Origin of the sequence: Acidovorax kalamii, from assembly GCF_002245625.1 — a bacterium.
GTDB lineage: Bacteria > Pseudomonadota > Gammaproteobacteria > Burkholderiales > Burkholderiaceae_C > Acidovorax > Acidovorax kalamii.
In genome coordinates this window covers 114186-343307 of the sequence record NZ_NOIG01000010.1, presented here as the reverse complement: position 1 = coordinate 343307, position 229122 = coordinate 114186, and the positions used below count along the sequence as shown (strand labels likewise).

General features: G+C 66.1%; 199 protein-coding genes, 1 tRNA gene and 2 riboswitches (1 of these 202 cut by a window edge). Of the genes, 107 read left to right on the top strand and 93 right to left on the bottom strand.

Annotated features, from left to right (window positions below):
- Window positions 1–137: 137 nt before the first annotated feature.
- Complete coding sequence (locus CBY09_RS16795; protein WP_094290718.1) at window positions 138–1034, bottom strand: LysR family transcriptional regulator; 897 nt, start codon at window positions 1032–1034, stop codon at window positions 138–140.
- Between the two features lie 167 nt (window positions 1035–1201).
- Here CBY09_RS16795 and CBY09_RS16790 point away from each other — a divergent pair, with 167 nt between their 5' ends.
- From CBY09_RS16790 to CBY09_RS16780, 3 genes are all read left to right on the top strand, one after another.
- On the top strand, window positions 1202–2242 hold the full coding sequence (locus CBY09_RS16790) for an aldo/keto reductase (protein ID WP_094290717.1): 1041 nt from the start codon (window positions 1202–1204) through the stop codon (window positions 2240–2242).
- Window positions 2243–2341: 99 nt separating this feature from the next.
- The gene (locus CBY09_RS16785) at window positions 2342–2968 is read left to right on the top strand and encodes a hypothetical protein (RefSeq protein ID WP_094290716.1); all 627 of its coding nucleotides are present in this window, start codon (window positions 2342–2344) and stop codon (window positions 2966–2968) included.
- A gap of 215 nt (window positions 2969–3183) precedes the next feature.
- Window positions 3184–3471 (top strand): 7(1) septoil knot domain-containing protein, encoded by a 288-nt coding sequence (locus tag CBY09_RS16780; protein WP_094290715.1) that lies wholly within the window; start codon window positions 3184–3186, stop codon window positions 3469–3471.
- Window positions 3472–3511: 40 nt separating this feature from the next.
- On the opposite strand, the gene CBY09_RS16775 is transcribed toward CBY09_RS16780, so the two are convergent.
- On the bottom strand, window positions 3512–4357 hold the full coding sequence (locus CBY09_RS16775; protein ID WP_094290714.1) for a fumarylacetoacetate hydrolase family protein: 846 nt from the start codon (window positions 4355–4357) through the stop codon (window positions 3512–3514).
- A 343-nt stretch (window positions 4358–4700) separates the two neighbouring features.
- Between CBY09_RS16775 and CBY09_RS16770 the strand changes: the two genes are divergently transcribed.
- The 3 genes from CBY09_RS16770 (at window position 4701) to CBY09_RS16760 (ending at window position 6945) form a co-directional block, all read left to right on the top strand.
- The gene (locus CBY09_RS16770; RefSeq protein ID WP_094290713.1) at window positions 4701–5309 is read left to right on the top strand and encodes a chromate transporter; all 609 of its coding nucleotides are present in this window, start codon (window positions 4701–4703) and stop codon (window positions 5307–5309) included.
- The gene (locus CBY09_RS16765; RefSeq protein WP_094290712.1) at window positions 5306–5902 is read left to right on the top strand and encodes a chromate transporter; all 597 of its coding nucleotides are present in this window, start codon (window positions 5306–5308) and stop codon (window positions 5900–5902) included. The genes CBY09_RS16770 and CBY09_RS16765 overlap by 4 nt, the downstream gene beginning before the upstream one ends.
- A gap of 62 nt (window positions 5903–5964) precedes the next feature.
- Window positions 5965–6945 (top strand): hypothetical protein, encoded by a 981-nt coding sequence (locus CBY09_RS16760; protein WP_094290711.1) that lies wholly within the window; start codon window positions 5965–5967, stop codon window positions 6943–6945.
- A gap of 43 nt (window positions 6946–6988) precedes the next feature.
- On the opposite strand, the gene CBY09_RS16755 is transcribed toward CBY09_RS16760, so the two are convergent.
- From CBY09_RS16755 to CBY09_RS16740, 4 genes are all read right to left on the bottom strand, one after another.
- Window positions 6989–8155: an ABC transporter substrate-binding protein gene (locus CBY09_RS16755; protein WP_094290749.1), complete on the bottom strand. Its 1167-nt coding sequence runs from the start codon at window positions 8153–8155 to the stop codon at window positions 6989–6991.
- Between the two features lie 162 nt (window positions 8156–8317).
- Complete coding sequence (locus CBY09_RS16750; RefSeq protein ID WP_094290710.1) at window positions 8318–9043, bottom strand: SIR2 family NAD-dependent protein deacylase; 726 nt, start codon at window positions 9041–9043, stop codon at window positions 8318–8320.
- Between the two features lie 11 nt (window positions 9044–9054).
- Window positions 9055–9801, bottom strand: coding sequence for a 23S rRNA (guanosine(2251)-2'-O)-methyltransferase RlmB (rlmB, locus tag CBY09_RS16745; protein ID WP_094290709.1), 747 nt, complete (start codon window positions 9799–9801; stop codon window positions 9055–9057).
- Between the two features lie 111 nt (window positions 9802–9912).
- Window positions 9913–10626 (bottom strand): ABC transporter ATP-binding protein, encoded by a 714-nt coding sequence (locus CBY09_RS16740; RefSeq protein ID WP_094290708.1) that lies wholly within the window; start codon window positions 10624–10626, stop codon window positions 9913–9915.
- A 15-nt stretch (window positions 10627–10641) separates the two neighbouring features.
- Between CBY09_RS16740 and CBY09_RS16735 the strand changes: the two genes are divergently transcribed.
- Window positions 10642–11316: an arylesterase gene (locus CBY09_RS16735; RefSeq protein WP_094290707.1), complete on the top strand. Its 675-nt coding sequence runs from the start codon at window positions 10642–10644 to the stop codon at window positions 11314–11316.
- 30 nt (window positions 11317–11346) lie between these two features.
- Here the strand turns inward: CBY09_RS16735 and CBY09_RS24150 are convergent, their stop codons facing one another.
- The 4 genes from CBY09_RS24150 to CBY09_RS16715 form a co-directional block, all read right to left on the bottom strand.
- Complete coding sequence (locus CBY09_RS24150) at window positions 11347–11535, bottom strand: hypothetical protein (protein WP_094290706.1); 189 nt, start codon at window positions 11533–11535, stop codon at window positions 11347–11349.
- A gap of 77 nt (window positions 11536–11612) precedes the next feature.
- The gene (locus CBY09_RS16725; protein WP_240515755.1) at window positions 11613–12485 is read right to left on the bottom strand and encodes a DUF2189 domain-containing protein; all 873 of its coding nucleotides are present in this window, start codon (window positions 12483–12485) and stop codon (window positions 11613–11615) included.
- Window positions 12486–12579: 94 nt separating this feature from the next.
- The gene (locus tag CBY09_RS16720; protein ID WP_094290747.1) at window positions 12580–13818 is read right to left on the bottom strand and encodes a PLP-dependent transferase; all 1239 of its coding nucleotides are present in this window, start codon (window positions 13816–13818) and stop codon (window positions 12580–12582) included.
- 68 nt (window positions 13819–13886) lie between these two features.
- On the bottom strand, window positions 13887–14381 hold the full coding sequence (locus CBY09_RS16715) for a BON domain-containing protein (protein ID WP_094290705.1): 495 nt from the start codon (window positions 14379–14381) through the stop codon (window positions 13887–13889).
- A 165-nt stretch (window positions 14382–14546) separates the two neighbouring features.
- Here CBY09_RS16715 and CBY09_RS16710 point away from each other — a divergent pair, with 165 nt between their 5' ends.
- The 4 genes from CBY09_RS16710 to CBY09_RS16695 all read left to right on the top strand — a co-directional run bounded on the left by CBY09_RS16710 (window position 14547) and on the right by CBY09_RS16695 (window position 18813).
- Window positions 14547–16235: a SulP family inorganic anion transporter gene (locus CBY09_RS16710; RefSeq protein ID WP_094290704.1), complete on the top strand. Its 1689-nt coding sequence runs from the start codon at window positions 14547–14549 to the stop codon at window positions 16233–16235.
- Between the two features lie 103 nt (window positions 16236–16338).
- Entirely contained in the window at window positions 16339–17112 is a 774-nt protein-coding gene (locus tag CBY09_RS16705; RefSeq protein WP_094290703.1) for a GGDEF domain-containing protein, read from the top strand.
- A gap of 10 nt (window positions 17113–17122) precedes the next feature.
- Complete coding sequence (locus CBY09_RS16700) at window positions 17123–17977, top strand: MinD/ParA family protein (RefSeq protein WP_094290746.1); 855 nt, start codon at window positions 17123–17125, stop codon at window positions 17975–17977.
- Window positions 17978–18063: 86 nt separating this feature from the next.
- Entirely contained in the window at window positions 18064–18813 is a 750-nt protein-coding gene (locus CBY09_RS16695; protein WP_094290702.1) for a sulfurtransferase, read from the top strand.
- Window positions 18814–18890: 77 nt separating this feature from the next.
- Here CBY09_RS16695 and CBY09_RS16690 read toward each other — a convergent pair whose 3' ends face one another.
- On the bottom strand, window positions 18891–19679 hold the full coding sequence (locus tag CBY09_RS16690) for a substrate-binding periplasmic protein (protein WP_094290701.1): 789 nt from the start codon (window positions 19677–19679) through the stop codon (window positions 18891–18893).
- Window positions 19680–19847: 168 nt separating this feature from the next.
- Between CBY09_RS16690 and CBY09_RS16685 the strand changes: the two genes are divergently transcribed.
- The gene (locus tag CBY09_RS16685) at window positions 19848–22262 is read left to right on the top strand and encodes a putative bifunctional diguanylate cyclase/phosphodiesterase (RefSeq protein WP_165773931.1); all 2415 of its coding nucleotides are present in this window, start codon (window positions 19848–19850) and stop codon (window positions 22260–22262) included.
- A gap of 32 nt (window positions 22263–22294) precedes the next feature.
- Here CBY09_RS16685 and CBY09_RS16680 read toward each other — a convergent pair whose 3' ends face one another.
- The 5 genes from CBY09_RS16680 to CBY09_RS16660 form a co-directional block, all read right to left on the bottom strand.
- Window positions 22295–23212 carry a pirin family protein gene (locus tag CBY09_RS16680; protein WP_094290699.1) on the bottom strand — a complete coding sequence of 306 codons (918 nt, stop codon included), beginning with the start codon at window positions 23210–23212 and terminating at the stop codon, window positions 22295–22297.
- Window positions 23209–23616, bottom strand: a complete 408-nt coding sequence (locus CBY09_RS16675; RefSeq protein WP_094290698.1) for an OsmC family protein — start codon at window positions 23614–23616, stop codon at window positions 23209–23211. Before CBY09_RS16675 ends, CBY09_RS16680 begins: the two co-directional genes overlap by 4 nt.
- 59 nt (window positions 23617–23675) lie before the next feature.
- The gene (locus CBY09_RS16670) at window positions 23676–24230 is read right to left on the bottom strand and encodes a flavodoxin family protein (protein ID WP_094290697.1); all 555 of its coding nucleotides are present in this window, start codon (window positions 24228–24230) and stop codon (window positions 23676–23678) included.
- A gap of 121 nt (window positions 24231–24351) precedes the next feature.
- Entirely contained in the window at window positions 24352–24765 is a 414-nt protein-coding gene (locus tag CBY09_RS16665; RefSeq protein ID WP_094290696.1) for a DoxX family protein, read from the bottom strand.
- A 40-nt stretch (window positions 24766–24805) separates the two neighbouring features.
- On the bottom strand, window positions 24806–25507 hold the full coding sequence (locus CBY09_RS16660; RefSeq protein ID WP_094290695.1) for a pirin family protein: 702 nt from the start codon (window positions 25505–25507) through the stop codon (window positions 24806–24808).
- Window positions 25508–25612: 105 nt separating this feature from the next.
- On the opposite strand from CBY09_RS16660, the gene CBY09_RS16655 reads away from it, so the two are divergent.
- The 5 genes from CBY09_RS16655 to CBY09_RS16635 all read left to right on the top strand — a co-directional run bounded on the left by CBY09_RS16655 (window position 25613) and on the right by CBY09_RS16635 (window position 30635).
- The gene (locus tag CBY09_RS16655; protein ID WP_094290694.1) at window positions 25613–26551 is read left to right on the top strand and encodes a LysR family transcriptional regulator; all 939 of its coding nucleotides are present in this window, start codon (window positions 25613–25615) and stop codon (window positions 26549–26551) included.
- Window positions 26552–26648: 97 nt separating this feature from the next.
- The gene (locus tag CBY09_RS16650) at window positions 26649–27791 is read left to right on the top strand and encodes an NAD(P)/FAD-dependent oxidoreductase (RefSeq protein WP_108723927.1); all 1143 of its coding nucleotides are present in this window, start codon (window positions 26649–26651) and stop codon (window positions 27789–27791) included.
- Entirely contained in the window at window positions 27788–28777 is a 990-nt protein-coding gene (gluQRS, locus tag CBY09_RS16645) for a tRNA glutamyl-Q(34) synthetase GluQRS (protein WP_094290693.1), read from the top strand. Before CBY09_RS16650 ends, gluQRS begins: the two co-directional genes overlap by 4 nt.
- Window positions 28774–29535 (top strand): tRNA (guanosine(46)-N7)-methyltransferase TrmB, encoded by a 762-nt coding sequence (trmB, locus tag CBY09_RS16640; protein WP_094290692.1) that lies wholly within the window; start codon window positions 28774–28776, stop codon window positions 29533–29535. Before gluQRS ends, trmB begins: the two co-directional genes overlap by 4 nt.
- A 44-nt stretch (window positions 29536–29579) precedes the next feature.
- Window positions 29580–30635, top strand: coding sequence for a GGDEF domain-containing protein (locus tag CBY09_RS16635; protein WP_094290691.1), 1056 nt, complete (start codon window positions 29580–29582; stop codon window positions 30633–30635).
- A gap of 52 nt (window positions 30636–30687) precedes the next feature.
- On the opposite strand, the gene CBY09_RS16630 is transcribed toward CBY09_RS16635, so the two are convergent.
- Both CBY09_RS16630 and alaS read right to left on the bottom strand, forming a co-directional pair.
- Window positions 30688–33672, bottom strand: coding sequence for an HD domain-containing phosphohydrolase (locus CBY09_RS16630; RefSeq protein WP_240515754.1), 2985 nt, complete (start codon window positions 33670–33672; stop codon window positions 30688–30690).
- Window positions 33673–33755: 83 nt separating this feature from the next.
- On the bottom strand, window positions 33756–36413 hold the full coding sequence (gene alaS / locus CBY09_RS16625; RefSeq protein WP_094290690.1) for an alanine--tRNA ligase: 2658 nt from the start codon (window positions 36411–36413) through the stop codon (window positions 33756–33758).
- A 300-nt stretch (window positions 36414–36713) separates the two neighbouring features.
- On the opposite strand from alaS, the gene CBY09_RS16620 reads away from it, so the two are divergent.
- From CBY09_RS16620 to CBY09_RS16570, 11 genes are all read left to right on the top strand, one after another.
- The gene (locus CBY09_RS16620) at window positions 36714–37631 is read left to right on the top strand and encodes a dihydrodipicolinate synthase family protein (RefSeq protein WP_094290689.1); all 918 of its coding nucleotides are present in this window, start codon (window positions 36714–36716) and stop codon (window positions 37629–37631) included.
- Between the two features lie 79 nt (window positions 37632–37710).
- Window positions 37711–38862: a branched-chain amino acid ABC transporter substrate-binding protein gene (locus CBY09_RS16615; protein WP_094290688.1), complete on the top strand. Its 1152-nt coding sequence runs from the start codon at window positions 37711–37713 to the stop codon at window positions 38860–38862.
- Window positions 38863–38896: 34 nt separating this feature from the next.
- Window positions 38897–39832, top strand: coding sequence for a 4-hydroxyproline epimerase (locus CBY09_RS16610; protein WP_094290687.1), 936 nt, complete (start codon window positions 38897–38899; stop codon window positions 39830–39832).
- Window positions 39833–39860: 28 nt separating this feature from the next.
- The gene (locus CBY09_RS16605) at window positions 39861–40976 is read left to right on the top strand and encodes an NAD(P)/FAD-dependent oxidoreductase (protein WP_094290686.1); all 1116 of its coding nucleotides are present in this window, start codon (window positions 39861–39863) and stop codon (window positions 40974–40976) included.
- Window positions 40973–41263, top strand: coding sequence for a 2Fe-2S iron-sulfur cluster-binding protein (locus tag CBY09_RS16600; protein WP_094290685.1), 291 nt, complete (start codon window positions 40973–40975; stop codon window positions 41261–41263). Before CBY09_RS16605 ends, CBY09_RS16600 begins: the two co-directional genes overlap by 4 nt.
- Window positions 41260–42591: an NAD(P)/FAD-dependent oxidoreductase gene (locus CBY09_RS16595; protein WP_094290743.1), complete on the top strand. Its 1332-nt coding sequence runs from the start codon at window positions 41260–41262 to the stop codon at window positions 42589–42591. Before CBY09_RS16600 ends, CBY09_RS16595 begins: the two co-directional genes overlap by 4 nt.
- Window positions 42592–42687: 96 nt before the next feature.
- Entirely contained in the window at window positions 42688–43323 is a 636-nt protein-coding gene (locus CBY09_RS16590) for a TRAP transporter small permease (protein WP_094290684.1), read from the top strand.
- Between the two features lie 14 nt (window positions 43324–43337).
- Window positions 43338–44603 (top strand): TRAP transporter large permease, encoded by a 1266-nt coding sequence (locus CBY09_RS16585; RefSeq protein WP_094290683.1) that lies wholly within the window; start codon window positions 43338–43340, stop codon window positions 44601–44603.
- A gap of 62 nt (window positions 44604–44665) precedes the next feature.
- Complete coding sequence (locus CBY09_RS16580; protein WP_094290682.1) at window positions 44666–45688, top strand: TRAP transporter substrate-binding protein; 1023 nt, start codon at window positions 44666–44668, stop codon at window positions 45686–45688.
- Between the two features lie 70 nt (window positions 45689–45758).
- On the top strand, window positions 45759–46433 hold the full coding sequence (locus CBY09_RS16575; protein ID WP_094290681.1) for a GntR family transcriptional regulator: 675 nt from the start codon (window positions 45759–45761) through the stop codon (window positions 46431–46433).
- Window positions 46434–46632: 199 nt separating this feature from the next.
- Window positions 46633–48129, top strand: a complete 1497-nt coding sequence (locus CBY09_RS16570) for an NAD-dependent succinate-semialdehyde dehydrogenase (protein ID WP_094290680.1) — start codon at window positions 46633–46635, stop codon at window positions 48127–48129.
- Between the two features lie 121 nt (window positions 48130–48250).
- On the opposite strand, the gene CBY09_RS16565 is transcribed toward CBY09_RS16570, so the two are convergent.
- The 3 genes from CBY09_RS16565 to CBY09_RS16555 all read right to left on the bottom strand — a co-directional run bounded on the left by CBY09_RS16565 (window position 48251) and on the right by CBY09_RS16555 (window position 50857).
- On the bottom strand, window positions 48251–48496 hold the full coding sequence (locus CBY09_RS16565) for a hypothetical protein (RefSeq protein WP_133066296.1): 246 nt from the start codon (window positions 48494–48496) through the stop codon (window positions 48251–48253).
- Window positions 48497–48568: 72 nt separating this feature from the next.
- On the bottom strand, window positions 48569–49765 hold the full coding sequence (locus CBY09_RS16560) for a YeeE/YedE family protein (protein WP_165773930.1): 1197 nt from the start codon (window positions 49763–49765) through the stop codon (window positions 48569–48571).
- A gap of 126 nt (window positions 49766–49891) precedes the next feature.
- Window positions 49892–50857, bottom strand: coding sequence for a sulfurtransferase (locus CBY09_RS16555; protein ID WP_094290678.1), 966 nt, complete (start codon window positions 50855–50857; stop codon window positions 49892–49894).
- 172 nt (window positions 50858–51029) lie between these two features.
- Here CBY09_RS16555 and CBY09_RS16550 point away from each other — a divergent pair.
- A tRNA-Gly gene (locus CBY09_RS16550) sits at window positions 51030–51103 on the top strand.
- Window positions 51104–51159: 56 nt separating this feature from the next.
- On the opposite strand, the gene CBY09_RS16545 is transcribed toward CBY09_RS16550, so the two are convergent.
- The 6 genes from CBY09_RS16545 to CBY09_RS16520 all read right to left on the bottom strand — a co-directional run bounded on the left by CBY09_RS16545 (window position 51160) and on the right by CBY09_RS16520 (window position 61628).
- Window positions 51160–53145 (bottom strand): Cache 3/Cache 2 fusion domain-containing protein, encoded by a 1986-nt coding sequence (locus CBY09_RS16545; protein ID WP_094290677.1) that lies wholly within the window; start codon window positions 53143–53145, stop codon window positions 51160–51162.
- A gap of 189 nt (window positions 53146–53334) precedes the next feature.
- Complete coding sequence (locus CBY09_RS16540) at window positions 53335–54252, bottom strand: pseudouridine synthase (RefSeq protein WP_094290676.1); 918 nt, start codon at window positions 54250–54252, stop codon at window positions 53335–53337.
- A 73-nt stretch (window positions 54253–54325) separates the two neighbouring features.
- Complete coding sequence (locus CBY09_RS16535) at window positions 54326–57556, bottom strand: error-prone DNA polymerase (protein ID WP_094290675.1); 3231 nt, start codon at window positions 57554–57556, stop codon at window positions 54326–54328.
- Window positions 57557–57715: 159 nt separating this feature from the next.
- On the bottom strand, window positions 57716–59233 hold the full coding sequence (locus tag CBY09_RS16530; protein ID WP_094290674.1) for a DNA polymerase Y subunit UmuC family protein: 1518 nt from the start codon (window positions 59231–59233) through the stop codon (window positions 57716–57718).
- On the bottom strand, window positions 59196–60065 hold the full coding sequence (gene imuA / locus CBY09_RS16525) for a translesion DNA synthesis-associated protein ImuA (protein WP_108723926.1): 870 nt from the start codon (window positions 60063–60065) through the stop codon (window positions 59196–59198). The genes CBY09_RS16530 and imuA overlap by 38 nt, the downstream gene beginning before the upstream one ends.
- 252 nt (window positions 60066–60317) lie before the next feature.
- The gene (locus tag CBY09_RS16520; protein WP_094290673.1) at window positions 60318–61628 is read right to left on the bottom strand and encodes an HD-GYP domain-containing protein; all 1311 of its coding nucleotides are present in this window, start codon (window positions 61626–61628) and stop codon (window positions 60318–60320) included.
- A 501-nt stretch (window positions 61629–62129) separates the two neighbouring features.
- Between CBY09_RS16520 and CBY09_RS16515 the strand changes: the two genes are divergently transcribed.
- Together CBY09_RS16515 and CBY09_RS16510 are read left to right on the top strand one after the other, a co-directional pair.
- Entirely contained in the window at window positions 62130–62417 is a 288-nt protein-coding gene (locus CBY09_RS16515) for a DUF4148 domain-containing protein (protein WP_094290672.1), read from the top strand.
- Between the two features lie 92 nt (window positions 62418–62509).
- Window positions 62510–62803, top strand: coding sequence for a DUF4148 domain-containing protein (locus CBY09_RS16510; protein WP_094285955.1), 294 nt, complete (start codon window positions 62510–62512; stop codon window positions 62801–62803).
- A gap of 133 nt (window positions 62804–62936) precedes the next feature.
- Here CBY09_RS16510 and CBY09_RS16505 read toward each other — a convergent pair whose 3' ends face one another.
- Genes CBY09_RS16505 through CBY09_RS16495 form a run of 3 tightly spaced genes read right to left on the bottom strand, consistent with a single transcriptional unit; the run spans window position 62937 to window position 67007 of the window.
- Complete coding sequence (locus CBY09_RS16505; protein WP_094290671.1) at window positions 62937–63692, bottom strand: GntR family transcriptional regulator; 756 nt, start codon at window positions 63690–63692, stop codon at window positions 62937–62939.
- 1 nt (window position 63693) lies between these two features.
- Complete coding sequence (locus CBY09_RS16500; RefSeq protein WP_094290670.1) at window positions 63694–65466, bottom strand: glycerol-3-phosphate dehydrogenase/oxidase; 1773 nt, start codon at window positions 65464–65466, stop codon at window positions 63694–63696.
- On the bottom strand, window positions 65463–67007 hold the full coding sequence (locus tag CBY09_RS16495; RefSeq protein ID WP_094290669.1) for an FGGY family carbohydrate kinase: 1545 nt from the start codon (window positions 67005–67007) through the stop codon (window positions 65463–65465). The genes CBY09_RS16500 and CBY09_RS16495 overlap by 4 nt, the downstream gene beginning before the upstream one ends.
- 181 nt (window positions 67008–67188) lie before the next feature.
- Here CBY09_RS16495 and CBY09_RS16490 point away from each other — a divergent pair, with 181 nt between their 5' ends.
- From CBY09_RS16490 to CBY09_RS16465, 6 genes are all read left to right on the top strand, one after another.
- The gene (locus CBY09_RS16490; RefSeq protein ID WP_094290668.1) at window positions 67189–68235 is read left to right on the top strand and encodes a substrate-binding domain-containing protein; all 1047 of its coding nucleotides are present in this window, start codon (window positions 67189–67191) and stop codon (window positions 68233–68235) included.
- A gap of 11 nt (window positions 68236–68246) precedes the next feature.
- Window positions 68247–69767: a sugar ABC transporter ATP-binding protein gene (locus CBY09_RS16485; protein ID WP_094290740.1), complete on the top strand. Its 1521-nt coding sequence runs from the start codon at window positions 68247–68249 to the stop codon at window positions 69765–69767.
- Window positions 69764–70804 carry an ABC transporter permease gene (locus CBY09_RS16480; RefSeq protein WP_094290667.1) on the top strand — a complete coding sequence of 347 codons (1041 nt, stop codon included), beginning with the start codon at window positions 69764–69766 and terminating at the stop codon, window positions 70802–70804. Before CBY09_RS16485 ends, CBY09_RS16480 begins: the two co-directional genes overlap by 4 nt.
- Window positions 70801–71808, top strand: a complete 1008-nt coding sequence (locus CBY09_RS16475) for an aldo/keto reductase (protein WP_094290666.1) — start codon at window positions 70801–70803, stop codon at window positions 71806–71808. Before CBY09_RS16480 ends, CBY09_RS16475 begins: the two co-directional genes overlap by 4 nt.
- Window positions 71809–71861: 53 nt before the next feature.
- Window positions 71862–72716 carry a class I fructose-bisphosphate aldolase gene (locus CBY09_RS16470; RefSeq protein WP_094290665.1) on the top strand — a complete coding sequence of 285 codons (855 nt, stop codon included), beginning with the start codon at window positions 71862–71864 and terminating at the stop codon, window positions 72714–72716.
- 192 nt (window positions 72717–72908) lie between these two features.
- The gene (locus tag CBY09_RS16465) at window positions 72909–77588 is read left to right on the top strand and encodes a LamG-like jellyroll fold domain-containing protein (RefSeq protein ID WP_094290664.1); all 4680 of its coding nucleotides are present in this window, start codon (window positions 72909–72911) and stop codon (window positions 77586–77588) included.
- Window positions 77589–77699: 111 nt separating this feature from the next.
- On the opposite strand, the gene CBY09_RS16460 is transcribed toward CBY09_RS16465, so the two are convergent.
- Both CBY09_RS16460 and CBY09_RS16455 read right to left on the bottom strand, forming a co-directional pair.
- On the bottom strand, window positions 77700–78338 hold the full coding sequence (locus CBY09_RS16460) for a 3-oxoacid CoA-transferase subunit B (RefSeq protein ID WP_094290663.1): 639 nt from the start codon (window positions 78336–78338) through the stop codon (window positions 77700–77702).
- A gap of 2 nt (window positions 78339–78340) precedes the next feature.
- A complete protein-coding gene (locus CBY09_RS16455) occupies window positions 78341–79048 on the bottom strand; it encodes a CoA transferase subunit A (RefSeq protein ID WP_094290662.1) in 708 nt (235 codons plus the stop codon).
- 76 nt (window positions 79049–79124) lie between these two features.
- Between CBY09_RS16455 and CBY09_RS16450 the strand changes: the two genes are divergently transcribed.
- Window positions 79125–79670 carry a PAS and helix-turn-helix domain-containing protein gene (locus tag CBY09_RS16450; RefSeq protein ID WP_094290661.1) on the top strand — a complete coding sequence of 182 codons (546 nt, stop codon included), beginning with the start codon at window positions 79125–79127 and terminating at the stop codon, window positions 79668–79670.
- Between the two features lie 76 nt (window positions 79671–79746).
- On the opposite strand, the gene CBY09_RS16445 is transcribed toward CBY09_RS16450, so the two are convergent.
- The 12 genes from CBY09_RS16445 to CBY09_RS16390 form a co-directional block, all read right to left on the bottom strand.
- Window positions 79747–80145 (bottom strand): carboxymuconolactone decarboxylase family protein, encoded by a 399-nt coding sequence (locus CBY09_RS16445; RefSeq protein ID WP_094290660.1) that lies wholly within the window; start codon window positions 80143–80145, stop codon window positions 79747–79749.
- Between the two features lie 115 nt (window positions 80146–80260).
- On the bottom strand, window positions 80261–82456 hold the full coding sequence (katG, locus tag CBY09_RS16440) for a catalase/peroxidase HPI (RefSeq protein WP_094290659.1): 2196 nt from the start codon (window positions 82454–82456) through the stop codon (window positions 80261–80263).
- A gap of 173 nt (window positions 82457–82629) precedes the next feature.
- Entirely contained in the window at window positions 82630–83547 is a 918-nt protein-coding gene (locus CBY09_RS16435; protein WP_094290739.1) for an SMP-30/gluconolactonase/LRE family protein, read from the bottom strand.
- A 34-nt stretch (window positions 83548–83581) separates the two neighbouring features.
- Complete coding sequence (locus CBY09_RS16430; protein ID WP_094290658.1) at window positions 83582–84466, bottom strand: amidohydrolase family protein; 885 nt, start codon at window positions 84464–84466, stop codon at window positions 83582–83584.
- Window positions 84463–85434 (bottom strand): Bug family tripartite tricarboxylate transporter substrate binding protein, encoded by a 972-nt coding sequence (locus tag CBY09_RS16425; protein ID WP_094290657.1) that lies wholly within the window; start codon window positions 85432–85434, stop codon window positions 84463–84465. Before CBY09_RS16425 ends, CBY09_RS16430 begins: the two co-directional genes overlap by 4 nt.
- Window positions 85435–85455: 21 nt before the next feature.
- Complete coding sequence (locus CBY09_RS16420) at window positions 85456–86454, bottom strand: Bug family tripartite tricarboxylate transporter substrate binding protein (RefSeq protein ID WP_094290656.1); 999 nt, start codon at window positions 86452–86454, stop codon at window positions 85456–85458.
- Window positions 86455–86467: 13 nt separating this feature from the next.
- Complete coding sequence (locus CBY09_RS16415) at window positions 86468–87427, bottom strand: tripartite tricarboxylate transporter substrate binding protein (RefSeq protein ID WP_094290655.1); 960 nt, start codon at window positions 87425–87427, stop codon at window positions 86468–86470.
- Window positions 87428–87574: 147 nt separating this feature from the next.
- The gene (locus tag CBY09_RS16410) at window positions 87575–88507 is read right to left on the bottom strand and encodes an NAD(P)-dependent oxidoreductase (RefSeq protein WP_094290654.1); all 933 of its coding nucleotides are present in this window, start codon (window positions 88505–88507) and stop codon (window positions 87575–87577) included.
- Entirely contained in the window at window positions 88504–89190 is a 687-nt protein-coding gene (locus CBY09_RS16405) for an RraA family protein (protein ID WP_094290653.1), read from the bottom strand. Before CBY09_RS16405 ends, CBY09_RS16410 begins: the two co-directional genes overlap by 4 nt.
- A gap of 57 nt (window positions 89191–89247) precedes the next feature.
- Complete coding sequence (locus CBY09_RS16400; protein WP_094290738.1) at window positions 89248–90246, bottom strand: Bug family tripartite tricarboxylate transporter substrate binding protein; 999 nt, start codon at window positions 90244–90246, stop codon at window positions 89248–89250.
- A gap of 33 nt (window positions 90247–90279) precedes the next feature.
- Complete coding sequence (locus CBY09_RS16395; RefSeq protein WP_094290652.1) at window positions 90280–91188, bottom strand: amidohydrolase family protein; 909 nt, start codon at window positions 91186–91188, stop codon at window positions 90280–90282.
- Window positions 91189–91236: 48 nt separating this feature from the next.
- On the bottom strand, window positions 91237–92229 hold the full coding sequence (locus tag CBY09_RS16390) for a Bug family tripartite tricarboxylate transporter substrate binding protein (protein WP_094290651.1): 993 nt from the start codon (window positions 92227–92229) through the stop codon (window positions 91237–91239).
- 146 nt (window positions 92230–92375) lie between these two features.
- Between CBY09_RS16390 and CBY09_RS16385 the strand changes: the two genes are divergently transcribed.
- From CBY09_RS16385 to CBY09_RS24145, 3 genes are all read left to right on the top strand, one after another.
- Window positions 92376–93197 (top strand): IclR family transcriptional regulator, encoded by an 822-nt coding sequence (locus CBY09_RS16385; RefSeq protein ID WP_420807456.1) that lies wholly within the window; start codon window positions 92376–92378, stop codon window positions 93195–93197.
- Between the two features lie 45 nt (window positions 93198–93242).
- On the top strand, window positions 93243–93818 hold the full coding sequence (locus CBY09_RS16380) for a peroxidase-related enzyme (RefSeq protein ID WP_094290650.1): 576 nt from the start codon (window positions 93243–93245) through the stop codon (window positions 93816–93818).
- Between the two features lie 69 nt (window positions 93819–93887).
- Window positions 93888–94892 carry a beta propeller repeat protein gene (locus CBY09_RS24145; protein ID WP_094290649.1) on the top strand — a complete coding sequence of 335 codons (1005 nt, stop codon included), beginning with the start codon at window positions 93888–93890 and terminating at the stop codon, window positions 94890–94892.
- 6 nt (window positions 94893–94898) lie between these two features.
- Here the strand turns inward: CBY09_RS24145 and CBY09_RS16370 are convergent, their stop codons facing one another.
- Complete coding sequence (locus tag CBY09_RS16370; RefSeq protein WP_094290648.1) at window positions 94899–95327, bottom strand: acyl-CoA thioesterase; 429 nt, start codon at window positions 95325–95327, stop codon at window positions 94899–94901.
- On the bottom strand, window positions 95324–96106 hold the full coding sequence (locus tag CBY09_RS16365; protein WP_094290647.1) for an SDR family oxidoreductase: 783 nt from the start codon (window positions 96104–96106) through the stop codon (window positions 95324–95326). The genes CBY09_RS16370 and CBY09_RS16365 overlap by 4 nt, the downstream gene beginning before the upstream one ends.
- Window positions 96107–96245: 139 nt before the next feature.
- On the opposite strand from CBY09_RS16365, the gene CBY09_RS16360 reads away from it, so the two are divergent.
- Window positions 96246–97946, top strand: coding sequence for an electron transfer flavoprotein-ubiquinone oxidoreductase (locus tag CBY09_RS16360; protein WP_094290646.1), 1701 nt, complete (start codon window positions 96246–96248; stop codon window positions 97944–97946).
- A gap of 60 nt (window positions 97947–98006) precedes the next feature.
- Here CBY09_RS16360 and CBY09_RS16355 read toward each other — a convergent pair whose 3' ends face one another.
- From CBY09_RS16355 to CBY09_RS16315, 9 genes are all read right to left on the bottom strand, one after another.
- Complete coding sequence (locus CBY09_RS16355; RefSeq protein ID WP_094290645.1) at window positions 98007–99677, bottom strand: methyl-accepting chemotaxis protein; 1671 nt, start codon at window positions 99675–99677, stop codon at window positions 98007–98009.
- 106 nt (window positions 99678–99783) lie between these two features.
- Complete coding sequence (locus CBY09_RS16350; protein ID WP_205734152.1) at window positions 99784–103446, bottom strand: hydantoinase B/oxoprolinase family protein; 3663 nt, start codon at window positions 103444–103446, stop codon at window positions 99784–99786.
- Between the two features lie 64 nt (window positions 103447–103510).
- Complete coding sequence (locus CBY09_RS16345) at window positions 103511–104476, bottom strand: TRAP transporter substrate-binding protein (RefSeq protein WP_094290644.1); 966 nt, start codon at window positions 104474–104476, stop codon at window positions 103511–103513.
- A 38-nt stretch (window positions 104477–104514) separates the two neighbouring features.
- The gene (locus CBY09_RS16340; protein ID WP_094290643.1) at window positions 104515–105813 is read right to left on the bottom strand and encodes a TRAP transporter large permease; all 1299 of its coding nucleotides are present in this window, start codon (window positions 105811–105813) and stop codon (window positions 104515–104517) included.
- 21 nt (window positions 105814–105834) lie between these two features.
- The gene (locus CBY09_RS16335) at window positions 105835–106344 is read right to left on the bottom strand and encodes a TRAP transporter small permease (protein ID WP_094290642.1); all 510 of its coding nucleotides are present in this window, start codon (window positions 106342–106344) and stop codon (window positions 105835–105837) included.
- A gap of 112 nt (window positions 106345–106456) precedes the next feature.
- On the bottom strand, window positions 106457–107422 hold the full coding sequence (locus tag CBY09_RS16330; protein ID WP_094290641.1) for a TRAP transporter substrate-binding protein: 966 nt from the start codon (window positions 107420–107422) through the stop codon (window positions 106457–106459).
- A 25-nt stretch (window positions 107423–107447) separates the two neighbouring features.
- Entirely contained in the window at window positions 107448–108224 is a 777-nt protein-coding gene (locus tag CBY09_RS16325; protein WP_252659683.1) for a putative hydro-lyase, read from the bottom strand.
- Between the two features lie 402 nt (window positions 108225–108626).
- Window positions 108627–109538, bottom strand: a complete 912-nt coding sequence (locus tag CBY09_RS16320; RefSeq protein WP_094290639.1) for a LysR family transcriptional regulator — start codon at window positions 109536–109538, stop codon at window positions 108627–108629.
- A 95-nt stretch (window positions 109539–109633) separates the two neighbouring features.
- Window positions 109634–110098 (bottom strand): Lrp/AsnC family transcriptional regulator, encoded by a 465-nt coding sequence (locus CBY09_RS16315; RefSeq protein ID WP_094290638.1) that lies wholly within the window; start codon window positions 110096–110098, stop codon window positions 109634–109636.
- A gap of 431 nt (window positions 110099–110529) precedes the next feature.
- Here CBY09_RS16315 and CBY09_RS16310 point away from each other — a divergent pair, with 431 nt between their 5' ends.
- The 7 genes from CBY09_RS16310 (at window position 110530) to CBY09_RS16280 (ending at window position 119052) form a co-directional block, all read left to right on the top strand.
- Window positions 110530–111501, top strand: coding sequence for a TRAP transporter substrate-binding protein (locus tag CBY09_RS16310; RefSeq protein ID WP_094290637.1), 972 nt, complete (start codon window positions 110530–110532; stop codon window positions 111499–111501).
- Window positions 111502–111651: 150 nt separating this feature from the next.
- Entirely contained in the window at window positions 111652–112146 is a 495-nt protein-coding gene (locus CBY09_RS16305; RefSeq protein WP_094290636.1) for a TRAP transporter small permease, read from the top strand.
- The gene (locus CBY09_RS16300) at window positions 112143–113420 is read left to right on the top strand and encodes a TRAP transporter large permease (RefSeq protein WP_094290635.1); all 1278 of its coding nucleotides are present in this window, start codon (window positions 112143–112145) and stop codon (window positions 113418–113420) included. Before CBY09_RS16305 ends, CBY09_RS16300 begins: the two co-directional genes overlap by 4 nt.
- Before the next feature lie 9 nt (window positions 113421–113429).
- Window positions 113430–113535: riboswitch (glycine riboswitch) on the top strand.
- A gap of 13 nt (window positions 113536–113548) precedes the next feature.
- A riboswitch (glycine riboswitch) is annotated at window positions 113549–113677 on the top strand.
- 50 nt (window positions 113678–113727) lie between these two features.
- A complete protein-coding gene (gene gcvT / locus CBY09_RS16295; RefSeq protein WP_094290634.1) occupies window positions 113728–114876 on the top strand; it encodes a glycine cleavage system aminomethyltransferase GcvT in 1149 nt (382 codons plus the stop codon).
- Between the two features lie 86 nt (window positions 114877–114962).
- Window positions 114963–115337, top strand: a complete 375-nt coding sequence (gene gcvH / locus CBY09_RS16290) for a glycine cleavage system protein GcvH (RefSeq protein ID WP_094290633.1) — start codon at window positions 114963–114965, stop codon at window positions 115335–115337.
- A 144-nt stretch (window positions 115338–115481) separates the two neighbouring features.
- Window positions 115482–118424 (top strand): aminomethyl-transferring glycine dehydrogenase, encoded by a 2943-nt coding sequence (gcvP, locus tag CBY09_RS16285; RefSeq protein WP_094290632.1) that lies wholly within the window; start codon window positions 115482–115484, stop codon window positions 118422–118424.
- A 16-nt stretch (window positions 118425–118440) separates the two neighbouring features.
- Window positions 118441–119052, top strand: a complete 612-nt coding sequence (locus CBY09_RS16280) for a Crp/Fnr family transcriptional regulator (protein ID WP_165773929.1) — start codon at window positions 118441–118443, stop codon at window positions 119050–119052.
- 9 nt (window positions 119053–119061) lie between these two features.
- On the opposite strand, the gene CBY09_RS16275 is transcribed toward CBY09_RS16280, so the two are convergent.
- Both CBY09_RS16275 and soxC read right to left on the bottom strand, forming a co-directional pair.
- The gene (locus tag CBY09_RS16275; protein WP_094290630.1) at window positions 119062–119652 is read right to left on the bottom strand and encodes a c-type cytochrome; all 591 of its coding nucleotides are present in this window, start codon (window positions 119650–119652) and stop codon (window positions 119062–119064) included.
- Window positions 119653–119710: 58 nt separating this feature from the next.
- On the bottom strand, window positions 119711–120964 hold the full coding sequence (gene soxC, locus CBY09_RS16270) for a sulfite dehydrogenase (RefSeq protein ID WP_094290629.1): 1254 nt from the start codon (window positions 120962–120964) through the stop codon (window positions 119711–119713).
- Between the two features lie 184 nt (window positions 120965–121148).
- Between soxC and CBY09_RS16265 the strand changes: the two genes are divergently transcribed.
- Genes CBY09_RS16265 through CBY09_RS16250 form a run of 4 tightly spaced genes read left to right on the top strand, consistent with a single transcriptional unit; the run spans window position 121149 to window position 125284 of the window.
- Entirely contained in the window at window positions 121149–121562 is a 414-nt protein-coding gene (locus tag CBY09_RS16265; protein WP_094290628.1) for an FKBP-type peptidyl-prolyl cis-trans isomerase, read from the top strand.
- 4 nt (window positions 121563–121566) lie between these two features.
- Window positions 121567–122616 carry a MerR family transcriptional regulator gene (locus CBY09_RS16260; protein WP_094290627.1) on the top strand — a complete coding sequence of 350 codons (1050 nt, stop codon included), beginning with the start codon at window positions 121567–121569 and terminating at the stop codon, window positions 122614–122616.
- Window positions 122617–122661: 45 nt separating this feature from the next.
- On the top strand, window positions 122662–123942 hold the full coding sequence (locus CBY09_RS16255; protein ID WP_094290626.1) for an acyltransferase family protein: 1281 nt from the start codon (window positions 122662–122664) through the stop codon (window positions 123940–123942).
- Window positions 123932–125284 carry an MFS transporter gene (locus CBY09_RS16250; protein ID WP_094290625.1) on the top strand — a complete coding sequence of 451 codons (1353 nt, stop codon included), beginning with the start codon at window positions 123932–123934 and terminating at the stop codon, window positions 125282–125284. The genes CBY09_RS16255 and CBY09_RS16250 overlap by 11 nt, the downstream gene beginning before the upstream one ends.
- A 60-nt stretch (window positions 125285–125344) precedes the next feature.
- Here the strand turns inward: CBY09_RS16250 and CBY09_RS16245 are convergent, their stop codons facing one another.
- Window positions 125345–126004 (bottom strand): NAD(P)H-dependent oxidoreductase, encoded by a 660-nt coding sequence (locus CBY09_RS16245; RefSeq protein WP_094290624.1) that lies wholly within the window; start codon window positions 126002–126004, stop codon window positions 125345–125347.
- 293 nt (window positions 126005–126297) lie between these two features.
- On the opposite strand from CBY09_RS16245, the gene CBY09_RS16240 reads away from it, so the two are divergent.
- A complete protein-coding gene (locus CBY09_RS16240) occupies window positions 126298–128493 on the top strand; it encodes a PAS domain-containing hybrid sensor histidine kinase/response regulator (RefSeq protein WP_094290623.1) in 2196 nt (731 codons plus the stop codon).
- Window positions 128494–128590: 97 nt separating this feature from the next.
- Window positions 128591–129220 (top strand): RluA family pseudouridine synthase, encoded by a 630-nt coding sequence (locus CBY09_RS16235; RefSeq protein WP_240515759.1) that lies wholly within the window; start codon window positions 128591–128593, stop codon window positions 129218–129220.
- Between the two features lie 65 nt (window positions 129221–129285).
- Here CBY09_RS16235 and CBY09_RS16230 read toward each other — a convergent pair whose 3' ends face one another.
- Window positions 129286–129693, bottom strand: coding sequence for a DUF4902 domain-containing protein (locus CBY09_RS16230; RefSeq protein WP_165773928.1), 408 nt, complete (start codon window positions 129691–129693; stop codon window positions 129286–129288).
- Between the two features lie 85 nt (window positions 129694–129778).
- Window positions 129779–130492: an autoinducer binding domain-containing protein gene (locus CBY09_RS16225; RefSeq protein ID WP_165773927.1), complete on the bottom strand. Its 714-nt coding sequence runs from the start codon at window positions 130490–130492 to the stop codon at window positions 129779–129781.
- 219 nt (window positions 130493–130711) lie between these two features.
- Here CBY09_RS16225 and CBY09_RS16220 point away from each other — a divergent pair, with 219 nt between their 5' ends.
- The 5 genes from CBY09_RS16220 (at window position 130712) to CBY09_RS24255 (ending at window position 135815) form a co-directional block, all read left to right on the top strand.
- Complete coding sequence (locus tag CBY09_RS16220; protein ID WP_094290619.1) at window positions 130712–131266, top strand: acyl-homoserine-lactone synthase; 555 nt, start codon at window positions 130712–130714, stop codon at window positions 131264–131266.
- Window positions 131267–131311: 45 nt separating this feature from the next.
- A complete protein-coding gene (gene cysC / locus CBY09_RS16215) occupies window positions 131312–131977 on the top strand; it encodes an adenylyl-sulfate kinase (RefSeq protein WP_094290618.1) in 666 nt (221 codons plus the stop codon).
- A 37-nt stretch (window positions 131978–132014) separates the two neighbouring features.
- The gene (locus CBY09_RS16210; RefSeq protein ID WP_240515751.1) at window positions 132015–133031 is read left to right on the top strand and encodes a hypothetical protein; all 1017 of its coding nucleotides are present in this window, start codon (window positions 132015–132017) and stop codon (window positions 133029–133031) included.
- On the top strand, window positions 133028–134101 hold the full coding sequence (locus tag CBY09_RS16205) for a sulfotransferase family protein (RefSeq protein ID WP_094290616.1): 1074 nt from the start codon (window positions 133028–133030) through the stop codon (window positions 134099–134101). The genes CBY09_RS16210 and CBY09_RS16205 overlap by 4 nt, the downstream gene beginning before the upstream one ends.
- Window positions 134102–134180: 79 nt before the next feature.
- Window positions 134181–135815: a methyl-accepting chemotaxis protein gene (locus CBY09_RS24255; protein ID WP_094290615.1), complete on the top strand. Its 1635-nt coding sequence runs from the start codon at window positions 134181–134183 to the stop codon at window positions 135813–135815.
- Between the two features lie 75 nt (window positions 135816–135890).
- Here CBY09_RS24255 and CBY09_RS16195 read toward each other — a convergent pair whose 3' ends face one another.
- The gene (locus CBY09_RS16195; protein WP_094290614.1) at window positions 135891–136508 is read right to left on the bottom strand and encodes a nitroreductase family protein; all 618 of its coding nucleotides are present in this window, start codon (window positions 136506–136508) and stop codon (window positions 135891–135893) included.
- Between the two features lie 76 nt (window positions 136509–136584).
- The gene (locus tag CBY09_RS16190; RefSeq protein WP_094290613.1) at window positions 136585–137475 is read right to left on the bottom strand and encodes an EamA family transporter; all 891 of its coding nucleotides are present in this window, start codon (window positions 137473–137475) and stop codon (window positions 136585–136587) included.
- 69 nt (window positions 137476–137544) lie between these two features.
- Between CBY09_RS16190 and CBY09_RS16185 the strand changes: the two genes are divergently transcribed.
- The 4 genes from CBY09_RS16185 (at window position 137545) to CBY09_RS16170 (ending at window position 141317) form a co-directional block, all read left to right on the top strand.
- Window positions 137545–138060, top strand: a complete 516-nt coding sequence (locus CBY09_RS16185; RefSeq protein WP_094290612.1) for a MarR family winged helix-turn-helix transcriptional regulator — start codon at window positions 137545–137547, stop codon at window positions 138058–138060.
- Between the two features lie 48 nt (window positions 138061–138108).
- Window positions 138109–138882 (top strand): SDR family NAD(P)-dependent oxidoreductase, encoded by a 774-nt coding sequence (locus CBY09_RS16180; RefSeq protein WP_094290611.1) that lies wholly within the window; start codon window positions 138109–138111, stop codon window positions 138880–138882.
- 91 nt (window positions 138883–138973) lie between these two features.
- Complete coding sequence (bktB, locus tag CBY09_RS16175; protein ID WP_094290610.1) at window positions 138974–140158, top strand: beta-ketothiolase BktB; 1185 nt, start codon at window positions 138974–138976, stop codon at window positions 140156–140158.
- Between the two features lie 175 nt (window positions 140159–140333).
- The gene (locus tag CBY09_RS16170; protein WP_094290609.1) at window positions 140334–141317 is read left to right on the top strand and encodes a Bug family tripartite tricarboxylate transporter substrate binding protein; all 984 of its coding nucleotides are present in this window, start codon (window positions 140334–140336) and stop codon (window positions 141315–141317) included.
- Between the two features lie 197 nt (window positions 141318–141514).
- On the opposite strand, the gene CBY09_RS16165 is transcribed toward CBY09_RS16170, so the two are convergent.
- The 4 genes from CBY09_RS16165 to CBY09_RS24250 form a co-directional block, all read right to left on the bottom strand.
- A complete protein-coding gene (locus CBY09_RS16165) occupies window positions 141515–141952 on the bottom strand; it encodes a universal stress protein (protein WP_094290608.1) in 438 nt (145 codons plus the stop codon).
- Window positions 141953–142073: 121 nt separating this feature from the next.
- On the bottom strand, window positions 142074–142850 hold the full coding sequence (locus CBY09_RS16160; protein ID WP_094290607.1) for a 2OG-Fe dioxygenase family protein: 777 nt from the start codon (window positions 142848–142850) through the stop codon (window positions 142074–142076).
- A gap of 125 nt (window positions 142851–142975) precedes the next feature.
- Complete coding sequence (locus tag CBY09_RS16155; RefSeq protein WP_094290606.1) at window positions 142976–143503, bottom strand: hypothetical protein; 528 nt, start codon at window positions 143501–143503, stop codon at window positions 142976–142978.
- 257 nt (window positions 143504–143760) lie between these two features.
- Window positions 143761–146694 carry an EAL domain-containing protein gene (locus CBY09_RS24250; protein WP_276208300.1) on the bottom strand — a complete coding sequence of 978 codons (2934 nt, stop codon included), beginning with the start codon at window positions 146692–146694 and terminating at the stop codon, window positions 143761–143763.
- A 170-nt stretch (window positions 146695–146864) separates the two neighbouring features.
- Between CBY09_RS24250 and CBY09_RS16145 the strand changes: the two genes are divergently transcribed.
- Window positions 146865–147239, top strand: coding sequence for a PilZ domain-containing protein (locus CBY09_RS16145; RefSeq protein ID WP_063462789.1), 375 nt, complete (start codon window positions 146865–146867; stop codon window positions 147237–147239).
- A gap of 110 nt (window positions 147240–147349) precedes the next feature.
- On the opposite strand, the gene CBY09_RS16140 is transcribed toward CBY09_RS16145, so the two are convergent.
- A complete protein-coding gene (locus CBY09_RS16140) occupies window positions 147350–149035 on the bottom strand; it encodes a long-chain fatty acid--CoA ligase (protein WP_094290605.1) in 1686 nt (561 codons plus the stop codon).
- A 258-nt stretch (window positions 149036–149293) separates the two neighbouring features.
- Between CBY09_RS16140 and CBY09_RS23725 the strand changes: the two genes are divergently transcribed.
- On the top strand, window positions 149294–149635 hold the full coding sequence (locus CBY09_RS23725) for a hypothetical protein (protein ID WP_133066295.1): 342 nt from the start codon (window positions 149294–149296) through the stop codon (window positions 149633–149635).
- Window positions 149636–150185: 550 nt separating this feature from the next.
- On the opposite strand, the gene CBY09_RS16125 is transcribed toward CBY09_RS23725, so the two are convergent.
- Window positions 150186–150416: a hypothetical protein gene (locus CBY09_RS16125; RefSeq protein ID WP_133066294.1), complete on the bottom strand. Its 231-nt coding sequence runs from the start codon at window positions 150414–150416 to the stop codon at window positions 150186–150188.
- A 116-nt stretch (window positions 150417–150532) separates the two neighbouring features.
- A complete protein-coding gene (gene hrpA / locus CBY09_RS16120; RefSeq protein ID WP_094290734.1) occupies window positions 150533–154615 on the bottom strand; it encodes an ATP-dependent RNA helicase HrpA in 4083 nt (1360 codons plus the stop codon).
- Between the two features lie 107 nt (window positions 154616–154722).
- Here hrpA and CBY09_RS16115 point away from each other — a divergent pair, with 107 nt between their 5' ends.
- The 4 genes from CBY09_RS16115 to argA all read left to right on the top strand — a co-directional run bounded on the left by CBY09_RS16115 (window position 154723) and on the right by argA (window position 160647).
- Window positions 154723–156591, top strand: coding sequence for a serine hydrolase domain-containing protein (locus tag CBY09_RS16115; protein ID WP_094290601.1), 1869 nt, complete (start codon window positions 154723–154725; stop codon window positions 156589–156591).
- A gap of 328 nt (window positions 156592–156919) precedes the next feature.
- Window positions 156920–157171: a hypothetical protein gene (locus CBY09_RS16110; RefSeq protein ID WP_094290600.1), complete on the top strand. Its 252-nt coding sequence runs from the start codon at window positions 156920–156922 to the stop codon at window positions 157169–157171.
- A gap of 17 nt (window positions 157172–157188) precedes the next feature.
- Window positions 157189–159216: an AAA family ATPase gene (locus CBY09_RS16105; protein ID WP_094290599.1), complete on the top strand. Its 2028-nt coding sequence runs from the start codon at window positions 157189–157191 to the stop codon at window positions 159214–159216.
- 84 nt (window positions 159217–159300) lie between these two features.
- Window positions 159301–160647, top strand: a complete 1347-nt coding sequence (gene argA, locus CBY09_RS16100) for an amino-acid N-acetyltransferase (RefSeq protein ID WP_094290598.1) — start codon at window positions 159301–159303, stop codon at window positions 160645–160647.
- On the opposite strand, the gene blaACA is transcribed toward argA, so the two are convergent.
- Window positions 160644–161558: an ACA family class A beta-lactamase gene (gene blaACA, locus CBY09_RS16095; protein ID WP_094290597.1), complete on the bottom strand. Its 915-nt coding sequence runs from the start codon at window positions 161556–161558 to the stop codon at window positions 160644–160646. The genes argA and blaACA overlap by 4 nt on opposite strands.
- A gap of 113 nt (window positions 161559–161671) precedes the next feature.
- Here blaACA and CBY09_RS16090 point away from each other — a divergent pair, with 113 nt between their 5' ends.
- Window positions 161672–162550 (top strand): LysR family transcriptional regulator, encoded by an 879-nt coding sequence (locus CBY09_RS16090; RefSeq protein ID WP_094290596.1) that lies wholly within the window; start codon window positions 161672–161674, stop codon window positions 162548–162550.
- 88 nt (window positions 162551–162638) lie between these two features.
- Here CBY09_RS16090 and CBY09_RS16085 read toward each other — a convergent pair whose 3' ends face one another.
- The gene (locus tag CBY09_RS16085) at window positions 162639–165677 is read right to left on the bottom strand and encodes an EAL domain-containing protein (protein WP_094290595.1); all 3039 of its coding nucleotides are present in this window, start codon (window positions 165675–165677) and stop codon (window positions 162639–162641) included.
- A 143-nt stretch (window positions 165678–165820) separates the two neighbouring features.
- Window positions 165821–167467 (bottom strand): HD family phosphohydrolase, encoded by a 1647-nt coding sequence (locus CBY09_RS16080; RefSeq protein ID WP_094290594.1) that lies wholly within the window; start codon window positions 167465–167467, stop codon window positions 165821–165823.
- A gap of 90 nt (window positions 167468–167557) precedes the next feature.
- On the opposite strand from CBY09_RS16080, the gene trhO reads away from it, so the two are divergent.
- The 3 genes from trhO to CBY09_RS16065 all read left to right on the top strand — a co-directional run bounded on the left by trhO (window position 167558) and on the right by CBY09_RS16065 (window position 169629).
- On the top strand, window positions 167558–168559 hold the full coding sequence (gene trhO / locus CBY09_RS16075) for an oxygen-dependent tRNA uridine(34) hydroxylase TrhO (protein WP_094290593.1): 1002 nt from the start codon (window positions 167558–167560) through the stop codon (window positions 168557–168559).
- Complete coding sequence (locus tag CBY09_RS16070; protein ID WP_094290592.1) at window positions 168556–169227, top strand: glutathione S-transferase; 672 nt, start codon at window positions 168556–168558, stop codon at window positions 169225–169227. Before trhO ends, CBY09_RS16070 begins: the two co-directional genes overlap by 4 nt.
- 183 nt (window positions 169228–169410) lie before the next feature.
- Window positions 169411–169629, top strand: coding sequence for a hypothetical protein (locus CBY09_RS16065; RefSeq protein ID WP_094290591.1), 219 nt, complete (start codon window positions 169411–169413; stop codon window positions 169627–169629).
- A gap of 133 nt (window positions 169630–169762) precedes the next feature.
- Here CBY09_RS16065 and CBY09_RS16060 read toward each other — a convergent pair whose 3' ends face one another.
- From CBY09_RS16060 to CBY09_RS16035, 6 genes are all read right to left on the bottom strand, one after another.
- The gene (locus CBY09_RS16060; protein WP_205734151.1) at window positions 169763–170299 is read right to left on the bottom strand and encodes a disulfide bond formation protein B; all 537 of its coding nucleotides are present in this window, start codon (window positions 170297–170299) and stop codon (window positions 169763–169765) included.
- Window positions 170300–170355: 56 nt separating this feature from the next.
- Window positions 170356–171480 (bottom strand): sulfate/molybdate ABC transporter ATP-binding protein, encoded by a 1125-nt coding sequence (locus tag CBY09_RS16055; protein ID WP_094290590.1) that lies wholly within the window; start codon window positions 171478–171480, stop codon window positions 170356–170358.
- 13 nt (window positions 171481–171493) lie between these two features.
- Window positions 171494–172396, bottom strand: coding sequence for a sulfate ABC transporter permease subunit CysW (cysW, locus tag CBY09_RS16050; RefSeq protein WP_094290589.1), 903 nt, complete (start codon window positions 172394–172396; stop codon window positions 171494–171496).
- On the bottom strand, window positions 172393–173262 hold the full coding sequence (gene cysT, locus CBY09_RS16045) for a sulfate ABC transporter permease subunit CysT (RefSeq protein WP_094290588.1): 870 nt from the start codon (window positions 173260–173262) through the stop codon (window positions 172393–172395). Before cysT ends, cysW begins: the two co-directional genes overlap by 4 nt.
- 37 nt (window positions 173263–173299) lie before the next feature.
- Window positions 173300–174304, bottom strand: a complete 1005-nt coding sequence (locus CBY09_RS16040; protein ID WP_094290587.1) for a sulfate ABC transporter substrate-binding protein — start codon at window positions 174302–174304, stop codon at window positions 173300–173302.
- 209 nt (window positions 174305–174513) lie between these two features.
- Entirely contained in the window at window positions 174514–175098 is a 585-nt protein-coding gene (locus CBY09_RS16035) for an RBBP9/YdeN family alpha/beta hydrolase (protein WP_094290586.1), read from the bottom strand.
- Window positions 175099–175289: 191 nt separating this feature from the next.
- On the opposite strand from CBY09_RS16035, the gene CBY09_RS16030 reads away from it, so the two are divergent.
- From CBY09_RS16030 to CBY09_RS16020, 3 genes are read left to right on the top strand one after another with little or no spacing between them, the layout of a single operon-like run.
- Complete coding sequence (locus CBY09_RS16030) at window positions 175290–176207, top strand: hypothetical protein (protein ID WP_094290585.1); 918 nt, start codon at window positions 175290–175292, stop codon at window positions 176205–176207.
- 22 nt (window positions 176208–176229) lie between these two features.
- A complete protein-coding gene (locus tag CBY09_RS16025; RefSeq protein WP_420807455.1) occupies window positions 176230–176844 on the top strand; it encodes an RNA polymerase sigma factor in 615 nt (204 codons plus the stop codon).
- The gene (locus CBY09_RS16020; RefSeq protein WP_094290584.1) at window positions 176841–177935 is read left to right on the top strand and encodes an ankyrin repeat domain-containing protein; all 1095 of its coding nucleotides are present in this window, start codon (window positions 176841–176843) and stop codon (window positions 177933–177935) included. Before CBY09_RS16025 ends, CBY09_RS16020 begins: the two co-directional genes overlap by 4 nt.
- A gap of 60 nt (window positions 177936–177995) precedes the next feature.
- On the opposite strand, the gene CBY09_RS16015 is transcribed toward CBY09_RS16020, so the two are convergent.
- Both CBY09_RS16015 and CBY09_RS16010 read right to left on the bottom strand, forming a co-directional pair.
- A complete protein-coding gene (locus CBY09_RS16015; protein ID WP_094290731.1) occupies window positions 177996–178865 on the bottom strand; it encodes an HDOD domain-containing protein in 870 nt (289 codons plus the stop codon).
- 218 nt (window positions 178866–179083) lie between these two features.
- Window positions 179084–180031, bottom strand: coding sequence for a LysR family transcriptional regulator (locus tag CBY09_RS16010; RefSeq protein WP_094290730.1), 948 nt, complete (start codon window positions 180029–180031; stop codon window positions 179084–179086).
- A gap of 131 nt (window positions 180032–180162) precedes the next feature.
- Between CBY09_RS16010 and CBY09_RS16005 the strand changes: the two genes are divergently transcribed.
- Entirely contained in the window at window positions 180163–180807 is a 645-nt protein-coding gene (locus CBY09_RS16005; protein WP_094290583.1) for an FMN-dependent NADH-azoreductase, read from the top strand.
- Window positions 180808–180925: 118 nt separating this feature from the next.
- Here the strand turns inward: CBY09_RS16005 and CBY09_RS16000 are convergent, their stop codons facing one another.
- The 3 genes from CBY09_RS16000 to CBY09_RS15990 form a co-directional block, all read right to left on the bottom strand.
- A complete protein-coding gene (locus CBY09_RS16000) occupies window positions 180926–183256 on the bottom strand; it encodes a putative bifunctional diguanylate cyclase/phosphodiesterase (RefSeq protein WP_094290582.1) in 2331 nt (776 codons plus the stop codon).
- 289 nt (window positions 183257–183545) lie between these two features.
- The gene (locus CBY09_RS15995; protein WP_063463338.1) at window positions 183546–184382 is read right to left on the bottom strand and encodes a MetQ/NlpA family ABC transporter substrate-binding protein; all 837 of its coding nucleotides are present in this window, start codon (window positions 184380–184382) and stop codon (window positions 183546–183548) included.
- A 232-nt stretch (window positions 184383–184614) separates the two neighbouring features.
- Window positions 184615–185703 (bottom strand): DUF6817 domain-containing protein, encoded by a 1089-nt coding sequence (locus tag CBY09_RS15990; RefSeq protein WP_094290581.1) that lies wholly within the window; start codon window positions 185701–185703, stop codon window positions 184615–184617.
- A gap of 318 nt (window positions 185704–186021) precedes the next feature.
- On the opposite strand from CBY09_RS15990, the gene CBY09_RS15985 reads away from it, so the two are divergent.
- The 10 genes from CBY09_RS15985 (at window position 186022) to CBY09_RS15940 (ending at window position 195529) form a co-directional block, all read left to right on the top strand.
- Window positions 186022–186699, top strand: coding sequence for a helix-turn-helix domain-containing protein (locus CBY09_RS15985; protein ID WP_094290580.1), 678 nt, complete (start codon window positions 186022–186024; stop codon window positions 186697–186699).
- The gene (locus CBY09_RS15980) at window positions 186696–187256 is read left to right on the top strand and encodes a GNAT family N-acetyltransferase (RefSeq protein ID WP_094290579.1); all 561 of its coding nucleotides are present in this window, start codon (window positions 186696–186698) and stop codon (window positions 187254–187256) included. The genes CBY09_RS15985 and CBY09_RS15980 overlap by 4 nt, the downstream gene beginning before the upstream one ends.
- A 268-nt stretch (window positions 187257–187524) precedes the next feature.
- Window positions 187525–188199: a hypothetical protein gene (locus CBY09_RS15975; RefSeq protein WP_094290578.1), complete on the top strand. Its 675-nt coding sequence runs from the start codon at window positions 187525–187527 to the stop codon at window positions 188197–188199.
- Between the two features lie 248 nt (window positions 188200–188447).
- Complete coding sequence (locus CBY09_RS15970) at window positions 188448–188927, top strand: VOC family protein (protein ID WP_094290577.1); 480 nt, start codon at window positions 188448–188450, stop codon at window positions 188925–188927.
- Window positions 188928–188932: 5 nt separating this feature from the next.
- On the top strand, window positions 188933–189592 hold the full coding sequence (locus CBY09_RS15965) for a response regulator (RefSeq protein WP_094290576.1): 660 nt from the start codon (window positions 188933–188935) through the stop codon (window positions 189590–189592).
- A complete protein-coding gene (locus tag CBY09_RS15960) occupies window positions 189589–190944 on the top strand; it encodes a sensor histidine kinase (RefSeq protein WP_094290575.1) in 1356 nt (451 codons plus the stop codon). The genes CBY09_RS15965 and CBY09_RS15960 overlap by 4 nt, the downstream gene beginning before the upstream one ends.
- 121 nt (window positions 190945–191065) lie before the next feature.
- A complete protein-coding gene (locus CBY09_RS15955) occupies window positions 191066–192259 on the top strand; it encodes a serine hydrolase domain-containing protein (RefSeq protein WP_094290574.1) in 1194 nt (397 codons plus the stop codon).
- Window positions 192260–192278: 19 nt separating this feature from the next.
- Window positions 192279–192983 carry a YkgJ family cysteine cluster protein gene (locus tag CBY09_RS15950; protein WP_094290573.1) on the top strand — a complete coding sequence of 235 codons (705 nt, stop codon included), beginning with the start codon at window positions 192279–192281 and terminating at the stop codon, window positions 192981–192983.
- A gap of 171 nt (window positions 192984–193154) precedes the next feature.
- Window positions 193155–194234, top strand: a complete 1080-nt coding sequence (locus tag CBY09_RS15945; protein WP_094290572.1) for a methyltransferase — start codon at window positions 193155–193157, stop codon at window positions 194232–194234.
- Complete coding sequence (locus CBY09_RS15940) at window positions 194231–195529, top strand: glycosyltransferase (RefSeq protein ID WP_094290571.1); 1299 nt, start codon at window positions 194231–194233, stop codon at window positions 195527–195529. The genes CBY09_RS15945 and CBY09_RS15940 overlap by 4 nt, the downstream gene beginning before the upstream one ends.
- Window positions 195530–195541: 12 nt before the next feature.
- Here the strand turns inward: CBY09_RS15940 and CBY09_RS15935 are convergent, their stop codons facing one another.
- Window positions 195542–196114, bottom strand: coding sequence for an Lcl C-terminal domain-containing protein (locus tag CBY09_RS15935; protein WP_094290570.1), 573 nt, complete (start codon window positions 196112–196114; stop codon window positions 195542–195544).
- A gap of 281 nt (window positions 196115–196395) precedes the next feature.
- Here CBY09_RS15935 and CBY09_RS15930 point away from each other — a divergent pair, with 281 nt between their 5' ends.
- Window positions 196396–197169 carry a GNAT family N-acetyltransferase gene (locus CBY09_RS15930; protein WP_094290569.1) on the top strand — a complete coding sequence of 258 codons (774 nt, stop codon included), beginning with the start codon at window positions 196396–196398 and terminating at the stop codon, window positions 197167–197169.
- A gap of 245 nt (window positions 197170–197414) precedes the next feature.
- Here the strand turns inward: CBY09_RS15930 and CBY09_RS15925 are convergent, their stop codons facing one another.
- Together CBY09_RS15925 and CBY09_RS15920 are read right to left on the bottom strand one after the other, a co-directional pair.
- Window positions 197415–198080 carry a methionine ABC transporter permease gene (locus CBY09_RS15925; RefSeq protein ID WP_055397552.1) on the bottom strand — a complete coding sequence of 222 codons (666 nt, stop codon included), beginning with the start codon at window positions 198078–198080 and terminating at the stop codon, window positions 197415–197417.
- An 11-nt stretch (window positions 198081–198091) separates the two neighbouring features.
- Entirely contained in the window at window positions 198092–199147 is a 1056-nt protein-coding gene (locus CBY09_RS15920) for a methionine ABC transporter ATP-binding protein (RefSeq protein ID WP_094290568.1), read from the bottom strand.
- A 295-nt stretch (window positions 199148–199442) separates the two neighbouring features.
- Between CBY09_RS15920 and CBY09_RS15915 the strand changes: the two genes are divergently transcribed.
- From CBY09_RS15915 to arsB, 4 genes are all read left to right on the top strand, one after another.
- Window positions 199443–199769 carry an ArsR/SmtB family transcription factor gene (locus tag CBY09_RS15915; RefSeq protein WP_055397556.1) on the top strand — a complete coding sequence of 109 codons (327 nt, stop codon included), beginning with the start codon at window positions 199443–199445 and terminating at the stop codon, window positions 199767–199769.
- A 51-nt stretch (window positions 199770–199820) separates the two neighbouring features.
- A complete protein-coding gene (locus CBY09_RS15910) occupies window positions 199821–200336 on the top strand; it encodes an ArsI/CadI family heavy metal resistance metalloenzyme (protein ID WP_094290567.1) in 516 nt (171 codons plus the stop codon).
- Between the two features lie 13 nt (window positions 200337–200349).
- Window positions 200350–200862: an arsenate reductase ArsC gene (locus CBY09_RS15905; RefSeq protein WP_094290566.1), complete on the top strand. Its 513-nt coding sequence runs from the start codon at window positions 200350–200352 to the stop codon at window positions 200860–200862.
- A gap of 241 nt (window positions 200863–201103) precedes the next feature.
- Window positions 201104–202126, top strand: a complete 1023-nt coding sequence (gene arsB / locus CBY09_RS15900) for an ACR3 family arsenite efflux transporter (protein ID WP_063463003.1) — start codon at window positions 201104–201106, stop codon at window positions 202124–202126.
- A gap of 21 nt (window positions 202127–202147) precedes the next feature.
- Here the strand turns inward: arsB and CBY09_RS15895 are convergent, their stop codons facing one another.
- Window positions 202148–203344 (bottom strand): MFS transporter, encoded by a 1197-nt coding sequence (locus CBY09_RS15895; protein ID WP_240515750.1) that lies wholly within the window; start codon window positions 203342–203344, stop codon window positions 202148–202150.
- 243 nt (window positions 203345–203587) lie between these two features.
- On the opposite strand from CBY09_RS15895, the gene CBY09_RS15890 reads away from it, so the two are divergent.
- Complete coding sequence (locus CBY09_RS15890) at window positions 203588–204184, top strand: putative pterin-binding protein (protein ID WP_094290564.1); 597 nt, start codon at window positions 203588–203590, stop codon at window positions 204182–204184.
- A 110-nt stretch (window positions 204185–204294) separates the two neighbouring features.
- On the opposite strand, the gene CBY09_RS15885 is transcribed toward CBY09_RS15890, so the two are convergent.
- Window positions 204295–205506: an MFS transporter gene (locus CBY09_RS15885; protein ID WP_094290563.1), complete on the bottom strand. Its 1212-nt coding sequence runs from the start codon at window positions 205504–205506 to the stop codon at window positions 204295–204297.
- A 97-nt stretch (window positions 205507–205603) separates the two neighbouring features.
- Here CBY09_RS15885 and CBY09_RS15880 point away from each other — a divergent pair, with 97 nt between their 5' ends.
- Window positions 205604–206548 carry a LysR family transcriptional regulator gene (locus tag CBY09_RS15880; RefSeq protein WP_094290562.1) on the top strand — a complete coding sequence of 315 codons (945 nt, stop codon included), beginning with the start codon at window positions 205604–205606 and terminating at the stop codon, window positions 206546–206548.
- A 200-nt stretch (window positions 206549–206748) separates the two neighbouring features.
- Window positions 206749–207831, top strand: a complete 1083-nt coding sequence (locus CBY09_RS15875) for an IS110 family RNA-guided transposase (RefSeq protein ID WP_094290561.1) — start codon at window positions 206749–206751, stop codon at window positions 207829–207831.
- 314 nt (window positions 207832–208145) lie between these two features.
- Here CBY09_RS15875 and CBY09_RS15870 read toward each other — a convergent pair whose 3' ends face one another.
- From CBY09_RS15870 to CBY09_RS15855, 4 genes are all read right to left on the bottom strand, one after another.
- Window positions 208146–208961: a TIR domain-containing protein gene (locus CBY09_RS15870; protein ID WP_094290560.1), complete on the bottom strand. Its 816-nt coding sequence runs from the start codon at window positions 208959–208961 to the stop codon at window positions 208146–208148.
- A 483-nt stretch (window positions 208962–209444) separates the two neighbouring features.
- Window positions 209445–210803 carry a type II toxin-antitoxin system HipA family toxin YjjJ gene (gene yjjJ, locus CBY09_RS15865; protein ID WP_094290559.1) on the bottom strand — a complete coding sequence of 453 codons (1359 nt, stop codon included), beginning with the start codon at window positions 210801–210803 and terminating at the stop codon, window positions 209445–209447.
- Between the two features lie 307 nt (window positions 210804–211110).
- The gene (locus tag CBY09_RS15860; protein WP_094290558.1) at window positions 211111–212052 is read right to left on the bottom strand and encodes an aldose 1-epimerase; all 942 of its coding nucleotides are present in this window, start codon (window positions 212050–212052) and stop codon (window positions 211111–211113) included.
- Between the two features lie 190 nt (window positions 212053–212242).
- Window positions 212243–213193 carry an SMP-30/gluconolactonase/LRE family protein gene (locus CBY09_RS15855; protein ID WP_094290729.1) on the bottom strand — a complete coding sequence of 317 codons (951 nt, stop codon included), beginning with the start codon at window positions 213191–213193 and terminating at the stop codon, window positions 212243–212245.
- A gap of 120 nt (window positions 213194–213313) precedes the next feature.
- Here CBY09_RS15855 and CBY09_RS15850 point away from each other — a divergent pair, with 120 nt between their 5' ends.
- Window positions 213314–214135 carry an SDR family NAD(P)-dependent oxidoreductase gene (locus tag CBY09_RS15850; protein WP_094290557.1) on the top strand — a complete coding sequence of 274 codons (822 nt, stop codon included), beginning with the start codon at window positions 213314–213316 and terminating at the stop codon, window positions 214133–214135.
- 886 nt (window positions 214136–215021) lie between these two features.
- Here the strand turns inward: CBY09_RS15850 and CBY09_RS15845 are convergent.
- Window positions 215022–215984, bottom strand: coding sequence for a LysR substrate-binding domain-containing protein (locus CBY09_RS15845; protein WP_094290556.1), 963 nt, complete (start codon window positions 215982–215984; stop codon window positions 215022–215024).
- A gap of 143 nt (window positions 215985–216127) precedes the next feature.
- On the opposite strand from CBY09_RS15845, the gene CBY09_RS15840 reads away from it, so the two are divergent.
- The 10 genes from CBY09_RS15840 to CBY09_RS15795 all read left to right on the top strand — a co-directional run.
- Window positions 216128–217579: an aldehyde dehydrogenase family protein gene (locus tag CBY09_RS15840; RefSeq protein ID WP_094290555.1), complete on the top strand. Its 1452-nt coding sequence runs from the start codon at window positions 216128–216130 to the stop codon at window positions 217577–217579.
- A gap of 84 nt (window positions 217580–217663) precedes the next feature.
- Window positions 217664–218629, top strand: coding sequence for an ABC transporter substrate-binding protein (locus CBY09_RS15835; protein ID WP_094290728.1), 966 nt, complete (start codon window positions 217664–217666; stop codon window positions 218627–218629).
- Between the two features lie 152 nt (window positions 218630–218781).
- Window positions 218782–219852, top strand: a complete 1071-nt coding sequence (gene chvE / locus CBY09_RS15830) for a multiple monosaccharide ABC transporter substrate-binding protein (RefSeq protein ID WP_094290554.1) — start codon at window positions 218782–218784, stop codon at window positions 219850–219852.
- Window positions 219853–219962: 110 nt separating this feature from the next.
- A complete protein-coding gene (mmsA, locus tag CBY09_RS15825) occupies window positions 219963–221480 on the top strand; it encodes a multiple monosaccharide ABC transporter ATP-binding protein (protein WP_094290553.1) in 1518 nt (505 codons plus the stop codon).
- A 1-nt stretch (window position 221481) separates the two neighbouring features.
- Window positions 221482–222711 (top strand): multiple monosaccharide ABC transporter permease, encoded by a 1230-nt coding sequence (gene mmsB / locus CBY09_RS15820; protein WP_094290552.1) that lies wholly within the window; start codon window positions 221482–221484, stop codon window positions 222709–222711.
- On the top strand, window positions 222708–224261 hold the full coding sequence (locus tag CBY09_RS15815; protein ID WP_240515749.1) for a sugar ABC transporter ATP-binding protein: 1554 nt from the start codon (window positions 222708–222710) through the stop codon (window positions 224259–224261). Before mmsB ends, CBY09_RS15815 begins: the two co-directional genes overlap by 4 nt.
- A complete protein-coding gene (locus tag CBY09_RS15810) occupies window positions 224254–225306 on the top strand; it encodes an ABC transporter permease (protein WP_094290551.1) in 1053 nt (350 codons plus the stop codon). The genes CBY09_RS15815 and CBY09_RS15810 overlap by 8 nt, the downstream gene beginning before the upstream one ends.
- Window positions 225307–225347: 41 nt before the next feature.
- On the top strand, window positions 225348–226349 hold the full coding sequence (gene yjfF / locus CBY09_RS15805; RefSeq protein WP_240515756.1) for a galactofuranose ABC transporter, permease protein YjfF: 1002 nt from the start codon (window positions 225348–225350) through the stop codon (window positions 226347–226349).
- A 34-nt stretch (window positions 226350–226383) separates the two neighbouring features.
- Window positions 226384–228117, top strand: a complete 1734-nt coding sequence (locus tag CBY09_RS15800; RefSeq protein WP_094290549.1) for an IlvD/Edd family dehydratase — start codon at window positions 226384–226386, stop codon at window positions 228115–228117.
- 113 nt (window positions 228118–228230) lie between these two features.
- Window positions 228231–229122: the 5' portion of a dihydrodipicolinate synthase family protein gene (locus CBY09_RS15795; RefSeq protein ID WP_094290548.1), read on the top strand. It continues 47 nt past the right edge of the window; 892 of the gene's 939 nt are visible here — the first part of the coding sequence; the start codon lies at window positions 228231–228233; its stop codon lies beyond the right edge, outside the window.

The following is a 229122-nucleotide window of genomic DNA, read 5'->3' as shown; positions in this document are numbered from 1 at the left end:
CGCATCCATCATGCCCAAGCAGCTATCATTTTTGATCATCCCGCAACATTGGCCTGAAAACTGACTCCTCGGCAAAAACCGCCCTACCCCTACCCCTACCCCTACCCCTACCCCTACCCCTACCCCTACCCCTACCCCTACCCCCGCAGCCATCCAATCAAGGCGCGCAGCGCCGGGCTGACCTGCTTGCGCCCGGGGTAATACAGCGCAAAGCCAGGCTCGGCCGGGCACCAGTCGGCCAGGGCCTGGACCAGGTGGCCCGCGCGCAGGTGGGGCTGGGCCATGGCTTCGTACACATAGGCCCAGCCTGCGCCCCCCAACGCAGCGCGCAGGGCCAGGCGCTGGTCGTCCACGGTGAGCGGGCCTTCCACGGCCAGGTCAAAGGCCTGGGCCCCTTCGCCCGGGGGCACAAATTGCCAGCGGTACAGCGCCCCGCTGGGGAAGCGCTGGCGCACGCAGGGCCGCTGCAGCAGGTCGTGCGGGGTTTCGGGTACGCCCAGGGCGGTGGCCAATGCGGGGGCAGCCACCACGGCAAACCGCTGCTGCGGCCCGATGGGCACGGCCACCATGTCCTGCGGCAGGGCTTCGGGGAAGCGGATGCCCGCATCGAAGCCCTCGCGCACGATGTCCACCAGCCCGTCCTGGGTGCGCACCTCCAGCGCCACGCCGGGGTGGGCCTTCAAGAAGCCGCCCAGCAAAGGGCCGAGCAGCAGGTCGGCGGCGCTGCGCGGCACATTGAGCCGCAAGTGCCCACGCACCTCCTGGCCCCACTGGGCCGCTTCGGCCAGCGCGCCGTCCAACCCCTGCATCACCGGCGTGAGCTGGGCCCGCAGCTGGGTGCCCGCCTGGGTCATGGCCACGCTGCGCGTGCTGCGCTGCAGCAGGGGCACGCCCAGCCGCTCTTCCAGCGTGCGCACGGCCTGGCTTACCGACGACGGCGACAGGCTCAGCGCCCGGGCCGCGCGCCGAAAGCTGCGCCACTCGGCCACGGCCATGAAGGCGCGCAGGTGCTGGAGGTCAAGGGGTGCAGGCATGGGGCGGATTGTTCCACACCCACCGGTCCGCAAAGGGCGGCATGGCGCGGCCATTGTGCGGCCTGGCCGGACAGTGCATTCAGACCAGAAGCGCTTGCGGGAGGGTGCTCACAGGCAGAACATTCACTTCTTTGCCTCAGGCACCTGCCACTACCCAAAGGAACCATATGGCCGAACCGAACAATCCCTCCAGCAACATCCTCCCGTTGCCGCGCCCGCTAGGGCAGCGCCAGGTCCACCCCCTGGGGCTGGGCTGCATGGGCATGAGCGAGTTCTACGGGCAGACCGACGATGCGCAATCGCTGGCCACGCTGCACATAGCGCACGGTCTGGGCGTGAACCACTTTGACACTGCCGACGCCTATGGTTTTGGCCACAACGAATCCCTGCTGGGCCGCTTTCTGCACGAACTCTCCCCCAGCCAGCGCAATCAGGTCACGGTGGCCACCAAGTTCGGCATCGTGCGCGAGCCTGGCCGCTACGAGCGGCGCATCGACAACTCGCCCGCCTACATCCGCCAGGCCTGCGATGCCTCGCTGCAGCGCCTGGGGGTGGAGCGCATCGACCTGTACTACTGCCACCGCCGCGACCCGGCCGTGCCGCTCGAAGTCCTGATGGGCACCCTGGGGGAGCTGGTGCGCGCGGGCAAGATTGCGGCCGTGGGCCTGTCCGAAGTGAGTGCAGAGAGCCTGCGCACCGCCCACGCACTGCACCCGGTGGCGGCCGTGCAAAGCGAGTATTCGCTGTGGGAGCGTGGCGCCGAACAGGCTGTGCTGCCCACCGCCCAGGCTCTCGGCATTGCATTTGTGGCCTACAGCCCGCTGGGCCGCGCCTTCCTGACCGACCAGCCTCCCGTGGTGGATGCCCTGGCCCCCGACGACTTCCGTCGGGCGCTGCCGCGCTTCAATGGCGCCGAGGGCCAGGCCAACCGCAGCCTGCAGCAAGGCCTGGCGCAGCTGGCGCAATCCGCAGGCCTGCCGGTGACCACGCTGGCGCTGGCCTGGATGCTCCACCGGCACCCCCATGTGCTGCCCATCCCTGGCACCCGGCGCAGCCAGCACCTGCAACAGAACCTAGCAGCAGCCCAGGCCACACTGCCCGCCGAGGTGATGGATGCGCTGGACGCCCTGTTCGCCCCGGGCCGGGTGGCCGGTGCCCGCTACACGGAGGCGGGCTGGGTGGGCATCGAGGCTTCTGCCACGGCCTGAGGGCGCATTCAGGGTGCGCCTTCGGCAACGGATTGGCGCACCCACCGCTTCTGCGCACAATCCGGTGCCACCACGCCCCTCTGCCCGGCCTGCCGCACCATGAGCCTCTCCACCGTCGTCAAGATCGCCATCGCGCTGCTGATCGCGTTTTTCGCCATAGAGAAGCTGCGGGTTCACCGGGCCGACCAGCGGCTGCGCAACCCGGTGGGCACCACACAACAGCAGCCGTTTGCCGACACCCCCGTGCAGACGGCCACGCGCGATGCGCCGTTTGTGCGGCAAGGGTACGAGATCAAGCCGTTGGCGAACTTTGCGGTGCGCGCGCGGGTGCTGTCGCGCGAGGACTACTCGCTGGGCAAGGAGGCGGACTTGTCGCGCACCGACCTGGCGCTGGGCTGGCAGCGCATGGCCGACCCGGCGGTGTACGGGCTGCTCAGAATTTCCCAGGGCGGCCGCTGGTACCGCTATTTCTGGCGCGACCAGCCGCCCATCCCGTTGCAGGAGATCATCGAGTCGTCTGCCAACATGCACATGATTGCGGCCGACGCCACGGTGGAGCGAGCCTTGGCGAAGGTCCGCAAGGGGCAGTGGGTACGCATCACCGGCAAGCTGGTAGAGGTGAGCCATGCAAGCGGCTGGCGCTGGACCAGTTCGCTCACCCGGACCGATTCGGGCGCCAGCGCCTGCGAGCTGGTGTGGGTGGACTCGCTGCAGGTGGAGGACTGATGGCGCGGGTGAACTTGGGGCAATGCGCCAGCAACGCTGCGAAATCAGTAGCTATCAACCCATGACCATAGCGCGCAAACCGGGTTTTTGTTCAAATCCCCAGCGCATCGTACGGTCAGTGCCCCGCCTTGTCGGCCCAGCCTGGATACTGCGACTGCAGGGTTTGCAAAACCGGCAGACCACAGGATTCCCCAGAACCCCAGCAAAGGACGCCCATGGCCAAGATCCTGGAAGTGAAGTACGAGCACCAGGCCGATGCCCGCGTGTGCGAGGTGGCCCACAAGAGCCAGGCCGACCTGTGCTGGCACGAAGTGCACTACCCCGCACAGGCCAGCGGCGACGCGATCTGGTTCATGGTGGCCTATGCGAACCAGGCCAGCTTCAAGATCTTCCGCGTCAAGCACGCCAGCCTGGCGGATCTCAAGCTCTTCAAGGTGGCCACGCCTGAGGAAGCGGGCTGGAACACCAAGGACCACTTGCTGATCGGCAAGCTGGGCAAGTAACCGGGCAAGCTGCCGACCTGGGCGACAAGCTCAGGTCAGCTCAACCCCCTACACACTTTTGCACCTGCTCGCCCAGGCCGGTCGCGCCCAGGCGCATCACATCGCCAGGCTTCAGGAACCAGGGAGCGGGCTTCTGGCCCAGACCCACGCCGGCAGGGGTGCCGGTCAGAATCAGGTCGCCGGGTTCCAGCGTCATGAACTCGCTGATGTACGACACCACCGTGGGCACATCAAAAATGAAGTTGCGGGTGCTGCCGTTCTGCACGCGGCGGCCGTTCACCTCCAGCCACAGATCGATGGCGTGCGGGTCGCCCACCTCGTCGGACGTCACCAGCCAGGGGCCGATGGGGGCGAAGGTGTCGTGGCTCTTGCCTTTGTCCCACTGGCCGCCGCGCTCCATCTGCCAGGCGCGTTCGGACACATCGTTGGCCAGCACATAGCCCGCCACATGCTCCAGCGCCTGCGCCTTGGCCACGTTGCGCGCGCGGGTGCCGATGACGATGCCCAGCTCCACCTCCCAGTCGGTCTTGACCGCGCCGGCAGGGATGCGCACATCGTCGTGGGGGCCGCTCAGCGCCGTCACGGCCTTCATGAACAGCACGGGCTCGGCGGGGGGTTGCAGACCGGCCTCGCGCGCGTGGTCGGCGTAGTTCAGCCCCACACACACGATCTTGCCCACGCCCCCCACCGGGCTGCCCAGGCGCGGTGTGCCGTAGACAGGCGGCAGGCGGCTCACGTCGATGGCGGCCAGGGCAGACAGGGTGCGCGGGCTGAGCTGGGCGGGGCCGATGTCGGGCAGCAGCATGGACAGGTCGCGCAGCGTGCCGGTGGCGTCCAGCAGGCCGGGGCGTTCGGCGCCGGGCTGGCCGTAGCGGAGGAGTTTCATGGCGGGGAGTCCTTCTGGATGGTCTTGTGGGTGATCGATGGAGGGGCTGCGCAGGCCTCAGGTACCAAGTGCCCGGCAAAGAATGGACAGGTGCCGTGCTCTGCCCGCTGCGCCCAGCGCGCAGCATAGCCGCGTGCCATCCCCCGTGCAGACGCAAATCACCGCCCCTGCCTTGCCACAACGCGACGCCAGCGCCCCACCCGCAGCCCTCGCCCGCCGCGCAGCACGCGTAACATGGCGCACGGGGCGCACCACCCAAGGCCGCCCCACCAAAAACTCCTGATTTGATAGCTATTACCGCAATACAGACGCGCGGTAATGGCCATTTTTTGCACTATTCATCATGGCCCCTGCTGCCAATCTGACCTCCGCGCTCCCCGCCTCCCCCGAGCCCCCTCCCCGGCCCCAGCCGCGCAATCCGGCCGATCTGTTCTGGTCCTTCACCTGGCTGGCCCTGCAGGGTTTTGGCGGCGTGCTGGCCGTGGTGCAGCGCGAGCTGGTCGAGAAAAAACGCTGGATGACGAACGAGGAGTTCGTCGAGGACTGGGCCGTGGCGCAGATCATGCCGGGCCCCAATGTGGTCAACCTCAGCATCATGATCGGTGACCGCTACTTTGGCCTGCGCGGCGCGTTCGCGGCGCTGGCAGGCATGCTGACCTTTCCGCTGATCCTGGTGCTGGCGCTGGCCGTGGTCTATGCGCAGTTCGCCAGCCACCCGGCCGTGGCCGGTGCGCTGCGCGGCATGGGCGCGGTGGCGGCCGGGCTGATCGCCGGGGTGGCCATCAAGCTGTTCAGCTCCATCAAAAGCCACCCGCTGGGCCGCCCGCTGTGCGTGGCTTTCCTGGCGCTGACCATCGTGGCCATGGTGGTGCTGCGCTGGCCGCTCTGGTGGATCCTGCCGGTGATTGGCGGCGCGGCCTGCGTGCTGACCTGGAGGAAGCTCGCACCATGAACAGCCTCGCCCTCACCCTCGGCCCGATGGACTGGCTGAACCTGTTCCTGTACTACATGTCGCTGTCGCTGCTGGCCGTGGGCGGCGCCATTGCCACCGCGCCCGACATGCACCGCTTTCTCGTCGAACGCCAGGCCTGGCTTACCAACCCGCAGTTCAACGCCTCCATCGCCATCGCCCAGGCCGCCCCCGGCCCCAACGTGCTCTTCATCGCCCTGCTGGGCTGGAACGTGGGCATCAACGCGGGTGGCCCCGGCGTGGCGGGCTGGCTGCTGGGCGCACTGGGCATGGCGGTGTGCATGCTGGGCGTGATGCTGCCCAGCAGCCTGCTCACCTGGCTGGCCACGCGCTGGGGCCACCGCAACCGCGAACGCCGGGGCGTGCGCGCCTTCAAGCAAGGCATGGCGCCCGTGGTGATCGGCCTGCTGCTGGCCACCTCGTGGGTGCTGGCGCGCGCCCACGGCGGCCCCGCCGAGGCCTGGCCCCTGTGGCTGCTGAGCGGCGCCACCGTGCTGCTGGTGTGGCGCACCAAGCTGCATCTGCTGTGGATGCTGGGCGCGGGGGCGGTATTGGGGGCGATCGGCTGGGTGTGATGCGGCGGCGCCGTGCCACCCCGCCGCAGCCGGTGTAGATTGCGGCCCGGAGGGAACCACACATGATCGTTGCCAACCATTGGGCAGAAGCGCGCCGCCAGCACGGCCTGGGCCGCAAGAAGGTCACCGTCCAGCGCTGGGGCTGGTCAGACACCAGCGAGGCCGAAGCACAGGCCATGGCCGACGCCCGGGCGGATGCCGCGCTGGCACAGGTACTGCAAGACCATGCAACACCCCGCCGCGAGCGCAAGGTGGCCTACAACGGTGCAGAAGGTGTCCCCATCCGCGAGGAAGTGCTGGAGCGCCATGGCGACACCGTGATCACACGCAACACCTATGGCGCGCACTGTCTGAATACGCCCGACGTGCTCTTTGCGGATGTGGATTTCGCCACCGGTGCCAGCTGGAAGCTGCACACCGTGGCGGCGGCCCTGCTGGTGGTGGCCGTGCTGCTGCCGGCGCGCTGGGTGCTGGGCGGCTGGGGTTTTGCGGTGGGCATCCTGGCCCTGCTGCTGTTCACATCGCCCCTGGCCAAGCTGCTGCAGCGCCTGGCCCACGCCCTGCAGGGCGGCCCGCAGGCACAGGCCATGGCCGGGCTGCAGGCCTTTGTCCAGCAACACCCCCATTGGGCCGTGCGGGTTTACCGCACGCCTGCGGGGCTGCGCCTGCTGACCACCCAGGGGCCGGTGGACCCGCTGAGCGCCGAAGCGCAGGCATTTTTCTCTGCCGTTGGTGCAGACCCTCTGTATGTGCGGATGTGCACCAACCAGCGCTGTTTCAGGGCTCGTCTGACGGGCAAACCCTGGCGCATGGGCATCGACCAGCACATGCGCCCACGGCCCGGCGTCTGGCCCGTGGAACCAGAGCGGCTACCCCAGCGCCAAGCATGGGTGCAGCACTACGAGCAACGCGCCGCGCAATACGCCGCCTGCCACTGGCTTGCAACGGTGGGCAGCGGCGCCCAGCACATGGCGGTGCTGCCTGTGGTGGAACTGCACGACCGGCTCAGCGGGGCGCTGGAGCCCGCCCGCCCCCTGGCCTGACGCCGCCTGAGCGGCCCCAGCACGGCGTCACCACCAAGCCTGCTCAGCTGATCCGCCGCCCGTTCTCCGCATACACGGCCAGATAGATCGCGTCCGAACCGATGTAGGGCGCCTTGTTGCCAAAGCCCACGTTGAAGTCGCCAAACGACAACGCGCGGATGCTGGCCAGGCCTGCGCGCAGGCGCTCGCGGGTGGGTTCCTTGCCTGCGTTTTTCAGGCCCTCGATCATGATCTGGGCGTTGAGCCAGCCTTCGAGCGCACTGCCGCTGTTGAGGTAGGCAGCGTCCCCGCCGGTGGCTTTCATGGTGCTCTGGAACTTGCGCACCACCACCGACTTCTGCGAGTTGGCGTCGGGGAACACCTGCACCAGTGCCAGGCCGCGCGTGGATGCGGCCAGCTTGGGCAGCTCGGACGAGATCACCGTCACCGACAGGCCCGCCAGCGGCACGCCCTGGGCCTTGGCGCGGAAGGCCTGCACAAAGGCCGTGTTGGCCGTGCCCGTGGTGGCCAGCAGCACGGCACCGGGGCGCTCGGCAGCCACCTTGTCGGCCAGCTCGGCGCCGTTCTTGCCGTCCACGGCCAGCGCAAATTCGCCGCCGCGCTCGACCTTGATCTCATCGAGCGCCGCAGACATGTCCTTGAGCACTTCCTTGCCGAAGGGGTTGTCCAGGTACACCACGGCAATGCGCTTGAGGCCCATGTCCACGATCTGCTTGACCAGGCGCTGGGTTTCCTCGCGGTAGGTGGGGCGCAAGAAGAACACATGCTTGTTGCCGGGTGCGCGCAGCGAGGTGGCACCCGTCACGGGGCCCACAGTGGGGATGCCCTTGGACTCGACGAGCGGCAGGATGGACGCGGTGTTGGCCGTGCCCAGCGGCGAGATCAGCGCAAACATGGACTGCGCCTCGACCATCTCGGTCACGTTCTTGAGCGTGCGCGCGGCCACGTAGCCGTCGTCCTTGGCATCCACACGGATTTCGCGGCCATGCACGCCGCCCGCGGCGTTCACTTCGGCAAACGCAGCCTTCATGCCCGCGAGCTGTTCGATGCCGGCCTGGCCCAGCGGGCCGGTGAGCGCAATCGAGCAGCCCAGGGTGATGGAGCGGGCGGTCAGCGCCTCTTCAGCGGCCAGGGCGTGGTGGGCCCAGGCGGGCAGACCGGTGGCAGCGACAGCCTGGGTGGCGCGCAGCAGAAATTGACGACGGCTCATGGTGGTGCGGGGGCTGAATGGATAAAAGTGGCGCAGGCTACCGGCCACCGCGCGCACCCACTGTCCGCTGTGCGACAAAAGCCGGCCTGGGGGCCCGAAACCGGGGGTTTTCACCGAGCCGATGCAGCACGCATGGCTGCCCGGGGGGCCTGGACTGTGGCGTCAGCAGCCCAGCAGTGGGGGCAACAAAGTGCCGGCGGTGCCGCGCAGCAGCGCGTGTGCCGTGTCGTCCAGCGCGCTGGGCGCGGGGTTCAGCACCACCACCTGCGCCCCCGCAGCCCGCGCCTGGTGTGCCAGTCCCGCTGCGGGGTAGACCGCACCGGCCGTGCCCACCACCAGCATCAGGTCGCACTGCCGGGCCGCGTCCTCGGCGGCTTGGAGCGTGGCCCAGGGCAAGGCCTCGCCAAACCACACCACGCCGGGCCGCACCAGGTTGCCGCAGCGGTCGCAATGGGGCGGCTGCCCGGCCACGGCATGGTCGAGGTGGCAGCACGGGCGGGGGGTGTCGAGCCAACGGTTGCTAAAGATGTCGCCGTGCAGGCACAACACACCGGTGTTGCCCGCGCGCTGATGCAGGCCGTCCACGTTCTGGGTGATGAGGGTGAGCCTGCCCGGGTGCTGCTGCGCAAAGCGGGCCAGTGCATGGTGCCCGGCGTTGGGCTCCACGTCGGCCAGCAGGTCGCGCCGGTACTGGTACCAGTCCCACACGCGCTGGGGGTGGGCGCGGAAGCCCGCTTCGGTCGCCATGTCTTCGGGGCGGAACTGCGCCCAGTAGCCGGTCTGCGCGTCGCGGAAGGTGGGCACGCCCGATTCGGCACTCACGCCTGCGCCGGTGAGCACGGCGATGTGTTGTGCTTCGTGTACCCAGCCTTGAACTGTCTCCAGCATGGCTGCGCGGGTCAGGTCCTCTGGCGCAGGGCTTCGTAGAGGCACACGCCGCTGGCCACCGACACGTTCAGGCTTTCCACCGCGCCCTTCATGGGGATGCTGACCAGTTCGTCGCAGGTCTTGCGGGTGAGCTGGCGCATGCCGTCGCCCTCGGCGCCCAGCACCAGGGCCACGGGGCCTTTCAGATCGACCTGGTAGATGGTCTTGGGTGCATCGTCGCTGGTGCCGATGCACCAGATGTTGCGCTCCTTGAGTTCGTTCAGGGTGCGCGAGAGGTTGGTGACCATGAAGTACGGCATGGTCTCAGCCGCGCCGCTGGCCACCTTGGCCACGGTGGCGTTGATGCCCACGGCGTGGTCCTTGGGGGCGATGACGGCATGCGCGCCCGCGCCATCGGCCACCCGCAGGCAGGCGCCCAGGTTGTGGGGGTCGGTCACGCCATCCAGCACCAGCAGCAGGGGCTGCTCGATGCCTGCGGCTTCCAGGTCCTCCAGCAGCTCATCCAGCGAGGTGGCAACCTTCACGGGCTCGACCCGCGCGGCCACGCCCTGGTGGCCGTGGCTGCCTGCCAGCTTGGCAATGCGCACGCTGTCGGCTTCGATGAGGCGGGCTCCGGCCTCGCGGGCGCGGTCGAGAAACTGGCGCATGCGCGCATCGCGGCGCGTGGCTTCGTAGTAAATCTCGATGATGGACTGTGGCGCGGTCTTCAGACGCACGCCCACGGCGTGGAAGCCGAAGAGAACTTTGGGGCTGGACATGCGGGGATTATCCGCTGGCCACGGGGCAACCCCGCTTCACACTATGGATTTAATAGCTATCAAGGCAATACCATCGCGCGGCAGAGGCCCAAAAAGCCCAATTTTTTTCCCTTAAACAACACGCCCTGCGTCGATGGTGATGCGATGTTCACATTGCGCGGCGATGGCCCGGTCGTGGGTGACAAGGACCAGGGTGGTGCCCTGCTCGCGGTTCAGCTCGAACATGAGCCGCATGATGGTCTCGCCCGTCGCAAAGTCCAGGCTGCCCGTGGGCTCGTCGGCCAGCAGCACGGCGGGCTGCACCACAAAGGCCCGCGCCAGTGCCACGCGCTGCTGTTCTCCGCCCGACAGCACCTTGGGGTAGTGCGACAGGCGCTGGCCCAGGCCCACGCGGGCCAGCATCTCGGTGGCGGCCTTGCGCGCGTTTTTTCGGACCTCGGGGCGATTGGACAGCTCCAGCGGCAGCATCACGTTCTCCAGCGCCGTGAGGTTGCCCATGAGCTGGAAGCTCTGAAACACAAAACCCACCTTCTGCGCGCGCAGCGCGGCGCGCTCGTCTTCGTCGATGGCAAACAGGTCATGGCCGTCCAGCCGCACCGTGCCGCGCGTGGGGGTATCGAGCCCTGCGATGATGGACAGCAGCGTGCTTTTGCCCGAGCCCGAGGCGCCCACGATGGCGGCGGTTTCCCTCGCGGCCAGGCGGAAATCGATATCCCGCAGAATGTCGAGGGTCCCGGTGGAATCGGTCACCGACTTGAAGACATGCTCCACGGCGATGATGGGGGTTGCGGACGGTGTCTGCGGCAGTGGGGAGGATTCGGACATGAAAGGATTTTTGCTTTGATTCGATACCTACGTCGGCGCCACTTTATCGTGAGCGCAGCCACCGGCGCGCTGGTGGGGCTTTGCGCCCCGGTCGTCCTCGCCCAGGCCAAGGCCCCGACACAGCCCGCACGCGCGCCCTTGCTGCTGGTGCTGGGCGACTCGCTCAGCGCCGAATACGGCCTGGCGCGCGGCACCGGCTGGGTGGCACTGCTGGAGAAACAACTGGCGCAGGACAAGATGAATGTCACCGTGGTCAACGCCAGCGTGAGCGGCGAGACCACCTCGGGCGGCCGCTCGCGCCTGGCGGCGCTGCTGGCCCAGCACAAGCCCACGCATGTGGTCATTGAGCTGGGCGGCAACGATGCCCTGCGCGGCCTGCCGCTCAAGAACACCGAAGAAAACCTGACCTGGATGACCCAGGCCGCGCAAAAAGCAGGCGCCAAGGTCTTGCTGGTGGGAATGCAGGTGCCGCCCAACTATGGCACCGACTACGCGAACAAGTTTGCAGGTTTATTTGCCACCGTGGCGCAAGCCCAGAAGGCAGCCGTGGTGCCCTTTCTGCTGAAAGGGGTGGCGGATGGGCCAGACCCAACCCGCCTGTTCCAGCCTGACCGCATCCACCCGCGCGCCGAGGCACATCCGCAGATGCTGGCCAATGTGTGGCCGGAACTGAAAAAGCTGCTGCGCTGAAGATAAACAGCCCCAGGCAGCTCCAGGCTGTCAGGCGCTGGCGGGGCCCCCAGGCTGGCCGGGGGTGGCAGCATCACCCGCAGGCTGGTCGTCAGCGGGCTGGTCCCCGTGCGGCTCATCCGGTCTGCGGTGCGCCTTGGCCCTCAGCTTCTCTTCTTTTTTCTGTTTTTTGGCGAGTTCGCGCTGGCGCTTTTCGTATCCGTAGTTAGGTGTTGCCAAGGTAATTGCTTCCTGAAGTAGAGACCCACTGTAACAGCATGCTCCTTGAAGCCGACTCCAAGAACCTGCTCGAAGCATCACGCCGCAGCAGGCGGTGGCGGCGTGACCCGTGCAACCGATGCGCGGTAGGCATGCCAGCTCGCAAAGCCCAGCACCGGGCCCGCCAGCAGCAGCCCCACGCCCCAGAACCACAGCGATGCCGCCACGATGGTGGTGATGAGCGCGCCCCACAGCAGCATGACCAGCGGGTTCTCCAACACCACCCGCATGCTGGTGATGCCTGCGGTCAGGGCATCGGTGTCGCGGTCCAGGATCATGGGAATGGATACCACCGAGGTGGAGAACACCAGCGCGGCGAACACCCCGCCCACCACGGCGTACACGGCCACAAAACTCCAGTTCTGCGGGTTGAACACCGCCTGCAGCACACCGGTGGTGGACGGCATGCCGGTGTTGAAGAACACCGCAAACACCACCAGCGAGGCCCGGCCCCAGAGCAACTCCAGCACCACGAGCACCAGCACCAGCATGCCCATGCTGCCCATATGGCTGTCCCAGCAGGTGAGCGACTCGCTGAGTTGCGGCTTCAGCCCGGCCTCGCGCCGGCGGCTGGTGTCATACAGCCCCATGGCCAGAAACGGCCCCAGCAGCAAGCAGCCGCTGGCCATGGACATGGTGTATTCGGGCCGCGTGCGGAACACCCAGCCCAGCACCACCGCCATACCCCAGAAACACAGGCCATAGAACGCCGAAATGCCCGGCGCGGCGCGCACGTCGTCCAGCCCCCGCATCAGCCACCGGAAGGGATCGGCCAAGCGCAACGGCCGCAGCTCGACGGGCTGGGCCGTCTGGGCCTTCACGCGGTCGGCAATGGCCTCGGCATGCCGGGCTTCCGAGGCGTCTGGCGTGCTGAGCGTGTCCGGTGTGGGCTTGGAAGATGTCGCGGTCATGCCGCCACACTAAGCCCGCCCGTTCGGCCGCGCCACTGAGGAAAGCCCGTAGCCCGAACGGCGTAGGCCGCTGGGGCTGGGGCACCACTGCCGTTCAGGCGGCCGGAAAAGCCCGCTCCAGGGACTGCTGCAGATCACGCCGCAAGTCTTCTACCGCTTCAAGCCCGATGGAAAAGCGCACCAGCGTGCCTGGTTTCAGCTGCGGCGAGGGGCGGCTGCGCATGCTGGCGAGGGTGTAGGGCACCACCAGGCTCATGGGGCCGCCCCAGCTGTAGCCCAGCTTGAACAGGTGCAGGCCGTCGCAGAACGCGTCCACCTGCTGCTGCGTGTAGCGCGCATCGATTATCACGCTGAACAAACCCGCCGCAGCGCCCTGCCCGCCCTGGGCCGCGCCACACAGCGCCTTCCAGTGTGCATGGCCGGGGGCGCCTTCCAGCGCTGGGTGCAGCACCTGCGCAATGGCTGGCTGCTGCTGCAGCCAGAGCGCCAGCGCACGGGCGGCTTCGTCATGGGCACGGTAGCGCAGGCCGATGCTGGGCAACGCCCGCAAGATCGCCTCCGCATCGTTGGCGCCGACGCCCAGGCCCAGCCGCATGTGGGTGAGCTTGATCTTCATGTGCAGCCCCAGGTCGCGCGTGATGACGCTGCCCATCAGTACGTCGCCACCGCCACTGGGGTACTTGGTGAGGGCATGGGCCGAGATATCCACGCCCAGGCTGCCGTCGCCGGTCAGGTCAAACGGCGCGAATGCCAGGCCTGCCCCCCAGGTGTTGTCCAGCGCTGTGGTCACGCCCCGCGCGCGGCAGATCCGCACCTGCTCGCACAGATCGGGGAACTCCATGCTCACCGAGCCCGGGGCCTCCAGCCACACCAGCCGGGTGGCGGGCGTGATGCGGGCGGCCAGGTCGGCCGGGTCCAGCGGGTCATAAAACGCATGGGTGATGCCAAAACGGGCGAGCTCGCCGTTGGCGAAATCCTTGCCTGGTCCGTAGGCATTGTCCGGGATCAGTACCTCGTCGCCGGGCTTGAGCAGGGCCAGCCCCACATTGGCGATGGCGGCAAGGCCGCTGGGCACCAGCACGCACTGCAAGCCGCCCTCCAGTGTGCACAGGCGCTCTTCCAGAATGAAGGTGGTGGGTGTGCCATGCAGGCCGTAGGTGTAGCCACTCTTGTCCTTCCACTCGCGCGAGCGCATGGCCGCGACGCTGGGGAAGATGACGGTGGACGCTTTGTAGACCCCGGGCTGGGGGGCTTCAAAACCGGCGGGGGGCAGGTAGCCGTGGTGGACGATGCGGGTGGCGAGATCGGTGTCGTGGTCTTTCATGCCGACCATGGTAGCGCGCCGCCCAGGGCCAGCCAGGGCGGCGCGGTGCATGCGGGCTGCAGCGGATTGCTGCGTGTTTAGCTGGCGCTTACCACCAGCTGGTTGTTCACCGAGGTCACGCCGCTGACCGCCTTGGCAATGGTCTCGGCGCGGTCACGGGCCACAGTGGATGGGGCGGGGCCGTTCAGCGTGACCTTGCCGTTCACGGTGTCCACATTGATCTTGACGGCACTGAGGTCGGGGTCCTTGGCCAGGCCCGCACTCACCTGGGCGGTGATGGTGGCGTCGTCGATCGCCCCCTTGGCGGTATCGGCGGCCTGCTTGGCTGTCGCTTCGGCGCTGGTAGCGCTCTTTTCCATCTTGGTTTCCGCACTCTGCATGGCCGCCTCGGCCTTGGCGCGGGCATCTGCAGCGGCCTGCTCGGTCTTCTCGACAGCGGAGTCGAGCCGCTGGCCCACCGTGGGCTCTTCGGTCTTGCCGCAGGCCGCCAGCCCCAGGGCCAGGGCGCTCACGGCCAGCAGGCTGGCTACGCGGTGGGCGGGGTGGAAGCTGGTTTTTGTCGAGGTGTTCATGTCGTGACTCCTTCAGGTTGGAACATGGGTCCCACTGTAGGCAGCCCCCCAGGGCCTGCGGGTCGGACAGGGCCGAACTGCCTGTAGGACGGTGCCGGGCGGCTCTGCCGGGCCGTTGCCCATGCCAAAGGCATCACCCCCGCCTTGACACGCGACAATCGGGCCATGATTTCGCCGTCGCTGACCCGCTGGTTTCCGTTTCTCACCTGGCCCCGCCCCGACCGCCACCTGCTCAAGGGCGAGTTCTGGGCCGGCATGACCGTGGGCCTGATGCTGGTGCCCCAGGGCGTGGCCTATGCCGCGCTGGCGGGCATGCCGCTGGTCACGGGGATCTACGCCTCGCTGATCCCTGCGCTGATCGCCGTGTTGTTCAGCGCCTCCACCCGGCTGGGCGTGGGGCCTACAGCACTCACCAGCCTGCTGATTGGCGCATCGCTCACGGGTCTGGCCGAGCCCGGCAGTGCCCAGTGGGTGGCCATGGCGGCGTGGATGGCCATGCTCTCGGGACTGCTGCAGCTGGTGATGGGGCTGGCGCGTTTTGGCTGGCTGCTCAACCTGGTCACCTCGCCGGTGCTCAATGGTTTCACGCAGGCGGCGGCGCTGCTGATCCTGGGCTCGCAGCTGGGTGCGCTCACCGGCCTCAGGGCCGCAGAGTGGAGCACCCTGCTGACCACGCCCTCGCCCGGCCTGTTCGACCTGACGGCCGCTGCCTTCGGACTGGGCAGCCTGGCGCTGCTGATGCTGGCACGCCGCTGGCGGCCCAACTTTCCGGCCGCCATCGTGGTGGTGGGGGCTGCGGGGGCACTGAGCTGGGCCCTGGGGTATGCCGATGCCGGTGGCGCGGTGGTGGGCACCCTGCCGTCGGGCCTGCCCGCCCCGTACTGGCCAGGCGCCCTGCCCTGGTCCAGCTTTTCGGCCCTGGTGATGCCCGTGCTGGTGGTCACGCTGGTGAGTTTTCTGGAGACTGCCTCCAGCGCCAAGGTCGAGAGTCAACGCTCGGGCGAACAATGGAACGAAAACCAGGACCTGATCGGCCAGGGCCTGGCCAAGATCAGCAGCGGCCTGTGCGGCAGTTTTGCCACCAGCGCATCGTTCTCACGCTCGGCCATCAACCTGTATGCCGGCGCCAAAAGCGGCTGGGCCACGTTGTTTGCGCTCAGCCTGGTGCTGGTCGTGCTGCTGTGGCTCACGCCCGCGCTGTACCACGTGCCGCAGTCGGTGCTGGCAGCAGTGGTAGTCACGGCCGTGACCAGCCTCATCAAGCCCGGCACGATGCTGCGGCTGTGGCGGGTGTCGCGGGTCGAGGCCGTGATCGGCGGCATCACCTTCGCCCTGACGCTGGCCACGGCGCCGCGCATGTACTGGGGCGTGCTGGTGGGGCTGCTGATGAACCTGAGCCACTTTCTGTACCAGCGGCTGCACCCGCGCATCATTGAAGTGGGCCTGCACCCCGATGGCAGCCTGCGCGACCGCCACCTGTGGCACCTGCCTCCCCTCGCCCCCCGCCTGCTGGCGCTGCGAATGGATGCCGAACTCGACTTTGCCTCGGCCAGCGCACTGGAGCGGCGGGTGGCCGAGCACCTGGCCCAGCACCCTGACGTGGTGCACCTGTGCCTGCTGGCCCAGCCCATCAACCGCATCGACGTGACCGGGGTGGAAACCTTCGCGCAGTTGCTGGCGCTGATGCAATCCCGGGGCGGAACCCTGCACCTGAGCGGCCTCAAGCTACCCGCCGAGCAGGTGTTGCGGCAGGCGGGCCTGCTGGAGCCCCGTGCCGGGCTGGCCATGTACCGCACCGACGCCGACATGCTGGTGGCCATGCAGCATCTGCCCGAACCCACACCCCGGGTGTAGAACGGCGCCAGACAAGCCCCTGCGCGGGTTTAACCTACACCCCGGACAGGCACTGGGATAACCCCTGCGCTGGTACACTGCGCAAACTCTCTTTGCTCGATTTGTGTCTGATTCTGCGGCCTCTCATCTGGTAGATCTGCGCGAACTTCGCCTGGATACTGCTCACGCGCTGGTGGCTCAGGCCGGCGGCAGTGAAGCAGCGTTGCACCGCGAAGCCCCTTCGCGCTACTTGCAAGGCCTGATCGATGGCCTGTGCGAACTGTCCCTCAAAGACCCCCTCACCGGCTTGGCCAACCGTCGGCATTTCCGCGCGGTGCTGGAGCGCGAGATCGACCGCGTGACGCGCTCGGGCGAAGCCGCCCTGCTGCTCATGCTCGACATCGACCACTTCAAGAAAGTGAACGACACGCATGGCCACCTGGCGGGCGATGTGGTGCTGCAGTCGGTGGCCCGCACGCTCAGCGCCTGTGTGCGCCCCATGGACACCCTGGCGCGCTACGGCGGCGAGGAGTTTGCCGTGGTGCTGCCCGCCTGCCAGGCCGCGTTTGGCCGCGTGGTCGCCGAACGCATCCGCCGGGCCGTGGCCAACACCCCCATCCGCATCTCGCCCGGGGTGGAGCTGAACGTGACGGTGAGTATCGGGGGCGCCTTTGCCATGCAGTGGATCCGCTCGACCACCCTGCTCTGGACCGACCGGGCCGACCACCAGCTCTACCAGGCCAAATCGGCCGGACGCAACCGCGTCAGCATTGAGGAGCAACCCGACAGCACCGTCAGTGCCGAGGAAAAAAGCCTGTTGTTTGGCCCGCTCTACACCCCCTCGGGTTGGGGCGACCTGCCTCCGCTGGACCCCAACCCCACAGGCAGCGCCTACTGAAAGTTAGATGATGAGCGACGCGCTGACCCCTCAACCCACCACGCCTGCAACCCCTGCAGGCGCCACCACCCCCTCGGCCCCCGCCCCGGATGGTGCCCGCATCATTGCGGTCACCAGCGGCAAGGGCGGCGTGGGCAAGACCTTTGTTTCCGCCAACCTGGCAGCCGCCCTTACCCGCCGGGGCCAGCGTGTGCTGGTGCTGGATGCCGACCTGGGCCTGGCCAACCTCGACGTGGTGCTGAACCTCCACCCCAAGATCACATTGCACGATGTGTTCACAGGCAAGGCCGCGCTGGACGACGCCGTGATCGCCGCCCCGGGCGGTTTTGACGTGCTGCTGGCGGGCTCTGGCATGGTGGAGTATTCGCGCCTCACACCCGAGGTGCGCAACCAGTTTTTGAGCGTGATCCAGGCGCTCACGCCGCGCTACGACGTGGTGCTGCTGGACACCGGCGCGGGCATCTCCGATGTGGTGCTGTTCTCGGTGTCGCTGGCCTCTGAGGTGCTGATCGTGGCCACGCCCGAACCCACCTCGCTCACCGACGCCTACGCTGCCATCAAGGTGCTGGCCATGCAGCAAAAGCGCCAGCATGTGCGCATGGTCATCAACCAGGCGGCGCGCCCGGGCGATGGCCGCGCCATCACCAGCCAGCTGCAGCAGGTGCTGGATCGCTTTGTGAGCACCGAGTCCGGCCGCCCCATGCGTCTGCTCCACATGGGCGACATCCCGGCCGACCCATCGGTGCGCGATGCCGTGATGCGACGCCAGCTGCTGCTGCTGCAAACCCCTGGTTGCCCGGCAGCGCTGGCCATTGCCCAGCTGGCCAACAAGATAGAGACCACGCTGCTGTCACCTGCAGCCTGACCGGCACATGCCAGGGCGCGCCTTGGCCACACTGTGCCAACCTGACCCACAGGCCCGCCAGCGGGCCTTTGTGCATTTTTACTGCCGTGAACACCACCCACACCGTCCTCAACATCTCCTGCTACAAGTTTGTGCCGCTGCCCGACGCCGCCGCGCTGCGCGAGGTGCTGCACGAGCGCGCAGTGGCCGCGCAGCTCAAGGGCACCATCCTGCTGGCCGAGGAAGGCATCAACTTCTTTCTGGCAGGCCCGGCCGATGCGGTGCGAGGATTTGTTGCGCAGCTGCGCACCGATGCCCGTTTTGCGGATCTGGAGCCCAAGGAGAGCTGGTCGGCCGCAGTGCCGTTTCGCAAGATGCTGGTCAAGGTCAAACGCGAGATCATCCGCATGGACCACCCCACCATCCGCCCCGCCGAGGGCCGCGCGCCAGCCGTGGACCCAGCCACCTTGCGCCGCTGGCTGGACCAGGGGCATGACGACGAAGGCCGCGAGGTGGTCACGCTCGACACCCGCAACGCCTTCGAGGTGGACGCTGGCACCTTCGACAACGCCATTGACTGGCGCATCGACAAGTTCACCGAATTTCCGCCCGCTTTGCGCGCCCACAAGGCCGAGTTGCAGGACAAGACCGTGGTGAGCTTCTGCACCGGTGGCATCCGCTGCGAAAAGGCGGCCATCTTGATGCGCGAGGAAGGCCTGCACCATGTCTACCAGCTGGAAGGCGGCATCCTGAAGTACTTTGAGCTGACCGACGGCGCGCACTACCACGGCGGGTGTTTTGTGTTTGACGAGCGCGCCGTGCTGGCCACGGACCTGCGTGCGGCAGACAGCGAATAGCTATCAAATCAATAGCTAAAAAGGCATGCCCATCGCGCGGTAGCGGCCATTTTTTCTTAAACTTTTGACCTGTTTCTTCAGCCACCCTGAAGCGCCTGCGCCAGATCGGCGGCGCAGGGTTGCTGCTGCAGGATCTTGCTGTACTCCCCCGACTGGCGCAGCGCTTTCAGCCCCCGGTTGAAAGCCTCCATGCGCTTGGCGCTGGCGGGCAGCTTCTCGCTCATCATCAGGTGGGTCGTGAAGTCGGGCACAAACAACTTGGGATGCGCCCGCACGCGGCGTGCCTGCTCGCCCGTGAACTTGGCACCCAGCAGGTCACAGGCCACGTTGCGGTCCAGCGGCACCACGTCCACGCGGCCCGCCAGCAGCTTGTTGAGGTTGCTCACGTCGTCGGGCGCCACGTCTGCGCGCAGGGTGCCGTCCTTGACCATGCGCCAGAACGCGGGGGTGTAGCTGTAGTCGGCCACCACGCCAACGCGCAGGCCCGCCAGGTCCTGCAGATTGCTCCAGGTGAAGTTCCGGTCACTGCGGTAGAGGATCTGCCACTGCTCGGTCAGCACGTTGTCGCTGACCAGAAACCCCTTGTCGCGCTCGGCATTGCGGCCCCAGGCGGCAGTGGCATCCCACTTGCCGTCACGCGTCTCGATCAGGGCGCGCGTCCAGGGCAAAAACACATATTCCACCTGCACCCCGGCCTTGGCAAAAGCCTGCCGCACGATGTGCAGGGACATCCCTTGGTCCTTCCGCGCCGAGCTGGCATAGGGCGGCAACTCGCCGGTGGCGATGCGCAGCGTTTCGGCCTGCGCACTGGCGCCCCCCGCACACGCCAGCAGCAAGCCCCACAAAAGGCAAAGATGGCGTCGCATGGCGTGCTCCTTTTTTGACCATAGAGGAAAACAACGTAACCAGCTGTGTGCGTTGTGTCAATGTCGAGGCGCCGACATAATGGCCCAACCCCGCTGGCAAGATCATTGCTTGCCCCTCTGACAACCCGGCCGTGCAGTCATGGCGCAGGTACCCCAGCCCACGGCCCCATGCGTTTTTTCAAGCCTTCTTCGCTGACCGCCAAAACCCTGGCCTGGGTGGTTGTGGCCAGCCTGGTGGCGTTTGCCGCCATCACCGGGGTCACTGTCTGGCAAGAAAGGGCCCTGCTGCTGCAACGGGCCCATGAGCAGGCCCAGCGCAGCGTGCAGCAAAACCTGCCCGCGCTCAGCGAAAGCCTCTGGAACTTCAACAACGCCAGCCTGCGCGCCCTGCTCAGCGGCATGGTGGGCGAAGGCGCCATCGTGCGCGCCGACATCCTGGACGGCGAGCGCACGCTGATGACGGTCTCGCGAGCTGGCGAGGTACCACCCATCGACACCACCTGGACCGCCCCCATTGCGGACCCGACCCACCCCGGCGCTGGCCAGCCCCCGCTGGGCGAGATCCGCGTGTACGAGTCCTACGCTGCGCTGCGCGCCCAGCAGGCCGAAACCGCCTGGCGCATCGCCATCGCCCAATTGCTCCAGATCGCGAGCATTGCCGCGATGCTGGTGGTCATCGTGCGCTGGCTCATCATGCGCCACCTGTCGGCCCTGGCGCGGGCTGTCACCGGACTGAACCCGCTGGACCACCAGGACCGCATCCGCCTGCAGCGCCGAACCAGCGGCGCACACCCCGACGAGCTGGACGCGCTGGTGGATGCCCTCAACCGCTTCCACACCGAACGTGCCACCGAAGCCGGGCTGCGCCTGCAGGCCGAACGCGCGCTGCGAGCGCGCGTGCAGGAGATCGAGGCCACGCTGGGCGCGCTCAGCGACGGTGTGCTGGCCCTCAACAGTGCGGGCGAAGTGGCCTATGCCAACGGGGCGGCGGCGCGCCTGCTGGGCATGGTCGAACCCGCCCTGCAAGGGCAGCCCTGGCACAACCTGTTTCGGCTGCTGGACGAAGCCACGGGCGAGCCGCGCGGCGAATGGCTGGAACAGGCCCGCCAGTCCGGCAAGCCGCAGCGCGTGCGTGGCGAGCTGCGCATTGCCCCGGCACACGCACGGGCCTTTGTGGCCGAACTCAACGCCGTGCCCCTGCACAACCCTGGAGACGTGGTGGTGCTGCTGGTGCTGCGCGACATCTCCGAAGAAATCGACAAAGAGCGGCAGATCGTCTTCCAGGCCTTCCACGACCCGCTCACCGGCCTGGGCAACCGCTCCAAGCTGGCGCGCGACCTGCCGCAGGACCTGGCCCGCGCGCGGGCGGCGCAGGGCCGCCTGGCCCTGCTGTTCATCGACCTGGACAACTTCAAGGACATCAACGACACCCTGGGCCACCAGGTGGGCGACCTGCTGCTGCGCCAGCTGGCGCTGCGCCTGCAGGCCAGCGTGATGCCCCCGGCCTGGGTCACGCGCCATGGTGGCGACGAGTTTCTGGTGGTGCTGCCACAGCTGGACAGCGACGAGCAGGCCATTGCGCTGGCGCAGGAGCTGATGAACCAGATCCGCCGCCCGTTCACCCTGGAGGGCTACCAGCTGCATGTCACGCCCTCCGTGGGCATCAGCTTCTTCCCGGACCACGGCGGCACCCCGGCCGAACTCGTGAGCCGCGCGGACATGGGCATGTATGCCGCCAAGAAGCTCGGACGCAACACCTACTGTGTCTTTGACGACCGGCAGCTGCAGGAGTCGTCGCGGCGGCTTAGCATGGAGAACGGACTGCGCACCGCGCTGGCCCAGGGCGAGTTCTGGCTGGCCTACCAGCCCAAGGTGGATTTGGCGACCGGCCGGGTGGCGGGTGTGGAAGCCTTGCTGCGCTGGGAAAGCCAGCAGCTCGGCCGCATCCCGCCGGCCAGCTTCATCCCCATTGCAGAAGAAAGCGGCCTCATCATCGACATCGGCGACTGGGTGCTGCGCGAAGCTATCGCCGCCGCACGGCGCTGGCGCGACATGCTGGGCACGGAAGTGCCCGTAGCGGTGAACGTGGCGGCAGCCCAGTTCCGCAGCCCGCGCCTGCTGCAGGCCCTGCGCGCCATCGCAGCCGAAGACCGCGACATCCCCCGCCTGATCCAGCTTGAAGTGACCGAAAGCGCGCTGATCAGCGGGCTGGAGGACGTGACCGGCAAGTTCATTGCCATCAAGGAGCTGGGCTACGGCATTGCCATCGACGATTTCGGCACCGGGTACTCATCCCTGTCGTACCTGAAGAACCTGCCGGTGGACACGCTCAAGATCGACCAGGCCTTCATCCGCGACCTGCACCGCAGCGCGCAGGACGTGACCATCGTCACGGCCGTGGTGCGCATGGGCCAGAGCCTGGGGTTTGCCATCGTGGCCGAAGGGGTGGAGGAAGCGCGCCATGTGCAGATCCTCCAGGGCCTGGGCTGCGACCAGGGGCAGGGCTACCACTTCAGCCGGCCCGTGCCCGAGGCGGAGCTGATCCCCCTGCTCAAGCAGGGTTGTGGCACGGTCAAGGCCTGAAGCCTGAAAGGCGCTGCTGGCCGCAGGCGGTTTCAGTCCGCCTTGAAACGCTGGGGCGGCAGCGGAATGAACTCCGTCTCGCCCGGCACCGGGTCAAACCGTTGGGCCTCCCAATCTTGCGCCGCCTGCACGATCCGCTCCTTGCGGCTGGACACAAAGTTCCACCACATGTGGCGCGGGCCATCCAGCGCATCGCCGCCAATCACCATGAGCCGGGCCGCCGTATCGGCCGGGGCCGCGAGATGCATGCCCTGCCCGGTCTCGACCACGCCCAGCAGCTGCGCATCCAGCGGCTGGCCGTTGAGCTGGACTGGCTGGTCCACGGTGTAGACCGCCATTTCCTGCGCCAGCGCCGGGATCTCCAGCGCGGCACCTGCGGACAGTTGCACATCCAGGTACAGCGTGGGCGACAAGGTGGCCACCGGCGAGGTCTGGCCGAAGGCCGTACCGATGAGCACACGCACCGTGGCGCCTGCGGCACCACCCGCATCGGCCACATGCACCTCGGGAATGTCCGCAGCAGGTGTGTGCACAAAAGACGGGGCCGCCTCTTCATGCGCCACCGGCAGCGCCGTCCACAGCTGGATACCGTGGTTCACATAGGCCTGGTTTGCCAGGCTTTCTGGGCGCCGCTCGGAGTGCACGATGCCCCGACCCGCTGTCATCCAGTTGATGGCGCCGGGCTCGATCTGCTGCACGCAGCCCAGGCTGTCGCGGTGCATGATGGCGCCAGAGAACAGGTAGGTCACCGTTGCCAGGCCAATGTGCGGATGGGGCCGCACATCGTGGCTGTCGCCCGGCAAAACCGTCACCGGACCGAAGTGGTCGAAGAACAGGAAGGGCCCCACGGCCTTGCGCTGTACGGCGGGCAGCAGGCGGCGCACGGTAAAGCCACCGCCCAGGTCCTTGGCATGGCCCTTGAGGGGCAGGAAGGTGGGCGATTCGCTCATGCTGCACGCTCCACCGAGGTGCTGATCTCGGTGGTCACCGTGGTCATCAGCTTGTGCACGGGGCATTTCTGCGCCACGGTTTCCAGCTCGGCGATCTGGGCATCGGTAAGGTCACCGCTGACCTGCAACCGGGTCGCGAGGCGGTAAACGCCCGTGCGCTCGGCCGAGGCATCGCGCTCGACCACCGTCTGCACATCTTCCACCGGCAGGCCCTTGCGGCGTGCGTACCACAACACCGTGAGTGCCTTGCAGGCCCCCAGTGCAGCGTCATACAGATCGTGCGGGCTGGGGCCGCTGTCGGTGCCGCCCTCCTCCACACTGCCATCGGCCACGAGGTCGTGCGCGCGGATGCGCACGGTCTGGGCCATGGGCGCGCCGGGGACGCGCCGCAATTCAACTGCCATGGGGTGTTCTCCTGGTTGTGCTGGGGCGCGCCACTGTAGCGCCAAAAGTGGGCTGGACCTTAACGGTCGAGGCGGCGGGCCACGTCGGCCACGCGCTGGCCGAACTGCTTGCCCGTCTCCAGGTCGCCAGGGAACATCTCGGCGGCCGAGGCGTCCGACGGCGACTGCGCCATCGCGCCGCTGAACGAGCCGATCCAGTTCACATCGTTGCGCGTGGCGGCCTTGGAGTTGGCAGGCATCATGCCGTTGCCTACCCAGATGCCGCCGTGCTGCATGGCCAGGTGGAACATGTAGTCCAGCGTGATCTGCTTGTCGCCATTGGTGCTGGCGCTGTTGGTGAAGCCTGCGAACAGCTTGTCCTTCCAGGCCTGGCTGAACCAGGGCTTGGACGAGGCATCGGCAAACTTCTTGAACTGCCAGCTGGGGCCGGCCATGTAGGTGGGCGAGCCAAAGATGATGGCGCTGGCGGCCGCCAGCGTCTCCCAGCCGCCTTCGGGCAGGTTGCCCTCGGCATCAATGGCAACCAGCTGGGCGCCTGCGCCCTCGGCCACGGCTTGCGCCAGGCGTTGTGTATGACCGTAACCCGAGTGATAGACAACTGCGATCTGTGCCATGAGAAAACTCCTGTTGAAACGATGGGGGAACGACGAAAGACAAAAAAACTAACCAGGGCGGATTGGATGCGAGAACCTGCAGCCCTGCGGGCAGCAGGCCCATTCGTTCACACGCGCCGGATCAGCGGCCTGCGCGGCGAGCGTCCAGGCTCCAGGCGCCCGCGCCAAACGCAGCCAGGGCCAGCAGGCCGCCGGTCACGCCCACGTTCTTGAAGAACATGAGCTGCTGCATCATCTGCTTGTCGGCGGGCAGGTTCCAGTAGGCGTGGAAGAAGAAGCTGGCCACCAGCGTGAAGAAGGCCAACGCCAGCGCGGCAAACCGGGTGCCCACGCCGAAGATCAGCGCCAGGCTGCCCAGCACCTCCACCGCTGCCGCAATGGCGGCCGCCACCGTGGGCATGGGCAGGCCCACGGACGTGATGTAGCCCACGGTACCGGCAAAGCCGGTGAGCTTGCTGATGCCCGCAGGCAGGAACAGGGCGGCCAGCAGCAGGCGCGATGCCAGGGCCAGGGGGTTTTGCAGGGATGTGAACATGGTGAAGAACTCCTGAGTGAAAGTGGTTACGAAGTAAGAATTAGGCGGCCAGGTCAAACACCAGCACCTCGGCGTCGTGGCCATCGGTCAACGACAAGGTGGTTTCCTTTTCCATCAGCAGCGCATCGCCGCCCGACAGGGCCTGGCCGTTGGCGGTCAGTGCGCCGCGCACCAGGTGCACATAGGTTTTGCGGGCGGGGTTGAGCGCCAGCGTGGCGGATTCCGTGCCATTCAGCAAGCCTGCGTACAGGGCCGCATCGGCATGGATCTTGACCGAGCCCTGGGCGCCGTCGGGCGATGCCACCAGGCGCAATGCACCGCGCTTTTCAGCCTCGGCAAAGGTCTTTTGCTCGTAGCTCGGCGGAATGCCGCGCACATTGGGCTCGATCCATATCTGCAGGAAATGCGTGGTCTGGCCGACAGCGTGGTTGAACTCGCTGTGCTGCACGCCCGTGCCCGCACTCATGCGCTGCACGTCGCCGGGTGGGATGCCCTTGATGTTTCCCATGCTGTCCTTGTGGGCCAGTTCGCCCGACAGCACGTAGCTGATGATTTCCATGTCGCGGTGGCCATGGGTGCCAAACCCGGTACCCGGCGCAATGCGGTCTTCGTTGATGACGCGCAGGTTGCCAAAGCCCATGTGGGCGGGGTCGTAGTACCCGGCAAACGAGAAGCTATGGAAGGAATTGAGCCAGCCATGGTCGGCGTGGCCCCGGTCTTGCGATTTACGAACAGTCAGCATGGTGATGGCTCCTTTGAAGACTCGACTGTAGGACTGCAAGCCTGCCTGCGGGGGCAGGTGAATTGATGGCAATGTTCAAATAATCTGAATTAACATGGCACCACCATGCAAAACACCCGCGATGTCCTCACCCCCGATGCGCTGACCATGCTGCAGGTGATTGCCGAGGCGGGCAGCTTTGCCGCCGCCGCACGGCAGCTGGGCCTGGTGCCCAGCGCCCTCACCTACCGCGTGCGGCAGATTGAAGATGCGCTGGACGTGCTGCTGTTCGACCGCAGCGCGCGCCAGGCCCGCCCCACCGAAGCGGGGGTGGAGCTGCTGCGCGAAGGCGCGCGCCTGCTGCAGGACATCGACGCCGTGGCCCATCGCGTGCGCCGCGTGGCCACGGGCTGGGAGCCGCAGCTCACGCTGTCCATCGACGGCATCGTCTCGCCCCACACCATGCTGGAGCTGGTGGAAGCGTTCTATGCCATGCAGCCACCCACGCGGCTGAAGCTGCGCGACGGCATCATGACCGGCACGCTGGAGGCCCTCACCTCAGGCCGTGCCGACCTGGCGATTGGTGTCTCGGTGGCGGGCAACAACGTGGCGGGCCTCCAGCAAGCCTTGCTGGGCGACGTGCTGTTCATCTACGTGGTGGCGCCGCACCACCCGCTGGCCACTGCGCCCGAACCCATCTCCGACGCCACCCTACTGGAGCACCGGGCCGTGGCCGTGGCCGACTCGGCCACGCGCGGCGGTGCCACCATGGGCCTGCTGGGCGGGCAGGATGTGCTCACGGTGGACACCATGCAGGCCAAGGTGCAGGTGCAGCTGCGTGGCCTGGGCGGCGGCTTTCTGCCCGAACCCATGGTGCGCCCCTATGTGGAGGCCGGCCGTCTGGTGGCGCGCCGCGTGGCCCGGCCCGAGCGCAACGTGCGGGTGCACTACGCCTGGGGCGGCCCGGGCTTCACCGCGCCCGGCAGGGCACTGCAGTGGTGGCTGAACCAGCTGCAAAGCCCCGCCACACGCCGTGCTCTGCTGGAAAACCACCATCATTTCTGATCCCGATCAAGCGCCTATGACCCAGCCGCGCGTGTAGAGTGGTCACCGTTGGTTCTGTACTGCATTTCATCTGCCGACCGTCACCGAAAGGCCTCCCATGAGCACACCCGATCCTCGCCCCGCCAAACGGCTCCGACGCACCAGCGCCCCGACCTCCGCCCCCGTTGCTGCCCCCGCAGCCCCCACCACCCCATCTGGCAAACCCCAGCGCCACTTCGCCATCATCGGCGCCGGCATGGCGGGCATTGCCTGTGCCCGCACCCTGGTGCAGGCCGGGCACCGCGTGACGGTGTTCGAGAAATCCTCCCAGGCCGGTGGCCGCACTGCCACCATCGACACCCCGTTTGGCAACTTTGATGCCGGGGCCCAGTATTTCACCGTGCGTGATCCGCGCTTTGCCCGCGCCATCGACACCGTGCCCGGCATCTGCAAGCGCTGGAGCGCCAACTCTGTGCAGGTGCTGGACGCCGCAGGCCGCGTGGCCGCTGCAGGCCTGCCCCACCGCGAGGCGCACTGGGTGGCCAGCCCCGGCATGCAGGCCCTGGTGGGCACCTGGGCCGAGCCACTGCGCCTGGCTGGGCAGCTCCTCACCAACACCCGCGTCACGCGCATCGAACCCGACCCCCTCAACCCCCCCGGCTGGCAACTGCGCACTGAAGGGCCCGGTGGCAGCCAGCATGTGTATGCCGGTTTTGACGCCGTGCTGCTGGCCCAGCCCGCCGTGCCCGCGCAGGCGCTGCTGGCGAGCTCGGCTGTGGACACGCCCCTGACCGACGCCCTCTCCAAGGTGGCCATTGCCCCCTGCTGGACACTGATGCTGGCTTACCCCCAGGCCGTGCGTCCGGGCCTGACCACGCTGGGCCCGCAGTGGAACGCGGCGCGCAGCACCCACCACCGCATCGCCTGGCTGGCGCGCGAGTCGTCCAAGCCCGGCCGCAACGTGGTCGAGCGCTGGACGGTGCAGGCCAGCCCCGCCTGGTCGGCCGAGCACCTCGAAGACGACGAAGCCCGCGTGCAGGCCAAGCTGCTCAAGGCCTTTGCCGAAGTCACCGGCATCCGCGCCACCCCGGCCCATGCCGACACGCGCCGCTGGCGCTATGCACAAACCACCCACCCCCTGGGCAAAACCCACCTGTGGGACACCGCCATGGGCCTGGGCGCCTGCGGCGACTGGTGCCTGGGGCACCGCGTGGAAGACGCCTTTGTGTCGGGCCTGGAGCTGGCACTCGCGGTGGCATGACGGAGCGCGCGGCCCCTGAACCCAGTGGCGCCGCCCGGTACATCGGGCGCTTTGCCCCCTCCCCCACGGGCCCGCTGCACGCGGGCTCCCTGGTAGCAGCCCTGGCCAGCTGGCTGGACGCGCGGGCCCACGGTGGCCAGTGGCTGGTGCGCATCGAAGACGTGGACACCCCGCGCTGCGTACCGGGCGCCGACCAGCTCATCCTGCAGCAGCTGGCCACCTGCGGCCTGGTGCCCGATGCGGAGCCACAATGGCAGTCGGCCCGTTCTGCCCACTACCAGCGCGCACTGGACCAGTTGGTGGCGCAGGGCCATGCCTACCCGTGCGCCTGCTCGCGCAAGGACATCGAAGACGCCCAGGCCGCACTGGGCCATGCGCGCGAACGCCATGCCGCGCTGCCCTACCCCGGCACCTGCCGCCACGGGCTGCAGGGGCGCACCGGGCGCTCGTGGCGCTTCAATGCCACCGATTTCAAGCAAAAACAGCCCCTTCCGCCCGATGGATATGCCCTACCAGCTATCAACTCAATAGCAAACAACGCCCTCCACTGGCATGACCGCCGGCTGGGCCCGCAGCAGCAGGACGTGGCCCGCAGCGTGGGCGACTTTGTGCTACACCGGGCCGACGGGCTCTGGGCCTACCAGCTGGCCGTGGTGGTGGACGACGCAGCCCAGGGCATCACCGACGTGGTGCGCGGCGAGGACCTGGCAGACAACACCCCGCGCCAGATCCTGCTGCAGCAGGCCCTGGGCGTGCCCACGCCCCGCTACCTGCACACCCCACTAGTGCATGGCGCCAATGGCGAGAAGCTCTCCAAGCAGAACGGCGCCCGCGCGCTGGACCTCGCCGACCCGTTGCAGGCCCTCGCGCAAGCGGCCCTGGTGCTGGGCCTGCCCGCACTGGAACATCCGCACAACAATCACCTGGGCGACGCACTAACACGGTGGGTTGCGGCGTGGCGACGTCACTACAATGGCTCACCGTGATTGAACCGACCCTTGCTTCCGCCCCCGCGAGCGCAGCACCTGCTGCCGCTCCCTCCGCCCCCGCTGCAGCGCCTGCGGGCGTGACCCACCCCAAGACCATCAAGAGCTTTGTGCGCCGTGCAGGCCGCACCACCACCGGCCAGGCCAAGGCCTTTGAAGACTTTGGTCCCCGTTTTGTTCTGCCCTATGCCCCCGCCCCGCTGGACGCCACGGCCACCTTTGGCCGCAACGCCCCGCTGGTGCTTGAAATCGGCTTCGGCATGGGCGAGGCCACGGCCCACATTGCCAAGGTACGCCCGGCCGACAACTTCCTGTGCTGCGAAGTGCACGAGCCCGGCGTGGGTGCGCTGCTCAAGCGCATTGGCGAGCAGGACCTGACCAACATCCGCATCCTGCAGCACGACGCCGTGGAGGTCATCGACCACATGCTGCCGCACGGCGTTCTCGACGGCGTGCACATCTTCTTCCCCGACCCCTGGCACAAGAAGAAGCACAACAAGCGCCGCCTGATCCAACCCCCGCTGGTGGCCAAGCTGGCCACCCGCCTCAAACCCGGTGGCTACCTGCATTGCGCCACCGACTGGCAACCTTACGCAGAGCAGATGCTGCAGGTGCTGAGCGCCGAGCCCCTGCTCCAGAACACCGCCGCTGGCTTTGCGCCGCAGCCCGACTACCGCCCTCTCACCAAGTTCGAGAACCGTGGCCTGCGGCTCGGACATGGGGTGTGGGACGTGGTGTTCGTGCGACGCAACCAGTAGCAGCACCAGCCACCATGCCCCGACCGGCCCGCCAAACACCGCCTATGAAACCCATCCTGCAAAACCTGGTGGAGATGACTGGCCACCGCGACCACCTGCGGCTGGAGGTGTCGGTGCTGTCCACGCTGCAAAAGCTCAGCAGCATCACCGAGGTGCGGGCCCTGGAGCTTTTTACCGATGCAGGCGTGCCCTACGTGCGCCCGCGCACCTGGGTGGACAACGGCCAGCTGGTTTCCACCGACTCGGAGGCCGCCGCAGACCCCCGCCGCGAGCCGCTGGACAACTACCCCGCATTGCGCGGCTGCGTGGACACCCATGGCGAAAGCGCCCTGGCCTCGCCGCGCAAGGGCCGGTATGTGCTGTGGCTGCCGGTGTGGATGCATGACAAGGTCAGCACCTGCCTGGAGATCACGCAGTCGCGGCCCTTCTCGGCCCACAAGCTGGATGTGCTCATGGGTGTGTTCCAGGTTTACCAGAACTACCAGAGCCTGCTTGACTACAGCGAGCGCGATGCGCTGACCGGGCTGTTCAACCGCAAGACGTTTGACGAGCAGTTCTCGCGCCACACCATGAGCGGGCTGGCCAGCCGCACTAGCGCCGCCAACGAATCGCTGGTGGCCGATGAAAGCCCGGTAGCCAATGAACACGAGCCTGTGCAGCAATGGCTGGCTGTGGTGGACATCGACCATTTCAAGCAGGTCAACGACCGTTTCGGCCACCTGTATGGCGACGAGGTGCTGATCCTGATCGCCAACATCCTGCGCAGTTCGTTCCGCAGCCACGACCGCATCTTCCGCTTTGGCGGCGAGGAGTTTGTGGTGCTGCTGCGCTCCACCACGCTGAGCACGGCCCACAAGGTGTTCAACCGCTTTCGGCTGGCGGTGCAGGAGTACAACTTTCCGCAGGTGGGCCGGGTCACTGTGAGCCTGGGTTTTGTCTGCACCACCAAGGGCTCGCCAGTCGAAATCCTCGGCCAGGCCGACCAGGCGCTTTACTACGCCAAGGAGCACGGCCGCAACCAGGTCTGCTTTTACGACGACCTGGTGGCCAACGGCCACCTTGCGGCCAAGGTTGCCAACGACGACGTCGAACTGTTCTGAAGCGGCCGGCCCCTCGCCTGCCCACCGCTGACGAAGCCCCCGCCGGGATGGATCAGGCCAGCGACGCCAGGATGGCGTCCACATCCACCACATCGCGCTGCGCAGGCGCGAGGAACTGCTCGGCATACTCGCGCCACACACCGCTGGTGAGGAAAAACCGGAACACCTCGGCATCGATGTGCCGGTCGCGCACCATGTGGGTCATGATCTTGAGCGACTCGGACAGGGTCTTGGGCGGCTTGTAGGGGCGGTCAGCCGCCGTCAGCGCCTCGAAGATGTCGGCCAGGGTCATCACCCGGTCGGCCAGGGTCAGCTCGGCGGCCTTCAGGCGGCGTGGGTAGCCCGTGCCATCCAGCTTTTCGTGGTGCGAGCCCGCAATCATCGGCACCCGCGCCAGGTGCGGTGGAAACGGCAGGCCGCTGAGCATGATGATGGTCTGCACGATGTGGTCGTTGATCTTGAAGCGATCCTCTGACGTGAGCGTGCCGCGCTGGATCGACAGGTTGTGCAGCTCGCCCAGATGGGCCTCCTGCGGCGGCAGCACCATGTCAAAGCCCCAGCGGTTGGCGGGGTTGCCCGCCTCCACCGGCGGCTTGCGTGCACCCCAGGGCACGATGTGCTCCGGACGGTCGGCCAGCAGGGGTTCGTTGGCAGGCAGCGGGCGCGCTGGCACGTTGGCCAACCGCAGCATCTCGGCGGACGACAAGCCCAGGCGGTCGTCAAAATGCCGCTGCCACACCTGGCGGCCAATGGCCTTGAGACGGGCGATGTCGGCCTCGGCCATGAATTCGCCGCCCACGTTGCAGCGGGCCACAAAGGCAAAGTCCTGCTGCAATTGCTCGCGCCGCTGCAGCAGCTCGCGCTGCAGGCGCACCGGGTCCACCCCCGCCACCTGCTGCTTCCAGTAGTCCAGCTCGGCATCGCGCCACAGCACCTCGAAGCGCATGCGCACCTCGTGGATGCGGTTGTAGAGCGTCTCCAGCTTGGTGGCCTTGTCGATGATGTGCTCGGGGCTGGTGACCTTGCCGCAATCGTGCAGCCAGGCGCCCAGGCGGAACTCGTAGCGCTCGGCATCGGTCATGCTCACCTGGGCAAAAGGCCCCTCGTCGGCCTCACACATGCGCTGCATCAGCGACTCGGCCAGCTGCGGCACCCGCTCGCAGTGCCCGCCAGTGTAGGGGCTCTTGGCGTCGATGGCGTCGGCCAGCAGGCGGATCACGGCGTCCAGCAGCTTCTTCTGACCTTCAATCAGGTTGCGCGTTTCAATCGCCACCGACAGCGTGCCCGAGAGCTTCTCGACAAAGGCGCGGAAGTGCGCATCGTCCTGCAACGCATCGGCCACATACCGCAGCACCAGCAGCCCCAGGGGCTGCCCATCCCGCGTGCGCAGCTGCACGCGCAGCACACGCACGGGTTCGGCGTCGTCATCGTCTTCGTGCTGGTCACCTTCCTGTGCCTGGGTATGGTTGATGAAGTGCACCATCGCCAGGTGCTCAGGAAAGCGTGACTGCTGCTCAGGGTCTTCGCAGTAGCGGGCTGTGCGCAGCAGGCCCGCACGCTGGGGTTCCACCATGTAGACCGCGCCGCCCGTACAGCTGGTGGCACGCACCAGCTCGTACAGCACGCTCGACAACATCAGGTCGGTGCGCGATTCGGCGCTGATGTGGTGGGTGATGTGCAGAAACTCCTGGATGGTGTCCGACATGCGGTCCATCACCTGCCCCAGGTCGCGCACTTCGCGCACGGGCGACAGCGGGCGGGCCGCCCGCCGGAAGTCGAACCGCGCCAGCGCCCGCGCCTGTGACGCCAGGCCAAACAGGCTGCGCCCCACGCGCCGCCCGGCCAGCCAGCCCACGGGCAGCATGAGCCCGATGAGCGACACCGACAGCCACACCTGGCGCCGCAGGTTCTCGTTCACATCGGCCAGCAGCGCCTGGGTGGGAATGGCCATCAGGATCTGCAGCCCCCGCCAGCGCATGGATTCGAGCGGCAGGGCACGGGTCAGCCACTCCTCGCCATCGGCCACCAGGCGCTGCGACTTTCCGCTTTGCAGCCCGGGCCCTTGCATGGCCTGCAGGCTGCTCACCCCCAGGTCGCCCAGCGTGCGCAAGCGGAGGCTGGACGTTGCACCATCGCGCATGATCACGCGGGACATGTCCGGGTAGGCCAGCACGCGCAAGTCCTTGTCCACCACTGCAATTTCGGTGCGGGGCATCAGGCGCAGCCCGGCAATCTCGCGCCCCAGATCGGTCAGCGCTACATCCAGACCAATCACCGCCCGCCCGTCTTCGCTGGGCTGGCTCAGCGTGACGCCCACTTCCTGCGTGGTGAAGAACACATACGGGGCGGTGAGGATCTGGGTGTTCTTTTCAGCCGCCTCGGCATACCAGGGCCGGGTGCGCGGGTCATAGCGGTACTCGGGCCGCACGGAGGAGTCGATCTGGCGCAGCGCAGCGTCGTAGTAGCTCCAGCGCCCCACCATGCCGCTCACACCCCGCTCGCGCGCCATGGACTGCACCAGGAAGGCCGTCTCGCGGGGCGCATCCAGCCGCAGGCGCATGGCTTCGTCGCGCACGGGGCGCACCAGCAAAAACTGGCCATCGGGATAGCCGATGAATACGGCCGAGAGCAGCGGGTTCTGCTCCAGCAGGCGCGCCAGCACCGGCAGGCGGCGCATGCGTGCGGGCAGCGAGGTGGCCGAGGCAATGGGGTCGAACGCCAGCAGGCGGATGGCCGCATCGGCCGGGTCCACGATGCGCTGCACCCGCTCGGCCACCAGTTGGCTGATGTGCTGCGCACTGTCGTCGGACGCTGCAATGATGGCCTGGCGCGCGCTGGTGCTCACCTGGTAGACCAGCAGCGCCGTAAGCAGCAGCATGGCCGAGACCACCACGGAGGCGATCAACACCTCGAACGGCACCGTGATGCGCCGCCACCAAGGCAGGTCGGCCGCCGCGCCCTGAGTGAGCAGGGTCGGCGAATCGTCAGGCACGGTGGGCTTGGGCGCTGGCGGGCTTTCGCGCATGGTGTCGTCCATGCGGCTGAATGTAGGGGGAAAGCCCGTCGCGCGTCATCCCCTTTTTCGCAACACCACCCAGGCAGCCAGCGTGGCGCCGGGGATCAACCCAGCTGCTGCGTGACCCAGCCGGTCACAGAGGCCAGCGCCGCAGGCAGCTTGGAGGCATCGGTGCCGCCCGCCATCGCCATGTCGGGCTTGCCGCCGCCTTTGCCACCCACTTGCTGGGCCACAAAGTTGACCAATTCTCCGGCCTTGAGCTTGCCCAGGCTGTCGGCCGTGACGCCGGCAGCGATCTGCACCTTGTCGCCATCCACGGCAGCCAGCACGATGGCAGCGGTCTTGAGCTTGTCCTTGAGCTGGTCCATGGTGTCGCGCAGGGTCTTGGCGTCTGCGCCGGGCAGCGCGGCGGCCAGAACCTTGAGGCCCTTCACCTCCACGGCCTGGTTCACCAGCTCGTCGCCCTGGCTGGATGCCAGCTTGCCCTTCAAGGCCGCCACTTCCTTTTCCAGAGCGCGGGCGTTGTCCAGCGCCTGGCTGATGCGACCGTTGAGTTCGGCCACGGGCGCCTTGAGGGTGCTGGCGGCCTGGTTCACGGTGTCTTCCAGGTTCTGCAGATAGGCCAGCGCGTTGGCGCCCGTAACGGCCTCGATGCGGCGGATGCCCGCAGCCACGCCGCCCTCACCCACCACCTTGAACAGACCGATGTCGCCCGTGCGCTGCACGTGGGTGCCGCCACACAGTTCGCGGCTGGTACCGATGTCGAGCACGCGCACGGTTTCGCCGTACTTCTCGCCAAACAGCATCATGGCGCCGGTCTTCTGGGCGGACTCGATGTCCATCACACGGGCCTGCGTGGGCTGATTGGCCAGAATTTCTTCGTTGACCCGGCGCTCGATCTCGCGGATCTCTGCGGCCGTGACTGCACCGTTGTGCGTGAAGTCGAAACGCGTGCGGTCAGCATTGACCAGGCTGCCCTTTTGCTGCACGTGGCTGCCCAGCACTTCGCGCAGCGCCTTGTGCATGATGTGCGTGACCGAGTGGTTGCGCATGGTGGCGGCGCGCACGGCCGTGTTCACCTGGGCCTGCACCGTGTCGCCCACGTTCAGCGTGCCCTCTTCCAGCGTGCCGTGGTGGCCGTACACATCGGCCTTGATCTTGAGCGTGTCGCCCACCGCAAAGCGGGCCGAACCACTGGTGATGGTGCCTTCGTCACCCACCTGACCGCCGCTTTCGGCGTAGAACGGGGTGGTGTCGAGCACCAGCACTCCGTTTTGACCGGCTTTCAGTGCCGCTACGCTCGTCCCATCTACATAGATTGCTACGATTTTTGCAGTCTCAGACAGGTTCTCGTAGCCGGTGAACTGGTTGGCCACGCCGGTGTACTCCAGCGCCTTGTCCATCTTGAACTTGCCAGCGGCGCGGGCCTGGGCCTTTTGCTTCTCCATGGCGGTCTTGAAACCAGCCTCGTCCACTTCCACGTCGCGCTCACGGCACACGTCGTTGGTCAGGTCGAGCGGGAAGCCGTAGGTGTCGTGCAGCTTGAAGGCCACATCGCCGGGCAGCACCTTGGCGCCGCCTTCCAGCGCGGCATCCAGAATTTCCATACCGTTGGCCAGCGTTTCAAAGAAGCGCTCTTCCTCGGTCTTGAGCACATCGGTGATGCGCTGCTCCTGCTCGCGGATGGAGGGATAGGCGTCACCCATCACACGCACCAGGTCGGCCACCAGCTTGTGGAAGAACGGGGTCTTCTTGCCCAGCTTGTAGCCGTGGCGGATGGCGCGGCGCACGATGCGGCGCTGCACATAGCCCCGGCCTTCGTTGCTGGGGATCACGCCGTCGCTCACCAGGAAGGCGGTGGCGCGGATGTGGTCGGCAATCACGCGCAAGCTCTTATTTGCCGCACTAGCTGGTTGCATAAGGGCTGCGGTACCAGCGTCGCCCATTTCTCTAGCTGCAGCCTTGATGAGCTGGTCGAACAGGTCGATCTCGTAGTTGCTGTGCACGTGCTGCAGGATGGCGGCAAGGCGCTCCAGGCCCATGCCAGTGTCCACGCAGGGTGCGGGCAGCGGGGTCACGGCGCCCGTTTCGTCCATGTTGAACTGCATGAACACGTTGTTCCAGATCTCGATGAAACGGTCGCCGTCTTCATCGGGGCTGCCCGGAGGGCCACCAGGGATCTCAGGGCCGTGGTCGTAGAAGATTTCGCTGCAAGGGCCGCAAGGGCCAGTGTCGGCCATCATCCAGAAGTTGTCGGACTTGTAGCGGCCGCCCTTGTTGTCGCCGATACGGATCACGCGCTCGGGGGGCAGGCCGATCTCTTTGGTCCAGATGTCATAGGCCTCGTCATCTTCTTGATACACCGTGGCCAGCAGGCGCTCGGGCGGCAGCTTGTAGACGGTGGTGAGCAGTTCCCACGCCCACTTCAGCGATTCGCGCTTGAAGTAGTCGCCAAACGACCAGTTGCCCAGCATCTCGAAGAAGGTGTGGTGGCGCGCGGTGTAGCCCACGTTCTCCAGGTCGTTGTGCTTGCCACCGGCGCGCAGGCAGGCCTGCACGGACACGGCCCGGTTGTAAGGGCGCTTGTCGGTGCCCAGGAACACGTCCTTGAACTGCACCATGCCCGAATTGGTGAACATCAGCGTGGGGTCGTTGCCCGGCACCAGGGGGCTCGATGCCACAACGGTGTGGCCCTTGGAGACGAAGAAGTCCAGGAAGGACTTGCGGATGTCGGCGACAGAAAAAGTGGGTGTGCTGCTCATGGTGTGGTGGAGTGGTTTCACACAGTGGGGCGCCGTGCAGGCCGATGCCTGCTGACGGCCCAGCGGGACCAACCTTTCATTATAGGTTTGGCGCCTCGTAGCCCGTGGCTGGGGAACGACACCGCCTGGCTTACGGCCTGTGCCCGCCCCCACCCCATCCGCCCCACTCGCGGATGCCTGCCGTCAGACATGGCCCGCACGCACTTTGCAAAAAGATGAAAACGCCCATTGCATTTCAAATATTTCTTTAATATATTTACAACATACTGAAGTTCATCACCCACCCCGGAGCACGTTCCCATGAATCCCCAACCCCGCTGGCAAGGCATCTTCCCCGCCATCACCACCAAGTTCCACGCTGACGAGTCGATCGATGCCGAAGGCACGGCCCGCCACATCGACTTCCAGATCCGCAACGGCATCCACGGCCTGGTCACCTGCGGCTCGCTGGGCGAAGCCAGCACGCTGACGCTGGAAGAAAAGCTGAAGGTCGCCCAGATCGCGCTGGAAGCCGCCGACGGCCGCGTGCCCGTGCTGGCCAATGTGTCCGAAACCAGCACCCGCGAAGCCCTGCGCTACATCGACGGTGCCAACAAGCTCGGCGTGGCGGGCTACATGGTCATGCCCTCGGTGATTTACGTAGCTGATGCGCGCGAAGCCATGGCCAATGTGCGCGCCATGGCCGCAGCCGCCCAGCGCCCGCTGATGGTCTACAACAACCCTGTCGCCTACCGCGTGGACCTGAAGCCCGAGCACATGCTGGAGCTGGCCGATTGCGAATGGATCGCCGCCATCAAGGAAAGCACAGGCGACATCCGCCGCATCACCGACCTGCGCAACACCGTGGGCAACCGCTACCAGCTCTTCCTGGGCGTGGACGACCTGGCCTACGAAGGTCTGGCGCTGGGCTGCGACGGCCTGCTTGCGGGCGTGGGCTGCGCCTTCCCGCGCGAAACGGTTGCGTTGTATGACCTGATGAAGGCCGGAAAATTTGCCGAAGCGCTGCCGCTGTACCAGTGGATGACGCCCATGCTGCACCTGGATGTGTCGAACAAGCTGGTTCAGAACCTGAAACTCATCGACGTGCTCGTGGGCGTAGGCACCGAGCACATGCGCCGCCCCCGTCTGCCGCTGGTGGGCGAAGAGCGCGCATTTGTCGAGCGTGTGGTCCGCCAGGCGCTCGAAACCCGCCCGACCCAGTACCAGTCCGTGGCCTGACACGCCCCGCCATTTCCGTCACCGGGCCGGCCGGACGAGACACCGGCCCTTTCCATCACGCACACACAAGAGGTTTTCCATGACACGTGCATCTTTCGGATTTCGGACGCTCACGCCCGCTGCCATTGCGGCCCTGCTTCTGGCGGGCCACGCCCACCAGGCCAGCGCGCAAGAGCAGGTCATCAAGATCGGCCACAGCGGCCCGCTCTCGGGCCCCAACGCCTTTGCGGGCAAGGACAACGAGAACGGCGTGCGCCTGGCCGTTGAGGAACTCAACGCGAAAAAGATCGTGGTCGAGGGCAAGACGCTGAAATTCGAACTCGTGTCAGAAGACGACCAGTGCGATGCGCGCACTGGCGTGAGCGTGGCCCAGAAACTGGTGGACAGCGGCGTGAAGTTCGTCATGGGTCCGTACTGCTCGGGCGTGGCCATCCCCGCGTCCCGGGTCTACAACGACGGCGGCGCCATGGTGTCCACCGTGGGCACCAACCCCAAGGTAACGGAAGGCGGCTACAAGAACCTGTTCCGCATCATCGCCAGCGACACGCAGATTGGCTCCAACATGGCCGTGTATGCAGCGCAGGTGCTCAAGGTCAAACAGGTGGCCGTGATCGACGACCGCACCGCCTTCGGCCAGGGCGTGGCCGACCAGTTCACCAAGGAGGCCAAGAAGCAGGGCCTCACGGTGGTGGGCCAGGAGTTCACCACCGACAAGTCCACGGACTTCCTCTCCATCCTCACCAGCCTCAAGGCCAAGCAGCCGCAGGCCATTTTCTTTGGCGGCTACGCGCCCCAGGCCGCGCCCATGGCACGGCAGATGAAGCAACTCGGCCTTACCGCCAAGCTGCTGGGCGGCGACACCCTGTGCAGCCCCGAGGTAGGGAAGCTCGGCGGCGAGGCCGTGAACGACACTGTGTTCTGCGCCCAGGGCGGCACCATGCTCGACAAGGTGGCCAACGGCCCGGCCTTCAAAGCCAAGTACAAGGCGCGCTTCAAGCTGGATGCCGACGCGTATGCCGCCTCCTACTACGATCAGGTGATGTTCATGGCCGACGCGATGCAAAAGGCCAACTCCACCCAGCCCGCCAAGGTGGGTGCACAGATGCTCCAATCCAGCCACCAGGGCGTGGCGGGCACCTACGCCTACGATGACAAGGGCAACCTCAAGCAGGCGCCCATCACGGTGCTGACCTTCCGCAACGCTGCGCCCGTGCCCCTGGCAAGTTACTGACCCCGTTCTCAGCCCTTACCCCTGAAACAACTCCATGAAACGCATCCAGATCCTTGATTCCCACACCGGTGGCGAGCCGACCCGGCTTGTCATTGGCGGTTTTCCGGACCTGGGCACTGGCACCATGGCCGAGCGGCGCGAGCGCCTGGCGCGCGAGCACGATGCCTGGCGCGCCGCTACCGTGCTGGAGCCGCGCGGTAGCGACGTGGTGGTGGGCGCGCTGCTCTGCGCACCGCAAGACCCTGCCAACGCGGCAGCCGTGATCTTCTTCAACAACAGCGGTTACCTGGGCATGTGTGGCCACGGCACGATTGGCCTGGTCGCATCGCTGGCCTACATGGGCCGCATCCAGCCTGGCGAACACCGCATCGAAACGCCCGTGGGCACGGTCACCACGACACTGCACACCGATGGATCAGTCAGCGTGCGCAATGTGCCCGCCTATCGCCTGCACCACCAGCTGGCGGTGGATGTGCCCGGCTACGGGCGCGTAGTGGGTGATGTGGCCTGGGGCGGTAACTGGTTCTTTTTGATCTCGGACCACGGCCAGCGCGTGGCCAGCGACAACCTGGAGGCCCTGATGCACTACAGCTGCGCCGTGCAGCAGGCCCTGAAGGACCAGGGCATTCGCGGCGACAACGGTGGCGAGATCGACCACATCGAACTCTTTGCGGACGACGACAATGCCGACAGCCGCAACTACGTGCTGTGCCCCGGCAAGGCCTACGACCGCTCCCCCTGCGGCACCGGTACCAGCGCCAAGATCGCCTGCCTGGCCGCCGATGGCAAGCTGGCACCCGGTGCCATCTGGCGCCAGGCCAGCATCATCGGCAGTCAGTTCGAGGCCAGCTACACGCTGCAGGACGATGGCAAGCTGGTCCCCACGCTGCGTGGCCGCGCCTACATGAGCGCAGAAGCAACCTTGCTGATCGACGACGCAGACCCCTTCGGCTGGGGCATCCGGCTGTAAAGCGCCTCTTTCCATCCGCACAGGCCCCATGCAAATCACCGATATCCTTGTGATTGGCGCTGGCATCGTCGGCGCGGCCTGTGCCCATGCGCTCGTGCAGGCCGGGCTGTCGGTGCGAATCATCGATGCGCGGCTGGGCGGTGCCACGGCGGCAGGCATGGGCCATCTGGTGGTGATGGATGACAACCCGGCTGAGCTGGCACTGAGCAAATCGTCGCTCGACCATTGGCACGCCTGGGCGCCGCAGATGGATGCAGGCTGCGCCTTCACCGCCTGCGGCACGCTCTGGCTGGCTGCCAACGAGGCAGAGCTGCAGGCCGCACACGCCAAGCGCGCCACCTTGCAAGCACAAGGCGTGGCCTGCGAGATGCTGGATGCTGCCGCCCTCGCCCGTGCCGAGCCCGCGCTGCGCCCTAGTCTGGCGGGAGCGCTCAAGGTGCAGGGCGACAGCGTGGTCTACGCCCCGCGCGCCGCGCAATGGCTGCTGGACCAGGCCGCAGCGCATGGGAAAATTGTTCTTGAACAGGCCGAAGCCACGCAGATCGACGGCCGCACCGTCACCCTGCGCGATGGCAGCCAACGCAGCGCGGGGTCCATCGTGCTGGCCAGCGGCATCCAGGCCCCGCAGCTGTGCCCCGGCCTGCCGCTGCGCCCCAAAAAGGGCCACCTCGTCATCACCGATCGTTACCCGGGCACCGTGCACCACCAATTGGTGGAGCTGGGCTACATCACCAGCGCGCACCACAGCGATGGCACCTCGGTGGCCTTCAACGTGCAGCCCCGGCCTACCGGCCAGTTGCTGATTGGTTCGTCGCGCGAGTTCGACACCACCGACGCGGCCGTCAACCACGCCTTGCTGGCGCGCATGCTCCAACGCGCACTGATGTACCTGCCCGGCCTGGCGGACCTGAACGCGATCCGCACCTGGACAGGGTTTCGCGCCGCCACGCCCGACAGTCTGCCCATCATCGGCCCGCACCCCGAGCGCCCCCACCTGTGGCTGGCGGTAGGACATGAAGGGTTGGGCGTGACCACGGCACCCGCCACCGCACAACTGCTGGCGGCACAGATCACCGGAAGCACGCCGCCCATCGACCCCAGGCCCTACGCGGCGCAGCGTTTTGATTTGCGGGGTGCTGCATGACGCGTCCGGCAACCACCACCGTGCAGATCGCCGTGAACGGAGTCCCCCGGCAAGTGCCAGCGGGCACCAGCGTGGCCGCCGCGCTGGCGCAACAACCGCCGGGCACCACCCGCACCTCCGTCACCGGCCATGCGCGCGCACCGCTGTGTGGCATGGGCGTGTGCCACGAATGCCGCGTACGCATCCACGGCCGCATCCGCCTGGCCTGCCAGACGGTGTGCGCCGACGGCATGGCCATCGACACTGATGCAGATATGGCCCCCGGGAGCGCTACGCCATGCCCATGAATCGCCCCCCCCCCATGCACGAACGCTGCGACATCCTCATCATCGGCGCAGGCCCGGCGGGCATGGCCGCAGCCCTGGCCGCCGCACCCAGCGGTGCAGTCATCACCATCGTGGACGACAACCCCCAGCCCGGCGGCCAGATCTGGCGCGATGGCCCACAGGTGGCCCTGCCGCCGCTGGCGCAGCAGCACCGCGCGGCCCTGGCCAAGCACGCCAACATCCGCGTGCTGACCGGCACCCGGGTGGTGGGCCTGGGCGCACGCCAGCCCACCGACAAGGCCCCCGCCCTGCTGCTGGAAGACGCCGACCGGGGATGGACCCAGCACAGCCACCGCATCATCCTGTGCACCGGCGCACGCGAGCTGCTGCTGCCTTTCCCCGGCTGGACCTTGCCCGGCGTGACGGGCGCGGGTGCACTTCAGGCCCTCATCAAGGCGGGGCTGGATGTGCGCGGCCAGCGCATCGTGATTGCTGGCACCGGCCCGCTGCTGCTGGCGGTGGCCGCTACGGCCACGCGGGCAGGTGCTACCGTGGTGCGCATTGCCGAGCAGGCCTCCTTGTCTGCGCTGGCAGGCTTTGCGGCGCAGCTGCCGCGCTGGCCTGCCAAGGCGTTGCAGGCCCTTACGCTGCTGAATACCAGGTTGCGCGCCAACACCCATGTGCTGGAAGCACAAGGCACCACCCAGGTGCAGTCCGTGCGGCTGCGCAAGGGCACGCACGCAGAAGAAACCATCGCCTGCGACCGCATCGCCTGCGGCTTTGGTCTGGTGCCCAACACCCAGCTGGGCCAGCTACTTGGTTGTGCGCTGGGCGGACCACTGAGTGATGGCCTGGGCCTGGTGGTGGACGCGCAGATGTGCACCTCGGTGGCAGGTGTGTTGGCTGCTGGGGAAAGCACGGGCTTTGGCGGCAGTGAGCGGGCCCTGGTGCAAGGCGCGATCGCGGGCCATGTCGCGGCAGGCCACGTGCAACAGGCATATGCAATGCGCACGCAACTCGCGCGCTGGGAAGATTTTGCCCAGGCGCTGCAGACCTCGTTTGTGCTGAACGAACAGCTCAAGGCCCTACCCCGCTCCGACACCCTGGTATGCCGCTGTGAAGACGTCGCCTATGCCGACCTGGCCCCGCGCCAGGGCTGGATCGACGCCAAGCTGCACACCCGCTGCGGCATGGGCGCCTGCCAGGGACGCATCTGCGGGGCGGCCACACAGCACCTGTTTGGGTGGACACCTGCCGCGCCCCGGCATCTGCTGGCGCCTGCGCGCATCGCCACGCTGGCGGCCAGCGACAAGCCCACGCTCGAAGCCGCTGGCGCGCCGCCTGCCTGACGGGCGCACCACGCACGGGATCACCAGGCACAGCACGCAGGCACCTATCTTGCTTATAAATATATCAACCGGATATTAAAAACTGCACATCGCCCCATGCCCTCATCCCACAGCCCCACCCCACCGCCTGCTGCCACGCCGCGTACCCCTGTTCGCTGGGTGCTGGCGCTGTCCTCGCACATCCTGCGCGTCGAGCGATATGTACTCACCGGCCTCATGACGCTGCTGGTGCTGCTCATCCTGTTCAACGTCGGCACACGCTACTCAGGCATGCCCATCTACTGGGTGGACGAAGCAGCGGTCTACACCGTGGTATGGCTGACTTTTGTGGGGGCCTCGGTGATGACGCGGCTGCGCATGGACTTTTCCGTGGGCCTGCTCACCGACCACCTGGGCCCGCGCAGCGTCCGAGCCGCCAAGGTGGTGGCCATGTTGGGTGTGTTGGTCTTTGGCGTAGCCATGCTGGTGATGTGCTGGGTGTGGATGGACCCCGTGGGCATTGCACGCCATGGCTTTGATGCCAAGGAGTTTGCGGCCGAAAGCTTCAACTTTTTGTACACCGAGCGCACGCAGACGCTGAACTGGCCCACCTGGGTGCTGCAGCTCATCCTGCCGCTGTTTTCGGCCACCTTCACCGTGCATGCGCTGGCCAACCTGCTCGAAGACCTGGGCGCCGCTGAACGCGTGCAGCACCCGGGCTTTGACGTGGTCAATGCCGACGCCGTGAACTGACCTCCGAGGCCCCCATGCTCACCACCCTTTTCTTCCTCGCCGTGCTGATGGTGGGCGTGCCCATCGGGGTATGCCTGTGCCTGGCAGGCATCGTGTACATCCTCAGCATCAACAGCCCGGTGTTGTTCCAGTCCTTCCCCGTGCAGATGTTCGGCGGGGTGGACAGCTACGGCCTCATCGCCATCCCGCTGTTCATCCTGATCGGCGAGATCATGAACAGCGGCGGCATCACGCGCCGCCTGGTGGACCTGGCCATGGCCTTCATCGGCTCGGTCAAGGGGGGGCTCGCCTACGTCAACATCCTCGCCAACATGCTGGTGTCGTCCATCATCGGCTCGGCCACCGCGCAGGTGGCCATCATGTCGCAGGTGATGGTGCCCGAGATGGAGAAGCAGGGCTACGACAAGACCTTTGCCGCCGGGCTCACGGTGTACGGCGGCATGCTCGGCCCCATCATCCCGCCCTCGGTGATGTTTGTGGTGTTCAGCGTGCTGGCCCAGGTGGCCGTGGGCGACATGCTGATTGCGGGCATCCTTCCCGGCGTCCTGCTCACGCTGCTGTTCTTTGTCGTGATCGCGCTCATGGGGTTTGTCTACGACTACCCCCGCAGCGAAAAGCGCACGCTGGCCCAGCGCGCGCGCACCGCCGCGCAGGCCAGCCCCACGCTGCTGATCCCGATTGTCATCGTGGGCTCCATCCTGAGCGGCATTGCCAACCCCACCGAATCGGCCGCCGTGGGCGCCGTGGCCTCGGCCCTGGTGGGGCGGTTTGTCACCAAGGAGTTCCGCTTCAACGCGCTGCCGCGCATCCTGCTGCGCTCGGCCATCTACTCGGCCGTGGTGCTGTTCCTGGTGGCAGCGGCGGCCGTTTTCTCGTGGCTGCTGATCTACGGCAAGGTGCCGCAGATGGTGGCCGCCTGGGTGCAGACCGTGGCGCACGACCCGGTCACCTTCCTGCTGTTGGCAAATGTGATCCTGCTGGTGATCGGCACCGTCATCGACGGCATCCCCGGGCTCATCATGACCGTGCCCATCCTGCTGCCCATTGCCACCGAGGTTTATCACATCGACCCGCGCCACTTCGGCGTGGTGGTGGTCATCAACCTGGTGCTGGGCCTGATGTCGCCGCCCGTGGGCCTGAGCTTCTTTGTGGCATCGGCCGTTACCGGCGCCAAGCCCGGAAAGATGTTCATCGTCACCCTCCCGTTTTTCATCATCAGCTGTGTGGCGCTGGTGATGTTGTCGCTGTTCCCCAGCCTGTCGCTCGGCCTGCTCAAGTAGCAGGGCATGCCGTACGACAGATCCGTCCCCCTCCCAACGTTCTTTCACTCACGGAGTTCACCATGACGACCCAGCCCGCCCGCCCAGTCTCCCGTCGCCACTTCATCCAGCGCCATGCCGTGGCCGCAGCCGCCGTCACGGGGCTGGGCTTTCCGGCCCTGGCGCGGGCTGCCGACGCCAAGGAGTTCCGCCTGGGCCTGATCACGCCCGCAGGCCATTCGTGGAACCGCGCTGCGCTGCAGTTTGGCGAGGCGCTGAAGAAGGAAACCGATGGCCGCCTGAGCGTCACGGTCTTCCACTCGGGCCAGCTGGGCAACGAGGCGGCGATGATGCAGCAGCTGCAGTCCGGCGCGCTCGACATGGGCTGGATCCAGGCCGCCGAGCTGGGCTCGCGGGTGGCCAGCATCGCGGCCATCAATGCGCCCTACCTGGTGCGCTCCACGCCCGCCGTGGCCAAGCTGGTCAAACACCCCGCAGCCACCAAGTTGCTGGAGGTGCTGCCGCGCGAGACCGGCACCATTGGCCTGGGTTGGGGCATCACCGGCATGCGCGCCGTGTTCTCCACCAAGGACATCAACCTGCCCACCGACATCAAGGGCATGAAGCTGCGCATCAACCCCACGCCCGTGTACCGCGACTTCTACCAGATGCTGGGTGCCGCCCCCACGCCCATCCCCACCCCCCAGGTGTTCGATGCGATGAGCAACGGCCAGGTCGATGGGCTGGAGGCCGACATCGAGTTCTCGTGGAACCAGCGCTTTGACAAGGTGGCCAAAACGCTGCTGCAGATGAATGCGCTGTTCATGCCCTTCGCCCCCCTGGTCTCCGGCCGCATCTGGCAAGGCCTGGACGCCAAGGACAAGGACCTCATCCGCAAGCTGGTGGCGCAGTCGCTGGATGCACAGATCAACGACATCGTGACCACCGAGGCCGGGCTGATCGAGAAATTCAAAGGCACGTCCATCGCGTTCAAGACGGCGTCGACCTTCAACCCCGACAGCACCATCCAGGAGTTCGACAAGCTGTGGCTGCCCAAGGCGCCGCAGATTGCCGAGCTGCGCAAGGCGGGCGCCAGCCTGGCCTGATGGCAGCGGGGCCGCTACTGCAAGCTACTAAGATGCGGTCCGCAACCCCGCCCCTCACACCCATCTCCCCATGACCACCCGCAGTGCATCCCCCCAGCGAGACCCCGCGCCCAAGCGGCGCGCGGCCGACGTGGCCTATGACGCCATCGAGGCCATGATCTCCACCCTGCAGCTGCAGCCCGGCTCGCCCGTGGTGGAGGCCGAGATTGTGGAAAGCACCGGCCTGGGCCGCACCCCCGTGCGCGAGGCGCTGCTGCGCATGGTCTCCATCGGGCTGATTGCGCAGCAGCCCCGGCGCGGGCTGCTGGTGTCGCACATCGACCTGGCCGACCACCTGGACGTGATCCAGACCCGCCGCGTGCTGGAGCGCCTGATCGCGTCCTGCGCCGCGCGCCGCGCCACGGCGCCCCAGCGCCAGGCCATCGTGCAGTGCGCCCAGAAGATGGTGGAAGCCGCCGCTCGTGGCCATCTGGACGACTACATGCAGGCCGACCACGCGCTGGACGTCGTGGTGCACCAGGCCAGCCAGAACCATTCGGCAGTCAAATGTGTGCAGCCGCTCATCGTGCAGTGCAGGCGCTTCTGGTATGCCTACCAGCACGAGGGCGAGGTATCCGAAGGCGCACGCGCCCACATGCAGCTGGCCCAGGGCATTGCCAGCGGTGACGAAGCGCACGCCATGGCCGGGGCCGAGCAACTGATGGAGTACCTGGAAAGATTTGCACGGCGCATCATCGACCGCTAAGCCGCACGGCCCAGCCACCTTTTACTATTTCTTTAATAGCTGCTAGCGCTTATCCATCAAGCGCTACAGCCATTTTTATTCATATTCTTCAACCTGAAGCCTTCCGTGGCATTCCGGTGGCGTATTCCAAGGCGACAGCCTTGCACGCCGAATGGCGCTACCCTGCGCCCCTGTTCCTGCCCAGCCGATAAGAGACACCATGGACACCAAGACCTCCCCCCTCGCCCTGCTGAATGATCCCACCCTGCTCAAGACCGACGGCCTCATCAACGGCCAGTGGGTGGCAGGCAGCAGCCGCTTTGATGTGAACGACCCGGCCACGGGCCTGAAGCTGGCCGACGTGGCCAACCTGGGCCCAGCGGACGCAGAGGCTGCCATTGCCGCCGCCAATGCCGCCTGGGGCCCCTGGAAGACCAAGACCGCCAAGGAGCGCAGCATCATCCTGCGCAAGTGGTACGACCTGCTGATGGCCAACCAGGACGATCTGGGCCGCATCATGACCGCCGAGCAGGGCAAGCCCCTGCCCGAAGCCAAGGGTGAAGTGGCCTACGGCGCGAGTTTTGTGGAGTGGTTTGCCGAAGAGGCCAAGCGCATCAACGGCGAAACCCTGCCCCAGTTTGACAACAACCGGCGTCTGCTGGTGCTCAAGCAACCCATCGGCGTGTGCGCGGCCATCACGCCGTGGAACTTCCCGCTGGCCATGATCACGCGCAAGGTCGCGCCCGCGCTGGCTGCGGGCTGCCCCGTGGTCATCAAGCCTGCCGAGCTGACGCCGCTCACCGCCCTGGCTGCAGCCGAGCTGGCGATCCGCGCAGGCATCCCGGCCGGTGTGTTCAACATCCTGCCCGCCGACAGCGACAACTCCATCGCCATCGGCAAGGTGCTGTGCGCGAGCGACGTGGTGCGCCACATCAGCTTCACGGGCAGCACCGAAGTGGGCCGCATCCTGATGGCGCAGTCGGCCCCCACGGTCAAGAAGATGTCGCTGGAGCTGGGCGGCAACGCGCCCTTCCTGGTGTTTGACGATGCCGACATCGACAGCGCTGTGGAAGGCGCCTTTGCCAGCAAGTACCGCAACGCGGGCCAGACCTGCGTCTGCACCAACCGCTTTTACGTGCAGGAAGGCGTGTACGACGAGTTCGTGGCCAAGTTTGCGGCCAAGGTCAAGACAGCCAAGGTGGGCAACGGCTTCGAGGCCGGGGTGAACCAGGGCCCGCTGATTGAGGAAGCCGCTCTGGCCAAGGTGCAGCGCCATGTGGATGACGCGCTGGCCAAGGGCGGCCAGGTGGTCGCGGGCGGCCAACGCCTCACCGCCCTGGGCTCGGGCCAGTTTTTTGAACCCACGGTGGTCGCCAACGCCACGGCCGACATGCTGTGCGCCCGCGAGGAAACCTTCGGCCCCTTCGCCCCGGTCTTCAAGTTCAAGACAGAGCAAGAAGCCATTGACGCCGCCAACAACACCGAATTCGGCCTGGCCAGCTACTTCTACAGCCGCGATGTGGGCCGCATCTTCCGCGTGACCGAGGCGCTGGAATACGGCATGGTGGGTGCCAACGTCGGCATCCTGGCCACGGAGCATGTGCCGTTTGGTGGCGTCAAGCAGTCCGGCCTGGGCCGCGAAGGATCGCACTACGGCATGGACGACTATGTGGAGATCAAGTACCTGTGCCTGGGGGACATCCAGAGCGGCAAGTAGCCCTGCCCTGTTCACCGTGCCCCTGGTCAAATGCTACTATTTTTATAGCTAATTAGGCAGACAGGGTGGGCGGAGAAGGCCAAAAAATTCAAAATTGGGGTCACCTGAAACCGCTGCGCACCTACACGCAGCGGTAGGCCACTTCAGACCGGCTGACCTGCACAGCCAGCTCCGCCTGCAGACCATACCGCGCACAGTGTTTGTCCGCTGCCTGCTGGGCGCCATCAGGGCCCAGCGTGGAGTTCTCCCAGTTGATGGACACCACCTTGTCATTGCCCACAACGATAAACGGCGCGGGCGGTGAATAGGCGCAACCGCACAGGCCTGCGGCCATCACCACCAGCCAGCGCCGGGCCATCGGGGTCATCGTGTACGTGCGGGTGCTTGTGCAGGTATCCATGCGGGCCGCAGTGTATCGGACGGCCCTTCACGGCTCTCCTCAGCGCCCGGCGGGCCACAGCCGCTTGAGCCGCAGCCCCGCCCACACGGCCACAAACACGGCCACCCCAAACACCCAGCCCGACAGGGCCCCCGCCATGCCACCCGACAGCAGCGTGCCGATGGTGCAGCCCAGCCCCGTCATCGCGCCCCAGCCCAGCAGCACGCCACCCGCCAGGCCCCGCATGGCATCGCGCCAGGTGGGCCAGCGCGGCGCAAATTGGCGGCTGGCCATGGCCGCAACAAACGCCCCCGCCACCAGGCCGGCCAGCAGCAAGGCATTGGGTGTGAACCAGGTGGACTGCGGCGCGGTGGCGCAGCCTGCAAAACCATCCAGCCCCTCCAGCCGCTCGGGAATCCAGCCCTGCCCCTGCGCCCACTGGCGCGCCGCACTGCCCAGCGTGGCTGTCACGCCCAGCGGCCGCATGCGCACAATCGCAAAAGCGCCGATCAGCCCCACCGCCAGGCCCCCTACCCAGTAAGGCCAGCGCCCGGCCCACAAGCTGCGCCACACAGCGCCCAGGCTGGGCACCGCGCCCCTTGCCGCCGATTCAGCCGCCGCCTCGCGTGCAAAGCCGCGCCACAACCAGGCCGCCACCAGCGCGAGCCCGCCCAGTTGCACCAGCAGCGCCCCGCCATACCCCAGGTGCGCGGGCAGCCAGACCACGGGGGCATCGGCCACGCTCAGGCTGTACAAGGGGTTCCAGGTGATGAAGCCCAGGATGAAACCCAGCGCTGAGCCAATGAGCGCAAACGGCGACACTGGCGAGCCCTCGGCCAGCCGGTACCAGTGCGCGCTGATACACGAACCCGACACCACCATGCCCGCGCCAAACGACAGCCCCGCCGCCACCAGCACCCAGCTCACCGGGCCGATGTGCATGTCGGGCGGCAGCTTGCCAGGCTGGGGCACGGGCAACCAGCTTCCCAGCACCACGGTATAGCCCACCACACCCACCGCCAGCGCCAGCACGATGGCCAGCAGCCCGCGCGGGTTGCCGTCTTCAAACCAGTCGCGCGCGTGGCAGTAAAAACAAAACCGCGTGCGCTGCAGCACCAGCCCCAGCACCCCGCCCGTGGCCAGCGCAAACGCCAGCGTGCGCCCGCCGGGCAGCGCCTGCACTGCGTGGGCTGCCACCCCCAGCGCCACCAACAGCGCCAGGGCGCCCGCGTGAGAAAAATTGATCTTGAACGCCATGAACCTCCCAGGCATAAAAAAAGCCCGCATGAAGCGGGCTGTAAAAGGAGACCCCCTACCAAAATCAGAAACTCTCTTTGTTTTGCATTGCACCTTCTTCCCAAAAGGTTCTGTCGGCAAACCCCATCACTTGGCGGCCCAGATCGTGCCCGCCGGGTTGGTGATGGGCACGCCCACCGCGTTGCCATATTCGGTCCACGAGCCGTCGTAGTTCTTCACGCTGTAGCCCAGGATCTTGGACAGCGCAAACCAGGTGTGGCTGGAGCGCTCGCCAATGCGGCAGTAGGTGATGATGGGCTTGCTGCCGTCCACGCCTGCGCTGGCATAGAGCTTTTTCAGATCCTCGGCCGACTTGAAGGTGCCGTCCTCCTTCACCGCCTGGCCCCAGGGCACATTGGCCGCACCGGGGATATGGCCTGCACGGATGCTCAGCTCGGGTACCCCGACAGGCGCAAAAATCTTGCCGGAGTATTCATCGGCCGATCGGATGTCCACCAACTTCGCATTGCTCTTGCCTTCGGCCGCCGCCAGGGCGTCGGACAGGCGGGCGCGCAGGTCGGTGTTCACCTTGGCCACCTTGTAGCTGGTAGCTGCAAATTCGGGCACGCGGTTGTTCAGCGGCTGGTTCTCGGCCTCCCACTTCTTGCGGCCGCCGTCGAGCAGCTTCACGTTCTTGACGCCATAGATGTCAAACACCCACGCGCCCCAGGCGGCAAACCAGTTGTTGGTGTCGCCGTACAGCACCACCGTGGTGTCCTGCTTGACCCCGGCTTTTGAGAGCAAGGCCTCAAACGCCTCCTTGCCCACGATGTCGCGCCGCACCCGGTCGTTCAGATCCTGGTGCCACGAAAAGTTGACGGCGCCCGGTACATGGCCTCGCTCGTACAGGCCCGGGTTCACGCTCACCTCGACGATGCGCACTTGCGGGTTGTCCAGGTTTTGAGCCAGCCATTCGGTGGTGACCAGGGGGCCTGCGGGGATGGGGGTGGCGGCCAGCAAAGAACCGCTGAACAGCACCACGCCCCCCGCCATGCAGGCGCGCAGCCATTGGCGCCATGGGACTTGCGTTGAAGAACGGTGTGGTGTGGTCATCGGATTCCTTTCGGTGTCTGTGGAGTGCCTGCACCGCAGGGCAGGTGAAAGGAATTTAGAGCCCAAAGACCCTGCGCCCAACCAACAAGATCGGCTATGCATATGCGGTTTGCGCACTTGCACGAACCGCTTTCAAGCTGGAAGCCGGATGCTGCCTATAATCCGAGGCTTCGCGGGTGTAGTTCAATGGTAGAACGGCAGCTTCCCAAGCTTCATACGAGGGTTCGATTCCCTTCACCCGCTCCAAATACAAAACCCGCCAGGCTCCACAGCTTGGCGGGTTTTTTCATGGGTGGACGCATTCAGCCCCGAATGGATGTCGCATCCTGCCCCAGGTTGAACCGCGCAATCGCCTCCACCATCTGCTGCGCCTGCGTGCGCAGGCTGCTGGCGGCAGCGGCCATTTCTTCCACCAGGGCGGCGTTCTGCTGCGTGGTCTGATCCAGCTGTGTGACGGCTTCACCGACCTGGCCTACACCGGCGGTCTGTTCGTTGCTTGCGGCGCTGATTTCGGAAACCATGTCGGCCACGCGCTGGATCGAGCGGACCACCTCCTGCATGGTGGTGCCTGCCTGGTCGGCCAGCACCGAGCCCTGCTGCACCATCGCGCTGCTGGCGCCAATCAGCTCCTTGATGGCCTTGGCCTCGGCGGCGGTGCGCTGGGCCAGGTTGCGTACTTCTGCCGCCACCACCGCAAAGCCACGGCCTTGTTCACCCGCACGGGCGGCCTCCACGGCAGCGTTCAGCGCGAGGATGTTGGTCTGGAATGCGATGCCGTCGATCACGCCGATGATGTCGGCAATCTTCTGGCTGCTGCTGTTGATGTCCTGCATGGTGCTGACCACCTTGGACACCACCTCCCCGCCCTGCTGCGCCACGCGGCTGGCGCCCACCGCGAGTTGGTTGGCCTGGCTGGCGCTGTCGGCGTTGTGGCGGATGGTGGCGCCCAGCTGTTCCATGCTCGCGGCCGTCTGCTCCAGCGCACTGGCCTGGCTCTCGGTGCGGCCCGAGAGGTCCTGGTTGCCCTGGGCGATTTCCGTGCTGGCGGCCGAGACGCTGTCGGCACTGGTGCGCACGGTGCCCAGGCTTTCCACCAAGCGGGCTCGAAAGCCCTCCATCGCCTGGGCCAGCGTGCCAATTTCGTCGCGGGACCGCACCGACACCGCATGCGTGAGATCGCCCTGCGCCAGGTAGGCCAGCGCGGCGCTCAGCTGCTGCACAGGCGCGCCCACCAGGCGGCGGGTGGCCAGCACCAGCACCACCGTCAGCAGGGCGAGGGCCACCACCACCCCCAGCCACAGCCAGGCCAGCACATTACGGGCCTCGCTCATCATTTCCGTCAGGGGCGCCTCGGCCACGATGGCCCAGTTCCAGGGCTTGTAGTGTTCCACCGCCTGGTAGCGCGTGGCACGGTCACCCTCGCTGCTGCGGCGGGGAGACCATTCCGACTCCAGATCCCCCGCCTGCCCCACCGCCGCCAGTGCCGCCATCCAGGCCTTGGCCTGCTCGTCCTTCTCGTCCACCTTGAGGGCCTTGCCCGCGCCCGGCAGGCCAAAAATGCTGCCCCGCGCGGGACCCGCCGAGAGGTTGACCGCATAGACCGCCCCCGTGGCAAACAGCTTTTGCCCCGCCATCACGGTGTCGAGCTTGCCCAGAATGGCGCCCATATCGGAGCCGATGAACAGAATGCCGATGGTGCGGTTGCCCTCGCGAATGGGCTCGTACACGGTCATGTATTCCCGGCCAAACAGGCTGGCGCGGCCAATGTAGGTCTTGCCCTCGTTCATCAGGGCATAGGCCGGGTGCTTGCGGTCCAGCAGGGTCTTGTAGGCGCGCTCACCATCCTGCTTTTTGAGCGATGTGGTCACGCGGATGAAGTCATCCCCCGTGCGCGCAAAAATGGTCGCCACCGCGCCCATGCTGTCCTTGGAAAAGCGGTCCACCACTTCGAAATCGCCATTGACGGGCGCCCCCTGGAACGACAACACGGCCTCGGGCTTGCCGTCGGCCCCGGGCGCCTCGGCCACCGAGAACTGGCCGGGGAAATTCGCCTTGAACAGGGAAAAGTCTCGCTTGGCCTGCTCTTGCGCGGTTTCGTCAAAGGTCTGCACCAACGTGCGCACCTGGGCGGCGTACTGCGTAGCATCGTCCCGCGAGAGGCGGCCAAAGTCTTTCCAGAGCAGGCCGCTGACGATGCCCATGGTGGCCAGCAAGACCACCAGCAGGCTGAACAAGGCGGTTGCCGACAGTTTGAAGGCCACTGAATGGCGGGTGTTTGACGAAATCATCTGGTGCTTTTCTGTAATTTATGCAAAGGCGTGCATATACGACAGACAAAGTACCCGATCTGCGGACGAACGCCAAACAGCGCAGCCACCAATGGCCCGTTCACACCAAGGGAAAACCCTTGCATTCAACAGCAAGGACCTGCAGGCACAGCTACGCCCCGCCAGCCCCTGGGTGCATTAATCGAACCCCTATCCGCCCACGGGCAGGTGCAGCGACTGCCGGCTCTCAAACACCCGCTGCGCCCCGGTAACCGGGTCCACAAACGCCAGCGACCGCGCCAGCAATTGCAGGGGCTTCGAGTAGTCGCCCTCGGGCGGGTCGTTCACCACCGGGTAGAACGGGTCATTGCGCAGCGGCAGCCCCAGCGCCGCCATGTGCACGCGCAACTGGTGCCGCTTGCCGGTGATGGGCGACAAACGGTAGCGCGCCCAGCTGCCTGCCGCCTCCAGCACCTGCATGTGGGTATGGCTGTTGGGCTCACCGGGCACCTCCTGCATGCGAAAGAACTGCGGGCTTTCCTCCAGACGGCTGACATGCTCCCGCGGGAAGACCACATCCGCACGCCAGGGCGCGATCGCGTCGTAGTGCTTGGTGATCTGCCGGTCGCGGAACAAGGCCTGGTAGGCACCGCGCGTGCGCTTCTGCACCGACAACATCACCAGCCCGGCAGTGTCGCGGTCGATGCGGTGCAGCGGCGACAGCTCGGGCAGGCCCAGCTGGCGCTTGAGCCGCACCAGCAGCGTGTTGTGCAAATACCGGCCCGAGGGCGTCACGGGCATGAAGTGCGGCTTGTCGGCCACCACCAGATGCTCGTCCTGGTACAGCACCACCTCGCTGAAAGGCAACACGGGCTCAGCAGGCAGGCTGCGGTAGTAGTACAGGCGCAGCCCGCCCTCAAACGGCCGCTCGGGCACCACCGGCTGGCCGCGCTCATCCACCACCTCGCCTGCAAGCATGCGCTGGCGCCATTCATCGCGGGCCACCACCGGCAGCCGCTGGGCCAGAAAGTCCAGCATGCTGCCCTGCCAATGTGTGGGCAGCACCACGCAGCTGGGGCTGACGCCGTCGCGCACGGGCAGGACATGGGGGTGGTGGGGGTTGTGCATGGGGCGGGGATTTTAGGGTGCGCTGGCTACATCGATACGTAGAGGGCTCCTCATTCGCCACCGGGGCACTGCCTCAATGAAAATCCCGGCTGCCCTGCAGCACCTGCGCCATGCGGCCGAGCAGCGGGGTCAGGTCCTTGAAGCGCTGGGCCACGAGGTGGCGCACCACAGCGGGTGCCTGGCCTGAGGCGGTGGCATGCGCGTGGCCCCCCTCGGGCAGGCTGCACTGCCACAGGCCTTCCACGGCCAACAGCTGGGATCTGAGCAGCGCGTTGCGCCAGCGGTCCACCATGTCAGGCCAGACGATGACGTTGACGGGGCCGGTTTCGTCTTCGAGGGTGACGAACATCGTGCCCTTGGCGGTGCCGGGGCGCTGGCGCACGGTGACGATGCCGCAGGCGCGCACCTGGCGGCCGTGGGGGGTGGCCACCAGCTGAAGCGCGGTCTGCAGGCGCCAGCGGGCCAGGCGCGGGCGCAGCAGGGCCAGGGGGTGGCGGCGCAGGGTGAGGCCGGTGGCGGCGTAGTCGAACAGGATTTCTTCGCCCTCGGGGGCGGCTGGCAGCGCCAGCGGTGCTTCGAGCACGGGCACGTCGCGCAGCAGGGCCGGGGCGCTGTGCTGGGCGGCGGCGTCCCACATCTGCTGGCGCCGGTGGCCTGAGAGGCTGGCCAGTGCGTCGGCGGCGGCCAGGGCCTGCACATCCTGCTGGCTCAGCTGGGCACGCAGGGCCAGGTCTTCGGTGGTGCTGAAGGGCGATGTGGCGCGGGCCAGCACCAGGCGGTCTGCCGCACTCTTGCCCAGGCTGCCGACCAGGCACAGGCCCAGTCGCACAGCGGGCTGCGGCTGCTGCGGCCGGGGCAGGCCCTTGGCAGGCAGCAGGTGTTCGGCGGGGCTTTCCAGCGTGCAGTCGTGGTCGCTGTGGCTCACGTCGATGGGCAGCACGCGCACGCCGTGGCGGCGCGCGTCCTGCACCAGTTGGGACGCGGTGTAGAAGCCCATGGGCAGTGAGTTGAGCAGCGCGGTCAGAAAACACGCGGGCTCGTGGCACTTGAGCCAGCTGCTGGCGTAGGCCAGCAAGGCAAAGCTGTGGGCGTGGCTTTCGGGAAAGCCGTATTCGCCAAAGCCCAGCATCTGCTGGAAGATGGCTTGGGCAAATTCAGGGCGGTAGCCCTTTGCCAGCATGCCGTCCAGCAGGGGTTTTTCGAAGCGGTGCACGCCGCCTTTGCGCTTCCAGGCGGCCATGGACCGGCGCAGGTCGTCGGCCATGCCGGGGGTGAATCCGGCTGCGATCATGGCGATCTGCATGACCTGCTCCTGGAAGATGGGCACGCCCAGCGTGCGCTGGAGGGCATCTTCCAGTTCGGGCTTTTCCAGCTCCAGCGGCAGGCCCTGCCGCCTGCGCTCGCGCGCCTTGAGGTAGGGGTGCACCATGCCGCCCTGGATGGGCCCGGGCCGCACGATGGCGACCTCGACCACCAGGTCATAAAACTCGCGCGGGCGCAGGCGCGGCAGCATGCTCATCTGGGCGCGGCTTTCGATCTGGAACACGCCCACGGTGTCGGCGGCGCAGATCATGTCGTAGGTGGCGGGGTCTTCGCGCGGGATGTCCTTGAGGCCCCAGTGCTCGCCGCGCAGCACGGCACGCAGTTGCAGGCAGCGGCGCAGCGCGCTGAGCATGCCCAGAGCCAGCACATCGACCTTGAGCAGGCCCATGTCGTCAAGGTCGTCCTTGTCCCACTGGATGACGGAGCGTTTGTCCATGCTGGCGGGCTCGACCGGCACCAGCCGCGTGAGCTTGCCCTGGGTGAGCACGAAGCCGCCCACATGCTGGCTCAAGTGGCGTGGAAAACCCTGGAGGTCGGCCGCCAGCTCCAGCCACAGCGTGGCGGTGTGCCGGTGCAGCGCGGCGCCAACGGCCTGCGCCAGCTCCTGCAGGCGGTCGGCGGCGAAGGTCTCGTCAAACCAGTGGTGGTCCTTGGCAAACGCATCGACCAGCGCGGGCGCCACGCCCAGGGCCTTGCCCACATCGCGCAGGGCGCTGCGCGTGCGGTAGCTGGTGACGACGGCGGCAATGGCGGCGCGGTCGCGGCCGTATTTGTCGTAGATGTACTGGATGACCTCTTCGCGCCGGTCGTGCTCGAAGTCCACGTCGATGTCGGGCGGCTCCTTGCGCTCCTTGCTGATGAAGCGTTCGAACAGCAGATGGGTGTTTTCGGGCGGCACGGCCGTGATGCCCAGCATGTAGCAGACCACCGAGTTGGCGGCGGAGCCGCGCCCCTGGCACAGGATGTTCTTGCTGCGGGCGTAGCGCACGATGTCGTGCACGGTGAGGAAGTACATCTCGTACTGGCAGTGCGCGATCAGATCCAGCTCTTTGCGGATCTGGTCCAGCACCCGCTGGGGGGCGCCCTGCGGGTACTCGCCCTCCACGCCGGTCTGCACCAGCCAGGCCAGCGCCTGGGCGGGGGTCATGCCTTGGGGCACGGTCTCCAGCGGGTACTGGTATTGGATCTCGTCCAGCTGGAAAGTGCAGCGCCCGGCCACCGTGAGCGTGGCCGCCAGCAAGTCGGGCGGATAGATGCCTGCCAGCCGCACGCGCTGGCGCAGGTGGCGCTCGGCGTTGGGCTGCAGCGCAAACCCGCACTCGGCCACGCTGCAGCCCAGGCGCACGGCGGTGATCACATCCTGCAGCGGCTTGCGCGAGCGGGCGTGCATGTGCACGTCGCCCGCCGCCACCAGCGGCAGGCCCAGCTGTGCGCCCACACGCTGCAGCGTGGCCAACCACAGGCCGTCGTCGGGGGCGAGGTGCAACTCGACTGCCAGCCAGATGTGTCCGTCAAAATCAGAGCCAAAACAGGCCTTTGCGCGCGACAGATATTCCCCAACAGCTATTATATTGATAGCATCAAAGCGTTTGCGGCAAGGCGCCAGCAGCAGCTCGCACCCTTGCAGCAGGTGCCAGGGGCTGGCCGGGCCCACGTGGTACTGGCCCTTAGGCGCCGCACTGCGCGCGGCCGAGATGAACTCGCACAGGTTGCCCCAGCCCACGGCGTCCCGCGCCAGGGCCACCAGCCGCAGGTCGCCCCACAGGAACTCGCTGCCCACGATGAGGTGCAGGCCCGTGGGCTGGGCGGCCTTCCAGGCGCGCACCACGCCGGCCACCGAACATTCATCGGTCAGCGCCAGGGCCTGGTAGTCCAGCTTGGCGGCGCGCTCGACCAGCTCGTGCGGGTGCGATGCCCCGCGCTGAAAGCTGAAGTTGGACAGGCAGTGCAGCTCGGCATAGCCCGGCAAGAATGCAGTCATCTCCGTTCTTTCTCCATGGCGCTGCACGCCATCCACCGGGCCTGAAACCGTGCCCCAGATGGAGGCCGCCACACAAGGGCCACCCCGCCGCGCTGGCGGCATCCTCCTGCCCGCAGCACACAGCGCTGCGAGAGCGGGGGGAGCCGTACAGGGGGTGCTTCAAAAAACACCATGGAGAAACCAGCGAGGAGGCCGCGCCAGCCCTTGCGCACCATCGGGCAGCGGCGCCAGCCGCTCGCGGAACACCCACACCAGGCCCGCCACCGCGTTGTGCGCCACAAAGTAGTCGCGCAAGGCCAGGCCGGTGCCGGGGTGTGCGGGGTCGGCCCCGCCCTCGCCCGCAGACCACCAGCCCGCCTCGAAGCGGTGGGGCCCGGCCAGCAGGCGCAGCAGGCCATGGTGGCAGGGGCGGTTGCCCTGCACGGCCAGCCGCTGGGGCGGGTTCAGCAGCCAGGGGGGCAGCAGCAAGGCGTCGGGGCTGGCATCCAGCGTGGCCTCGGCCCCGCCGCCTGCGCTGGCGATGGCAGAGCGCCGGGCGGGCGGGCGGCCCAGCACCTCGGCTGCGGGGCGCCACTGCTGCATGTGCTCGGGGCGGTGGTCGGCCATCAGCACGGGGGCCTGCACCTGCTCGGGCCCCAGGCGGGCCGACAGGCGCTCCAGCAGCTGGTGCAAGGCTTCGCCTGGGGGCGCGGGGTTGTCGGCACCGCCAGGGCAACCGCCACCATGATCGCCGGGCGGCAGCAGGCTGGCACTGCGGTGCGGCAGCGGGGCCGACTCCAGCAGGCGCAGCGTGATCTGGTTGGCCGGTGCGGCCAGGGTGGTGCGCGCCAGGTTTTCAGCCAGCAGACGCCGCAGGTGCGCCATGTCCTGCGTGGCCTGGGCGGTACGCACCTGCAAGGCCTGCGTGGGGGCAATCACCACCCCGTCGATGCGCCGCAGGTCGTGGCGCCAGGCCAGCTCCAGCGCCAGCGCCCCCTGCTGGCGCGCCTGCAGCCAGCCCTGCAGGGCCGTGAGGCAGCGGTGGGCGCTCCACAGCAGGGCATCGGCCGAGGTGGCCAGCGCAGGCAATTCGGCGGCCAGCGCAAACTGCTCGGGCAGCTCCAGCCAGGCATGGGCTTCGGGGGCTTCGCCCAGGGCCTGGTCCAGCACCCGCAGCACCCCGGCCCCCAGGCGCCGGGCCAGCCCGGCACGCGGCAGCGCCCGCAAGGCGCCCCAGGTGCGGCAGCCCATGCGCTCCAGGCTGTCCACATGCGGGTGCAAGGCAGTCAGGGTGTGCAAAGGCAGGGTGTGCACCGCTGGCTCTTGTTGCCCCCGTGGTGCATGCCCGGCCAGCGCCATGCGCAGCCAGGCTTGCGCCACCAGCGCGGTGGGGCCGCTGCCCCAGGGGGGCAGCATGCCCGGGGGTTGTGGCGGTGTGCCCAGCCCCCCCGCAGCTTCGGCCCAGGCCTGCAACACCAGGGTCAGCAAGGCATCACGCCCGCCCCAGAGTCGTTCGGTGGTCGAAACCTCCAGCAGCACAGTGTCGCCATCCATCAGCGCCACGCGCGGGGTAAAGCGCAGGGCCCACCAGCCTGCGGCGGGCGCAGCCATCGTGCCAGCCGCAGCCGCCGCCCCGGTACTAGCCGGGCTGGTGGCGGGCTCATCCCGCCATGGCAGCGGCAATGCGATCCAGTGCATGCCCCCTCCCCTGCAGCGCAACCATCGCAGGCTCCGGGCGCATGGGCGCCGCCTGCCCCCCCGGGGCCGCTGCGTTGTAGCGCGCCACCATGGCGCGGGCCACCACCTGTGCGGCATGGCGGCGCTCGGCCTGCGCCGCCAGGGCCTGCGCCAGCCGGGGGTGGCAGCCCGGCAGGTCCAGCGCCTGCACCAGGGGCGGCCCCCGGCGCTTGAGGATCTGCACCTGCATACCGGGCGCGGCAGGCGCGGATGTATCGGCAGACAGCCACCACCCCTGCACCTGAAGCCGCAGCAGGGCTGGCGATGCCTGTGGCGCGGCGCTGATCGGGCGAAACACCCACAGCAGTTGCTGTTGCTGCGCTGCCGCCAGCTGCAGCCTGCGCAGAGCTGCAGCGGGTGCCTGCGGCAGCCAAGCCATGACGGCCAGCACATCGCCGCACCGCAGCGCCTGCTCGGCCGCCCAGAATGCCGCACGGGCGCTGTCGGCCCGCACCACACACAGCCGCTCGGGCGGCAGCCCCTGCGCTTTCAGTGCCGGGCCAAAGGGCTCGCAAGGGGGCGCCACCGCCACCACGGCCCCTGCGCGGCGGGCCGTGGCCTGCGCCAGCGCGGGCAATACCAGTTGCCATTCATGCAGGCCCGCCAGAGGCTGCAGCACCTCGCACAACGCCCCCACCGGCCAGCCCCCGCCGGGCAGTTGGGCGTCCAGCAACGCATGCCCCGTGGGCTGGGTCGCCTGCGGGCCCGCACCCAGGGCATCGGCATGCCAGACACCGGGCACGGCAGAGGGCAGATCGGGCGCAATCCGCAAGGACAGGCTGGGCGCGGGCATGGCGGGGGCAAAGCTTCAAAGAACAGGAATACTGTAAATATAACCAGTATTTTGAAGCGTGACGAGCCAGGCGAGGAAGGCCACAGCATCGAAGGGGCTCGGGCCTGCGGGTGCTGACGGGCAAGGCCAAGGAGACCTGAGGGCTGCCTGCCACGGTCAAGCCAACCGGTTGACTCCGTGGCGACGGAGAAACGATTCAGCCTGCGCGGCAGGGGATCACCCGGGAGCCCTCTGCACGCGCCTTGGGGCGTATCAGAGCCGCCGAAGCGCCCAATCGCACCAGTCGGCCACGGCCGCATCCATGGGCGTGGTGCGGTCCGACAGCTGAGGCCAGCGGCGGTGGCTGGCGTTCAGAATGCTTTGCAGTTGCCAGAGCGCCTCCCGCCCCACCAGGGCCACTTCGGCCATGCCGATGGCATCGCCCTGCAACTGCGCCAGCAATTCGCCCTGGTGCCGGGGGTGGGAACCCGCTTCGATCAAGGCTTTCTGCAAGGCCAGCAAGCGGGAGTCGGTGAATGCAAAGGCGCTGTCTGCAGGGACCTTGGCAGCCCCTGGGGGCAAGGCGGCCTTGAGCTGGTCCCAATAAGTGAAGGCTTCTGCCAGCAGGTCAATCTGGCGCGGAGCATCATTGCCCAGCGGCATCAGGGCCGATTCGCGTGCCACCTCTTCCTGCAGCAGCGGCAGGATGTGGGCCACGAGCGCGGAAGGGAATTTGCGGTGGTTGAGCCGCAGTACCAGCGACAGCCGCTGCGCGGGCATGTCTTCGTATTTTTCGTAGAACGCTGTCACCACCTCGGCCAGCAACAGGATGCGCCCCATGGGCGTGATGTCGGCACCGGCGAGGCCACGCGGGTAGCCGCTGCCATCCATGCGCTCGTGGTGCTCCAGCACCGCCACCTCGGCGGCACGGGCGTACACCTTGGTGTCGCGGATCATCAGCATGGCTGTGATGGGGTGCGCCACCAGGTGCTTGCGCTGCACACCCACCACCTTGTGGTCGGGGTCGCTCCAGGCCGGGTCCATGTGCAGCACGCCCAGGTCGTGCAACAAGGCCGCAGCCGCCAGGGTGCCGCAGTCGCGCTCTGCCAGACCGCTCTTGATGCCCAGGAACATGGCCACGGTCATCATCTGCAGGCTGTGCTCGAACAACTCGGGGCGCTGGTCGCGCATGACCGTGAGCTTGCAGGCCATGGGCGCTGGCAGGGGCAAGGAGCGCAGCGGCGCCAGCAGGCGGGCCGCCGAGGGGCCCAGCGCCTCGGCCAGCATGTTGGGCAAGGCCTCCTCTGCAATGAGCGCCTGCCCGGCTGCCAGCAGGGCGGGCACGTCCACAGGGTTTTCTATGGACAGGTGGCGGTCGATGGGCTCGCGCAGCTTGTGCTGCACCAGGCGGTCATACAGGCGACTGTCGATGCGGGCGCCCTTCTCCACCAGTTTGATGCCGTTGTCGGTGTAGATGGCAGCGTCCGCGACCACCGTGCGGCGGTCGGCCATGTCGGTCAGCGCGCGCAGGTAATGAGGGCTGTCGGCGGTGTCAATGTCCGCCGAATCGAGGGGGTCTGTCATGCGAGGAACAACAAATCGTTACCTCGGACTATATGACGTTCTCTTGCCGGGCACTCAAACAAAACGCTCTTCGGCACGGCACTGTCTTGATGCATATCAAGCGCTGCCCACGGCCTGCCAAGGGCGGTATTACACGGCCTGGGCTCGCACGATCACCTGCTGCGACAGCGCTTTTCGGGCAGGAAAACCGCCGATCCCACCGTTCCAAATTGGCACCAGGGTTTCCATGGGATATGGGTGGCTAAAGCCCGCCTTTTGCCCACTCCGGACATTCAGGCTTGGGTAAACCCTGAAAAGTTCCGCCCTGATTGTTTACAATACTGGAACAGTTAGTTCGCGACTCGATAGTTTTTCTCTGAACACCATCGGCGTACAGTTCATCCCATCGATGAGCCGAACCCGCAAGGCGACTCACCGAACCCGGTTTGAAGCAGCTTTCAGTTTTTGCTCTTTGCTCCGGTTTTTTTGAGACGCTTCTTTAACTTCAAGGACTTATCCATCATGAACAACACCGCACGTTTCCTCTCCATCGCCGCTGTCGCTGCTTTCGCCTCTTTTGGCGCCCACGCTGACGAAGCCGATGCTTCGCAGTTCGCCACCCAATTCGAAACCAACCGCACCCGCGCTGAAGTGCAAGCGGAAGCCGCTACCGTCGCCCAGACCCGCTCGATCGAGCCCGCTGGTTCGCGTGTGGTGACCTACAAGAGCACCGCTGACCGCGCTGCCGTGCGTGCCCAGGCTGCTGACGCTGTGCGCACCGGCCAGATCGCTTACGGCGAGCGTGGCTGATTGGTCAGCGCCTGATTCGCTGAATCCACCGCCCTTCCTGTTTCGTATTGCCCAGTACATCCCTGTTTTTTGAATTTCACCGGAGTTTCACCATGAACAAGACCGCTCGCATCATCTCCATCGCCGCTGTGGCTGCCTTCTCTGCCTTTGGCGCACACGCTGACGAAGCCGACAGCTCGCAATTTGCCCTGAAGTTCGACACGAACCGCACCCGCGCTGAAGTGGCTGCCGAAGCCGCTACCGTGGCACAGACCCGCAGCCAGGAGCCTGCTGGTTCGCGCGTGGTGACCTACAAGTCCACCGCTGACCGCGCTGCTGTGCGTGCCCAGGCTGCTGAAGCCCTGCGCACGGGCCAGATCCCTTCGGGCGAATTCAGCGCCATGTAAGCCACCGGCTGCCTGCCAGGATGTCGCAGGACATGGCTGGCAGCACCACAAAGACAACGGGCTCCTTCGGGAGCCCGTTGTCTTTGTATGTGACAGATGTACGGAAGGAGCACAGCCCACAGCCCAGGGGGCGCTAAGTTGTCGTCTGCACGTGCAGCCGACTTGATTTACAGCGGTGCAAGGCGTTGTAGTACTCCAGGCGCCGGCCATTGGCGCCATAGGCGATGGACTCGATGCGCAGCAGCGGCTCAGGGGTTTCCAGCTGCAGCAGGCCGCAAGTCTCGGCATCGGGCAGCACGGCGTCGATCCAGCGCTCGGCGCGCACCAGGCGCACGCCGTACTGGCGGCGCAGCACGTCGTAGAGCGAGCGGTCGTCCAGGCGCATGCGGTGCAGGCCGGGCGCCAGGTCGGCGGGCACCACGGTCTCCACCAGCAGGCGCAGTTCGCCGTCCACGCTGCGCAGCCGCTTCAGGGCCACGACCTGGGTGTCGTCGGTGAGACCCAGCGCGCTGATCTCCTGCGGCGTGGGGTCGCGCAATTGCTGCGACAGGATCTGCGTGCGCACCGAGCGGCCCTTGCGTTCCATTTCGTCGGAAAAGCCGAGCACGGTGGAGACGAAATCCTCGTCGCGCTCACGCGCCGCGACAAAGGCGCCACGGCCCTTGATCTTGTAGATCAGGTTGTTGCGCACCAGGTCGGCCAGGGCCTCGCGCACCACGATGCGCGAGATGCCGAACTGCTCGCCCAGTTCGGCCTCGGAGGGCAGCTTGGCGCCGATGGCCAGATCACCCTGCAGGATCTGCAGGCGCAGGGCATCGCGGAACTGCGCCCACAGGGGCGATTCGGAATTGCGGTCGAGCAGCGGCTGGAGTTCGTTCGGAGAATTCACGTCATGTCGGGCTCAGGGCCGGATGGGTGGTCAAAGGTGCATGGAAAGCCGGCACGGCATCGGAATCGGGGGCTGCGGGGGCCAGGCGCACGCCATGGCGCTCGCGCAGTGCAGTGGTGCAATTGTGCAACTCCTGCCGCTCGCGCCCTGCATCCCAGCCCAAAGCCTCTGCGGCAATGCCGGCCATCTCGGCCAGCGCGGCATCGGTGACCAGGCCGCGAATGGCCAGCAGCGTGCGGCGGATCACGAGGTCGTCGAGGTGGATCACACCGGTTTCGGTGCACAGCCAGGCCACCTCGGCTGCCGAGTAGTCAGGTGCATGCTGCAGTGGCACGTCGCCTGCCACCTTGAAATGCGGGGCCATGCGCAAGGCCTCGGAGCCGTAGCGGCGCAGCAGCGCCTGGGCGCGCTCGCGTGCCAGGCCCGCATCCCGGGCAATGCGCTCGATGAAATGCTCGGTCGCCTGCCCGCCTTGCGGCATGCCCGAGCCCCCGCCAATCGGCAATTGCCGCGTGGAGGCCGTGCGCTCGCGACCCAACAGGTGCAGCACCTCGTTGGTGGCCTCTTCGGCCAGCGCACGGAAGGTGGTCCACTTGCCGCCCACCAGGCCCACGACCGGAATGTCGCGCGCAGGAGACGGCGGGTCGATCACCACCGAATGGTCGCGCGAGATCTGCCCGGGCTTGTCCGCATCCGAGCGCGCCAGAGGCCGCACACCCACATAGGTGTAGACCACATCCTTGCGCCCGAAGGACAGGTTGGGGAAGACCTCGCCCAGCACCTCCAGCAGGTAGTCCACCTCGGCCGGCTCGGTGGCGATCTGGTCGGGGTCGTCCACCGGGATGTCGGTGGAACCCACGAGCACGCGGTCCAGGAAGGGGTAAACGATGCACACGCGGCCATCCAGCGCCTCGAAATACGCCATCCGCCCCTGCAGGGCATCGCGCAGCGCCGGGTGGTCGAGCACCAGGTGCGAGCCCTTGGTGCCCATCACGCGCGGCACGGCGCCGCCAAGCAGTGCCGTGCTGCGGTCCAGCCAGGCGCCGCTGGCATTGACCACCGCATCGGCCGTCACCTGTACCACCTCGCCCGTGGTCTCGTCACGCAGCGTGAGGGTCTTGCCCGCGCAGCCCATCACCCGGCAGTGGTTGGCCGCTGCAGAGCGGGGCTGGTCGCGGCAAGCATCGCGCACCAGCTCCAGCACCAGCCATTCGGGGTGGCTGATCCAGGCGTCGAAGAACGTTGCGGTCCAGCGCACGGCGGCGCGGAACAGCTGGCGGTCGGCCGGCTGCACGCGGCTGATGCGGTGGTTGGGCATCACGCGCTGGCGCCGGCCCAGCAGGTCGTACAGGCGCAGGCCCGTGGCCACGGCCAGCAGGCCACGCGTGCGCTGGGGCGGGGTGCGCCCCAGGAACTTGAGCGCACTGCTCATCAGCCCGCCGAAGAAGCTCGACAGCGGCACCACGGTCTTGAGCGGCTGCACCAGGTGCGGCGCGTTGCGCAGCAGCAGGTTGCGCTCGCGCGTGGCCTCGGCCACCAGCGAGAAACTGCCGCTCTCCAGGTAGCGCAGGCCGCCGTGGATCATGCGCGAGGGCGCGCTGCTGGCACCCGCGCTGAAATCGCCCTTGTCGACGATGAGACAGTCCACCCCCTGCAGCGACAGGTCGCGGAATACACCCACGCCATTGATGCCCGCGCCCACGATCACCGTGGAGAAATGGCGGCCAGCCACGGCGGCCGGGCGCACGAAGGGCAGTGCCGACGTGGTGCTCATGGCAATGCCTCCACCTGCTGCACAGGAACAGGCGCCGGGATCGGCGTGGCGGGTGCGGGCGCGCGCTCTGGCACATGGCCGGCCAGGTGGCCGAAGACAGGGGACATGGTGGTGATCAGTTCGTTGAAATCGGCGTTGAAATCCGCATGGGCCCGGGCCTGGCCGGCATCGGGTTCGACCGTGTCGCAGGGTGCGCACAAGGGGGCCGCGTCGATGCCCTGCGACATCGCGGCGTAGATCGCGGCACCCCGCGCGCCGGTCTCGTCGTCGGCGCAGCGCTCCACCGGGTGCCCCAGCAGGCCGGCCAGCAGGCGCACCAGGCGCGTATCGCTGGCGCCGCCGCCCAGCACGGTGGAGGCCGAGACCGGCAAGCCGCCCGCCGCCAGGCGCGCCGTGTGGCGTGCGTGCAGCGCCGCCACCGCATCGACCACGGCCCGCGCCATGTCACCGCGCGTATGGTGGCTCTTGAGGCCCACGAAGCCCGCGGTGACGCCGCCGCCGCCATTCACGAAGGGCAAGAAGCGCAGGCCCCCGGCCCCCAGCGGCACCGACATCGCCAGATCGACCACTGCGCGCGCATCGGGCAGGCCCAGCACGCCGGCCAGCCAGGCGATGTTGGCCATCGACGAAGGGCTGTTTTCCATGTACAGGCGCCGGTCGTGCAGGCCGAAATTGACGGTGGATGCCACGTCCGGCCCCGGCGACAACACCGGGCCGATGACGGCGTTCACGCACCAGGTTCCCAGCACGGAGACCGCACGGCCCCGCTCCTCGGCCCGCACCGCCGTCATCGCGGCCAGGAGGTCGATGGCGCCCATGGCCACCGGAATACCGGCCGGCAGGCCGTAGGCGGACGCTGCTGCCGGCTGCACCGTGCCGATGACCTCGCCACTGCGCACCAGCGGCCCAAAGGCCTGGGGCGCCAGGCCAGCAATGCCCGACGCGGCAAAGGCCAGCGGCGACCAGGTGCCCGTGGCCACCGACAGCAGGCCTGCGGTGCTGGCATCGCTGGCATCGGTGGCGATCTCGCCGCTGAGCAGAAAGCCCACATAGTCCTTGGCAAACATCAACCGCTGCAGGGCGCCGCGGCGCACCGCATCGCTGCCCAGCAACTCGGCGGCAATCACGGTCGGCTGGCCCGGCCAGGGCTGGCAACCCACCTCGGCCAGGAGCTCAGGCCCGCGGCTGGCGGCAAGCGACTGGGCCCGCGCCGCGGCGCGCTGGTCGGTCGAGGCCACGGCACGGCCGCCGGCCAGTTCATGGCGTGCATCCAGCGCGTACAGGCCGGCGCCATGCCCGGTGCAGCCGATGGCGCGGACATCGTCCACCCGGCTGCCCAGCTGGTGCGCCACATCGCGCAGCACGCTGGACAGGGCCGAGCGGATCATGGGCGCCCCCACTTCGCAGCCACCGCCGGGCAGGCGGTCGTGCTGCAGGGGCAAACGGGACAGGGCCACGGTGCGGCCGCTCGCGGCCTCCAGGGCCAGGGCTTTGAGGCTGCTCGACCCGAGGTCGATGCCGATCAGTAGTTGGGTCTTCATGTCATAACAGCTTCCGTCGAACCAGCCGGATTATCCAGTAGTGTTTCCCCTAACTATCTGGAGATTCGATCCACGCTTACATTCTACTTGTCATAACAACTGTCGTGACACCAAGCACCCCATCGCAGCCCTGGAGAAAGCAGCATCCCATGCTGCACCGTTCAACAAGAGGAGACAAAAAATGAGGCGTAATTTCCTGAAGTCCGCAGCCGCCGCCGGTATCGGCCTGGCCGGCACCAGCGCATTCGCACAGCAGCCTGCAGCGACCCCCGCAGCAGCGGGCGGTCTGCGCGGCAATCCCAACGACGTCTACGTGATGAACGTGATGGTCTCGGGCGTGGAATACTGGTTTCCGGTCTACGAAATGATGAAGCAGCTGGGCCGCACCCTGGGCGTGCGCACCCGCTACACCGGCACGCCGGAGTACGACGTGAACAAGCAGCTGGCGTCGTTCGAGCAGGAGCTGGCCCGCAAGCCCGCCGGCATCCTGCTGCACCCCATGAACCCCGACCCGTTCATCGAACCCATCAACCGCGCTGCGGCGATGGGGATCCCGGTGGTCACCTTCGCGGCCGACTCGCCCAACTCCAAGCGCACCTCCTTCATCACCTCGGACAACGAGCGCGAAGGTGCCCAGGCGGCCGACGCGATCGCGGCATCCCTGAACGGCAAGGGCGAGTTCGCCGTGCTGGAGAACCCCGGCCAGGACAACCACGACCGCCGCATCGCCGCCTTCATCAACCGCATGAAGACCAAGCACCCCGGCATGAAGCTGGTAGGCCGCGCCGCCAGCAACCAGGACCCCAACAAGGCCTACCAGGCCGTGCAGAGCCTGGCGCAGGCCAACCCCAACCTGGGCGCCCTGTTCATGCCCGAGGCCAATTCGGCCCTGGGTGCCGCCCAGGCCAAGGTCGAGAGCAAGAAGAACATCAAGGTGATGTGCTGCGACGTGAACGCCAAGATCCTGGACATGATCAAGTCCGGCGACGTGTTCGGCGCCATCAACCCCAACCAGGGCATGCAGGGCTACATGGGCATGATGATGCTGTTCCTGGCCAAGAACCCCGGCCTCATCGACCCGATGAACGATGCCAAGCGCAACGGCACCAATCCCATGTCTGTGCCCTTCCTGGACAACGGCCTGGCCGTGGTCAGCAAGGCCAACGCCGACGACTTCTACTGGGACAAGTACCTCGCGCGCCGCGGCACCAAGGGCATCAGCGAGTGAGCACCACCACCATGGATGCCCCCCTGCTCGTGCTGCGCGGCATCTGCAAGCGCTTCGGCGCTTCGCATGCGCTCTCGGGCGTGGACTTCTCGCTGCAGGCGGGCGAGATCCACGCCCTGTGCGGCGAGAACGGCGCGGGCAAGTCCACGCTGATGAACATCATCGATGGCATCCACCAGCCGGACGCGGGCGAGATCGCGCTCGACGGCCGCGTGGTCACCATCGATGGGCCGGCCCAGGCCATGCGCCTGGGCATCGGCCTAGTGCACCAGGAAATCGCCCTGTGCGCCGACGCCACCGTGGCCGAGAACATCTACATGCCCGAGATCAATGCAGGTCGGCAGGCATGGATGGACTACGCCAGCCTCAACGAGCGCGCAACCCGGGTGCTGCAGCGGCTGGGCCAGGACATCGACCCTGCGGCCTGCGTGGGCGACCTGCCCATCTCCAGCCAGCAGTTGATCGAGATCGCCAAGGCGCTCACGCTCGACTGCAAGGTGCTGATCCTCGATGAGCCGACCGCCGCGCTCACCGACAACGAGTCTGCCGCCCTCTTTCGCGTGCTGCACGACCTCAAGGACCAGGGCATCGGCATCATCTACATCAGCCACCGCATGGCCGAGATCTTTGCCCACTGCACGCGCGTGACCGTGCTGCGCGACGGGCGCAACGTGCATTCGGGCCCGCTGTCGGAGCTCGACGCCGACGGCCTGGTGCGCCGCATGGTCGGGCGCGACCTGGGCAACTACTACCCGCCCAAGCAGCAGGACGCCGGTGCCACAGCCCCCGTGCTGGAGGTGCAGGACCTGGCCGATGGCGAGCGCGTGCACGGCGTCTCGTTCACCGTACAGCGCGGCGAGGTGCTGGGCATCGCCGGGCTCATGGGCGCCGGGCGCAGCGAGATGGCACAGACCCTGTGCGGCCTGCGCCCCGCCACCGGCGGCAGCGTGCGCCTGAGCGGCAAGCCACTGGCCATCCGCAAGTACAGCGACGCGCTGCGCGCCGGTATCGCCTATTTGAGCGAGGACCGCAAGGCCGCGGGCGTCTACCTGGACCTGCCGATCGCGCAGAACATCGCGTCGATGGCGCTGGCACGCGTGAGCTCACGCTTCGGTCTGCTGCAACGCGCCAGCGAACACCGGCTGGCGCAGGAGCTGGGCACGCGCCTGAAGCTCAAGTCCGATGGCGTGCAGATCGAGGTGGCCAGCCTCTCCGGCGGCAACCAGCAGAAAGTGGCCATCGCCAAGCTGCTGGCCACCAACCCGGCCGTGCTGCTGATGGACGAGCCCACGCGCGGCGTGGACGTGGGGGCCAAGTCGGAGATCCACCACATCCTGCGCGACCTGGCCTGCCAAGGCGTGGGCGTGGTGGTCATCTCCTCGGAGCTGCCCGAGATCATCGGCCTGTGCGACCGGGCCCTGGTCATCCGCGACGGCCGCGTCGCGGGCGAAGTGCAAGACAAGGACATGACGGAAGAGGCCCTGCTGCGGCTGGCCTCGGGACTGGAACGACAACACGAGGAAATGGCATGAATCACCCCGCACAACTGGATGCCGGCAGCGTGGCCGGCCTGCAGCCCCTGCGCGAGACCCGGCAACCAGGAGGGCCCGGAAAGCCGGGCGGAAGCAAGCTCACCAGCATGCGCGAAATGGGCCTCCTGGTCATCATCGCGGTGCTGTGCGTGGGCATGAGCTTCGCCTCGCCCTACTTCCTGACCTGGGACAACATCCGCGCCATGCTGCTCTCGTTCTCCATCGAGGGCATCGTGGTCGTGGGCATGACCATTTTGCTCATCGTGGGTGGCATCGACCTGTCGGTGGGCTCCGTCGTCTGCTTTGCCATGGTGGTCACGGGCAAGCTGTTCCTCATGGGCCTGGACCCGTGGTCGGCCGGGCTCATTGCGATCGCGGCCAGTGCCCTCATCGGCGCCATGATCGGCGGCTGCGTGGTGCGCATCGGGCTGAACCACTTCATCGCCTCGCTGGCCTTCATGGTCATCGTGCGCGGCCTGTGCCTGGCGCTCACGCAAGGCACGCCGCAGTCGCTGTTTTCGCTGCCGGCCTCGTTCAAGTTCATCGGCCAGGGCAACCTGTTCGGCATTCCGGCGGTGATCCTGATCTTCCTCTTCATCGTGGTGGTCAGCGACTTCGTGCTGCGCCGCGCCAGCCTGCTGCGCCGCGTGTTCTACACCGGCAGCAACGAGAAGGCGGCGCTGTACTCGGGCATCCGCACGGGCCACGTGAAGTTCTGGGTCACGGTGCTGTGCGCAGCCTCGGCGGGCCTGGCCGGCGTGATCTACACCGCGCGCTTCGGTGCCGCCACGCCGACCTTCGGGGTGGGCATGGAGCTCAACGTGATCGCGGCCGCCGTGATCGGCGGCGCCAGCCTCAAGGGCGGCTCGGGCACGGTGCTGGGCGCCGTGCTGGGCCTGGCCCTGCTCTCGGTGGTGACCAGCTCGCTGATCCTGCTGGATGTCTCGCCCTACTGGCAGGACGTGATCAAGGGCCTGATCCTGCTGGCCGCCGTGACCATCGACCACCTCATGAACACCCGAAAGACCAAGCGATGAATGCTGTGATGATGAACGCCGCGATGAAGACCACCACCCTGGGGCCCTCGGGCATCCAGTGCTCGGCCATTGGCCTGGGCACCTGGGCCATGGGCGGCTGGATGTGGGGCGGGCAGGACAGCGCTGCCGCCACGCAAGCCATACACGCCTCGCTCGACGCCGGGGTGACGCTGATCGACACCGCGCCGGCCTACGGCCTAGGTGCCTCCGAGCGCCTCGTGGGCGCCGCGCTCAAGGGCCGCCGCCACAAAGCCGTGATCGCCACCAAGTGCGGCCTGGTCTGGCACACGCAGCAGGGCACGCACTTCTTCGACGAAGACGGCCACCCGGTCTACCGCCACCTGGGCCGCGCGTCGATCTTCCACGAGGTCGAGGAGAGCTTGAAGCGCCTGCAGACCGACTACATCGACCTGTACATCACCCACTGGCAGGACAGCACCACGCCTGTGGAAGAGACCATGGACGCGCTGCTCAGCCTCAAGAAGCAAGGCAAGATCCGCGCGATCGGCGTGAGCAATGTGGACGCCCCGACGCTGGCCGAGTACCTGCGCCATGGACCCGTGGATGCCGCGCAGGAGCGCTACAGCCTGATCGACCGCGAGATCGAGCAGACCCTGTTGCCCCTGTGCGGCCGCAACAACGTGGCCATCCTGGGCTATTCCTCGCTGGCGCTGGGCCTGCTGGCCGGCCCCATCGACCCGGCGCGCCAGTTCACGGGCGACGACCAGCGCGCCACCAACCCACGCTTCAGTGCGGCCAACCGCACACGGCTCCAGGCCTTCTTCGATGAGCTGGAGCCCCTGCGCCGGCAGTTCGGCTGCTCCTTCGGGCAGTTGATGATCGCCTGGACGCTGGCCAGCGGCAGCGTCTCGGTGGCGCTGTGCGGTGCGCGCACGCGGGCGCAGGCCACCGAGAACGCAACCGCCGGTGCCCTGGATCTGCCCGAGGAGGCCGTGCAGCGCATCGACGATGCCGCCAGCGCCCACCTGAAGGCGCTGGCCTGACCCCTCTGCATATTCCCCAACACCCCAACACCCCAACCCAAGGATTTTTTCGTATGTCGAAAGACAAGACCGCGCGCCTGAACCGTTTGCTGACCCACGGGCGCTGCCTGGACATCGCGCTGGACCATGGCGTGTGCAATGAGCCCAGCTTCCTCAATGGCCTGGAGGACATGCCCGGCGTGATGGACAAGCTCGTCGCCGCTGCACCCGATGCCATCCAGCTCAACTACGGCCAGGCCGACCTGCTGCAGGACCGCCCGGGCCGCAACAAGCCCGCGCTGGTGATGCGCCTGGACATGGGCAACCCCTACAACGCCACGGCCCACCGCGTGATGTGGGCCGTGCTGCAGAACGAGCACGACCCGGTGCTGCCCGCCGTGCAGCGCGACGCGGCCTGCGTGGTGGTCAACCTGTTCATGCTGCCCAATGAGCCCGACCTGTTCCGCCAGTGCGTGCAGAACATCGCGCGCGTGCGCGCCGACTGCGACCGCTACGGCATGCCGCTGATGATCGAGCCGCTGGTGATGCGCCCGCACAGCGACCAGGGCGGCTACATGGTCGATGGCGACGCCGAGAAGATCGTCACCCTGGTGCGCCTGGCGCGCGAGATGGGCGCCGACATCGTCAAGGCCGACCCCACCACCGACCCCACCGATTTCCACCGCGTGGTGCAGGCCGCGCGCTGCCCGGTGCTGGTGCGCGGCGGTGGCCGCGAGGACCTGCGGCAGGTGTTCGCGCGCTCGCGCGTGCTGCTGGACCAGGGCGCCGTGGGCATGGTCTACGGCCGCAACGTCTACCAGCATGCCAAGCCCTCGGCTGTGGTCGATGCGCTGATGGCCATGATCCACCGCGGTGCGAGCGCTGCGGCTGCCTGGGATATCTACAGCACGGGGACGCACGCGTCCTGAGGCCACAAGCGCATTGCGCGCAGAAGAGTGCACACCGAAGAGAGCAGAACAAGAAGAGAGGGCCCCAGGAGAAAGCCCGGCGGCCGGTGGCGAGGGAGCCACCGGCCTGGCGCACCTGTGCGCGCCTGCGGCGGGCGATCACGAGGATCGAGGAAGAAGGTTCACACAGAACCACACAAACAGGAGACGACGATGAAAATCCGGTATTACCTGATGGCACTGCTGCTGCCGTTCGCCACCTTGCTCACGCATGCGGCGATCACGGGGGTCAGCCCCATGACCACCCTCACCACCATGGCGGCAGCGGTCACGCGGGCCGGCGAGGCGCCTCTCCCACTGCAAGGGCCAGGCCTGGGCAATCTCACCTACACCTCGGCCGAGCTGTTCAAGCCGGTCTCCATGATCACCCGGGCCTCGGGCGACGTGCCGGCCACCTACCCCGGCCGCAAGGACTACGGGCTGAACGTGGGCATCATGCTCAACGGCTATTTCCTGACCTCCTTCGCGCCCGACAGCGGCCTGGGCCCGGGGGGCTTTCTGCTCTACGACGTGTCCAACCCGCGCGCCATCGTGCTCGTCAAGAAGATCTACGAGCCCGAAGGGCGCACCAAGGAGTTCCGCGAGGCACACGCCTTCGGCACGGCCAAGATCGGTGGCCGCCAGTACGTGGTGGTGCCCAGCATAAAGGGCATCGAGTTCTGGGACTTCACCGACATCAACAACATCCAGCAGGTCAAGAAGCTCTCCCTGCCCACGGTGAACGGCGGCGACTACACCAACGTGGCCTGGCAGCTGTGGTGGCAGGCCCCTTATGTGTACGTGGCATCGGCCAACGACGGCGTGTACATCGTGGACGCCAGTGACCCGGCCAATGCCGTCATCGCCAACCGCGGCGCGGGCAAGCCCAACCCGGTGCCCACGGGCGAGCTCGGCGGCTTTCGCGTCGGCCCCATCTTCACCATGGGCAACCACATGGTGCTGACCTCGATGGACAACACCGATGGTTTTGCCAGCCTGGACATCTCCGACCCGCTCAACCCCAAGGTGCTGGACACCGTGGGCTCCAACCCCAACTACTACGCCACCTGCTTCGATGGCCGCAACCTGCATGCCTCGGCCCGCGGTGGCGGCGCCAGGATGTACAGCTACGATCTGCTGGACCGCACGCGGTTCGTGGCGGAGGACAACCGCCTGGTCATCGACGAGCAGCTTTACTGCGGCACGCAGGACCACTACGTCTTCCAGGGCGCGCAGTTCAAGGTGCACAAGGTGGACGTGAGCAACCCGCTCAACCATGTCGAGGTGGGCCAGGGCAGCCTGTTTGCCACCAACGACCCCGAATACTCGCACGCCGATCACGGCCAGGTCGCGCCCATGGGCAACCTGCTGTTCATCGGCAACGACCACGGTTCGGGCAGCGGCTTCATCGTTCACCAGACAGCACCCGACACCACGCCGCCCGCCGTCAAGCAGACCTCGCCCGCCCACGGTGCGAAACAGCAGGCACTGACCTCGCGCATCGGTGTGGGCCTGACGGACAGCATCCGGCCCGAGAGCGTGAATTCCGCCACCTTCATCGTGCGCCCGGTCAACGGCAACACCTTGCAGGGCACCTACAGTGTGCAGTTGGGCATCATCAACTTCCATCCTGCCCAGCCACTCTCAGCGGGCACCAGCTACGAGATCCTGCTGCCCGCTGGAGGCGTGAAGGACTACGCAGGCAATGGCATCGCCACCCAATACCGTGCGGTGTTCCACACCGGCAACGCCACCGATATCAGCCTGATGAACCACTGGCCACTGACCCGCAGTCTGGTCGATGAAATCGGCGCCAACAACGGCACGACCTCGGCCGCCGACCGCTTCGAAAGCATCGGACTGAACTTCGCGCAGCGCAACGCCGGTGTCGTTCTCAAGAACGACAGCGTGGCCACAGCCCTGGGGGGCACGGCGTCTGTAGCCTTCTACATGAAAACCACACAGAACGGATCGCCCAACCCCTGGACGGCTCCTGGCATCTTCGGGCGCGACCAGGCAGGGGGTGCAGACGATGTGTTCTGGGGCTGGATCGACAACAACGGCCGTCTGAATCTGTCGGTAGGAAACGTGGCGACCAACAACCCCGGCACACGCTCCGGGGCGCCGGTCAACGATGGCAACTGGCACCACGTGGTGATGACGCGCGACGCGGCCTCAGGCGTGCAGACGATGTACATCGACGGCGTGAAGACCACGTCCACCGGCCTCACCGGCACCAAGGGCTTGAACAACAAGTTTGCGCTGCTGGGCCAGCTCCAAGGCACCAGCGACTTCTTCCGGGGCACCCTGGCCGACCTGCGTGTGTATGGCCGTGTGCTCAGCGATGCCGATGTCACGCAACTGCAGTCACAGGCTCTCATCGGCGATGCCGGGGTGAGCAACGGGACACAGTTCGTGAACGGGCAACTCACCTTCGACCCAAGCCGGCTGGGCGGGGGCAGCGGCGCCACCTACCGCTGGAACTTCGGCAACGGCACACAGACGGATTTCCTGAGCCAACCCCGAGTCACCTACAGCTACAACCGCCCGGGCCATTACACCGTCACGCTGACGGTGCGCGACGCGGGTGGCCAGGAGACCTATTACACGTTCACCGTGACGGTGGTGTTCCCGACAACTGCCGTGGCACCCACACACTCCAGCAACATCGTGGGAGATGCCAACACCGTCTACAGCGTTAACCCGGACAGCGGCACGGTGGCCGCCATCGATGCCCAGGCACTCACCAAGCGCTGGGAGCAGCGGGTGGGCGACGAGCCCAAGACCCTGGCCCGCGCGCCCGACGGGCGCATCTGGGTGACAGTGCAGGGCGAAGACAAGCTGGTGGCGTTGAATCCGTCCGATGGCACCGTCGCCGCCACCGTGGCACTGCCCTACGGCAGCGGCCCGTACGGCGTGGCCTTCACCCCCAACGGAACCACCGGCCTGCTGACGCTGGAGAGCAAGTCCACGCTGATGGCATTCGACCCCACCACTGGCAACACCACCGGCACGCTGGTTCTCGACGGCGACGTGCGCGGGATTGCGGTGGCGGCAGACTCGCAGACGGCCTACGTCACCCGCTTCAAATCGAAGATGACGGGCGGCCAGCTGCACAAGGTGGGACTCAATGGACTGCAACTGCTGTCCACGATTGCCCTGCCGGTGGACACCACCACCGTGGACACCGAGAACAGCGCGCGTGGAGTGGCCAACTACCTGAGCCAGGTGGTGATCTCGCCCGATGGATCGCGTGCGGTGCTGCCCGGCAAGAAGGACAACGTCGTGCGTGGCCGGTTCCGCGACGGTAAGGATCTGCTGCACGATCAGACGGTGCGCTCCATCCTCTCGCAGGTGGATCTGGCGCAGGCCACGCACCTGCTGCCCGAGCAGATCGACTTCGACGACCGGGCCCCGGCACGCGCCGCCCTCTTCTCCCCTGCTGGCGACTATTTGTTCGTGGCGCAGATGGAGGGCAACAACATCGCCATCGTCGATGCCTACACCCGCGCCGTGCGTGGCGAGATCAATGCCAGCAGCGCGCCGCATGGCCTGTACCTGGACGCCACGCGCAAGCGCCTGTTCGTGAACAACTTCCTCGCGCGCTCGGTCACCGTGCACGACGTGGCCGACGTGCTGACCTCGCGCAGCGCTGCAGCGGTGTTCCTGCAGAACATCACCACCGTGGCGCAGGAGCCCCTGGCGGCAGCCGCGCTGCGCGGCAAACTGGTGTTCTACAACGCGGCGGACCGGCGCATGAGCAAGGACAACTACATGTCCTGTGCCAGCTGCCATGCCGACGGCGGCGACGACGGCATGGTCTGGGACTTCACCCAGCGGGGCGAGGGCCTGCGCCGCACCATCAGCCTGCAAGGCAGGCGCGGCACCGGCCACGGCAAGCTGCACTGGAGCGCCAACTTTGACGAGGTGCAGGACTTCGAGAACGACATGCGCAGCGCGTTCGGTGGCACTGGCTTCCTGAGCGATGCCGACTTTGCCGCCACGGCCGATCCGCTAGGCGCCCCCAAGGCCGGACGCAACGCGCAGCTCGACGACCTCGCAGCCTACCTGGCCTCGCTCAACAAGTACCTGCGCAGCCCGGCGCGTGCGGCCGATGGCAGCCTGACAGTGGAGGCCGCACGCGGTCAGACCCTGTTCGCCAGCGCCAACTGCGCCAGCTGCCATGCGGGCGGCACCTTCCAGGACGGCCTCCGGCACGATGTGGGCAGCATCCAGCCCTCGTCGGGCAAAGGCGGCAACCAGCCGCTGGCTGGCATCGGTTTCGACACACCCACCCTGCTGGGTAGCTGGGCGGCCAAGTCCTACCTGCACAACGGACAGAAGGCCAGCGTGCTGGATCTGATCACCGATGGCCACGGTAACGCCGCAGGTTTGCCTGCCGCGGACCGGCAGGCGCTGGCGGCTTATGTGCGCTCGCTAGACACCGCTGCCGACTACACCACGCGCCTGCGCTCCAACCACAGCAATCTGTGCGTCAACATCCGAGGGGCATCGGTCAATGTCGGCGCAGTGGCCATCCAATGGCCCTGCGGCACGGCCGGCAATGAAACCTTCACCGTGCGCAGCGTGGCAGGCGGCTATGTACAACTGGTCGCACGCCACAGTAACCTCTGCCTGGCACAGGACAGCATGGCGGCAAGTGGCGCCAGTGTGGTGCAGCTGGCCTGCACGGTGGGCAACACAGCGCAGTGGACATTGTCCGGATCGACGCTGCGCAACCGCGCATCGGGCGCCTGTCTCGATGTGCCCAACAACTCGACTGCGCAGGACATCCCCCTGCTTAATTGGACCTGCAACGCGGGCAACAACCAGAACTGGCTCCAGTTGCCCTGACCGTTATCCCCAGACTCTGGGGACTCTACGAGCAAAAAAAGCCGGGGCCCCAGGCCCCGGCCTCATGTGATGGGCTGTCGCCAGACCATTCACGGAAAAGTGCAGCCTTTGTTACTGCAGGATGGTCACACCGGTCTTGGCTTGCAACGCCTCAAACGTTACTCCTGGTGCCAACTCCACCAGCTTGAGACCTTGTGGCGTCACGTCCAGCACGGCCAGGTCGGTGATGATGCGGTCCACCACACCCACGCCCGTGAGCGGCAACGTGCAGGCGGGCAGGATCTTCAGGTCTTCGGCGCCGTCCTTCTTCTTGGCGACATGCTCCATGAGCACGATCACGCGCTTGACGCCGGCCACCAGGTCCATCGCACCGCCCATGCCCTTGACCATCTTGCCGGGAATCATCCAGTTGGCCAGGTCGCCCTTTTCGCTGACCTGCATGGCGCCCAGGATGGACAGGTTGATCTTGCCGCCACGGATCATGGCAAACGACTGGTCGCTGCCGAAGATGGACGAGCCCTTGATGGTGGTCACCGTCTGCTTGCCCGCGTTGATCAGGTCTGGGTCCACCTTGTCTTCGGTCGGGAAGGGGCCGATGCCCAGCATGCCGTTCTCGGACTGCAGCCACACTTCCTTGTCACCGGTGAAATTGGCCACCAGCGTGGGAATGCCGATGCCCAGGTTCACATAGAAACCGTCTTCGAGTTCTTGTGCCGCACGAGCGGCCATCTGGTCTTGGGTCCACGGCATGGTCAGGCTCCTGCTTTCTCGGTGATCGTGCGCTTTTCGATGCGCTTTTCGGGGTTGGCATTGAGCACGATGCGGTGCACATAGATGCCGGGCAGGTGGATGTCGTCGGGGGCCAGCTCGCCCACTTCCACGATCTTTTCCACTTCGACGATGCAGACCTTGCCTGCAGTGGCGGCGGCGGGGTTGAAGTTGCGCGCCGTCAGGTTGAAGCGCAGGTTGCCCGACTTGTCGGCCACGTCCGCCTTGACCAGCGAGACCTCAGGCACCAGGGAACGCTCCATCACGTAGGTTTCGCCGTCAAATTCGCGCAGCTCCTTGCCCTCGGCCACGATGGTGCCCACGCCGGTCTTGGTGAAGAAGGCCGGGATTCCGGCGCCGCCAGCGCGCAGCTTTTCGGCCAGCGTGCCCTGGGGGGTGAATTCCAGCTCCAGCTCGCCCGCCAGGTACTGGCGCTCAAACTCCTTGTTCTCGCCCACATAGGACGAGATCATCTTCTTGATCTGGCGGGTTTCCAGCAGCTTGCCCAGGCCGAAGCCGTCCACGCCCGCGTTGTTGGAGATCACGGTGAGGTTCTTCGCACCCGAATCGCGCAACGCGTCGATCAGGGCCTCGGGAATGCCACACAGCCCGAAACCGCCCACGGCCATGAGCTGGCCGTCTGCAACCACGCCCTTCAGGGCTTCGGCTGCGGAGGGGAATATCTTGTTCACCACGATCTCCTTATGAATTGGGATGCGCTACGATACTACGTATCTAAATAAGTAGTTTCTCGTAAAGACTTGCACTATGGACGTTGACTACCGACTGGCTTTCGACATGGCCCCCGTGGGGCTGGTGCTGTCACGCAACCGCACCATGGTCGACTGCAACCGCCATGTCTGCGAGATGTTCGGCGCCTCGCGCGAGGTGCTCATCGGCCAGTCGTTCCAGGTACTGTACCCAAGCGCCGACGAGTACGAACGCTTGGGAGCGCACATGGAGCCCATCCTGAACGCCAAAGGCCACTATGCGGACAACCGCATCATGAAGCGCGCCAACGGCGAGGTGTTCTGGTGCCATGTGTCGGGCCGCGCGCTCAACCGCGAAAATCCGCACGCTTCTGGCATCTGGAGCTTTGAAGACCTGAGTTCGCAGCGCACCGTGAAGGCCGAACTCACAGGCCGCGAGCGCGAGGTGGCCGCACGCCTGCTGGAAGGCCTGACCTCCAAGGAGATCGGCCGGGCGCTGGAGATCAGCCACCGCACCGTGGAGATCTACCGCGCGCGCCTCATGCGCAAGTACAACGCATCCACCGCCGCCGACCTGGTGCACAAGCTGCTGGCGGGTGGATAGGCTCCCACGGTAGCACTGGCTGGGTACAGCCAGTTCTATGGGCGACAGGCAGCAGTCCAAACCAAAGACCGCATCGTCAGCCCCTCTTGGGCCCGTCGATCACCTCGGCCGCCGTGCGGAAGGCCTCCACCGCCGCAGGCAGGCCGCAATAGATGCTGGCGTGCAGCAGCACCTCCTGGATCTCGGCCGATGTGGCGCCATTGTTGAGCGCGCCGCGCACATGGCCCTTGAGCTCGTGCTGCTTGCCCAGTGCCGTGAGAAAAGCCACGGTGATCAGGCTGCGCGTCTTCATGTCCAGCCCCGGCCGCTGCCACACATCGCCCCAAGCATTGCGGGTGATGAACTCCTGGATCGGCTGGGTGAACTCCGTGGCATTGCCAAAGGCATTGGCGACGAAGTCCTCGCCCATGACCTGCTTGCGTGTGGCCAGACCTTTGTCGAAGTCCTTGATGGAGGGGGTGGGTGGTTGCGTCATGCGGCTCTCTGGTTCGGTTCTTTGGGGGCCACCATCGTAGCGGCCCCGTCCACGCACAAAGAAAAACGCCCCCTGCAACGTCCATCAGGATCTGCAGGAGGCATCGGCACAACGCTCAGGCCTTGGCGGCCGCCAAGTCAAACCGGTCCAGGTTCATCACCTTGGTCCAGGCGCGGACGAAGTCCTGCACAAACACCGCCTGCGCATCGCTGCTGGCATAGACCTCGGCCAGCGCGCGCAGCACGGAGTTGGAGCCAAACACCAGATCGGCCACCATGCCGGTCCATTTTTTGGCGCCTGTGCTGCGGTCCACACCTTCCAGCACACCCGCCGAGGTGGCGGACTTCTGCCACTGGGTGCGCATGTCGAGCAGGTTCACGAAGAAATCGTTGCTCAAGGTGCCGGGGCGCTGCGTAAAGACACCATGGGCCGTCTGCCCTACATTGGCACCCAGCACGCGCAGGCCACCCACCAGCACCGTCATTTCCGGCGCGGTCAGGGTCAGCTGGTTGGCGCGGTCTACCAGCAACTCGGCCACAGCGCCTTCCAGGCCGGGGCGCACGTAGTTGCGGAAACCATCGGCCACAGGCTCCATGACCTCGAACGACGGCACATCGGTCTGCTCCTGCGAGGCATCGGTGCGGCCGGGGGTGAAAGGCACGGTCACATCCTGCCCGGCATGCTTCGCTGCGGCCTCGACGGCGGCGCCACCGGCCAGCACGATAAGGTCGGCCAGCGATATCTTCTTGCCGCCGGTCTGCGCGGCATTGAAGTCGCGCTGGATGGCTTCGAGCCGGCCTAGCACCTTGGCCAGTTGTACAGGCTGGTTCACGGCCCAGTCCTTCTGCGGTGCAAGGCGGATGCGCGCGCCATTGGCGCCGCCGCGCTTGTCGCCGCCCCGGAAGGTGGAGGCCGAGGCCCACGCCGTGGACACCAGCTCCGAAATGGACAGGCCCGATGCCAGCACCTGGGCCTTGAGCGCAGCAATATCCTGTGCATCGACCAGTGCGTGGTCCACTGCCGGGATCGGGTCTTGCCACACCAGCACTTCGGCGGGCACTTCAGCGCCCAGGTACCGCGCACGGGGGCCCATGTCGCGGTGCGTGAGCTTGAACCAGGCACGCGCAAACGCGTCGGCAAACTGCTCAGGGTGGGCCAAAAAGCGGCGCGAAATCTTTTCGTAGGCCGGGTCAAAGCGCAGCGACAGGTCGGTGGTGAGCATGGTGGGCACCAGCTTTTTCGACGGGTCGTGTGCGTGCGGGATCGTCGCCGCAGCCCCCTTGGCGGTCCACTGGTGGGCGCCCGCCGGGCTCTTGGTCAACTCCCATTCGTAGCCGAACAGGTTTTCAAAGAAGTTGTTGCTCCACTGTGTAGGCGTGGTGGTCCAGGTCACTTCCAGGCCACTGGTGATGGTGTCGCCCCCCTTGCCTGACCCATGGCTGCTCTTCCAGCCAAGGCCCTGCTCCTCGATGCCTGCACCCTCGGGCTCCTTGCCCACCAGGGCCGCGTCGCCCGCACCATGGGTCTTGCCAAAGGTATGGCCGCCAGCAATCAGCGCCACCGTTTCTTCATCGTCCATGGCCATGCGCGCGAAGGTGTCGCGGATGTCGCGTGCGGCGGCGATGGGGTCGGGGTTGCCGTTGGGGCCCTCGGGGTTCACGTAGATCAGCCCCATCTGCACGGCGGCCAAGGGGTTGGCCAGGTCGCGCTCGCCGCTGTAACGCTTGTCGCCGCCCAGCCAGGTGGATTCTGCGCCCCAGTACACGTTTTCATCGGGTTCCCACACGTCGGGGCGGCCACCAGCAAAACCAAAGGTCTTGAAGCCCATGGATTCCAGCGCCACGTTGCCCGCGAGGATCATCAGGTCGGCCCACGAAATCTTGCGGCCGTATTTCTGCTTGACCGGCCAGAGCAGGCGGCGGGCCTTGTCCAGATTGGCGTTGTCGGGCCAGCTGTTGAGCGGCGCAAAACGCTGCTGCCCAGCCCCTGCGCCACCACGCCCGTCCGCCAGGCGGTAGGTGCCCGCGCTGTGCCAGGCCATGCGCACAAATAGCGGGCCGTAGTGACCAAAGTCTGCGGGCCACCAGTCCTGCGAGTCGGTCATCAGGGCGCGCAGGTCGGCCTTGAGCGCTGCAAGATCGAGGCTCTTGAATTCCTCGGCGTAATTGAAGCCGTCTCCCATCGGGTCGGTCAGCGGCGAGTTCTGGTTCAGGGGGCGGAGATTGAGCTGGTTGGGCCACCAGTCGGCATTGCGGGGGCCCGTGGGCACGGCCTTGGTGTGGTCAAAGGGGCACTTGGCTTCGGTGGTCATGGGGCATCTCCTGTAAGAACGTGAATGAACGCATCAACAGGGCAGATGGTAGGAAGCAATCGATGACAGGTAAATTGAATCGATTGAATCCCATTAATAGCCAATTTCAATAGAACATTGAAACACCATTGATTTCCCTGAACCCCAGGTTGGCTGAAGCTGTGTTGCCAGCTTCAACGCAAGCGCGCCAGCGGCAGTCCGGGTGCACCCATGTCAGCCCGCAAGATGCGCCCATGGGTGGAGTCCGTGACATACACCGTGGTGCGCCCTGCCCCGCCAAAGGCGAGATTGGTGGTGGAACTACCCGGCGCGCCGCGCAGCACCTGCACTGGCTCCGCCCGGTGGTTGAGCACCCACACATAGCCCAGGCCGGGGTTGGCCACCAGCAAGCGGCCTTCGGTATCCACAGCCAAGCCGTCCGGGCCACTGGGGCCATATGAGGTAAAGAACTGGCTGACCTTGGCCACGCTGCCATCGGGCAGCAGCGGCACGCGCCACACGCAGTTGCCACGCGTCACAGCCAGATAGAGCACGCGGCCATCGGGCGACAGAGCCACGCCGTTGGGGCTGGGCACGTTGTGCAGCAGCAAGTCGAGCTGTCCGTTGGCCCGCAGGCGGTACAGACGGCCACTCGGGTCGTGCAAGCCGCTTTGGCCCTGGTCGGTGAAATACAGGTTACCTTCCGCGTCAAAGATCAGGTCGTTCACCCCCTTGAAGCGCTCGCTGTTGCGGCGCTGAAGGTACGGGGTGACGGCGCCCGTGGTCTCGTCGAGCTGCATCAGGCCGTTCTTGTAATCGGTGATGAGCAGCGCGCCAGGCTTCAAGAACTTCAGGCCGTTGGGCTCACCGTCGTACTCGGCCACGAGCGTCCATTCGCCTTGGGGGTTGATGCGGAAAACGCGACCCCAGGGGATGTCGCTGACGTACAGGTTGCCAGCCTCATCGAACACCGGGCCTTCGAGGAACGAATCGGTGATGGTGCCGCCCCGGTTGGCATCGGCCCAGTCGCTGCGCTCGCGGCGGCGAAAGTGCTCGGGCATGGTGGTGAAGACGTCGAGGTCCCGGACCTCCGGGGCTTGCAGCAAAAACATGGCGGAGGCTTTCGGATCGTTCAGTGAGGGTCGCTCAAGCAGCGGCATCAAAACCATACAGCCGCGCCGGGTTGTCGACCAGGATACGGTCCATGGACGCGTCGCTGCCAGCCCAGGCCTGCAGCAGGTCCACCAGATCGGCGTCGTTCACGGTGCCGGGTGTCTCGGTGGTGTGCGGCCAGTCGCTGCCCCACACCAGGCGGTCGGGCGCGGCCTGCACCAGGGCCTGGCCCAACGGCAGGGTATCTGCATAACTGGGGCCATGCACGGTTGATCGCATGTAGGCGCCCGAGAGCTTGACCCAGGTGTTGCCACCATCCAGCAGCCTGCGCACCACGCCATAGGCCTGCGCAGCGGGGCCTTCAGCCGGGTCGATGCGGCCCAGGTGGTCGATGACCAACGGCACGGGCAGGGTTTGCAACTGGGGCGCCAACTCGATGAGTTGCTCAGGGTGCACAAAAATCTGGATATGCCAGCCCGCGCAGGCCGGGTGCTCGGCCACCTTGCGCGCCAGCGTGGCCAGCATTTCAGGCGTGGTGGTGCCCCACGATTGCGGCGAGACAAAGTTGACCCGCAGCCCGCGCACGCGGCGTACGGCCAGATGGGCCAGTTCATCCGCGCTCACACCCTCACCCACCACGGCCACGCCGCGCGCAGCGTCGCCCAGCTGGTCCAGCGCATCCAGCGTGCAGGCGTTGTCAGTGCCGTAGGTGGAGGGCGTGACCACCACCGTGCGCGTGGTGCCCAGCCGCTCCTGAAGCTGACGATACGCCGCCACAGGCGCCACCGGCGGCGTGCGCGGCCAGTGGCTCGATGGCGCAAAGCGCGGGTCAAAGATGTGCATGTGGCTGTCGCAAGCGCCGGGCGGCAGCTGGCGCTGCGGGCGGTTCAGGCCCACCGAGTGGGGCACGGGGGTCATTGCTTTTCAATACCCACTTTGACCGCCACAGACTCCCATAGCTGGGCATCTGCCTTCAGCTTGTCCGCAAAGGCAGTTCCACTGAGCACGCTGGGCACGGCGCCGAGGTCTGTAGCAAAGGTCTGAAGATCGGCACTGGCCATGGCTTTGGTGATTTCCTGGCGCAGCTTGTCCAGTACCGCCTCTGGCGTGCCCTTGGGAGCCCACAGGCCGGTGAAATTGACCACTTTGTAGCCCGGCGCACCCGCTTGGGCAAACGTGGGCACATCGGGCACAGCCTTGAGCCGCTGCTCGCCGCTCACTGCCAGCAGGCGCACCTTGCCGCCACGCACCTGCCCCATCACGCCTGGGGTCGATGCAATCTGGAAGTCGATGGTCCCGCCCAGCAACGCCAAGGTGGCTTCCCCAGCGCCTTTGAAGGGCACGTGGGTGGCCTTGAGGCCGCTGGCACCTTGCAATGCTTCTGTGGCGAAGTGGGGCATGGTGCCCGCTCCGCCGGTGCCGTAGTTGAGCTTGCCCGGGTTGGCTTGGGAATACGCCACCAGATCGCCCAGTGTTTTGAACGGGGAGTTGGCGGCCACCACCACGGTGGTGGGGGCGAAGTTGAAACCGGCCACAGGCACCAGGTCGTTGGCGTAGTCCCAAGGCAGCTTCTTGAACACCTGGGGCAGGATGGAGTAGGTGGTGTCATTGGCCAAAAGCGTGTAGCCATCGCCCGGCGAACGCGCCACCTGGTTGGCACCGATGGTGCCCGTGCCACCCGCCTTGTTTTCGACAAAGAAGCTCTGGCCGGTTTGCTCTGTGAGCTTTTGGGCAATGCGTCGGGTCACCTGATCGACCGCACCGCCGGGTGGGTATGGCACCACGATCTTGACGGCTTTGTCCGGGTAGGCGGTTTGTGCCATGGCATGGGCCATAGCGAAGGTCAGCGCAAGGGCTGCGCCCAGTGAGGTGTGAATGCGTTGCATGAGAGTCTCCTTGTATGTAGCTCAATCTGCTTTGAGGTCGAGCGCTTTGGCCATCTGGCCATAGGTGGTCACTTCGCGGGCCACGCGGCTGGCAAAGGCATTGCCGCAGACCGATTCGGCGTCCAGCCCCAGGCCACGCAGCTTGTCGATGGCCGATGCGCTCTTGGCAAAGTCGGCCGCCGTGCGCTCCAGCGCCTGGGCAATGGGCTCGGGCAGGCCTGCGGGGGCCAGCACGCCGTACCACACGTCGGCAGCGTATTTGCCACCGCCTGCCTCGGCAAACGTCGGCACGTCGGGCACCAGGGTTGAGCGCTTAGGTGCGCCCACGGCCAGCACACGCAGCTTGCCGCTCTGGATCTGCGGCAGCACCGAGCCCAAGGTGGCAAACGAGCTGTCGAGCTGGCCGCCCATCAGGTCCGTCACCACGGGTGCAGCGCCCTTGTAGGGCACATGGTTGAGCTGCAGGCCCTGGGCACGGGCAAACATCTCGGTGGCAAAGTGGCCTGAGCTGCCCACTCCGGCCGTGCCTGCGGTCACGCGGCCGGGCTCGGCGCGGGCCTTGGCCTGATAGTCGGCCAGGGTCTTCACCGGCAGGCTGGGGGCCACCACCAGCACCGTGGGGCTGCTGGCCACCGTGCACAGCGGGCGGAAAGACTTCACCGCGTCAAACTTGATACGGCCCTGGTACAGCCCCGGAATCATGGCGTGGTTGGTGGCGCCAAACAGCAGCGTGTAGCCATCGGCCGGTGCACTGGCCACGGCCTGCGCGGCAATGATGGTGCCCGCGCCCGGCTTGTTGTCGATGATGAACGGCTGGCCCAGCGCCTTGCTGGCGTGGTCGGCAAACGCGCGCGCCACCACATCGGTGGGGCCGCCTGCGGCAAAGCCCACCACCAGCTTCACGGGCTTGGTCGGGTAGGTCGCTGCGCCCGTTTGCGCCTGGGCGGTGCCAGATGCTACCAAAACAATAGCTACTAGCGCTTGACTGATAGGCGCCAAAGGCATTTTTTGCTCCAACATGGCGAAGACTCCCTCAATCCATGCGGATGCCAGCAGTGCGAATCACCTCGGCCCACTTGGTGGTTTCGGCTTTCAAGAAGGCGCTGAACTCCTGCGCGCTGGAACCCACGCCCTGCACACCCAGTTCGGCAAAGCGCTTCTTCATCTCGGGGCTGGCCACGATGGCACGGGTTTCGGCCTCCAGCCGCTCCAGCACAGGGCGCGGTGTGCCTGCGGGGGCGAACAAGCCGTTCCACTCGCTGACCTGAAAACCGGGCACGCCCGACTCGGCCACGGTGGGCACGGACTCCCATCCCTCGGCGCGGCGGGGCGACGAGATGGCCAGCGCCCGCAGCTTGCCGCTTTTGACGAATGGGCCGCTGGCCGTGGTGGCACTGAACATCACATCCACCTGCCCACCGATCAGATCAGTGAGCGCGGGCGCCCCGCCTCGGTACGGGATATGGGTGATGGCCACTTTTTGTCCCTGCTTGAACAGCTCGCCCGCCAGATGCTGCGCGCCGCCGTTGCCAGCCGATGCGTAGGTCAAGTGGCCTGGCCGCGCCTTGGCGGCCTTGGCCACATCGGCCACCGACTGGAAGGGCGAGTTGGCGGGCACCACCATGAGCAGTGGCACCTGCAGCACCAGCGAGATGGGCGCAAAGTCTTTGGTCGCATCAAACGGCAGCTTGGGGAACAGGCTGGGGTTGACGGTGAAGGCCGTGGCATCGAGCAGCAGCGTGTAGCCATCGGCCGGGGCCTTGGCCACAGCCGTGGCACCAATCGTGCCGCTGCCGCCAGGGCGGTTGTCCACCACCACCTGCTGGCCCAGGCGCTGGCCTAGTTGCGTGGCCAGCAGGCGTGCGGTGTTGTCGGCATTGCCGCCAGCAGGGTACGGCACCACCAGCTTGAGGGGCTTGTCCGGCCAGGCTCCTTGGGCCTGCGCAGGCGCTGCGCCTAGCGTGCCTGCAGCGCCGGTTACTACCAAAACCATAGCTGCCAGCGCTTTATTTACGAGCGCTATCGGCCTATTTTTCTTGAAGTTTTGTTGCATGTTTCTTGTCTCCAGGGGGCCGGTGCCGCACAACGCTTCAGCGTGCGCGGCACCGGCCCCTTTGTTGTTGTGGATGGGAATATGCGATCAGGCAGCCACGGCGCTGCGTGCCAGCACGGCCAGCAGATTCTTCGCGGCGCCCACGCCCATGTTCACGTAGGCGTCGCTCGTCACACCGCCGATGTGGGGGCTGAGGACGAAGTTCTTCTCGCCCTGGAATGGGTGGCCTGCCGTCATGGGCTCCACCGCAAAGCTGTCGAGCCCCGCAGCCATGACCTGGCCCGAGCGCACGGCCGCCAGCAACGCAGCCTCGTCGATCAGACCGCCGCGTGCGGTGTTCACCACAATCACGCCGCGCTTGCATTGCGCCAGCGTGGTGGCGTTGAGCATGCCCCGGTTGTCGTCGGTCAGCGGGCAGTGCAGCGAAATGGCATCTGACTCGCGCCAGATGGTCTCCAGGTCCACCACCTGTACGTACGCGGGCAGGTTTTTGGCAAACGGATCGAAGCCGATCACGCGCATGCCCAGGGCGTCGGCCATCTTGGCAAAGCGCAGGCCGATGGCGCCCAGGCCCACCAGGCCCACGGTGCGGCCACCCAGTTCCAGGCTCTTGTGCGTGGCCTTGTCCCAGTGGCCGGCGTGCATGCGCGCATCGAGTTGCACCACCGATTTGGCGCAGGCCATCAGCAGCGCCAGCGCCTGCTCGGCCACGGCGGCGGCGTTGGCGCCCACGGCGGCCACCACTTCAATGCCACGGGCTTTGGCGGCGACCTTGTCGATGGTGTCGGTGCCGCTGCCATGCTTGGAGATGACCTTGAGCGCAGGGGCTGCGTCCATCACCGCAGCGCCGACCTTGCCGTAGCGCACGATCATGGCCACAGGGTTGTGCGTGCGGCACAAGGCCACCAGGTCCTCTTCCGTCGGCGCCTTGCCTGCATAGACGATTGCGTAGCCCGTGAGCAGGTCGAGGGCTTGTTGCGCCAGATCGGCGCCAGTGACGATGATGGTGGGCTGGCTCACAGGGTTTCTCCTTCTTTCAGCACGCCAGCGGCGCGCAGGGCGGCGGGCAGCCACTTCGCGGCGGTGTCGCCCCGGGCAATGGCTTCGATGCGGGCGGCTTCGTCGGCCACCTTCTTGTCTGCCAGGGCCATCATGGCGGGGGCTTTTTGGCGCTCGATGACGACCACGCCATCGGCGTCGCCCACCACCAGGTCACCGGGGTTCACGGTGGCGCCACCGGCGCTGATGGGGTGGTTGATGCGGCCGGGCACAAATTTGGTGGGGCCTGCGGGGTTGAAGCCCGCGCTGAACACCGGGAAGTCCAGTTCCAGAATCTCCAGCTTGTCGCGGATGGACGCATCCACGATCACACCTGCCAGGCCGCGCTTCTTGCACGCGCTGAGCATCAGCGTGCCCATCAGCGCGGCGGTCTGGTCGCCCTTGCCGTCGATCACCAGCACGTCGCCCGGCTGGGCCAGGGCGATGGCAGCGTGGATCATGAGGTTGTCGCCGGGGCGCACCTCCACGGTGAAGGCGGGGCCAGCCACCTTCATGCTCTGGTGCACAGGCGCCACGCGGCCATGCATGGTGCCGCGGCGGCCTGCCACGTCGGACAGGATGGCGGCCTGGAAGGTGGAGGCTTTGGCCACGACGTCGGCGCCCACACGCTCGATGGTGCGGATGATTTCAGGGAGTTGGTTCATGGTTGTTCCATCAGGTAGAAAAGTAAAAGGGGTGGAGGGGGCTGGCAGGCGCACCCATCAGTCGGCCTGGATGTTTCCGTCTTTGATCACCTTGGCCCACTTGGCGGAGTCGGCCTTTTGCAGGTCGCCCAGCTGCTGGGGCGTGCCCCCCACCAGCGTCACGCCCAGCTTGTCGGCCAGGGCCACCACGGCAGGGTCTTTCAGGGCCTTGTTGATTTCCTGGTTCAGGCGCTGCACCACGGCCGTGGGCGTCCTGGCGGGCGCGAAAACGGCCTGCCACTGCTCCACCACAAAGTCCTTCATGCCGACCTCGCCCATCGTGGGCACGGATGGCAGCGACTTGAGGCGCTGGGCCGACGTGACGGCCAGCGCACGCAGCTTGCCCGCCTGTACATGGGGCAGCGCGGCGGCGGCGGGTGCAAACATGAACTGCACCTGCTCGGCCAGCGTGTCCTGCAGCGCCGGGGTGTCGCCCTTGTAGGGCACATGGATGAAGCGCGCGCCGGTTTGCTGCTGCAGCAGCTCGCCCTGCATCTGCAGGATGGTGCCGTTGCCGCCCGAGGCAAACGCCAGCTTGCCCGGCTGCGCCTTGGCTGCGGCCAGCAGGTCGGCCACGGTCTTGAACGGCTGGTTGGCCCCCACCACCAGGATGTGCGGGATGGTGCCCACGGTGACCACGGGCTCGAACGCCGCAATGTGGTCGTAAGGCAGTTTGGGCATGAGGTGCGGCGCAATCGCCTGCGGGCCGATGGAGGTGCCCAGCAGCGTCAGGCCGTCTGGCTGCGCCTTGGCCACAAAGGCTGCGCCAATGGTGCCGGTGGCGCCCGCCTTGTTGTCCACGACCACGTTGGTGGCCAATGCCGGGCCCAGGCGCTGCGCGATGTTGCGGCCCAGCACGTCGGTGCTGCCGCCTGCAGGGTACGGCACAACCCAGGTTATGAGTTTGCCGCCGGGCCAGTCGGCCTGGGCCCATGCAGGGGCGGCCAGCATGGCGCCCCCCAGGGCCAGCAGGCTGCGACGGGAGATGTGATGGAGGGGGCGTGAAGTGGGGGTCATGGCAATGCCTTCCAAACAATCAAACAAGGGGTTTCACAGCGGTCGGCCGAAGCCGTAGAGCGCCTGCGGGTTATTCACAAGCACCTGGCGCAGCAGCGCGGGGCCGCCGCAGGCTGCGGTCCAGTCCGCGAGGCGGTCCACCTGGCGGGCGTCATCGGGCAGGGGCTGTACGCCAGCCGTTGCCGTGGCGTGTGGCCAGTCGCTGCCCCACAGCACACGCCCGGGCGCACAGTGCAGGTAGCTGGCGGCCAGCGCATCCAGCAGCGGGTCTTCCACCGAATGCATGCTGCTCACGATGTAGCCACCAGACAGCTTCACCCACGCCTGCCCGCTTTGCAGCAGCCCCAGCAGCACCGCATGTGCGGCATGGTGCGCGGCCTGCACGGGGGGGATGCGCCCAAAGTGGTCAAACACCAGCGGCACGGGCAACTGCCGCAGCACGGCGCCCAGCCCGGCCAGCAGATCCGGCGGCATCAGCAGCTGCAAATGCCAGCCCCAGGGCGCAATGCGCTGGGCCAGCGGCACGATGGAATCCACCGAGCCGGACACCCCCAGCGACAGGTTCAGCCGCACGCCGCGCACGCCGGCGGCGTGCAGCTGCTGCAACTCGGCATCGCTTTCGTGCCCGTCGATCACCGCCACGCCACGTGCCTCCACGCCCATGGCTGCGAATGCGGCCAGCCCTGCAAGCAGGCAGCGGTTGTCGGTGCCATAGGTCGAGGGCGTGACCAGCACCACCCGCGTGGTGCCGATGCGCCGCTGCATCGCGCGGTAGTCCTGCGCTGACGCATCGGGCGGCAGCAGCCTGGCGCCTGGTGCGGCAGGAAAGCGCTGGTCGTACACATGCACATGGCAGTCGCAAGCCCGGGCGGGCAGTGCCGTGCGCGGCACGGTGGTGCCCGCCGAGAACGGTACGGGCGTGACAAGGCAATCGCGGGACATGGCGATGGCTGTGTGAGCGTGGGTGGGGCTGCGGCGCGGGCGACGCTGTCAGTCCAGGCTGGCGCCCGAATCCTTCACGATCTTGGCCCAGCGCGGCACTTCGGCTTTGAGCAGCTGGCTGAACTGCTCGGCCGTGCCGCCCAACACCTCACCGCCTTCAGAACGCAGCTTGTCAGCCACATCGGGCTGCTGCAGGGCCGCGTTGATGGCCTTGTTGAGCTGCGCCACGATGGGGGCTGGTGTACCGGCGGGTGCCAGGATGCCGAACCAGGTCACAGCCTCGAAGCCCTTGTAGCCGGACTCGGCCAGCGTGGGCACATCGGGCAGCTGGGGCGAGCGCTTGGCCGAGGTGATGGCAATGACCTTGAGCTTGCCGTTGCGCACCTGGCCCAGCAGCGTGGGCACGGACGACATGTACAGGTCGATCTGCCCGCCCACCAGGTCCGTCATGGCCTGGGCGGCGCCTTTGTAGGGGATGTGGCGCAGCTTGATGCCCGCCGCGTCTTCCGCCAGCTCGCCCGCCAGGTGGGCCACAGTGCCATTGCCTGAATAGCCCAGCGTGAGCGCATCGGGCTTGCCCTTGGCGGCGGCCACCACATCGGCATACGACTTGAAGGGCGAATTGGCGGGCGCAGCCATCACGATGGGCGAGGACGACACGAGGGCCACAGGCACCAGGTCCTTGATCGGGTCGTAGGGCAGCTTGGGATAGAGCGTGGGGTTGATGGCCAGGTTGCTCGTCTGGCCCATGACCAGCGTGTAGCCATCGGCAGGCGACTTGGCCGCGGCGTCCACCCCCAGGTTGCCGCCTGCGCCGGGGCGGTTGTCCACGATCACGTTCCACTTGTTCTGGTCGGTGAGCTTTTGCGCCACGGTGCGCGCAATCATGTCGGTGCCGCCGCCGGGCGGGAACGGCACGATGAGGCGGATGGGCTTGCCCGGAAAGGCCTGCGCCAGAGCGGCCCCGGTGGGCACTGCAGCGGCGGCCAGGCCCAGAATGGCAGCGCACAGGGAGCGCGAAAGTGAAGTGAAGGCGGTCATGGATTTGTCTCCGTTGTGGTGGTTCGTCACGCCGGTCTGCAGGGCCTTTGTTGTGATCCGTGTTCTGGTCCAGCGCCGTGGGTGCGACTGTACGCAGACGTTTCAACCCATACAATGCAGTTGCATACAATGAAACGAATTGCGCCATGAGCAACCGTCCCACCAAGCCCTCCCGGCCCCCCGCCCCCACCCTCGCACTTACGCCCGCGCCCCACCCCATGGCTCCGGCCGATGCAGAACCTGGCGGTGGTGTCATCGCCGTCACACGCGCCCTGCAGGTGCTGGAGGCGTTTGCACTGGGTGAATCGAGCCTGTCTCTGGCCGAGCTGAGCCGCCGCTGCAGCCTGCACAAGACCACCGTGCTGCGCCTGGCACGCACGCTGGCGCAGTCGGGCTTCATGGTGCAGCGCGAAGACGGCGACTGGCGCCTGGGGCCCGCTGCTGGCTGGCTGGGCGCGCGCTACCAGGCCGGTTTTGATGTGCAGAACGTGCTGGAGCCCGCGCTGCGTGAGCTGACCCTTGCCACGGGCGAAAGCGCTGCCTTTTACGTGCGTGAAGGCAATGTGCGGACCTGCCTGGTGCGCGTGGAAGGCCCGCAGGCCCTGCGCCACCACGCCCGCATAGGCGAAGGCCTGCCACTCGACAAAGGCTCGCCAGGCCGCGTGATCCTGGCGTTTTCGGGCGAGCCGGGCAAGGCCTACGAAGAGATCCGCAGGAAGGGCTACCACTGGTCGATTGGCGAGCGCGAACAGGGTGTGGCCACCGTGTCGGCGCCAGTCTTCGGCATGCACTGGCGGCTGATGGGCTCGGTGTGCATCTCGGGCCCGGCATCGCGACTGCCAGCGGAAAAACTCGAAGCGCTGGCACAGACGGTGATGGCGGCTGCCACACAGCTGTCGTATGCACTGGCGGGCAACTCGGCCGCACCCGCGCAAAGCCCCGTACGAGCCACCCAGTGGCATCCCTGATACTTGCCCCGCAACCCGAACCACAAACAACCATAGGAGACCGCCGTGAGCCGCTACCCCTTCCCCGACCTGAACACCCTGCCCGAAGACATCCGCGCACGCATCGTGGAAGTGCAGGAGAAGGCGGGTTTCATCCCCAACGTGTTCCTGGCATTTGCGCGCCGCCCGGCCGAGTGGCGCGCGTTCTTCGCGTACCACGATGCACTCATGCTGAAAGAAGAAGGCAGCCTGACCAAGGGCGAGCGCGAGATGATCGTCACCACCACCAGCGCGGCCAACCAGTGCCTGTATTGCGTGGTGGCGCACGGCGCGATCCTGCGCATTTATGAAAAGAAACCCCTCATCGCCGACCAGGTGGCCGTGAACTACCGCAAGGCCGACATCAGCCCTCGCGAACGCGCCATGCTCGACTTTGCGATGAAGGTCTGCCAGCGCTCGCACGAGATCGAGGACGCCGACTTCGCTGCGCTGCACGCCCACGGCTTTGACGACGAGGACATCTGGGACATCGCGGCCATCACCGCGTTCTTTGGGCTGAGCAACCGCATGGCCAGCTTTGCAGGCATGTTGCCCAACCCCGAGTTCTATCTGATGGGACGGGTGCCGAAACAAAAGGCCTGACACCCGGCCTGACGACCGCTCCGGCGCTTCACCCGCAAGCAATGGAGCCCTTGCAAGGAGAGCCCATTAATGCTGAACGAGCTGGAGTACCAGACTTTTTTCCAGGGATACAGCCTGACAGACGCCGCTGTCAGGTCGCGTGACACGTTCAGTTTTCTGCTCAGGGAAAACCAGCCAGACGAGGGGTGTTCACAAGACTCAGACACCGGCAAACAAATTCGTCTGATCAACTTCTTTGTCAATGCCGAGCCCACACGCCGCATCGGTTGTGGTCAATACCTGGGATTTCTACGCTCCAAGCTGGCCGTTGCCCATCACCCTGTCGAACAGGCTGTGTTGATTGACAGCACGGGCGAAGTGGCCGTTCTGGGTGGTGGCAAAAATGACATGGAGCAGCAAATTGAGTATGGCCCCGATGGGCCTCGTCGTGGCTCCATCACGTGCGCCTCGACACTGTTTGGCCATGTCTATGTGGCGGGGCCATGGCGCACCATCGCCCGCCGAATCGGCGTAGATCAATGGGAATCACTGTGCGCCGATTCCATCCTTCCCAAACCCGGCACGGGGAAAAGCCTCGAATTTGGCACGGACTGGGGCTTCCAGTCTGTGGACGGGTTTGCTTCCAACGATCTGTATGCCGCTGGCGGCTACGGAGACCTATGGCGATACAACGGGCATCGCTGGCTGCAGTGCGCGTTGCCGTCCAGAATGCTGCTGCACAACGTGTGTTGCGCAGGTGACGGCCATGTTTATGTTGGCGCCCAGGGCGGCTCGGTGCTCCGAGGCCGGGAAGACCGTTGGGAAATCATCCACGAGGGCCGTATGACGCTGCCGTTCAAGGACATGGTCTGGTACGGCGGCAGGGTCTGGTGCACCTCGGACTATGGCCTTTGGCAGATCGCCGGGGGCGAACTGGTAGAGGCGGACGTGCCGCACGCGGTGCATTCCTGCGCAGGCAATCTGTCAGTGGGTGACGGCGTGATGCTCCTGGCGGGCATCTACGGCGCCACGGTCTTCGATGGCCAGCGGTGGACGCCGGTCATAGACAGGCTCGCTTTCACCAGGCAGGGCTGACAGGGCCTACGCGTCAGCCGCAACCAGCGCCCGCATCCAGTCCGGTAGCGGTGCCGCCTTCTGCTGCGGGAAGTCCACCCAGATGGTGGTGGCCCCGCCTGCCGCGCAGATCACGCCCGGCTGGTCGGCGCGTTCCATCGTGCCCCAGGTCTCGAACGTGGTGCGGCCCGGGTCGCTCACGTAGAGCTTGAGCAGCACATCGGCCGGGTATTCGAGCTGCTTGTAGAAGTTGCAGAACGCATTGACGATGACCGGCCCCTGCCCGCGCGGGTCGGGGTTGCAGCCCACCGACACCATCCAGTCGATGCGCGCGGTTTCCAGGTACCTAAAGTACACCGTGTTGTTGACGTGGCCCATTGCGTCCATGTCGCCCCAGCGCACGGGGAAGCGCGTCTCAAAGACCAGCTTTTTGACCTCGGGGATTTCGATCTTCATACAGCGAAGCCATCGTCCGCCGCAATCACCGCGCCGTTGATGAAATGGCTCTGGTCGCTGGCCAGCATGACCAGCAGCGCGTCCAGGTCCTGCGGGCTGCCCACGCGCTTGCGCGGGAGCATGGCGATGAGTTTCTGGCCTTGCTCGGTGTCCCAGTGGTGGTGGTTGATTTCGGTGTCGATGTAGCCCGGGCAGATGGCATTGGTGTTGATGCCGAACTTGCCCCACTCCATGGCCATGGCCCGGGTCATCTGCACCACGGCGGCCTTGCTCATGCAGTAGGCGCCGATCTGCGGCAGCACCTTGAGGCCTGCCATCGAGGCGATGTTGATGATGCGCCCACCGGTGAAGCTGCCCGGCGCCGCACCGCGCGAGCGGGCCAGCATGCGCTTGCCGACCTCTTGCGCCACAAAGAACGCGCCCTTCACATTGGTGTCAAAGATGAAGTCGTAGTCCTCGGGCGTCACGTCCTGCAGGCGTTGCGTGGTGCTCACGCCCGAGTTGTTGATCAGGATGTCGATGGAGCCCATCTCGGTCTCGGCATGGGCCACGGCGGATTTGATGGAGGCATGGTCGGTCACGTCCAGCTCGATCACATGGGCGTCACCGCCCTCGCCTTCGATGCGGGCGCGCAGTTCCTTGAGCTTTTCTACCCGGCGGCTGGCCAGCACCACCCCGGCTCCGGCACGCGCCAGGGTGCGCGCAAACTGCGCGCCCAGGCCACTCGATGCGCCGGTGATGAAAGCGACGCGGCCCGACAAGTCGATGCTGTATGCCATTTAGAGTCTCCCCACTGATCAAAAAAGAACGGTCGTTCGATTGTCCATATTCCGTGAATACAATCAGTCGCCAGACAGACAGGGTCCGGCCCATGCTCTGCCGACAATAGTCCATTATCAAACGCCCGACGAGAAGCCCATGACAAACGAAGAAATCCTCGCCCAATATGGCCCCCGCGAATCCATGGAATACGACGTGGTGGTCGTTGGCGGCGGCCCTGGCGGCTTGGCCACAGCCATCCGCCTGAAGCAATTGGCGGCCGAAAAAGGCCAGGATGTCTCGGTCGTGGTGCTCGAAAAAGGCTCCGAGCCCGGCGCGCACATTCTGTCGGGCGCCATCATGGACCCCAAGGCTCTGACCGAGCTGATCCCCGACTGGAAGAAGCGCGGCGCTCCGCTGAACCAGCCCGTCACCGACGACGCCTACATCTTCCTGTCTGAAAAATCGGGCTTTCGCGTGCCCAACATGTTCCTGCCGCCGTTTGCGCAGAACCATGGCAACTACATCATCAGCCTGGGTAACCTGACCAAGTGGCTGGGCGAACAGGCCGAAGCCCTGGGCGTGGAGATCTTCCCCGGTTTCACCGCTGCCGAAGTGCTCTACAACGACAACGGCTCTGTCAAGGGCGTGGCCACCGGCAATATGGGCATCGGCAAGGACGGCGAGCCCACCGAGAACTTCCAGCTGGGCATGGAGCTGCTGGGCAAGTACACCGTGTTTGCCGAAGGCGCACGCGGCCACCTGGGCAAGCAGCTGATCGCCAAGTTCCACCTCGACAAGCACCGCGACCCCCAAAGCTTTGGCATCGGCGTGAAGGAACTGTGGGAAATCGACCCCAAGAAGCACCAGCCCGGTTTTGTGATGCACACCGCGGGCTGGCCCATGGAGAACGACACCTACGGCGGCGCCTTCCTGTACCACCTGGAGGGCAACAAGGTGGCCCTGGGCTTCGTCACCGGCCTGGGTTATGCCAACCCTTACCTGAGCCCGTTCGAGGAATTCCAGCGTTGGAAGACGCACCCCAACGTCCGCTACTACTTCGAGAACGAGAAGGGCGAGATCACGGCCAAGCGCCTGTCGTATGGCGCGCGCGCCATCAACGCCAGCGGCATCAACGCCCTGCCCAAGACGGTGTTCCCGGGCGGCGCCCTGGTGGGCTGCAATGCGGGCTACCTGAACGTGGGCCGCATCAAGGGCAGCCACGCCGCCATCAAGACCGGCATGCTGGCCGCCGAAGCCGCCTATGACGCCGTGGTGGCAGGCCGCCAGCACGACGAGCTGACGGCCTACCCCGAAGCCTTTGAAAAGAGCTGGCTCTACACCGAGCTGAACAAGGACCGCAACTTCAAGAACTGGTTCAAGTACGGCCTGACCACGGCCACACTGATGAACGGTTTCGAGCAGTTCGTGCTGCGCGGCCACATCCCCTGGACGCTGCACCGCGACAAGCCAGACCACGCCTACCTGAAGCCCGCTGCCGAGTGCAAGCCCATCGTCTACCCCAAGCCCGATGGCAAGCTCACGTTTGACCGCCTCTCCAGCGTATTCATCAGCAACACCAACCACGAAGAGAACCAGCCCGCCCACCTCACGCTCAAGGACGCGAGCGTGCCGGTCAACATCAACCTGAGCAAGTACGCAGGCCCCGAGGCCCGCTACTGCCCTGCCGGGGTGTACGAGTTTGTGGCCGACGAAGCCAAGGGCGGCAACGCCCAACGCCTGCAGATCAACGCGCAGAACTGCGTGCACTGCAAGACCTGCGACATCAAGGACCCCACGCAGAACATCGTATGGGTCACCCCCGAAGGCGGCGGCGGCCCGAACTACTCGGGCATGTAATCAAAATTGATAGCAAACAATGCTTGAGGGGCCCGCGCAGGGCCCCTTTTTTATCGATTTTTACACTGCCCGGGCGAGCTGAAACTGCCCCATGGCCCCGGCCAGCCGGTTGGCCTGGTCCTTGAGGCTTTGCGCTGCCGCCGCGCCCTCTTCCACCAGCGCGGCGTTCTGCTGGGTCATGTGGTCGAGCTGGTCCACCGCCTGGCTCACCTGGCCGATCTGCGTGCTCTGCTCGCTGCTGGCCTCGTTGATCTCGGACATCAGCGTGGTCACGCGCTCCACGCTGTGCACGATGTCCCCCATGGTGGAGCCCGCAGTCACCACCAGTTTGGCGCCATCGCTTACCTTGGCCACGCTGTCAGAGATGAGCGCCTTGATCTCGCGCGCCGCATTGGCGCTGCGCCCGGCCAGGCCACGCACCTCGCTGGCCACCACGGCAAAGCCACGCCCCTGCTCGCCCGCCCGCGCGGCCTCCACGGCAGCGTTGAGCGCCAGGATGTTGGTCTGGAACGCAATGCCGTCGATGATGCCCACGATGTCGGCAATCTTCTTGCTGCTGGCGTTGATCTCTTCCATGGTCTTGACCACCTGGTGGACCACTTCGCCGCCCTTGCTGGCCACCTCGGTAGCGTTGAGCGCCAGGGCATTGGCCTGGCGCGTGCTGTCGGCATTGGCCGCCACCATTTGCGCCAGCTGGGAAATGCTGGCCGCCGTCTGCTGCAGGTTGCTGGCGGCGTGTTCGGTGCGCATGCTCAGGTCGGTGTTTCCCGCCGCCACTTCGGAGCTGGCCACATGGATGGACTCGCCCGAGTCGCGCACCTCGGTCACCACGTAGTGCAAGGACTCCACCATGCGGTTGAGCGCCACGAGCAACTGGCCGATCTCGTCGGTACGCTGTGTGTCCATGCGCACCGTGAGATCGCCCCGCGCCACCACGGCAGCGGCGTCGGACGCCTGGCGCAGCGGCAGCACGATGGAGCGGCGCAGCAGCCAGCCAAACAGCGCCGACAGCCCCACCACCACCAACACGGCAATCGCGCTGATCCACTGCGCGCGCGAGGCGTCGCGCATCATGCTGTCGCCCGCCCGCAAAGACGCCTGCTCGGACGCAGCGAGCAGCTGGTCGATGGTCTGGAGGTACTGGGCCAGGGCGGCGGCATGCTCCTGCAGCTCCTTCTGGCTGATGATTTTGGCTTCGAGCGCGTTCTGGACCAGCGCATCGCGCAGCACCGCATAGCGCTGCCGCTCCGCCTGAGCCTGGGCCCACAGGGGCTTGGTGCTTTCGGCGGTCGATGCCTGGGCCAATGCCGCCTCGATGCGCTTGCGCTGGGCATCTTCGGCAGCCAGCTGCGTGCGCATTTCGGCCACCAGCGGGAACACATCCGACGACAGCGTGGCGCGCAGCGCAATCTGGCCAATGGCCACCGATTGCGTTTTCCAGTCGCGCACCGAGCGTTCGATGGGCAGCTGCTCCGCCGTCAGCAGTGCAGCCTGGCGGCCGGTGCCCTTACCCGTCAACCAGGTAGTGGCCCCCAGCAGCGCCACGGCCAGGCCCAGGATGCCAAAGCTGGCGGCGAGCTTCTGGCCCACGCTCAGGTTGCGGCTGCGCCGCCGGGCCGCTACGGGCGCCGGGGCCGCGTCGGCCCGTGGCGCCGGATGGGCCGCATCCACACGCGTTCCAGACAGGGAGGTGCCTTGAGACACACCAGATGTAGCGGGCAAGTAATTCATGCGTGTTCTCCTGGTTCATCCATGCCCCGCGCCCAGCGGAACCGGGGCGAGGCCGAGGGCAGCGCTGGCAGCAGCTGCAGCCAGCGCCCCGCTTTCATTGATGCAGTCAGTGCGCGACGCACTCTCCAAATCCGCCACCGCCGGGCGTGGAAATCTCGAACACATCGCCTGGCTCCATCAATGCAGCGCCGATGTGGCCCAGCTCCTCGACCTGGCCATTGGCGCGCAGCACCCGGTTGGCGCCCGCGCGCCCAGGCTGGCCGCCCGCCATGCCGAAAGCGGGGTTCAGGCGCCCGTTGGAGAGAATGCTGGCCGTCATCGCCTCGAGGAACCGTACCCGGCGCACGCCGCCATCCCCGCCCGCCCAGCGGCCGGCGCCGCCCGAGCCGCGCTGGATCTCGTAGCTATCGAGCACCACCGGGAAGCGGAACTCCAGCACCTCGGGGTCGGTCAGGCGTGAGTTGGTCATGTGGGTCTGGACCACGCTGGTGCCGTCAAAGCCGCGCACCGCCCGGCCCGAAGCATCCAGCACCGCGCCAGCACCACTGCCACCGGCAATGGTTTCGTAGTACTGGTACTGCGCATTGCCAAAGGTGAAGTTGTTCATGGTGGGCTGGCTGCCCGCCATCACGCCCAGGGCGCCGAACAGCGCGTTGGTGATGCAGGAGGAGGTCTCCACGTTGCCCGCCACCACCGAGGCGGGCGGGTTGGGATTGAGCATGGAGCCCTGCGGGATGATGACCTGCAGGGGCTTGAGGCACCCTGCATTGAGCGGAATGTCGTCGTCCACCAGTGTGCGGAACACATACAGCACGGCCGCCATGCACACGGCACGCGGGGCGTTGAAGTTGTTCATCTGCTGCGGGCTGGTGCCTGCAAAGTCGATGACCGCGCTGCGCTCGGCCACATTGACCTTGACCGACACGCTGATCTGCGCGCCGTTGTCCAGCGGCAGGGTGAACTGCCCGTCTTTGAGCTGCGTGATCACGCGGCGCACCGATTCTTCGGCGTTGTCCTGCACGTGGCACATGTAGGCCTGCACCACATCCAGGCCAAACTGGTCCACCATCTTCGACAGCTCTTGCACGCCCTTTTCGTTCGCTGCGATCTGCGCACGCAGGTCGGCCAGGTTCTGCTCGGGGTTGCGGCTGGGGTATGGCGTGGTGCCGCCCCCCGTTGCCAGCAGGTTGCGCACGGAGTCTTCCAGGAAGATGCCCCGGTCCACCAGCTTCACGTTGTTGATCTGCACGCCCTCCTCGTCAATGCGTGTGGAGAACGGTGGCATGGAGCCCGGCGTGGTGCCACCGATGTCGGCATGGTGGCCCCGGCTGCCCACATAAAACGTGGGTTCGTTGCCCTCGGCCACATACACCGGGGTGATCACCGTCACGTCCGGCAGATGGGTGCCGCCGTGGTACGGGTCGTTGAGCATGTACACATCGCCCGGATGCATCTTGCCCGCGTTCTCGCGGATCACGGTCTTGATGCTCTCGCCCATGCTGCCCAGGTGCACGGGCATGTGGGGTGCGTTGGCAATCAGGTTGCCTGCGGCATCGAACAGCGCGCAGCTGAAGTCCAGGCGCTCCTTGATGTTGACCGAGTACGCCGTGTTCTGCAGCTGCAGGCCCATCTGCTCGGCGATGTTCATGAACAGGTTGTTGAACACTTCGAGGAGCACCGGGTCCACCGTGGTGCCTGCGGCGTACTGCACCTTGCGGGCGGTCACGCGGTCCAGCACCAGGTGGTCCAGGTCGGTCAGGCGCGCAGACCAGCCAGGCTCCACCACGGTGGTGGTGTTCTTCTCGGCAATGATGGCGGGGCCCGGGATCACGTCGCCGGGGTGCAGGTCTTCGCGCACCACCAGCGCGGCAGTGTGCCATTCACCGCCCGAATACATGCGCACGCTTTCACGCTGTGGGTGCTTGCGGTGCGGGTGCACGGGCAGGTGCGGCTCGGCGGGGGCATCGCCTGCAATCATGGCCTCGACCGACACGGCCTCCACCACCAGGCCCTTGCCCGCCATCAGAAAGGCAAAGCGCTGGCGGTAGGCCTTTTCAAAGGCGGCCTGGATGCTGGCCAAGTCGCCAAACGGCACCACCAAGGCCGAGTCGGTGCCTTCGTAGCGCACATGCACGTTGTGGCGCACTTGCACCGGGTTGGCGCTGACCTGCTGGCGCTCCAGTTCGGCCTGGGCGGCGGTGCCCAAAGTCTCCAGCCGCTCGGCAATCAGGGGGAGCGAGGCAGCCGCCAGTGGCATCTCCACGGCTTGTTCGCGGATCACGGTCTGGTCGGCCAGGCCCATGCCGTAGGCACTGAGCACACCCGCCAGTGGGTGCACAAACACGCGCGACATGCCCAGAGCGTCGGCCACCAGGCAGGCGTGCTGGCCGCCTGCGCCGCCAAAACACTGCAAGGTGTAGCGTGTCACGTCGTAGCCGCGCGCCACGCTGATCTTCTTGATGGCGTTGGCCATCTGCTGCACGGCAATCTGGATGAAGCCTTCGGCCACTTCTTCGGGCTGGCGCTGGGTCTGGGTGGCGATCTCCTGGAAGCGGGCGCGCACCGCATCGGCGTCCAACGTTTCATTGGCCGCCGGGCCAAACACGCTGGGGAAGTAGCGCGGCTGCACCTTGCCCACCATCACGTTCGCATCGGTCACGGCCAGCGGGCCGCCCCGGCGGTAGCTCACCGGGCCCGGGTTGGCGCCAGCACTCTCGGGGCCCACGCGGAAGCGTGAGCCGTCATACGCCAGCACCGATCCGCCTCCCGCCGCCACCGTGTGGATGCTCATCATGGGCGCGCGCATGCGCACACCGGCCACATGGGTCTCGAACTCACGCTCGAACGCACCTGCGTAGTGACTCACGTCGGTGCTGGTGCCGCCCATGTCAAAGCCGATGACCTTTTCATGCCCAGCCAGGCCCGCCGTGCGCGCCATGCCGACGATGCCGCCTGCCGGGCCGGACAAGATCGCGTCCTTGCCCTGGAAGGTGCCCGCATCGGTGAGTCCGCCCGAGGACTGCATGAAGAACAGCTTGACGCCTGGCATCTCGCTGGCCACCTGCTCCACGTAGCGGCGCAGGATGGGCGACAGATACGCATCCACTACCGTGGTGTCGCCCCGGCTCACGAACTTCATCATGGGGCTGGTTTCGTGCGAGGTGCTGATCTGCGTGAAGCCGACCTCCTTGGCAATGCGCTTTGCCGCCTGCTCGTGCTGCGTGTAGCGATAGCCATGCATAAACACAATCGCCACGCTGCGCAGGCCACGCCCGTAGGCCGCCAACAGGTCGCCGCGCAGGGTGGCTTCGTCCAGGTTCTGCAGCAGGTTGCCATGGGCGCCCGTGCGCTCGCGGGCTTCGATGACCTCGGTGTAGAGCAGCTCGGGCAGCTGGATGTGGCGGTCGAACAAGCGCGGGCGGTTCTGGTAGGCGATGCGCAGCGCGTCCTTGAAGCCTTTGGTGGTGACCAGCAGCGTGGGTTCGCCCTTGCGCTCCAGGAGCGCATTGGTGGCCACGGTGGTGCCCATCTTCACGCACTCCACCCGCGCCGGGGTCACGGGCTCGCCGGGCTGCAGACCCAGCAGGTGGCGAATGCCCGCCACGGCGGCATCCTTGTACTGCTCGGGGTTTTCAGACAGCAGCTTGTGTGTGGTGAGCGAGCCGTCGGGCCGCTTGGCCACGATGTCGGTAAAGGTGCCGCCCCGGTCAATCCAGAACTGCCAGCGGTTGCCGGCCGGTGCGGTGGTCATGGTGGAGGGTGCTTGCATGGTGATTGGACTCACTGGTTAACGGATGAACTGACGGACTAACGGACTAGCGTCGGAAGTCGGACTAGCGTTGGAAGTAGTAGGGAATGAAAATCTTGTTGGCGTCGTTGCCCACCGACTGCACCCATTCGCGGGAGAAGCGTTCACCCAGGCGCTTGAGTTCGGTGTCCAGCTCGGCGGATGCGCGTTCGACCTTGATGCCCTTGCGCTGCAGCTCGCCTACCGACTCCTCGGCCACGGCGGCGCTCAGGGCCCAGCCACGTGTTTCGGCCTCTGCTGCCATCTGAGTCACGGCCTGGCGCGCGGCCGGGGGCAGTGCATCAAACGCCTGCTGGTTCACAAACACGATGTTCTTGGGTAGCCAGGCATTGATGCCGTAGTACTGCTTGATCTGGCCCCAGACCTGGTTCTCCACCCCGGTCAGTGCCGAGGTGATCATGGAGTCGAGCTTGCCCGCCGACAGCGCCTTGTTGACCTCGACCATGGGCACGTCCACCGGGGTGGCCCCCAGCAGCTCGGCAATGCGCACGGTGGCCGGGTTGTAGGTGCGCATGCGCGTGCCCTTGAAGTCGGCCGACGAGCGCACCGGCCCGATGGAGAACAGCCCCTGGGGCGGCCAGGGAACCGCATACAGGGCCTTGAGGCCCTTGGCTGCAAAGTGCCCGTCGATCAGCGGGCGCTGCAGATCCCACAGGCGGCGCGCATCGGCGTAGCTGCGCACCAGAAATGGCACGGTGTCGGCCCCTGCAATGGGCATGCCCTGCACCAGGCTGGTCATGATGGTTTCGCCCGCCTGGACCTTGCCGTCCTGTACGGCCTGGGGAATCTCGCCCAGCTTGAACAGCGCGTTGTTGGCATGGACCTCGATGCGCAGCGCCCCGCCCGAGGCGCGCTCCACGTCTTGCGCAAACTGCACCACATTGCGGGTGTGGAAGGACTCTGCGCGGTAGCCCGTGGCCAGCTTCCACTGGGTCTGGGCGTGCAGCACCGGGGCCACAGCAAGCGCGGCCAGCAACACAACGGCTTTCATGGGGGACTCCTGTGCAGGCTGGGCAGCAGTGCGGTGGATCAGCCCTGCATCTGGCGCGGCAGCCAGAGCACCACGTCGGGCACGAAGTAAGTCATGACGACCGCGACGATCATCAGGGCAAACAAGGGCAGCGCAGTGCGGGCGATCCAGGTGACTTCACGGCGCGTCATGCCCTGCAGCACGAACAGGTTGAAACCCACTGGCGGCGTGATCTGCGCCATCTCGACCACCAGCACGATGAAGATGCCGAACCACACCAGGTCAAAGCCCGCAGCCTCCACGGTGGGCAGCAGCACGGCAATGGTCAGCACCACCATGGAGATGCCATCCAGAAAGCAGCCCAGCAGGATGAAGAACACGATGAGCAGCAGCATCAACGCAAACGGCGAGAGGTGCAGTGCGCCGATGAACTCGGCCAGGTGCCGTGGCAGGCCGATAAAACCCATGGCCAGCGTGAGGAAGGCTGCGCCCGCCAGGATGAGGCCGATCATGCAGTACACACGGCAGGCAGCCACCAGGCCTTCCTTGAAGCGGGCCCAGTTGAGCGAGCCCTCGATCTTGGCCAGGATCAGCGACCCGGCCACACCCAGCGCTGCGGCCTCGGTGGCCGTGGCGATGCCGCTGTAGATGGCGCCCAGCACTACCACAATGAGCGACACCACAGGAATCAGATGGCGCGAGGCGTAGAGCTTCTGGGCAAAGCTCAGCTGGGCATCGGGCGCAGGCACCTTGTCCTTGTTGAACAGCGCCCACACGACGATGTAGCCCATGAACAGTGCGGCCAGCAGCAGGCCCGGAATCACGCCCGCCAGGAAGAGCTTGGAGATCGACACATTGGCCGCCACGCCATAGACGATCATGATGATCGAGGGCGGGATCAGCAGACCCAGCGTGCCAGCTCCGGCCAATGTGCCCACCGAAATTTCTTCGGGGTAGCCGCGCTGCTTGAGTTCAGGCAGCGTGATCTTGCCGATGGTGGCGCAGGTGGCGGCCGACGAACCCGAGATCGCGGCAAAGATGGTGCAACCCACCACGTTCACATGCAGCAGGCGGCCCGGCAGGCGCTCCAGCCACGGGGCCAGGCCCTTGAACATGCTGCTCGACAGCTTGCTGCGGAACAGGATCTCGCCCATCCACAGAAACAGGGGCAAAGCCGTCAGCGTCCAGCTGGAGGTAGACCCCCAGATGGTCAGCATCATGCTGTCGCCCACCGGGCGGTTGGTAAAAAGCTCCATGCCGACCAGGGCCACTGCCAGCAGTGACAGGCCGATCCACAGGCCCGAGCCGAGCACTGCAAACAGCACCACGATCAGGCCCAAAGCGATGATGACGTCCATGATGGTGTCTCCGGGTTCGGGTTATTCGGAACGCGCCGACTCGGACACGGCCATGAAGGCCACGCCCTGGAAGCGCAAGACAAGGGCATGGGCAAACGACAGCGCAAAGCCAATGCAGCCCATGGCCATGCTGATCTGCGGGATCCACAGCGGCGAGGCGTCGGCTGCGGGCGAGATGTCGTGCGTGATATACGAAATCCAGACCGAGCGCACGGCGTACCAGGCGATGTAGAGCGTGAGCACAAGCGCCGCACTCAAGCAGAACCATTCGAAGGCCGAGCGCAGACGCGCTGGCAGGCGGTCCAGCACCAGCGTCACGCGGATGTGGTCGCCGTTTTGCAGCGTGCTGGGCAGGGCGAAGAACAGCGCAGCGGCGATGGCGTAGCCGGCGTATGCATCAAGCCCGTCGATGTTCAGGTGGATGACTTCGCGGGCAAACACGCCCAGCGTGACGGCGGCGAACGCGGCCAGCATGGAGATGCCGGACAGCAGCATCAGCAGCCTGTAGAAATTTCGGACGAGTTTGTCCATGGCGTACTCCGGTAACGCTTGAAAAATGAAAAAAGGAGTGGCTGGAAACAGGGGCAGCACGCATGGGGTGCTGGTGCTGCCCGGCCCCGTGGCGGGGCCTGGCGCGCGGCGCTTACTTCTTGCGGTAGGCGTCGATGATGGCCTGACCCTCGGGACCGGCCGACTTCACCCAGTCGGCGGTCATCGACTCGCCAATGCTGGCCAGTTCCTTTTTGATGCTGTCGCTGGGCTCGGCCACTGTCATGCCCTTGGCGGCCAGCTCCTTGATGAACTCCTTGTCCACCCGCTCGCTGGTGGCCCAGCCGCGCGCTTCGGCATCGGCCGCAGCCTTCAGCACAGCGTCCTGCAAGGGCTTGTCGAGCGCATCAAAGGCCTTCTGGTTGACCACCGTGGCGTTGCGTGGCAGCCAGGCGCTCACAGGGTAGAAATGCTTCACCTGCTCGTACAACTTCGACTCCACACCGCTGGCGCTCGACGTCAGAAAGTTCTGCACCGTGTTGGTGGCCAGAGCCTGGCCCAGTTCGGACAGCTGGATGGTGACGGGCTGGGCCTTGAGCAACTGCGCAATGCGCGTGGTGGCCGGGTTGTAGGCGCGCATCTTGGTGCCCGCGAAGTCTGCTGGCGTGCTCAGGGGCTTGAGCGAATACAGCGACTGGCCGGGCCATGGCACGGTGAACAGCACCTTCACCCCCTGCGATGCCAGCAGCTTCTCTTGCGCAGGCTTGGCGGCCAGGTACAGGCGCTTGGAGTCTGCGTAGCTCGTGGCCAGGAAGGGAATCGAATCCACGCCAAAAAGCGGGTTCTCGTTGGATGCGCCCGAGAGGATGAACTCGGCCGACGGCACCTGCCCGGTCTGCACGGCACGCTTGATCTCGTTGGCCTTGTACAGCGAGCCACCCGGGTGCAAGGTGATCTTGAGCTTGCCACCCGTGAGCTTGTCCACATCAGTGGCGAATTGCTGCACGTTTTGCGTCTGGAAGCTGTTGGCGCCGTAGCCGGTGGGCAGGTCCCACTTGACCTGGGCTTGGGCCGCGCACACGCTGAGGGCGGCCGTCATACACAGTGCAAATTTTTTCATGGGGAGACTCCTGGGGGTAAGCCGCTTAGAAGCTGGCGAGTTGGTGGTTAAGAAGATCGGTGACCAGCATGCAGCCCGGGGCATGGGTGATGCAGAACGCCGGTTGGGCATTCAAGATGGCGGACTGCGGCGTCACGCCACAGGCCCAGAACACAGGGATCTCATCGGGCAGCAGCGCCACGGCGTCGCCGTAGTCGGGCTGGCCAATGTCGGCAATGCCGATGAGCGCCGGATCACCGATGTGCACGGGGGCGCCATGCACGTTGGGGAAACGCGAGGTGACCTGCACCGCGCGGATCACATCGGCCGCAGGCATGGGCCGCATGGACACAACCATGGCGCCACCAAAGGGCCCTGCGGGTTCGGTCGCAATGTTGGTGCGGTACATGGCCACGTTCTTGCCTTCGTTGATGTGGCGCAAGCTGATACCGGCTTCCTGCAATGCCGACTCGAACGAGAACGAGCAGCCGAGCACAAAGGTCACCAGGTCGGCACGCCACAGGTCGGTGATGTCGGTCACCTCTTGCGCCAGCTCGCCATGGCGCCAGACGCGGTACTGCGGCACATCGCTGCGAATGTCGATGCCCTGGCCCAGCGATGGCAACGTGATCTGGCCAGGCTCACTCACGGCCAGCACCGGGCAGGGCTTGGGGTTGCGCTGGCAAAAGCGCAGAAAATCACCCGCCTGCACCTCAGGCAGGATCACCAGGTTGCCCTGCACCCGCCCATGCGCCAGACCACTGGTGTGCGATGCCCAGGCCCCTTGCCGGATGACGCTGCGCACGTGGCCGGGGTTGTTGATGCCCTCGGCGCCAAACACTGCCAGCGCTTTGTCTTGAACTGAATCCACCGTGTTTCCTTGCATTGAGAAATGTCAATTGCATGACGTTGGGCGGATTGTGTTGGGCTGCACTGCCTGCTGGCAAATTCAAAAATTTTCTCTTAGCTCATCGATTTTTTCGATGCACTTCATTGGGGCAGAGTGAACCAGACTGGTGCCCAAGGGTTAACCCTTGGCCGAAAATTAGGGGTTAACCCGGAAAAAAATGCACCCTGATAGCCGCAGTGGGGGCGTGTGCTAGCGGTGCTGCCTCCCCGCTTCGCAACCGTGCGGCGCCGGATAGACATTGCAGACACAGCACCTCATGCACTGCGCCGGTGCATGCGCACATATGCGTACGCAAAGAAGCGCGTACGGAATCGCTCAGGCTCGGGCTTTGCGCACCTTGGATGGCGGCTGTTGCGCGTCGATAAAGCTGAGCGCCGAGCGCACGACGGCCTCCATAGCCGGTGACGAGGGGTCTTCGCGGTAGCTCACATGGATGGGCAGGGGCTTGAGCGCGGTATCGCAGGCCAGCGCGCGCAGGTCCGGAAACGCCAGCAGCCGCTGCACCGCCAGGCGCGGCAGCGTTGCCACGCCAAAGCCGCCCTGCACCAGCTGGACCATGGCCGAGATGGACGAGATGGTGTGCACGCAGCGCGGCTCCACCTGCGCTTGGCGCAACGTGTCGAGCAAAGACACGTGCGGCTGCGAGCCACGCTGAAAGGTCAGGATGTCGGCCCCTGCAAAGTCTTCGAGCGCGTAGCGGCGCTTGCGGTGCGTCTTGCTGTTGCCCACAAACACCATCTCCATGGGCGTCACCGCCTGGCTGCGGATGCCGTCCGCCGCCGCCGGCAGGGCTGCGAACACGGCATCCAGGGTGCCGCGGCGGATCTGGTCGAGCAACACGGGGGTGGTCTCCACCGTCAGCTCCAGCTCCAGCAGCGGGTTGTCCTTGCGCAGCTGTTCCACCCACGGAATGAGCCATGAATGCAGCACCGATTCGATGGCGCCGAGGCGGATCGACACCTCCAACGGGCCACCCGATCCCATCTCGGACTTGAGCTGACGCTGCAGCTCCAGCATGCGCTTGGCGTAGACCAGAAAACGGGCCCCGGCCACCGTGAGCTTGAAGTGCTTGTCGCGCCGGTCGAGCAGCAGCACGCCCAGCTCCTCTTCGAGTGCAGAAATGCGGCTGGACATGGCCGACTGCGTGAGGAACAGCTTCTCGGCCGCGCGTGTCACGCTTTTGAGGGAGGCCACCCAGTAAAAGGCTTCGACAAATCGCAGGTTCATGGTGGAGGCTCTCAAGCGCATTTCAGCAAACGCCGAATGCTACTATTTTGATAGCTTAAAGCGCTTTACCATAGCGCGGAAGCGGCCATTTTTATTCAAACCGACCCCACAAAAAGCGGCAGGTCGGCCTTCTTGAGGGTGCGCAGCACAAAGCTGGACCGGCTGTGGCGTATGCCCTTGATCTTGTAGAGCTTCTCGCGCAGCAGGCGTTCGTAGTCGCGCGTGTCTTTGACCACGATGCGCAGCAGGTAGTCGTAGTCGCCCGACACCAGATGCGCCTCGATCACTTCGGGAATGCTGGCCAGCGTCTCGCCAAATTTTTCGAGCGTGTTGTCCGAATGGCTGTCGAGCGTGACCTGCACCAGCACCGTGTCGGCCAGGTCGAGCGACTGCGGGTTGATGCGCACGGTGTAGCCCTGGATGACACCTGCCTCCTCCATCTTCTTGATGCGCCCCCAGCAGGGCGACGGGCTCAGGCCCACGGCCTGGCCAATCTCTTGCAAGCTGGCGCGCGCGTTGCCCTGCAGCACGGCGAGAATTTTTCTGTCGAGGCGATCCATCGGCCGGATTATTCACAGAAACAATCCATTGCAGCAAATTTTTCTGCAAACAAGACCATTTCAAGCGAATTCAGCAAATTCATCTCTGCCACGCGGCGCATACTTCTTTCATCAAGGCGCTCTTACCAGAGCGCACAAACTGACAAGGCCCCGGCTGGTTACCGCCAGCACGGGGCCCTTGGCATTTCAGGCCCATCACGAACGCCCTGCGGCGGCCATACAGACCGCATGCACAGGTCTGCCAGCCCAGCGCCCGGGGTGTCGCCAATGCAACTGCAAACGCCTTGCAGCCCAGTTAATAAGCACGCTTACCAGCACAAACCCGGATGCCTACGGCCATGCTGCACCGCCATAATTTCAGCGAGGTCGGGGGCGGCTCCGCGAGGGCCCCGGCGCAACCCACCCCTGCCCCACCATCAACAGGAGACACCATGCAATTGACCAGACTCGTCGTCGGCCTGAGCCTCGCGCTCGGCTTTGTGGCCACCGCTGCCGCGCAGACCACCATGCGCATCAGCATCTCGACGGCCCAGAATTCCCACCAGGGGATTGCCATCGACACGTTTGCCAAGGAAGTCGAAAAGCGCACCAGCGGCCGCTACAAGGTGCAGACCTTCTACAACGGCGCACTGGGCGGCGAGCGCGAGTCGATCGAAGCCGTGCAGCTGGGCACGCAAGAGCTGGCTTTCAGCTCCACAGGCCCCATCCCCAACTTTGTGCCAGAGACCAAGATCCTGGACGTGCCCTTCCTGTTCCGCGACAAGGCGCATGCTCGCGCGGTGCTGGACGGCCCCATCGGGCAGGAGATGCTGACCAAGTTCGACAGCAAGGGCTTCAAGGCCCTGGCCTGGGCTGAGAACGGCTTCCGCCACATGACCAACAGCAAGCGCTCGGTCAACACGCCCGAAGACCTCAAAGGCCTGAAGATGCGCACGATGGAGAACCCCGTGCACATCGCCGCCTACAAGGGCTTTGGCATCATCACCACGCCCATGGCCTTCCCCGAAGTGTTCACGGCCCTGCAACAAGGCACTGTGGACGGCCAGGAGAACCCGCTGCCCGTGATCATTTCGGCCAAGTTCGACCAGGTGCAAAAGCACCTGACGCTGACCGGCCACGTGTACTCGCCTGCCATCTTCGTGATGAACAAGGGCGCTTTCGAGAAGCTGTCGGCTGCGGACAAACAGGCCTTCATCGACGCCGCCAAGGAAGGCACCAAGGCCAACCGTGCACGCGTGGATGAAGACGATGCCAAGGGTGTGGCCGACCTGCGCGCCAAGGGCATGACGGTGGTGGACAACCCCGACAAATCCAAGTTTGTGGCCGCACTGGCCCCCGTGAATGCCGAATTCGAAAAACAGTTCGGCAAGGCCACGCTCGACAAGATCCGCGATTTCAAGTGATGCCCGCGCTACTATCGTTGTAGTAGCAACCAACGCCCGTAGCGCAAGCGCTATCGGGCGTTTTTATTCTCGCCCCGGGTTTCTTGCCTGATTGCTTACCGTGTTGTTCCCCCTGTTGATTCAACCACTGCCCATGGCTGGCACCGCCCCATGAAAAATGCTTTTCTCACCTTTGAACGATGGACCACGTTCATCGCCATGCTGGGGGCCTGCGCCATGCTGGCCCTGTCTGCCTCGCTGGGCATGTTCCAGATCCTCATGCGCTTTGTGCTGGAGCAGCCCGCCGAATGGACGGAAGTGCTGATCCGCTTCAGCCTGATCTGGATGGTGTTCCTCGCCATCCCCGCCGCCTTCCGCCAGGGGGCGATGGTGAGCGTGGATGTGCTGTACCGCTGGAGCCCTCCCGCCCTGCGGCGGGTGCTGGACTGGGTGGTTGCGCTGGCAGCCTTGGCGCTGATCGGCATCGTCATCTGGTACGGCTGGGACTACGCCCAACGCGGCGGCGTGCAGAGCATGGCAGGGCTGGAATCCGTCTCGATGTTCTGGGCCTACCTGGCCATGCCCGTGGGCGGCGTCTTTTGCGCCGTGGGCATCATCGGCAACCTGATTGACCCCTTGCGCATGGAACTGGAGACCGCCCAATGAGCGCCGTGATGATTTCCACGATGGTGCTGTGCTTTGCACTCACCATCTCGGTGGCAGTGTCCATCGGCCTGGCGTCCATCCTGGGCATACAGGCCTCCAACGCCAACATGCTCATCTCCGTCAAGGAGATGTTCGCCTCGATCAACAAGTTTCCGCTCGCGGCCATTCCCTTCTTCATCCTCGCGGGCAATCTGATGGAGACCGGCGGCATCTCGCGCCGCCTGGTGGAGTTCGCCAAAAGCATCGTGGGCGGCGTGCAGGGCGGCTTGCCCATGACCTGCGTGCTCACCTGCATGATCTTCGCGGCCGTGTCGGGCTCGTCGGTGGCCACCACGTTTGCGATTGGTGCCATCCTGATCCCCGCGCTCATCAAGCATGGCTACCCCACCAGCTATGCGGCCGCACTGCAGGCCACCAGTGCCGAGCTGGGTGTGATCATTCCGCCCTCGATCCCGATGATCCTGTACGGCGTGAGCGCCGAAGTGTCGATTGGCGAGCTGTTCATCGCGGGCTTTGGCCCGGGCCTGCTGATCAGCGCCGCGCTGATGCTCTTCGTATGGGCATACTGCAAGTACAAGGGCTGGGGCAAGAACGACGGCGATGGCCGTATGCCGTTTGGCAAGGCGACGCTGCAGGCAGGCTGGGCGCTGCTCATGCCTGTGATCATCCTGGGCGGCATCTACGGCGGCGTTTTCACCCCGACCGAGGCATCGGCCGTGGCCGTGTTCTATGCGCTCATCGTCGGCATGGTGATCTACCGCGAGATCCGCATCAAGGACCTGTTCGCCATCCTGCGCAAGTCGGCCATCTCGTCGGCGGTGATCATGTTCATCATCGCCAACGCCGGGCTGTTTGCGTTCCTCATCACACGCGCTGGCGTGCCTGATGCCATCGGCCGCTGGCTCGAAGCCGTGCTGCAGTCCCCTGCCCTGTTCCTGCTAGGCGTGAATGCGGCGCTGTTCGTGATCGGCATGTTCATCGAGACCAGCGCCGCCATCATCGTGCTCGCGCCCATCCTCGCGCCCGTGGCCATGCACTTTGGCATCGACCCGGTGCATTTCGGGCTGATCATGGTGGTGAACCTGGCGCTGGGCATGATCACACCGCCCTTTGGTGTGAACCTGTTTGCGGCCTGCACGGTGGCCAAGATCTCGCTGGACCGGATCATCAAACACCTGCTGCCTTTTGTGTGCGTGATCCTGGTCTGCCTGATGGTCATCACCTATGTGCCATCGATTTCTCTGGCCTTGCGCGACCTGGTCTATGCCAAGTAGGCGTTAGAATCCCGCCCGTCAGGAGAGAGTGCTCCGTCTTCAGCGCAAGACGTGCAGCACCGCCGAAGGCGCAGGCAGCAGCCGAACGCTCAGGCAAAAGGACTGACAACCGCCCGCAGTGATGCGGGCGTTCCCTTGCTGGAGAGAGGTGGCCCCGCAGACAAACTGTGAGCAGGCCGCCCACCGAAGGAGCAAACCGCACGGCCAGCCAGGGTGCTGCGGTGAATCTCTCAGGTAAAGCGGACAGCAGGGCAAATCCCGTAGTCACCTTGGTGGCTGCGGCCCCCATTTGCCCCGGAGTTCCGCCATGTCAGCCCCTGCCACGTCTACCCTGCTCACCACGCCCCTGAACGCCCTGCACATCGAGCTGGGCGCCCGCATGGTGCCTTTTGCGGGCTATTCCATGCCCGTGCAGTACCCCGCAGGCCTGATGGCCGAGCATGTGCACACCCGCACCGCAGCGGGCCTGTTTGATGTGTCGCACATGGGCCAGCTCAAGCTCATCGGCGCCGATGCCGCTGCGGCGTTTGAAACCCTGATGCCCGTGGACGTGATCGACCTGCCCGTGGGCAAGCAGCGCTACGGCCTGCTCCTGACCGACGAGGGCACGATCATCGACGACCTGATGTTCTTCAACCAGGGCGTCGTGAATGGCGAGCCCACACTGTTTGTCATCGTCAACGGCGCTTGCAAGGTGGGCGACATTGCCCATATCCAGGCCCGCATCGGCCAGCGCTGCAAGGTCGTGCCCATGCCCGACCACGCCCTGCTCGCCCTGCAGGGCCCGCAGGCCGTCACCGCCCTCGCCCGCCTTGCGCCCGGCGTGGAAAAGCTGGTGTTCATGACCGGCGGCGCATTCAGCATTGCAGGCTGCGACTGCTTTGTGACCCGCAGCGGCTACACCGGCGAAGACGGCTTTGAAATCTCCGTGCCCGCCGCGCAGGCCGAGACGCTCGCCCGCGCCCTGCTGGCCCAGCCCGAGGTCAAGCCCATCGGCCTGGGCGCCCGCAACTCGCTGCGCCTGGAAGCGGGCCTGTGCCTGTATGGCAACGACATCGACACCACCACCACGCCCCCCGAAGCCGCGCTGAACTGGGCCATCCAGAAGGTGCGCCGCACCGGTGGCGCCCGCGCGGGCGGCTTCCCGGGCGCCGACAAGGTGCTGGCACAGATCGACAACCCCGCCACCCTGCCACGCAAGCGCGTAGGTCTGGTCGCGCTGGAACGTGTGCCCGTGCGCGAGCACACCGAGCTGCAAAGCACGGACGGCCAGAAGATCGGCGAAGTCACCAGTGGCCTGCTGGGCCCCACGGTGAACGAGCCCGTGGCCATGGGCTATGTGGCGCCCGCATTTGCCGCCATCGGCACGCGTGTGAACGCTATCGTGCGTGGCAAGGCCGTGCCCATGGAAGTGCGCGCCATGCCTTTCACGCCCGCCAACTACTTTCGCGGCTGATTTCGCAGGTGGCCGCGCACCAACGCGGCCCGCGCCCGCTACATTGCTGATTCCTTTATTTATCCCGTTGCTTGAGGAGCTTCCCCATGACCGTCAAATTTTCCAAAGAACACGAATGGATCAACACCGCCGACACGGCCGCTGCTGTGGTGGGCATCACCGTGCACGCACAAGATGCGCTGGGCGATGTGGTGTTTGTGGACCTGCCTGAGGTGGGCGCCACCTTCAGCCAGGGTGACGTGGCAGGCGTGGTCGAGTCCGTGAAGGCTGCTGCCGACGTGTACATGCCTGTCACCGGCGAGATCGTGGAAGTGAACGAAGCCCTGCGCGCCGATCCGTCGCTGGCCAACAGCGACCCGCTGGGCGCGGGCTGGTTCTTCAAGGTCAAGCTGGCCGATGCGGCCCAGCTCGATGCCCTGATGGACGAGACGGCCTACACGGCCTTTGCGGCCAACGCCTGACGGGCACTTGGCCCATTCGTCTCCGGTTTCAAAAACCATAGCTGCCAGCGCTTGATTCCATTGGCTTTCAAAGAAAAATCCTCTGAAACGTCCGACTGACAAGCGCCAGCCGCTTCTTTTTTCATAGCACCCTGAACGCCCGCCATGACTGCCGCCCTGCCCACCTCCTTGCCGTTGTCCGCGCTGGAAAACGCCGCCGAATTCCTGCCCCGCCACATCGGCATCGACGCAGCGGATGAAGCCCACATGTTGTCCGTGATCGGCGAGGCCTCGCGCCGCGCGCTCATTGACTCCATCGTGCCGCGCTCCATCGCACGCAGCCGCGCCATGGACCTGCCAGCAGCCACCACCGAGGCCGCAGCGCTGGCCGAACTGAAGGCCATCGCGGGCAAGAACAAGGTGCTCAAGAGCTTCATTGGCCAGGGCTACTACGGCACACACACGCCGGGCGTCATCCTGCGCAACATCCTGGAGAACCCCGCCTGGTACACCGCCTACACGCCCTACCAGGCCGAAATCTCGCAGGGTCGCATGGAGGCGCTGGTCAACTTCCAGACCATGGTGTGCGACCTGACGGGCATGGACATTGCCAATGCGTCCATGCTGGACGAAGCCACGGCCGCAGCAGAGGCAATGACACTGGCCAAACGCTCGGTCAAGGCCAAGGGCAACCGTTTCATCGTGGCAGGGGATGCCCACTCACAGACGATCGAGGTGATCCGCACGCGTGCCAAGCCACTGGGCATTGAGGTGGTGCTGGCCGACAGCGCGGAACAGTGGGATAGCTTGCTGGCGGGAGATGACTACTTCGCCGTACTTGACCAGTACCCCTCCACCAGCGGCCGCCTCGGTGTGGACAACGGTGATACCACCAGGGTGCATGCCAATGGGGCTGCCTACATCGTGGCTGCCGACCTGCTGGCCCTGTGCCTTCTCACACCTCCCGGCGAATGGGATGGAGGCCCTGCCAACACTGGGGGCGCAGACATTGTGGTGGGCACCACCCAGCGCTTCGGGATGCCCATGGGAGCGGGTGGGCCACATGCGGCCTATATGGCCTGCCGCGATGCATTCAAACGCTCGCTGCCTGGCCGTCTCGTCGGCGTCAGCGTGGACATACACGGCAAACCCGCCTACCGGCTGGCGCTGCAAACGCGCGAACAGCACATCCGCCGCGAGAAAGCCACCAGCAACATCTGCACAGCCCAGGTGCTGCCAGCCGTGGTCGCCAGCATGTATGCCGTGTACCACGGCCCGGAAGGTCTCCAGCGCATTGCACTGCGCGTTGCCACCTTCACGGCCGTGTTGGCAGCGGGACTGCGCCAACTGGGCCATACACCCGCCCATGAACATGCCTTCGACACACTGAGCTTCCACGTGGGCGCTGATCAGGCCCAAGTGCTCGCCCGGCGAGCCGTCGAGCATGGCGCCAACATCCGCGTGACCTGGAGCGAGTACGTCAGCTTTTCCCTCGACGAGACCACCACGCGCGCCGACATCGAGCTGCTGTGGAAGGTCTTTGCGAAGGACGGCCAGGCTTTGCCCACCTTCGACGCTTTCGAGAACGGCATCGAGCCGCTGATTCCCGCCGCGCTGCGCCGCACCAGCCACTACCTCACGCACCCGGTGTTCAACACCCACCACTCCGAGACCGGCATGCTGCGCTACATCCGCCAGCTGTCGGACAAGGACCTGGCGCTCGACCGCAGCATGATCCCGCTGGGCAGTTGCACCATGAAGCTCAACGCCACCAGCGAGATGATCCCGATCACCTGGCCCGAGTTTGCCAACATGCACCCGTTTGCCCCGGCTGACCAGCAGCAGGGCTACAAGGCGCTGGACGAACAGCTGCGCGCCTGGCTGTGCGAGGCCACGGGCTATGCCGGCATCAGCCTGCAGCCCAACGCGGGCAGCCAGGGCGAATACGCCGGCCTGCTGGCCATCAAGGCCTACCACGAGTCGCGCGGCGAGGGCCACCGCAATATCTGCCTGATCCCCAGCAGCGCCCATGGAACCAACCCGGCCAGCGCGCAGATGGTGGGCATGCAGGTGGTGGTGACGGCCTGCGATGCCAGTGGCAACGTGGATCTGGTGGATCTGAAGGCCAAGTGCGAGCAGCACAGCGGCAACATCGCCTGCGTGATGATCACCTACCCCAGCACGCACGGCGTGTTCGAAACTCAGGTGAAGGAACTGTGCGCCCTGGTGCACAGCCACGGCGGCCGCGTGTACGTGGACGGCGCCAACATGAACGCCCTGGTGGGCGTGGCCGCGCCCGGCGAGTTTGGCGGCGACGTGAGCCACCTTAACCTGCACAAGACCTTCTGCATTCCCCATGGCGGCGGCGGCCCCGGCGTCGGCCCCGTGTGCGTGGTGGAAGACCTCATTCCCTTCCTGCCGGGCCTGCCCGGCCAGGGCGATCAGCCCAAGAGCCCGGCCAAAGGCAAAGTCGGCCCCGTGAGCGCAGCCCCCCTGGGCAACGCCGCCGTGCTGCCTATCAGCTGGATGTACATCCGCATGATGGGCGCAGATGGCCTGCAGGCCGCCACCGAGACGGCCATCCTGAGTGCCAACTACATCAGCGCGCGCCTCAAGGACCACTACCCCACGCTGTACGCCAGCGCCAACGGCCATGTGGCGCACGAGTGCATCCTGGACCTGCGCGGCCTGAAGGACACCAGCGGTGTGATGGCCGAGGATGTCGCCAAGCGCCTCATCGACTACGGCTTCCACGCGCCCACGCTGAGCTTCCCTGTGCCCAACACGCTGATGGTGGAGCCCACCGAGAGCGAAACACTGTTCGAGATTGACCGCTTCATCGACGCGATGATCGCCATCCGCGAAGAGATCCGCCAAATCGAGAGCGGAGCCCTGCCCCAGGACAACAACCCGCTCAAGAACGCACCGCACACGGCCGAGAACCTGCTGAGCGGCGAATGGAGCCGCCCCTACACCCGCGAAACCGCCGCCTACCCCGTGGCTGCCCTGCGCCAGGCCAAGTACTGGTCGCCCGTGGGCCGTGTGGACAATGTGTGGGGCGACCGCAACCTGAGCTGCAGCTGCATTCCGGTGTCGGATTACGCCTGACGGGGCGGAGCGCGCCGTGACCGCCTCACCCAGCGCCTGCAACGTTTGCGAACCGCCCGCGTTGGAGGCGCTCGTCCAGACGGAGCCCGCTCTGGCGGCACTGTGGCAAGCGCTGCCCCGCCGCCAGTTCGGCGCTGGCGCGCTGCTGCAGCGTGCCGGTGAAACCAGCACACGCTGCTGGCATGTGCGCAGCGGCGTGGTGCGGCTGTTCTACCTGAACGAACAAGGTACAGAGCGCAACCGCTCGTTCCACGGCGCGGGCAAATGGGTGGCGGGCAGCCTGCCGCCGCTTGCACTGCCCAGCCCTTACGCCATTGAGGCACTGGGGCCCGTAGACGCGGTGGAGCTGGACTATTCCACCTTGCAAGACTGGATGGGAGTCTTTCCGCAGATTGGCCCCCCGCTGCAAGAAGCCTTGGGCTACGTCTTCCAGTCCCACGCCCGGCGCGAGGCTGAACTGCTCAGCCATCCGCCAGAGGCACGCTACCAGGCGTTCCTGGCCTCGCACGCGGAACTGGCCAACCAGTTGCCCCAGCACCATGTGGCCAGCTACCTGGGCATCTCGCCGGTGTCGCTCTCCCGCATCCGAGCCCGGCTGGGCATGGTGGATGCGGGGCGCGGCGGCTGAAACCGACACTCACCGCCCCAGCGGCCATGCACTGACCGTGCGGTCCCGCCCCGGCATCACCACCTGGGGCAGGCTTTCCTTGTCCATCACCGCGTTGGCGGCCACCAGACCGTTCCAGTGCAGCAGATGCGCGGTCACGGCATATACCTCGTCATCGGTCAGGCTCTTGGGCGCATGCATGGGCATGCCCCGACGCACGTAGTCGAACACCGTGGTGGCATACGGCCACATTGCTCCCACCGACAGCACCTGCAAGGGGTACTGGCGCACACGCAAAGGCCGCAACAGGTCATTCCAGGCGATGAAGCCATCCGATCCCACAAGGCGGGAAGCCGGACCTTCCACGCCCTGCGCGCCGTGGCAGGCCGCACAGTGCTGCACGTAAAGTTGCGCGCCCCGCGCCACGCTACCTTGGCCGGGTGGCAAATTGCGGCCATCGGGAAAGATGGTGATGGCGTAGCGATCGACCTCTTCGGAAGACATTGGCTGCGCCAGGCCAATGATGGCCGGCGGCGCTGCAGGTGCCATGCCGGGCGCGGGCTGCGTCTGCGCCTGGCTGTCGAACCCGGCGTACAGCAGCAGTCCGGCCGCTGCGAACATCCATCCGCCTCGCCGCAAGACTGCGATCCACGCGAACGGGTAGGAGGGGTACCAGCGCTCACGCATAGAGGTTCTCCACGCGCCCATCGGCCTGCACGCGCCAGGCCTGCACCGCGTTGTAGTGGTTGAAGGAATGCAAGGCGTAGCGCCGCTTCCATTCGCCGCGCAGTGGCTGCGTGCGGCCGTGCTCATCGGTGGCCCGGCTCAGCAGGTCGGCGCGACGTCCATTCCACTTCCAGGGCAGCGTGAAACGCGTGAACGCGCGGTCCAGCACCGGTCCATGCAAATGCGCAGCCGCCCAGGTGCGGCCACCATCCACCGACACATCCACCCGGGCAATGCGGCCGTAGCCGGACCAGGCCAGCCCTGCGATTTCATAGAAGCCCTGGGTTTCGGGCATCGTCTGCTGGCCCGAGGGGTGGGTGATGACGGATTTCACGTCCATGTGGAAAGCAAAGCGTTCAATGCGACCATCAGCCAGCACCTGGGTGTACAGGCCCGATTCGTCCTTGGTGTAGGCAGGCGCGTCGCTCACCTCCAGCCGGTGCAGCCATTTGATGTTGACGTTGCCTTCCCACCCGGGCATGAACAAACGCATGGGGTAGCCCTGCGAGGGCCGCAGCCGCTCGCCGTTCTGGTACAGCGCCACCATGCCATGCTCCAGCAAGGCTTTCAGCGGAAGGCTTCGGCTGTGCGATCCACCATCGGCCCCCTCAGCCACCACCCAGCGGGCGCGGTCCTTCAGCCCTGCTTCGTTGAGCAGGTAGGACAGCGGGACACCCGTCCACTCCGAGCACGACACCTCGCCTGCGAGTTCACCCAGGGTCTGGTCCAACGCCGTGGGCGACAGCGCATTGGCTGCCGAGTTGCCCGCGCACTCCAGAAAATGCACGCGGCTGACCATCGGGTAGCGCAACAGCCGGGCCAGGTCAACGCGCAAGGGCTTGTCTACCAGACCGTGCAGCCGCAGTTCGTGCCGAGCAGGGTCGATGTCGGGCACCCCGTTGTGATGGACGGCAAAATGCAGCCCACTCGGGGTGATGATGCCGCGCTGGTGCTGCAGCGGCGTGCGCCACCCCGCAAAACCCGAGACGTGCGACACCGAGCGCTGTACGGCCGCCTCGTAGGCCGACGGCTGCCCATAAGGCACATCGGCGCCGCCAGGCCGCGCCATGCTCTGCGGCAACCGCGCAGCCAGGGGTTCTTGCGCGGATGGCGCTGGCTGCGCTTGCACCACGCCACCGCCAACTGCCAAAGCGCCCAAAAAAGCCCTGCGAGCCCACAGTCCGCCCGGGCCACCATGTGATTGCATCCGTCTACCTCCGGAATGGAAGCGGCACCCATCGGCCGCGACGCCAGTGTGGTGGCGTGCGGCGCCGTGCGCATTAACGCTTGTTAACGCGGCCGCCTGCGTCCGAACACCCTTACACTGGCGCGCCGCTGGCCCCATGTGCCCGGTGCCAGCCCACCCCCTTCGTTGAATTCAAAGGAATCCCATGCGCATCTCCCCTGCCCTCCTCGTCGTTGGCCTGCTAGCCGCTCCGTTTACTGCTGTACACGCGCAGGCCTCGGGTCCCATCACCACCGCCAGCGGCCTGGTCTATGAATCCCTCAAGGAAGGCACGGGCGACTCGCCCAAGGCCACTGACACCGTCAAAGTGCACTACAAAGGCATGTTCCTGGATGGCAAGGAGTTCGACAGCTCCTACAAGCGCGGCGAGCCCACCTCGTTTCCGCTCAATGGCGTGATCCCCTGCTGGACCGAAGGCGTGCAGCGCATGAAGCCGGGCGGCAAGGCCAAGCTGACCTGCCCACCCGCCATTGCCTACGGATCACGGGGTGCGGGTGGCCTGATTCCGCCCAACACCACGCTGAACTTCGAAGTCGAGCTGATTTCGATCGGCCGTTGAGCCCATGCTGCTGAAGGTCGGTGACCTCGCGCGGCGCACCGGCCTCACGGTGCGCACACTGCACCATTACGACGAGATCGGCCTGCTCACGCCCTCGGGCCGCTCGGAGGTTGGTTACCGGCTCTACAGCCAGGCCGACGTGCAGCGGCTGCATGGCATCCAGACCATGCGCCAGATGGGCCTGGCGCTCAGCGACATTGGCAACTTGCTGGCGGGTGACGGTGTGGCGCCCGAACGCATCATCGGCCAGCAGATCCGCGCGCTGGACCAGCAGATTGCGCAGGCCAGCGAACTGCGCGCCCGCCTGACCATGCTGCGCGACGGCCTCATGGCGGGCGCCGAGCCCAACATGGGCAACTGGCTGGAGGCGCTCGCGCTGATGACGACCTACGGCAAGTACTTCAGCGCCACAGAACTCAAGCAGATCTTCACGAACTGGAGCCTCATCGAGGCAGACTGGCTGGTGGTCAGGGACCTGGTGCGCGACGCCATGGACCGGCAACTGCCCCCCGATGCCCCTGAAGTCCAGGCATTGGCTTACCGCTGGATGGCACTCATGCTGCACTGGATGGGCGGCGACCTGGACCTGCTGGAGCGCTGGGGGCACATGTTCCGCACCGAGCCCACCACACAAGGCCGCCACCACGCGCCGCCGGGCGAGATGATCGAGTACGTCGAGGTCGCCATCAAGCTGCGCATGGCGCTGCTGGAGAAGTACATCACCCGCGACGATCTGCGCGCGCTCGGCCATGTGCCCCATACCCACTGGGCCGCGCTGGAGGCCGATGTGCAGCAGCTTCTGGCCCGTGGGCTGCCCCCACACCACCCGGATGCCATCGCCGCTGCACTGCGCTGGAACGCGCTGTTCGACCAACTGACCGGCCAGCGCCCTGGGCTGCGCCAGAAACTGCTCACGGCCTCGGCCAACGAGCCGCTGCTGCAGGCCGGATCGCCCCTGAGCGCCCCGGTGCGCGCCTTCCTGCACGCCGCGCTGGCCTGCGCGGCCCCTGGAGCAGTCCCCCATCGGCCTGAACTTCCTCCAAAAGAACTCTGAAAATGCTTGACCCTCACGCGACGTGAGGCTGCACAGTCGGTCCCCATGAATGGATCGACACTCTCCCCCGGGACCGCCGCACCAGGCCTGCGGCTCCATGCGCTGGACAATTTGCGCGCCGCTATGATGTGGCTGGGCATCGTGCTGCATGTCGCGGTGATCTACATGAGCCGCCCCTCCCCCCTGCCCTGGCACGACGACCAGGCCACCCCGGTGGCCGATCTGCTGGTCGCCGTGATCCATGCGTTCCGCATGCCCGTGTTTTTCATCCTGGCCGGTTTTTTTGTGTCGCTGCTGGTGCACCGCCGGGGGTTGGCCGGCATGGTGCGCCACCGGCTGCGCCGCCTGGGTTTGCCGTTCGCGGTGTTCTGGCCTCCTTTGTTTGTGCTCAGCGCCCTGCTGGGCCTGGCGTTCCTGCACCGGATGGCCCAAGGCACGTGGGGGCTGGACCGCAACCTGATGCCCCAGAACACCACCATGACAACGGGCCCGAACACCATGCACCTGTGGTTTCTGTGGATGCTGCTGTGGCTGGCCATGCTGACACCCGTGCTGTGGTCCGCCGTGCGCGCACTGCCTGCCGGCCTGCAGCACGCCCTGGGGCGCATCGTTGCCTGGCTGGGCGGCACGCCGCTGGGCATCGTTGTGCTCACGCTGCCGCTGGCCTGGATTGGTGCCGACTATGACCATGGCATTGTCACGCCCAACGGGTCCTTCCTGCCGCCGCTGGCTGAATGGCTGCACAACGGACTGTTCTATGGGTTTGGGCTGTGCCTGTATGCGCAGCAGAAGACATTGATGGCGCGCTACGAAAGGCACTGGCCTATGCTGGCAAGCCTGGGGCTGGCGTGCTTTCTGATCACGGCCGTGCTGTTGGAGGTGCTGGCGCAGCCCGAGGCATCGGCCTTCGTGCTGGTCCTGGTCTCCGGAGCCTTCACTGACCTGCTGGCCACCCCCGTGTCGGCCACGCGGCACCTGCAGTTCTGGATGGCACTGGCCTACAACGGAGCCTCCTGGCTGTGGAGCCTGGCCCTGGTCGGGTTCTTTCTGCGGCATGTGGCGCAGGCCCGCGCCTGGCTGGCCTATCTGGCCGACAGCTCGTACTGGGTGTACCTGGTGCACCTGCCCATGACCATTGGGTGGGGCGCACTGCTGCACGGCCTGCCGATTCCTGTGCTGGCCAAGATGCTGATCAATGTGCTGGCCACCACCGCCCTGTGCCTGGCCACCTACCACCTGGGTGTGCGCTTCACCGCCGTGAGCCAGTTGCTCAACGGCCGCCGCCACACCCGCCCACCTTCTGGAAAGACTGCCCATGCGACCTGATACCCCGCCCCCTTCCGCGCCTGCGGCCTCTTCAGGCCCGGCCGCCAACCCGCGCGCTGCGCTGTTCAAGGACCGCAACTTCCGCTGGCTCACCAGCGGCGCCTTCCTGTCCATGCTGGGCGACCAGTTCACACTGATCGCGCTGCCCTGGCTGGTGCTGCAGATGACGGGCGACACCCTGGTGCTGGGCACCGTGCTGGCCCTGGTCAGCGTGCCGCGTGCGCTGTTCATCCTGATCGGAGGCGCGCTGGTGGACCGGCATTCGCCCAAACAGGTGCTGATGGTCACCAAGTACGTCAACCTCGTGCTGCTGGCCGTGCTGGCGGGGCTGGTGCTGGCCGACAGCCTGGCACTGTGGATGGTGTACGTGCTGTCCCTGGGCATTGGCCTTGCCACGGCCTTCAGCATCCCGGCCGGCACGGCCATGATGCCAAACGTGGTGGCGCGCCACCAGTTGCAGGCGGCGAACGGCGTGAACCTGGGCTTGCGCCAGCTCACGATGTTCCTCGGGCCGCTGCTGGCGGGCCTGTTGATCGCGCTGTTTGGCGATGCCTCGACCGCCTCTGCCGGTAGCGAGGGCGGCGCGCGCGCCAATGCCACGGGCATCGGCATCGCGTTTGCGCTGGATGCGCTGAGTTTTGCGGTGTCGGCCTGGACACTGTCCAAGGTGCAAACCCACGCAGGCAGCGCAGCCCCTGCGGCAGCGCCGCAGGCCGTGCTGGCGTCGGTGGCCCAGGGCCTGGCGCATTTCTGGCGCGATGGCGAGCTGCGCACCTGCTTTCTCTACTGGAGCGCGATCGCCTTGTTCATCATGGGGCCCATCCACATCGCGATCCCCGTGCTGGCCAGCAGCACGCCCACGCTGGGCGCCGCCGCCTTCGGCATCATCGTGGGCGCCCATGGCGCGGGCACGCTGCTGGGCATGGTGGTTTCGGGCATGCTGCCCCGGCTGCGCATCGGCAGCCTGGGCATGACCATCCTGGCGTTCGACGCGGTCATCGGTGCACTGTTCGTGCCCATGGGCCTGATCACCGCCGTGTGGCAGGGCGCGCTGCTGATGCTGGTGATTGGCCTGCTGGGCGGTTTCATGCAGGTGAGCGTGTTCACCTGGATACAGCAGCGTGTGCCCCCGGCGCTGCTGGGCCGGGCAATGAGCCTGTTCATGTTCATCTTCATGGGCCTGGCGCCCATCTCTGCGGCGGTGATGGGCTGGGTGATGAAAAGCATCACGCTGCCACAGCTGTTTGCGGCCAGCGGCGGCACGCTGGTGGTGCTGGCTGCGCTGGCCTGGGTGCTGACACCCATGCGCAGCGTCACAGATACGACACCCGCCACGCGCTGAAACCCTGCGCGCGCAAAAAAGGCCGGGCAAATGCCCGGCCTTTGACTGAAAGCGAACGACTCAGACTTCGGTCACGAACTGCTCGCGGGGGCGGCGCACCTTCTTCAGGTTCACCAGCCAGTCGCCTTCGTCGGCACGGTAGCCCAGGGGCAGAATCGCCACACTGCGCAGGCCACGGGCGCGCAGATCCAGGATTTCGTCCAGCGCATTGGGATCAAAACCCTCCATGGGGGTGGAATCCACTTCTTCAAACGCTGCAGCGATCAACGCTGCGCTCATGCCGATGTAGGCTTGGCGTGCGGCGTGCTGGAAGTTCACCTCGGCATCGCGCTGGGGGTAGCTGGACAGCAGCATCTGGCGGTAGTTTTCCCAGCCTTCGTTCTTGAAGCCGCGCTGCTCGTTGGTCAGGTCGAACATCATGTTGATGCGGTCGGCCGTGTAGTTGTCCCACGCAGCAAACACCAGCAGGTGCGAGCCGTCGGTGATCTGGGCCTGGTTCCAGGCGATGGGCTGGATCTTGGCGCGCACGGCGGGGTCGGTCACCACAATGATCTCGAAAGGCTGCAGGCCGCTGGAAGTGGGGGCCAGGCGGGCGGCCTCCAGGATGCGCTCGACCTTCTCCTGCGGCACGGCCTTGGAGGGGTTCATCTTCTTGGCGGCATAGCGCCATTGCAGTTTGTTCAGCAGGGGTTGGGCAGCGGTGGTGTCAACGGGGCTCATGGCAAGGATTCCTGAAATCGGCAAACGGGTTTGAACTAAGAAAAAGCGGATGGTTGAACTGTAAAGACCCGGTTTTCTTTGAGTAAGCCCCGCTGCGGAAAAGGATTGTTCGCAATCGGTCAACAATCGCGCCCCAAATCAATCGGATTCGTACCTGCACCCGGGGCCTGCAGCCTGCGGGCGTACACTCGCAGCCATGCGTTCTGGCCCACAGCATGGCGCGGTGTGCACCCGCTCTCCCCGCCCCACTTCCTGCCCAATTCCCCGTCCCATTCCCTGGCCGCGCCCGCCCCATGACTGAACCCGATCTGTCCTTCCTGGACCCTTCAGGTCGGCGGCCCACCCCGGCCGACAATCACCCGCGGCCCTCCGTCGCCCCGGCCGAAGGCCTGGTGGCCGAGCTGCGCGCCTACCAGGCTGAGCTGGAAAGCCAGAACAAGGTGCTGCGCTACAGCCAGGCCGTGGCCGAGAGCGCCTACGAACGCTTCGAGACCCTGTTTGCCAGTGTGCCCCTGGCCCTCATGGTGGTGGACGAGCACGACATGGTGGTGCAGGCCAATTCGATGGCCCACCGCTCCTTCCAGCCCACCGAACGCGACCGGCCGCTGACCGCGCTGATGCCTTTTGTGTGCCCACAGGACGCCGCCCGCGTGCGCGAGGCCTTTGCCCAGGCGCAGGACCTGGGGCACAGCGAGGCCAAGGAGGTGGTGTTCCTCATCAACGACACCAGCCGCATCACGGGCGACCTGCACATCGCGCACATCGAGGCACCCCAGGCCAGCGGCGCACCGTTGTCCCAATTTTTGTGCGCGGTGATCGACCAGGGCCCGCTGCTGGCCGAGCGCCAGGCGCTTCAGCACAGCGCGCTCACACTGCAGCAGCGCAACGAACAACTGCACGCCAGCGAGAAGCGGCTCGAAGCCGTCATCAATTCGGCGCTGGACGCCATCATCTGCGTGGACCAGCACCAGCGCATCACCGTGTTCAACCCCACAGCGGCCGCGCTGTTCCAGTGCAGTGCCAGCGACGCACTGGGCAGCACGCTCGACCGCTTCTTGCCCGATGCGGCGCAAGCCCTCGCGTTTGCGCAGCTCACCACGCAGGCACTTCTGGGCGAGATGACGGCCCTCACCGCCAGCGGCAAGGAACTGGCCGTGGAAGTGAGCGTGTCGTTCGAGCGCCATGCAGAAAGCGTAGGCGGGGGCGAGACCACCACCGTGTTCGCGCGCGACCTCACCGGTCGCAAGAAGGCCGAAGCGCACCGCAACGAGCTGGAGGCCCAGCTGCGCGAGTCGCACAAGATGCAGGCCGTGGGCACCATGGCCGGGGGCATTGCGCACGACTTCAACAACATCCTGGGCGCGATCCTGGGCAACGTGGAACTGGCCAAGGCCGATTGCGCCGCAGGCTCGCCCGTGCTGGAGAGCCTGCTGGAGATCGACAAGGCTGGCCGCCGCGCGCGCGACCTGGTGCGCCAGATCCTCACCTTCAGCCGCAACGAGCCCCCGCAGCGCTCGGCCGTGTCGCTGGCCGAGGTGGTGCACGACACCGAACGCCTGCTGCGCGTGACCCTGCCCCCCGCCATCGAGCTGCACATGCAGTTGCAGGCAGGGTTGCCCCCCGTGCTGGCCGACGCCACCCAGGTCGAGCAGGCCTTGCTCAACCTGTGCACCAACGCCGTCCACGCCATCCAGGGCCAGGGCGGCGAGCGCGGCAGCATCCATGTGGAGGCCGCCACGGTGCAGCCCGACCAGCGCCTGACCGAACGCCTGGGCCTGGCGCCCATCGACTACGTGGCCCTGACGGTGCGCGACAGCGGCCCCGGCATGGAGGCGGCCACACTGGAGCGCATCTTCGAGCCCTTTTTCACCACCAAGCCCGTGGGCCAGGGCACGGGCCTGGGCCTGGCCGTAGTGCATGGTGTGATGCGCACACACGAAGGTGGTGTGGACGTGCAAAGCACGCCCGGCCAGGGCAGCCGGTTCACGCTGTACTTTCCGGTCGCAACGGGCCAGACAACCGCCCCCCCGGCGCCTGCCCCGGCAGCACCGGCTGCGCCCGCCGCACCATTGGCCACCGCAGCCGCGACCTCCACGCCGCGCCAGAAGCCCCATGTGATGTACGTGGACGACGACCAGGCCCTGGTCTTTCTGGTGCAACGCCTGCTGCGCCGCCGGGGCTACGAGGTGAGCGGCTTCACCGATCCCCACGAGGCCACTGCCGCGCTGCGCACGGCGCCCCAGCGCTACGACCTGCTGGTGACCGACTACAACATGCCCGGCTTCTGCGGCGTGGATCTGGTGCGCGAGGCGCGCCTCATCCGCCCCGGCCTGCCCGTGGCCCTGGCCTCTGGCTATGTCACGGCCGAGATCGAGCAGGCCGCGCTGGCCGAAGGCGCACAGGCGCTGATCCACAAGCCCAATGACGTTGAAGAGCTTTGCGCCACCGTTGAGCGCCTGGTGAGGGGCGACAACCATGCCGCAAGCTGAGACCTTTGCGCAGGCTGCATTCTTGGCGCCCACGGTATCGGCAGAGGTCAACCACGTCGAGCGCGTTGCAAACCCTCAAGACCTATGCGCTCCTCCGGTGGCGCTGCATGAGGACGCCGACGTGCTGGTGCTGTACAAGCCCTCTGGCCTGCTGTGCGTGCCGGGGCGCGGCATCGACAAACAGGACTGCCTGAGCGCACGCGCCCAGTCGCACTGGCCGGGCGCACTCATCGTGCATCGACTGGACCAGGCCACTTCGGGTCTGGTGCTGATGGCTCGGCATGCCGATGCACAACGGCGCTTGAGCCTGGCATTTGAGCAGCGGCAGGTTCACAAACGCTACGTCGCGATAGTTCAAGGCTTGGTGGACGCCCCGGCCGGCACCTGGGCAGACATCCACCTGCCCATCGCCGCTGATTGGGAGCGGCGCCCCTTGCGCGTGATCGATGCAGTGCACGGCAAGCCCAGCCATACCCGCTGGCGCACGCTGTCACATGATTTGACTGCCAGAACCACCCGTGTCGAGCTCGAGCCCCTGACGGGTCGCACGCACCAGCTGCGCGTGCACATGGCCGCCATGGGCCACCCGATCCTGGGAGACACGTTGTATGCGGATGCCGCCACACAGGCCCAGTCCTCACGCCTGTTGCTGCATGCCGCAGAACTGGCATTGGCGCACCCCGCTACCGGGCAGCCCATGCGGTGGGAGCTGGTAGCTGACTTTTGAAGCTTTTTTGCCGCCCACCGCCTGATGGGGCTCATATTTAGCTATTTCTTTAATAGCAAGCCAACTCAGTGAACGGGCAGCAGCGCCGCGACCGACTGGCTCAACTGCTCCTGCCAGGGCAACGCATCCACCACCGTTGACAGCAGCTCAAGGTTCTTGTGCCACCCGGTGTCATTGCCCGTGGAGTACACCAGCATCACGTTGCTGCGGGGCTGGCCCAGCCGTGCAAGAGCAAAAGGCCGCTGTGCTGTCCAGAGACGGATATGCCAGTCCCAGCCGATGGACACCACAGGGCAGGACGCGCTCACCCATTCCGTGTAGCCACTGATGGTAGTCTCGCATCCGCACACCGCAGCACGCGGCTCCACCAAGTCCAGGTCCACCGCCGACATCAGGTGGCGGATAGGCAGCGACAGCAGTTCGTCAATCGACAGTCGCAACAGGCCATCTGGCGATACCTGCACGGGGTTCACGCTCGTTCTCCGCCGATCGCCCCGATGGGCACCCACCCCTGGCTGACACTGCCGCAAGGGCCTGCAGCGCCTGAAGGCAGCAGCATCAGCCCAGCAACCCCAGCATGGCGGCACGCACGGTGGCGGCCGTCTTGTTGGTAGTTTGCAGTTTGGTCACGGCATTCTTGACGTGGAAGTTCACGGTGTTTTCCGACACATCCAGCAGCGAGGAGATGTCGGCAGAGGTCTTGCCGTCGGCGGTCCATTTGAGCACCTCGATTTCTCTGGCCGTCAGATGCGGCTGCATCTCTTCGGCCTGGCGTGTCGTAAAGATGCGCGACAGGATCAGGTGCGCAATGTGCGCCAGCCAGCGCATCTTCATCTCGCTGCGGGCAATCTCGTCGGATGTCAGGGCCTCGGACGAACGCGCCAGTGTCAGCATGCCGCGCACCCCACCCCCGTCAATGCACGATTGCGCCCATCCAAAGCGCAGGCCGAACGAACGCGCGTCTTCCCAGAAATCCTGGGCCGATGCAAACACGTCGTCCGACCAGACCAGTGGAGTCTGCTTGCGGCACCCATGCTGCACGGTGGGATCCACCTGCACATAGCCCTGCCGCACATACCGCTCCTGCCAAGCCTGCGGGTAGTTGTTCAAAAAAATGGTCTTCGGGTTGGACAAGGGCATGGGTACCCGCAGGCCATAAGCGCAGTACTCAAACCCCAGGGCTTGCGCAGCAAGCTCGATTTTGCAAAAAACCTCCTGCTCAGACTGCGCGCGATCCATCACCCCCAAAAGATCTTCTTGCCAGCTTGTCATAGGACTCCAACCCGAGCGCCACCCCACAGAGACTGACCATCTGCGTGCGCACTGCGCACCATCAAACTACGGTTACGTTTTTCCACATTCTGGCGGCATTGAAGCCCTTTGGCGAGCTGATTCTGACAAGAAAGGCGCCCAGCAACACCTACCAGAGTTGGTAGTTACAAATATTTCCGTGTGATTTTCTAATGGGTAAAACTCATGAAGGAATCTCCGATGCGTATCACCTCTGGCTGCTCTGCTGAATTGCATCCGCCACTGATGACGCGCATGGCCCGGTACCGGCATCGTGTTTTTGTGGAAAAACTGGGCTGGCAGCTGCACTGCCGCGATGCCCTGGAGCTGGACCAGTTCGACCGGGGTGACACCGTCTATGTCATCGCCCAGAACGAAGACGGCGAAGTGATTGGCACCGCCCGGCTGCTGCCCACAACCCGCCCCTACCTGCTGGCCGAAGTGTTTCCGCAATTGCTCAATGGCGCCCCGCCCCCCGAAGCACCAGAGGTGTGGGAGCTGTCCCGCTTTGCAGCGATGGATTTTTCAGGGCCCACGGGCTCCGCGCTCGACCAGTTCTCCTCGCCCATCACCACCGGCCTGCTGCAAGCGGCCAGCCGCTGCGCAATGGCACACGGGGCCCAACGCATGGTCACGGTATCTCCACTGGGTGTGGAGCGTCTGCTGCGCCGTACAGGTTTTGAATCCCATCGCCTGGGCCCGCCCACCCTGGTCCAGGGCCATCCGCTTTTTGCTTGCTCCATCCGGTGCAAGTGACTGCACCTGCGCGCAGCCTGCCCAACGCATTTTCTTGAGCCGACCATGCCGCTCCCATCCTCGCTCCAGACGCCCCAGCCTCCCGCAGCTGCGGTCCCAAGCCTGGCGCCCCCGGGCCTGAGGGTGGTCATCCCACATCTCGGGCGGGTCACTGCCGACTTGCGCGAACACCTGCTACAGCAACGTCCCGTCACCCTCTGGCTCACCGGCCTGAGTGGTGCTGGCAAGTCCACGCTGGCCTATGCACTGGAGGAGGAACTGCATGGCCTCGGCTTTGCCAGCTTCGTGCTCGACGGAGACAACCTGCGGCACCGGCTCAACCGCGACCTGGGCTTCAGCGCCGCCGAGCGCTCGGAGAACATCCGGCGCGTGGCAGAAGTCGCCGCACTGATGAACGACGCCGGACTATTGGTCTTCACCGCCCTCATATCCCCCCAGCGCAGCGACCGCGCCATGGCCCGTGCGCTCATTGGGGAACACCGCTTTCTGGAGGTGCATGTAAGCACCCCGCTGAGCGTGTGCGAGGGCCGCGACCCCAAGGGCCTGTACACCATGGCGCGCGCGGGGCGCATCCCGCAGTTCACCGGGGTTTCCGCCCCCTACGAGGCCCCCGAATCGCCCGATTTCAGCATCGACACCGCCCACCTGAGCCTGCGCGAGGCCTGTACGCAGCTGCTCGCGCTTCTGCGCCAGCGCGGGTACATCCGCTAGGGCAGTCTTTTTTTGCACGATTCTTCCGATGTCTCCCATGCACGCCCAAAAACCTGCCTCAGCGCCCCCCACCCCGGGCACTGGATTGAACGCCTATGACCTTTTCAACGGGGATGCAGACGGGCTGTGCGCGCTGCACCAGCTGCGCCTGGTGGAGCCCCGCGACAGCGTCCTCATCAGCGGGGTGAAACGGGACATCGCCCTGTTCGACCAGCTGCCCTCCGGTCGGCCACTGCAGGTGACGGCGCTCGATATCTCGTGGGACCGCAACGCGCAGGGCGTGTGCCGGGTGCTCAACGGCGGCGGCCAGGTGACCTATTTCGACCACCACAGCGCAAAAAAGCTCTTTCGCCATCCGCAGCTCACAGCCCACATTGACTCCGGCCTGGACGTCTGCACCAGCATCCTGGTGGACCGCCACCTGGGCGGTGTTTTGCGCCAGTGGGCCATCGTGGCAGCCTACGGCGACAACCTGGACGCCGTGGCCGACCGCATGGCGCGCGAGCACGGCTGCACGGCGGCCACACGCGGAGCGCTGGCGCAGCTGGGCTACCTGCTCAACTACAACGCCTATGGCGAAAGCCGCGAAGACCTGCACTTCTGCCCCGTGCAGCTGTACCGGTCTATGCACCGCTTCGAGAGTCCGCTCGACTTCATGGCCAAGGCCTACGAATTCCGCCGCCTGCTGGAAGGCCATGCCAGTGACCTCAAGGCCGTGCAAGGTCTCACGCCCTACACCGCCAACGACAAGGCCACCGTCTACGTGCTGCCTGACCGCGCATGGGCCCGGCGCCTGTGCGGCACCCTCGCCAACCAGCTTGTGGCGCGCAACAACGGGCGCTCGGTCGCCGTGCTCACCCCCCGTTCGGACGGCGACTTTCTGGTCAGCCTGCGCATTGGCAGCGCCAGCGCCAGCCGCGCCGACGTGTTCTGCAGCCGCTACCCGGCAGGTGGCGGCCGCCACGGCGCGGGCGGCATCGACCGGCTGCCCGACCAGGACATGGATCGCTTCATCAACGAGTTCTTCGCGCATCTGGAGTCAGACACACCATGAACCAACCAACCCGCAACACACGCCCGCTTCCGCTGTTGATGATTCCACTGCGGCGCTGCGGCAGCCACGCGCTGCGCCTGCGCCTGAACGCCAGCCCGCAATTCCACTCCCCCTATCCACTGCACATCGTGGACTTCATGCCGCTGGTGCCGCTGTATGGCGACCTGCGCGACGACGGCGCGTACCTGCAGATGGTCAAGGACGTGGTGGGACTGCAGCAGGCCAGCATGGTGAGGTGGCCGGGCATGCACTTCCATGCCGAGGAGATCTTCAACACCCTGACGCACGAGCCCCGCAGCGTGCACCGCATTGTCTGGGAGCTGCTGCTGCGCAGCGCAGAGCAGCACGGGGCCAGCGTGGCCATGGACAAGTCGCTCGACAGCGTCCACTACGCCCACGACCTGATGGCCCTGTTTCCGGAGATGCGCTTTCTGAACGTGGTGCGCGATCCCCGGGCGCAGGTGGCCTCGATGAACCGGGCGATCATTCACGACTTCGACACCACGCTCAACGCCCTGGCCTGGGTCAAGGCCCACACCACAGGCCGCGCGCTGGCGCTGCGCCACCCGGACCGCGTGCTCACCATCCGATACGAAGACTTCCTGGCCGACCAGGAACACACGCTGCGGCGCATCTGCCAGTTCATCGGCATCGAGTTCCTGCCGCAGATGCTGGACATCGCGGCATCGCAGGAAGCGCAAGACCTGTCCCGCATGTCTGCCCTGTGGGAGTCCAACTGCTTTGCGCCCCTTCCGGCCAACAAGGACAAGTTCAAGACCCAGTTGCAACCCCACGAAATCGAGACCATCGAAAGCCTGGCGTGGGAAACGATGCGCCACTACGGGTACGAATGCATGACCGATGTCCAAGCCCCCCACCCCACGCCAGCCGTACTGGAGCAATGCCGCCAGCAGTCGGAGAAACGGCGCAGCGAGGCCTGGGAGCAGCTGCTGCGCAGTGCGCCGCGCGACTATGCGGCCCGCCGCGTGCGGGCCGACTATCTGGATCGCGTGCGCCAGCGCCTGCAAAACACCCGCACCATGGAAAACAGGGCAGCAGCCCTGTCCTGACCGGCGCGGCAACACCATCGGCTCCCCCGGCCCCGCACCTCTTCACCCACCTTCGCCACTGCACCCTCAAGGAGCCGCCATGCGCATCAAAGACCTGAAACTGGGCATTCGACTTGGAGTGGCGTTCGGGCTGCTGCTGTTGATCACCATGGTCATCGCCGCACTCGGCGTCATGAGCGTGACCGCCCTGCAGCACAGCAACGAACACATCGCCACCTCGGAGCTCAAGCGCCAGGGCATCGTGCACCAGTGGCAGACCGACATCCAGATGAACTGGCTGCGCACCGAGGCCTTCCTCAAGGCCAGCGACGCTCAGTACGCTGGCAAGCTCAAGAAAGACATGTCTGCCGTGGTCGAGGTGCAAAGCAAGCGCATGCAGGAAGTGCGCAGCTACCTGTTGCCCGGAAAGGAAACGCAGCTGTACGAACAGGCCATCGCCGCGCGCGATGCCTACCGCGTCAAGCGCACCGAACTCGTCAAGGCCAAGGAGGCCGGACAGGATGTGGCCACACAGACCGATACCGTACTGGCGCCCATCTTTCAAAACTATGCAGGCACGCTGCAGGAGCTGACCCGAACGCTGGACGAAGGCGTGGCGGACACCCTCAAGGACACCACAGCCAAGGCCACAGCCAGCATCGCCTGGATCGGTGGCAGCTCCGTGGCCGCCATCCTCGCAGGGCTGCTTCTCGCCTGGTTGACCACCAACTCCATTACCGCCCCTGTGCAACAGGCAGTCCAGGCGACATCAGCCATCGCGGCGGGTGACCTGGCGACCCCCATCCCCGAGGGCGCCAAGGATGAGCCGGGTCAGTTGCTCACCGAGCTGGCGCACATGCGCTCCAAGCTGGCCGATATCGTGGCCAACGTGCGGCAAAGCGCAGAAAGCGTCTCCACCGCCAGTGCGGAGATTTCGCAGGGCAATCACGACCTTTCTGCCCGCACCGAACGCCAGGCCAGTGCACTGCAGCAGACGGCTGCGTCCATGGAAGAGCTCGGCTCCACGGTGAAGCAAAACTCTGACAGCGCCCAGCAAGCCAACAGGCTCGCTCGCGATGCCAACGATGTTGCCCTGCAAGGTGGCAACGTCGTGACCCAGGTGGTCGAGACCATGAAGGGCATCAACGACAGCTCCAAGCGAATTGCAGACATCATCAGCGTCATCGATGGCATCGCTTTTCAGACCAACATTCTGGCGCTCAACGCAGCCGTCGAAGCCGCACGCGCGGGAGAACAGGGACGGGGCTTTGCGGTCGTGGCCAGTGAAGTGAGGGGGCTCGCCAGCCGATCGGCCGAGGCAGCCAAGGAAATCAAGGCGCTTATCTCTGCCAGCGTCAGCCGCGTAGAGCAAGGCACGGCCTTGGTGGACAAGGCGGGACACACCATGGCGGAAGTCGTCCAGTCCATTCGGCGTGTGACGGAAATAGTGAGCGAAATCAGTGCCGCCAGCTCGGAGCAGAGCGAGGGTGTCGGTCAGGTGGGCGAGGCCGTGATGCAGATGGACCAGACGACCCAACAAAACGCAGCCCTGGTGGAGGAAATGGCTGCCGCAGCCAACAGCATGAAAACCCAGGCCCTGGACCTTGTCCAGTTGGTCTCGGTGTTCCAGCTCAGCGCCGTTGGCAGCAGCACCCCGATGCCTGCAGTCACCCACGCGCCAGCGGTGCTGACGCCGGTGGGGAGGGTCGGCGCGCACAGAGCCATCGCGGCGTAAGACGACAAGCCGCGCCAGCTTCGCGCTGACGGGGACCGACGGGGATCCCGTACTGGGGGCGATGGTTCGAGTGGACTATGCCAGCGCCAGCACCTCGGCCACCGGCCTGCGGGGCTTGGGCGCCGCCGCCTCTGCGGCACGCCCCACGGCCACCAGCATCACGGGCAACTCATCGGCCTGCAGCCCAAAGGCGCCCGCCACCCCCGCTGCATCAAAACCACCCATGGGCGCGCTGGCCAGGCCCATGCCCTCTGCCGCCAGCATCAATGTCATCGCGGCCAGCGAGGCCGAGCGCACCGCCTCATCACGCTGCAGTTGGGCATCGGGGGCATGTGCCGCAGACGCCTGGGCCACCCAGGCATCCCCCACCGCCTGGCCAAAAACACCGGCACGCACCACAGGCGCCAGCCGCTCGGCCAGCCGGGTGTGGGCCTGCAGCGTGCCGCAGACGATGTAAGTCACAGCGGCATGCAGCACCTTCTGCTGGCGCCAGGCCAGCGCGTGCAGCTGTGCCTTGGCCGCAGGCGTGCGCACTGCAATAAAGCGCCAGTTCTGCAGGTGGTAAGCCGTGGGCGCCAGCGTGGCCAGGCGCACCAGCTCGGCAATCTGGGCTTCATCCAGCACATGGCTTGCGTCGAAAAGATGGGTGGAGACGCGGGTTTCAATGGCCGAAGCCACGGTGTGAGAAGACATGGAAACACAGACCTTTCAGATCAACAAAGAAAAGGAAAAAGGAAGGACGAAACCGGAGAACAGGGCGCCTGGGGCTTCAGCGACCCGCGCCGCGCTGCGCCATGGCCCACTGCACCGCCAGCACGCAGCCCAGCACCGTGGCCATGCCCAGCAGCGACACGCCGCGCATGGCTTGCCCCAGCAGCGCCCAGCCCAGCACCACGGCCGTGAGCGGGCTCAGCAGCCCCAGCGACGCCACGGCCACCGTGGGCAGACGCTCGATGCCCCGGAACCACAGCACATAGGCCACCAGCGCCCCCGCCAGGCAGAGGTACACATACCCACCGGCCTGCGTGGCCGTGAGTGCGGGCAAAGGCGGGTCGGCCCACCAGGCCACCGGCGCCAGCATGAGTCCGCCCAGCAGCAGCTGCCAGCCGGTAAAGGCCAGCACCGGCAGGCCGGACTGCCAGCGGCGCGAGAGAAACGTGCCCATGGCCATGCACACCGTGCCCGCCAGCGCCGCCGCCACGCCCCACGCGTCCCAGACGGTGCCGGGGGCCAGCAGCAGCAGGGCCATGCCCGCCACAGCCAGCACGCCCGCCCCCAGCGCCACGCCCGGCGGGCGGCGCTGGTCCACCGCCCAGGCCAGGCCCATCACCACCAGCGGGCCGATGGCTCCGACCACGGCCGCCAAGCCGCCCGGCAAGCGGTAGGCTGCCACAAACAGCAGCGCCTGGAAGACACCGATGTTGAGCGCAGCCAGCAGCGCCATGCGCCCCCAGCCCCCGGGTACCGGCCAGCGCCGCGCCCACAGCACCAGCAGCAGCCCCGCAGGCAGCGCCCGCAGCAGTGCCGCGGTGAACGGCCGACCGGGTGGCAACAGCTCGGTGGTGACGATGTAGGTGGAGCCCCAGATGGCAGGCGCCAACGCGGTGATAAGCACATCCAGCCAGCGGGAGGATGGTGAAGAGGACGAGCTTGATGCCATGATTTTTATCTTTAATTCAAGATAAATCACTGTAGCATAAAATCTCGATATCAAGATAAAAAAACGCCTATGCCTGATACCCGCCCCGCAGACGCCGTGGATGCCATCCTGGCCCAATGGCACACCGAACGCCCCGACCTGGATGTGTCCCCCATGGGCCCGATTGGCCGGCTCAAACGCTGCGCCGCGCTGGTGGACCGGCGGCTTGAAGCCGCCTTTGCGCCCTTCGGCCTGTCGTTCTGGGAGTTCGACATGCTGGCCACGTTGCGCCGCTCTGGCGCCCCCTACTGCCTGGCCCCCACCACGCTGTTCTCGACGCTTATGGTGACCTCCGGCACCATGACGCACCGCATGAACAGGCTGGAAGCCAGTGGCTGGATCACCCGCCTGCCCAACCCTGCCGATGCCCGCAGCCTGCTGGTGCAGCTCACCCCGGTGGGCCTGGCACTGATCGACCGTGCGGTGGAGGCCCATGTGGCCAACGAACACGCGCTGCTGGCCCCCCTGCGCGCGGCCGACCTCGCCGCCCTGGACCGCAAGCTGGCCCAGTTGCTCGCGGTGCTGGAGTCGCCCGAGGGTCAGTGAGGGCCTGAATGCAGCCCTGCACTGCGTACTGCGCAGTAACATGGCGGGATGCCTCACAACCACCTCACCATCCTCACCGGCGCCTCGCGCGGCATGGGCCTGGCCATGGCCCAGCAGCTGCTCAAAAGCGGCAACACCCTGATCTGCATCGCCCGCAGTACCAACCCCGATCTGGCCGCCGAGGCCAAGGCCGCAGGCGCCACGCTGGAGCAGTGGCAGCAAGACCTGTCGCAAGGCGAGCAGGCCGCGCACCAGTTGCAGGCCTGGCTGCAGGCCCAGGGCCCGCAGGCGTTTGCCAGCGCCACCCTCATCAACAACGCGGGCGTGATCCCGCGCATTGCGCCGCTGTCTGCCAGCGCCAACCCGCAGGATCTGGCCGACCTGGCCCACGCGCTGCGCGTGGGGCTGGAGGCGCCCATGCAGCTCACCGCCGCTTTCCTGGGCGCGACGGACAGCTGGACGGTGCCGCGCAAGGTGCTCAACATCTCCTCGGGCCTGGGCCGCCGGGCCATGGCGTCACAGGCCGCCTACTGTGCGGCCAAGGCGGGCATGGACCATTTCACGCGCTGCGTGGCGCTGGACGAGGCCCTCAAGCCCCATGGCGCCAAGGTATGCTCGCTGGCGCCCGGTGTGATCGACACCGACATGCAGGTCCAGCTGCGCGGCGCCGACCCGGCCGCCTTCCCGGATCGCCAGAATTTCGCCAACCTCAAGACGGGTGGCCAGCTCACATCGCCTGCCGACGCCGCCACCCGCGTGCTCGCCTGGCTGGAGCGCGCAGACTTCGGCACCAACCCGGTGGCCGACGTGCGCGAGGCGTGAGCCTATTACTCCTGTTTTTATAGCTACCAAGGCATGATGGACGCGCGGAAGCGGCCATTTTTATTCATATCTTTTCTACAAGGACCTCCCCATGACCCGTGAAGTCGTCGTCGTCAGCGCTGTGCGCACCGCCATTGGCACCTTTGGTGGCAGCCTCAAGGACATCGCCCCCACCGACCTGGGTGCGCTGGTCGTCAAGGAATCGCTGGCACGCGCCAGCGTGGAAGGCAAGGACGTGGGCCATGTGGTGTTCGGCCACGTGGTGAACACCGAGCCCAAGGACATGTACCTGTCGCGCGTCGCGGCCATCAATGGTGGCTGCGCCGAAGGCACGCCCGCGTTCAACGTGAACCGCCTGTGCGGCTCGGGCCTGCAGGCCATCGTGTCGGCCGCGCAGGCCATCCAGCTGGGCGATGCCGACGTGACCATCGGCGCAGGCGCCGAGGTGATGAGCCGCGCACCGTTCGCCAGCCTGAACATGCGCTGGGGCGCCCGCATGGGCGACACCAAGATGGTGGACATGATGATCGGCGCGCTGCACGACCCCTTCCACACCATCCACATGGGTGTGACGGCCGAGAACATCGCCGCCAAGTGGGGCATCAGCCGCGAAGACCAGGACAAGCTGGCCGTGGAAAGCCACAACCGCGCCGAACGCGCCACCGCCGCGGGCTACTTCAAGGACCAGATCGTGCCCGTCACGCTCAAGTCCAAGAAGGGCGATGTGCAATACGCCACCGACGAACACTTCCGCCCCGGCGCCACGCTGGAAGACATGGCGAAGCTCAAGCCCGTGTTCGTGAAGGAAAACGGCACGGTGACGGCCGGCAACGCCTCGGGCATCAATGACGCCGCCGCTGCCGTGGTGCTGATGGACGCCGCGGCCGCCAAGGCCCGTGGTGCCAAGCCCCTGGCGCGCCTGGTGGCCTACGCCCACGCGGGCGTGGACCCCAAGTACATGGGCATTGGCCCCGTGCCTGCCACGCAGCTGGCGCTGAAGAAGGCGGGCCTCACCGTGGCCGACCTGGACGTGATCGAGGCCAACGAAGCCTTTGCCGCGCAGGCCTGTGCCGTGACCCGCGACCTGGGCCTGGACCCGGCCAAGGTCAACCCCAACGGTTCGGGCATCTCGCTGGGCCACCCCATCGGCGCCACGGGCGCGCTGATCACCGTGAAAGCAATCCACGAGCTGCAGCGCGTGCAGGGCCGCTATGCGCTGGTAACCATGTGCATTGGCGGCGGCCAGGGCATTGCGGCAATCTTCGAGCGCCTTTGATTTTTGAGCGTGGCGGTGGCTGCCATCGCCAGTGGCGATGCTGCCACCCGCTATTGGCAAGGCGGGCGCCGCCGGTGATCAGCGATCATTGGCGCCCGCTGGCCCAGACCCGCCATGCAGCATGGCCCCACCCACTGCCTGCGCATCCCATACAACGACGGAGACTTTGTTCACCATGATTCGCACCCTGCTTTCCTTCACCGCCCTCGCCTTCGCGCTGGGCACCACGGCCCACGCCCAGGCGCCCGCACCGGCAGCCGCCTACCCCACCAAACCCATCCGACTGATCGTGCCCTTCCCGCCCGGCGGCGGCACCGACATCCTCTCGCGCCTGGTGGCAACCAAGCTCACCGAAGGCGCCAAATGGACCGTGGTGGCCGACAACAAGGCGGGGGCAGGCGGCACCATCGGCATCGGCGAAGCTGTGAAGGCCGCACCCACCGGCTACGACATCGTGATGGGCCAGAAGGACAACCTGGTGATCGGCCCCTGGCTGTACAAGAACCTGCCCTGGGACCCGACCAAAGACCTGACGCCCGTCGCCCATGTGGCCTGGACGCCCGTGGTCATCGCCACCAGCGTCAACTCCAAGTACAAGACCCTGGCCGATGTGGTGGCCGCCGCCAAGGCTGCGCCTGGCACCATCACCTATGGCTCGCCTGGCAATGGCACCTCCATCCACCTGGCAGGCCACCTGTTCGAGCAGGCGGCAGGCGCCAAGCTCAGCCACATCCCCTACAAGGGCTCCAACCCCGCGCTGATGGATGCGCTGGCGGGCAATGTGGACCTGCTGGTGTCGTCCCTGCCCTCGGCCATGGGCCAGATCAAGGCGGGCAAGCTGCGCCCGCTGGCCGTCACATCGGCCAAGCGCAGCTCGTCACTGCCCGACGTGCCCACAGTGGCCGAATCCGGCTTCAAGGACTTTGACGTGAGCACCTGGTATGGCGTGTTTGCCCCCGCTGGCACGCCTGCCCCCGTGGTGGCCACGCTGAATGCCGAGGTCAACAAGCTGCTGGCCACGGCCGACATGAAGGCCGCCATCCAGGCCCAGGGCGCCGAGCCCGAAGCCATGACATCGGCACAGCTGGGTGCCCTCCTGAAGAAGGAATACACGCAGTGGAAGGGCATTGTGGAAGCCTCCGGCGCGAAGATCGAGTAGCCCCCTGATGAGTCGCCTGCGGCGCCTTCCCCCTGAAGGGGGACGCACCCGGTGGCCTGGCGGAGCCAGCTCCACGGGTGCACTGGCGCTGGGGCGTGCCTATTCCGCGAGCAGCTGGCTGCGGGTGGTTTACTGCTTTATCGAAGACTGAAATGAAAACGGCTCCTTTCGGAGCCGTTCTTCATGGGGGATGACGCTCAGTCGCGCACGACCAGCACGGGGATGTGCACCACGCCCAGCACGCGCTGGGTGACGCTGCCCAGCACCAGCTTTTCGAGGCCTCGGCGGCCGTGTGAGCCCATCACGATCAGGTCGGCGCCCGAGGTTTCGAGTGCACGCAGGATGCCGTCATGCACGGCATGGCCCTCGCCCACCAGGGCGTTGGCCTGCACGCCCGCTTCGGCCATGGCTTTTTTGGTCGCATCCAAGGCGGCATTGGCTTCGGCCGTGGCGGCATTGATGTACTGTGCCTGGCCATAGGCAAAGTCGGCGCCCACGCCGGTGAAGGGATAGGGGTCGATCACATACACCGCCGTCACCGCGCTGCCAAAGGTCTTGGCCAGGGCTGCGGCCTTGGAAACGGCCAGCATCGAGGTCTTGGAGCCATCAACGGGAACCAGAATGTGCTTGAACATGGTGCTACTCCTTAAGTGAAGGGTGGGACCAAGCTTGTGACCTGGTCATGGGCCTCAGTGTGGACTGCCACCATACCCCGCATCTTGATTCGCATCAAATCCGGCGCACTCATACGCGTTTTCAGGCGACTGGGCCCGGCCCCACCACATCGGCCCCCTGGAAGTTGCCGCGCCGGCAGGTCACCACCAGCGTGTCGCGGTGACCGCCCGCCGCCAGGGGCTGGATGGGGGTGGATTCATGGATCATGCGCGCGTCGTCCAGCAGCAAGAGCGACCAGGGCTCGGTGAGCGTGAAGCGCTGGCCGCTGGGGCCGGTGGCCTCGAACACGCGGGTCTCACCGCCCTTCACGCCTTCGCGGCCCACCAGGAACACCGCCACCAGGTCCACGCCGTCGCGGTGCGCGCCCTCGGGCGTGGGGCGGCCAATGCCGTCGGTGGTGTCGATGCGGAACTGGTGCGCTTCCACGAACCAGGGTGCGGGGGCGTCCGGCCCGGCAAACACGGCGTCCGACACGCCCGCCAGCGCCGCCAGCAACTGCTGCCACACGGGGCGTGCCACGGTGGTGGCCTCCATGGGTGCAAACCAGCGCTCCATGCCGCCATGCAGGGCGTTGTATTCCACCGGCTGCCAGTGCGCGCGGTGCGGCGCTTGCTTCACTTGCCCGCCCTGCACCACAAAACAGGCATGGCGGCGGCGGCGGTAGCGGCCACCGTCTTTCAAGAACTCATCGGGCGGCAGCGCGGCCCAGTCGCTGTTGAGGGCCATCAGCGCGGGCAGATCGCAACCGATCCACTCGGCCACGGCCGCCGGGGACAACACGGCGTAGCCGCCCTGGCGCAGTTGGCTGGCGACTTCGGAAGGGGTGGTGAACGGAGGAGAAAAGGTGACTTGGGCCATAAGGGCCCGAGCTTAACCGCAGGCGCAAGCCCGCGATCTGCGGTGGCGCAAGAAGAGGACCGGGGCGGGCGAAGCGCACGCCGCGCGCAGTCGCACCGGCCAATCCACCCAGCTACTCACGCCGCTCAGTCCCTGTGGCCATGGCCCTTGCCACGGCCTTCGCCCCGCTCACCCCGGTCATCGCCCCGCCCATGGCCGCGCCCGTGGTCGCGGTCATGTTTGCCGCCGCCGTGGCGGTGGTCGTCGTCCCAGCGGCGGTCATCGCGACTTGCATGGTGGTGGTGCTTGGGCCCCTTGCGCGGCGGGGGCTCCTGCACAAAGTACACCGGCTGGTTGCAGGCGTTGTAGCGGGCGCAGTGTTTGCCCCAGTTTTTCGCGTGGCCCGGCGGCACATACATGTAGATGGGCGACCGCGGGACCACCACGGCCGGGCGGTGGATGATGACGGGCTCGGCATAGATCAGGGGCGGTGGCGGCGCGTTGCCGATGTTGATGCGGCCATACACGCCCGGCGCCAGCTCGCCGCCCACGGTGGCGTTGATGTAGGTCTGGGCCTGCGCCCCGCCTGCGGCCGCCAGCAGCAGCGCGGCAGCGGCGCCGCACACCAGGTGGCGAAGGGTGGTGGATCTCGTGGAGGTAGTTGTATTGGTCATGGGGAACTCCGAAAGGCAAGCCCTGCCGGGGGTGTACGCACTGCGCGCAAACCACCCGGTATGCGGGGCCGGGGCGGCCGCGCTGATCGCGCAGCCTGCCGTACCTTACCTCTTGGAGGGCCGCCGGAATGTCAGCCAATGGCGACAAATCCAGCCGAGTAGCAGTTTTATAAGAAAAAACGGCCTCTCCGCACATCCATCAAAGGTTTCAAGCTATCAAAATAGGAGTATTTTACCCTCACCCCCACCACAACCCGTCAAGGCACCACGACCGCATGCGCAGCAGCCGCCGCCTGCAGCTCCGCCGCCGGGCCCGGGCGCCCGAACAGGTAGCCCTGCCAGGTGAGGCAGCCCAGGCCAATCAGCATGTCGCGCTGTTCGCAGGTTTCCACGCCTTCGGCAATCACGCCAAGGTCCATGCTGTGCGCCAGTGTGACGATGGTGCGGGCGATGCTGGCGTCGTCGGCGTCGGTGAGCAGGTCGCGCACAAAACCCTGGTCGATCTTGAGCTGGTCCAGCGGCAGGCGCTTGAGATAGCTCAGGCTGGAATAGCCCGTGCCAAAGTCATCGAGCGAGAAGCCCACGCCATGGCGGCGCAGCTGCTCCATGCGGCCGATGGTGTCCTCCACATCGTCGAGCAGCAGGGTTTCGGTCAGCTCTAGCTTCAGGCGGTGGGGGTTGGCGCCGGTTTCCTCCAGCACCCCCAGCACCTCATCCACAAAATGGCTGTGGCGGAACTGCCGCGCACTCACGTTGACGGCCAGCGTCCAGTGCGCGGTGCGGGCGTCTTGGCCCCACGCCACCAGCTGCTGGCAGGCGGTGCGCAAGATCCAGGTGCCCAGCGGCACGATCAGGCCCGAGGCCTCGGCCACGGGGATGAACTCGGCGGGCGACACCAGGCCGCGCTGCGGGTGCTGCCAGCGCACCAGGGCCTCGGCACCCACCACGCCCTGGTGCGCGTTGATCTGCGCCTGGTAGTGCAGCAAAAAATGGCCATCGCGCAGCCCCTCGCGCAGCCCGGCCTCCAGCAGCGTGCGTGCCGTGACGTTGGCCTGCGTGCGCGGGTCAAAAAACCGCAGTGTGTTGCGACCCGCGCCCTTGGCCTGGTACATCGCCATGTCGCCATGCTTGAGGAGCTCGTCCACCGATCCCCGTGCATCGGCATACAGCGCAATGCCGATGCTGCACGCGCTGTGGTGCGACAGCCCGCCCAGCAGGTAGCTCTGGCTAAGTGCCGCCAGCACCGTGCGGCCCACGGTTTCGGCCTGGGCGGCGGCTTCGGCGGCATGGGGGCTCAGGCCCTCCAGCAGCACGATGAACTCGTCGCCCCCCAGGCGGGCCACGGTGTCGCCCATGCGCACGCAGCCCGACAGGCGGGCGGCCACCTGGCGCAGCAGCTGGTCGCCCAGCTCGTGGCCCTGGGTGTCGTTGAGGTCCTTGAAGTTGTCGAGATCGACAAACAGCAGCGCCCCGCCCGTGCCCGACCGCGCGCTGGCCGCCAGGCTGTGCTGCAGGCGGTCGGTCATCAGGCGGCGGTTGGGCAGCCCGGTGAGCGGATCGTAGAAGGCCAGCAGGCGGATCTCTTCCTCGGCCGCCTTGCGGCTGGAGATGTCGGTCTGGGTGCCCACATAGTGCGTGACCTCGCCCTCAGGCGAACGCACCGTGGTGATGGTGATCCAGGCGGGGTACTCCGTGCCGTCCTTGCGCCGGTTCCACACCTCGCCTTGCCAATTGCCGGTGGTGCGCAGCGCGTTTTTCATGGCGGCATAAAAGGCGGCATCCTGCCGGCCCGAGTGCAGCAGCCGGGGCGTCTGCCCCACCAGCTCTTCCACCGCATAACCCGTGAGACGCGCATAAGCCTGGTTGGCCTTGAGGATGCGCTGGTCCGGCCCGGTGACGATCATGCCCTCGAACGACTCGAACACCGTGGCGGCGATTTGCAGCGACTCTTCGGCCTTTCTGCGCTCGGTGATGTCTGTGGAGATGCCACACAGCGCATGGATGCTGCCGTCGGCATGGCGCAGCGGTATCTTGATGGAAAGATAGACCCGCGTCTCGCCCGTGGCCAGCTGGGTGTTCACCTCCTCGGCTTCCAGCGTCTCACCATCCTCCAGCACGCGCCGGTCGTTGGCGCGCAGCTGCGCAGCCGTGGCGGTATCGAACACGGCCGTGTCGTCATGGCCCACCACCTCGCTGGCCGACTTGCCAAACAGCTTGAGCGTGTGGTGGTTGGCGTACTGGTAGTGGTAGTCGCGGCCCTTGATGTAGATGAAGGCACCCACGCTGTCGAGGATGGTGGCCAGCTTCTGCTCGCTGTCTTGCAGGTGGCGGGTGCGCTCTTGCACCTGGCGGCGCAGCACCAGCGCTGCCAGCGCCGCCAGCAGCCCAAAAGCCAGCAACCCTGCGAGGCTCCACCACACCAGGGGCGGCATGCCCCCCTCCTGCGCCTGCACGCCCCAGCGGCGCAGCACCTCGGCATAGGCAGGGTCGGCACCACTGCGCCAGTCCTGCACCGACCGGTCGATGGCCGCCAGCACCTCGGCGTTGCGCCCGGGGGTGGTGGCAAAAAACAGCGTGGCTGGCTGAAACACGATGCCCGAGTCCGTCACGCCATAGCGGACCGAATGGAAGTTGCCAAACAGGTGATTGGCAATCACCGCATCGGCCTCACCGCGCTGCACCAGCGCAAAGGCTTCGATCAGGCTCGGCGCATCCACCAGCGACACCTGGATGCCAAAACTGTCCATCATGTTGAGGAAGGTGGCGCGCTGCACCGATCCCTTGAGCACCGCCACCCGCTTGCCTTGCAGGTCAAACAGCGAGTGGATCGCGCTGCCGTGCGCCCGGTAGATCTGCGACCAGCTGTGCAGCACCGGCAGGGTGTGGAAGTCATACAGCCCCTCGCGCTCGGGCGTGCGGGCCACGTCGGGCATCAGGTCAAGCTGGCCTGCGCGCAGAGCGTTCAGGCAGTCCTGCCAGTTGCAGGGCACAAACTTCAGCGTCCACTGCTCGCGGTCGGCCACCAGCTGCAGCAGGTCCACGAAAATGCCCGCAGCCTTGCCGTCGTCGTTGACAAACACCTTGGGCTCGTTGGAATACACCCCCACCCGCAGCTCACGCGGCGCCGCAGACGCAGTGATCGCACCGACGCCCGCCCACAGCAGTGAGATCACCACAACCCATCGCAGCACGCCCACAGCACGGCGACTGAACCGGTAAACGCCTGGACCCACGGCCTGACTCCATCCATCAATGGCGGAAGCCGCATGGTAACGAAAGCCTGCCAAAAGCTCCAAAGGCAATCTGACCGGGTGGGGGTTGGAGTAGCATGTGTCCACCACGCCTCGCTCAGGAGACAGCAATGCCCCATGAACGCCGCCACTTTGTCCGCGTCAGCTTTGACGCGCCGGCCCTGCTCACCACCTCCCACGATGCGTTCAGCGTGCATGTGCTGGACCTGTCGCTCAAGGGCGCACTGATCACCGTGCCCGCACAGGCCGAGCTGGAGCCTGGCATGCTCTGCCAGATCACAATCCCCCTGGCTGAAACCGGCAACCACATCGCCATGTCCACCGAGGTGGCCCATGTGCACGGGCTGCACACCGGCCTGCTGTGCCGGGGCATCGACCTCGACAGCGTGACCCATCTGCGCCGCCTGATCGAACTGCAACTGGGCGACCCGGCCCTGCTGGAGCGCGACCTGGGCGAGCTGACCATTGCGTCGGCTGCGTCCTGACACCGCACGGCCCGATCCGCGCCCCCAAAAGAAAGGGCTGCATCACCGGCAGCCCCCTTCGTCTCGTTCAATCACCCGCAGGGCTGCTGGCCCTGCCACCTTGCCAACGGCTACGCCGCCTCCTGCTCCTGCAGCGTGCGCCACATCACCTTGCCGCTGCCGCTCTTGGGCAACGAACTCACAAACTGCACGATGCGCGGCACCTTGTACACCGCCATGTTCTCGCGGCACCAGTCGATGATCTGCTGCTCGGTGGTGTCCTGGTGGCTGGCGCGCAGCACCACCACTGCCTTCACCGTCTCGCCCCGGTAGCTGTCCTTGGCGGCAATGATGCAGGCCTCCTGGATCGCGGGGTGGCGGAACATCAACGCCTCCACCTCGGCAGGCCACACCTTGAAGCCGCTCGCATTGATCATGCGCTTGAGCCGGTCGGTGAGGAAGAAATAGCCATCCTCATCCATGCGCCCCAGGTCGCCCGAGCGGAAGAAGCGTTTGCCCTCGAACTCGATAAAGGCCGACGCCGTGGCATCGGGCCGCTTCCAGTAACCCTCGAACACCTCGGGGCCGTGGATGATGATCTCGCCCTGCTCGCCCACAGGCACCTCCTGCATGGTGTCGGGGTCGATCACCCGTGCATCGGTGCTCATGAACGGGATGCCCAGGCACTGCTGCTTGGGGTTGTCGGGCGGGTTGGCGTGCGACGGGGCCGCCGTCTCGGTAAGGCCATAACCTTCGGCATAGCGCAGGCCATAGTGCTCCAGCAGGCGCTGCGCCACCGCCTGGGGCATGGCCGCACCACCACCGCCGATGTAGGCCAGGCTGGACAAGTCATAGCTGGCAAAGTTCGGGCTGCCCAGCAGGTCGATGACCATGGTGGGGATGTTCGTCCAGGTGGTTACCCGGTAGCGCGAGATCAGGCGCCCGGCCAGGTCGCGGTCCCACCGGGGCATGATGACCAGCGTGGCGCCGCAGTAGATGGACGTGTGCATCACGCTCACCATGCCGGTGATGTGGAACATGGGCACCACGGCCAGCGTCACGTTGTCGGCCGAACCATTGCCCCATAGACTGCTGGCCACCGCGTTGTGCATGACGCTTTTGTGCAGGTGCATGCAGCCCTTGGGCAGGCCCGTGGTGCCGCTGGTATAGGGCAGCAGCGCCAGGTCGTGCGGGCCCACCGCCAGCGCCGGAGGGGTATCGGTGCAGGCCACGGCATCCGCCCACGCATGGGCCTCGCCGCCATCCAGCACGGGCAGCGGGTGCCGCGTGCCCAGCCACTCGGCCCAGGCCTCGGGCGGCGCATCGGCGCCTGTCACATTGACATCGAACGCATCGCTGAACTGCGTCACCACCAGGTGCGCAAGGCGCTCCGACGGATGCAGCGCATTGCTTGCCTTGGCCATCTCCGGGGCCAGGTCGCCCGTGGTGATCGCCACCTTGGTGTCGGGGTCGGTGATGTAGTGCTTCAGCTCCTCGGCCCGGTTCATGGGGTTGACCGGCACCACCACTGCATTGGCCCTCAGGATGCCAAAGTGCGCCATCACCAGCTGCGGGCAGTTCTGCATGCACAGCACCACGCGGTCGCCGCGCTGCACACCCAACGCCGCCAGCCGCGCCGCCACCCGCTCAGCCCCGGCGGCGAGCTGCGCGTAGGTCACAGTGCTGCCAAAAAAGACCAGTGCGGGCTTGTCCGGGTAACGCCGGGCGTTGGTGGCCAGGTTGTCCCACAGCGAGGTGGCTGGCAGGGTGATGGCATGCGGCAGGCGGCGGGGCCAGAACTTGTGGTGCGGACGCATAGGGCAGACAGTCTCCTTTTGCCCGCTAGCCTAGATGCCGCAAGGGGCACGGGCAATGGGGGTGGCCCGGTTCTGCGTCACCAAAGTGACCATGCTGCCACGCAGTGCAGCTCGGTACAGGCGAGAACGTATGTGCCGCGACAACACATGCGGTTGTGCTGGAGTCAAGTGTCAGATTCAGACTGTTGCAGTCGCACGCTCCGCGTTCGCGAATGAGTACTATCTGCCAGGAGCGGTCATCCGTAGACGAGGAATGTTATGACGACACTGCAAGATTCGGCCTCCAGCAATCCTCAGCACAAGCCAGAACTGGAACTGGGACTGTCGGATCTCCAAGCCCTGGAAGAGTTTGAGGCGAGAGCAAGCCGTGCTCAACCAACATTACTGCGGGTGGGAGCGCATTTGTACAGCGCGATGCCACTTGACCAGCTTTTGGCCAGGCTTGCTCAGTTTGAAAAACTGAGCCGCGTCGTGGTGGCGGATGACCGCGTGTATGACCGAGATATGCCCTCGGTAGAAATGTCGTTCAAATTGGCTTTCCCAAGAGCGCAGTTTCAATGGGATTCCGACGGAGTCATTGCCGGTAAGCACGGGCGTTAGCGGCTTAGTGACTGGCTGCTTCGGGCCCTTAGCAGACACTCGTCAGACGCTCTCTTACGGCGACAGCACTTGATCAAGTGCTCGAAGCATGTCTAAAAGGAGCGGCCGTCTTCAGCTGGCGCGACCTAGGCGCAAAACTGCCCAGAACACAAGCGCCTCAGCCGCGCCCGCGCCTGCGCCGAATAACGCCGCGTGAGCGGTCGCCTGTGTCACCGTACACAAAGCCGTCCCAACGGCGGCACCGCTCAACAGGGCAGACCACCACGTTACCTGCCTCCAGCGTCGAATGACGAGGTAAAGGGGAATTCCTAAAGCGCCCGTGACAATCAACGTGAACTGGTAGAAAACTATGACCCACGTGCCAGTCATTTTCCAACTGCCATTTGTGAGGTCAGGGCTTGTCAGCGAGAGCAGGGCCGCAGGGACCAGGGGTGCAAGCAAAAAGCCAAGAATTGTCGCGTGGACCTGCTTCATCCGAGAGCCCCAGATTTTGTCATCTGCATAACGGAAGGTATCTCCGGGAGACAGCTGCTGGTCGATAGGTGAAATGTTAGCGCCACACAATGCACCAACCGGTCTCTTGCAAGAATTTCGACACGGCCAACTCGTTATCGACCCAAGAATCGAAAGCGCCGTTGCCGTTCGGGCCGGTTGAGCCTTCCCACCACTCAAGTATCAGGAAACCACCGGAGTTCGCACTGTCGTCATCAACCCGAACCATGTGGCCGGGCTTGGTACTGTTCTGAATCGCCCCAATAGCGCCGCAAGAAAATTCCTTCATAGTGAACGTCCGCTCCTGGCCGATAGTACTCATTCGGCGGGAAAGCTTGGATGACAGCAATCGCTGCAAAGCCGCCTGAAGCGCCCATAGTCCGGCCTGCCGCCCGTCCCCTTACATCAGCTATTCAACTGCGCCCACAGCTTGTCCAGCCGCTTAACACTCACCGGCTGCGGCGTGCGCAGCTCCTGCGCGAAGAAGCTCACGCGCAATTCCTCCAGCAACCAGCGCAGCTCTTGCATGCGCGCATCCACCGCGCCCTTGCGCTCGGCCACCAGGCGCCAGTAGCGCTGCTCTTGCGGGCGCAGTTCGGCCAGCTTGGCCGCGTCGCGGGCGGGGTCGGCGCGGACTTTGTCCAGGCGCAGGGTGATGGCCTTGAGGTAGCGCGGGAAGTGCGCCAGCTGGCCCCAGGGGGCCTGGGCGATGAATTGCTTGGGCACCAGGCGCTGCAGCTGCTGCAGTGCGTCAGCAGTTGCGTCGGGCGCGTTCTTGGTGTCCTTGATCTTGCGGGCGGCCGCCGCGTACTCGATGAGGATGGCGCCCGCGAGGCGCGCGACCTCGTTGGCGATCAGCGTGAGGCGGCCCCTGCCCTCTTCCACGCGGCGCTTGAAGGCGTATTCGTCGGTCGGCAGCGGGTCGAGCAGAAAGGCGCGGTCCAGCGCCACGTCGATGATCTGGGTGCGCAGCTCTTCCTGCGTGCCCAAGGGCATGTAAGCCACGGCCATCTTCTGCAGGTCGGGAATGTTCTTTTCGAGGTACTTGAGCGCGTCCTTGATCTGCAACCCAAACAGGCGGCGCAGGCCTGCGCGGTGCTTGGCGGCGGCCACTTCGGGCTCGTCAAAGACCTCGATGGTCACAGCGTCGCCGCCGTCGATCAGGGCCGGGAAGCCGATCAGCGTCTGCCCGGCCTTCTTGATCTCCATGAGTTCGGGCAGCTCGCCAAACGTCCAGCTGGTGTAGCGCTGGCCTGCGGGGGCCGACGGTGTGGCCTGCGCCGCTGGTGCAGGTTGCGCGGGCGCATTTGCTCCTGATTTCATAGCTGATTGCGCTTTACCATCGCGCGCAGAGGGCATTTTTGACTCAGATTTTTGTTCCTCTGCCGCTGCACTACCCAGTTTGAGCCCCGCCAGCGCCTGGAAGGCGCCGCGCGCCTTGGCGCCCCACTCGGCCTTGAGGGCGCCCAGGTTGCGGCCATGGCCCAGCTGGCGGCCGTGTTCATCCACCACGCGGAAGTTCATGAACAGGTGGGGGCTGAGCATGTCGAGCTTGAAGTCGGCGCGCTTCACGTCCAGCGAGGTCTCGTCGCGCACCTGCTTGAGCAGTGCGTCGGTAAGGCTGCCAGTGCCAAACCGCTCGGGCGCGTTGAACAGCTCGGCCAGCCGCGCGGCCGATTCGGGCAGCGGCACAAAGCGGCTGCGCGGGCGCTGGTGCAGGCTTTTGAGCAGCGCCTGGATCTTGTCCTTGAGCATGCCGGGCACCAGCCATTCGCAGCGCTCCTCGCTCACCTGGTTGAGCACAAACAGCGGCACCGTCACGGTGATGCCGTCGCGGGGGTCGCCGGGCTCGTGCAGGTAGGTGGCGGTGCAGTCCACGCCGCCCAGGCGCACGGTCTTGGGGAAGGCGCTGGTGGTGATGCCCGCCGCCTCGTGGCGCATGAGTTCGTCGCGCGTGAGTTTGAGCAGCTCGGGGTTGGCACGGCTGGCTTGGCTGTACCAGCGCTCAAACGTGGTGCCGCTGCACACGTCCTGCGGCACCTGCTGGTCGTAGAAGGCGTAGATCAGTTCGTCGTCCACCAGCACGTCCTGGCGGCGAGACTTGTGCTCCAGCTCTTCGACCTTGGCGATGAGCTTCTGGTTGGCGGCCAGGAACGGCAGGCGGGTGTCCCACTCGCCGCCCACCAGCGCTTCGCGCAGGAAGACTTCGCGGGCGCCCTGCGGGTCCACCTTGCCGAAGTCCACGCGCCGGTTGTTGTAGACCACGATGCCATAGAGCGTCGCGCGCTCCAGCGCCGTGACCTGCGCAGCCTTTTTCTCCCAGTGCGGGTCCAGCATCTGTTTTTTGAGCAGGTGGCCGCCCACCTGCTCCAGCCACTGGGGTTCGATGGCGGCGATGCCCCGGCCGAAGAGGCGCGTGGTCTCGACCAGCTCGGCCGCCACGATCCAGCGGCCTGGCTTCTTGCTCAAGTGCGCGCCGGGGTGCTTGTAGAACTTGATACCACGCGCGCCCAGGTACCAGTCTTCCTCGTCGCTCTTGACGCCGATATTGCCCAGCAGGCCCGAGAGCATGGACAGGTGGATCTGCTCGTAGCTCGCGGGCTGGGTGTTGATTTGCCACTTGTGCTCGGTCACCACGGTGAGCAGCTGGGTGTGAATGTCGCGCCACTCGCGCAGGCGGCGGATGCTGATGAAGTTCTGGCGCAGCAGCGCCTCGTACTGGCGGTTGCTGAGCTTGTGGGTGGGCGCAGGCGCCGCCACGCTGGCCACTGCGGGCACAGGCGCGGCCACCGCCGAGCGCTGTGCCACAGGCAAATGCGCCTGCGATGGCGCCTTCTGCTGCGCCATGGCCTTTTGCGCACGCGCCGACGGCAGGCTGGGCGCCCCGCCGCGGGCTTCGTTGATCCATTTCCAGAGCTTGAGGTAACCGCTGAACTCGCTTTTTTCGTCGTCGAACTTGGCGTGCGCCTGGTCGGCCTGTTGCTGCGCTTCCAGCGGGCGGTCGCGCACGTCCTGCACGCTCAGGGCGCTGGCGATGACCAGCACCTCGTCAAGCGCCCGGCGCTCGCGCGCCTCCAGGATCATGCGGCCCACGCGCGGGTCCAGCGGCAGGCGCGACAGCTCCACGCCCATGGGCGTGAGTTCGTTGGCGTCGTCCACTGCGCCCAACTCAGACAGCAGCTGGTAGCCGTCGGCAATCGCACGGCCCGAGGGCGCCTCGATGAACGGGAACTGCGCCACATCGCCCAGGTGCAGCGACTTCATGCGCAGGATGACGCCCGCCAGCGAGCTGCGCAGGATTTCGGGGTCGGTGAAGCGCGGGCGGCTGTTGAAGTCCGCCTCGTCGTACAGGCGGATGCAGATGCCGTTGGCCACGCGGCCGCAGCGGCCCGCGCGCTGGTTGGCGGCGGCCTGGCTGATGGGCTCCACCAGCAGCTGCTCCACCTTGCTACGGAATGAATAGCGCTTGACCCTCGCTGTGCCAGCGTCAATCACATAACGGATGCCCGGCACGGTGAGCGATGTCTCGGCCACGTTGGTGGCCAGCACGATGCGGCGGCCGGTGTGGCCGTCGAAGATGCGGTCCTGCTCGGCCTGCGACAGGCGGGCGAACAGTGGCAGCACCTCGGCATTGCGCATCACGGGCTGGTGCGACAGGTGCTTGCGCAGGTGATCCGCCGCCTCGCGGATTTCGCGCTCGCCGGGCAGGAAGATCAGGATGTCACCCGCCGCGTTGCCCTGCCAGAGTTCATCCACGCCATCGGCAATCGCTTCGTTCAGGCCATGGTCGCGCGTCTCTTCAAAAGGCCGCCAGCGCTGCTCCACCGGGAAGGTACGGCCCGAGACCATGATGACCGGGGCCGGGCCCTTGGCACTCTCGAAGTGCTTGGCAAACCGGTCGGCATCGATGGTGGCGGATGTGACGATGACCTTGAGGTCCGGCCTGCGCGGCAGGATCTGGCGGATGTAGCCCAGCAGGAAGTCGATGTTGAGGCTGCGCTCGTGCGCCTCGTCAATGATGATGGTGTCATAGGCCTTGAGCAGCGGGTCGGTCTGTGTCTCGGCCAGCAGGATGCCGTCGGTCATGAGCTTGACGGAGGCATCGCGGCTGAGGCGGTCCTGGAACCGCACCTTGAAGCCCACCACGTCACCCAGCGGCGTGTTCAGCTCTTCGGCAATGCGCTTGGCCACGCTGCTGGCGGCAATGCGGCGCGGCTGGGTGTGGCCGATGAGCTGGCCCTTCTGCCCGGGTTTGGCATTGCACTTGCCCCGGCCCAGCGCCAGCGCAATCTTGGGCAGCTGCGTGGTCTTGCCCGAGCCCGTCTCGCCGCACACGATGATGACCTGGTGCTTGGTGATGGCCGCCATGATCTCTTCGCGCTTGCCTGAAACGGGCAGGGAATCAGGAAAAGTGATGCGCAGCGGCTCGGCAGTGGGGGCGGCGCGTGGGGCGGTGGGCGTGGGGGAGAGAGGCTCGGATTCGGTCATGAAGGCGTGCATTATCCGAGAGCCTGGGTTTTCGGTATGTAATGCGCACTTCCCGCCGCGCCCGGCGACGTCCCTGTGGCGTGTGCCACACCAGAAACGCGAACCCCATGCACTTGCAGACCCCCGCCCACCTGCCCGTTGCCGCCGACCCTATACACCCCCAGACTACGTCGCGCCGCGACTGGCTGGCCTGGGCAAGCACCACGGCCTTGGCCCCACTGCTGCCCGCCTGCGGTGGCGGCAACAATGCCGCCCCCCATCTGTCCGCCACCATGGCCTGGGGGCGCCATGAAATCCGGCAGGCCATGCAGACCAGCCAGGCACGGGCCGCTTCCATCGCACTGCTGCAGGGCGACCGCCTCGTCTGGCAGGAAGCCTTTGGTGTGGTGGACGACAGTTCCCGCGCAACCGCCACCACGGACACGCGGTTCAACGTAGGCTCTGTGAGCAAGGTGCTGGCGGCGCTGGCCGTGATGATCCTGGTAGACCGCCGCCTGGTCGAGCTGGACGCGCCTGTGGCGCGCTACCTCCCACAGTTCACCATGCTATCGCCGGGCTACCGCGACATCACGGTGCGGCACCTGCTGAGCCATGCCTCAGGACTGCCCGGCACCCACACCCACAACATGTTTGCCCTGGCCCCGCTGCCGGGCTATGCCGCCGAGCTGGAGACAGCCTTGGCTGATGTGCACCTCAAGCACGTGCCTGGCGCGATGGCCGTGTATTGCAACGACGGTTTCACACTGGTCGAGCGCATCGTGCTCGCCATCACCGGGCAACCCTATCCCACGTTCGTGCAGTCTGCCATCCTCAATCCGCTGGGCATGGCACGCTCGGGCTACACGCTGCAGCCCCTGCCTGCAGGCAGCTTTGCCCATGGTTACATCGGCGATGTGCGGCAGGGCCAGGAGTTCGTGATGGGCTACGCCACTGGCGGCCTGTGCACCACGCCGGGCGACATGATGAAGCTGGCGGCCATGCTGATGCGGGGCGGCGAGCTGGACGGCCAGCGCATTGTCTCCAAGGAGGGCGTCACCGAAATGGGCAGCGCGCAGAACCAGGGCATGCGCCTGAACCTCACTCCCGAATGGCACTGGGGCCTGGGTTGGGACAGCACCCAGCACCCCGGTCTGGACGCGGCAGGCGTTGTAGCGTGGCAAAAGAGCGGCGGGACAATGTTCTACTCCAGTGATTTCTATGTGCTGCCGCAGGCGGGTATGGCAGTGCTGCTCACGGGCAGCGCGCCAGGGTTCAAGCCCGGGCCGATAGCCGAAGGAGTCCTGCTGCGGGCGCTGCAGGAAACGGGGAAACTGCGCGCGCTCCCCCCCAATGTATCGGCGGCCATCCCGGCACAAGCCACCATTTCTTCAGCGGCAGTGGATGCCCTGCTGGGCATCTACGGCAACTACGCACAGCCCATCAAGGCGGCATCGCCGGACAGTCAGCAGGTTGACCTGTCCGAATGGTCCGCCAAGCGACAGCGCTGGGAGCACCTGAGCATCGGACTGCGCCTGCGCAGTGACGGATGGTGGTGGTCGGACGCCCAGCCCGGCAAACAATACCGCTGGGAGCTGGCCGAGGGCCGCCGCTACTTGATGTCCCGCGAGCTGGCCACCTCAGGGCACTACAGGATCACCATGCCAATTGCGCAGCAGATGCCACCTGCCCCGGCACCGCTGCCCGCCCCGTGGTCGGCGCGCCTGGGCAGCACGTGGCAGCTGATCAACGAAGCCCCCGAATCTATCCCGCTGGCCATGGGCGTGGGAGAGTCCTCGCTCAAGGAGCTGCAGGAGCTGCCCGGGTACCTGTTCTGGGACGACAGCCAGTTCCTGCTCCCCATGTCGGCAGACCGCGCTGGCATGACGGTGCAGGTGCCGCTCAATGCAGGCCGCGACCTGGTGGAACTGGTGGTGCAGACGCGCGACAAGGAAGAGCAGATACACGCGGCAGGCTGGGTCTACCGCCGTAAGAGCTGAGCCCCCGCCCCATGCACCGGCGCACTGTGATTTTTGTGCGACATTTCCACGTGTTGCGAGCCCCGGCACTTGCCAGCTGCAACACGCCTCGCCACAATCGCGCCTTCTTTCAGCATCGTGCTGGCACATCGGCCAGCCCCTGAGAGCCCTGGAGGTCACCGCTATGTTTGTTCCCTTGTTCGCTCCCGCCTGACCACTGTCCACCGCCCCGGCTGGACTGTGTTTTCACGCATCCAGCCACGGCAGACAAGCGACCTCCTGCACCTCAGTGCAGCGCTCCACAAGCCCTGGCTACTTTGCCGGGGTTTTTTGTTTGTGGAACGCACACATGAGTGCCAAAAAACTGTCTCGGGCCTTCGCCCAGGGTGAAATCAAAAAGCTGCGCCGCATGAAGCAGCCCCTGGTGTTGAAACTCGAACCTTCGGGCCCGCCCCGAAACCCTGTGGCCGCCGCACTGGCCCAACGCAGCCTGTCCAGCGCAGCAGGCAAACACATCCGAGCCCGTGGCGCCCAGCGCCGTGCGGACACCGTCGCCCTGCGCAAGGCGACCCTGAACGCTCGCTTTACCGAGAGCGATTGACAAGAACGATAGAAAACATGGACCTTTCGACCCAAACTCCAACGCTGTCGCATGGGCAGCACCCGTCTACAGAGGCACACCGGGCCCTGCTGGCCCAGCGCCAGCAGGCGCTGGCCCACGCCGCCGAGCAGCTCAAGGCCGAGCTGTTTGGCATCGACGACGTGATCGACCGTGTGGTCGATGCCATCCGCGCCTGGTATGTGCTGCCCCAGCTCATCACCCGGCCCGTCATCGTCTGCCTGTGGGGCCTGACGGGCACAGGCAAGACGCAGCTCACGCGGCGCCTGGCGCAGCTGCTGGGCTTCTACGACCGCTTCGTGGAAGTGCAGATGGACGGCTTCAGCCACGGCGCAAGCTACCGCAGCTCGTCCATCTCGGGCATGCTCGGCGACTCGGGCATCCACGAAGGCGCGCCCGGCATCCTGGTGCTGGACGAGTTCCAGCGCTTTCGCACGGTGGACCGCAAGGGCGAAGACGTGAAGGTGGAGCGCTACCAGGATGTGTGGACGCTGCTCTCCGACGGGCGCCTGCCCCCGGCCCTGAGCGCGCTCACCAACATCGAGCGCAAGCTGGCCGATGCGCACTACGAGGCCGAGCGCGCCGAAGATGGCGACGATGAGCGCGCAGGCAAGAAGCCCTACCGCTTCCAGCTCGATGCCTGGGATGCGCAGGAACTCAAGCGCATGCTCAAGCTGCAGGAGCCTCTGGCCGAGATCATGCAGTGGCCGCCCACCCAGGTGCAGGCGCTGTTCACGCGGTTCCAGCAGTCGCACCACGCGTGGGAGACCGACTACAGCAAACTGCTGGTGTTTGTGTGCGGCAACCTGGACGAGATGTACCACGAGACCGCGCAACGCGTGGAAGACTGCGACACCGATGCAGACATCTTCCACCGCCTCACGCGCAAGCTGTCGCTCATCGATGTGAAGAAGGCATTGAGCGAGCGCTTCAAGCCCGAGCAGATCGCGCGGCTGGGCAACGAGCATGTGGTGTACCCGTCGTTCAACAAGGCCACGTACGAACAGCTGATCCGCAATCTCTGCACGCGCTACTGCGACGACATTGCCACCCAGTGCGGCGTGCGCTTTGCCATTGCCCAGGATGTGCACGATGAGTTGTATGCCAACGCCGTGTTCCCCGCCCAGGGCACGCGGCCGCTGTTCTCGTCGGTGCACGCGATCCTGAGCGCCAACCTGGTGAAGGCCGCGCTGTGGGTGCTGGAGCAGGCGCTGCCGCTGGGCACCACCTACCCCATCACGCTTGCAGCGGACAAGCGCCACCTGGTGGTACAGGCCGGAGGGCAGCAGGCGCTGTTTGCCGTGACGCTGGAGCTGAACCGGCTCAAGCAACGCGCCAACGCCGACTTCCGCGCGCTGCTGGCGGTGCATGAGGCCGGCCATGCGCTGGTGTACGGACTGCTATTGGGCCAGGCCCCGCAGGAGGTGAAGATCAACATCGCATCCTTCGAAGGCGGCTACAACAGCTTTGCGGGCCTGAAGGTGACCACGCGCCAGAACGCGCTGGACATGATGTGTGTGGGCCTGGCAGGCCGTGTGGCCGAGGAGCTGGTGTTTGGCGAAATGGCCTGCACCACCGGCGCCGAGCAGGACTACAAGCAGGTGACGGCCGAGGCCGCGCGCTACATCCGCCACCACGGCTTTGGCGCCCGCCTGGCCCGCACCGATGTGACGGTGGAGATGGACCACCATATCAACACCGATGTGGCGCCCAGCAACACCGCCATCGAGGAGCTTCTGCAGGCCCAATACCAGCGCGCAGGCGCCCTGCTGCGGCAGCACCAGGGCGCGCTGAACCGGCTGGTGGACGCGCTGATGGACCACGGCATGATCGCCCGCCCCGAAATGCAGGCGCTGATGGCACAGAGCGGTATCGCCATCGCGGTGCCGCCCGCGTCCGGGCCCGACGAAGCCCTGGTGCTGGAACCCTTTGCGGCGCGGCTGGCGGCGTTTCAGCGCCACACAGACGGCAGCGCTGCACCCGCTGTGGCGCCGAATGTGGCGCAGCAAAGCTCAGCATGCTTATGATGCGCGGTTTGGCGGCCCCACGGGGCCGCCTGCCGTTGCCGCTTTTTCCGTCATTCCAAGGCCCGCCCCACCGCTTGCACCGCCATGTCCGCCGTCTTCAACTTCACCTTCGTGCCCTGGTTCCGCTCGGTGGCGCCTTACATCCACAAGTTCCGCAACCAGACCTTTGTTATCGGGCTCACGGGCGAGGCGATTGCAGCGGGCAAGCTGCACAACATTGCGCAGGACCTGGCCTTGATCCAGGCCATGGGCGTGAAGATCGTGCTGGTGCACGGCTTTCGCCCGCAGGTGAACGAGCAGCTGGCAGCCAAGGGCCATGCGGCCAAATACTCCCACGGCATCCGCATCACCGACTCGGTGGCGCTCGATTGCGCACAGGAGGCTGCGGGCCAGCTGCGCTATGAGATCGAGGCCGCCTTCAGCCAGGGCCTGCCCAACACGCCCATGGCAGGCGCCACGGTGCGCGTGATCTCGGGCAACTTCCTCACGGCGCGTCCCGTGGGCATTGTGGATGGGGTGGATTTTCAGCACTCGGGCCTGGTGCGCAAGGTGGACGTGGCGGGCATCCGCCAGACGCTGGACATGGGCGCGCTGGTGCTGCTGTCGCCGTTTGGCTTCTCGCCCACGGGCGAGGCCTTCAACCTGAGCATGGAAGAAGTCGCCACCAGCGTGGCCATTGAGTTGCGGGCCGACAAGCTCATCTTCTTGACCGAGGTGCAGGGCATTCGCATGTCACCCACCGAACCCGAGAGCGACGACAACCCCATCGACACCGAGCTGCCCCTGGCCGCCGCGCAGGCCCTGCTGGCGCAGCTGCCACCCGCACAACAACCCACCGACACGGGCTTCTATCTGCAGCACTGTGTAAAGGCCTGCAAGGCCGGTGTGGAGCGCAGCCACATCCTGCCGTTTGCGGTGGATGGATCGCTGCTGCTGGAGGTGTATGTGCACGACGGCATCGGCACCATGGTGATCGACGAAAAGCTCGAAGAGCTGCGCGAGGCCACCATTGACGACGTGGGCGGCATCCTGCAGCTGATCGAGCCGTTCGAGAAGGACGGCACCCTGGTCAAACGCGACCGCACCGAGATCGAGCGCGACATTGCCACCTACACCGTCATCGAACACGACGGCGTGATCTTTGGCTGCGCGGCGCTCTACCCCTACCCCGAGGCCAAGACAGCCGAGATGGCGGCCGTAACGGTATCGCCGCAAAGCCAGGGCACGGGCGATGGCGAAAAGCTGCTCAAGCGCATCGAACAACGCGCGCGCCTGCTGGGGCTGGACAGCATTTTCGTGCTGACCACCCGCACCATGCACTGGTTCATCAAGCGCGGCTTCTCGCCCGTGGACCCGGACTGGCTGCCCGACGCCCGCAAGCGCAAGTACAACTGGGACCGCAAGAGCCAGGTGCTGGTCAAGAAGCTCTAAGAACGGGTGAAAGTCTCGCGCGCCGCCGCCACGGCGCGCGCCACCTGCGCAATTGCCGCATCCCGCTGCTCGGCTGACGCCGTGGAGCGTGTGAGGTAGCAGGTCACCAGCACCGGCGCACCTCCGCCCGGGGGCCACAACACGCCGATGTCGTTGGCCGTGCCGCTGTCGCCCGCCGTGCCCGTCTTGTCGCCCACCTTCCAGCCCGGCACACCGGCACGCAGGCGCTTGTCGCCGGTGCTCGTCTCCACCAGCCAGCGCTGCAGCCAGGCGCGGGATGCAGGGCTGAGTGCATCGCCCAGCACCAGTTTTTGCAGCGTCTGCAGCATGGCCAACGGTGTGGTCGTGTCGCGCGGGTCGCCTGCGGCCGCCTCGTTCAGCGTGGGTTCGGTGCGGTCCAGCCGCGTGACCTGATCACCCAGCGAACGGACAAACGCGGTGAACCCCGCCGGGCCGCCGTGGCGGGCCATCAGCACATTGGCGGCGGTGTTGTCGCTCAGGCTCACGGTGGCCGCGCACAGCTCGCCCACCGTCAGGCCGCCGCCGTTGCCTGCGCGCGGGCCGCTCACGGGCGAATAGGCCACCACGTCGGTGGCGACGTAATGCACGCGCGCGTCCAGCCGCTCCCGGCCCTGGTCCACCAGCGCCAGCATCCAGCCCGCCAGCACGGCCTTGAAGGTGCTGGCCATGGCAAAACGCTCGTCCTGCCGCCAGCCCAGGGCCAGGCCGGATCCGGTGTCCAGCATGGCCACGCCCAGGCGGCCCTGGGCGCTGCGTTCGATGGTGGCGAGGGCATCGTTCCAGGCGCGGGCGGTCTGTTCGCGACTGGCTGGGTTGCTGGCAGCGGCACAACCCCACAAAGGCATGGCAGTAGCCGCCATCAAACCCAAGGAAAACTGTCTTCTTTGCATATCAAATGAAAGCGTGATGAGAAACAAGGCCCGAACGATACGGGGGTTCTACCCTTGGCACCATCGACAATAATTGCCAAAAGCCCCAAGAAAAACTTTTAGCTTCTGACAATATGCATTTGCCGCTCAACGCCCTGCGCGCCTTCGAGGCGGCTGCACGCCACCAGAACCTCACCCGCGCGGCCGAAGAGCTGCACGTGACCCAGACCGCCGTGAGCCAGCACATCCGCAAGCTTGAAGACCGGCTGGGCAAGCCGCTGTTTCGCCGCCTGCCGCGCGGGCTGGCACTGACGGACGAGGGCCAGGCGCTGCTGCCCGTGGTGGTGGAATCGTTCGGCAACCTGCAGCGCGCGCTGGAAAAGCTGGGCGACACCCGCCCGCGCGAGGTGCTGACGGTGGGCGCCGTGGGCACCTTTGCCGTGGGCTGGCTGCTGCCCCGGCTGCGCGACTTTCAGCAGGCCTGCCCCTTTGTGGACCTGCGCCTGCTCACCCACAACAACCGGGTGGACATGGCGGGCGAAGGGCTGGACTTTGCCATCCGCTTTGGCGACGGCGCCTGGCACGGCACACATGCCGAGCGCATCATGGACGCGCCCATGTCGGTGATGTGCACGCCCGCGCTGGCCCATGGCCTGCGCACGGCGGCCGACCTGGCACGCCAGCCCCTGCTGCGCAGCTACCGCACCGATGAATGGGCGGCCTGGTTTGAGGCCGCCGGTGCGCCCTGCCCCGTGGTGCGCGGCGCGGTGTTCGACTCGTCCCTCACCCTGGCCGAGGCGGCCGCCCAGGGCGCAGGCATGGCGCTGCTGCCAGTGCGCATGTTCACCCGCGAACTGCGCCAGGGCCGGCTGGTGCAGCCCTTTGCGCAGGAACTGCACCGGGGCGCCTACTGGCTCACGCGGCTGCAGTCACGCCCCACCACCGGGGCCATGTCGGCATTCAGCGACTGGCTGCTGGCCCAGGCGCACGCAAGCGTTGAAGAATTTGAATGAATTGGGCCGCTTCCGCGCGCCCATATTGCCCCATATGCTATCAAATAAATAGCAAAAATATCAAAAGCAGCACAGCCCCCGCCAGTGCCTACACCGTGGGAGTGGCCAGCGCGGGGTGTGCGGCCTGCGGCTGATCCAGGTGGTAGCCCTGCACCATGTCCACGCCCAGTGTTTTCAGCATGTCAAGGATCTCCTGGCTCTCCACAAACTCTGCCACCGTGCGCCGGCCCAGCCCACGGGCCACGTCGATGATGGCGCGGACAAACACCTGGTTGTCGTGCTCGCGGGTGAGGTTGCGGATGAACAGTCCGTCGATCTTCAGCACATCCACCTTGAGGTGTTTGAGGTAGGCAAACGATGCAAAACCCGTCCCGAAATCATCCAGGCAGACCTGGCATCCTGTGCGGCGCAAGGTGTCGATGAACCGCTCGGCGTCGCGCAGGTCCGACACCGCCGAGGTTTCCGTCAGTTCCACCAGCAAACGCTGGGGCGCCACGCCCGCCGCCTGCAGCTGGGCCGCGATGTAAGCAGGCAGGCTGGGGTCATCGAACGAGCGCGCCGAGATGTTGATCGCCAGCGCCGGAAGATGGGGCAGCGCGCCCAGCAGGGCAATGCTTTCGCGCGCCACCCAGCGGTCAATCTCCAGGATCTTGCCGCTCTTTTCCGCATAGCCGATGAACTGCATGGGCCCGATCAGCCGCGTGGCATCGGCCTCGTCCCGCATGCGCACCAGCACCTCCAGATGGGCCAGTTCCCCGGTGGCGGCGTCATACACACCCTGGTAGTGCAGGCGCAGCAGGTTTCTTTCGAGCGCCCGGGAGATGCGCTCGTTCCAGGCCAGGCGGGTGATCGTCTCTTGCGACGCGTGGTGGTCGGGCCGGTAGACGGACCAGCAGTTCTTGCCCAGGTGCTTGGCCTGGTACATCGCGGCATCCGCATGGGCCACCAGGTCTTGCGCGTTGTCGGCATGCTGCGGCGCCAGGGCAATGCCCAGGCTGGTGGTCAGCCTCAGGTTCTGCCCGTCGATGCACAGCGGGCCCTGCGAGATGGCGCGGACGATGCGCTCGGCCAGGCGCTGCGCGTCCTCCACCGAGGCATGGGGCATCAGCACCGCGAACTCGTCGCCCCCCAGGCGGCACAGGGTTTCGGTCTGGCGCACCAGTGCCTGCACATCGCTGCCCACACGCACCAGCACCGAATCGCCGATGCGGTGGCCAAAGGTGTCGTTGATGGCCTTGAATTCGTCCAGATCAAAAAACAGCAGGGCGCCCTGGCGGTCATGCTGATCGCGCCGATCGTACCGATCGGGCTGGCCATGCCGGTCGAACTCCCGGAAAAAGCGCAGCAACTCGTCTTCAAACCTGCGCCGGTTGTACAGGCCCGTGAGGGCATCCCGCTCGGCCAGGTAGATCAGCTGCGCGGCCGTCTTGCGCTCGCGCGTCACATCCTCGTGGATGCAGAGCCTGCCGATGAGTCGCTTGTCGCTGTCATGCACAGGGTGCGACGTCAGCAGCAGGGTCTGCCCGTCGCCCAGGTCCATCTCGTACCGGCTGGACAGCCCGGGCGCCGTCAGCGCCTCTTGCGCGTGGCGTGCCAGGGCCGCCAGGGACGGCGGACCATGCCCCACCGCCTGGAAGATGTCACAGGCCGGGCGGCCCACAAACGACGCTTCATCGCCCTCTATGCGCCAGATCTTCAAGAACGCGGGGTTGCAGTAGGTCACCTGGTTCTCGGCCGTGACAAAGAGGATGCCCAGCTTCATGGCCCCCAGAAGCGCAAACAGGCGAGCCCGCTCCTCCTCCAGGCTCACCATGTACTGGCGCCGCTCGTCCACCTCGGTCTGCAGGGCCTGTGCATGCGCTGCCGCCATGGCGCGCTTCTGGGCCAGCTCGGACACCATGCCGTCAAAGGCCCGGGCCAGGCGGCCCAGTTCGTCGTCGGTGCCCAGTGCCACGGGGGTCGGCGTCTGTCCCTGGCCCAGGGTGTCCACAGCCTCCGTCAGGCGCTGCAGCGGGCGCACCACCAGCGTGTTCACCCTGCGGCGCATGGACCACAGCACCGGCATCAAGCCCAGCAGACCAATGCCGCACAGGCCCAGCATGCCCCACATCACCAGGCCATCCACCCGCGACTGGGGCATGAGGTAGATCTGGTACCAGTGCGGCCCCCGGATGCGTGACCAGGCAATCCATTGCGTCCCGTCGGCACTCAGGCCCGCGCCACGATCGGCTTGCGCGTTCGACACCATGTGGTGCACCTGCTCCAGCAACGGGTCTTTCAGGCTGGCGATCTGAAGCTGTCCACTCGCAGCGGCGATTCGCTCCCTCAGGTCGGGATGGGAGATCAGGTCCCCCTCCGCACTCAGGATCAGTTGCACACCGACCTGGTCACGGCTGGCGGCCACGGCGTCGATCAGGGTCTCAATCGACAGGTCGTGGCCCACCGTGCCCACCCAGCGCCCCCGCCAGTCCAGGGGCTGGATCACCGACACCATCCAGGCCTTGGCCTGCTCGTCGAAATACACCGGCGTCCAGAAGATGCGCCGCTCCGAGTTGCGCTGGGGGTCGGCCCCCCGCATGGTGGGGTAGTCGGCGTTGCTCGCGTCTGCGGTGGCGCCACTGGCCCAATCGACACCGCGCGCATAGACCATCAGGCCATCTTCCACGAAATCCATGTACGCGGAAAAAAATGGCGGCACCAGCGCAGGCCCGCGCTCTCGCAGCAGGTCGTAGCTGACGGCCGCGCGCACGCGCGTGGACTCGTCCGGGCCATCGCGGCCATGGTGCAGGTACAGGGTGGGCGCATTGACCGTGTCCACTTTTGCGGGCCGAAGCCGCCACAGCCCGTCCGGCCCACGCGCAAACAGCTCATCGAACCGGCTCAGGGCCGCTTCGGTATCGGCTGCACGCAGTCGCGTGAGCAAATCCTGCTGCAGATGTTGGGCGCTTTGTCCTGCCTGGATAAAAAGCCCCTCGACCGCCTGCGCGCGCAATTCCACCGCCTGGCGCATCACCAGTGGCACCACGCGATCGGCAACGGCACTCAGCGCCACATACCCCAGCACCGAAAGCAGGACCACCAAGCCCAGAAACAGGCCCCATATCGACAGGGACAGCCTGTGGATCACGGAAGTACGAAGCCTGGAGGTCAGCAAGCTAGGCCCCTCGAAAAGGTCAGGACACGGATGGGGCGACGGCCCAATCGTTTCAATATGTTAATGGAATCCGGCAGGGGTGCACGCCCAGTGTGGCAGCCCCATGCGCGCCTCCTTCACGGCCTGCTCGCACCCTGGAACCCCAGCGCCTCAATGTCCACCCCATCGACCTGCCCCGCATCCAGAAATGCCTGCCCGTAGCGCAGGTACACCCCCTCACGCACGAACACCTCGAACAGGTCGGGGTCGATGTGCCCGTTGTCGCGCATCCTGCACATGATGGCCAGCGCCTGCGACAGGGTCATGCCGCTCTTGTAGGGCCGGTCGGCGGCCGTGAGCGCCTCGAAGATGTCGGCAATGCCCATCATGCGGGCCTGCAGCGACATCTGGTCGCGCGTGAGGCCGCGCGGGTAGCCCTTGCCGTCCATGCGTTCATGGTGGCCCCCTGCGTATTCGGGCACGTTCTTGAGGTGGCGCGGCCAGGGCAGCGTCTCCAGCATCTTGATGGTGGCGACGATGTGATAGTTGATGGTGTCGCGCTCGGACTGGTTCAGCGTGCCTGCGCGGATGGTGAGGTTCTCCACCTCTTCGGCGCTCAGAAAGCTGGTCTGCACGCCCTGCGGGTTGCGCCAGTGGCGCATGGCGGCGATGTCGCGCACGCGCTGCTGGTCCTCGGGGCGCATGGCCTCGGTGCCGGTGTTGCTGCGGCGCAGAAACTCGCGGTCTTCCTCCAGCGCGTGGATCTCGTGCTGCAGGGCCTGCAGCTCCTGCCCCTCGGCACGCGCATCCACCACGGGGCGCAGCGCCAGCTGGCGGCGCAGCGCGGCCAGTTCGGCGTCGCGCTTGAGCACTTCAAACCGCGTGTCCACCAGGCCAATGCGGTCATAGATGGTCTGCAGCTTGGTGGCTTTGTCCACCACATGCACGGGCGTGGTGATCTTGCCGCAGTCGTGCAGCAGGCCCGCCATCTTCAGCTCGTAGCGGTCGCGGTCCGTCATGCTGAAACCCGCCAGCGGCCCCTCGCGCGTGGCATCCACGGCCTCGGCCAGCATCATGGTGAGCGCGGGCACACGCTGGCAATGGCCACCGGTGTAAGGCGATTTTTCGTCAATGGCCAGGTTGATGAGGTTCACGAACGATTCGAACAGGCGTTCGAGCTGTGTGATGAGCAGCCGGTTGGTGAGCGCAATCGCTGCCTGCGAGGCCAGCGACTCGGCCAGGCTCTGGTCGGCCTGCGAGAAGGTGATGACCTCGCCCGTGTCCGGGTCGCGCGCATTGATGAGCTGCAGCACGCCGATGAGTTCGCGGTCGTGGTTCTTCATGGGCACCGTGAGGAACGACTGCGACCGGTAGCCCGTGCGCTGGTCAAACGCCCGCGTGCCCGAAAAATCAAACCCCGCCGCGCTGTAGGCATCGGCAATGTTCACCGTGCGGTCGTGGATGGCCGAGTGCGCCGCCACCAGCGAATCGTTGGGTGCACCATCGGCGGTGCGCAGGGGCAGCAGCGGCAGGTCGATGGGCTTGCCCGTGGTGCCCCCCAGGCGGATGCCCAGCGAGTCGGTGCGCAGGATCTCGAACTTGAGCGCGGACTGGTCCTCCGTCACGCTGTAAAGCGTGCCCCCGTCAGCGCCGGTGATGGTCTTGGCCGCCTCCAGGATGTTCTCCAGCAGCCGGTCGATGTCCCGCTCGCGCGAGAGCGCCGCACCAATGCCGTTGAGCTGCTCCAGCCGGCGGAACAGATGGATCGTGGATTCCTTGCTCATACAACCACCTTGGAAACAGCGTTGGCGACCCTGCATCGTAACGAAAGGTGACAGCTATCATCACCCCCTTCTTCCAAAAACGCCCTTTTCGTGGACTCGGTCACACCCCGCTTTCTCACCGCCGCGCTCTACCAGTTCGTGGACCTGCCGGACTTTGCCGCCCTGCGTGACCCCCTGCAGTCGCTGTGCGACACCCACGGCGTGCGCGGCATGCTGCTGCTCGCGCCCGAGGGCATCAACGGCACCATTGCGGGCGAACCACAGGGCGTGCACGCCGTGCTGGCCTGGCTGCGCAGCGATGCACGCTTTGCCGCCCTGCAGCACAAGGAGGCACTGGCAGAACGCATGCCCTTCTACCGCATGCGCGTGCGGCTCAAGCGCGAGATCGTCACCCTGGGCGTGCCGGGCCTGAACCCCGCGCGCAATGCAGGCACCTATGTGAAGCCCGAAGACTGGAACGCCCTCATCGACGACCCCAGCGTGGTGGTGGTGGACACGCGCAACAACTACGAGGTAGGCATTGGCACGTTTGAGCGCGCCATCAACCCGCACACGCAGACCTTTGCGGAATTCCCGGCCTGGGTGGCACAGCAGTCGCAGCCGGGCGGCGTGCTGGCAGGCAAACCGCGCGTGGCCATGTTCTGCACGGGCGGCATCCGCTGCGAAAAATCCACCGCCTTCCTCAAGTCACAGGGCTTCGATGAGGTGTACCACCTCGAAGGCGGCATCCTCAAATACCTCGAAACCGTGCCCGAAGACGCAAGCCGCTGGCATGGCGACTGTTTTGTGTTCGACGAACGCGTTTCTGTCGGCCATGGCCTGGTGCCCGGCCACCACCAGCTGTGCCGATCCTGCCGCATGCCACTGGGCGAGGCGGAACTGCAGTCGCCCCACTACGTACCCGGCGTGAGCTGCCCTTACTGCCACGGCACCCGCACACCCGAGCAGGAGCGCGCGCTGGCCGAGCGCGAGCGGCAGATGCAGCTGGCCCGGCAGCGCGGGCATGAGCACATCGGCGCACAGCAGCCCGGCCGCCCCGCGCGCACTGCAACCAAGGACGCGGGTGACGACGGCAGGGATGGCGCAACGTGACCGCCCAGCCCGTCCTCTACTCCTTCCGCCGCTGCCCCTACGCCATGCGCGCCCGTCTGGCCCTGGCCGTGGGTGGCCACACCTGCGAGCTGCGCGAAGTGGTGCTCAGGAGCAAGCCCCAGGGCCTGCTGCTGGCCTCGCCCAAAGGCACGGTACCCGTGCTGGTGCTGCCCAGCGGTCAGGTGCTGGAGCAGAGCCTGGACATCATGCTGTGGGCGCTGGCGCAGCACGACCCCGAGGGCTGGCTCACCCCCAGCCACGGTAGCCTGCAGGACATGCTGGCGCTGATTGCCGAATGCGATGGCCCGTTCAAGCAGGCGCTGGACCGGTGCAAATATCCCAGCCGCTACCCCGATGCCGACATAGCCGCAGAACGCGCCCTCGCCGTGGCCTGGCTCAGTGCGCTGGAGGCACGTTTGTCATCAGATCAGCCCTTCCTGTTCGGCACCCACGCGGTCCTGGCCGATATGGCGATTGCGCCTTTTGTGCGGCAGTTTGCGGGCATTGATCCGGACTGGTGGACGGCGCAGTCCTGGCCCCGCCTGCAAGCCTGGCTGGCTCAGTGGCAGGCCAGCGATCTTTTGGCCAGCGTGATGCACAAGCTGCCAGCGTGGGTGGATGGGACGGAGGGTGTGCGGTTCCCGCACTTGGTCGAGAGCACCGACTGAATCACTGGCCAAGGTTCTGCTTGAGATCAGGGCTCGGGGCACCATGTGCTTCAGACAACCCAAGCCTCACACCACACCGGCTACAGTGGCTGGAGCGCGCCCTGCCTCAGCTTTGCGCCATCCAACACCCTGCCGGGCTTTGCGACTGCACAGCCACACCAAACAACCCTGGATTTGCCAAAGATGAAGATCATCGACGAGATGCTGAACCTGGACCTGCTCACCCACGAGCAGCACCTGCAAATCAGCGCATGGATCGCCCGCTCCTCGACTCCTGACGAAATACTGCAAATGCCTGCGCCACTGTGGCAGGCCGTGGAGCGTGCCAGCCAGGCCATGGGCATCGACGAGGACCTTCTGCGTCCACCCTCCCTGGACGCTGGTGGCGCTATTTTTGTCTGACCGCCCCCATTGCACCCGCTCAGACACCTGGGGCGGCTGGCGTCTCTTTGGCGGGCTGACCAAGGCCCATCACCTGCCCTCAAACAAAAAGCGCTCCGAAGAGCGCTTTTTTTTCTGAGCCAGACCGAGAGGATCAAGCCATTGAATATCCCGAGCTGCCTTTATTGCCGCCCGTCAGCCCACGCACCAGCAGCGCCAGCAGCACCACCGCAAACCCCACAAAACAAACGAACGACCAGTTGGCAATCGAACCACCCAGGAAGGTCCAATCAATCGCAGCACAGTCGCCCGAGCCCCGGAAGATCATGGGGATGGCGCGGCTGATGGGGTAGTTTTCGATCATGCCGTAGAAGTCGCGGCCGCAGGTGGCGACTTCGGGTGGGTACCACTGCAGCCAGCTTTGGCGGGCCGCCACAAAGGCGCCGAAGCCGGAGGCGATCAGGGCCAGCACGCCCCAGCCCATCCACCAGCCTTTTGAGGCCCTTGCGCTTGCCAGGCCTGTAAAGATTGCTACACCTATGAGAGCATACCGCTGCACGATGCACATGGGGCATGGCTCCAGGCCCACCACATGCTGCAGGTACATGCCAAAAGCCAGCATGGCCACGCAGGCCGCACTGATCAGCGCCAGCACGCGGCGCGGGGCCTGATCCATCCAGTTCAACAACATCTTTGTTATCCCTCAAGGCCGCGCGGCAACTGGCGCGGCGTCCCAGGGGAAACAGCTCAGATACCAGCGGCGTGATCCAAGAACACTCGGGCGCGGCGTGGTGTGACCACCAGCGTTTCGCCCTCTTTGAAACCCATTTCCTTGAACTGCTGCGCAGGGATCTGCGCTTCGATCAGGGATTCTGGGGACGCATTGTCCGCTGGTTTGTGGTCGTCGGTCGGAATAAGTTCCAGCCGCGCAATCGGCCCCACCACAATGGCGCGACTCAGCTGGGCCACGATGCCACGTGGGCGGCCTTCGGCGTCCAGTCCCGCGCCGGGGGAGTAGCGCTCCACGTCCAGGTCGTGCGGGCGCACATAGGCAAAGGCCTTGGCGTTCTGCGCCGCCTGGTGTTCGGGCGAATCGAGCTGCATGCCTTCCAGGTGCACCAAGCCCTCGTGGGCGCGGCCATGGAACAGGTTCACATCGCCCAAAAAGCCGTACACGAAGGGGCTGGCGGGCTGGTCCCACACCTGCTGGGGCGAGCCACTTTGCTCGATCTTGCCCTGGTTGATCACCACCACGCGGTCGGCCACTTCCAAGGCCTCTTCCTGGTCATGGGTCACGAAGATGCTGGTCACATGCAACTCGTCGTGTAGGCGGCGCAGCCAGCGGCGCAGTTCCTTGCGCACCTTGGCGTCCAGGGCACCGAAGGGCTCGTCGAGCAGCAGCACCTTGGGCTCCACCGCCAGGGCGCGGGCCAGGGCAATGCGCTGGCGCTGGCCGCCGGACAGCTGCGAGGGGTAGCGCTCGGCCAGCCAGTCCAGCTGCACCAGCTTGAGCAGATCCATGACCTTTTTCTTGATCTGCGCCTCGCTCGGGCGCTCGCTGCGCGGCTTGACGCGCAGGCCAAAGGCCACGTTCTCGAACACGGTCATGTGGCGGAACAGTGCGTAGTGCTGGAACACAAAGCCCACGTTGCGCTCGCGCACATGCACGTCGGTCGTGTCTTCGCCGCTGAAGTGGATGGTGCCCACGTCGGCTGTCTCCAGGCCCGCGATGATGCGCAAGAGCGTGGTCTTGCCGCAGCCCGAGGGGCCGAGCAGCGCAATGAGTTCGCCGGACTGGATGTCCAGGCTCACATCGCGCAGCGCCTGGAAGTCGCCGAACTGCTTGCTGACGTTACGGATTTCAATGCTCATGTTCTGTTTTCCTTCACACGCCAGCGGGCGCGGGGCGCTCGGGCGGCAATTCGGCGGCGGCCTTCAGGGCCTGTTCATTGCGGTGTTCGGCGATGGTCTTGATGACCAGCGTGACCAAGGCGAGCAAGGCCAGCAGCGAGGCTGCGGCAAACGCGGCCACCGACTGGTACTCGTTGTAGAGAATTTCGACGTGCAGCGGGATGGTGTTGGTCTGGCCCCGGATGTGGCCCGACACCACCGACACCGCACCAAACTCGCCCATGGCCCGCGCGTTGCACAAGATCACGCCATACAGCAAGCCCCACTTGATGTTGGGCAAAGTCACGTACCAGAAGGTCTGCCAGCCGCTCGCACCCAGCACGATGGCGGCCTGCTCCTCGTCGTTGCCCTGGGCCTGCATCAGCGGGATCAGCTCGCGGGCGATGAACGGGAACGTAACGAACACAGTGGCCAGCACGATGCCCGGCACGGCAAAGATGATCTTGATGTCATGCGCCGCCAGCCACGGGCCAAACCAGCCCTGCGCGCCAAACATCAGCACATAGATCAAACCAGCCACCACGGGCGACACCGAAAACGGCAGGTCCACCAGCGTGGTCAGGAACGCCTTGCCCTTGAACTCGTACTTGGCAATGCACCAGGCCGCCGCCACGCCGAACACTAGGTTCAGCGGCACCGCGATCAGCGCGGTGATCAGCGTGAGCTTGATGGCCGACCAGGCGTCGGGTTCGCGCAGGCCTTCCAGATACGCGCCAAAGCCCTTGCGCAGCGCCTCGGCAAACACGGCGGCCAGCGGCAGCACCAGGAACAGCAGCATGAAGCCGAGTGCCAGCGTGATCAGTGTGTAGCGCACCCATGGCGCTTCGGTCGTGCCCGCCTGTGCGCGGCGAGTGGTTCGGGAATTGTTGCCGCTCATGCCGGAGCCCCCGCGTGGCGGCGCTGCCAGGCTTGCAGCGCGTTGATGATGAGCAGCAGGATGAAGGAGATGACCAGCATCACCACGGCCACGGCCGTAGCACCTGCATAGTCGTACTGCTCCAGCTTGCCAATTATGATGAGGGGCGTGATCTCGGACACCATGGGCATGTTGCCCGCGATGAAGATCACCGAACCGTATTCCCCCACCGCCCGCGCAAACGCCATGGCAAAGCCGGTGAGCAGTGCGGGCGTGATGGAGGGCAGGATGACCTTGGTGAAGGTCTGCAGGCGTGTGGCGCCCAGGCAGGTGGCGGCTTCTTCCAGCTCCTTCTCTGCGTCTTCCAGCACCGGTTGCACGGTGCGCACCACAAATGGCAGGCCGATGAAGATCAGCGCAATCACGATGCCTGCTGGCTTGAACGCGAGCTGGATGCCCAGGGGCTCCAGGATGCTGCCCACCCAGCCGTTGCCGGCCAGCAAGGCCGTGAGCGAGATGCCCGCCACGGCGGTGGGCAACGCGAATGGCAAGTCCACCAGCGCATCCACGATCTTCTTGCCCGGGAACTTGTAGCGCACCAGCACCCAGGCGATCAGCAGGCCAAACACCAGATTGACCAACGCCGCAAGGAATGAGGCCCCAAAAGTGAGTCGGTACGACGCCATCACGCGCGGTGCGCTGATGGCTGCCCAGAACTGCTCCCAGGTGAGGGTGAAGGTCTTGAAGATCAGTGCCGACAGCGGGATCAGCACGATGATGCTCAAGTAGAAAAGGGTGTAGCCCAGTGACAGCCCGAAACCGGGCAGCACGCGCTTGGGCGCGCGCCGTCCGGCCGGGGCTGCGGCCACAGCGGTCGCAGTGGTCATAGATGCAGTGGTGAGTCGGGAGAAGCGCTGCGCCTGCTTACTTGGCGCCGGGCGTGTACAGCTTGTCGAACTGGCCGCCGTCATTGAAGTGCACCTTCTGCGCTTCGGTCAGCGAGCCGAAGTACTTGGCCACCGTGAACTGCTTGAGCGGCTTGAAGGTGTCGGCGTACTTCTTGAGCACGGCCTCCGACCGGGGGCGGATGGCGTGCTTGGCCGCGATCTCCTGCGCTTCTTCAGAGTACAGGTAGTCCAGGTAGGCCTTGGCCAGCTGGGCCGTGCCCTTCTTGGCCACGGTGCGCTCCACGACGGCCACGGGGTTCTCGGCCACCACGCTCACCGAGGGGTAGATCGCATCGACCTTGCCGGCGCCGAATTCGCGGTCGATGGAGACCACTTCGGATTCAAAGGTGATCAGCACATCGCCCTGGTTGCGCTGCAGGAAGGTCGCCGTGGCATCGCGGCCGCCCTTGGCCAGGATGGGCACGTTCTTGTACAGCTTGCCGACAAACTCGGCGGCCTGCGCCTCCGTGCCGCCCTTTTCGCGCACGGCGCCCCAGGCGGCCAGATACGCATAGCGGCCGTTGCCGCCGGTCTTGGGGTTGACCACGATCACCTGCACGCCGGGCTTGATGAGGTCGTCCCAGTCCTTGATGTTCTTGGGGTTGCCGTTGCGCACCAGGAACAGCATGGTCGAGGTGGTGGGCGATGCGTCGTGCGGGAACTTCTTGGTCCAGTCCTTGGCGACCACGCCGTTGTCGGCCAGGAACTGCACGTCGGTGGTGGTGTTCATGGTCACCACGTCGGCGGCCAGGCCATCGTTCACGGCGCGGGCCTGGGCGCTCGATCCAGCGTGCGACTGGTCGATCTTCACGTCCTGGCCGGTGGTCTTCTTGTAGTGCGCGGCAAAGGCAGCGTTGTAGTCCTTGTAGAACTCCCGGGCCACGTCGTACGAAACGTTGAGCAGCGAATTTTGTGCGGCAGCCATGCCACTGGCGGCCAGGGCCAGCGAGGCCAGGAGGGTCTTGAGTTTCAAAGAAGTCATGGTGGTGTCGCCCTAAAAATTGCTGGAGATGCCGGATTGTGCGGAGACGCTCTTAAAACTCAAAAGAATATATTCTTGTTAAATAATCAACTATCGGCATATAGATTGTTGATGGCCTGCGCACGGCAGATAGCTGTCGCATTGTTCACATCAAAAAGAGCCTCTTTCGCCTGACTAGCAAGGCTTTTTAGCTATATAAAATATAGCATTTAAAACACGGAAGGCTGGGGGTGCGCGTGGGTGACAGCAGGCGGCTGGGCGGTGGGCCCGTCTGCCAGCGACTGCAGCAGTGCCCAGCCCAGGGGCCATTCGCCATGGCCCGAATCGATGTTAATGTGCCCCGCGTTCTGCATGCGCACAAACTCGCTGCCCCAGGCCCGCGCATAGGCGCCTGCCAGGCGGATGGGGCAAAACGGGTCGTTGCTGCTGGCCACCACGATGCTGCGGTAAGGCAGCGCAGCATAGGGCACGGGCGCAAAGTCGCTCAGGATGGCGCGGCGCTCCGGGTCGGCGGGGGCCACCAGCAGCGCACCACACACCTTGGCGGCGGCCTCGGGCCCCATGTGGTTGGTGGCAATGCAACCCAGGCTGTGGGCCACGATCACCACGGGGTGCGGCGCGGCCAGCACAGTCTTTTCGAGCTGGCTCACCCAGGCCGAGCGCGTGGGCGTGATCCAGTCGTCCTGCACCACGCGGCGGGCGTTGGGCAGGCGCTCGGCCCACAGGCTCTGCCAGTGGCCGGGGCCCGAGTCCCGCCAGCCGGGGACGATGATGATGGAGGTGTTAGGGGTCACAGGGCTGGCATTCTGCGAGCCGCGCCTTAAAACCCAAACGACTTAATTCTTGTTATTTAATCTCCAAATCATCTAAAAACCACCCATTTCCCGCCGCAGCCGGGTCTTTGGTATTTTTTTCGCCCGCTTCAACCCCATCCACCGGCCCCGTTCGTTTCACCCAGCACCACCACTTTTTTGATGGAGCTGCCATGAAACCCCGTGCCTTCACCCTGTCCACCCTCCCCGCCCTCGCCGCCCTGGCCACACTGCTGGGCCTGGCCCACCTGCCCGCCCAGGCGATTGGCCGCCTGGCCGATGTCACCATCGTGGACCGCGACACCGGCGCCACGCTGCCCGTGCACTACGCCCGGGGCGAGTACTGGGTGGCCGGGCGCCCTGGCGCGCGTTATGCCATCAGCGTGCGCAACCGGCTGGGCGAGAGGGTGTTGGCCGTGCCCTCGGTGGACGGCGTCAATGTGCTCAGCGGCGAGACGGCTGCCTGGGACCAGCGCGGTTATGTGTTCTCGCCGCACGAGCGCTACCAGATCACCGGCTGGCGCAAGAGCGACAGCCAAGTGGCAGCGTTCGAGTTCTCCCACATCGCCAACTCGTATGCCGCCCGCACGGGCCGCCCTGCTCATGTCGGCGTGATTGGCGTGGCGCTGTTCCGCGAACAGCCGCCGGTGCCTCTGCCCGCGCCTGCCATCACCCCCGAGCCCTACGGCCAGCGCCGCGACAACGGCCTGGGCCTGGGGCGCCTGCGGGAGGAACCCGCATCGCCTGCTGCCGCAGGTGCTGCCGGTGCTCCGGCTGCACCAGCCCCATCGGCCGAGGCCGAGTCCTCTGCCCGCTCGCAGTCCGCCGACAGCGTAGCCAAGGCCGCCCCCATGCCATCGGCCAAGCTGGGCACGGCACACGGCCAGCGCGAGACCTCGGTCGTCACCCACACCACCTTCACGCGCCTGCAGGAGCAGCCCAATGAAATCATCAGCATCCGCTACGACAGCCGCGAGAACCTGATCGCCAGCGGCGTGATCCGCGAGCCCATCGCCCGCCCCTATGTGCCCCCGGTGCCCCGCGCATTTCCGCAGTCGGACAACCTGTCGTACGTACCCGACCCCAGGTAGGCCTGGGCCGGCCCGTGCGTGCATGAGGGTTTCGCATAATGCCCGGGTGCCTGCCGCCCCACCCTCTGACGATGCCCACGACACCGACGAAGCGCTGATGCTGCGCTACGCCACGGGCGACATGGCCGCGTTCGACCGGCTCTACGCCCGGCACGAACTGGCCGTTTGGCGGTTTGTGTTTCGCAGCGTCAAGGTGCAGGCGGTGGCTGATGACCTGCTGCAGGACGTGTGGTTTGCGGTGGCGCGCAATGCCGTCCGTTATGAGGTGAAAGCCAAGTTCCGCACCTGGCTGTTCACCCTGGCGCATAACCGCCTGGTGGACCACTTGCGCACCGCCAAGCACCACACCAGCCTGGACGCCAGCGACGACGATGCGCGCACGCTGGCCGACACACTGGTGGCCGACTCGGGCTTCGGGCCCGTGCGGCAACTGCAGTCGCGCGAGCAGGCGGCCGCACTGATTGTGGCGGTGGAGCAGTTGCCGCTGGAGCAGCGCGAAGCCTTCCTGCTGCAGGCCGAAGGCGACCTGAGCGTGCAGGAGATCGCCGAGGCCACCGGCGTGAGCTTTGAAACCGCCAAGAGCCGCCTGCGCTACGCGCGGGCCAGCCTGCGCCAGCACCTCAAGGAGTTTGTATGACCCGGCAGGACGACGATCTGGTCCGGCGCTACCAGGAAGCCAGCGAGCAGGAAGGCGCCCGCCCCGGCGCGCATGTGCGCGAGGCCGTGCGCTCGCATGCGCAGATGGTGGCCACGGCTGCGGCATCGGCATCAGCCGCCCCAGTGGCAACCCCTGCCGCCAACCAGGCCCGCTGGAAAATTTCAGCCCTGGCCACCTTGGCCGTGGTGGGGCTGACTGGCTTGCTGATGCTGCAGTTCGAGCGCGGCACGCCCGAAGAGCGGGACACCGCTTTCAGCCACCGCCGGACCGAGGTGCCAGCACCTGCCGCCCCTGCGCCAGTGGCCCCACCCGTGCCCCAGCCACTGGCAGAGCCCCCATCGGCCACCCCGCCTTCGCCCGAAAGCGCGCAGAAAAGTGCGCGGAACAGCACCGGCCCATCGGCTGACGCCTTGCACTCCAGGCCCGCCACGAAAGTCCCCCCCACGCCTGCACAGACACCGGCACCCGCACAGCCCGTGGCCAAGGCGACACCCGCATCGCCTTCGGCCACGGAAGCGGAAGCCCTGACAGCGCCCCGTGCAGCCGGGGCCCCCTCCGGCTTCCCCGCCTCCCCCCCCCTGCCCTCGATGGCTGCAGCCCCCCGCGCCGAATCCGGTGCCGAAAGGCGCGAGCACGCGCCGGCCTCCGCTGCACCAGCCGTTCAGGAATCAGCCCCGACAGCCGCAGCCGCTCCCGCCGCCGCACCAGCCGCCCGCAGCACGCTGGCTGACTCTGCAGCGCGCGACCACAGCGCGGCTGCTGCAGCCCCTGCCATGCAAAAAAATCTGGGCGCGGCTGCGTCCAGCACCATCTGGGAAGCCGCCCGCAGGGGCCATGCCCAGCAGGTCGAAGCACTCGTGCAACAGGGCACACCGGTGGATACCCGCGACCCCGCAGGGAAAACCGCCCTGATGCTGGCCGCCATGAACGGCCACACCGCCACCGTGCAGAGGCTGCTGGCGCTGCGCGCCAACCCCGCGCTGGTGGACCGCGATGGTCTGAATGCGGCGCAGCTTGCGGCCCGGGAGGGACACGCGCGCCTCGCAGAGCTGCTGGAAGCAACGCGCTGAGAGTGGTGTAAACGGGCTCAGCCCGAAGGGGTCTTCCAATGCATCAGCCGCGCACCGGGATCAGAACCGCACAGCCTCAAACGCCGGGTGCAGCGCATCGATCCAGTGGTCCAGCTCGTCCTGCGTCACATGCAGGTGGTCCATGCAGGCCTGGCCGTGCTGGTTCCACTCGCGCGTGGGCGCCAGGCCGTCGTGCTGGTTGACCAGAAACTCGGCCAGCAGGCCCAGGGCCACCAGGTGGCGCACGGTGGGGTCGAAACGCTCGTCGTCCAGGCACACAAAGTCGTGGTGCAGCCAGATGGCCTGGGCCACGTCGCCCGGCAGGTGCCAGGTGCGCGCCACAATGGCGCCCATCACGGCATGGTCGGTGCGGTGGCTGGCGTTTTCGGTCTGGGTGAAGGTGCGGTCCTTGCGGGCCAGGGCCTCGGTCACGGTGCCAGCATAGCCACGCACGGCCTTCACCAGCACGGGCATGCCCACATGGCAGAACAGGCCAAAGCTGTAGCCCAGGCCGGGGTCAAAGCTGTAGAGCTGGTGACCGATGTGCTCGCAGGCAATGGCGCGGCGCTGCGAGCTTTCCCAGAAATGGTCGAGCAGCGGCGAGCGCACCTGCAGCGCGTTGCGCGTGATGAAGGCAGACATCAGCTCCACCGCAGGGCGCAGCCCCAGCACGGTGAGCGCCATGCCCACCGTCTGCACCGGCTGGGCCAGGCCATAGAGCGGGCTGTTGGCCAGCCGCATCACGGCGGCGGCCAGGGCTACGTCCGAGGCGGCCAACTGCTCCAATGCTGCAGCGTCCAGCTCGGGCTCGGCCATGATCTGCTGCAGGCGCCGCAGCGACTCGGGGCATGGCGGGATCACGATGGCGCGCACGGCGGGATGCGCGCGGGCTTGCCGGATGTCTTGGTCGATGGAGTGAGAAGCGGTCACAAAGGCCCAGTTCCGGGCCGTTCCGCGCAGCGCCACACCCAGTGACGCCCAGGTGCGCTGTGGTGCAGGAAGGAAGGCAGCCCAAACAGTTGCAATTCGTTGCATTGTGGGGCCAAAAATGCGCGCGGCGGGCGCCGTCCCACGGGGGCACACGGTCTTTGTGGCGACCGCTTGCCAAGCACCTCACAAGGTGCCCCCGGGTGCACCGAATTGCCCCGTCAGATATCGGCGCCGTCCATCCCTTGCAGTGCCTGGCGCGTGCTCAGGCTGCTGCGCCCCGGCATGGCCTCACCCAGAAAATCCAGAAACCGCCGCACCGCAGGCGACAGTCCCCGGCGCGACGGGAACACCGCATGCACGATGGCGGGCGCAGGTGCCCAGTCGGGCAACACGCGCACCAGCTTGCGCTCGCGCATTTCGTCCTGGCACATGTAGTCGGGCATCCAGCACACGCCCGTGCCCGCCACGGCGGCGAACTTGAGCGTGAGCAGGTCGTCGGCAACGTAGCGCGGCGTGTGCTGCACCACCTGGTGCACACCGCCCGGGCCAATCAGGTTCCAGGTTGATCGACCGTCGGGCGCCGACATGGCAATGCTGTCGAGCTGGGCCAAGTCTTCCAGCGTCTTGGGCGTGCCCTGGCGGATCAGCAGCTCGGGGCTGGCCACCAGGATCTGGGTGGTGTGGTCGAGCCGCTTGACGACCATGCTGCCGCTGTCGTCTACCGAGGGGCGCACGCGCAGCGCCACGTCGATGCCCTCTTCCACCAGGTTCACGGCGCGGTTGCTCACCAGCATGTCGATGCGCACCTCGGGGCAACTCGCCAGAAACCGCGGGATCAGCTCGGCCACCACGGTCTGCGCCAGCGTGACGGGGCAGCTCACGCGGATGGTGCCGCGCGGCACGGTCTGCACCTGGGCCACCGTGTCGGCCGCCGCCTGGGCCGATTCGCGCATGGCCTGGCAGTGGCGCAGGTAGGCCTCGCCCACCTCGGTCAGCGAGAGCTTGCGGGTGGTGCGCTGCAGCAGGCGCACGCCCAGGTGGGTCTCCAGGTCGGACACGCGCCGCGACAGGCGCGACTTGGGGATGCCCAGCGCACGGCCCGCTGCAGCAAAGCCGCCGCGCTCCACCACTTCGGCGAAATAGAGCATGTCGTTGAGGTCTTGCATAAAGTACATCGTCCTACTGATAGAACAATCTATCGCAAGTTCACCACCTTATCAACATTTTGATGAATCTTCACAATTCATCCCATGGCCACACGCTGTGGCTCCGATCCACAGAACCCCAGGAGTTCCTCATGCAACTGCTTCACATCGACTCCGCCATCACTGGCGAACAATCCGTGTCCCGCCAACTGACGGCCCGCACCGTGGCCGCCTGGCAAGCCGCCCACCCCGGCACCACCGTGCAATACCTGGACCTGGCCCAGCAGGCGCCCTCGCACCTGTCGGCCCAGTCGCTCGGTTTCCGCACCGGCCAGGCCGCTGCCACCGAAGCAGAGCGCGCTGAAAACGCACTGTCCGAAGCCCTGGTGAGCCAGTTCCTGGCCTCCGACGTGATCGTGATTGGCGCGCCGCTGTACAACTTCTCCATCCCCAGCCAGCTCAAGGCCTGGATCGACCGCCTGGCCCAGGCTGGCCGCACCTTCAAGTACACCGACAAGGGCCCCGTGGGCCTGGCCGGTGGCAAGACGGTGATCGTGGCTTCGACCCGTGGCGGCGTGTATTCGACCAGCGAAGGCGGCCAGGCCATGGAGCACCAGGAGAGCTACCTGAAGGTGGTGTTCGGCTTCTTCGGCATCACCGACGTGCGTTTTGTGCGCGCCGAAGGCGTGGCCATGGGCCCCGACGCCAAGGCCGCCGCCCTGGCATCGGCCGATGTGGAAATCAACAGCCACACCAGCGTGGCCGCCAACCAGGCGCGCGTGTCGCAGGTGGCATAAACCGCAGGTGGCTTCAGCAGCGGCCGCCCATCCAACACCCGGCCACGTGCCGGGTGTTGCGCTTTGGGGATCACGATTCAAAGAAAAATCGGCCCTACCGCCCGTCCATCATGCCTTGCTAGCTATCATTTTTGACAGCCTGCGCCAACGGGTCATCTACTGCGGGCCGCAGCCAGTGCCGCGCAAGATCCTCTGGAGCCAAGGCAGGCGCAAACAGCCAGCCCTGAAACCGCTGGCAACCCATCTTCACCAACAGCTGCCACTGCGCTTCGGTCTCCACCCCTTCGGCCACCACCTCCAGGCCCAGCGCGCGGGCCAGGGCGTTCACGGTGGCGCAGATCTCGCGGTCGTTCGGGTCCACCACGATGTCGCGCACAAACTCCTTGTCGATCTTCAGCTCGCTCACCGGCAGGCGCTTGAGCTTGACGAGCGACGAGTGCCCGGTGCCAAAGTCGTCGATAGACAGCGCAAACCCGGCGTTTTTCAGGTCCAGCGCGATGGCATAGAGCGATTCGTCCAGCAGCTGTGATTCGGTGATCTCCAGCACCAGGCTGGCGGGCGCCACCCCGGCGCGCTGCGCAATGCCCAGCAGGGCCTGCGCAAACCCCGGCTCGCGCAGCTGGATGGTGGACACATTGACCGACACCACCGGCACCTGCCAGCCCTCGGCGCGCCACTGCGCCACCTGGCGGCAGGCGGATTCGAACACCCACAGCCCCATGGGCACGATGAGTCCACTTTCCTCGGCCAGGGGGATGAACTCGTCGGGCGGCACCGGCTTGCCGTCCACCGACCAGCGCAGCAGCGCCTCGGCCCCCACCGTCTGGCGCAGGTGGTTGAGCTGCGGCTGGTACACCAGCGTGAACTCGCCGCCTGGCAGCGCGCCGTGCAGGCGGCGGCGCAGCTCCAGCCGGGTGCGCGTGGCCTGGGTGAATTCCTCGATGTAGAAGCGGTACGAGCCCCGCCCCGCACTCTTGGTGGCATGCAGGGCCGAATGCGCGTGCCGCACCAGTTCCACGCTGTCGGCCGCATCGTCGGGGAACAGGCTGATGCCGATGCTGGCACCCATGTACTGCGCACCCACCTCCGACAGCTCCCAGGGCCGCGCCAGCCCCTCCAGCAGCGTGGTCGCCAGCTGCGCCAGCACGGTGCGCGATGCGGGGCGCTGCAGCATCACCGTGAACTGGTCATTGGCCAGCCGCGACACCAGCCCCTGCCCTTCGAGCAGCAGGTGAATGCGCTGCGCCACCTCGCTCAGCAGCGCATCGCCCACGCGGTGGCCGTAGGTTTCATTCACGCTCTTGAAGTGGTCCAGGTCGATCAGCAGCAGCGCCACGCAGCGGTCGGGCGTCTGCGCGTACCGCCCGGCCTCGGCCACGGCGCGCTCCAGCGCGTCTTCAAAGTAGCGGCGATTGGGCAGACCCGTGAGGGCGTCGAAATGCGCCACGTGGTAGAGCCGCTCTTCGTTGCGCAGCACCGCCGCCTCGGCCGTGCGCAGGCGGTTGAGCAGGCCCACCACAATCGCCTGTCGCAGCGCCGCCAGCAGCAGCACCAGCAGGCAGCACACCAGGATGAGTGCCTGCACGCCCTCCCGCCCGTCGGGGGTGATGATGAAAAGCCGCACCAGGGTGACGCCCGCCAGCCCCATAGCCACCAGGGGCACGTAGTTCATGGCCTGGTCGCAGCGCAGGCGGTAGTCCGGGTCGTCCGACACCTCAAACCGCAGCCCGCGCGCGCCCCAGCCCAGGGCCAGCGCGGCCAGGCTGAAGCTGGCGTTGAACAACATGCCCGGCAACACTTCGCCGCGCAGCAGCATCAGGTTCCACTGCATCCAGCTAAGCCCGTAGCCCAGCATGCCCGCAAGCACCAGCAGATGGGCCCGCGTGACACGCACACCCACCGTGGGCATGGCCAGCGCCGTCACGCCCGCCGCCGTCAGGTACACCGCCGGGTACAGCAACAGCACCGTGGCCACAGCCAGCGGCTGGTCCTGGCCCGAGGGCAGGTAGATCACCAGGGTGAAAGCCAGCAGCGCCAGAACAGCGCCGCCAAAGTCCAGCGCTGCGGGGTAGGCGCGGTCTTTGGAAAGCCGCGCAAACGTGGCGCGGATCACCGTGGCAGCCCACAGCGGCCCCACGCTCAGAAAGAAAAGGTCGGCGGGCGCCGGGAACGGGTTCCAGTCCAGCGCCACCTGCAGGTTCCACACCAGCTGCCCGGCCAGCACCAGCACCGTGCCCAGCCACAGCCCCGTGTGCAGCAAGCGGTGCGCAGGCGGTACCTGCGCCCGGCCCCGCCAGGCCCAAAAGGCCGACAGCCCAAAGGCCAGCGTCCAGGAGGCGTTGTCCAGAAACAGCTTGAGCGACGCATCCTGCACCCAGAGCGATGCCCCAAACAGCAGCAAGGCTGCGCCCAGCCAGACCGCTGTGAGGGCTCGTTCGGCGAAGGGCATGAGGGGGATGGACGGGCGGGGTGTTACCGGAGGTTACCCTTCCATTGTGGATGCAAGCGCCGGGGCGCTGTTTCCCCAGCGGGGCGCTGGGATACTGGGGACATGAGACCGCTACCAATACGATAGCTATCAGCGCTTGATGGACAGGCGCAAGGGCCTGATTTCATTCAGATTTCGGTTGCCGCATGCTGTGTTTCCCCAGCCCTCGCGGGAGGGCTTGGGAGAAGGAGTTGGCAGCACAACAGCCAACCGCAGCGCACCCCCTTGCAGGGCGCGCCGACCGCCAGCCTCAGAACCCTGGCAGCACCGAGCCCTTGAACTCGGTCTGGATGAACTTCTTCACTTCTTCCGAGTGGTAGGCCTTCACCAGCTTGGCCACCCAGGGCTTGTCCTTGTCGGCTTCGCGCACGGCGATCAGGTTGACGTAGGGGCTCTTGGCGTTTTCTTGCGCAATCGCGTCCTTGCCAGGGTTCAGACCCGCCGACAGCGCAAAGTTGGTGTTGATGGCCGAGGCATCCAGGTCGTCCAGCGAACGGGGCAGCTGGGCGGCGTCGAGTTCCACGAACTTGAGCTTCTTGGGGTTGCTCACCACATCGAGCGGCGTGGCCTTCAGGCCTGCACCGTCACGCAGCTTGATCAGGCCCTTGTCCTGCAACACCAGCAGCACGCGGCCGCCGTTGGTGGGGTCGTTGGGGATGCCGAACTTGGCGCCTTCCTTCAGGTCTTCCAGTTTCTTGACCTTCTTGGAATACAGGCCGATGGGGAAGTTGACGGTGTAGCCCACCGACACCAGCTTGTAGCCACGGTCTGCCACCTGCGCATCGAGGTATGGCTTGTGCTGGTAGCTGTTGGCGTCCAGGTCGCCCGCCGACAGCGCGGCGTTGGGCTGCACGTAGTCGCTGAACTCGACGATCTGGATCTTCAGGCCGTCCTTCTCGGCGACCTTCTTCACCTGCTCGAAGATCTGCGCGTGGGGGCCGCCCGTCACGCCGATCTTGAGGGGCTTGTCCTGGGCGATCGCGCCGGTGGAGAAAGCGGCGGCGGCAGCCAAAGCCAGGGCAGATTGCAGGAGGAGGCGCTTGTTGTTGTTCACAGGGAAAACCTTTCGTAAAGAGATGGAACGCATCCTAGGGTTTTCCCGTTAAAACCGGAACAACTAATTTTTCATTTCATTACAACTCATTCGAATAAGAAGACAAGACCCGTGCCCTGCCCCCACCTCATGAAACTGGCGCGCGCCCGGCGAGGGCAGCCGAGCAAGGGCCGCCCCGCAGCGAGGGCTGCGTCCCCCTTCCGGAATCGCGCAGCGATTCGAGAGAAGGGGGAAGTGGCGCAGCCACTCAGGGGGATGTTCCAAGTCAGCCCCGTAGAGCTACGTTATTGAGCTTGTCCAGCCGCTCGGGCCAGGTGCCCTCCACCGTCGCGCCCTGCAGCAGGATGCGCGTCCAGGCCACCCAGGCGTCCCACTGCACGCGCTTGTCCCAGGCATTGCCCCAGGCGCAGAACAGGTGCAGTGCGCTCTCGGCGGCGGCCTTGGCGTCGTCCTTGCGGCCGGCCGACAGATACAGCTGGGCCAGCACCATCTGCGGCTCGCCCACCCAGGGGTTGTGGCGCACGGCGCTTTCCAGCACACCGGTGGCCACGTCCAGGTCCACCAGCGGCTGGTCTTGCTGGATGACCGACCAGTACAGCGACGTGGCCGCCGCCTCGTTGGCGGCAGACAGGTACTGCGAGCAGTGCGCAAACACCGGCGGCATGGGCAGCACATCCTTCAGCCCCGGGTGCTGCAGCGCCTTGGCCAGCCCGTTGATCTGGTGCACCATGCGCCCCGACGGCCGCATGGGCCCGGGCCAGAGCGACGCGGCCCAGTGCGCCTTCTGGTTGCGGTGCTGCACCTCGGGGAAGCGCGAAAAGATATCGTCCTGCCAGCTGAACCACTGCTCGATGGTGTCGGCCATGCTCACGATGATGAAGGCCGCCACCTCGTAGGGCGTGAGCACATGGTCCTGCCCATCCTTTTGCAGCACCAGGCTGCCGTCGGCCTCCAGCGCGTGGGCCAGCACCTTTTGCACAAACTGCGTGCGCGACTGGGTGCAGAACAGGTAGACCAGGTGCTCGGCCGACTCGCCCGCAATCTCGCGCACCCGGGCGCGCTCCTTGGCAGGGTCGAACTTCACCAGGTCCACAAACGCGTTGCCATACACGCTGTGCAGCAGCCCCAGCAGGCGCACATCGCGCGGCTGCTGCCACACCGTGAGCGTGCGCGTCACGCCCACCAGGTGGTGGCGAAACGTGCCCGCCTTGTGCCAATCCTGCCCCACATTGCGCGCCAGCACCGTGGGCAGCACGGGGGCCAGTTCGGGGTCGCGGGTCAGCCACTCGTCGTCCAGCAGCGGCAAAGCGCGGGCAAACAGGTCGGCATCCAGGGGGTGAAGCGGCAGGGTCATGGCGGGGTGTCTCCGGTGTTCTCGTGCGATCAAACCCATCAGGCCCATCGGGTGGGCCGAATGGATCGGCGTGTGGGTGAGGAAAAATGCAAAGTACACACAGTATCAGCATCGACCCGGGCCCGCGCCAGCGGGCACACCCTATTTTTACAAGGAGAAATGGACTCTACCGCCCGACTGGATTGCCTAGTAAGCTATCAAAAATATAGTAAACACCGATAACGCAGCGCGCACCGGCACTCCGTATCGCGCCACGCCACCCCGGTGGAGTTCAAAAATTTCCAGTTTTATGGATTTCATTTCCACTAAACTGCCGCCATGGACATCCACCACCACATCGCCCAGCGCCTGCGCGAACTGCGCAGCGCCCGGGGCTACTCGCTCGACGCCCTGGCCGAACGCAGCGGCGTGAGCCGCTCCAACATCTCGCTCATCGAGCGCGGCGAAAGCAGCCCCACGGCGGCCGTGCTCGACAAGCTGGCCATCGGCCTGGGCGTGGCGCTGGCCTCGTTTTTTGACGAGAGCGCCGATGGCAGTGCAGCCCATGAAGGTGCCGCAGCCCCCTCCCCCCACATCCACGCCGCCGACCAGCCCCGGTGGCAAGACCCTGCCTCGGGCTACGTGCGCCGCCGCCTCTCGCCCCCTGCGCCCTCGCCGCTGCAGCTGGTAGAAGTCGTCTTCCCCCCCGGCCAGCGCGTGGCCCTGGACTCGGCCGTGCCCGGCGCCGAGATCCACCAGCAGGTCTGGCTGCTGGAAGGCCGCATGGAACTGACCGTGGGCGACACCCTCTGGCCGCTGGCCGCAGGCGACTGCTTGGCAATGCAGCTCAACCAGCCCATCGTGTTCCACAACCCCGGCGCCACGCCTGCGCGCTACCTGGTGGCGCTGGCCACGGTCATGCCCTTTGCACCGCTCTCGCCACTCGCCCCGCGCAGCCAGCCGCCTGCGCGCGTGACAAAGACCACCCCCCCACCCACCGCCCGGAGAAAACCATGACCGCCGCCGTCCGCCACGCACCAGCCCAGCCCCCATCCGCCACCACCATCCGCCGCCTGGGCCCCAATGAAGCTGCTGCCAGCGTGGGCGCGCTGGCCGATGTGCTGATCGACTGCGTACACGGCGGCGCCTCGGTCAGCTTCATGGCGCCCCTGCCGCGCGACAAGGCCCTGGCCTTCTGGCGCAACGTGGCCGACGGCGTGGCGCGCAACGAACGCGTGCTGCTGGTGGCCGAAGACGCCAGCGGGGCCATCCTGGGCACCGTGCAGCTCATCACCGCCATGCCGGACAACCAGCCCCACCGCGCCGACGTCGCCAAGATGCTGGTCCACCGCCGCGCCCGCCGCCAGGGCATCGCCCAACAGCTCATGGCCGCCGTGGACGACGCTGCACGCGCCGAGCGCAAAACCGTGCTGGTGCTCGACACCGTCACCGGCGGCGACGCCGAACGCCTGTACGAGCGCGCAGGCTGGCAGCGCGTGGGCGTAGTGCCGGACTACGCACTGATGCCGGATGGGGCGTTGTGCGGGACGACGTTTTTTTGCAAGAGGGTGTGAGGGTGCTGCGCGGGGCGCGTCGCCGCAGTGGGTCGGTGGCTTTGGGTTGCCCGCTTGGCGCCCAAGTTTCGCCTGCTCGCGGGCTATAGTCCGCTCGTTGCAAGCCTGCCGGGTTTCTCGGATTTTTTACCTGGGTGCCTTCACGGCGCAGCGCCTGCATACCCAGGCTGCAGGCCACGCTCAGGAGGGATCAGTGCCCAGAATATTCCGCATGGTTCAGTTTGTCCCGTAGGTTTTGCTGTCTCGATTTCGTTAAGCCGTACCCACCATGACCGAACTGTTCGTGAACGACCGCCTCCTGTCGCGCTTTGATGATCTCATTCACGAGGGGGAAGCACGCTGGCAGGAGTTCCAGAAAGACGAGAAGCGCGTAATCATGGACATCGTTGGGTTTGTCCAGTGGTCTACCAGTTGCCTTAACCTTCTCGACAAACTATCAATATCAACCAATCGATTCGTGACGCAGTTCGAGGTCTGGGCCGTCGGTGGTCCCGGCAAGCAAATGAACATCGGGGCAGCGCTCGGCGTGCTCAAGTCCGCAAGGCATGAGTACTCGTGCGGGCTCGCGATTGAGTACCAACTGTCAGTATCTGCCGCCGTCTTCAGTGGCCTGCTGGACGAAGCCACGTACTTGCTCAAGAAGGGCTATACCAGAGCAGCCGCCGTTCTTCTCGGCGCTTCGCTTGAAGAAGGTCTTAAGGCTCGCGCTCGTGCCATACCGGTTGCCTTGTCGCCACGCGATACGCTGTCGCCAGTCATCGTCAAACTCAAGTCACCCGAGGTCGGAGTCCTCACGGAGTTCGAAGCAAAGCGCCTTGAGGCAATCGCACGCCTCAGAAACGATGCAGCGCACGGAGGAGAGTTTGCATACGAAGCCTCGGTAGTTGAGTCAGCAATCAAAGAAGTCGAGGCAACGCTCGGAAGGCTGCTAAGTGCGGCCTAACCCTTCCTATACGGACTCCCCCGAAGCCTCTACTAAAAGTCCAAAAACGCTTTGACCCGCAGCGTTGCCTGGTGCTGCCGCGCTTACACCGCATAAGAATCCGCGTGCGGTCTGCTCTACTGCGCCAACAGCTGCACCATCCAACCCGACCGCAGGCACCCCAGCCCCCCTACTCAGCGCGCAGCACCCCCAGAGCCCTCAACGGGCCCATGAGAAAATCCGCCCCCCTCGCAGCCCCCCCCTCCTCCATGCAACTCACATTCAGCCACGTCGATGTCCTGGTCCTGAATCTGGAGGAGGCCTGCGCCTACTACCAGGCGGTGCTGAACGCGCAGATCTCCCGCACATTGGTGTGGGAGCGCGACGGGCTGCATGTGCGCTACGCCATAGCGCGCATGGGGGCGGAGCGGTTCATGCTGGTGCAGCCGCTGGCGGGCAACCTCAAGGAGCTGCTGGACACCCATGGGGACGGCACCATCTACCGCCATTGCTACAGCACGCCCGACATTGAGGTGGCCTACGACGAGCTGGTGGCCCGGGGTGTGCAGCCCGAGGACGAGAACGGCAAGCCCCTGGCCCGCGACCAATTGAGTGCGCCGGGGGGCAACCGGATTCTGTGGCTGCCCCGGCGGTTTGGAAACTTCTCCATCGAGCTACTGGAGCAAGCCAGCCTTGAACAGTTCATCGCCGATGCCTTTGCGGGCGCTGAAACCGTTGCGGCGCGCTGAGCCCCATGCACATCCTGCTGATTGAAGACGACCTGGGCCTGGGGGCTTCGCTGGTGCAGGCGCTGCAGCAGGACGGGTTCACCGTGCAATGGCTGCGCCGCGCCCACGATGCGCCCCTGCAGCTGGACGACCCGGGCTACAGCGCCGTTCTGCTGGACCTGGGCCTGCCCGATGGCAGCGGCATGGAGCTGCTGCGCCGCTGGCGCCGTGCCCAGGCAGCCGCGCCGGTGCTGGTGATCACGGCCCGCAGCGCGTTGCAAGACCGCCTGGGCGGGCTGGATGCGGGCGCCGACGACTACCTGGTCAAGCCCTTCGACATCCCCGAGCTGCTGGCGCGGCTGCGGGCCGTGTTGCGGCGCACGGCCGCGCAGTCGGGCGAGCAGTGGCAGTTTGGTGCCCTGAGCGTGTGGCCCCGCAAGTGCCTGGCCCAGCTGGGCGGGCAGCCGCTGGAGCTGACGCCGCGCGAGTTTCAGCTGCTGCTGGCGCTGGCCCAGGGCGGTGGCGACGTAGTGCCCAAGCGCACGCTGGCCCAGCGCCTGGAGCCCTTGGGCGACCCGATGGACACGGCGGCACTGCAGGTGCACATCAGCAACCTGCGGCGCAAAATTGGCGCCGAGCGCGTGGGCACCCTGCGGGGCGTGGGCTACTGGCTGGAGTCGGTGTGAAAAAAACCCTGGGCCTGCGGCTGGTGGCGGCGTTGCTGCTGGCGTTTGCGCTGATCAGCGTGCTGGTCATCGCGATGAACTACTGGAACGCCCGGACGCAGCTGGACAAACAATCCAGCGCTGCGCCTCTGGCTTCCGTGCTGATCAAGTCGCTGGATGCGCTGGACGATGCCGAAGATGCCACGGCCGTGCTGCAGGCGTTCATCGCCGAGCTGAACCGCGTCCGGCAGGAGGTGGTCCCTGGCAGTGCCAGCGTCTCCGTCCGGCTGGAACGCCATGGCGGCGGTACCGTGTACGAAAGCGGGCGCGACCTGCGCAACCAGACAGCCCCCACCGGGCTGAGCCGCCTGGATATCGATGGCCATCCCCATGTGGCCTACAGCGCGCAAGGGCAGCGCTGGAACCTGCTGGTGCTGGAGCCCCTGCTCACCGACCTGGAGCTGCTGGAGTGGCTGCTGGGCGAGGTGGGGATGTCGCTGCTGATCGCCCTGCCCGTGCTGTTGCTCACGCTGTGGCTGGCCGTGCGCAGCGGCTTGCGGCCCCTGCGCCAGTTCTCGCAGCGCATCGAGGCGCTGGACACGCGGCGCGACCTGCAGCCGCTGGGTGCGGACCTGCGCTATGCCGAGCTGCAACCGCTGGGCCGCGCCTTTGATGCCTTGCTGGCGCGCCTGCGCGAGCACCTGGCGCTGGAGCGCGCCTTTGTGCACGACGCCGCCCACGGCCTGCGTACGCCATTGGCGGCTTTGTCTGCCCAGGCGCATGTGCTGCTGGGCAGCCCCGACGAAGCCAGCCGCGCTGCGGCCGCCCAGGCGCTGCAGCAAGGCCTGCAACGCACGGCCCACCTGGGCCAGCAGCTGCTGGACCTGTCGGCGCTCGACCCCACCCGCAGCGGCGATGCGCAAGACATTGATGTGTGCGAGCTGGCGGCGGGCGTGCTGCTGGACGCCCATGCCGACGCGAAGCGCCGCAGCGTCACCCTTGCCCTGGAGGGCCCGGAGTCGCTGGCCTGGCATGGCGAGCCGCTGCCGCTGCAGTCCATCCTGCAAAACCTGGTGGACAACGCGCTGCGCTATGGCGCCACACGGGTGGAGCTGTCGATAGAGCAGCACCAGGGTGGCATCCGACTGGCGGTGCGCGACAACGGGCCGGGCATTGCCCCGGCGCTGCACACGCAGGTGTTCGAGCGCTTCTGGCGCGGCACAGGCCACGACGAACCCGGCACCGGGCTGGGCCTGACCATCGTCGCCCAGGCGGCTGAGCGCCTGCATGCGCGCCTTTGGCTGGACGAGGGGCTGGATGGGCGGGGCGTGGGTTTTGTGCTGGACTTAGGTGGCGTGCAGCCGGAGGGCTGAGTTGTTGTGAGCTTGGCTGGGAGGGTGCGCAAGGGGCCGCCCCTGCGCGTTTCTTTAGGGAATCTTTAGGGCACCGTTTTCAGAATCGGCGGCTTCTTCTGATTCTGAAAAAAGCCCCGGCATGTCCTCCTTCGCAGCCCCGCACCCCACCCGCCGCCGCGCCCTTGCTTCGGCGCTGGCCCTCACAACCCTGACCCTGCTGGGCGCCTGTGGCGGCGGCGAAGGCGACGAGCTGCGCGACCCCCGGCTGTTGCTGGAAAACCAGGCCCTGCACGAACGCGCCCAGGCCGCCGTGGACGTGGGCCTGGTGGGCGCCGTGTTTGGCAGCCAGCACGACAGCGCCGACAAGCTCTACCTGGGTGCGGCCGGGCAGGCCCGCCTGAAGGGCGATGCCATGACGGGCAACGAATCCTTCCAGCTCGCATCCCTGTCCAAAGCCATGACCGCCGCCCTGGTGGCCCACTGGGTGGAGCAGGGCAAGCTGCGCTGGGACAGCCGCCCCATCGACCTGCTGCCCGAAGCCGCTGCAAAGCAGCACCCGGCCTACGCCAACGCCACCCTGGCACAGCTGCTGGACCACCGCAGCGGCTTGCCCACCTTCAATGACGCAGCCGATCTCGAACAGCTTGCCGACTTTGTGGCCGCCCTGCCCCTCCCCCACCCCGCCACCGATGCAGCGCGGCGCCGCGTGCTGTCAGGCTGGCTGCTGTCGCTGACGCCGGTGGTCGGCGCCGGGGAGTTTGCATATTCCAACGCGGGCTACACCGTGGCCGGGGCCATGCTGGAGGCCGCCACGGGGCAGGACTTCGAGACCCTGATGCGGCAATGGGCCCAGCCACGCGGCCTGCAGCCGCAGTGGCAGCCCCCTGCCAACGCAGCGCAGGGCTACGAAGGGCCCGCCCCGGGCAAACTGCAACCCGCCACCGGGTTCGGACCTGAAGTGCAACCCTGGGTGGATGCGGCCAAGCCGTCGGGGGATGTGTGGATGACTCCCGCAGGCTATGGCCGGTGGCTGGCAGAACACCAGCGCGCTTTTCAGGGGCGCAGCCATGGGTTGCCTGCGGCCTACGTGCAGCGGCTGCGCGCCCTGCGCAGCGGCGACTACGCACTGGGCTGGGAGGGCTCCTGGATCCACGGCCAGGGCGCCATCGTGCACAGCGGGGACAACATCGGATTCATGGGCCTGACGGTGCTGGCACAGGACGGCCGCAGCGCCTACTTCGCGTTCAGCAACACGCGCAGCGTGGTGCCCGGCAGCTCCAGCTGGGTGCTGGACGCCCTGAACCAGGGGTTGGTGCGCCTTCTGAACCGCTGATCCACCACCCTGCGCCACGATGCACCACCCACCAAAACGCACCAACCCGATCCAGACCCACCGCATGGTCCAGGAAGCCCCGGTCGATGCGGGCGACTTTGCCGACTGGCTGGCCCAGACCCTGCGCGGGCTGCACACGGGCGCCCCGGCCCCTGTGCCGTGTGGCGACTGCCGGGGGTGCTGCAGCTCGGGGTACTTCATCCCCCTGACACCGGCAGACTCCGCCGCCGCCATGGCCATCCCGGCACCGCTGCTGAGCCCGGCCCCCGGCATGCCGCCGGGCTACCAGGTGCTGGGCCGCACCGCCCAGGGCGCCTGCCCCATGCTGGAGCACAACAACTGCGGCATCTACCCGGCGAGGCCCCAGGCCTGTCGCGCCTACGACTGCCGCGTGTTCGCCGCTGCGGGCATGGCGGCAGGCACCGACAGCTTCTCGCGCATCAATGCCAGGGTGCGCGCCTGGCGCTTCTCGTATGGCAGCCACCACGCGCTGGCCGCCCACCAGGCCGTGCAGGCGGCAGCCCGGTTCATGCAGGAGAAGGCCTCGGCCTTCCCCGGCGGCCGTGTGCCCCGCAGGCCAGACGAACTGGCTCTTCTGGCCCTCAAGGTGCACCCGGTGTTTCTGCGGGCGGACCTGCCCACCCTGGCCGACAGCGCCATCGCGGCGGCCGTCATTGCCTGCAGCAGAGACTTCGATGCCGGCCTTGGCGCAAGCGAAGCATGAATCGCCGCGTGCTGGCCGCTGGCATCTCCACCGGCCGCATCGCTGCCCACCTTCACACCACCTCTTCAGGAGACCCGCGTGACAACCGCGAGGCTAGCCACATCCACACCACCACGGTCCCGCCTTGGGCTACGCAAGCCAACAAGCGCCGCGCGGCTGTTTGCCACTGTATTGCGCGCCATCCAAGGCCTGCAGCTGTGGGCGTCGCGGCTGACACCGCCCCCGTTTCGGCTCGTCCAGATCGGTTCGGCCTATTGGCAATCCAGGGCCTTGGGCGTGGCCACCGAGCTGGACGTTGCAAGCCAGCTGGGCGACGACACCTTGGCAATCGGTGTGCTGGCCCAGCGCTGCAACGTGGTGCCCGACGGGCTGCAGCGCGTTCTGCGCCTGCTGGCTGCGTTGGGCGTGTTTGAAGAAGCTCAACCAGGACACTGGCGCAACAACCGGGGCTCGGCACCACTGCGGGCTGACCGGCCAGGCAGTGTCCGTGACCTGGTGCTGCTGCACCAGCGTCCGGAGATGCGCGCGCCATGGAACGACACCCTGGCCAGTGCACTCCGGCTTGGCCGCCCGGCCTTCGAGGTTTTGCACGGCCAGCCCCTTTTCGAGCACATGGCGACGGACCCCGCCCTGGAAGAAGCCTTTGCAAAAGCCATGGCCCAGGTCGAGGGGCTGACTGGCACCCCGTGGGTGGACGCCATCGACTGGCGCGCCTTCCACCGTCTGCTGGATGTGGGCGGCAGCGCGGGCGACAAGGCGCTGACCCTGCTTGCGCGCCATGCCCACCTGCATGCGCTTGTGATCGACCGGCCAGCCACCGTAGCGGCAGCACGCTTCCTGCGAGCCAGCGAAACCGATCCCCAGCGAAGCGCGGCGCGTGCCAGGCTCAGCTTTCATGCCGCGGATGTCCGCCAGGATGCACTGCCGCCCGCCAGCAGCGCCAAAGACGTGTTCTGGCTCAGCGCCTTGCTCCATGGGATGTCGGACGCAGATGCGTTGCAGGTCCTCCAGCGGGTTGCACGTGCTGCGGCCCCGGTGGGTGCCACCGTGCTCGTCATGGAAGCCGTGCGCAACGAAGAGATCGCAGACCTCGCCGTATCTGGCATGGACCTGCAGATGGCCGTTTGCACCGAAGGGCGCGAACGCAGCCTGCGCGAGTGGCAAGGCCTGTTCGCCCAAGCCCGACTGCAGTTGCGCGAACGAGTGCCCTTGCCCATGCTGGCAGAAATCATGGTGTTGACCCCTTTATGAAGCGCATCCTCATCACCGCCATGGGCAGCCATGGCGATGTCCTCCCCTTCATTTCCATGGCGGCCGAGTTCCGCCGCCGGGGGTTTGAAGTTTTCGCCTACGCCAACCCTTTCTTCGCGGACTCGGCCGCGTCCTGCGGGGCGGTGTTCCGGCCGATCGGAACAGTGGCGGACTATGAAGGCCTCTTTGCCCAGGCACCCGACAGCAACCCGCCCAAAGCCATGGCTGCTGTGGCCGGATTCATGGCCCGCCAGACTCCTGCCTGCTACCGCGCCATGTATGGCGATGTCAGGCCGGGGCGTACGCTGGTCATTGGCGGGTCACTCTTTTTCGCGCACAGGCTGGTGGCCGAAACCCTGGGCGTGCCCTGCGCCACCGTGCACCTGGCACCTGCGGCCATCCGCTCCACCATCGCCCCTGCACGCATCGGCGCCGGCGGGGCCTGGTTGCGCGAAAAAAGCCCGTTCTGGCTCCGGCAATTGTTCTGGTGGCTGGCGGACCGGGCGCATACCGACCGCTACTTCCTTGCGCCGCTGAACAGCATGCGCACCCAACTGGGCCTGGCACCGCTGCCAGAGCTATTCAGCCCCTGGCTGCGGCAGGTTGACGCTGAGGTGGCCCTGTTTCCGGCGTGGTTCTCTGGCGCACCGGCAGATTGGCCAGCACAACTGCAACACTGCGACTTCCCATTCGACGACCCCGCTTGCGCGGCAGAGTTGCCAGACGACCTGCGCGACTTTCTGGCCGCTGGCCCTGCACCGGTCGGATTCACCGCCGGTACGGCAACGGCCAATGCGCGGGAGTTCTTCGCACGCTCCGCCCGCGCCTGCGAGCAAGGGGGCTTGCGCGGCCTGCTGCTCACCCACTTTGCGCAGCAGGTGCCTGACAAGCTGCCACCGGGTGTGCTGCACGTGGGCTATGCGCCATATGCGCGGCTGCTTCCGCGCCTGGCCGCGCTGGTGCACCATGGCGGCATCGGCACCACGGCCCAGGCCCTTCGCGCGGGCATCCCCCAGGTTGTGCGGCCCACCGCCTACGACCAGTTCGACAATGCCCAGCGCTTGGTCGCCCTGAACGTGGCCCGCGAGATCCTGCCCCGACGCTACACAGAAAACCATATCTGCAACACCCTGGCCGAGCTGATGCACGACACCACCGTGCGGGCGCAGTGCCACGCGATCGCAGAGCAAATGCGCCCGGCGGCGGCCACCAACGCAGGCATTGCAAGCGCTTGCGAAGCCGTGCTGAGCGGCTGCGGCTGGCCACCCGGGACGGTGGCAGATCCCGTCGGCTAACGACGCACAGCGTCAAGGCATCGGCCGCACCAGCCGCACGGGCAGCTTGCTGGCCCGCGCCGCATCGCCCCGCGCCTCGCCGGTGGACAGATTCACGGCCCAGCCGTTGATCATCGCGGCCTGGCGCCCGCCATCGCCCGCGCGGCTTTGCGCGATGTTGCCGTAGGTGTACTGGTTGACACTGGGCGCACTCACGTTGCTGGTAGACGACCAGTGCCATTGGCCTGGTGCGGCGGGGAACAGGATGGGGTTCAGGCCCGGGGGCGAGAGCGATTTGTCCACCAGCCGCTGCAGCTCGGCCGCACGCGGAATGCGCCAGCCCACGCCTTCGGCCTTCCAGCGCTCGGCGGCCAGGGCCGTGGCTTCGGCGCGGTCCAGCAGCAGGGGCTTGCCGGTGCAGTTTTTTCCGGTCCATTGCATGCCTTCCACGCAGCGCGGCCAGGCCAGGCCCGCGCGGTGGTCCAGCACGTAGGCGCCGTCGGCCGACAGCGACCAGTCTTGGGTGGCGGTGGAATCTCCAGCCCACACAGGCAGGGCGGCGAAGGCGCCCACCAGCAAGGCAGAAAGTAGCGGGAGTGGTTTCATGGTCAAAAGTGGGCCAGGGAAAAGCGGTTGAAGACGGCAGGATTGGCAAGCTGGACAGAGACACCCTAACCACACCAACAGGTCAGCGCCACCCCGCAGATCAAGAAACCTGCATTGCGTTCTTACCCAGCTTGCCCCCAACCCATCTCCGCACACCCGCGCAGATGGCCGAGCAGATCGCCAGCGACACCACGCGCTTTGCCAAGCTGGTCGCCGACCACAAGATCACGACCGATTGATTGAGCGTGATCTGGCGGGAGCGGGTTGGTATAACGCCAGCCATGACGCCCACCACCATCGAGCCCACCGTCCCCGCAGCCCTGATCCGCGCCCTCGAAGAGCGCGCCTTCAACGCCTGGCCCGCGCGCCAGACGGTGTTCCACCGGGGCTGGGTGTTCCGGCTGTCGGGCGGCCACACCAAGCGCGCCAACTCGGTCAACGCGCTGCTGCCCGGCGCGCCGTTTGACGGGGTGCGCGAAGCGGCTGCAGCGCTGTACGCACGGCACGGGCTGCCCGCCGTGTTCCGTCTCTCGCCCCTGGCCCCGGCCGAGGCCGACCAGGAGCTGGCCGAGGCGGGCTACCAGCATTTCGATCCGTCACTGGTGTTGCACCGGCCGCTGGCCCTGGGCGCGGTGGGCAAGCCTGATGGCAGCACCCACATCAGCACCACGCCCAGCGACGCCTGGCTGGAGGGGTTTGCCACCGCCAACAGCGTGCCCCGGCACCACCGCGCGCTGCACAACAGCATGCTGGACCACATCGCCCACCCTGCCGCGTTTGCGCTGCAGCACGACGCACAGGGCCAGCCCGTGGGCTTTGGGCTGGCGGTGCTGGAGCGCGGCGCCGTGGGCCTGTACGACCTGGCCGTGGCGCCCGAGCACCGGGGCGGCGGGCGCGGGCGCGCGCTGGTCACCGCCCTGCTGCACTGGGCCGCCGAGGCCGGGGCTGCCAGCGCCTACCTGCAGGTGCGCGCGCAGAACACGCCAGCGCTGGGGCTGTACCAGTCGATGGGGTTCAAGTCGGCGTATGGCTACCACTACCGGGTGCCGGGCTGAAGGGGGTTTTCAGACTCCTTCTCCCCTCGTGGGAGAGGATTGGGGAGAGGGGGTGAATCTGTGCGGCGTGCCTGTGCACCCCCTCTCCCCCGCCCTCTCCCACAGGGGGAGAGGGAGTGAAGGCAGGGGCGGCTATGGATGTGGCGATTGGGGCCGGTACTTAGAGAAAAAATGGCCGTCTGCGCGCGTCCATCAACCCTCTATAGCTATCAAATAAGTAGCAAAAGAAGCAGCCAATCCACCACTCACCGGTGGCTCAACCTGCGCACCGCCCAGTCCCCGAGGCTCTGCACGGCCTGCACGAAGAAGATCAGCACCAGCACCACGGCCAGCATGATCTCTGGCAGAAAGCGCTGGTAGCCGTAGCGGATGCCTAGGTCGCCCAGGCCGCCGCCGCCAATGGCGCCGGCCATGGCCGAGTAGCCGGTGAGGCTCACGAAGGTGATGGTCAGGCCCGCCACGATGCCGGGCAGCGCCTCGGGCAGCAGCACCTTCCACACGATCTGGCTGGTGGTGGCGCCCATGGCCTGGGCGGCTTCGACCAGGCCGTGGTCCACCTCACGCAAGGCGGCTTCAACCAGGCGGGCCACAAACGGCGCGGCGGCAATCGTCAGCGGCACCACGGCGGCGGCGGTGCCGATGGACGAGCCCGTGATGAAGCGCGTGAACGGGATGATGGCCACCAGCAGGATGATGAAAGGCGTGGAGCGCACGGCGTTCACCAGCCAGCCCACGAGCTTGTTGACGGGGCCGTTTTGCAGCACGCCGCCGTGGTCGGTGAGGCGCAGGAACACGCCCAGCGGCACACCGATGAGGCCGCCCACGATGCCGGAGATGCCCACCATGATGAGCGTCTCCCACAGCGAGGAGGCAAAGAGGTCCAGCATGGCCGGAGTGAAATGGTCGAACATGGCTTTCCTCCTCAGATCTCGATCGTCACTTCTTGCACCGCCACGCCGCCCGCGCGCAGGTGCTCCACCGCGCCGCGCAGCTGCAGGGGTTCGCCGCTGGCGTACACGGCCAGCGAGCCGAAGGTCTCGTCCTGGATCTCGTCCACCTGGCCGTGCAGGATGCTCATGTCCACGCCAAACTCGCGGATCAGCTGCGACAGGATGGGCTGGTAGGCGCTGTCGCCCGAGTACGACAGCCGCAGCAGCCGCCCCGCGTGGCCGGGCGCCGTGGTGGCCAGCTGGCGGGTGAGCTTGCGCACATGGTCAAGCACGCTCACGGGCAGCTCTTGCGGCAGGATCTCGTCGATCAGGCTCTTGGTGATGGCCTGCTGCGGGCGCGTGAACACGTCCAGCACACGACCCTGCTCCACGATGCGGCCCGCCTCGATCACGGCCACGCGGTCGGCCACCTGCTTGATGACCTGCATCTGGTGGGTGATGAGCACCACCGTGAGGCCCAGCTCGCGGTTGACCTGGCGCAGCAGGTCGAGGATGGAGCGGGTCGTCTCCGGGTCCAGCGCCGAGGTGGCTTCGTCGGAGAGCAACACCTTGGGGCGGCTGGCCAGTGCGCGCGCAATGCCCACGCGCTGCTTTTGCCCGCCACTAATCTGCGCGGGGTAGCGGTCGGCCAGATGGGCCAGGCCCACCAGTTCGAGCAGCGGGGTCACGCGCTCGCGGATCGCGGCCTTGTCCATGCCCGCCAGTTCCAGCGGCAATGCGGCGTTGTCGAACACGGTGCGCGACGACAGCAGGTTGAAGTGCTGGAAGACCATGCCGATTTCGCGCCGGGCCTCGCGCAGTTGCGCGTCATTCAGCTGGGTCAGGTCACGGCCGCCCACGATGACCTGGCCCGTGGTGGGCCGGTTGAGCAGGTTGATGACGCGCACCAGCGAGCTTTTGCCCGCGCCGCTCTTGCCGATGATGCCGAACACTTCGCCCGGCTGGATGGTGAGGTCGATGCCACGCAGGGCCTCGACGGGGCCTTGTGGGCCCTGGTAGGTTTGGGTGATACCCCGTAAATCGATCATGGAAAGCAGTGCGCGGCAGCGGCATCACGGTGAGTGGCCGCTGCCGCGCGGGTCTGGAAAAAGATGGGCGACTGTATCGGCGAATCGTAAGTTCACAAACGATTAAAAAATCGGGTGATTAGATCACCGAGTTATGAAGACCGTGGTACACAGACTTCAGTAACTATGAAATTCATAGCTACCATGGCAATACCATAGGGCGCAGACTGCCATTTTTCCTTGAATTTTCCTGACGACTCCGAAAAATTCTCCAGGCCACACTTCTACATTTCAACTTTTGTTGTATTATCGAATCATGCAAGAAACCGACGTCATCCGATCCCTCGCCGCCCTCGCCCAGGAAGTGCGCCTGCGGGTGTTCCGCGCCCTGGTGGTGGCGGGCCAGGAAGGGCTCACGCCCGGCGGGCTGTCTGAGCAGCTGGGCATTGCGCCCAACACGCTGTCGTTCCACCTCAAGGAGCTGACCCACGCGGGCCTGGTGAGCCAGGAGCGCCAGGGCCGCAACCTGATCTACCGAGCCTCGTTTGCCACCATGAACGACCTGCTGGCCTACCTGACCGAGAACTGCTGCCAGGGCGCTGCCTGCCTGACCGACGAGGCCACCGCCGCCTGCCAGTGCTGATCGCCCCCCAACAACTTCCACCCCACGACCCACAGCCGAAAGGAAACCACCATGAAGCGATTCCACGTCCACATGCATGTCGATGACCTTGCCAAGAGCATCGCGTTCTATTCCAGGCTGTTCGCGGCCGAGCCTGCACGTGTCGAGACCGACTACGCCAAATGGATGCTCGAAGACCCGCGCGTGAACTTCGCCATCTCCACCCGGGGCGACAAGCCCGGCGTGGACCACCTGGGCTTTCAGGTGGATGAGGCCGACGAACTGGCCGAGCTGAAGGCCCGCGCCCAGGGCGCCGACATGGCCCTGCTGGACGAAGGCGCCACCACCTGCTGCTACGCCCGCAGCGACAAGCACTGGATCACCGACCCGCAGGGCGTGGCCTGGGAACACTTCCACACGCTCGGCAACATCCCCGTGTTCAACGAAGCCGCTGCGCAGCAGCCAGCCAAGACCACGCAGCAGCCAGCCCAAGCCGCGTGCTGCCCCACGGGCGCGCCATCGGCCCCCGCACCTGGCCAGGCCGCCTGCTGCGGCCCCACCGCCAACAACCCCAACAAGTGCTGCTGAGCCTGGAGTCACGATGAACGCCACCCCACAACGTCCTCCGTTGAACGTGCTCTTTTTGTGCACCCACAACTCCGCCCGCAGCATCCTGGCAGAGGCTCTGCTCAACGCCATGGGCCAGGGCCGCTTCAAGGCTTACTCGGCGGGCAGCAGCCCGCGCGACAACCAGCAGCCCCACCCGCTGGGCCTGCAGGCGCTGGCCCACGCAGGCATCCCCACCGAGGGGCTGCGCAGCAAAAGCTGGGACGAATTCGCCGCCCCCGGCGCGCCGCACATGGACCTGATCATCACCGTGTGCGACAACGCAGCGGGCGAGGTCTGCCCCTTCTGGCCCGGCCATCCGGCCACGGCGCACTGGGGTTATGCCGACCCGTCAGCGGGCGATGGCTCGGACGCCGACAAGGCTGAGGCCTTCCGCAAGACCCTGCACGCCATCAAGCAGCGCCTGGAGCTGCTGGTGAACCTGCCCGACGACAAGCTCGCCGCCACCGCGCTGCAAGCCACTGCCCGCAACCTGCCCGAGCAATGATGAAACACCCCCTGAGTCGCTTCGCGCCTTCACCCCTCTCTCGCTGCGCGGGAGGGGGACGCACCCGGTGGCCTGGCAAAGCCAGTTCCACGGGTGCACTGGTTTGGGCCGCGCCAGTTTCATGCATCGCGGGTGGCGCGCAGCGCAATGGATCACTGAAGGGATCACTGAAATGACCCTGCCACCAAGCCATTCGCAACGCGCTGCTGCCAGCGCGTTGCCCCCCTCCCCCGCCGCTGGCATGGCGGTGTTCGAGCGCTACCTCACCGTCTGGGTGCTGCTGTGCATCGTGGTGGGCATTGCGCTGGGCCAGTGGCTGCCCGGCGCGGCCCGCGCCGTGGGTGCGCTGGAGGTGGCGCGCGTCAACCTGCCGGTGGGCCTGCTCATCTGGGTGATGATCATCCCCATGCTGCTGAAGGTGGACTTTGGTGCGCTGGCCGAGGTGCGCCAGCATGTGCGCGGCATTGGGGTGACGCTGTTCGTCAACTGGCTGGTCAAGCCGTTTTCGATGGCGCTGCTGGGCTGGCTGTTCATCCGCCACTGGTTTGCGCCGTACCTGCCTGCCGACCAGATCGACAGCTACATCGCCGGGCTCATTTTGCTGGCCGCCGCGCCCTGCACGGCCATGGTGTTTGTGTGGAGCCGCCTCACCGGGGGCGACCCGCTGTTCACGCTGTCGCAGGTGGCGCTGAACGACAGCATCATGATCGTGGCGTTTGCGCCGCTGGTGGCCTTTTTGCTCGGCCTGTCGGCCATCACCGTGCCGTGGGACACGCTGCTCACCTCGGTGGTGCTGTACATCCTGATCCCCGTGGTGATCGCCCAATGGCTGCGCAAGCGACTGCTGCGCAAGGGCCAGGCCGCCTTCGACGCCGCCGTGGCGCGCACCGGCCCCTGGTCCATCGCCGCGCTGCTGGCCACGCTGGTGCTGCTGTTCGCCTTTCAGGGCGAAGCCATCCTGCAGCAGCCGCTGGTCATCGCCCTGCTGGCCGTGCCCATCCTGATCCAGGTGCTGTTCAACTCCGCCCTGGCCTATGGCCTGAACCGCGCCGTGGGCGAAAAGCACAACATTGCCTGCCCCTCGGCACTGATTGGCGCATCCAACTTCTTCGAACTGGCCGTGGCCACGGCGATCAGCCTGTTTGGCTTTCACTCCGGCGCGGCGCTGGCCACGGTGGTGGGCGTGCTGATCGAGGTGCCCGTGATGCTGCTGGTGGTAGCCGTGGTCAACCGCAGCAAGGGCTGGTACGAGGCGCGGGGCTGACGGGTGCACCGGCGGGGCCGGTCAGGCCCCCGCCACGGCCCCACGCGCCTGCACCCGGCGCGAGATCAGTAGCCCCAGCACAAACACCCCCACCGCCGCCGCCGTGAACACTGGCGGCAGCCATCCCCGGTCCACACTGAAGGCCACCAGCAGCACGCCCGTGGACTGCCCGAGGAACAGCAGGCACGCAAACAGCGTCACCGCCGTGCCCCGCGCCTCGGGCGCCATCTGGGTGGCCTGCACCTGCAGCGTGTTGTGCAGCATGTAAAAGCCGACGCCCGCCAAGAAGCAGCCCAGCATGGCCCAACCCACCGCAGGCGCCCACGCCAGCGACAGCAGGCCGATGGCAATGAAGCTGGCGCCTAGCACGGCCAGCCCCCGCTCGCCCAGCGCCGCCAGCCAACGCCGCGCAAACACGCTGTAGATCAGCCCGCCCACGCCATACAGCACCATCACGCCGCCCGCCGCAGAGGCCGACAGGCCAAACCCATCGACCATGCGCGCGGGCACAAAGGCCAGCGTGCCAAACGCCAGCGCGCCTTCAATCGCCACCACCGTCAGCACCCAGCGCACACGCGGAATGCGCAGCAGCGCCGCCGTGCCCGCCAGGTAGTTGGCCAGCGAAAACGCCGGTGCACCCGGCACCACCACCGTGCGCAACGCCCCAATGGCACGCGCGTGCCTCAGCAGCAGCGTGGCCGCCGTAAAGAACAGCACGGCCAGCACACCCAGCGCCGCACGCCAGCCCAGCGTTTCGGTGGCAAAGCCGCCAAACCACTGGCCCGCCATCATCCCGGTCACCGTGGCCACCATCAGCCGCGCCAGGGTCTCTTGCCGCTGCTCGTAGGCCACCTCATCGCCAATCCACGCCATCGACAGCGGAATGATCCCGGCCGCCGCCGCCCCCATGGCAGCCCGCGCCACCACCAGCACCGAAAAGCTGGGTGCCAGCGCCGTCATGGCGCTGAACACCGCACAGGCCGCCGTGGCGCCAATGATCACGCGCACCTTGCCCACCCGGTCGCCCAGCGGGCCATACACCAGCTGCAGCACGCCATAGGCCACGGCAAACGCGGCAATCACGGCCGATGCATCGCCCGTGGTGATCTTGTACTCAAGGGACAGTGCCACCAGCATCGGGTCGCACACGCGCATGGACGCCATGCTGCAAAAGGCCGCCAGGCTGATCAGCCGCAGCATCGTCGAAGAAGAAGTCATGGGCGCCGATTGTGGTGCGCCACGCGCCTGCGCGCTGGCAGGGTGCGCCATGCACCCTGGGGGTTGAAGGCCACAGGGCACGCATGCCACACGACACATATGGCATGTGCTGCACACGCACACAGGTACTGACACTTTTTTGGGTGGCAAGCGCCAGTCCTGCGCTTACCATGCGCCCCGGATCGATGCGCCCCATCCATCGATCAATCAACCAGGCAAACAACACACGAGGAGAAACCGAGCATGAACAAAAGAAACTTTGTGGCTGCCAGCGTCGGCCTGGCAGGCCTGTGGACCGCCACCACCAGCAGCCACGCCGCCCCACCCGCCAAAGCATCCACCAGCCCCGCCCTGCTCACCATCAGCGGCGCCATCACCCAGCCCAACCGGGGCGCGCTCGATGCCACCATCGACCAGATGATGGGCAAACACGGTATCCAGTTCGACAAAGCCCACGCGCTCGACGCCGCCGCCCTGCAGCGCATGCCCGCCATCACCATCAAGCCCACGCTGGAATACGACAGCAAGCCCCACACGCTCAAAGGCCCTCTGCTCACCACCGTGCTCGCCGCAGCGGGTGTGGCCGCTGGCAGCCCCGTGCAGCTGGTGCTGCGCGCGGTGGATGGCTACAACGTCACCATCAGCATGGCCGACGTGCAGGCCTACCGCATGATCGTCGCCACCCACATCGACGGCCAGCCCATGGCCCTGGGCGGCCTGGGCCCGCAGTGGGCGGTGTACGACGCGGACGTGCTGCCCGCCTTCAAGGACAAGCCGGTGAAGGAACGCTTTGGCCTGTGCCCCTGGGGGCTGTACCACATTGAAGTGAAGAAGGCCTGAGGCCACCGGCAAGGTGGCCCAGCAGAAAAAAAGAGCGGCTCCCGGACCGCTCTTTTTTTGATAGCTGCTAACGCTTACCCATCAGGCAGCAGAGCCTTTTTTTATTCAAATCATCCTGCCAGCCGTGCCACCCGCACCCCCAGGGCCGCCAGTGACGACACCGTGGCCAGCGCCACCACCCCCAGCCAGCCCCACTGCGCCAGCACCAAGGCACCCAGCGCCGCCCCGGCCGACATGCCGATGAACATGCCGGTGAACAGCAGCGCATTGAGCCGGCTGCGCGCCGCAGGGTCGATGCCGTACACGATGGTCTGGTGCGCCACCAGCGTGGCCTGCACGCCAAAGTCAAAGCCGATGGCACTGACCACAATCAAGCCCAGCTGGGCCTGCGCAGGCAGCAGCGGTGCCAGCGCCATCACCGCAAACGACACGGCGGCCAGCCCGGCGCCGTAGCGCGTCACCACCTCGGGCCCGCGCTTGTCGGCCAGGCGCCCGGCCAGCGGTGCAGCCAGTGCACCCGCCGCCCCGGCCAGGCCAAACGCACCTGCCGCCGCAGTGCCCAGGCTGAACTGGTTGTGCAGCATCACCGCCAGCGTGGACCAGAACGCGCTGAAGCCCACGGCCAGCAGCCCCTGCGCCCATGCCGCGCGGCGCAGCGCTGCGTGCTGGCGCCACAGCGCCACCATCGAGCCGATCAGCGCGCCGTAGCCCATCTGCGTGGTGGGCGCAAAGCGCGGCAGCCCGCGCCACACGGCCACCGTCAGCAGCGCAATGGCCACCGCCGCCGCCACATACACCGTGCGCCAGCCCCACTGCTGCGCCACAAAGCCGCTGACCACGCGCGACAGCAAAATGCCCAGCAACAGCCCCGTCATCACCGTGCCCACCATGCGCCCGCGCTGCGCGGCCGGGGCCAGCGTGGCGGCAGCGGGCACCACGTCTTGCGCCACCGTGGCCGCCAGGCCCACGGCCAGGCTGGCTGCCAGCAGCGCGCCCATGCCGGGCGCCAGGCCGCTCAGCAGCAGCGCCAGCATCAGCGCGATGGACTTGATGACGATGATGCGGCGCCGGTCAAACCGGTCGCCCAGCGGCGCCAGCAGCAAGATGCCCAGCGCATACCCCAGCTGCGTGAGCGTGGGCACCAGCCCCACCACGCGGCTGTCGGCCTGCATGTCGGGCCCCAGCACGCCCAGCATGGGCTGGCTGTAGTACAGCGACGCCACACTCAGCCCCGCCGTGGTGGCCAGCAGCAACAGCAGCGGCGCACTCACCGGGGCAGCGTTTGCCGCGCCGCTTGCATGCACATTTTGAATGGAAGACATCACAACACCATCGGTTGAAAAGGAATGGTGCGATTGTTCTAGTCCACCGCCGCGCTGGGTAGTAGGCTGAACTGCAGATTCGTTATACGCTTTGCGTATGACAAACACCCTCCCGGCCCTGCAACCAGGCGCTGACCGCATCGAGCTGATGCAGACCTTTGTCCGCATCGTCGAGGCCGGCAGCCTGTCTGCCGCCGCCCAGCAACTGGGTACCAGCCAGCCCACCGTGAGCCGCCGCCTGCAGGCGCTGGAGCGCAGCCTGGGCATCAAGCTGCTGCAGCGGTCCACCCATGTGATGAAGTTGACCGAAGACGGCGACCGCTGCTTTGCCCACGCCAAGGCCCTGCTGGAAGACTGGCGCGCCATGGAGGACGACCTGCGCGGCACGGCCGACACCCCGCGCGGCACCCTGCGTGTGCTGGCGCCACACGCCTTTGGGCAAGACCAGTTCATCGCCCCGCTGATGGCCTACCTGCGCCGCTACCCCGAGGTGGATGTGGAATGGATGCTGCACGACCGCCGCCCCAACTTCATCGCCGAAGGCATCGACTGCTCCATCCAAGTCGGCGCGGTGGACGACCCCAGCGTGGTCGCAGTGCGTCTGGCCGAAGTGCCCCGCATCGTGCTGGCCGCCCCCGCCCTGATGGCCGGGCGCCCCACGCCCCAGCACGCGCGAGACCTGCAGCCCCTGCCCTGGCTGGCCCTGAGCACCTTCTACCGCCGCGAGGTCACACTGACCGAACAGCCCGGCGGCGAAGCCCACACGTTTGGCATCACCCCCCGTTTGGCCACCGACAGCCTGTACGCCCTGCGCAGCGCCGCCCTGGCCGGGCTGGGCGCCTGCATTTCATCGGCATGGATTGTGGACAACGACGTGCGACAGGGGAATTTGCTGCACCTGGTCCCCAACTGGCATGCGGCGCCTCTGCCGGTGTACCTGGTGTACCCGTATGCGCGGTTTTATCCGGCAAGGTTGCGGTTGTTTTTGGAGGCGATGCGGGGGGCGATGCCGGGGTTGGTGGGGATGCGGGCGGTGGGGTGATGTAGGGAGCTGAAGCAGGGACCGGCCACTAGCCGTCGGTGGTGGCAGGTGAAAGCGGACGCTCAACGTCAGAATTAATCCGAACCGCGAAGCGGCTTCGGCTTGAATGATGGGATGGACTCCCCCGTTTGTTTGCGCAAGATTGGCGCACTGGTCTTCATTGGCGTGGGGATCAGGTCTTCAAACGAAAGGAGTCCGACATGCATGCTACTACCGTGGCCGTCGACTTGGCCAAATCCGTTTTCCAGATCGCCGTTGCCGATGACCAATGGCGCATCATCGAAACCCAGCGCCTGATCCGCTCGCAGTTCGAGCGCTGGTTCGTCAACCGCTCGGTCGGCCTGGTCGTCATGGAAGCCTGCGGCTCGGCCCACCACTGGGCGCGCTGGCTCAACTCGTTGGGCATCGAGGTTCGTTTGTTGCCCGCCCAGTACGTGCGCGCCTACGTGCGGCGCAACAAGACAGACGCCAGTGATGCGGCTGCCTTGCTTGAAGCAGCCCGTGCCTGCGATATTCGCCCCGTGCGGGTGAAGTCTGTAGAACAGCAGGCCCTGCAAGGGCTGCACCGCATCCGCTCCCTGTGGATGGGCACCCGCACCTCGCGCATCAATGCCCTGCGGGGGTTCTGTCGGGAGTTCGGCATCGCTGTTCCTGTAGGTGCGCGCACGGGCATCGAAGTCATCGGCCGCGTGTTGGCCGACCCACAGTCGGCTGTGCCTGAGCTGATCCGCCACACGGCTTCGCAATTGCTCGAAGAGATCCGTCTGCTGGAAGCGCGCATCGCCCAGGTGGAGAGACAACTGAGCCAGGCTGCCAGGCAAAGCCCGGCCTGCACGCTGCTGCTGTCGATACCCGGCATTGGACTGCTCAGCGCCACAGCCTTGGTGGCAGCCACCTCGGGCGATGTGACGCACTTCCAAGACGCACGCCACTTCTCCAGCTGGTTCGGTCTAACGCCCCGCGAGTACAGCTCGGGCGGCAGCCGCTACCTGGGGCGCATCTCCAAGAAAGGCGACCGCTACCTGCGCATGCTGCTCACGCACGGCGCGCGTAGTGTGCTGCGAGCGGCCAAGGTGGCGCAAGGGGCGGGCAAGGAGATACAGGGTGTGCGCCAATGGGCGCTGGAGGTGCAGGGGCGAAGCAACCACAACAAGGCGACCTGCGCGCTGGCCAACAAGCTCGCGCGCCTCTGTTATGCGACGCTGCGCGATCACAAGCCGTTTGATGAGGCTGCCCGACTGATCCGGAAAGAAAACCGCCAGAGCTTTGCGATGCCAGACTGACAAGCCAGCAGAGAACGCACACCACGCCAAAGCCAGTATTGATTCACCACTTGCGACGAGATGATCGACCATCATGGCCAATCGGGTTCCTCCCACACCGCGCTACGCCGATAACTCTTCCGGCTCTCCCGCAGCCGCTTGTAGCGCGTGGCGACGCGGTGACGCAGATTCCATGTCGGCACGGGACATTCACGATCCCACAACAGATGCCGGATATACGACTGCAGGTGCTTTACCCACTGGTCCCCAATCGATCAGGCTCTTGTTGTTGTGGGGGAGTCCATATACGACCAGTTAGGCCACGGATTGAGTTACTACATCAATTTATTGAAGTCGATTACATAGCCGGCTTGCTTCATTTCTTTTGCAACGTCAATCTGCCAGTTTGTGTCTGCGACATAAACTATCCCGCTTACGTCGCTTGGCATTTCTAAGTCACCTACCACCAGCGGAACAACTTTGTCTCGGCCAAGTTTTGCAATTAGATAGCCGTGCTCGAATATGACATTCTGCCTTGCTCGATTCTTTTGAACGCTGGGCGGCTCCGTTTTGTTGACTCCACCCACATCGTCTGGGGTGTACAAGATGATCGCAAAACCAACATCTGTATAAAACTCAATTTTCTCTATGATAGTTTTTCCGCCGCTGGCCTGTTCATGCAAAATTATTGCTTCATAGCCAAGTTTTTCAATGAAGCGAGCAACTTTTGTTTTTGTTAGCTCATCATGGCCGTGAACAATGAAAACTTTGTTCTTGTCGTTTTGGATGGCTGACCTTTCCTTCTTTTCTTCCTTTTGGGCTGCCTTGTGCTCGAAATCGTACTCATCATTCATCACGTCGGTGACTAGTGAGTCGATAAAGGATACGCAGATTTCGCCATCTTCTCGCCAAAAGCGTTGGACATCAGATTCGCTTCCGCCGACAGTGAAAATCATGTGGGTTAGTTTGGCATTGAGTCTAGATGTTTCGCGCGGAAAGTGTGCGTCTAAGAACTTTGAAAACTTGCTTCGCCATGCTGCGAAGCGCTCATTTCCATAAGTGGAACCTCTTGATTGATAAGCTTCTACAACCTCGCCAAGAAGGCGTTGTTTGTAGCTCTCCAGTCCATTGATTAATTCGCTTTTTTCCATACGAGAAATAGATTTATTGATATTTATTAAGACGAGTGACTGTACGCCATTTGGGAGTGGTCTAACGTAATTAGACCGAAAAACCTGCTAGATAAAGTGGATCATGCGGGATATTCTGGATACTGATTTCTCCCGGAGTCCGCTTGAAGCAAGGCTTTGCAAGCGATGATCTGTTCAAACGTTCAGGTATAAAAATTCCGTGAAACCCGGCACGCGTTGAGTCAATAAACTATAGCTTGCCGTAAGCAGACACCAGGATTTCAAGCAGTCGCTGCAGCAAGTCAATGGCAGCTCCGGGCGGCACTTCTGAACGGCTGCTTTGGGCGCATAGCGGTCAATCCTCGCGCATACGGTTCAAAACTCAAAGAAAAAAAGCGCAGTCGTGTTTGCTCTATTTTTCATAGCTACTAACGCATACAGATAAATCGCTACCGGCATATTTCGCACCAAGGCGACCTCTGCCGCATAGCCGGGGGTAACCCTCTAAACCACAAGCCGCCCGACACGCTCCGCAGCCACCGTCACATGGCGCACAAACTCGGCCCTGCAAGCATCGAACCTCGCGCTGAATCCTTCCTCGCCCTCCAACCGGCGCACAAACACCTGCGCCATCGCAAGTGCCTCTTTCCAAACCCCTGCGCTGACCTGCTCCCCCACCGTCAGTTCCAACGCCCGATCCGGCAAGCCTCCCCCCGCCGTGGGTGCAAACGCCATAGGCGTCATGTCATACGCAGGCGCCAGTTCGTACGGCCTTTGCCCCTCTGACAAGCACGACAGATTGCCGCTGTGCATGTCGGTGTTGCCGATCAGCGTGCCAAACGCCCACAGCAGGCAGGCGGTGTCAAAGGCCTGGGGGGTGATGACGCCCTCCTTTAACAACGCCCTGGCGATCACCGGCCAGTTGCCGCCGCTGCCGAAAAACTCGGCATCCAGCGCGGCGAAGGAATGCAGTGCCCTTCGCCCGCGCGCACCCAGCCTGTCAAACCGCTGCACCTCCAGAAAGCGTTGGGTGCCGTGCATCCAGGTCATGGACTGCGCGGCAGCCACCCCGTGGTCCCGCAGCACCTGCAGGGCGATGTGTTCGGCCAGCAGCAGGTCGCGCCAGCGGGCGCTGACGGGGGTGTCGAGTTCTGCGGAGAACTTGACCATTACGTGCGCGGCAGTGCCATCGGCTTGCTCTGCGTAGGCGGTGAACTTGGGCTGCTCTCCAGCGGCTGACGAGCCCGCCACTTCGCCGCGCGCGGCCAGGTCGGCCAGCTGGGCGTAGGTGTGCAGCTTTTGCGCGGCTGCAATGGGCACGGGGTCGGGCGCGTTGACGAATTGGTCGCGCGCGGTGGGGCCGATGAGCAGGTTGCCGGGCATGTCGTCGCCCTGGTCCAGGATGGCGCGCAGCGCGTGGGTGTCGCTCCATTCGCCCAGCCGCTCGGGCAGGCCCAGGCGCTGGCCGTGCCGCTGGCAGTACGCCCGCCCCAGGTAGCCCTGCGGGCGCATGTCATAAATCCACCACGGCAGGCCGTCGCTGTGTTGCCGGGCCCCGCCCGCCTCGACCATCACAAAGCCCTGCGGGCACACCGGGACCAGGGTGCCCAGGGTTTCGAGCGCGCCCTGGGGGGTGACGCGGTACACGGTGGCCTCCAGGTCGGCTCGCAGGGGATCGCGGAGCGTGTATTGAATAGATCTTGCGGCGCCAAAAGGCACCACCTCATCACCCAGCGCGCTAAGGGCCCGCGAGACGGTGGGCTGGCTGACCTGCAGCGCCTGGGCCAGCGCCTGCGCCTTGGCTGGGCCAGGGCGCAGCAGGGGGCGGATGGCGTTGGCGTAGGTCTGGGCGGCGGAAGGCATGCCTTAAGGATACCCCGGTTGGATGGAAAATTGAATAGATAAAAGAATAGATTAATCAAACTGAATCAGAGCCCGATGGTTGCGCTTTTTAGTTATTCACTGACAAACAACTACCCAATGCAACAACCGCGCTGCGCGTGGCGCGCCTATCTGGTGCGGCGCAGCCCCTGGGGGCCTCCGTTCGCGCGCGGCTCAAAGCATGCCGAGGCGCGCCACCAGCACTTCTACCTGGCGCTGAAGTGGAAGCCATGGGAGTCGTGGCATGGGATTGGTCGAGGTCAACACCCACCACAGCGAGCAGACCCCATCAATGGCTTTGCGGGTGGTGTGCGTAGCGCCACTGCACATTCATCACCATCGTCTCGCCCTGCCCCAGCGTGCGCAGGCCGGGCTGCCCCGGCTGGTGAAAGGCGTCGATGGGCTGGGTGATGGGCTCGAAGCAGAACGCGGGGCCCTGCGGTGGGCGGTAGACCAGGCAGTAGTGGTGGGCCGTGCCGCCGTCTTTTTCAAAGTCTGGCATGTGGGCCGTGAGGCGCAGGCCGCGCTCGGGCCAGTCGATGTGCGCCGTGCCGCCCCAGCCGGTGTAGGCGTTGTCGATGAGGCCACCGTGTGCGGGCGCGCCGGTGTTCAAATCCCAGCCGGGCGGGAAGTGCAGCGTGTGCTCTGTGGGCAGAGGGTCATCGCCACACAGCCACACGCCCTGCACCGGCGCCGTGATGCGTGTGCCGGGCGTGCGCGGAAACCAGGGGTGCAGGCCCAGGCCATAGGGCAGCGGCTGCGCGCCCAGGTGCCGCACCTGCACCGACTGGTCCAGGCCGCCGTCCACCAGGCGGAAGGTCTGCACACACTCGTACTCGTAGGGGTTGCCGTCAAAGCGCTCGGAGCGCAACTGCATCTGCAGCGTGTCGGGCGCGGGCTGGGTAAGTTGCCAGGGCTGCAGCCAGCCATCGCCGTGAATAGGGTACGGCTCGCCCACGCGGTTGGGGCGCATGGGGTGGAACTGGCCCGCGTGCTCAAACCCGCCGCCGCTGATGCGGTTGGACCAGGGCACCATGGCGAAGGACGCGAGCTGGTACAGGTCGGGCGTGGCGCCATCCCACGGGCGCCACAGGTCGATGCGTACGCCAGCCTTTTGCGGGTCGTCGATCTGCCAGGCCGCCACGCTGCCGCCCAGTGTGGGCACCAGGCCCAGGTGCTGCCCCGCGTGGTGCAGCCAGACGATGGGGTGGGAGGATGTGGCCTCGGTCATGGGCGGTGTGCTTTCTTTGGGGTGTTGACAGGGATTGCGGGTTGCCAGATTGCTCGGGGCTGCGTACTTCAGTGCTGAGAGCGGATAACAAAACCCAGCGAAGCGGCTCTGGCTAGGCGCCGCGTCGCAGGCAGTACGCGTAGTACGACAAGACGCGGCAACGACGCCAGAAGGTTTTTGCGAGCCGCTCTCAGCCGCCAAATGGATGGGCGGGCAGGCCCAGGCTGTCGGTGTCCACCGCAAACAGCGCCCCGGCCAGTGGCTCGGCCGCCAGCTGCTCGGGCGTGAGGCCTACCCTCGCGGAGCTGATAAACAGCGTGCGCAGGTCTGCGCCGCCAAACGCGCAGGTGGTGACCTGGCTGACCGGCAGGCGCACGCGGCCCAGCTCGGCGGCGGTGACCGGATCGTGACAGGTCACGCACCAGCCGCTCCAGTGCGCAATCCACACGCGGCCCTGCGCGTCGGTGGTCATGCCATCGGGCAGGCCGTCTTCGGGCAGCCAATGCTTCCACAGCGTTTTGTTTGACACGGTGCCTGCGGCCAGATTGCTGTCGTAGCGGTAGGTGTTGCCTTCGATGGTGGCGTTGAAAAACATGGCCGCACCCTGCCCCGTGCCAGACCAGGTGGGGCCGTTGGTCACGGCAAAGCCGTCGTCGTGGCGGGTGCAACTGCCGTCGGGGTCATAGCGGTAGAGCGCGCCCGTGGGCGCCTCGCACGCAAAGTCCATGGAGCCCGCCCAGAAGCGCCCCTGTGCATCGCACTTGCCGTCGTTGAAGCGGTTGCCCGCGCGGTCGGGCTCGGGCTGGTGCAGGTAGCGCGGGGCCATGTCGGTGGCCGGGTCAAACAGCGCAAACCCCCGACGCAGCGTGACGATGAAGCCAGGAGCGTGCGCGCGTTCGGCGATGGCGGAGATCTCTTCGTCAAACGTCCAGCGCTGGTGGCCGCCGGTGGCCGGGTCCCAGCGGTGCAGCTCGCACCCCAGGATGTCCACCCAGTACACGGCCTGCTCTCGCACCGACCAGAGCACGCCTTCGCCCAGCGCGTTGCCCAGTGCGATCACACAGCGCACGGCGCCGGTGATGGGCGCGGAACGGGCAGCGCCCTCGGGCGGAGAGAAGGGGGTATCCAGCAAGGGGCGCATGCGTGTCTCCGGTCTTTTTTTGTATCGGCCTGCCGCCAGGCACTTGACGAACGGCATCTTATCAACGCCAATTGATGCTTGAAATGAAATTTTTTTCAATTTATTGATTGCAATATTTATATGTCAAAGGTTTTTACCCCCTCCTCTTCCTCGACCGATGCCACTGGCGCCCCCCAGGGCCTGGCGAAGTTCCCCAGCCTGCAAGGCCGTGCCGTGTTTGTGACGGGTGGCGGCAGCGGCATTGGCGCGGCCATCGTGGCGGCGTTTGCCGAACAAGGTGCCCGCGTGGCCTTTGTGGACGTGGCGCGCAATGCCAGCGAAGCCCTGGCCCAGCACATTGCCGACGCGGGCCTGCCCCGCCCCTGGTGGCGTGTGTGTGATGTGCGCGACGTGCACGCCCTGCAGGCCTGCGTGGCCGAAGCGGCAGCCGAGCTGGGCAGCGACTTTGCAGTGCTGGTGAACAACGTGGCCAGCGATGACCGGCACACGCTCGAATCCGTAACGCCCGAGTACTACGACGAGCGCATGGCCATCAACGAGCGCCCCGCCTTCTTCGCCATCCAGGCCGTGGTGCCTGGCATGCGCAGGCTGGGCGCGGGCTCGGTGATCAACCTGGGCTCCACGGGCTGGCAGGGCAAGGGCACGGGCTACCCCTGCTATGCCATTGCCAAGTCGTCGGTGAACGGCCTCACGCGCGGGCTGGCCAAGACGCTGGGGCAGGACCGGATCCGCATCAACACGGTGTCGCCGGGGTGGGTGATGACGGAGCGGCAGATCAAGCTGTGGCTGGACGCCGAGGGCGAGAAGGAGCTGGCGCGCAACCAGTGTTTGCCGGACAAGCTGCGGCCGCATGACATTGCGCGGATGGTGTTGTTTTTGGCGTCGGATGATGCGGCGATGTGTACGGCGCAGGAGTTCAAGGTGGATGCGGGATGGGTTTGAAGTTTTGAGGTTCTTTTGGGCTCTGGCGCTTATCCATTAAGCGCTGGTAGCTATTGTTTTTGCAGTCCTGATCAGCCTCGACCGTTCGGGCTGAGCTTGTCGAAGCCGGGGCAGGCACGCTCGCTGATCTCTGCGGTGTGCCTGGTTTGAGGGCGGAGGCCGGGAGTCGCCCGGCAGGCGAGTAACTTTCTTTCGCGTCGCCGAAAGAAAGTCACCAAAGAAAGGGCGACCCTACACGCTGCGTCCCTCCGCTTCGCTCGGACAACCGCAGCGAGTCAGAGCACGAAGCACGGGCGCTAGGGCGCCCGTGCCGCCCCACGCCCTGCGCTCCTCGGCGCATCGTGAAGGGGACCCAACGGACATCCACACGGGCCATTGCTTCGCTCGGCCCCATCTCGCGGGCGCAAGCGCCACGCGCTGCGCAGGTGGGGCCGAGCGCAGCAATGGCCCGTGCGGCTGTTCGGCTGTCCACCCCCTGCTGGCTGCGCCTGCGGCGGGGCGGTTGTGGGGTGGCATGGGCGTCGGAGCGCCCATGCTTCGTGATCTGACTCGCCGCAGTTGTCCGAGCGGAGCGCCGCACGCGCGCAGCGAGTTCTGCGGCGCACCCCGCAACCGCACCGACGCAGGTTTGCCCCGTAGCGAAGCGCAGGGGTCGCAGACTGGGGGTCGCCTTTCTTTTGGGTACTTTTCTTTGGCGAAGCAAAGAACAAGTACCTCGGCCGCCGGGCCGAGACCCGGCCTCCGCCCTCAACACAAGCATGCTTTTCAAACCAGCACGCCCCAGCTTCGACAAGCTCAGACCGAACGGACAGGAGGCCTAAAACTACAAAAAAATAGCTACCAGCGCTTATCCAACAAGCGTTAGCAGCCAATTTCATCCAAAAAATCAATCCCCCACCTCCAACCTACGCCCGTACTGCACCAGACTCGTCTGCTTCAACGCCTTCATCATCACCTTCGCCGCCGGCGACAACAGCCTGTCCGACCGCGTGATGATCCCGAACGCATCCATATGGCACGGCATCGCCAGCGGCAACACCGTCACGATCCCATGCGCCGCGTAATAGCGCGCCACATCCTCCGCCACCACCGCAATCATGTCGCTCTGCTGCAGCATGCGCGTGATGAACAGCAGGGCCGATGTCTCCACCGTGTGCAGCGGCGGCGCCAGCCCGTCCTGCTGGAACATCAGGTCAAACCGGTGCCGCAGCACGCTGCCCGCGGGCGGCACGATCCAGTTGGCCGACACCACGTCGCGCAGCGTCAGCCCGGTCATGCTCGACAGCGGATGGCCCGGGCGCGTCATGGCGCAGACCAGCTCCTCCGTCAGCGACTCGTAGCGCAGGTTCTCCTTGTCGTGCTCCTCGTACAGGCGGCCCACCACGATGTCGAGCTTGCCCTGCTCCAGCCGCTCCAGCAGCACGGGGCTGGTTTCGATATCGAGCGAAATGCGCAGGCTGGGGTGCTCCTGCTTGACCAGCGCCACGGCGGCGGGCAGCAGGCTCAGGCCGGGTGAGGTGATGGCACCGATGCCCACCTGGCCATAGTGCCCGCGCTTGAGCGCACCGATCTCGTCGTGCGCCTGGTTCAGGTTGGCCAGGGCCATGCGGGCGTGGCGGATCATCGTTTCGCCGTACCAGGTGGGGCGCATGCCACGCGGCAGGCGGTCAAACAGCGACACCTCCAGCACGTCCTCCAGATCCTTGAGCAGCTTGGAGGCGGCCGGCTGGGTCATGCTGAGCACCTGGGCGGCGCGGTGGATGTTGCCCTCTTCGGCCAGGGCCACCAGCAGCAGAAGCTGGCGCGTCTTGAGGCGGGCGCGGATGAACCAGTGGTTGTAGGTGCTCATGGATGGAGGGAAGGAAGGGAGGACGGAAAAGGGATGGGTTTTCCAGAATGCAAAGAACGATATGTATTTTGTCTAAAAAACGATTGGATTGATATCGAAACCTTACCTAGACTTCGCCGCAACTGCAACAAAGGCCTCTCTCCATGAAGCTCGGCGACCTCCAGCTCAGCCCCCGGCACCTGATCAACGGCCGGTGGGAAATCGGCACCACCACCGGCATCAGCACCAACCCGTCGGACACCCGCGAGGTGGTAGCCGAATATGCCCGCGCCGACCGCAACCAGACCGAGCTGGCCGTGCGCGCTGCGGCCGACGCCCTGCCCACCTGGAGCCAGAGCACACCCCAACGCCGCGCCGACGTGCTGGACATGATCGGCAGCGAGCTGCTGGCACGCAAGGACGAGCTGGGCGCGCTGCTGGCGCGTGAAGAGGGCAAGACCCTGCCCGAGGGCGTGGCCGAGGTGGCGCGCAGCGGGCAGATCTTCAAGTTTTTTGCGGGCGAGGCGCTACGCATTCAGGGCGAGCTGCTGGCCTCCGTGCGCCAGGGCGTGCAGGTGGATGTGACCCGTGAGCCCGTGGGCGTGGTGGGCATCATCGCGCCGTGGAACTTCCCGTTCGCCATCCCGGCCTGGAAGATCGCCCCGGCCCTGGCCTACGGCAACACCGTGGTGTTCAAGCCTGCCGAACTGGTGCCCGCCTGTGGCTGGGCGCTGGCCGAAATCATCAGCCGCAGTGGCCTGCCCGCCGGTGCCTTCAACCTCGTCATGGGCAGCGGCCGCGAGGTGGGCCAGACGCTGGTGGACCACCCGCTGGTCAACGCGCTGAGCTTCACCGGCTCCGTTTCCACCGGCGACCGCATCCTGCGCGCGGCCTCAGCACGGCGCGCCAAGGTGCAGCTGGAGATGGGCGGCAAGAACCCGCTCATCGTGCTGGCCGACGCCGACCTGGACCAGGCGGTGGACTGCGCGCTGCAGGGCTCGTACTTCTCTACCGGCCAGCGCTGCACCGCATCGAGCCGCCTCATCGTCGAGGCCGAGGTGCACGACGCCTTTGTGGCCCGTCTGCGCAACCGGTTGGCCAGCCTGAAGGTGGGCCACGCGCTGGAGCGCGGCACCGAGATGGGTCCGGTGGTGGACGACAGCCAGCTGGCGCAGAACCTGGGCTACATCGACATTGCGCGCAATGAGGGGGCGGAGCATGTCTGGGGTGGCGAGCGCCTGGAGCGCCCCACCCCAGGCCATTACATGAGCCCCGCCCTCTTTCTGGCCCGCCCCGAACACCGCGTGGCGCGCGAGGAAATCTTTGGCCCCGTGGCCTGCGTGCTGCGGGCCGACGACTACGACCACGCGCTGGCCTTGGCCAACGACACGCCCTTTGGCCTGTGCGCGGGCATCTGCACCACATCGCTCAAGCGCGCCATGCATTTCAAGCGCCACGCCTCCGTGGGCATGACCATGGTGAACCTGCCCACGGCGGGTGTGGACTTCCATGTGCCCTTTGGCGGCCGCAAGGAGTCGAGCTACGGCGCCCGCGAACAAGGTCGCTACGCGGCCGAGTTCTACACCACCGTCAAGACAGGCTACATGCTGGCCTGAGTTCTCAAGAGCCCTTTTCGTTCGTTCCCCTTTTTCCATCCCGCAACCGTCGTCAACCAACCAATACAGACAGGAGACAAGATGATGAAAATGAACCGCCGCACCGTAGCTGCTGCGTTGACCGCCGTGCCCGTGGCCGCATTGCTGCCCGGCGCCGCCTGGGCGCAAAAGCCCATCGTACTGGGCTTCAGCCAGGTAGGGGCCGAGAGCGAATGGCGCACCGCCAACACCGAGTCCATCAAGTCCGCCGCCAAGGAGGCGGGCATTGAACTGAAGTTCTCGGACGCGCAGCAAAAGCAGGAGAACCAGATCAAGGCCATCCGCTCGTTCATCGCGCAGAAGGTGGACGTGATTGCATTCTCGCCCGTGGTGGAGTCCGGCTGGGAGCCCGTGCTGCGTGAGGCCAAGGCCGCCAAGATCCCCGTGGTGCTGACCGACCGCGCAGTGAACACCAAGGACACCTCGCTGTATGTGACCTTCATGGGCTCGGACTTTGTGGAAGAAGGCCGCAAGGCCGGCCGCTGGCTGGTAGAGAAGATGAAGGACCAGAAGGGCGAGGTCAACATCGTCGAGCTGCAAGGCACTGTGGGCTCCGCCCCTGCCATCGACCGCAAGAAGGGCTTTGAAGAAGTCATCAAGGCCGACGCCAAGTTCAAGATCATCCGCAGCCAGACCGGCGACTTCACCCGTGCCAAGGGCAAGGAAGTGATGGAAGCCTTCCTGAAGGCCGAGGGCAAGAAGATCAATGTGCTGTACGCGCACAACGACGACATGGCGATTGGCGCCATCCAGGCCATCGAAGAGGCCGGCATGAAGCCCGCCAAGGACATCGTGATCATCTCCATCGACGCGGTGAAGGGCGCCTTCGAAGCCATGATCGCCGGCAAGCTCAATGTGAGCGTGGAATGCAGCCCCCTGCTGGGCCCGCAGCTGATGAGCGCCGTGAAGGACATCAAGGCAGGCAAGGCCGTGCCCAAGCGCATCGTGACGGAAGAAGGCATCTTCCCGATGGAAGTGGCGGCAAAGGAATTCCCGAACCGCAAGTACTAAGACCGGTCAGCACTCACAACGCTCCCACCCGTTCACGCTGAGCCTGTCGAAGCGCCGCGCAAGGCGCAGGCAGGCTCAACCCGAACGGTTTTAAAGCCACCCGCCCGCTGCGATGGCGTAGGTATTCAAAACAAAACAGGAGACAAAACCAAATGAAGCGTGCAATTTTCAAGACCGTGTTGGCCAGCGTGACACTGGCTGCCATCGGAGCCACGTCCGTGGCTTCGGCCCAGGACAAGGGCACCATCGGCATCTCGATGCCCACCAAGTCCTCGGCCCGCTGGATTGCCGATGGCGACAACATGGTCAAGGTGCTCAAGGACCGGGGCTACAAGACCGACCTGCAGTACGCCGAAGACGACATCCCCAACCAGCTCGCGCAAATCGAGAACATGATCACCAAGGGCGCCAAGGTGCTGGTGATCGCGTCGATTGACGGCACCACGCTGTCCAAGGCGCTGCAAAACGCGGCCGACAAGGGCGTGAAGGTCATTGCGTACGACCGTCTCATCAAGGGCTCGAAGAACGTGGACTACTACGCCACGTTCGACAACTTCCAGGTGGGTGTGCTGCAGGCCACCTCCATCGTGGACAAGCTGGGCCTCAAGCAAGGCAAGGGCCCGTTCAACATCGAACTGTTCGGCGGCTCACCCGACGACAACAACGCCTTTTTCTTCTACGACGGCGCCATGAGCGTGCTGCAACCGTATATCGACAGCGGCAAGCTGGTGGTACGCAGCAAGCAGACAGGCATGAACAAGGTGGGCACGCTGCGCTGGGACGGCTCGGTGGCCCAGGCGCGCATGGACAACCTGCTGTCGGCCTACTACGGCAAGGACAAGGTGCATGCGGTGCTCTCGCCCTATGACGGCATCTCGATCGGCATCCTGTCCTCCCTCAAGGGCGTGGGCTACTGCACCGCCCAGCAGCCCTGCCCTGTGGTCAGCGGCCAAGACGCTGAGGTGCCTTCCATCAAGTCCATCCTCAAGGGCGAGCAGTCTTCCACCGTGTTCAAGGACACCCGCGAGCTGGCCAAGGTGGCCGCCAACATGGTGGACGCCGTACTGACAGGCAAGCAGCCCGAGATCAACGACACCAAGACCTACAACAACGGCGTGAAGGTGGTGCCCTCGTACCTGCTCAAGCCGGTGGCAGTGGATTCCTCCAACTGGAACGCGGTGCTGGTGGGCAGCGGGTACTACAAGGAATCGCAAATCAAGTAAGCGCGAGCGGCTTCTGCATGTAGACCCGCCGCCTGCAAATGCTGCTGGGGCAGCGCAGGCGGCGTGCAACCGGGATGGGCCCCAAGGCCCCGCCAACAGACTGAGAGACCATGCTTCTTGAAATGCGGAACATCCGCAAAACCTTCCCCGGCGTGGTGGCGCTGAACCAGGTCAACCTGCAGGTGCAGGCCGGGGAGATCCATGCCATCGTCGGCGAAAACGGGGCGGGCAAATCCACGCTGATGAAGGTGCTGTCGGGTGTGTACCCCCATGGCAGCTACAGCGGCCAGATCCTGTTCGACGGGCAGGAGCGCGAGTTTGCCGGCATCCGCGACAGCGAGCACCTGGGCATCATCATCATTCACCAGGAGCTGGCGCTGGTGCCGCTGCTGTCGATTGCCGAGAACATCTTCCTGGGCAACGAAACCGCGCGGCACGGCGTCATCGACTGGATGGCCGCACACAGCCGCGCACAGGCGCTGCTGCACAAGGTCGGCCTGAACGAGTCGCCCGATACGCCAGTGGGCCAGCTGGGCGTGGGCAAGCAGCAGCTGGTGGAAATTGCCAAGGCGCTGTCGCGCAAGGTGCGCCTGCTGATCCTGGATGAGCCCACCGCCAGCCTCAACGAGAACGACAGCCAGGCCCTGCTGGACCTGCTGCTGGAGCTGAAGGCCCAGGGCATCACCTGCATCCTGATCTCGCACAAGCTCAACGAAATCTCCCGCGTGGCGGATGCCATCACCGTGCTGCGCGATGGCAGCACCGTGCAGATGCTGGACTGCCGCGAGGGCCCGGTGAGCGAAGACCGCGTGATCCAGGCCATGGTGGGGCGCGAGATGAGCGACCGCTACCCCCAGCGCCAGCCGCAAGTGGGCGACATTGTTTTTGAGGTGCGCAACTGGCGCGCCCACCACCCGCAGCGCAGCGACCGCGAGCACCTCAAGGGCATCGACCTGAATGTGCGGCGCGGCGAGATTGTGGGCATTGCGGGCCTGATGGGCGCAGGCCGCACCGAGCTGGCCATGAGCATCTTCGGCCGCTCGTGGGGCCAGCGCATCAGCGGCGAAGTGCGGCTGCACGGCCAGCCCATCGACGTGAGCACGGTGGAAAAGGCCGTGCGCCACGGCCTGGCCTATGTGACCGAAGACCGCAAGGGCAATGGCCTGGTGCTGAACGAAGACATCCAGTTCAACACCTCGCTGGCCAACCTGTCGGGCGTGTCGTTCGCCAGCGTGATCGACAGCGGTCAGGAACACCGCGTGGCACAGGACTACCGCGAGAAGCTGCGCATCCGCTGCTCGGGCGTGGACCAGAAGACGCTGAACCTCTCGGGCGGCAACCAGCAAAAAGTGGTGCTGAGCAAATGGCTGTTCACCAGCCCCGAAGTGCTCATCCTCGACGAGCCCACGCGCGGCATCGACGTGGGCGCCAAGTACGAGATCTACACCCTCATCGCCCAGCTGGCGGCGGAGGGCAAATGCGTGATCGTGATCTCCTCCGAAATGCCCGAGCTGCTGGGCATCACGGACCGCATCTATGTGATGAACGAAGGCCGCTTTGTGGCCGAGATGCCCACCGCCGAAGCATCCCAAGAACGAATCATGCGAGCCATCGTGAAAGCCAGTTGATATGAGCCAGACCACCCATCCCCCCGCCAGCACGCTGGCAGACGGAAACCCGACAGCAACGGCGCGGCACGACAAATCGCTGCTGCAGCACCTGCAGCACAACCTGCGCGAATACGGCATGTTGATCACGCTGGTGGCCATCATGGGCTTCTTCCAGTACATGACCGAGGGCACGCTGATGCAGCCCTTGAACCTGACCAACCTGGTGCTGCAGAACAGCTACATCGTCATCATGGCGCTGGGCATGCTGCTGGTCATCGTGGCCGGGCACATCGACCTGTCGGTGGGCTCGGTGTGTGGCTTCATCGGCGCGCTGGCCGCGGTGCTGATGGTCGAATACAACTGGCACTTTGTGCCCGCGACGCTGGTGTGCCTGCTGTGTGGCGGCCTCATCGGCGCCATTCAAGGCGGGTTTGTGGCCTTCTCGCGCATTCCCTCGTTCATCGTCACGCTGGCGGGCATGCTGGTGTTCAAGGGCTTGGCGCTGGCGCTGCTGGCGGGGCAGTCGGTGGGGCCGTTCCCTTCGGCGTTCCAGATGCTCAGCTCGGGCTTTATCCCCGACCTGTTCAGCGTGGAGGGGCTGCGCCTGACCTCGCTGCTGCTGGGCGCTGCGGTGGCTGCAGCCCTGGCCGTGGGTGGCCTGCGCCAGCGCGCCAACCGCCTGCGCCATGGCGTGCAGACAGAACCTGCAGGCCTGTTCATCGCACGCACGGTGGTGTTTGGCGGGCTGCTGGTGTACTTCAGCTACCTGCTGGCCTCGTACAAGGGCCTGCCCAACGTGCTCATCGTGATGGCGCTGCTGATCGTGCTGTTCGACTTTGTCACCAGCCGCACCACCATTGGCCGCCGCATCTACGCCATGGGCGGCAATGAGAAGGCGGCCAAACTTTCGGGCATCAAGACCGAGCGGCTTACGCTCTACGCCTTCATCAACATGGGCGTGCTGGCGGCCCTGGCCGGGCTGGTGTTTGCGGCGCGCCTCAACACCGCCACGCCCAAGGCCGGGCTGGGCTTTGAGCTGGATGTGATTGCAGCGTGCTTCATCGGCGGCGCATCGGCCTCGGGCGGCGTGGGCAAGGTGATGGGCGCGGTCATTGGCGCCTTTGTGATGGGCGTGATGAACAACGGCATGTCCATCCTAGGCATCGGCATCGACTACCAGCAGGTCATCAAGGGCGTGGTGCTGCTGGCCGCCGTGCTCGTGGACGTTTACAACAAGAACAAGGCATGACGGCTGCCATGGACGCATCCACCGCTCACGCCCCTGCTGCAGCCCCGGTGCTGCAGCTCTCGGGCATCCACAAGCAGTTTGCGGGTATCACCGTGCTGCGCGATGTGCAGCTCAACCTCTACCCTGGCGAGATCCATGCGCTGATGGGGCAGAACGGTGCGGGCAAGTCCACGCTGATCAAGGTGCTGACGGGCGTGCTGGAGGCCAGCGGCGGGCAGATGCGGCTGGGCGGAGAAGCGGTGTGGCCGGACTCGCCATTGGCCGCGCAGCGCCTGGGCATCAGCACGGTGTACCAGGAGGTCAACCTTTGCCCCAACCTCTCGGTGGCCGAGAACATCTTTGCGGGCCGCTACCCGCGCTGCGGCATTGCGCAGGGCTTTCGCATTGACTGGGCCACGCTGCACCAGCGCGCCCGCGATCTGGTGGCGCGCATCGGTCTGCAGATCGACGTGACGCGCCTGCTGTCGGACTACCCCGTGGCCGTGCAGCAGCTGGTGGCGATTGCGCGCGCACTCAGCATCGAATCACGCGTGCTGATTCTGGATGAGCCCACCTCCAGCCTGGACGACGACGAGGTGCAAAAGCTCTTTGAGGTGCTGCGGCGCCTGCGCAGCGAGGGCCTGTCCATCGTCTTTGTGACGCACTTTTTGAACCAGGTGTATGCCGTGTCCGACCGCATCACCGTGCTGCGCAACGGCAGCTGGGTGGGCGAGTGGCTGGCAAAGGACCTGGGTCCGCAGGCACTGATCGCGGCCATGCTGGGGCGCGACCTGGCCGCTGCATCGGAGCAACCCGCACCAGCGCCCGCCGTGGACAGCCGCCAGGCCACGCTGCTGCAAACCGAGGGCCTGGGGCAGGACACGCAACTGCAGCCGCTGGACCTGCAGATCCGCGCGGGCGAGGTGGTGGGCCTGGCGGGCTTGCTGGGCTCGGGCCGCACCGAGCTGGCGCGCCTGCTGTTTGGCCTGGAGCAGCCCGACCGGGGCGCACTGCGCATCGACGGGCAGGTGGTGAAGTTCGCCAACCCCATGGATGCGATCCGCCATGGCCTGGCCCTGTGCCCCGAAGAGCGCAAGACCGACGGCATCGTGGCCGAACTGTCTGTGCGCGAGAACATTGCGCTGGCACTGCAGGCCCGCATGGGCGTGGGCCAATTCCTCTCGCGCGCCGAGCAAACGGCGCTGGCCGAGCGCTATGTGAAGCTGCTGGGTATCAAGACCGAGACGGTGGACAAGCCCATCGGCCTGCTCTCGGGCGGCAACCAGCAAAAGGCGATCCTCGCGCGCTGGATGGCCATCGAGCCGCGGCTGCTCATCCTGGACGAACCCACGCGCGGCATCGACGTGGCCGCCAAGCAGGAAATCATGGACCAGATCCTGCGCCTGGCGCAGGCCGGTATGGCCGTGCTGTTCATCTCTTCCGAAATGAGCGAGGTGGTGCGCGTGGCGCACCGCATTGTGGTGCTCCGCGACCGCCGCAAGGTGGGTGAGCTGCCTGCGGGCAGCAGCGAAGACGCCGTCTACGAACTCATCGCCGCAGAACATGCTTGAACGTTCCCCCTCTCCTTCCCTTTTGGCCGCGCTGCTGCGCCACCGCTTGGCGTGGCCCATCATCACGCTGCTGCTCCTGCTGGCCATCAATACGGCCTTCAACGCCAGTTTTCTGCGCATCGAATGGCGCGACGGGCACCTGTACGGCAGCCTCATCGACATACTGAACCGCGCCGCACCGCTGGTGCTGGTGTCGCTGGGCATGACGCTGGTGATCGCCACACGTGGCATCGATATCTCGGTGGGTGCGACGGTGGCCATTGCAGCGGCCGTGGCCGCGTGGCTGATCGGCGGCTCGGTGTCAGGCACCGAAAGCCGGTTTCCGCTCCCAGTCGCCATTCTGGGCGCCATTGGCGTGGCGCTGCTGTGCGGGCTGTGGAATGGCGTGCTGGTTGCCAAGGTGGGCATGCAGCCCATCATTGCCACGCTGATCCTCATGGTGGCGGGCCGGGGCATTGCCCAGCTGATCACTGACGGGCAGATCATCACCATCTACTACACGCCCTACTTCTTCATGGGCGGTGGGTACCTGGCAGGGCTGCCGTTCTCTGTGTTCGTAGTGGCCGCAGTCTTCGTGGTGCTGTACCTCGCCATCACGCGTACGGCGCTGGGCCTGTTCATCCAGGCGGTGGGCATCAACCCCACGGCGGCGCGGGTGGCGGGCGTGCAGGCGGGGCGGCTTATCGTGGCGGCCTATGTGTTCTGCGGCGTGTGCGCGGGCATTGCGGGGCTGCTGATCAGCTCCAACGTGAAGAGTGCAGACGGCAACAACGCCGGGCAGCTGCTGGAGCTGGACGCCATCCTGGCCGTCACGCTGGGTGGCACCGCCCTCACAGGCGGCCGCTTCAGCCTGGTGGGCAGCGTGATTGGCGCGCTCATCATTCAGACGCTGACCTACGCCATCTACTCGCTGGGCGTGCCGCCCGAGATCAACCTCGTCGTGAAGGCCGTGGTGGTGTTCATCGTGATGCTGCTGCAGTCGCCCGAGTTCCGGGCGCAAGTGGGAGCCTTGGCACGCCGCCCTGGCGCGGGAGCCTTGCAATGAGCGCCGTACCCAACAACGCCAACACCGCAGGCTTCAGCACCATGAGCCCCCCTGCCCCACAGGCCACCGCCGAGCGCGCACGGTTCAACCCCAAATACCTGCCGCTGGCAGCCACCATCTCGCTGTTCGTGGCCATGGCCACGCTGGGTTCGGTGCTGTACACCGGGTTCTTCTCGGCCCAGGTGTTCCTCAACCTGCTGATCGACAACGCCTTCCTCATCATCGTGGCGGTGGGCATGACGTTCGTGATCCTGTCGGGCGGCATCGACCTTTCGGTGGGCTCGGTGGTGGCACTGACCACCATGGTGCTGGCCGCGCTGGTCGAGCACCGGGGCTGGAATCCCATAGTCGCGATCCCGCTGGTGCTGCTGATGGGCACGGCATTTGGCGCGTTCATGGGTTTCCTCATCGAGCGCTTTCGGCTGCAGCCCTTCATCGTCACGCTGGCAGGCATGTTCCTGGCGCGGGGGCTGTGCTACCTGATCAGCATCGATTCCATCAGCATCACACACGAAGGCTACTCCGAGCTGGCCCAGTGGCGCTTGCCGCTGTGGGAAGGCGCATCCCTATCGCTGGGCGCGCTCATCGCCATTGGCGTGCTGCTGGTGGCCCTTTTTGTGGCGCACTGCACGCCGTTTGGCCGCAGCGTGTATGCGGTGGGCGGCAGCGAGCACTCGGCTGTGCTCATGGGCCTGCCGGTGCGCCGTACGCTCATTGGCGTCTACACGCTGTCGGGCTTTTGCTCAGCGCTGGCGGGCGTGGTGTTCACGTTCTACATGCTGTCGGGCTATGGCCTGCATGCCGTGGGCATGGAGCTGGACGCCATTGCCGCCGTGGTCATTGGCGGCACCCTGCTCACGGGCGGCGTGGGCTATGTGGCGGGCACGCTGTTTGGCGTGCTCATGCTCGGAATCATCCAAACCCTGATTTCATTCGACGGCACGCTCAGCTCCTGGTGGACACGCATCGTCGTCGGTGTGCTGCTCTTTGCTTTCTGTCTGCTGCAGCGGCTGCTCTCGCGCCGCTCGGGCAAGGCCCGTTGACCCTTCATTTCTCCCCTTTCTCTCGCACCCCACCATGACCACCCCCAAGCGCAAACTCCGCTCCGCCGAATGGTTCGGCACCGCCGACAAAAACGGCTTCATGTACCGCAGCTGGATGAAGAACCAGGGCATCCCCGACCACGCGTTCGACGGCCGCCCCGTGATCGGCATCTGCAACACCTGGTCCGAGCTGACCCCCTGCAACGCGCACTTCCGCAAGATTGCCGAACACGTGAAGCGTGGCATCTATGAGGCAGGCGGCTTCCCGGTCGAGTTTCCGGTGTTCTCCAACGGCGAGTCCAACCTGCGCCCCACAGCCATGCTCACCCGCAACCTGGCCAGCATGGATGTGGAAGAGGCCATTCGCGGCAACCCCATCGACGCCGTGGTGCTGCTGGTGGGCTGCGACAAGACCACACCCGCGCTTCTGATGGGCGCAGCCAGCTGCGACGTGCCTGCCATCGTGGTCACGGGCGGGCCCATGCTCAACGGCAAGCTCGACGGCAAGGACATCGGCTCGGGCACCGCCGTATGGCGCCTGCACGAATCGCTGAAGGCGGGCGAGATCAACGAGCACCAGTTCTTTGCGGCCGAGGCGGGCATGTCCCGCTCCGCCGGCACCTGCAACACCATGGGCACGGCCAGCACCATGGCCTGCATGGCCGAGTCGCTGGGCACCTCGCTGCCGCACAACGCGGCCATACCGGCCGTGGACTCGCGCCGCTATGTGCTGGCCCATATGTCTGGCAAGCGCATTGTGGAGATGGCGCACGAAGGGCTCACGCTCTCCAAGATCCTGACCCGCGAAGCGTTCGAGAACGCTATCCGCACCAACGCCGCCATCGGCGGATCGACCAATGCGGTCATCCACCTGAAGGCCATCGCAGGCCGCATCGGCGTGCAGCTGGACCTGGAGGACTGGACGCGCATTGGCCGTGGCACGCCCACGCTGGTGGACCTGCAGCCCTCGGGCCGCTTCCTGATGGAAGAGTTCTACTACGCGGGCGGCCTGCCCGCCGTGCTGCGCCGCCTGGGCGAGAACGGCCTGCTGCCCCACCCCAACGCGCTCACCGTCAACGGCAAGAGCCTGTGGGACAACGTGCGCGAAGCACCGCAGTACAACGACGAAGTCATCCGCCCCATCAACAACCCGCTGATTGCCGACGGCGGCATCTGCATTCTGCGCGGCAACCTGGCGCCGCGTGGCGCGGTGCTCAAGCCCTCGGCCGCATCGCCCGAGCTGCTCAAGCACCGGGGCCGTGCGGTGGTGTTCGAGAACCTGGAGCACTACAAGGAGCGCATCGTCGATGAAAACCTGGACATCGACGCCAGCTGCGTGATGGTGCTCAAGAACTGCGGCCCCAAGGGCTACCCCGGCATGGCCGAGGTGGGCAACATGGGTCTGCCACCCAAGCTGCTGCGTCAGGGCGTGAAGGACATGGTGCGCATCTCCGACGCGCGCATGAGCGGCACGGCCTACGGCACGGTGGTGCTGCACGTAGCGCCCGAGGCTGCTGCACTCGGCCCCCTGGCTGCGGTGCGCGATGGCGACTTCATCGAGCTGGACTGCGAGAACGGCCGGTTGCACCTGGATATCAGCGACGAGGAACTGGCCGCGCGCCTGGCTGCCTTGGCGGGCACCGACAACGGCGGACGCGGCGGCTACCAGCGCCTGTACGTGGACCACGTGCTGCAGGCGGACGATGGCTGTGACTTTGACTTTCTGGTCGGCTGCCGGGGCGCCGCTGTGCCCCGCCACTCGCATTGATGTGGCCCCCTGAGGCACTCACCGCAGTCAACCGCTACACATTCGATAGCTGCTAGCGCTTATCAGGAAATCGCTAGATACCAATTTCATTCAAATTCTTACCCGCACCCGCCATGCCAGCCATCCACACCCTCCAGAACCCTCGCTACCGTGGCATCTTCCCCGTCGTGCCCACCACATTCCACGAAGACGGCACACTCGACCTAGACAGCCAGAAGCGCTGCCTCGACTTCATGATCGACGCTGGGGTGGACGGCGTCTGCATCCTGGCCAACTTCTCCGAGCAGTTCTCGCTGTCGGATGCCGAGCGCGAAGTCCTCACCCGCACATCGCTGGAGCACGTGGCGGGCCGTGTGCCCGTCATCGTCACCACCACCCACTACGGCACCCGCGTGTGCGCGGAGCGCAGCCGCGCCGCACAGGACATGGGCGCGGCCATGGTGATGATCATGCCGCCCTACCACGGCGCCACCTTCCGCGTGCCCGAGGCGCAGATCTACGAGTTCTATGCCCGTGCGTCCGATGCGATCCGCATCCCGATCATGGTGCAGGACGCGCCCGCCAGCGGCACCGTGCTGTCGGCCCCCTTCCTCGCGCGCATGGCGCAGGAGATCGAGAACCTGGCCTACTTCAAGATCGAGGTGCCGGGCGCGGCCAGCAAGCTGCGCGAGCTGATCCGTCTGGGCGGTGACGCCATCGAGGGCCCCTGGGACGGCGAAGAAGCCATCACCCTGCTGGCCGACCTGGATGCCGGAGCCACAGGCGCGATGACGGGCGGCGCCTTCCCCGACGGCATTCGCCCCATCATCGAGGCGCACCGCCAGGGTGACATGGACCAGGCGTTTGCGCTCTACCAGCGCTGGTTGCCCCTCATCAACCACGAGAACCGCCAGGGCGGCATCCTCACGGCCAAGGCGTTGATGAAGGAAGGCGGCGTGATCGCCTGCGAGGCAGGCCGCCATCCCTTCCCGGCCATGCACCCCGAAGTGCGGCGCGGCCTGATCG

Coding starts and splice junctions, on each gene's coding strand:
- CBY09_RS16795 (WP_094290718.1), bottom strand. CDS start 1,034: ATGCCTGCACCCCTTGACCTCCAGCACCTGCGCGCCTTCATGGCCGTG.
- CBY09_RS16790 (WP_094290717.1), top strand. CDS start 1,202: ATGGCCGAACCGAACAATCCCTCCAGCAACATCCTCCCGTTGCCGCGC.
- CBY09_RS16785 (WP_094290716.1), top strand. CDS start 2,342: ATGAGCCTCTCCACCGTCGTCAAGATCGCCATCGCGCTGCTGATCGCG.
- CBY09_RS16780 (WP_094290715.1), top strand. CDS start 3,184: ATGGCCAAGATCCTGGAAGTGAAGTACGAGCACCAGGCCGATGCCCGC.
- CBY09_RS16775 (WP_094290714.1), bottom strand. CDS start 4,357: ATGAAACTCCTCCGCTACGGCCAGCCCGGCGCCGAACGCCCCGGCCTG.
- CBY09_RS16770 (WP_094290713.1), top strand. CDS start 4,701: ATGGCCCCTGCTGCCAATCTGACCTCCGCGCTCCCCGCCTCCCCCGAG.
- CBY09_RS16765 (WP_094290712.1), top strand. CDS start 5,306: ATGAACAGCCTCGCCCTCACCCTCGGCCCGATGGACTGGCTGAACCTG.
- CBY09_RS16760 (WP_094290711.1), top strand. CDS start 5,965: ATGATCGTTGCCAACCATTGGGCAGAAGCGCGCCGCCAGCACGGCCTG.
- CBY09_RS16755 (WP_094290749.1), bottom strand. CDS start 8,155: ATGAGCCGTCGTCAATTTCTGCTGCGCGCCACCCAGGCTGTCGCTGCC.
- CBY09_RS16750 (WP_094290710.1), bottom strand. CDS start 9,043: ATGCTGGAGACAGTTCAAGGCTGGGTACACGAAGCACAACACATCGCC.
- rlmB (WP_094290709.1), bottom strand. CDS start 9,801: ATGTCCAGCCCCAAAGTTCTCTTCGGCTTCCACGCCGTGGGCGTGCGT.
- CBY09_RS16740 (WP_094290708.1), bottom strand. CDS start 10,626: ATGTCCGAATCCTCCCCACTGCCGCAGACACCGTCCGCAACCCCCATC.
- CBY09_RS16725 (WP_240515755.1), bottom strand. CDS start 12,485: ATGACCGCGACATCTTCCAAGCCCACACCGGACACGCTCAGCACGCCA.
- CBY09_RS16720 (WP_094290747.1), bottom strand. CDS start 13,818: ATGGTCGGCATGAAAGACCACGACACCGATCTCGCCACCCGCATCGTC.
- CBY09_RS16715 (WP_094290705.1), bottom strand. CDS start 14,381: ATGAACACCTCGACAAAAACCAGCTTCCACCCCGCCCACCGCGTAGCC.
- CBY09_RS16710 (WP_094290704.1), top strand. CDS start 14,547: ATGATTTCGCCGTCGCTGACCCGCTGGTTTCCGTTTCTCACCTGGCCC.
- CBY09_RS16700 (WP_094290746.1), top strand. CDS start 17,123: ATGAGCGACGCGCTGACCCCTCAACCCACCACGCCTGCAACCCCTGCA.
- CBY09_RS16690 (WP_094290701.1), bottom strand. CDS start 19,679: ATGCGACGCCATCTTTGCCTTTTGTGGGGCTTGCTGCTGGCGTGTGCG.
- CBY09_RS16685 (WP_165773931.1), top strand. CDS start 19,848: ATGCGTTTTTTCAAGCCTTCTTCGCTGACCGCCAAAACCCTGGCCTGG.
- CBY09_RS16680 (WP_094290699.1), bottom strand. CDS start 23,212: ATGAGCGAATCGCCCACCTTCCTGCCCCTCAAGGGCCATGCCAAGGAC.
- CBY09_RS16675 (WP_094290698.1), bottom strand. CDS start 23,616: ATGGCAGTTGAATTGCGGCGCGTCCCCGGCGCGCCCATGGCCCAGACC.
- CBY09_RS16670 (WP_094290697.1), bottom strand. CDS start 24,230: ATGGCACAGATCGCAGTTGTCTATCACTCGGGTTACGGTCATACACAA.
- CBY09_RS16665 (WP_094290696.1), bottom strand. CDS start 24,765: ATGTTCACATCCCTGCAAAACCCCCTGGCCCTGGCATCGCGCCTGCTG.
- CBY09_RS16660 (WP_094290695.1), bottom strand. CDS start 25,507: ATGCTGACTGTTCGTAAATCGCAAGACCGGGGCCACGCCGACCATGGC.
- CBY09_RS16655 (WP_094290694.1), top strand. CDS start 25,613: ATGCAAAACACCCGCGATGTCCTCACCCCCGATGCGCTGACCATGCTG.
- CBY09_RS16650 (WP_108723927.1), top strand. CDS start 26,649: ATGAGCACACCCGATCCTCGCCCCGCCAAACGGCTCCGACGCACCAGC.
- gluQRS (WP_094290693.1), top strand. CDS start 27,788: ATGACGGAGCGCGCGGCCCCTGAACCCAGTGGCGCCGCCCGGTACATC.
- CBY09_RS16635 (WP_094290691.1), top strand. CDS start 29,580: ATGAAACCCATCCTGCAAAACCTGGTGGAGATGACTGGCCACCGCGAC.
- CBY09_RS16630 (WP_240515754.1), bottom strand. CDS start 33,672: ATGGACGACACCATGCGCGAAAGCCCGCCAGCGCCCAAGCCCACCGTG.
- alaS (WP_094290690.1), bottom strand. CDS start 36,413: ATGAGCAGCACACCCACTTTTTCTGTCGCCGACATCCGCAAGTCCTTC.
- CBY09_RS16620 (WP_094290689.1), top strand. CDS start 36,714: ATGAATCCCCAACCCCGCTGGCAAGGCATCTTCCCCGCCATCACCACC.
- CBY09_RS16615 (WP_094290688.1), top strand. CDS start 37,711: ATGACACGTGCATCTTTCGGATTTCGGACGCTCACGCCCGCTGCCATT.
- CBY09_RS16610 (WP_094290687.1), top strand. CDS start 38,897: ATGAAACGCATCCAGATCCTTGATTCCCACACCGGTGGCGAGCCGACC.
- CBY09_RS16605 (WP_094290686.1), top strand. CDS start 39,861: ATGCAAATCACCGATATCCTTGTGATTGGCGCTGGCATCGTCGGCGCG.
- CBY09_RS16600 (WP_094290685.1), top strand. CDS start 40,973: ATGACGCGTCCGGCAACCACCACCGTGCAGATCGCCGTGAACGGAGTC.
- CBY09_RS16595 (WP_094290743.1), top strand. CDS start 41,260: ATGAATCGCCCCCCCCCCATGCACGAACGCTGCGACATCCTCATCATC.
- CBY09_RS16590 (WP_094290684.1), top strand. CDS start 42,688: ATGCCCTCATCCCACAGCCCCACCCCACCGCCTGCTGCCACGCCGCGT.
- CBY09_RS16585 (WP_094290683.1), top strand. CDS start 43,338: ATGCTCACCACCCTTTTCTTCCTCGCCGTGCTGATGGTGGGCGTGCCC.
- CBY09_RS16580 (WP_094290682.1), top strand. CDS start 44,666: ATGACGACCCAGCCCGCCCGCCCAGTCTCCCGTCGCCACTTCATCCAG.
- CBY09_RS16575 (WP_094290681.1), top strand. CDS start 45,759: ATGACCACCCGCAGTGCATCCCCCCAGCGAGACCCCGCGCCCAAGCGG.
- CBY09_RS16570 (WP_094290680.1), top strand. CDS start 46,633: ATGGACACCAAGACCTCCCCCCTCGCCCTGCTGAATGATCCCACCCTG.
- CBY09_RS16565 (WP_133066296.1), bottom strand. CDS start 48,496: ATGACCCCGATGGCCCGGCGCTGGCTGGTGGTGATGGCCGCAGGCCTG.
- CBY09_RS16560 (WP_165773930.1), bottom strand. CDS start 49,765: ATGGCGTTCAAGATCAATTTTTCTCACGCGGGCGCCCTGGCGCTGTTG.
- CBY09_RS16555 (WP_094290678.1), bottom strand. CDS start 50,857: ATGACCACACCACACCGTTCTTCAACGCAAGTCCCATGGCGCCAATGG.
- CBY09_RS16545 (WP_094290677.1), bottom strand. CDS start 53,145: ATGATTTCGTCAAACACCCGCCATTCAGTGGCCTTCAAACTGTCGGCA.
- CBY09_RS16540 (WP_094290676.1), bottom strand. CDS start 54,252: ATGCACAACCCCCACCACCCCCATGTCCTGCCCGTGCGCGACGGCGTC.
- CBY09_RS16535 (WP_094290675.1), bottom strand. CDS start 57,556: ATGACTGCATTCTTGCCGGGCTATGCCGAGCTGCACTGCCTGTCCAAC.
- CBY09_RS16530 (WP_094290674.1), bottom strand. CDS start 59,233: ATGCACTGGATCGCATTGCCGCTGCCATGGCGGGATGAGCCCGCCACC.
- imuA (WP_108723926.1), bottom strand. CDS start 60,065: ATGCCCGCGCCCAGCCTGTCCTTGCGGATTGCGCCCGATCTGCCCTCT.
- CBY09_RS16520 (WP_094290673.1), bottom strand. CDS start 61,628: ATGACAGACCCCCTCGATTCGGCGGACATTGACACCGCCGACAGCCCT.
- CBY09_RS16515 (WP_094290672.1), top strand. CDS start 62,130: ATGAACAACACCGCACGTTTCCTCTCCATCGCCGCTGTCGCTGCTTTC.
- CBY09_RS16510 (WP_094285955.1), top strand. CDS start 62,510: ATGAACAAGACCGCTCGCATCATCTCCATCGCCGCTGTGGCTGCCTTC.
- CBY09_RS16500 (WP_094290670.1), bottom strand. CDS start 65,466: ATGAGCACCACGTCGGCACTGCCCTTCGTGCGCCCGGCCGCCGTGGCT.
- CBY09_RS16495 (WP_094290669.1), bottom strand. CDS start 67,007: ATGAAGACCCAACTACTGATCGGCATCGACCTCGGGTCGAGCAGCCTC.
- CBY09_RS16490 (WP_094290668.1), top strand. CDS start 67,189: ATGAGGCGTAATTTCCTGAAGTCCGCAGCCGCCGCCGGTATCGGCCTG.
- CBY09_RS16485 (WP_094290740.1), top strand. CDS start 68,247: ATGGATGCCCCCCTGCTCGTGCTGCGCGGCATCTGCAAGCGCTTCGGC.
- CBY09_RS16480 (WP_094290667.1), top strand. CDS start 69,764: ATGAATCACCCCGCACAACTGGATGCCGGCAGCGTGGCCGGCCTGCAG.
- CBY09_RS16475 (WP_094290666.1), top strand. CDS start 70,801: ATGAATGCTGTGATGATGAACGCCGCGATGAAGACCACCACCCTGGGG.
- CBY09_RS16470 (WP_094290665.1), top strand. CDS start 71,862: ATGTCGAAAGACAAGACCGCGCGCCTGAACCGTTTGCTGACCCACGGG.
- CBY09_RS16465 (WP_094290664.1), top strand. CDS start 72,909: ATGAAAATCCGGTATTACCTGATGGCACTGCTGCTGCCGTTCGCCACC.
- CBY09_RS16460 (WP_094290663.1), bottom strand. CDS start 78,338: ATGCCGTGGACCCAAGACCAGATGGCCGCTCGTGCGGCACAAGAACTC.
- CBY09_RS16450 (WP_094290661.1), top strand. CDS start 79,125: ATGGACGTTGACTACCGACTGGCTTTCGACATGGCCCCCGTGGGGCTG.
- CBY09_RS16445 (WP_094290660.1), bottom strand. CDS start 80,145: ATGACGCAACCACCCACCCCCTCCATCAAGGACTTCGACAAAGGTCTG.
- katG (WP_094290659.1), bottom strand. CDS start 82,456: ATGACCACCGAAGCCAAGTGCCCCTTTGACCACACCAAGGCCGTGCCC.
- CBY09_RS16435 (WP_094290739.1), bottom strand. CDS start 83,547: ATGTTTTTGCTGCAAGCCCCGGAGGTCCGGGACCTCGACGTCTTCACC.
- CBY09_RS16430 (WP_094290658.1), bottom strand. CDS start 84,466: ATGACCCCCGTGCCCCACTCGGTGGGCCTGAACCGCCCGCAGCGCCAG.
- CBY09_RS16425 (WP_094290657.1), bottom strand. CDS start 85,434: ATGCAACGCATTCACACCTCACTGGGCGCAGCCCTTGCGCTGACCTTC.
- CBY09_RS16420 (WP_094290656.1), bottom strand. CDS start 86,454: ATGTTGGAGCAAAAAATGCCTTTGGCGCCTATCAGTCAAGCGCTAGTA.
- CBY09_RS16415 (WP_094290655.1), bottom strand. CDS start 87,427: ATGGTTTTGGTAGTAACCGGCGCTGCAGGCACGCTAGGCGCAGCGCCT.
- CBY09_RS16405 (WP_094290653.1), bottom strand. CDS start 89,190: ATGAACCAACTCCCTGAAATCATCCGCACCATCGAGCGTGTGGGCGCC.
- CBY09_RS16400 (WP_094290738.1), bottom strand. CDS start 90,246: ATGACCCCCACTTCACGCCCCCTCCATCACATCTCCCGTCGCAGCCTG.
- CBY09_RS16395 (WP_094290652.1), bottom strand. CDS start 91,188: ATGTCCCGCGATTGCCTTGTCACGCCCGTACCGTTCTCGGCGGGCACC.
- CBY09_RS16390 (WP_094290651.1), bottom strand. CDS start 92,229: ATGACCGCCTTCACTTCACTTTCGCGCTCCCTGTGCGCTGCCATTCTG.
- CBY09_RS16385 (WP_420807456.1), top strand. CDS start 92,376: ATGAGCAACCGTCCCACCAAGCCCTCCCGGCCCCCCGCCCCCACCCTC.
- CBY09_RS24145 (WP_094290649.1), top strand. CDS start 93,888: ATGCTGAACGAGCTGGAGTACCAGACTTTTTTCCAGGGATACAGCCTG.
- CBY09_RS16370 (WP_094290648.1), bottom strand. CDS start 95,327: ATGAAGATCGAAATCCCCGAGGTCAAAAAGCTGGTCTTTGAGACGCGC.
- CBY09_RS16365 (WP_094290647.1), bottom strand. CDS start 96,106: ATGGCATACAGCATCGACTTGTCGGGCCGCGTCGCTTTCATCACCGGC.
- CBY09_RS16360 (WP_094290646.1), top strand. CDS start 96,246: ATGACAAACGAAGAAATCCTCGCCCAATATGGCCCCCGCGAATCCATG.
- CBY09_RS16355 (WP_094290645.1), bottom strand. CDS start 99,677: ATGAATTACTTGCCCGCTACATCTGGTGTGTCTCAAGGCACCTCCCTG.
- CBY09_RS16350 (WP_205734152.1), bottom strand. CDS start 103,446: ATGCAAGCACCCTCCACCATGACCACCGCACCGGCCGGCAACCGCTGG.
- CBY09_RS16345 (WP_094290644.1), bottom strand. CDS start 104,476: ATGAAAGCCGTTGTGTTGCTGGCCGCGCTTGCTGTGGCCCCGGTGCTG.
- CBY09_RS16340 (WP_094290643.1), bottom strand. CDS start 105,813: ATGGACGTCATCATCGCTTTGGGCCTGATCGTGGTGCTGTTTGCAGTG.
- CBY09_RS16335 (WP_094290642.1), bottom strand. CDS start 106,344: ATGGACAAACTCGTCCGAAATTTCTACAGGCTGCTGATGCTGCTGTCC.
- CBY09_RS16330 (WP_094290641.1), bottom strand. CDS start 107,422: ATGAAAAAATTTGCACTGTGTATGACGGCCGCCCTCAGCGTGTGCGCG.
- CBY09_RS16320 (WP_094290639.1), bottom strand. CDS start 109,538: ATGAACCTGCGATTTGTCGAAGCCTTTTACTGGGTGGCCTCCCTCAAA.
- CBY09_RS16315 (WP_094290638.1), bottom strand. CDS start 110,098: ATGGATCGCCTCGACAGAAAAATTCTCGCCGTGCTGCAGGGCAACGCG.
- CBY09_RS16310 (WP_094290637.1), top strand. CDS start 110,530: ATGCAATTGACCAGACTCGTCGTCGGCCTGAGCCTCGCGCTCGGCTTT.
- CBY09_RS16305 (WP_094290636.1), top strand. CDS start 111,652: ATGAAAAATGCTTTTCTCACCTTTGAACGATGGACCACGTTCATCGCC.
- CBY09_RS16300 (WP_094290635.1), top strand. CDS start 112,143: ATGAGCGCCGTGATGATTTCCACGATGGTGCTGTGCTTTGCACTCACC.
- gcvT (WP_094290634.1), top strand. CDS start 113,728: ATGTCAGCCCCTGCCACGTCTACCCTGCTCACCACGCCCCTGAACGCC.
- gcvH (WP_094290633.1), top strand. CDS start 114,963: ATGACCGTCAAATTTTCCAAAGAACACGAATGGATCAACACCGCCGAC.
- gcvP (WP_094290632.1), top strand. CDS start 115,482: ATGACTGCCGCCCTGCCCACCTCCTTGCCGTTGTCCGCGCTGGAAAAC.
- CBY09_RS16275 (WP_094290630.1), bottom strand. CDS start 119,652: ATGTTCGCAGCGGCCGGACTGCTGCTGTACGCCGGGTTCGACAGCCAG.
- soxC (WP_094290629.1), bottom strand. CDS start 120,964: ATGCAATCACATGGTGGCCCGGGCGGACTGTGGGCTCGCAGGGCTTTT.
- CBY09_RS16265 (WP_094290628.1), top strand. CDS start 121,149: ATGCGCATCTCCCCTGCCCTCCTCGTCGTTGGCCTGCTAGCCGCTCCG.
- CBY09_RS16260 (WP_094290627.1), top strand. CDS start 121,567: ATGCTGCTGAAGGTCGGTGACCTCGCGCGGCGCACCGGCCTCACGGTG.
- CBY09_RS16255 (WP_094290626.1), top strand. CDS start 122,662: ATGAATGGATCGACACTCTCCCCCGGGACCGCCGCACCAGGCCTGCGG.
- CBY09_RS16250 (WP_094290625.1), top strand. CDS start 123,932: ATGCGACCTGATACCCCGCCCCCTTCCGCGCCTGCGGCCTCTTCAGGC.
- CBY09_RS16245 (WP_094290624.1), bottom strand. CDS start 126,004: ATGAGCCCCGTTGACACCACCGCTGCCCAACCCCTGCTGAACAAACTG.
- CBY09_RS16240 (WP_094290623.1), top strand. CDS start 126,298: ATGACTGAACCCGATCTGTCCTTCCTGGACCCTTCAGGTCGGCGGCCC.
- CBY09_RS16225 (WP_165773927.1), bottom strand. CDS start 130,492: ATGACAAGCTGGCAAGAAGATCTTTTGGGGGTGATGGATCGCGCGCAG.
- CBY09_RS16220 (WP_094290619.1), top strand. CDS start 130,712: ATGCGTATCACCTCTGGCTGCTCTGCTGAATTGCATCCGCCACTGATG.
- cysC (WP_094290618.1), top strand. CDS start 131,312: ATGCCGCTCCCATCCTCGCTCCAGACGCCCCAGCCTCCCGCAGCTGCG.
- CBY09_RS16210 (WP_240515751.1), top strand. CDS start 132,015: ATGCACGCCCAAAAACCTGCCTCAGCGCCCCCCACCCCGGGCACTGGA.
- CBY09_RS16205 (WP_094290616.1), top strand. CDS start 133,028: ATGAACCAACCAACCCGCAACACACGCCCGCTTCCGCTGTTGATGATT.
- CBY09_RS24255 (WP_094290615.1), top strand. CDS start 134,181: ATGCGCATCAAAGACCTGAAACTGGGCATTCGACTTGGAGTGGCGTTC.
- CBY09_RS16195 (WP_094290614.1), bottom strand. CDS start 136,508: ATGTCTTCTCACACCGTGGCTTCGGCCATTGAAACCCGCGTCTCCACC.
- CBY09_RS16190 (WP_094290613.1), bottom strand. CDS start 137,475: ATGGCATCAAGCTCGTCCTCTTCACCATCCTCCCGCTGGCTGGATGTG.
- CBY09_RS16185 (WP_094290612.1), top strand. CDS start 137,545: ATGCCTGATACCCGCCCCGCAGACGCCGTGGATGCCATCCTGGCCCAA.
- CBY09_RS16180 (WP_094290611.1), top strand. CDS start 138,109: ATGCCTCACAACCACCTCACCATCCTCACCGGCGCCTCGCGCGGCATG.
- bktB (WP_094290610.1), top strand. CDS start 138,974: ATGACCCGTGAAGTCGTCGTCGTCAGCGCTGTGCGCACCGCCATTGGC.
- CBY09_RS16170 (WP_094290609.1), top strand. CDS start 140,334: ATGATTCGCACCCTGCTTTCCTTCACCGCCCTCGCCTTCGCGCTGGGC.
- CBY09_RS16165 (WP_094290608.1), bottom strand. CDS start 141,952: ATGTTCAAGCACATTCTGGTTCCCGTTGATGGCTCCAAGACCTCGATG.
- CBY09_RS16160 (WP_094290607.1), bottom strand. CDS start 142,850: ATGGCCCAAGTCACCTTTTCTCCTCCGTTCACCACCCCTTCCGAAGTC.
- CBY09_RS16155 (WP_094290606.1), bottom strand. CDS start 143,503: ATGACCAATACAACTACCTCCACGAGATCCACCACCCTTCGCCACCTG.
- CBY09_RS16145 (WP_063462789.1), top strand. CDS start 146,865: ATGCCCCATGAACGCCGCCACTTTGTCCGCGTCAGCTTTGACGCGCCG.
- CBY09_RS16140 (WP_094290605.1), bottom strand. CDS start 149,035: ATGCGTCCGCACCACAAGTTCTGGCCCCGCCGCCTGCCGCATGCCATC.
- CBY09_RS23725 (WP_133066295.1), top strand. CDS start 149,294: ATGACGACACTGCAAGATTCGGCCTCCAGCAATCCTCAGCACAAGCCA.
- CBY09_RS16125 (WP_133066294.1), bottom strand. CDS start 150,416: ATGAAGGAATTTTCTTGCGGCGCTATTGGGGCGATTCAGAACAGTACC.
- hrpA (WP_094290734.1), bottom strand. CDS start 154,615: ATGACCGAATCCGAGCCTCTCTCCCCCACGCCCACCGCCCCACGCGCC.
- CBY09_RS16115 (WP_094290601.1), top strand. CDS start 154,723: ATGCACTTGCAGACCCCCGCCCACCTGCCCGTTGCCGCCGACCCTATA.
- CBY09_RS16110 (WP_094290600.1), top strand. CDS start 156,920: ATGAGTGCCAAAAAACTGTCTCGGGCCTTCGCCCAGGGTGAAATCAAA.
- CBY09_RS16105 (WP_094290599.1), top strand. CDS start 157,189: ATGGACCTTTCGACCCAAACTCCAACGCTGTCGCATGGGCAGCACCCG.
- argA (WP_094290598.1), top strand. CDS start 159,301: ATGTCCGCCGTCTTCAACTTCACCTTCGTGCCCTGGTTCCGCTCGGTG.
- blaACA (WP_094290597.1), bottom strand. CDS start 161,558: ATGCAAAGAAGACAGTTTTCCTTGGGTTTGATGGCGGCTACTGCCATG.
- CBY09_RS16090 (WP_094290596.1), top strand. CDS start 161,672: ATGCATTTGCCGCTCAACGCCCTGCGCGCCTTCGAGGCGGCTGCACGC.
- CBY09_RS16080 (WP_094290594.1), bottom strand. CDS start 167,467: ATGAGCAAGGAATCCACGATCCATCTGTTCCGCCGGCTGGAGCAGCTC.
- CBY09_RS16065 (WP_094290591.1), top strand. CDS start 169,411: ATGAAGATCATCGACGAGATGCTGAACCTGGACCTGCTCACCCACGAG.
- CBY09_RS16060 (WP_205734151.1), bottom strand. CDS start 170,299: ATGTTGTTGAACTGGATGGATCAGGCCCCGCGCCGCGTGCTGGCGCTG.
- CBY09_RS16055 (WP_094290590.1), bottom strand. CDS start 171,480: ATGAGCATTGAAATCCGTAACGTCAGCAAGCAGTTCGGCGACTTCCAG.
- cysW (WP_094290589.1), bottom strand. CDS start 172,396: ATGAGCGGCAACAATTCCCGAACCACTCGCCGCGCACAGGCGGGCACG.
- cysT (WP_094290588.1), bottom strand. CDS start 173,262: ATGACCACTGCGACCGCTGTGGCCGCAGCCCCGGCCGGACGGCGCGCG.
- CBY09_RS16040 (WP_094290587.1), bottom strand. CDS start 174,304: ATGACTTCTTTGAAACTCAAGACCCTCCTGGCCTCGCTGGCCCTGGCC.
- CBY09_RS16030 (WP_094290585.1), top strand. CDS start 175,290: ATGAAACCCCGTGCCTTCACCCTGTCCACCCTCCCCGCCCTCGCCGCC.
- CBY09_RS16025 (WP_420807455.1), top strand. CDS start 176,230: ATGAGGGTTTCGCATAATGCCCGGGTGCCTGCCGCCCCACCCTCTGAC.
- CBY09_RS16020 (WP_094290584.1), top strand. CDS start 176,841: ATGACCCGGCAGGACGACGATCTGGTCCGGCGCTACCAGGAAGCCAGC.
- CBY09_RS16010 (WP_094290730.1), bottom strand. CDS start 180,031: ATGCAAGACCTCAACGACATGCTCTATTTCGCCGAAGTGGTGGAGCGC.
- CBY09_RS16005 (WP_094290583.1), top strand. CDS start 180,163: ATGCAACTGCTTCACATCGACTCCGCCATCACTGGCGAACAATCCGTG.
- CBY09_RS16000 (WP_094290582.1), bottom strand. CDS start 183,256: ATGCCCTTCGCCGAACGAGCCCTCACAGCGGTCTGGCTGGGCGCAGCC.
- CBY09_RS15995 (WP_063463338.1), bottom strand. CDS start 184,382: ATGCGTTCCATCTCTTTACGAAAGGTTTTCCCTGTGAACAACAACAAG.
- CBY09_RS15990 (WP_094290581.1), bottom strand. CDS start 185,703: ATGACCCTGCCGCTTCACCCCCTGGATGCCGACCTGTTTGCCCGCGCT.
- CBY09_RS15985 (WP_094290580.1), top strand. CDS start 186,022: ATGGACATCCACCACCACATCGCCCAGCGCCTGCGCGAACTGCGCAGC.
- CBY09_RS15980 (WP_094290579.1), top strand. CDS start 186,696: ATGACCGCCGCCGTCCGCCACGCACCAGCCCAGCCCCCATCCGCCACC.
- CBY09_RS15975 (WP_094290578.1), top strand. CDS start 187,525: ATGACCGAACTGTTCGTGAACGACCGCCTCCTGTCGCGCTTTGATGAT.
- CBY09_RS15970 (WP_094290577.1), top strand. CDS start 188,448: ATGCAACTCACATTCAGCCACGTCGATGTCCTGGTCCTGAATCTGGAG.
- CBY09_RS15965 (WP_094290576.1), top strand. CDS start 188,933: ATGCACATCCTGCTGATTGAAGACGACCTGGGCCTGGGGGCTTCGCTG.
- CBY09_RS15955 (WP_094290574.1), top strand. CDS start 191,066: ATGTCCTCCTTCGCAGCCCCGCACCCCACCCGCCGCCGCGCCCTTGCT.
- CBY09_RS15950 (WP_094290573.1), top strand. CDS start 192,279: ATGCACCACCCACCAAAACGCACCAACCCGATCCAGACCCACCGCATG.
- CBY09_RS15940 (WP_094290571.1), top strand. CDS start 194,231: ATGAAGCGCATCCTCATCACCGCCATGGGCAGCCATGGCGATGTCCTC.
- CBY09_RS15935 (WP_094290570.1), bottom strand. CDS start 196,114: ATGAAACCACTCCCGCTACTTTCTGCCTTGCTGGTGGGCGCCTTCGCC.
- CBY09_RS15930 (WP_094290569.1), top strand. CDS start 196,396: ATGACGCCCACCACCATCGAGCCCACCGTCCCCGCAGCCCTGATCCGC.
- CBY09_RS15925 (WP_055397552.1), bottom strand. CDS start 198,080: ATGTTCGACCATTTCACTCCGGCCATGCTGGACCTCTTTGCCTCCTCG.
- CBY09_RS15920 (WP_094290568.1), bottom strand. CDS start 199,147: ATGATCGATTTACGGGGTATCACCCAAACCTACCAGGGCCCACAAGGC.
- CBY09_RS15915 (WP_055397556.1), top strand. CDS start 199,443: ATGCAAGAAACCGACGTCATCCGATCCCTCGCCGCCCTCGCCCAGGAA.
- CBY09_RS15910 (WP_094290567.1), top strand. CDS start 199,821: ATGAAGCGATTCCACGTCCACATGCATGTCGATGACCTTGCCAAGAGC.
- CBY09_RS15905 (WP_094290566.1), top strand. CDS start 200,350: ATGAACGCCACCCCACAACGTCCTCCGTTGAACGTGCTCTTTTTGTGC.
- arsB (WP_063463003.1), top strand. CDS start 201,104: ATGGCGGTGTTCGAGCGCTACCTCACCGTCTGGGTGCTGCTGTGCATC.
- CBY09_RS15895 (WP_240515750.1), bottom strand. CDS start 203,344: ATGACTTCTTCTTCGACGATGCTGCGGCTGATCAGCCTGGCGGCCTTT.
- CBY09_RS15890 (WP_094290564.1), top strand. CDS start 203,588: ATGAACAAAAGAAACTTTGTGGCTGCCAGCGTCGGCCTGGCAGGCCTG.
- CBY09_RS15885 (WP_094290563.1), bottom strand. CDS start 205,506: ATGTCTTCCATTCAAAATGTGCATGCAAGCGGCGCGGCAAACGCTGCC.
- CBY09_RS15880 (WP_094290562.1), top strand. CDS start 205,604: ATGACAAACACCCTCCCGGCCCTGCAACCAGGCGCTGACCGCATCGAG.
- CBY09_RS15875 (WP_094290561.1), top strand. CDS start 206,749: ATGCATGCTACTACCGTGGCCGTCGACTTGGCCAAATCCGTTTTCCAG.
- CBY09_RS15870 (WP_094290560.1), bottom strand. CDS start 208,961: ATGGAAAAAAGCGAATTAATCAATGGACTGGAGAGCTACAAACAACGC.
- yjjJ (WP_094290559.1), bottom strand. CDS start 210,803: ATGCCTTCCGCCGCCCAGACCTACGCCAACGCCATCCGCCCCCTGCTG.
- CBY09_RS15860 (WP_094290558.1), bottom strand. CDS start 212,052: ATGACCGAGGCCACATCCTCCCACCCCATCGTCTGGCTGCACCACGCG.
- CBY09_RS15855 (WP_094290729.1), bottom strand. CDS start 213,193: ATGCGCCCCTTGCTGGATACCCCCTTCTCTCCGCCCGAGGGCGCTGCC.
- CBY09_RS15850 (WP_094290557.1), top strand. CDS start 213,314: ATGTCAAAGGTTTTTACCCCCTCCTCTTCCTCGACCGATGCCACTGGC.
- CBY09_RS15845 (WP_094290556.1), bottom strand. CDS start 215,984: ATGAGCACCTACAACCACTGGTTCATCCGCGCCCGCCTCAAGACGCGC.
- CBY09_RS15840 (WP_094290555.1), top strand. CDS start 216,128: ATGAAGCTCGGCGACCTCCAGCTCAGCCCCCGGCACCTGATCAACGGC.
- CBY09_RS15835 (WP_094290728.1), top strand. CDS start 217,664: ATGAAAATGAACCGCCGCACCGTAGCTGCTGCGTTGACCGCCGTGCCC.
- chvE (WP_094290554.1), top strand. CDS start 218,782: ATGAAGCGTGCAATTTTCAAGACCGTGTTGGCCAGCGTGACACTGGCT.
- mmsA (WP_094290553.1), top strand. CDS start 219,963: ATGCTTCTTGAAATGCGGAACATCCGCAAAACCTTCCCCGGCGTGGTG.
- mmsB (WP_094290552.1), top strand. CDS start 221,482: ATGAGCCAGACCACCCATCCCCCCGCCAGCACGCTGGCAGACGGAAAC.
- CBY09_RS15815 (WP_240515749.1), top strand. CDS start 222,708: ATGACGGCTGCCATGGACGCATCCACCGCTCACGCCCCTGCTGCAGCC.
- CBY09_RS15810 (WP_094290551.1), top strand. CDS start 224,254: ATGCTTGAACGTTCCCCCTCTCCTTCCCTTTTGGCCGCGCTGCTGCGC.
- yjfF (WP_240515756.1), top strand. CDS start 225,348: ATGAGCCCCCCTGCCCCACAGGCCACCGCCGAGCGCGCACGGTTCAAC.
- CBY09_RS15800 (WP_094290549.1), top strand. CDS start 226,384: ATGACCACCCCCAAGCGCAAACTCCGCTCCGCCGAATGGTTCGGCACC.